The following is a 230,686-nucleotide window of genomic DNA, read 5'->3' as shown; positions in this document are numbered from 1 at the left end:
CGGCCACCCGTATCCACAGACACTGGCCGTGCTGGAACGCGAGTTGCCCAAGCTCAAGGCCCAGGGCATCGACTGGATCGATATCAAGTTGATGATCAGCGTGCGCAGTAACCAGGCAATGGCAGGGCACGGCAAGGACGGCACCTACCGACCGGCCTCTAGATAAGTACTGCCCCCACCTATTCCCATTCCTGAATAGTGAGCTTTCGGTTCACTCTTACAGGACGTTACATGAACATCATCCACATCGCTGTTTCCGGCCTGTTGCTCGGCAGCCTGGCGGGCCCGCTCGCTGCAGCCCCCCGAGATTTCGGCGAAGGCCTGGCCAACGCCAGCCCCGCACGCACGCTGACCAACGCCAACCATCAACACGACCACTGGAACGGCATCGGCCGGATCAGGAACCAGGCCCAGACATTGTGCACCGCGAGCCTGCTCGACACCCGGGACGACGCCGGCCGGTCGGGCCCCGCCTACGTAGTGACCAGCAGCCATTGCCTGCACCGCCTCAACGGTTCGGTACAAAAAGACTTGCCGATCAAGGGCAGTGTCAGCTTCAACTACTTTGATGACACCTTGGAAGCGCTCAAGACCTACCCCCTTAAAACCCTAAAGTGGGGCAGCAGCCAGGGCGTCGACCTGGCAATTATCGAGTTGAAAGCCTCGCTGGCAGACTTGATCAAGGCCGGTATCACGCCATTGAAGCTGGCTGAAGAAATACCTGCCGACGGCAACGACATTCTCGCTGTAACAGCCCCCGAGTGGGACACCCTGCATATGTCCGCCTGCACCCATCAAGCCTCACGCGAGTTGGTGGAACAGCCGTTCGTGTGGCGCGTCACCATGAAGAACCAGTGCCAAGGCGTCGGTCTCGGCGGTTTTGGGGGACCTTTGCTGGACAGAGCCACCAACACGCTTTTCGGCGTTCTCAGCACCAGCACCACCGGCCAGCCCGAGGAACGCAAATGCCAGCGCGATGCACCCTGCGAGGTCAATAGCGGCATACCTGTCTGGCATGCCGAGACCAACTACGGCAGCCCGGTCACATTCCTTAACCAGTGCTTTGTGCGAGGCGTGCTGCAAGCCGATAGTGAGAATTGCAACCTCTACCCCACTACGACCATCACGTTCACCAGTCCGGAACCTATCCAGCAATATTTCACCCGCAAGGGAGACGGGAAAGGCAAAGACATCGTGCCGCGCTGGAACCTGAAGTTCACAACCAACACGCCGTTTTACCGCTACAAGACCACTCGACGCGCCATCGACTGCGAAAACCCGGTGCACTACAGTTCGCCGATCAAGGCCGACAACGCCTTTGTAAACGACGCCATCGGCCCGCAAACGGGCATGCATATGCTGTGCATTGTCGGCGTAGACTCCGCTGAGCAACGGGTCACCGACGGCATGATGAGAAACGCCCTGACCCTGGCGGTCGAGCTTGCCGAACCCGGCCCGGCGCGTACGCCGAACCTGACGATCAACCTGGACAAGCAAGGCTTGGCAGCCTACACGGTGATCTGGAACCTGGCCTCTCCATTCATGCATCGCTACACCTACAAATTCGGGCCGGCCGCCACCACCGATTGCCTGCGGCCAGTCGGCTACCTGCCCATTCCACCAGCGCCCACGCCACCGGAAGATGACGACGACATCATCGATATCGTGCATCCCCTCAATGACCACCCCGACATGCCGCTGGAGAAATATCTACGCCTGATTACCGCCAGGGACACGCCTTATAAAATCTGTACGTATGCCTACGACCAGGCCGACCAACCTTCCACGCTACGGGTCGATTTGCTCAAGCCGCGCTGATGGCTAGAGATAGCGCGCCATGATTTCGTCAATCACGCCGTCGTTGCGCAACTGGTCGAGCGCCGCCTGCAACTTCGCCACCTGGTCATCCGGCACCGCCTTGTTGAGGGCCAGGTAAAGCTGGGCGCTATTGAAACGCAAAACAGTCTTGAGCCCGCTGATACCGACCTGACGGGCCAGATAGCGCCCGGCCGGGTCGCCGGTGGCCCACAGGTCGATCTGGCCATCCAGCAGCTTTTGCGCGTTGTCCTGGTCGCGCAGCACGACGACCGGGTTGAGTCCCTGCTTCTCCAGGGTCTCGGCGATGGCATCGCCCTTGTAGGCGCCGATCTTGTAGCGGCGCGCATGTTCGAGGTCGTCCAGTTGGATCTTGCTGTCAGCCTTGGCCAGCAGCACCCAATCGTCCGGACCGATGGGGCCGACCCATTTGAACAGCGCTTCACGGTCCGGCAGGCGCGCCATCACGAACACACCGTAGCCTGGTTTCTCCAGGGCGAGCTTATAGATGCGCTCCCAGGGAAAACGCAGGGTGAGGTTGTAGGAGATGCCCGCCCGCTTGAAGGTTTCGCGCACGATGTCCACGGCGATGCCTTCAATGTTCTCGTCCTTGGCGAAGTTCTTGCCGTTTTTAGCCATGTTGTAGGGCGGGAAATTTTCCGTCAGCAACACCAGGGAGGCGTCGGACGGTTCTTCGGCGTGGGCCGGAGCGGTCAACAGGAGGGACGTACTGGCGAGGGCGAGCAGCAGGTGCTTGAACATGAAAGTTACCGGAATCCATGGCAAGCGCAGAGAGTGCCTCTGGCCTGCCATGCTGTCCAGCAGCGTTTAGCGCACGACGATACCGCGCGCCGCCATGTAGGCCTTGGCCTCGGGAACGGTGTATTCGCCAAAGTGGAAAATACTCGCTGCCAGCACCGCACTGGCGTGGCCTTCGATCACGCCGTCAGCCAGGTGCTGCAGGTTGCCGACGCCGCCCGAGGCGATCACCGGGATGCCCAGCGCATCGCTGATGGCACGGGTCACGCCCAGGTCGAAGCCGTTTTTCATGCCGTCCTGGTCCATGCTGGTCAGCAGGATTTCACCGGCACCCAGGCCTTCCATCTTCATCGCCCACTCCACCGCGTCCAGGCCGGTCGGCTTGCGGCCGCCATGGGTGAAGATCTCCCAGCGCGGGGTTTCGCCCGGGCCGGAGACTTTCTTCGCGTCGATGGCGACCACGATGCACTGCGAACCGAAGTGCTGCGCGGCTTCGCCGACGAACTCAGGGTTGAACACGGCTGCGGTGTTGATCGAGACCTTGTCCGCGCCGGCATTGAGCAGGTTGCGGATGTCCTGCACGGTACGCACGCCACCGCCCACGGTCAGCGGGATGAACACCTGGCTGGCCATGCGCTCGACGGTATGCAACGTGGTGTCGCGGCCGTCGACGCTGGCGGTAATGTCGAGAAAGGTAATTTCGTCGGCACCTTGCTCATCGTAGCGACGGGCAATTTCCACCGGATCGCCGGCGTCACGGATGTTCTCGAACTTGACGCCCTTGACCACGCGACCGTTGTCGACGTCCAGGCAAGGGATGATGCGTTTGGCCAGCGCCATGGTCAATCCTCAGCCGTTGTAGGCATCGCAGTAAGCCTGGGCTTCGGCGACGTCCAGGGTACCTTCGTAGATCGCCCGGCCGGTGATGGCGCCGATGATGCCGGGTGCCTTGGCATCCAGCAGCGACTTGATGTCACCCAGGTTGTGGATGCCGCCGGAAGCGATCACCGGGATCTTCGTCGCGGCAGCCAGCGCAGCAGTGAACGGCACGTTGCAGCCCTGCATCATGCCGTCTTTGGCGATGTCGGTATAAACGATGGCGGAGACGCCGTCGGCTTCGAACTGTTTGGCCAGGTCGATCACTTGCACGGTGCTGATTTCAGCCCAGCCGTCGGTGGCAACATAACCGTCCTTCGCGTCCAGGCCCACGATCACTTTGCCCGGGAACGCGCGGCAGGCTTCGGCGACGAACGCCGGATCTTTCACCGCCTTGGTGCCGATGATCACGTAGCTCACGCCGGCCTTGACGTAGTGCTCGATGGTTTCCAGGGAGCGGATACCGCCACCGATCTGGATCGGCAGGTTCGGGTAACGCTTGGCAATGGCGGTGACCACTTCACCGTTCACTGGCTGGCCTTCGAAGGCGCCGTTCAAGTCCACCAGATGCAGACGACGGCAGCCCCCTTCCACCCATTTGGCGGCCATGCTCACCGGGTCATCGGAGAATACGGTGGAGTCTTCCATGCGGCCTTGGCGCAGACGTACGCAGGCACCGTCCTTGAGATCGATAGCGGGGATAATCAGCATCTGGCAAACCTTATTCGATATTCAGCAATGCTTGGGAAATCAGGGTTTCTCAAGCGACCACAGGTCGCTTTCGATGCTTTCGAACCTTTCTTTAAGGAGCGTCTGCGCGTCGAAAATCGCCCTGTTGTAATAGTGCGGAGCCACTTCGGTGGTGAACAGTTCGAGGATCTCGGCGACCTCGAACGACCCCAGCTTGAGCTCGAAGCGATCTTCCATGAAACGCTTGATCTTGAGGGTAGCCTCACTCTCCTGTTCAGGCGTGAGGTTCAAGACCGGCTGCTTCGGCTTCCGGGCCATTTACCAGCGCCCGTCCCAGGCGGCGAAGTTCTGCAGCAATTGCAGGCCATGGGTATGGCTCTTCTCCGGGTGGAACTGCACGGCAAACCGCGAGCCTTCGGCCAGCGCAGCGGCGAAGTCGACGCCGTAGTGCCCGCCACCCACCACCTGGCCCGGTTTGCCGGCGGCGATGTAATAGCTGTGCACGAAGTAGAAGCGCGCCAGGTCCGGAATGTCGTGCCACAGCGGGTGATCCACGGTCTGGCTGACCTGGTTCCAGCCCATGTGCGGGACTTTCAGGTGGGCGCCGTCTTCATGCAGGTCCTTGCCGAAGAACTTCACTTGCCCAGGGAACAGGCCGATGCAATCGACGCCGTCGTTCTCTTCACTGCGGTCGAGCAAGGCTTGCATGCCCACGCAGATGCCGAGGAACGGGCGGTCCTGGCTGACTTCGCGCACCAGGCTGTCAAAGCCCAGGCGGCGGATCTCGGCCATGCAGTCGCGAATCGCGCCGACGCCGGGAAACACCACCCGGTCGGCTTCGCGAATCACGTTGGCCTCGCTGGTGATCAGCACCTTGCCGGCCCCTACGTGCTCGAGGGCCTTGGCCACCGAGTGCAGGTTACCCATGCCGTAATCGATAACCGCGACCGTCTGCATTACAGGACGCCCTTGGTCGAAGGCATTTGCCCGGCCATGCGCTCATCCAGCTCCACCGCCATGCGCAGGGCGCGGCCGAAAGCCTTGAACACGGTTTCGATCTGGTGGTGGGTGTTGGTGCCGCGCAGGTTGTCGATGTGCAGGCTGACAAGCGCGTGGTTGACGAACCCCTGGAAGAATTCCTGGAACAGGTCGACGTCGAAGCCGCCCACGGTGGCGCGGGTGTAGGGCACGTGCATCTGCAGGCCTGGACGGCCGGAGAAGTCGATGACCACACGCGACAGCGCTTCGTCCAGCGGGACATAGGCATGGCCGTAGCGACGGATGCCTTTCTTGTCGCCGATGGCCTTGGCAAATGCCTGGCCCAACGTGATGCCAACGTCTTCCACCGTGTGGTGGTCGTCGATATGCAGGTCGCCCTTGCTGACGATATCCAGGTCGATCAGCCCGTGACGGGCGATCTGGTCCAGCATGTGCTCAAGAAAAGGTACACCGATATCAAATCGGGCCTTTCCGGTGCCATCCAGGTTGATCGAGGCTTTGATCTGGGTTTCCAGAGTGTCGCGCTCGACGGACGCCTTACGTTCGGCCATCACCAGCTCCGCAAAATCATTGGGCGAAAAAGGCAGCCATTATAGGGGCGCGGGCGCCAAACAGAAACATCGGAGGGGATAAGACTGATGGAGTGTCGGGGATAGACATGTGCATACATGTGAGAACCAGCTTTTGTGGAGCTGGCTTGCCTGCGATGCAGGCACCTCGGCGTTTCAGTTGCACCGAGGTGATGCCATCGCGGGCAAGCCCGGCTCCCACAGGAACCGCGCCCACAAAATTTTTGCGGTGTTAGTGGAACAGGACTGCGGTCTTCTGCAGGGTCACCCACACACCCCACGCCAACGGAATACCCACTACCAGCCAGGCGGCAATCGCCAACGGCACGGTACCTGGGGCTGCTTTCCACTCCAGGGAGGTGGTCGCATCCGCGCCTTTGTCATGGCCCAGCGCCTGTTCGGCGGCCAGTTCGGCGTCGGTCATGAAGTACTTGTCCGCCACCGGGCGCACCAGCAGGTTGCAGATGAAGCCCAGCACCAGCAGGCCAGCGAGGATGTACAAGGTGATGTCATAGGCCGCAGCGCGTTCAACGCCGATGCTCAGTTGATACTCGCGCAGGTAGTTCACCAACACCGGGCCCAACACGCCAGCCGCCGCCCAGGCGGTCAACAGGCGACCGTGGATCGCGCCGACCATTTGCGTACCGAACAGGTCGGCCAGGTAGGCCGGGACGGTCGCAAAACCACCGCCGTACATCGACAGGATGATGCAGAACGCCGCCACGAACAGCGCCACGTTGCCCAGGTGCCCCAGGTTCGGGATCAGCGCGTACAGGGCAAAGCCCAGGGCGAAGAATACAAAGTAGGTGTTTTTACGGCCCAGGTAGTCGGAGAACGACGCCCAGAAGAACCGGCCACCGATGTTGAACAGGCTCAACAGGCCAGTGAAGCCCGCCGCAATGGCGGCGATGGAGGCCAGTTGCCCGGCGTCCAGTTGGCCGAACGGCACATCCAGGCCCAGCAACTTGCCGCCGAACACTTCCTGCAGCAGGGGCGAAGCCATGCCGAGGATGCCGATACCGGCGGAGACGTTCAGGCACAGCACCAGCCATACCAGGCGGAATTGCGGGGTTTTCCACGCCACGTTCACGTGCACGTGACGGTGGGTGATCATGGCGTTGCTGGCTTTTTTCGCCGGTGCGGTCCAGCCCTCAGGCTTCCAGCCGGTCGGCGGAACGCGGTAGGACAAGGCGCCACCGATCATGAACACGAAGTAGATCGCGGCCATCACCAGGAAGCTCTGCCACACACCCACGCTGGTAGGCGTGGCGAAGTGGCCCATCAATGCCGCTGCCAACGGAGCACCGACCATCGCGCCACCGCCGAAGCCCATGATCGCCATGCCGGTGGCCATGCCACGCTTGTCCGGGAACCACTTGATCAGGGTCGACACGGGCGAGATATAGCCCAGGCCCAGGCCGATACCGCCAATGACCCCGGAGCCGATCCACATCAGCCAGATCTGGTGGGTATAGATCCCCAACGCCGAAATCAACAGGCCGCCACACCAGCACAGCGCCGAAACAACGCCCGCCTTGCGTGGCCCGGCATGTTCCAGCCAGCCGCCCCAGATCGCTGCCGAGCAGCCCAGGAAGATGAAGAACAGGGTGTAGATCCAGCCCAGCATGGAGATGGGCCAGTCGCATTGGGACGAAAAAACTTGAGCGATAAAGCTCATGTCCGGCGCGCAGGCGACCGGTTTGGTGATACCCAGCGCTTTGGACAGTGGCAGCCAGAACACCGAGAAGCCGTAGGCCATGCCGATGCACAGGTGGATGGCCAAGGCGGCCGGCGGAACCAGCCAGCGGTTGAAGCCGGGCTTGGCGATAATGCGTTCCTTGGACAGGAACGCAGGCTGCGCGGCAGATGAAGCTGCCGCAGTGCTAGTGCTCATTGGTGTTTCCCCCAGTTGTTAGTATGTGTCCGTCAGGCGCTCTCTCCCTCGGCCTTGCACGCAAAGCGTGGCCGTTTTGTTGAGTGAAGCTCCGTTTTAGGCGCGACGTTAAGTCGCAGAAGGCGGACGAACATGCAGAGATTAGCATCTGTGGATGACAGAAAAACCAAACTGCCATCACCTTTTTCAGGAAATCTGCTTTGTTTGACGTCAAAAACCCGTTTCCCGGCCCCTGGATACAATGTAACGATCGGGGCACTGACGCAGGCCGTCGGGCGTTATACTCTGCGGCTAAATTTTGAAATCGACATACAAGGACTCGCCCATGAAAGCGTTCGGCAAAATCCTGGGTCTGGTACTTCTCGGGCTGTTGCTGATCATTGTGGCCCTGGGCTTTGCCCTGACCCACCTCTTCGATCCCAACGACTATAAAGACGAGATCCGCCAGATTGCCCGCGACAAGGCCCACATCGAGCTGACGCTCAATGGCGATATCGGCTGGAGCCTGTTCCCCTGGCTCGGGTTGGAACTGCACGAAGCCAGCGTGGCGACCCTGACCAACCCAACCAAACCGTTCGCCGACTTGCAGATGCTCGGCCTGTCGGTACGGGTTTTACCGCTGCTGCGTCGTGAAGTGCAGATGAGCGATGTGCGTGTCGAAGGCCTCAACCTGCGCCTGAACCGCGACAAACAAGGCCACGGCGATTGGGAAGACATCGGCAAGAACGCCAATGAGCCGAGCGCTAGCGCACCCGCTGCCGTGGAACAGGCCGCCGAGCCCGAGCCGGAGAAACCCTCGAAACCTATCCGGCTGGACATCGACAGCCTGACCATTAACAACGCCCGCATCGAATACAACGACGAGCAGACCGGCAAGCAGTTCAGCGCCGAAAGCATCCAGCTGAGCGCCGGCGCTGTGCACGAAGGTGCCAGTATCCCGGTGAAACTCACTGCCTTCTTCGGCACCAACCAGCCGGTGATGCGCGTCAAGACCGAGCTCAATGGCAACCTGCGCATCCAGCGCGCCCTCAAGCGTTATGAGCTGGAAGACATGAAGATCACCGGCGAAGCCACGGGCGAGCCGCTGCAAGGCAAGACCGTGACCTTCTCCACCCAGGGCCAATTGCTGGTGGACCAGGCGGCCAATATCGCCGAATGGACCAACCTGAAACTCTCGGCCAACCAGTTGCGCGCCCTGGGCGAGCTGAAGGTCAACGACCTGGACAAGATCCCGCAGCTTAGCGGCGCACTGTCCATTGCCCAGTTCGACCTGGCCAAGTTCCTCGACAGCGTCGGCCACCCCCTGCCACCGATGGCCGAGGGCAGCCTGGGCAAGGTCGAACTGGTCAGCCGCCTCAAGGGCACCCCGACCAGCCTGGCGCTGGAAGACCTGAACCTGAAACTCGACGGCAGCACCTTCACCGGCCGTCTGGCGGTGGACGATTTCGCCAAGCAGTCCCTGCGTGTGCAGCTCAAGGGCGATACGTTCAACGCCGACAACTACTTGCCGGCCAAGTCCGAGTCCGCCAAGGGCGCCAGCGCCGCACGCCAGGCCGAGGTGCAGAACAGCGAAGCCGGCGCCATGGCCGCCGGCGGCACCACACCACTGCCCGACGCGCCGACCAAAGGCGCCTGGAGCACCGACAAGCTGCTGCCATTGACGCGCCTGCGCACGCTGGACGTGGACGCCGACCTCGCCTTCGGCCAACTGACCCTGAGCAAATTGCCGATCCAGAATGCGGCGCTCAAGGCGTCCGGCGTCGATGGCCAACTCAAGCTCGACACCTTGAGCGGCGGCCTCTACAACGGCTCCTTCCAGGCCAACGGCAGCCTCGATGTGCGTCAGGACATTCCGGTGCTGGCGCTGCAAAGCCGGATCAAGCAGGTGCCGGTCGAACGCATCCTGCAAGCCCAAGGGCAGAACCCGCCGGTGAAGGGCCAGATCACCCTGGACAGCAACCTCACAGGCCGCGGCAACAGCCAGAAAGCCCTGATCGACAGCCTCAACGGCACCGCCAGCTTTGTGATCAACAACGGCGTGCTGCTCAACGCCAACCTTGAGCAACAACTGTGCACCGGCATTGCCCTGCTCAACCGCAAGACCCTGAGCAGCACGCCGCCAGGCAAGGACACGCCGTTCCAGGAGCTGAAAGGCAACCTGACCTTCCGCAACGGTGTGGCCAGCAACCCGGACCTCAAAGTGCGCATCCCGGGCCTGACCGTCAACGGTAACGGTGATGTGGACTTGCGCGTGCTGGGCATGGACTACCGCGTCGGCATCATTGTCGAGGGTGACCAGCGTGAAACGCCGGACCCTGCCTGCCAGGTCGGCTCCAACTTCCAGGGCATCGAAGTGCCGCTGCGCTGCCGTGGCCCGCTGGAACTGGGTGCCAAGGCCTGCCGCCTGGACAAGGACGGCTTGACCCAGGTCGCTATCAAGGCGGCCGGCAACAAGCTCAGCGACAAGCTGGAAGAGAAACTCGACAAGGTAAACCCGCAGCTTAAAGACGCGTTGAAGGGCCTGTTCAAGCGATGAGAAACGAGCAGTTTTCAGAGGCCGTGCTCAATTGGTACGACCGCCACGGTCGCCATGACCTGCCCTGGCAACAGGGCATCACGCCCTACCGGGTGTGGGTCTCGGAGATCATGCTACAACAGACCCAAGTGAGCACGGTGCTCAATTACTTCGACCGGTTCATGGCTTCATTGCCAACGGTGGAGGCCCTGGCCGCCGCGCCGGAAGATGAAGTGCTGCACCTTTGGACCGGCCTGGGTTACTACACCCGGGCGCGCAACCTGCAAAAGACCGCGAAGATTGTCGTGGCCGAGTACGGCGGCGAGTTCCCCCGCGATGTCGAAAAGCTCACCGAGCTGCCTGGTATTGGCCTGTCCACCGCCGGCGCGATTGCCAGCCTGAGCATGGGCCTGCGTGCGCCGATCCTCGACGGCAACGTCAAACGCGTGCTGGCGCGTTTTACCGCGCAGGAGGGCTACCCCGGCGAGCCCAAGGTGGCCAAGCAGCTGTGGGCCACCGCAGAGCGCTTCACGCCCCAGACCCGCGTCAACGCCTACACCCAGGCGATGATGGACATGGGCGCCACCCTCTGCACCCGCAGCAAACCCAGCTGCCTGCTGTGCCCGCTGGAAAAAGGCTGCGAAGCCCACATGCTCGGCCTGGAGACGCGCTACCCGATCCCCAAGCCGCGCAAGACCATCCCGCAGAAGCGCACGCTGATGCCGATGCTGGCGAATGCCGAGGGCGCGATCCTGCTTTACCGTCGCCCTTCCACCGGCTTGTGGGGCGGCCTGTGGAGTTTGCCGGAGCTGGATGACCTGCAAGACCTGGAACACCTGGCCCACCAGCACGCGCTGGAACTGGGCAACCAACAGGAACTGCCGGGATTGATCCACACCTTCAGCCACTTCCAGCTCGCCATCGAACCCTGGTTGATCCAGGTCGAGGAAACCGCCCATCACGTGGCCGAGGCCGACTGGCTCTGGTATAACCTCGCCACCCCGCCGCGCCTGGGCCTTGCCGCCCCGGTGAAAAAACTGCTGAAGCGCGCGGCCGACGTATTGAATGCAGGAGTGTCGTCATGACCCGCACCATCATGTGCCGCAAGTACAAAGAAGAATTGCCCGGCCTGGAACGCCCTCCGTATCCGGGCGCCAAGGGCCAGGACATTTTCGAACATGTCTCCGCCAAAGCCTGGGGCGATTGGTTGAAACACCAGACCCTGCTGATCAACGAAAAACGCCTGAACATGATGAACGCCGAAGATCGTAAATACCTGGCGGGCGAGATGGACAAGTTCTTTTCCGGCGAGGAATACGCCAAGGCCGACGGCTACGTGCCGCCTGCTCAATAATTGATCAAAAACCGGGGTCAGCACGTAAGCGACGGTAATAATTAAATATTTTTCGAAAACTTGCTTGACGACCCCCTGAAAAACCCGTTTAATGCGCCCCGTTGCCCAGATAGCTCAGTCGGTAGAGCAGGGGATTGAAAATCCCCGTGTCGGCGGTTCGATTCCGTCTCTGGGCACCAAATACCGAAACCCCTGATTCCGCAAGGTCTCAGGGGTTTTCTCGTTTCAGGGCTTAAAAATTGCGCCCCTACGTCGTACCAGCGGGTGCGATCCCCCCCAAAATCCTGTAGACGCTTTTCCGGCAATCACCGCCTGGGAATCGATTCGTACTGCCCGCTCAACGGCATCAGGGCCGATACAGCGGGAACGCCTCTATCAGCGGCACTATTTCCCGGCCGGCCTCTATCGCGCTTTCCGAGGGATTGCTCGACCTTGGGATATTCCTGGCAAAGTGAAAGATGATGGTCTGCCCGGTGGTGCCGTCCCTGTAATACTTGAAATAACTGATTTCCGAGAATTGCCCGTCTTTACGCAATGACGTGGGATAAAACATCATCGAATAATCGATTCCGGTTTTATTGTCGGTCAGCAGGATCGCCGGCATGTTCGGATTTTCTTGCTGGTGGAGCTGGATGGCGCGCTTGCCGAGGTCGAGGGGCTTGAAGCGGTTCATCTCGCGAGGGACGACGGTAAAGTCCACCATTTCATTCCAGGCATCGATGCTTTCCTCTGCGGGGAAATACTCCCACAAACCCGGCTTCTGGAATTTCAAGACGAACGTCTTGCCGCCGAACACCACCGTTTTGGTGTCGGCAATTGAAGGGCTGGACATGTCAGAGGTCAGCGGCGTGGTGCAGCCGCAGAGCAGCAGAAGGAAGGCGGATAACACGAGCAATGTGGCTTTCATTTCAATCCTTGAAAATGTGCGTCAGTGAATTTTGCGCAGGCAACAGTAGCCCAACGCATCACTGAATACTTCCTTTATCGGGAACCGCATTCACTTGGAGAAGGCCTGGCTCGCTCCGCCCATCACACGCCCCCCCCAGACCAGGAAGTCCGTGCTGATTCACTCCAGCAAAAACACCATCAGCGGGTTGTCGTTCAACCGCCCTTCGAAGCTTGGCGCCAGATGCTCCACAGGCGTTCCCTGCAACAGCGCGGTTTCCTTGCGCGCCACGATCACCCAGGCCGGGCGGGGCAAGTTGCCCAGCCGCTCAAGCTCATTGCTGCGGATAAATACGGGCTGCTCATCGTGATCCAGGTTCATCATGTAGCGCACCGCCCAGGTGTCCCGGCCGAGATTAATGAACACCAGCGGCCCCGGCTGCGTGGCACGCAGCGCCTCCACTTGGCCGACAAACTTGCGGGTATCGAACTGCATATCCTTGGACGGCTCTACCACAGTGACCAACAACACCCACTGCGCCATCAACGCGATCAGGCTGAGCCACACCAACCGCCCTACCCGATGCCAGGCGATCAGCGCCGCCACTTGCAGCACCACCAGCCCGCCAATCAGCAGCGGCAGTGAAACGTCCGGCCAGTAACCATGCTTCTGCCAGCCATGCCGACACACAAAGATCGCAACCACACACAACGCCGGTAGCGCGACGACAAGCCCTTCGTAGCAGCGGCGCACACCCGCAAGCCAGCCTTGCGCCTGGAGCAGCCCATAGGCCGCGACAGCCGCGAACATCGGCACCATGGGCAGGATGTAATAAGCGCGCTTGAAGTGCGGTATCGACAGCCCGAGCAAGATCATCAAGCCGCAGGCACCCAGCCGCGCGACCAATTGCATGTCGCCCTCAAACCGCTCGGGCCAGCGATGACGCAGGGCAATCATCGTGGCCAGCGCCAACGGCACTACCGGGAAGTAGCGGTACAGACTCAGCTGGAAATAGAAGTAGAACGGCTCGCCGGTTTCATCCAGGCGTCCGCCGACTTGCATCTTGAATACTTCATCGGCAAACGCATCGCCCCCGCTGATACGCGCCAACTTCACCAGCAGCCACCAACACACTGCCAGCAGCACCAGGCCGACAACGCCGTGAATCAGCACCTGTTTCACGCCCTCGCCAGGCTTGCCCAGCGCCCAATACACACACACCACACCACAGACCTCGATCAACCCCAATGGCCCGCGTATCGCAAAACCCAGGACAAACAGCGGGAACACCGCAATCCGCCTCCAGCGTCCGCCGCTGTGCAGCAGGTAGAAACTACCTACACAGAGCAACGCCACCATCTGGTCCAGGCAGACCGAGCGGGACTTTTCGAGCAGTTGGGTGGTGAGCAAGGTCAGCAGCACCGTGAGCAGCGCCCAAGGCCGGCTTGCAGGCACCAACAAGCGGTAGACCACCGCAACTACGCCAGCAGAAGCCAGGGCGGTCGGCAGGATATTTGCCAGATGGTTGGGCGCACCGAACAGTCGGGCAAACACGTAGCTGAAGAAGGTCGCGGTGCCGGGGTAATCCGCGTAGGGCTGGCCATAGGTGGTCGGGAAAAAACTCGCGCCATGGCGAAACATCTCTTGCAGGAACAACGCCCAGCGCCCGTCAAACCCTTGGGGCTGCTGATCCCAGATGCCCAAGGTGAACAACAACAGAGCGAAGAGGAAAATCCCTGAGGATTCCAGGCGAAAACGGTTGCGGTGATCCATCGGTTGACCTGTCAGGTAAGGGGCGCCGACTTATGGTGCCGACCGCCCTGCTGAATAGCGCCTGAACAGACTGCAAGATTCCTGCGTCTACCGACCTGCGGGCCACACCCACTTCGGGATCAACCTTACGTAAATCAACTCCCCCACCAGTTCGACCAGGGTTTGCAGGATCACCGCCGTCGCCGCCAACCCGCGCACCTCTTCGGGAAGGGCCAGTGCCAAGGGCAGCACCACCAATGAATTGCGCGTTGACGCGCTGAATGTCACCGCCCGCGCCGTTGCAGCAGGGAGTGCAAACAGCCGCGACGCCAGCGCCCCCATCAACGGGGCCAGCAACAGGAAGCCGATATACACCGGAATCACCGGCAACAGCAGGTTGATATCCCGCACCACTGAAGTGATTTGAGAACCGATCACCACAAACAACACCAGCGCCATCGCGGGTACGGGCAACCATGCCCAGGCGCTGCTCCACGCGTTGAAGACAGATGACCGCCGCGCCAGGAAAGTCGTGAGCACTGCCAGAATCATCGGCAGCACAATCAACAACAGGAATGCCTCGACGAATGGCCCCGCCGCCACCACGACCTCAGACTGCGGCCCCAGCATCAACCCCAGGTATAACGGCAGCAGCGCCAACTGCAGCAGCAACAGCACCGGCGTCGCCGCCAGCATCAGCCGCGAATCGCCCTTGCCGATATGGGTAAACACCACCACGTAGTCGATGCAGGGCGTCAGCAACACCAGCAACGCGCCGACCAGCAACGCCGGGCGCCCCAGCAGGCTTTGGGTCAAGGCCCACACCAGCAAGGGCACCAGGATGAAGTTGGCCAGCAGCAAGGCGGACAGGAAGCGCTTGTTACCCAAGCCTTGGCGCAGGTCGAGAAACGGTATTTGCAGGAACATCGCGTACATCAGCACGGCGATGGCGGGGGTGACCAGTGCGCTGAGTTCGTGGGTGAATGAGAGTGGAAGCAGACCGAAAACGACGGCCAGCAACACAGTGACGAGGTAGATCGGAATCTGGTTGTGTTCGAGGGTATCGCGGGTCATAAGGTGGTTCTTGTCGAATCGAAAGAGCGCAAGGTTATGTATATACCGGCTCCAGGTCGAGCGACGTAAGCAGGCGATCCAATCCGTCATTTGATAAACCACCAAATGACAGCGCAAGTACTGGCAAACTGACCAACTGTTACTAAAAAAACAAGAACCGATCAGGGTCGAGAAACCAATGAATTTGAACGACGCCTCTTTACAATTGCGTCCGGCCCCGCCCGCACGCGATCACAGCGCCCCCTTCAAGGAACCCGCCGCCGACGGCCATATCCTGGGCGGCTTCACCTGGCGCCATATCAGGACCGACCCCGCACGCCCGGTGGTGATCATCAACGCCGCCACCTCCGTACGCTGCCGCCACTACGCTCGCTTCGCCGACTACCTGTTCGCCAACGGCCTAGATGTCATCACCTACGACTACCGTGGCATCGGCGAATCCCGCAACGGCTCGCTGCGCCACTTCCAGGCCTCGTGGTCGGATTGGGGCGTGCTGGATTTCGAGGCGATGCTCAAACGGGCGCAACGAGAATTCCCGGGCCAGCCGATTGACGTAGTCGGCCACAGCTTTGGCGGTTGCGCGGCTGGGCTAGGGGAGTCGGGCGCGGTTATTCGTCGGATCGTCACGGTAGGCGCGCAGTTCGCCTACTGGCGCGATTACGCGCCGAGCGGACGCTGGCGCATGTTTGCCAAGTGGCATGTGGTAATGCCGCTGCTGACGGCACTGTGCGGATACTTCCCCGGCAAGCGCCTGGGCTGGCTGGAAGATACGCCAGCCGGCGTAGTGCGCGACTGGAGCACGCCGACTCCCCGATATGAAACACGCCCCAGCGGCCGAGCGCTGGGCGACCTGCCCTTCAGCCGTGTGAAGGCGCAGATACTGGCGATCAGCATCACGGATGACCCCTTCGGCACCGTGGCGGCCATTGAGCGGTTACTGGGTTATTTTGACGGCAGCGAACGTACGCATCTGCGCATAGCGCCGGAAGACATCGGCGAAAACCAGGTCGGGCATTTCGCTTTTTTCCGCAGCGAATATCAGGACCGGTTGTGGCCGATTGCATTGGCGTGGCTTCAAAACGGTCAATTGGCCGCGGATACCCTTGGGATTTCCCCCAACCTGCGCTTCAATACTCCACCCTGACTCAGAACCCTAGGACGCCAACCCCATGGCCTCGCCGAACAAGCAGCAAAAACGCGCCCACCGGGCAAAGGCCAAGGCCAAGCAGAACCGCACCCAGCGCGCCGTCGCAGTCAAACCGGATGCATTTGCCGGCGATGACAGCCGCATCGACTTGGAGTCGGTGGATTTAACGGAGATGTTCATCGAGATGCGCACTGCAGGCGAAACCAGCCAGCAGGCTTTGTGCGCGGCATTCCTGGCGCACCCGCTGTTGGCGCTGGTGCTGGAGCAGGAAGGTGAAGAGCAAGCCACCGATTTCATCCTCGCAGCGCTGATCGAGTATCGACAGTGGGCGACGGATACCGATGATGAGGCGGCTGCACTGGCATGGATCGAGTCACCGGCGTTTCAGGCGGATTACGTCGCGGCGTCCCAGGCGCTGATCAACCCAGAAGCCTGACGCGAAAACAAAGTGGGAGGGGGCAAGCCCCCTCCCACATTGGGTCAGTTAAGTACCGCTGCACCCACCCGCTGTGCCTTGCGACGACTCGCCACAATCAGCCCCGCCGCCACTACCAGCAAGCTCAGCACGCCGGTCGCGATGATCTCGACCCGGTGCGCTTCCTGGAACAGCATGATGGTCAACGTCCCCACGATGAACACCATCACCGCATAGGTCAGGCCAGGGAACAGCCACATCTTGAAGACGATCTTTTCGCCCGCCGCCGTGCGTTTCTGGCGCATGCGCAGCTGCGACACTGCGATCACCAGGTACACCAGCAGCGCGATGGCGCCGGAGCTGGCCAGCAGGAACTCGAACACCGCCGCCGGGGCTACGTAGTTGGCGAATACCGCCAGGAACGCCGCGCCGGTGGACAGCAACACCGCCCAGTAAGGCGTGCCGCTCTTGTTGGTACGCTTGGCCACAGCCGGTGCATCGCCGCGACGGCCCAGTGAGAACAGCATGCGCGAAGCGGTGTAGAGCGCCGAGTTCAAGCAACTGGTTACGGCAACCAGCACCACCAGGTCGACGATCAGCTTGGCGTTCGGGATACCCATGCGCTCCAGCACGGTCTGGTAGGAACCTACGGCCGCCAGGGTCGGATCGTTCCAAGGCACCAGAGACACCACGATGAAAATCGACAGCAGGTAGAACAAACCGATCCGCCAGATCACCGAGTTGGTGGCCTTGGTGATTTGCTGGCCTGGGTTCTTCGATTCAGCGGCGGCGATGGTGACGATCTCGGTGCCCATGAAGGAAAACATGGTGGTCAAGATCGCAGCCAACACAGCGCCCATGCCGTTGGGCATAAAGCCTTGGGTGTCGAACAAGTGCGAAACGCCGCTGACCTGGCTGGTCGGCAGGAAACCGAAGATCGCCGCCAAGCCGAGGATCACGAAGCCCACGATCGCCACGACCTTGATCAACGCGAACCAGAACTCGAACTCGCCGTAGTTCTTCACGCTGAACAGGTTGGTCGCCGTCAGCAGCAAGGTGATGATCAGGGTAAAGGCCCAGATGGCCACATCCGGGAACCAGGCATGCAGGATGGTCGCGGCGGCGTTGGCTTCCAAAGGAATCACCAAGACCCAGAACCACCAGTACAACCAGCCGATGGTAAAGCCGGCCCAATGGCCAATCGCACGGTCGGCATAAGTGGAGAACGAACCGGTGTCCGGCGACGCCACGGCCATTTCGGCCAGCATGCGCATCACCAATACCACCAGCGTGCCCGCCGCGGCATACGCCAGCAGTACGGCCGGGCCGGCGGCAGCAATCGCGTGGCCGGAGCCGACAAACAGACCGGCACCGATGACGCCGGCAATCGACAGCATGGTGACGTGACGCGGTTTGAGCCCCTGTTCGAGGTCATTGGAGCTTTGCGTACTACTCATTGACACACCTTTGCGAGGAATTGCGAAAACGGTCCACCCGGCCCGGGATCTTTCTCGTGAAAAGAAACCAACAGGGCGTTCTTTATTTTTTACGCAAGATTTGCGCCAAAATGTTACAGAGCCGCGATTGACGCGGGCTGTAGGACGATTCAACAACCATCGCAAGTCATTGAGAACAATGGCATTCCGCTATAGCGTTACCGTGCGACCCACATTGAAGACGAATAAACGCACCATAAACACACACAAAAAGTACGTGACGCCCCACAAAAGGGCTGATATGCACCGTTTGCCCGGTTAACCCTTCCAACACCCGGCCAAAGCTGGCACCATCGCGCCCTTTTTTACGCAAAGCCTGCGGTTTTCCGGGTTCAAACGGTTGTTCGGTTGTTGATGGCGCGACACGCTGCTGTGCCGATGCGACACCCCGCCGCACACCACCGGTTTACCGCCGGCCGCGCTGTTGGCTGCCATCAGGACGCTATGCTAGCTTGGCGCCTCGCCAGGAAGGCGGCCCAACAGCAGGATTGCAACGAACACAATGAGGACCCCACATGGCCGAGGCCACGCCCGCGCTTGAAATCCGCAACTTGCATAAACGCTATGGTGAGCTGGAGGTACTCAAAGGTATCTCGCTGACCGCTCGCGACGGCGATGTGATCTCGATCCTGGGTTCCTCCGGTTCCGGCAAGTCCACCTTCCTGCGCTGCATCAACCTGCTGGAAAACCCACACCAGGGCCAGATCCTGGTAGCCGGCGAAGAACTCAAGCTCAAGGCCGCGAAAAACGGCGAACTGATGGCCGCCGACGGCAAGCAGATCAACCGCCTGCGCAGCGAAATCGGTTTTGTGTTTCAAAACTTTAACCTGTGGCCGCACATGAGCATCCTCGACAACATCATCGAGGCCCCGCGCCGCGTGCTCGGCCAAAGCAAGGCCGAAGCCATCGAAGTCGCCGAAGCCCTGCTGGACAAGGTCGGTATCGCCGACAAGCGCCACGCCTACCCCGCGCAATTGTCCGGTGGCCAGCAACAACGGGCGGCCATCGCGCGCACCCTGGCGATGCAGCCTAAAGTCATCCTGTTCGACGAGCCCACTTCCGCGCTTGACCCGGAAATGGTTCAGGAAGTACTTAATGTGATCCGCGCGCTGGCCGAAGAAGGTCGCACCATGCTGCTGGTCACCCATGAAATGGGCTTCGCCCGCCAGGTGTCCAGTGAGGTGGTGTTCCTGCACCAGGGCCTGGTCGAAGAGCAAGGATCGCCACAGCAGGTGTTTGAAAACCCGCTTTCGGCGCGCTGCAAACAATTCATGTCCAGCAACCGCTAACGGAGCAACATGCATGCAGAACTATAAAAAATTTCTTCTGGCCGCGGCCGTCTCGATGGCGTTCAGCGCCACGGCCATGGCAGAAACCTTGAAAATGGGGATCGAAGCCGCCTACCCGCCGTTCAACAACAAAGACGCGAGCGGCAACGTGGTCGGCTTCGACAAAGACATCGGCGACGCCCTGTGCGCCAAGATGAAAGTCGAGAAATGCGAAGTGTATGTGTCCGACTGGGACGGCATCATCCCGGCCCTGAACGCCAAGAAGTTCGACTTCCTGGTGTCCTCGCTGTCGATCACCGACGAGCGCAAGCAAGCCGTCGACTTCACCGACCCGTACTACTCCAACAAGCTGCAATTCATCGCGCCTAAAGCCACCGCCGACTTCAAGACCGACGCGGCTTACCTGAAAGGCAAGGTCATCGGTGCACAACGCGCGACGCTGGCCGGCACCTACCTGGAAGACAAGCTGCCGGATACCGAAGCCAAGCTGTACGACACCCAGGAAAACGCCTACCTCGACCTGACCTCCGGTCGCCTGGACGGCATCCTCGCCGACAAGTACGTGCAGTACGAATGGCTCAAGAGCAAAGACGGTTCGGCCTACGAGTTCAAGGGCGACCCGGTGGTAGAAAGCGACAAGATCGGTATCGCCGTGCGCAAGGGCGACCCACTGCGCGAGCGCCTGAACAAAGCCCTGGCAGAGATCAAGGCAGACGGCACCTACAAGAAGATCAACGACAAGTACTTCCCGTTCAGCATCGAATGATCTGAACGGTATGCCCGGCGCGCTCAGTTGAGCGCGTCGGCTTTTTGCAATGCCTGCCGCGATATGAAAACACCATGAATTTCGATCTCTACGGATTCGGCCCGGCGCTTGCCGCTGGCGCGCTGATGACCGTCAAACTGGCGCTCACGGCCCTGTGCCTGGGGCTGGTGCTCGGCCTTGCCGGGGCCTTGGCCAAGACTTCGCCGTACAAGCCGCTGCAATGGGTGGGCGGTGCGTATTCGACCATCGTGCGTGGCATTCCCGAATTGCTGTGGGTGCTGCTGATTTACTTCGGCACGGTCAACCTGATGCGTGCCCTCGGTGAGTTCTTCGGCAACCCCGACCTTTCCCTCAGCGCCTTTGCCGCCGGGGTGATCGCCCTGGGCCTGTGCTTTGGCGCCTACGCAACGGAAGTGTTCCGTGGCGCGATCCTCGCCATTCCCAAGGGCCACCGTGAAGCCGGTGTCGCCTTGGGGATGTCGAAGTTGCGGATCTTCACCCGGCTGATCATGCCGCAGATGTGGCGCATCGCCCTGCCGGGCCTGGGCAACCTGTTCATGATCCTGATGAAGGACACCGCCCTCGTATCGGTGATCGGCCTGGAAGAAATCATGCGCCATGCGCAGATCGGCGTGACCGTCACCAAGCAGCCCTTCACCTTCTTCATGGTCGCCGCCTTCATGTACCTGGGCCTCACCGTGCTGGCCATGACCGGCATGCACTTCCTGGAAAAACGCGCCGCCCGCGGCTTTGCAAGGAGCACCCAATGAGCGGCGACTACAGCTGGCTGGCGCATTTCGACCTGGGCCTGAACTGGGCCGTGATCATCAAGTGGCTGCCCAAGCTGGCCCAGGGCGCCATCCTGACCCTGGAGCTGGTCGCCATTGCAGTGATCGCCGGCCTGTTGCTGGCGATCCCGCTGGGTATCGCCCGGTCTTCACGCCGCTGGTACGTCAGCGCCCTGCCCTATGCCTATATTTTCTTCTTCCGTGGCACGCCGCTGCTGGTGCAGTTGTTCCTGGTCTACTACGGCCTGGCGCAGTTCGATGCAGTGCGCGAGAGCTTCATGTGGCCCTACCTGCGCGATCCGTTCTGGTGCGCCACCGCCACCATGACCTTGCACACCGCCGCCTATATCGCCGAGATCCTGCGCGGCGCGATCCAGGCCATCCCGCCCGGCGAGATCGAAGCCGCACGTGCGCTGGGTATGTCCAAGCCGAAGACGCTGTTCTACATCATCCTGCCGCGTGCCTCGCGCATCGGCCTGCCGGCGTACAGCAACGAAGTGATCCTGATGCTCAAGGCCAGCGCCCTGGCCAGTACCGTCACCCTGCTGGAACTGACCGGCATGGCACGGACCATCATTGCCCGTACCTACTTGCCGGTAGAGATCTTCTTCGCTGCGGGCCTGTTCTACCTGTTGATGGCCTACGTGCTGGTACGCGCCTTCAAACTGCTGGAACGCTGGCTGCGCGTCGATGCCTGCCAAGGACGTTGAGGCACGCTTCCAGGCGCTGGATGCGTTCCTGTTCGAGCACCAAGGGCTGTGGAAACCACGGCCCTTTACTCATCTGTACTTGCCTTGGGAAACCCAGCACCCCGAACTCGCACAGTGGCTGCGACAGCGCTCGTTGGACGATGCCGAAACCTGTCACAACCACCCCCATGACCTGCCGGCACCGGCACCGTTTGCGCAGCTCGCCGCGCAAGCTCGCGCGATCAGTGCTGTGGATAAGTTACCGACGCAGCCCCTGGCTCCCGCTCGCCATCGCCTGAATGTCGATGTTCCAGGTCGCAAGTGGGAGCAAATTGAAGCCTTCGGCAGTGCGCTGCTGTTTGCGCAAGCCACCACCCACTGGCTGGACTGGTGTTCAGGCAAGGGCCACCTGGGCCGCCGGCTGGTGCACGCCGATCAAGCCCTGACCTGCCTGGAATACGACCCCGCACTGATCGCGGCGGGCCAGGCCTTGAGCGATCACCACGGCCTGCCCGCCACCCATCGCCTGCAAGACGTGATGGCCGATGTGGCGATCCGCGCCGAACACACCCCCGTCGCCCTGCACGCCTGTGGCGACCTGCATGTGCGCCTGCTGCAACTGGCCAGCGCGGTCGGCTGCAAGCAGCTGGCGCTGGCGCCGTGCTGCTACAACCGCATCAATGCCGACACTTACCAGCCATTGTCCAAACGAGGCCGTGCTTCGACCCTGCAACTGTCCCTCGATGACCTCGGCCTGCCGTTGAGCGAAACCGTCACCGCCGGCAAACGCGTGCGCTTGCAACGCGATACGTCCATGGCACGGCGCCTGGGCTTCGACCAACTGCAACGCGAACTGCGCAACCTCGACGAGTACCTGCCCACACCGTCCCTGCCCGCCAGTTGGCTGGACAAGCCCTTCGCCGACTACTGCCGGGAGCTGGCGAACCTCAAAGGGTTATCCACAGGTGAACCGGATTGGGCGGCGCTGGAGGCCCACGGCTGGCGCCGCCTGGCTGAGGTGAGAAACCTGGAGTTGGTGCGTGGTCTGTTTCGGCGCCCGCTGGAGGTGTGGCTGGTGCTGGATCGGGCATTGTTTCTCAGCGAGAACGGCTACAAGGTCGACGTAGGCACCTTCTGCGATCCCGCACTGACACCGCGCAACTTGATGGTGCTTGCCGAGCGCGATTAGAGGGCAAAATTGTCGCAGTGCAGCCTGTGGATAACTCTGTTGATGGATTCTTTACGGAGCCTGTAGGCATCTGCGCTACAGGCCAAAAGCCAGGCTGGTCATTTTTTGTTCACAAAATAAAACGCACGCAAAACAGGCAGTTGCAGCGTGATGAGAACGGCTCCACAAAATGGCGGTTGGGTGACAGGTGCATCCAACCAATTGTGCATAAGCATCTGGCGTCAAGCGTATAAAAGCGCGCTTTACCGTTGTTTTCTGCGCGCTATCAACAGCCGGCAAATCTCATTGATATCGTCCCCGGCCAAGGTCAATGCCTGGCTGTCCAAGGGGTCGGTACCAAACGCCAACGCCTCGCTGATCGCCAGGTCGCGGTGCACTTCCAGTGGTTCTTTAGCGCCCAGGCGCTGCTTGAAAGCCTCGACCATGTCCAGGCTGAAGGCATTGTCTTCATCCAGTTGGTTGATCACAAAATGCACGTGTGGTGCACGCTCGCGCTCAAGGTGTGGCGCCAACAGCACGTCGAGTTGGTCCAGGGTGCCCAGGGATGCAGCATCTGCCTGGGCGATCACCAACACCACATCGGCCACGCTCAGGGCTTGATGGAAATAGACGTTATTACCGGCGGGGGTGTCGATGATCACGGTATGACGGGCGCTCAGGTCCAAGGCGGACAGGCGTTGCGCCAGCCAATCCGGCTCATGCTTGAGCCAGCGTTGCAGGTCGTCTTGCTGACGCAGGTCGGTGTCGCCAAAGGTGATCACGCGACTGCCGACAAAGCCGGGCTGCTGGAGAGCGTCCCAGTGCGCATTGCGCAGGCTGCTCGGGCCGATACCCGGCGAACCCGGACTGACGCCGAAGTGCATGCGCAGCGCGTTCTGCGGGTCCAGGTCGACGGCGACCACTGATTCACCCAGGCGCTGCAGGCCGCTGCTCAACGCGGTGGCCAGGGTACTGCGCCCCACTCCACCATTGACCGACACCAATGCCACCACGCACGCACGCCGCACAGCCTTATCCACCGGCTGGGACTGTGCATTCGCACTGGGGGTTTGCGCGGGAAACGGCGTGCCGTCATCCACCGGGATGCTGCCAAAAAAATGCAGCCGCGCATTCAACCCCTGAACGTCACGGCTGACATCTTTTCCAAGCAACACAAGCAGACCATCAGTAAAGCTCATAGCGAATTCCTCATCACGGCGAAGCCCAAAGACGTGAAAAGGTCAGCTGATACGACTGCTTACCGCAGGTCTTTTTGTGGTCGCCCTAGTGCAAGCAGTCTGCTTCAGGCGCGCAAAAGTGTCATTATTTTGATGAGAAAGCTGTACATTTTTTAGACAAACGGCAAATCGTCAAATTACTGACCAAGCGCGATCGTATCGTAGGGTGTTTGCAGATCCCGCTCCGGTATCTCCCAAATCAACAGCTTGGGCGGTGTTTGCTTGAAGGCCGGGCTTTCGAAATAGGCCTTGGCCGCCCCCGAGAACTCGCCCCCGTCCTTGCTGAAATTGCCGACCGGCGCATTCAGGGCTTTTTGCAGGAAGCCGACAAAGTTGGAATTGCGCGAAAACGAGGTGCCGATCAACGCCACATTGGGCAGGCCGGCGTCGCCAAACAGGTCGTCGGCGTTGCTGGTTGCGCCGCCGGTTTCATGGGCGGTGCTGGCCGCGACCGACTCCCCTGGCGGCTGCAACTTGGGCGGCAACCAATCCAGACCGGCCAGGCGCACCAAGTCACCCGGGCGTACGGCGAGGGGCGCCTGGGTGATATGGAAGGTCTGCTCCGGCGTTGCCTGGATGCCGCGCTGCCGGATGCGCTGCGCGAGCGCCTGGGCGCCAGCGTTGGAACCGATTTCGCTCCAGTGGGTGTCGGTGCGCAAGTAGGCATTGGCGCCCAGGGGCTTCAAGGTGTCGGTCAGGTCCAGCGCGGAAACGCCGGCAGCTTGCAGCCGTTTGGTCCAGTCCTGAATGCGGCCGTCGAGCACCGCCGGGCGGTACAGGCCACAACGTTCGGCAGCGGCGATGCGGCTCTTGTCCGGCACCACCACCACTTGCAGGTCGATGCCTTTTTGACCCAGTTGTTTTTGCAGGTCGATCACCGCCTGGGCCTTGGTCTGGGCATTGGCCTCGGCATGCCGGTTGATGCGCAGTTCATCGCTGATAAACAGCCAGCCCGGGCAACCCTGACGTACCCGTGGCCCGGTATCACCGAACGCCAGCCAGCTGCCGCCGCGCTCCAGGTTGGCGGCCTGGATCGCCATCGGCGCCTTGGCCAGTTCCTTGGCGAAACGGTGGGTCAGGTCGCCGTGCAGCAGCATGTCGCTGTCGACCTTGGCCGGCACAAAGCTGATCGGGCCCTTCACCATCAACCAGGCGCAGGACAGCAGCCCCGCCGCCAAGAAGGGCACCAGCACCCAGGCCGCCAGGGGGCTGGTGCGGACGGCCAGTTCACTCGGAGGCGTGGGCGCAGTAGGAGCAGGCATGGTCGGGCGTCCTTAAAACTGAAAGTACAGAAACGGTACGGCGTCGCGGCTGGCGATCAGCGCGAACGACAACACAAACCCGGCCACCGGCCACAGCGAAGCCGCCAGCACAAACCACGGCTGGGTGCCGAAGCGCTGTTCGCAACGCACCTGCCAGATCGGCGCGATGATGCACACCAGGCCCAGCAACGCCGCCATGCCATGGGCCGGGCGCATGGCCACGGCCATCGCGTCACCCAAGGCCATGCCGTGCAGGCCGAACTGGCCGGCGTACATGGTCAGTGCCGAATGGAAGTCCGGCGCACGGAACAAGGTCCAGGCCAGGCACACAAACAGCAAGGTCAGGATGTGCGACAACACCGGCGGGATGCTCGGCAGGCTCGAACGCGACCACGCACGGTCGACGCACAACGCCACGCCGTGAGCCGAACCCCACAGCAGGTAGTTCCAACTGTCGCCGCCGTGCCACAGGCCGGCGATCGCCATGGTCAGGAACAGGTTGCGATAGGTGCGCCACACGCCATCGCGGTTACCACCCAGGGCGATGTACAGGTAGTCGCGCAACCAGCTGGACAACGACAAATGCCAGCGCCGCCAGAAATCCTGGATGCTGCTGGCCAGGTACGGCCGGTTGAAGTTCTCCGGGAAGTGGAAGCCCAGCATCAGGCCCAGGCCGATGGCCATGGCGCTGTAGCCGGCGAAGTCGAAGAACAGTTGCAGCGAATACGCCAGGCAACCGATCCAGGCGTCCACCAGGCTGGGGTTTTCCAGGTGGAAGGCGATGTCCACCAGCGGCGACAAGGTGTCGGCCACCAGCACTTTCATGCCCATGCCGATCATGAAGCGCCGCGCGCCGAGGGAGAAATTCGTCCAGTTGAAATAGCGCTGGTTCAGCTCGCGGCGAACCCAGTCGTAACGGATGATCGGGCCGGCAATCGAGTGGCCGAACATCGAGATATAGGTGGCGTAGTTGATGAAGCTGCGCTCCACCGGCACCGTATGCCGGTGCACATCCACCAGGTAGGAAATCGCCTGCAACACGATGAACGACAAGCCGGCCGGCAAGGCCACGCGCTGCCAGTCCAGCGGCATCGCACCGTACCAGGTGATCACCTCGCTCACCGTGCCGGCGACGATGTTGGCGTACTTGTACCAACACAGCACCGCCGTGTTGAACACGATCAACGCGATCAACAGGCGCACGCGGCCTTTGCCGTCCTCACGGGAGCGGTCCACCAGCAAGCCGCCGACCCATGCCACCACGGTCAACACCATGTGCAGGAACAGGAACAGCGGGCTCAACCAGCCGTAGAACAACCAGCTGCCGATCAACAGGATGACGTTGCGCCAGCTCGGACGAGCCAGCGCGTAGATCAACAGGAAGGCCGGCAGGAACAGCGTGAGGAATTCGAGTGAGGCAAAGACCATGGTGGTGTCGGGCCCGATCAGTTAGCGAGCGTGTCAGGCGCGAACAACAACCGGGTACCGCCAGCCGCTGGCAATGCCAGCACGCTGTAGCGCTCGCCGGCCTTGAGGGCGAAGGTCAACGGTTGACCGGTGGGCGCACCGGCGCACTTGAGCTGCACCGACAGTTCCACCGGGTTGATCATGCGACGCTGCACCGAACCTTCGGCGGCGTTCTTGAACAGCTCGACCTTTTGCGCCACGGCTTCCAGGCTGGCGTCGGCACACGCGGCGTCGGCATTGACGAAGGCCAGCGAGGCTTTCAGCGCGTTGAAGTCGTCCGGCTGCTCATGAATCACCAGTTGGCGAATACCACCCTTGGCATCGGCCACCGCGATCACCGTAGCGAACTCGCCTGGGGCGACAGTGACAGCCAAATCAGCGTTTTTGCCGCCCTGGCTCAACACGCCTTTGATCGGCGCGCTGCCGCCCGACACGGGCAGGTAGTCGGAGACAAGTTTGTCGCCACCCAGTACCAGGCTGGCCTTGGACCCTTCGGCCACCAGCTTCAACTCGCTGCTGGTGCCGTTGGCAAAGCGCAGGAACGCCGAGTCTTTTTCCGGCCCGGTGGGGTACAACGGGATGTCGGCGCTATATGCGCTGACGCTGGCGAGCAAGGTCGCCAGGCCCAGGGAAATGCGCTTCATCACTTGGCTCCCTTCACAGCATCCGCCGGCAATGCCGACAGCGCGCCGCCGATGGCCTTGGCCCACTTCTGGTAGCCGTCGATGGTGAAGTGCTGGCCGTCGGTGGTGATCCATTCGCCTGGCTTGGAGAAGGTCAGCGAGTCGATGTAGGTGCACGGCGCCACGTTGGTCGCCAGGAACGACGACATCAGCTTGGTGCGCGCATCATCCTTCTTGTACAGGCTGCCGACCTTGCCCCAGGCCGGGCCGACCCACACGCACTTGGTGCCGGTTTCGCTGATGGCCTTGGTCAGCGACGTCACGCTTTTCCAGGCCCAGACTTTCGGAAACTGCGGGTCCGGGTAGGAGGCCATGGTGTCGCCAATGATGATCACCACGAGGTCGGGTTTGTCTTTGGCGATGAGGTCCTTGACCGGCGTGGTACTCATGGCGTTCTTGCCGAACACCTGTGGCTTGGCGCCCGGCAGGTTTTCGGCGCCGCAGTCGACTTTCTTCGGCACGATCCAATCGGCCGCGCCGGCACCGCAGGCGCCGATGGTGTGGACCTTGGCGCCTTGCGCCGTCAGGTTGGCTTGCAGCGGATCGAGCAAATGGTCCGGGAAGCTCAGGTGGCTTTCGCCGAGTACCAGCAGGGTCAGGCCGGCAATTGCGGAAACAGGCATGGATGACTCCTATCAATCAATTCGAATACGGGGAACGGTAAGGGCTGACCGGCAGCGGCATAGGCCCGCTCAGGTCTTCAAACAGGTAGCGCAGGTACGCGTTGCCGACGTACTGGCGATAATCCTGGGCGTTGTCGACACCGACTTCGCCACCCAGATAAAAGCGTGAAGAAAGACGGTATTCAGCAGCCGCGTTGAGGCTGTAGCCGATGCCGGTCTTGCTGCTGCTGTCGTATTTTTTGGTACCCGTAGCGCGTTCCTGAAGATCGCTGTCTTTCGGGAAATAATCGGCGCCATCTTGCGCGATATATTGCACGCCCACCGAACTTTTCAACTCATAGCTGAAACGGTCGAAGCTCTGTGCCCATCGGACTGGTACGGCAAGGGAGAAGAAGCGTTGCGGGCTGAAATAGCCGCCCTGCCCATAGGTGTAGAAACCCTGGTTGTCCTTGAAGCCCATGGCCATGCCGCTGACGCCCAGGGTGAGGGTGTCGGTCGGCGTGTTGCGCAGGTACCAGTAGACGCCGCTGCCCAACTCCATACGGGTGTTATCCTCGACATGATTGCCAAGCAACTTGTGCAATGACGCATAGCCATAGGCACCCACCTCTTGGTCGTCGTAGCTCAGCTCGGCACGCCCGCCGTTAGCGGTGACGCCGCCCCACTTCTTATCGTGGACCTGGCCATCAGCCTCAGTGATCCTGGCGGTCGAACCGGCAAACGAGGTCACGCTGTCTGTCACCGGACGCCGTGAAACATTGACGCCATAGCGCAGGTTGCCGCCTTCGGTAAACGGTCGCGACACACTCACACCACCGACCACTGTGTTGTAGGTAAAGCCCAGTGGGCTCACGCCGATGTCAGCCTTGACGCCTTGCGCCGGGTCCTCAACGGCAACAGCCAGGCCGACCCCGTTCTCTCGCTTGGAATCATCGGTACCTTTGCCACCACCAAAACGCGCGGCCGAAATGGCTTTGACCGTCCCCGAACTCAAACTCACCGGCGTCACACGCAACGCCACGTTCATGTCGCCCACCGGCATGCGTGCTTCGAACGGCGTGTCCACCTGGGTAATTTTGCTCAAGCCACTTTCACCGTTGTTGCTGCGCACGCTCAGGCCCTGGACCAGGTAACCGCTACGGTCACGCAGCATCGAATCGAGGGCCCGTTGCGCAGGGCTCAAGGTCGGGTTGTCCAGCGCGGCAATCCGCGTTGGCGGCACAAACGGATCACTCAAGTTGTTCGACGGCGCATAGCCGTTGCTTGCCATGGCGTTTGCCGGAACCGTGGCCGCGACCGGCGCCGGCATCACGTTGGCCGGCGCATCGATGGGCGGCGGCACGGTGCCGCGATCCACCGCCAGGTCGGTAATCTGCCGACGCTGGCCAGGCAAGCCGACGAAGGGGTTGTAGGCCACGCCCTGGGCGTCTGCCAGGGCCGAGCGCGCCTGGGCACGCTGGGTGCTTTCGATAGCCAGCGCGCGACGCAGCAATTCAGTGGCTTCGTTATTGCGACCCAGGCCACGGTAGATACCCGCAGCCGACGTCAGCACTTCGGCACTCGTAGGTTCCAGGGTCAATGCCTTGTCGGCAGCCGATTGCGCCAGGCCACGGTCGCCCCCCTTCAAGGCGATGTCCGCCAGACCCAGTTGCAACTGAGCGTTACCCGGGTTTTGCTGGACCAGCGGCCGGTAGAGGTCCATGGCTTTTTTGCCATCGCCGCCCGCAGCGTACATGCGCGCCAGTGCACCAATGGCCGACGTGTCGTTAGGTCGCTGGGCCAGGGCTGGCGAGAGCATGTCGTACGCCGCCACCAGGTCGTTCTTCTCACGCAATGCGTCGGCTTGCTTGACCCGGTATTGAAAGATCAGGTCTTCGTAGCGCTGGCGTCCGGCGTCGCTCAGGGGTTGGCCCTGCAACTCACGCAGGATATCGCCGGCTTCGGTGTAGTGATTGGCCTTGAGCAATACGCTGGCGTAGAGCAGCTTTTGGTCGGCGGTCGGGTTCGGAGTCTTTTCCAGCACGCCTTGCATGATCTGCAGGCCTTCTTCCGGTGCGCCCACATCGACATAGGCAGACGCCAGCACCGCCAGGCGTTCCGGTTTTTTACCGGCCAGCGCGGCACTGCGACCGAGCAAGGCCAAGGCCTCGGGACGCTGACCACGGCGCGCGGTTTCGACAGCGATGTCCGTCTGTTTGTGCAGGGCGATATCGCTCGCCAACTCATTCATATCCGCCGTGCGCTGGCCGACCGGAATGCGTGACAAGGTGGCGTCGGCCGCCTTCCACTCGCCCAGCTCAACCGACAGCAAGGTGCTGGTGTACAGCGCATCCGGCTGGTTCGGCTGGCTTTTGAGCAGGCCATCGATCAAGGCGCGGGCGTTGCGGATCTGGCCATCCCGCAGGTAGACCCGCGCAAGGGCGAAACGTGTCCAGGGGTTTTCCGGATCGGCATCAAGCGCTTGCTGATACGCCGCCTGGGCGGCTTTCAAGTCGCCGCGCTGATCGGCCAACTTGCCCAACTGGGTGGCGCGCATGGCTTTGATCTTGGCCGTCGAGGAGAACTTGGCACGGTCGGCCGGCGACACCGAATCGATCAGCTTCAACGCTTCGTCCGGGCGACCCGATTGGGACAGCACGCCGATCAGGCCATTCAAGGCATCCGGGTCGCCAGGGTTGCGCGCCAGCACTTTGCGGTACGTGGCTTCAGCGGCGTCGAACTGATTGTCCTGGGCCTGGAAGCCGGCCAGGGCCACGGCGGCGTCGGCGCGACTCGGGTTCAAGCGCTCGGCTTGGGCCGCCAGGTCAAGGGCTTGGCTGCTACGGCCGGCAGTTTGCGCGTCGCGTGCCTGGTTGAGCAGGCTCCAGTAGCGCACTTCGTTCAGGGCCTTTTGCCAGGCAGCGCCGCCAGGCAGGCGTGTGGCTTGCCCGAGGTAATGCTCCGCCTCGCTGAAGCGCTGTTGCTGCTGGCGCACCACGCCCATGCCACCGAGGGCATCGACATCGTTGGGCTTTTCCGCGAGGCGCGCCGCCAACAGCGGCTCGGCGGTTTTCAGGTCACCGTCGTCCAGCGCCTTGAACGCTTTGACCAACTTGGGATCACGCTGCCAGCCGCCATCGCCCTTGCTCTGGGCAATGCCTTTGTTCATCAGCGCACGGATCTCAGTGTCATCCGGATGCTTGGCCAGGAACTGCTGGAACAACGGCACCTGGTCACGGTTCGGTGCACCGAGCCACACCAGTGCAAAACGCCAGCCTTCATCGGCGGCGCCGCCCACGTCGTTGTCGGTCGACAGGCGCTCCATCGCACGAATACCTTCGACGCGGGTGGACGGGTTACGCGCCAAGTGCCGGGCCAGGAACAGCGCGGCGATCGAATCATTCGGGCGCTCACGCGTGACACGTTGCAGGCCGGCGATACCTTCGGCCGTGCCCTTGGGGGTGAACGCCAAGGCGTTGTAATACTCACGCGCGATCAGGCCCTGAGGCTGGCGCCCCTGGAAAATCTGGCGGTACAGCGCCACGGCTTTTTCGCGATCTTCAACCGGCTCACCCAGCTCACGGGCTTGCTCCAGCAACTTGGCGTTGGTGGGGGTGTTGACGGCAATGTCTTGTTCAAGCTGCAAGGCCTGGCGCGGCAGGGGCGAAATTGCACGCAGACGGGCCAGGTATTTCTGCGCCTCTTCCGGGTGCTGCTGTTGCACCTGGATCAGGCCGATGCCATACAGCGCGTCCGGCTGCTCGGGGCTCAGGCTGAGCAGTTTCTGCCAGCTTTCCAGGGCGCGCTCGGGGTTTTTCTTCGACTGCCAATAGTTACCCTGCTCGATCAGCAAGGCTTGTGGGTCGCTGGTTGCAGCCAGGCTGGCGCTGGACGCCAGGGTGGCCAATATCGCAAGGGCTAGCGTGTGGCGGCGCATGCGCCCTCCCAGAATAATGTGACCGTACCGTCTTGCTCGAAACGGTACTTTTGATCGGCAAAACCTTTGCCGAACAGGCTAAGCATGTAGTCGTAATAAACCGGCTGCGCGGTATCGGGCGCGTCGGGGGCCATGGCCTTGCCCAACACGTCGTCGAGCTTGTGCTTTTGCAGTTGCGCCAGGGCGGTCTCGCCCCGTGCCTGGAAGAACACCATGGCCGACGCCGAGAACCCCAGCGGCGAGTAGCCATTGTTCTTCTCGACTTCGCCGGTGAGCACATGGACCTTCTCCGGCGGTAGGCCATTGACCGACGCAGCCGTCGCCCGTGACAGCCCACCCAACGCCTTGAGCATCGGCGCCGCGAGGGGGTCGCTCTTCGCCGTCATCCCGGCCCACAGGTAGGTGCGGATAGCGTCGTAACTGCCCAGATCGTCAGAGTACGGGTCAACCACAAACACGCCGGTATTGATACTGGTGGCGCGGTAGCCCACCCAGTTGGCGGCAAAGCCATGAGGGTTGCTTTGGGGGTCGGCCAGCATCTTCGCGTTGCTGTCGGCCACATCATTCCAGCCGCCGTTCGGGCGCTCTTTGTGGAAGCGGCGCAATTGCGCCAACACTTGATAGCTGGGATTGAAGCGCCACAAACCACCCGGATACGAATAGCCCACAGGCCCCGGCAACAGCATCTTGCCCAGGCCCGGTACACGTACGATCAGGGTCTTTTCCACATTGGCCAACACCAATTGCGCGTCGGCACGGTACTGCGGCACATTCCAGATGCGCGCAGCTTCGAGCAACGCATAGGCGATCCACAGATCGGCATCGCTGGCGGAGTTGGCATCGATCACGCCCCACTGGCCATCTTTGTTCTTGCCCCACAGCCAGGCGAACAGGTTGTGGCTGAGGTCATTGCCGGCCATGTTGGACTTGGTCCACGTCCACAGCTTGTCGAAGCGCGCGCGATCGTTGCCGACCAGGGCAAAGAACATGGCGTAGGACTGGCCTTCGGAATTGCTCTCGCTGGGGTTCAGGGACGAGTTCAACACCCGCCCGTCATCCTGCACAAAGCGCGTGGCATAGTTCTGCCACAGCGGCCATTGCGCATCACACGTCTGGGCCTGGGCTGCCCCCGCAAACATCGCGGCGCCCACCCAGGCCCAAGCGGCTGGACGCATCATGCCAACCGCCGTTTTGCACGGGCACGCAAGGACAGGTAGATCAGGCAGGTGACAATCGCCAGGCCCAGGAAGGTGAACAACAACATCCAACCCAGGTTTTGCGACAGTTGCCATTGCACCGACTTGAACCAGCCCAGTTTGCCCACGTAGTACTGCTGGTCAGCCACCAGTGAGCTGACCTGCGTGCCCTGCACCACCGCCAGGCTGCCCTGGATGGTTTCTTTATATTGATCGCCGCCAATCAGCACAGCGGTCGCGGCTTGCAGGCCTTCGGGCCTGGAACTGGAGATCAGCACCACACTGCGCCCGACCTTGAGCGGCGACTCGAAACCGGCAAACCACGTGCTGGTGCTCAAGCTGTTGAAGCTGATGGCGGCGTTGGCCGCGTGCTTGTTGGCTTCGGCGTCCGGGCTGACCCAGTTGCTGACGTAGCGCGGCAGGTCCGACAGTTTGAAGTGCTGCTGCGGGCCATCGACCGTCGCCGGCAGGTACTGCTGCCATTGCTTGAACAAGGGCTGGTCGGCACCGGTGGCGATCACCAGCAGGTCTTTGTCAGCCACACTTTGCACGTCCTTGGCTTGCACCACTTTGACGGCGGTCGCCGGGTAACCGGTGGACTCGCCGAAGCGGCCCAGGATGGTCAAGTAGGCACTCAACTCGTCGGTGCCAAAGGTGTCAGGCAACACCACGGCCGACTCGGACAGGTCCGCCAGGCGGGTGAACGGGAAACCGGCATCGTTGAACACGCCCAGGTTCGGCATGGCGATGAAGTGTTGGTAGCCGCTGATGTCCAGGCTCGAATCCGGGTCGATGGTACCGCGCATGTTATCGACGATGATGTCGCGGCATTCGCCTTCCTTGATGTAGTCGTACATAAAGCGCAGCTGCAGCTTGGACATCGGCGACGCCGAGCTGATCGGCAGCAACACCGTGGCTTCGCGCGGCAGCGTGTTGTCTTTCTGCATCATGCTCAACAGGGTCTTGCCGTCTGCCAGGCTGGTGATCGACGGCAGTGGCATCGACTTCATGAACTGGTCATCCAGCCCCACCAGCAATGACGAATTGGTCGACACTTGCTGCGGCGTGTAGCGGTACTTGAGGTGCAGCGGCACGCCTTCTTCACGCCAGTTGAACAGGTCGGGCGGCAGGCGGAAGTCGACGTTGATGGCGCCCGGGTTGTAGCCCGCGACGCTGAGCTTTTTCAGCTCGACCAGTTCGCCCAGACGTACCGGGCGATCACTGGGCACCCAGTTCGGCGCGTCATAGGGGCGGCGCGGAGCCAGGCTTTCAAGTTTGTCGATGACCACGCTGTTGCCGGCAAGCACCGGGTTGCCCAGCGCCACCGCCGTGGCGGCGCGCTTGAGTTCGGCGCCGTCGCGCCCCGACACGATCAGCAACTTGCCCTGGGGGTCGTTGGGGTTGGCGATCAGGCTCAGGGTCGGCCCGCTGGCTTGCGCCACTTTCACGCCATTGACGTCGACCGCATTCGGGCTGAGCACCAGCACAATGGCGTTGCCCTTGGCCGGGATCGTGCCGTAGGCAGCGGGGAAAGTAGCGCCACGGTAGCTGGCCATTGCGCCGAACCACGATGACAACGTCGCCGCCGCTTCCAGCGTGGCGTTATCCGGTGCGGTTGCGAACACGAACGGCAGGTTGACCTGGCGCGCATCACGCTTATCGAAGAACGGCAGCGGCAGCACCGACAGATCGTCTTTCAACAGGATCGGCGAGACCTGCACTTTCAGCTCGCTGGTGTTGCTGATTTTAGCCCAGAGGCTGCTGTGCAGCGGGTCCTCGCAGGACATGGTGTAGTGACCGATGAACTGCAAGCGCAGGCGGTTGAACTCGGTGATCAGGTGCGGCGCAATTTGCACGACGGCCTGTTGCGGGGTGCCGGCGCCCTCTTTTGGCAACGGCAGGCTGGCGGCGACTTCGTCGTTGACCAGCACGTTGATCTGCGACAGCTCCGCCAGCAGCGCCGGCGAATAGCTGTAGTTGAGCAACAGTTGGGCGCCCGTCACGACCTGGTCAGCACGGATGTCGAAGTTGACGCTGTCAGATGACTCCACACCCTGCAGGTTCATGCTGTCGCGACGCCCCAGTTGCTTGAGCGTCAGGCTGTAGCCGTTCTCGGCACCTTGCACGGCAGCAGGAGCAATCACTGCCTTGTCGGCCGCTTGCAGCAGTGGGCTCAGGCCCAGCAGCGAAGCGATCAGCAACGCATGTGCGGCGCGCAAATGAGCGCGCGCGAAAAAAGCTGTGGAGGTCATGGCTTGTCCATCAACGTATCAAGCGGTTGTGAGGGCGTGCGGCGCAGGGCCATACGTAATTCATGCAGGGTGGCGCGGCACAGCGTGAACAGACCGCCGATGCCGATACCGCCGACTTCACGCAAGGCTGCCAGCGGTGTGTCCGGCTGGCCGGCGCCCCAGCTGGCGGCCCAGGTGTCGGCACGTGAGAACGTCAGGCGCACCAGTTCGCTTTGCTCGCGCAGGGTCAATGACTCGAACTGCGCACCAATCTGTGTACCTTTGCTGAACGCCACCCGCGCCTGGAACAGGTTGTCCTGACCGTTGCGCGACAACACCAGTTTCACCCGCTCGCCTTGGGTGATGGAGTGACCATCATCGAGGATCAGGCCGAAGCCATTCTGCGAGAAGTCCTGGGTGATCCCGTGAAGCACACGACCGTCGGAACAAATAATACTCACCGGCAGCTTCGCACTCACACGCGGCTCGGAGCGCACTTGGCGCGTCTCGGAGGCCACCGCCACGGCAGCGCTGGTGATGATCAGGTTGTAGAGGGTCCAGGTCATGTTGATGGCGACGGTGACGGCGGTGCTTTCCTCGCCGTACACCAGTTGATGCACACCAAAGCCCAGGCCCACCAGGTTCACCAGCAGCAGCACCAGATACGGGCGCGCCAGCTTCCAGTCGAAGAACTGCTTGTCGATGATCCCGCCCTTGTCGGTGACGTTGAAGCCACCGGCCTTGGGGTTGACCAGCGCGACCAGCACCGGCGGCAGGATGTACCAGGCCAGTACGGTCTCGTACACCTCGTTCCAGAACGAGTGACGGAAACGCCCCTGAATCCGTGAGTTGGTCAGGCTGGAGTGCACCAGGTGCGGCAGCACGTAGGCGACGATCATCAGCGCCGAGGCGTGGAAAATCTCGGCGCCGAACACCAGGTAGGCCAGCGGCGCAGTGAGAAACACCAGGCGCGGCAACCCATAAAAGAAGTGCAGCATGGCGTTGGCGTAGCAGATGCGCTGGCCCCACTTCAGGCCTTTGCCGAGCAGTGGGTTGTCGGTGCGGAAAATCTGCGCCATGCCCCGCGCCCAGCGAATCCGCTGGTTGATGTGGCGCGACAGGCTTTCGGTGGCCAGGCCCGCGGCTTGCGGGATGGCCAGGTAGGCGGTGTTGTAGCCCAGGCGGTTGAGCTTGAGCGCGGTGTGGGCGTCTTCGGTCACCGTCTCGATGGCCACGCCGCCGATTTCCAGCAGCGGCTCACGGCGGATGACGGCGCAGGAGCCGCAGAAGAACGTGGCGTTCCACAGGTCGTTGCCGTCCTGCACCAGGCCGTAGAACAGCTCACCCTCGTTGGGCACGGCGCGGAAGGTGTCGAGGTTCTTTTCGAACGGGTCCGGCGAAAAGAAGAAGTGCGGCGTTTGCAGCATCGCCAGCTTCGGGTCCTTGAGGAACCAGCCCAGGCTCACTTGCAGGAAGGAACGCGTCGGCACGTGGTCGGCGTCGAACAGCGCGATGTATTCGCCGTCGGTGACTTTCAACGCTTCGTTGAGGTTACCGGCCTTGGCGTGGAAGTTGTTGTCGCGGCGGATGTAGTTCACCCCGACCTTGCGGCAGAAGTCGCGGAAGTCGTCGCGGCGGCCGTCATCGAGTACGTGGACGCGCAGCTTGTCCTTGGGCCAGTCCATCGCCTGGGCGGCGAAAATGGTCAGCTTTACGATGCTCAGCGCTTCGTTATAGGTGGGGATGAACACGTCGACCGTCGGCCATTCCTCCGGCTCGGTCTTGAGCCATACCGGCGTGCGGCGCAGCGGCCAGGCGGTTTGCACGTAGCCGAAGATGAGCACGACCATGGCGTAGAACTCGGCCGCGACCAGGCCGTAGCCGAAGAACATGTCGACCCAGGTTTCAAAGCCGAGGGTGGAGGTGAGGCGCCAGAACATGTAGCGCAACGACGCCACCAGCGACAGCACCACCAACGCGAGGATCGCCAGGCGCCCCGGGATCTTGCGCAACACCAGCACGGCGAGGAAGCACACGCCGGCGAACAGGCATTGGCTGTAGAGGTCGAGCGGCGCGCTGATAATGCCCATCAACAGCAGGGCACCGAGCACGCAACTGGCGACAACCAGTACCGTACGCAGCGCCGCAGGCCACCGGTTGAAGCGCGCGATGGCGCCATTGAGGCGCTGTTCGGCGCGCCCTTCGACGAAGGGCGTGGAGGACGTAGTGTCGGTCATGGAAGGTCCGAGTCGATGCGTTCGAGCAAGGTGCGGCACAGGGCGTGGACGTCCTGGCTGCCGATACTGTTGACGGTTGGGTCGAGGGGATCACGCCCGTAGGCCTGGGCTTCGCTGAACGTGGGGTCGCGGTGGACCGTCCCCAACAGCGCAGCACCCAGGCGGGTCTTGAACACCTCGGCCATGTCCAGGCTGAAGCGGTGGGCACCGTCCAGCTGGTTGATCACGTAGAAGCGTTGTGGCGGTTTGGCGCGCTGGAGGTGCGGAGCCAGGATGCTGTCCATCTGGTCGAGGATGCTGAACGAGGCCACGTCCGGCTGTACCACCACCAGCACCGCGTCGGCGACCGACATGGCCTGGCTGAGGTAGACCGTATTGCCGGCGGGGACGTCGATGATCACGGTGTCCTGGCCGTTCAACTTGAGACCGGACAGGCGCTTGCCGAGCCACTCGCTGTCCTGGCCCAACCAGCGATTGAGGCTGTGCTGTTGCTCGTGGTCAGTGGCGCCGAATGCCACCAGTCGGCAACCGGCAAAACCACGTTCGGGCAGGGCTTCCCAGCCTTCGTTGCGCAAGCTGGTGGCGCCAACGCCGGGCATGTCGAGCCCCAGGCACAGGTGGTGGCGCAGGGCGTTTTGCGGGTCCAGGTCCAGGGCCAGTGCCGGGCGGCCCTGGCGCTGCAAGCCACTGGCAAGCGCAGCCGTGAGGGTGCTGCGACCGACGCCGCCCTTGACCGAGACCAACACCACGACTTTCGGGCTCGATTGCTCGGAGTACACCTGGCCGTCCCGCCCTTCCACCACTTCGGGCGGCTGCAGGTGGTCGGCTTCGCCTTGGCTCAGTTCCTCCAGCAAGCGCAGCAGAGGCGCCGAGGGGGCTTCGATCTCAAGCGGGGCTGGAGTGACTGCGGGAGCTTCCAGGACCTCGACTTCGTCCTCGATGAACTCGTGGACAAAGTCGATCTCACGATAGCCACTCGGGTTGGCACCGAGCTTGTTGAATAGCTTTGAAATGTCATCTGCCCGACTCACTCACTGCCCCTCCCCACCTGATTTGCGCTTTATAAAGGCGATAAAAAGGCCAGCAAGGAGCTGACCTGGTTTTTTCTAGTTATGTGGTGTCGGGCGCATTCTGTGATATCACAATGATGGTGTCAGTATTTTGATGTTTTAAGTTCAATTTAATCCGACGAACGGCCTGGCGCCATTTTTACGACGATTTTATGAAGAAAAACCCATTCGTTTTAAGAACATGTACTTGCATCGTTATTTCACAAAAAATCTTGGCCGACTGGACAAAAACGACACAAAACTGACATATGCATCAACAGATATTCAGTTGCCCTACATTGTCTCGAAAATTTGCCTACACGAAACCGCGATTAAACTGACGGTTTATATCGCGGCACAGAATACGGAAACCGCACCTGTATTCAAGGGAAAACCGGCTGAGCGGTCGATCCAAATGACCCACACGGCTACGGCCGATGTATCGCTGTGTGTGCAGTCACGGTCTCGCTACACAACGAAGCAAAACCCGCGCCGCATGACACAGTGCAGATACCTCCAGGGCGCTCAATAAGCTCACACCCACTTGTTGAACCCGGAGGATACCCACCATGAACTGGAACACCTTGATCGCCGTCAGCCTGCTGGCTTTTGCCGTCAACGCCCACGCCGACGTACAGCCCAAGCTGGATGTCCAGCGCGTGCTGACCACTGTCGAAGACAAAAACGGAGCGTGTGGGATCGTGAATGCACACATGACCTACCTGGATTCCCACGGGCAGCAACAGGTATTGGACTACAAGAAGTTTGCAGATAACTGCGCAGAAGGCAGTTGAGACTTGCGCGAACCGGGCACCTGAGTGCCCGGTTTCGGAGCGTTTTCTGAAGGCTTAGCGCACACGACGCTCGGTGAACGCGTAGTCATCCTGGCAATCGCTGGTCGGGTCCGACGCCACACTCACGTAATGCACCGTGTCTGCGTCCAGCAGCTTATAGGTGTACACATCCGGCGAACGCACACCGTCGGTACGCAACTCATTCCTGCCATTGGCCGCCGACCACGAACCCTGCTCGGTCTGGATCACCTTGGTCTGCTGCGCATCGCGGTAGAAGGTAATCACAAAACGACCGTCGGGCTTGAGGGTATTGGTCCACGACAGGAACTGGCACTTACCGGTCTCGGTGCGCAGGCCTTTCCAGGTGCCCACCAGCGCCGGGTCGTTGGCGGGTTTGTTGGACGAACACGCAGCGAGCGCGACAGTGAGGAGGATGAGGGACAGCGAGAGAGTCCGTTTCACGTGGGGCTTCCTTGGGTTTGGAGAGGATTTTTGCCGGGGTAGACCCTTCGGCGGCAAGGGAGAAATCCTACACTCGCCAGCTAGAAAAAGGGGCGTGCGTGGAAAAAGCGTGGGTTCTGCAAAAATAGTCAGAATTCAGGGGTTTACAGAACCTTGCCAATCGCTATAATCGTCGCCCTAACACGCCGGTATAGCTCAGTTGGTAGAGCAACTGACTTGTAATCAGTAGGTCCCGGGTTCGACTCCTGGTGCCGGCACCATACAAAACGAAGCCCCTGCAGAAATGCAGTATGCGATCCATAAACCCCACCTGCCCAACAGCAGGTTAACGGTTTACCGTGGCATCTCTGGCGAGCAGTTCCATGGCAGCAGTGCTTCGTAGTCCTCTACTGCCGAGGCATGCGGCAGCCTCTCCAGTACGTGGCGCAGCCACGTATAGGGCTCCTGGCCGTTGACCTTGGCGGTCTCGACCAGACTATAGATCTTTGCGCTGGCAGTGGCGCCGTTGACGGTATCGCTGAACAGCCAGGCCTTGCGCCCGATGACAAACGGCTTGATCGCTCTTTCGGCCGCGTTGTTGTCGATGGGCAGATAACCCGCTTCGACATAGCGTTCCAGTCGGCTCCAGTTATTCGCCAGGTAATGCACCGCTTTGCCTAATGCACTTTGTGCCATCACCTGCGGCTGGGTTTTATCCAGCCAGGCTTTTAACTGGCCCAGAATCGGCAGGCTCTTTTCCTGGCGACCGATAAACCGCTGCTCATCACTCGCGTCTTTGAGTTCACGCTCGATCCCGTACAGCTTGTTGACCATTGCCAGCGCGATATCGGCCCGTCCGGTTTTACCCTTGGGCTGCACTTTTTGCGCATCCACGAACTTGCGTCGCGCATGAGCCATGCAGGCCAGCCGTTCCACGCCCGGTTGCAAGGCCAAGGCGTTATAGCCGGCGTAATCATCGGTCATGACATAACCACGATAACTTTCCAGCAGGCGCAGCGGCACGTCCTGCGCACGGCTGGAGGTGTAGTCGAACAGTACGACTTTACGATCAGGCGGGCCGCTGGCTTGCACCCACATCCAAGATTGGCTGGTCGGGTCTCGATCCGGTTCTTTCAACACCTGGACGCGGGTTTCATCACAGTGGATCACCGGGCTTTCCAGTAATCGGTCGCGCATCAAATTAAGCAGTGACTGGAAGTGCTCGCTGCACTGGATCACCCAGCGGGCCAGCGTTTGCCGAGGAATTTCGATGCCGTGTCGGCTCAGCACGCTTTCGAAACGGTGCAGTGGTAAACCGTCGACATATTTCGTGGTCAGCAGCATGGCCAATACGCTTGGGCTGGCCATGCTCTTTTCGATCAGTTGTGCGGGTTTGTCAGCCGTGACAGGGGCTGCTTCGCAGCCCCGGCAACCGTAGACCTTGCGGATATGTTTGATGACCCGGATCTGCATCGGCACGATATCCAGCTGCTCGCTGGTTTCTTCGCTGATCACATGCTTGCGGCAACCGCAGGCACAGGTCTGTTCGTGTTCGGGTAGTTCGTGGATCACTTCGATACGCGGCAGATCGACCGACAATGGCTTACGTTTGCCACGGCGGGGTGTCGGCTCAACGACCTCTTCATCAGCGTCGCCCACTAACGACATGGGTTCGCTTTCAGGTTCGTTGAACAAAGCCAGTTGCGGCGTATTGGGCTCAACGGTTTGCTCGGACTTGCGCCCAAACAGACGGTCACGCAACAGCTTGATCTGTTCTTTAAGGTCGACGATGTGGGTCTGATAAGCCTGAGCTGTTTCGTCCTGGCGATTGAGTGCCTCAAGCAGCAATTGCTTGAGCAAAACAGGATCATCTGGAAGGTCGTCGGGCAAAGAAATCATGGCCCGGATTATACCGGGTCACGCCACGTAGCGCGGCGTCAAAACCTGATGAGGGCGGTTGCGCCAGAGGTCAAAACCGTCGAGCAGCCAGTTCAGCTCCTGGACGCTGAGGATAATCGCTACGTCCGTGTCATCGGGGGATGTTTTGAAACGCTCGGATTCCAGGCGCTTGAGCCAAAGACAGAAGCCGTTGCGTTCCCAATACAATATCTTGACCCGGTTTCGGGATTTGTTGAGAAAGACGAAAAGCACCGGATCGAAGACCGCCACTTTTATATCCAGTTCGACCAATGCCGCGAGACCGCCGATGGATTTTCGGAAGTCGACGGGCTTGGGGTAGAGGTACACTTTTTCGACTTTGGCGTCGGGACGCATCATGGCGAATGGGCTCCTGAAAGAAATCGGGAGCACAGCATCCGGGATCACGTGGCGGGTTTGAATGTGGGGTTCATGGAGCGGTTACGAAATGCAGGGGCTTTGTTGTTTCTGAAACGTCCCCCCTGAAACCCTTGGGAGCGAGCCTGCTCGCGATGAGGCCATCAAACCCAGCGACGATCTACTCACCAAAGAAAGGCCTGCGTTTCCCAAGACACCAAAAACGCAGCAACCTCAACCAAACAGCATCCTTTGCCAATGATCCTCACCCACAATGGCAATCGAAGCTCCTGCCTCCCGCAACTCCACTGCCTTCATGATCTTCGTCCCATAGGTACTATGGCGCCACTGCTCATTACCCACGCTTCCGACCACCAGGTAGTGCACCTTCTTGCTCACACCGCCCCCAATCAAACCACCTCGTTCTTCGACCAGCGCCTGACAATCCTTGCGCGGCCCAAAGCTCATGACACCCGTAAATACAAACATCCGGCCATCCCACACCAAATCAGGGGCTGGTGAATTGAAGGGCAGGTCCGTAGGAGTAACGGCAACTGTGCCGCCGACCTTCGCTCTCTCAATGTCCACTCCAGAAAAACCACGCAGAATGTTAAGCAACTCCTGGGACTCATCCACGTCTAGCGCATCGTCCTGAAGCATGTACGCCAAACGCGAATACAGCAGATTGATCACCGGATCGTTCAGATGCGCGAGATTGTTTTCCAGCCATTGCTTTAGAAAAACCGCTTCCGATATGTTCACGACACCATCCGCCGTAATTCCAGCGGCCAACCCCACCAATGCGTCGGCGGCGCGACGATCGATACGGGCCCGGTTGAAGAATTTACTGTTTTCGAACTCGTTGTGTAGATCCATTACGGGTTTTCCTTGGGGTGGGAACTGGCTTGATATCGACGCGTTAGTAAGTCAATGTTGTATTCAACGCTAGTACCACTGCGCGCATATATCCCATTTTGAATCTGGATAATAGATCCGTCCCCTTTCCCATTCCTGTTGGGGTTAACTGGGCATTGGGGTGGATAGTTTTATATGCTGACGTGGTATCGGGGTGCTCAGTCAAGAAAATCATTAAACGATTATGGGCTCCTCAATAATATAGCGAATGGGCTATATCAGTCAGGCTGGCTAACTAACTCTCCGACTTCGGGATAAATTTTCCGATGTATACATAGGGTTCTAGATCAAACGCTTGCTTCAGCCCGAGAGCATCGTATTCAGTTATGCTCGGAGTTTCGGACAGTGCAGAGGTAACCATAGTAAGACGCCATGCTGGATTGGATAACAGACCCTTTCCATACTCATTCCGAGTAATAAAGAATTGAGGAGTGGGACTGGATGTACCTTTGACCTCGACGTGCCGCACTGATTTACCTTTGGTAAAAACAAAGTCATACCCACAGGGTAGATGCGTAACGCGTTCGCAGGCATATCCTTTTGCTTTGTAATACTCAATGACGGCGCATTCTGCTGCCAGTTCCACGTTTTTCCGATGCTCCGGTGTACCGAATCCTTTTAGAGGATCGGCTGCGTCGAGTTCGGGATCGGGTAACGAGCCCTCGTTAGGGTTCTGGATAGCGAATCGGCTCATCGCTTTCAGACGACTGTTGAGAAGTTTCAGTACGCGCGTTTTGTTCTTATTGGTGTCTATGCCTGGTCCTTCTAGGAAGGAATATTTGCCCTGCCTCACGGACGGATCTGAGAAGGGCATAGTTCGGTACTCAGGCGGAACGAAGTATGCGGTCTTGCTAGAGATGCAGTATGACCAGTCATAGGCCGGGTGCGCAGCATCCCCTCGCTTTTTGATCAGACTCTCTGGAGGATCAAGCCATTCACCATGAAGGGTGGCATTTTCGTACCAACCGACAACATGGACGCCAGTGTGCTTTGGATTTTTCGCGAGGCAAATCACTGTCCAGCCATTTGGATCATCGTTTGACGGTGCATACTCGCTTGCTTGGGGCGGAACATAACAATAGTAGGTTCCATCAGCCCCAGGGTTAAAGTTGAGTGCCTCGTGCCCCCGTCCTTCGTTTTTTTTGCCCTTGTTTTTGTTGAGCCAACCAAAATTACCGTCGACCGGGCCGCCGCGATAATAATCAGACCAGCCAAACTTCACCCATAAAATTTTTTTCACAGACATTGCCCTGCCCTAGTTGATTTCGTATGTCGGGTTAGATCAACAAGCTGAGTAATGCCACGCGCATATTATTTCGTGCGCAGCACTACGCTGTGCAAATCAGCTGAAAAGCTCAACTATGAGACGTTAACGGTGATTACGCGAACCGAAATTCGTTTATCAGGAAATCCGGGTTTCGCGGCAGGGTAATCGGTATTAACAACTTCGGACGATACCAGCTTCAAATTGGCACCTTCGGCGAACAGAACCTCATTTTCATGGCCTAAGTTTGTACCGTTGCGCTTATAAGCAAAGACATTCGTTTTTGGGCTAGTTACTGTTAGCACGAACAAATCAATGCGGCCTGCGTCGTATGCTTTACTTCGGTGGTCTGCATTTCGCAGGGCGACCTGGGGACAAAATGATGTAGATAAAGGACGATCCGTGACTAACGTGGTACAGTCAGGCCACAGCCCTGCATGAAAAAGGCATTGACCTTCACTCAGCACCTGTGCGATTTCATTTATCTCTGCCGATACCTTGGCAAAGTCACAATTCGGATATGACTTCTGATACCGCGCCAGCGCATCAGGAGTTTTGGATGGCATAGCTTGTCGCCACTGCTTGTGGGCGGGACTGTCATCCAGCGCTGCGTTGATGAAGTCCCCGAGGCCGTTGTCGGCTCCGACGCGGCCCATATAGATAGCCGCGTCGTAAGCGTTCGCAACTGTTACCTCTAGTCTGACCTTTACGCGCATATGGAAACTGCTGGCTGCCAGCATCTCCTCAACGGTGGGATGCCTTGTTTCCCATTTTTCGTAGGGGGGCGAAAACGTGTTTACAAGAGGAAGGCTCATTCACAAAATCCTTTTTTCAGTGGTCATTCTGCTGCAACTCCATCCAGGTCCCTATAGGTAATGTCGGGTTGGCGCTGATGAGATGTACAGAATGCCATCATTCGTCCTCGGTATCACCTACGAAAACACGAAGCATGCATGGTGTGCAATTTCGGTGCTTTTTGGGAGTGGAGGATCTGAAAGCGTAAGGGATCGTGCGAGCACCAAAGGATATTTTTAGGGATAGCGGCCTATAAAAAATAATAAAAACATTAAAAATCATACTGTTATATATCTTCGACTCCTGGTGCCGCACCATATAAGACGAAGCCCTCACAGAAATGTGAGGGCTTTGCTGTTTCTGGGGTGTTCATAGCTGAATCACACCCCGCCCCTCGCTTCAACCAATCGCTACCCTCTTAAAAAACAACACTTCAGCCTCAAAGCTTCATCTTTCAGCCTTTATTCCAAATTATGAACTGCCAATAATTATGACCCAGCCATAAAAACAATAATTTCAGTAGCAACCTACACACCCTAATGAGGGCCTGAAAATCATCCCATCAATATTCCTGATTGCTCCCCACGTCCCACCACGCTACCCTCCGTTCAATCGCTGCCAATTCAGCGATCGGGCCTGAGAACCCGGCAAGATGCAGGCGCACCAAGCGCCCCAAAACCCGATTTGCAGGCGTTTTTTTTCGCCCACCATTTCGTGCAATGGCGGCTGTGCGTGGGAGACCTTCGGGTCTGCCGGGTTCCTGTATCTCCGGTTTCTCAGCCTGCGCACAGCTGCCACCCATTCGCCTGAGAACGAACGTGGTAGCTCTCACCAGATATGGGAGTTTTACCAATGACCGCTACAAGTCCGTCTGCGTTAACCACCCTCGGCGTCACCCCCTTCTCCTTTCACTCCGACCAACCTCTGTTCCGCGTCAATAGCGGTGTTTCCCTGCATGAAGCCTTGCACCATGTTTCCGACCTGCTCCATGTCGCCAAGCTGCTCGCAGAAGAGGCGGCGATGACGCGGGAGACGGACCGTTATGCCTGGGCTTCGCATTACTTGCAGGAGATGAGCAAGGCGGTGATTGATGATGTGGTGAAGGTGTTGGAGTCACCCGGCAATAGCGCGCAGTAGTCCTCACTGAAAAGACCTGCCCTCGCCATAGTGCAGTTCAACTTGTGGCGAGGTTTGTTATCGCTCCCTATAAAGCCCTATCCGGCCCCCAACAAAAAAGGCACTTGCCGCGAACGCCAAGTGCCTTTTTCACACCACCTGAAACCCAATCACCGCGCCAACATAAACGTCTCATACTCCAAATCTTCCAGCGCCGACGACAACCGCGCCAGCCCCAGCAGTACACACACCAGCAATGACAACGTAAACCCGTAGCCGAAGAAGCTAGGCCCCAGGTGCATGCTGAGCAGTGTCAGGGCTGCGTTGAGTAGGGCAAACAGTACGCACAGTTCCAGGACCACGCGGCGTTTGTCGAGGTAGAAGAACACGTTGAGCAACGCCATGAAGACCACCTGGATGCTCACGCCGATCAAGTCGATGTAGAACAGTGGCAGGTAGTAGCTGGAGATGCCGATCCATTCCAGCAGGCGCGGGGCGAAGAGGAACAGCAGCACCACGGTCAGGCCTTGGACTTTGCAGATTTCCAGCAGGCCCTGGCGGATGGAAAGGGTCATCTCGGTTTTCAGCGAGCCGATGTGCTGCAAGGTCTCGCCATCGCGGATGGCACGGAACAAGCGGTCGTACCACTCGGCAAAGTCGGTCTCGATACGCACCAGGAAAACGGCCATGCCGGGGATGATCGCCAAGTAAGCGATGAAGATCGGCATGTCGTACAGGATCGAGGCGCGCAGCGGGCCTATGACTTCGTTGGAAGTGCCTGGGTTGAACCAGAACAGGATTTTGTCGACCCAGATGCCGAAGTTGTAGAAGAACCCGGTCACCAGCAGGCTGAGGAACACGTTGCGACGATTGAGAAAATCAAACGCAATCATTTTCTCGGCACGGTACTCGCGCAGGATGTCGTACAGGTACAGGAACAACAGGCTGCCGTGCCCGATCAACAGCGCCAGCAACAGGCCGGGCATTTTCAGGAAGCTCAGCAGGTAAGCGCACGCGACCATCAGCGAGTAACCCACCACCATCACCAGCAGGATGCGGTTGTACTTTTTCATCCCCGAAAGAAAGATGATCACCAGCCACAGGTTGCACAGCACCACGAAGTTCGACAGCACCAGCACGCGGTAGATCAGCGGTTGATCAAACAGTAGCGCCAGCACGATCACCCCCAATACCCCGGCACCGACCGTCACCATCAACAAAATGCCCAGCAGGTTGGGCAGGATCTGATCGTAGTTGCGCTCGAACAACTGGTCGGACACGAAGCGGGTGAAGAACAACTGCAGGCCACCCGTCAGGATCAATGAGCTGGCCATCAGGTACGTCACCGTGACCAGAAACTGCCCCACCAATGCGTTGGGCAACAGCAGGCCCAGGCTGATGATCCCCACCAGCATCACGCTGATGATCGACAGCACCCACGGGCCGGAGCTGATCAGGCCCGCATACACATAGGCGTGCAAGGTGGCGGTGTATGAGTCGCGCGAGAGGATCTTGCGCAGTTCGAAGCCAATACCGGCCATTTAACTGTTCTCCATGGCGGCCTGGTACAGGTCGCGGTAGCGCTGCAGCATCAAGGCTTCGGTGTAGTAACGGTTGACCCGCAGCAAGCCGGCGGCCTGTGCAGCCTTCCAGCGCTCGGGGCTGCGCAGCAGTTCGAGGATGGCGGCGGACGTCGCCTGTGGGTCGGCAATCGCCACCACCTTGCCCGCCACGCCGAGGTCGCGGTCTTCGGCACTGCCGCCTTCGATCAGTTCGCGGCACGAGCCGACGTCGCTGCTGACGACCGGCGTACCGGCGGCCCAGGCTTCGAGGATCACCAAGGGTTGTGCTTCGCTGATCGAGGTCAGCACCATCAGGCCCAGCTTGGGCAAGATGTCCTGGATGCGTTGGAAACCCAGGAAGTGCACTTTGCCTTCGAGCCCCAGGCTCGCCATCAGGCTGCGGCATTCGCTCACGTATTCCGGGTCTTCTTCCTCGGGGCCGACAATCCAGCCTTCGGCGTGCGGCATGGCGCTGATCACGCCGCGCATGGCACGCAGGAACGTTTTCACGTCCTTGATCGGCACCACGCGGCCGATCAACCCGACAACGGGCGCAATGCCCGGCTCCCGGGTTTCCATGGCACGGGACCATTGCGACAGGTCGATGCCATTGGCGATCAATGCCGTGCGGCTCGGATCGGCACCGTCCTTGATCTGACGCTGACGGTTGCCGTCATACAAGGCAATGATCTTGTCGGCGCTGTTGTAGGCCAGTTGGCCGATCCGTTCGAAATAGCGCACCCACAGGGTCCGGATATACCCCGAGCCCCCGTCAAGGCTGCGGTTGAGCGCCTGCCCGGAGGTTTCGGCAATCCAGGTGGCCTGGGCCAGATCGATCTTGCGCTCCTTGGTATAGATACCGTGTTCGCTCAGCAGGTAAGTGCATTTCCAGCGGTGCTTGAGGATGCACCCCAGCAGCCCGGCGTAACCGGTGGAAATCGAGTGCAGCACCCGCGCCGGCGGCATCTTGCGCGAGGCCTCGGCGAGCATCAGCAACGGCGACTGCAGCGAACGCAGCGTCCAGAAATAGTTGACGAAAGACGGGTCGGCGCAATGCTGGCGGTAGCCTTCGCTGAGGGTTTCCCAACTGGCACGGCTGCGCAGTACATCATCCAGGGTCATATGGCCCTCGGCGATGCAATTGAGCAGGCGCTCGCCCAGTTCCCGCTCGGGCGGGTCCGGGTGGTGCAAAAAGCGATACAGGTCGGCCAACTGCTGCGGGTTGGCATCGCGTGGCGTGCCACGGGTATCGGCGGGGTGCGTCGCGTCTTCGAGGAACACCTCTTCGATGTGCACCACGTTCACCGGCACTTCATAACGCCGCGAGGTGTAAGCCGAACGCTGACCACCGATGAACATCACCGAAAAAGTCAGCTCCGGCAGGCCGAGGATCATCTGGTGGATCCAGCTCGATACACCGCCGCGCACGTACGGCCAGGTGCCTTCCAGCAGCAGGCAGATGTCGGCGGTCGGGGTGGTTTCCTTATGATTCATTCCAGCTCCTCACCAACTCAGCAAAGGGTGGCCGCTGACGGGTTTCTTCCGGCAGGCTGGCGAGCAGCCCGGGGATTTCGTGATAGCGACCCGCTTCAAACGCCAGCTCGGCATGGAAAGGCAGTAACTGAGCCGGCCCCAGACCATTTCGCTCAGCCTCGTGCAACAGGGTCTCAGCCCGCTCGTTTTCACCGCGCTCCAGGGCAATACGGCCGGCCAGCAGCAACAGCTCACCGCCCTCACCAGCCGCCAGACCTTGCTCGGCATGTTCGCTGGCCTGGTTCAGCACGTGCTCAAGCACGCTGCCTTGGGCCAGGCCGAGGTAGGCCAATTCCCAATACCATCGCGCCAGCATGCTGTGCACCGGGCCGGCAGTTCGGGGGCCGACGCCGGCCAACTGTTCCAACGCCATCTGAATGTGCAGGTTGATGTCACTTTCCTGCTTGTCGAGCATCGAGTACGCCAGGAGACGCACGTCATCACTGGGGTCACCCAAGGCCAGCTTGAGGATGGGTACCGCGTCCTTGCCAGGCATGCGGCGAGTCGCCAGCAAAGCGGCCAGACGCTGATCGGGATCGGGCGCGTGGCGCAGCACGTCCTGCAAACCGCCATCGGCGAAAATCGGTGTGCGTGTCTGGGCCTGCGCACGGAACGGCAGGCTTGGGATCCCCACCGATCGCCACGCCTGCTGGTCGCGTTTACGCGGCAGGTACAGCGCCGGGAAGATCGACGCAACCACGCCCAGGGTACCGATCACCGGCACAAAGAACGCCAGGCTGAAAATGAACAGCGGGCTCCACGGCAAAGGCGCCCGGTAGCGCGCCGGCAACAGCAGCCATACGGCGCCGCAGAGCATCAGGCAGGCCAATCCATGGCTGAAGGTGAACACCAGCAGTTGGTGCATCTGCGGCGCATCGAGCCACAGGCTGGCCCAACTGCCCGCCTCCAGCAGCACGGCGCCGCTAAACAGCCACTTGCTGATCATTCAGGCCACACTCGTTGTAGAGGAAGTTACGCAGCCCGTTGCGATCACAGCCAGGCTCCAGATTGAAAGGCATGACCCGCACACCCAGGCTGTCCAGGTCGGTATCGATACCAAAGTGCTCGTGCAACAACATGCCGATCCGCGCCAGGTAGCCTTCGGTACCTTCCGGGCTGGTCAGCGGCAACAGCACCAGCAGCAGACGATGTTCGCGGTTGTTGCGCACCGCCAGGTGCAAGTCCAGGCCACGTTGGCTGCGCTCCATCAGGCGCGACAGTTCCTCGTTGGCGCGCGTCATCTCGAACGCGAACAACCCGGCGGGCAACGTGTGCTGTTCCACATCCACCAGCGACCGCTTGAGCTGCAACGAAAATTGCTGGGCGTGCGCATCGGGCAGGCTCAGCACTTGCGGATCGCGGCGCAACAGGTCGGCAATGTGGCCGGCCAGCAGCGACAACAGGCTCAAGGTGCGGTCCTGGAACGCAAAGAACGGCATTTGCCGAACCGCCAGGATCGCCAGCAAGCGGCCTTCGGCATCGATCAACGGGATGCAGGCCTGCAGCGCGGAAAACTGCGCGGCGTTACCGGCGTCGATCAGTTCCTGACGTACGCTCACCAGTTCGCCGCGCTCCAGGCATAGCCGGATCAAACCGTCATCGGTTTCCAGCGGCCCCATCACGCCGATCATTGCCAAGGCCTGAGGCAGTAGGTTTTTCTCGCTGTCGTCGACGCGGTACAAGCCCGCCACGCGCAATGCGCCGTATTGACCGAGCATCGCCACGATCGGCTCGGCCAGCTCGCTCAAGGCGTCGCCTTCGACCGGCATGCCGCGCAGTTTTTCACGCAGGCCCAGCAACGAGCTGCGCAGGCTCTGGTCACTGCCGGCCACGCGTTGCTCCAGCAGGTCATGGGACACCCGCAGGATCTGATGGGCACGGGTGAACTCGTCGAGGCGGTACTGACGGTATTCGTTAGCCATCTGCAGACGCTCCAGGCGGCGCACCCACAGGTCGCGAACCTCGCCTACCAACATCCCGCACACCAGCACACCGACGATGAACGAGGGCTCAAGCTGGGTATAACCTGCATGCCCGGTGTAGCGCAGGGCAAACAGCGCCGCCACCAGCAGCACGGCGCTGAACAGGCCGCGCACAAAACCGTAACGCACACCCAACAGCAGCGGCGCCAGGATTGGCCAGGGGAAACCACCGTGCATTTGCAACGGGTCTTCGGGGGTCAGCCAGAAGCCGAGGCCAATGGCCAAGCCCGTTACCAGGAGTGTTTCCAGCCAAGACACCGGCCCGCTGGCGCGAGGCGCCAGGCTGTAATCCATGTGTGGAGAATTCATTGCGTTCACTCGAATCGAAGGGCGCCAACCAGTTTGTCGATTACCGTCTGAGCATTGCCCGCCAGGCTTTCACGGGACCAACCGGCGCGCGCGCCGCTTTTGCTCCAGAGCACACGACCACTGTTGGCGTCGAGTACGCGCAGGCTGATGCCCACCGCCGGCTCGCCATCCAGGCCGTTCTTGTACTGCCACTCTTCGACGCTGCCGGCGACGACGTAATCGAGCTTCTGCTCACGTGCCCATTCCAGGGCACCGTTCAGGCGCTCGTTGTCGTCCATCAGCGCCTGTTCACCCTGGGTGCTGGTCGGGTAAACACGCGGTTGCAGGCCATGGCTGCTGAGTACGCTGAGCAGGATCTGCTCGCTGCGTTCACCGGCTTGCGGGGTCTGCGAATAGTTGATCATCGGCACGATCCCCCACTGCGCGTTGCGCGGCAGGTTAGGGCTGTTTTCACTGGTGAAGCTGGAGCAGCCGGCGACGAACAGCACTGTCAGGGCCAGGCTCAGGTTACGAATTGCTTGCATAGGTTTTTCTCCCGTAGATTCTGTAATCAGCGCCCGAAACGCACGCCGTAGCTCATGCCCAGCGTGCCGCCGGACTTGCCATCCCCGCCTTGTGGCGCAGATTGGTAGCCGAAGGTGAGGGCCAGTTCGTCGTCACCCAGCACTTCGAAACCAATGCCCGTGTTGACGCCATAGTTGAAGGTTTGGTCGGTCCACTGCCAGCCCGCCGTCATGTCCACCAGCCAGGTGTATTGCGGCTTGCTGCGCACCAGCGCACCGGGGATGCCGCGACGCCAGGACGTGCCGACGTAAAGTTGCCCGTAGCGGCTTTGCAGCAGGTCGCCCGACGGGATGGTCTGCAACTCGATCGGGTCACCCGGCTCAGGCGGCGCGACATCAGGCACTCGTATCGGGCCTTTGAAATCGCTGGAGAGGTAATCCAGGTTGCGATCCTTCACGTTGTTCTTCTGGTAATCCACACCACTGCGCACCGTCCAGTTAGGCCCGGCAAATTCCAGCGTGTGGTTAAGCTCCAGCTTCAGCGCATGACCACTGCCCAACGAGTCGCCGGCACGGGTCGAGAACGAGCGCTGTGCCACTTCCCAGCTCAACTGGTCCCGCGCGGTCAGGCCATGACGGCCGCCGACCCAGGCGCGGTCCTGCTGGCCGAAAGCCCGCATCAGGCCGCTGTCGTCGCTCTTGCGATGCCAGTCCAGCCCGGTCTCGATCTGGTGGCTGTTGCCCAACTGCCACATGCGCGACAGGCCCAGGCCGTTACGGTCGTCGTCCTTGCGTTGGCTGGTGTCGGCAAACAGCTTCCAGCTGCCGTTTTCTACCGAGCGCACCAAGGTCAGGGCCGCGTTGCTCTCGTCGCCGATGCGCGAAGAGATGACGTCGTCGCCTTTATAGTTGCCGTGTTCCATCTCGACATCGGCGTACCAGTTGTCACCCAGGTTGTGGGCGATTTCCAGGCGCGGCGCGTCAAACGACAAGCCACCGAAATCCTGCTTCTGATACGACAGCAACGCACCTTGCGGGGTGGCTTCGTGGATCTCCACCGCCTGGCGACGCAGTTGCTCGTTCACCGAATCCGGCTGGTCGTCGCCCAGTGCAGACAGGCTGGTTTCCAGTGCCTCGTTGGTACGCCCCAAACGGCTGAGCGCCTGTGCGCGCTGCGCCGGGTTCAGGTCGCTGCTGGCCAACAGGGTTTCGACCTGGGCTTTATTGCGGCTGCGCAAGGCTTCCTGGATCTGCTCGTAACGGTCGACCTTGAGCCCTTGGGTGCGCGCCCAGGCCAGCCAGTCGTCTTTCTGCGCTTGCTGGTTGGTCGCATCCAGGCGGGCCAGCAGGCGTTCGAACCACAGCTGTTTCATCGACGGCGAACCGTCTTTCCACTTCAGCAGTTCTTGCTGGGCCTTCTGCGGCGAGTAGCTGCTCGACATCAAGCGCAGCCAGATCGCATAGCGTTGGGACGACGGTTGCAAGTTGTCGGCCTCGGGGCTGCGCAGCAACTTCAAGCGCAGGCGCTGGGCGGCGTCCTGGTAGCCGGAGGTGTCCAGTGCGTCGGCATACGCAGCCTGCACCAGCCAGTCGTTCGGGCTGAGCTTGAGGTACATGCGATACCAGGCCAACGCCTCGGCATCGCGCCCCAACAGCTGGCTGGCACTGGCGAACGGCAGCCAGAGCAGGCGGTCTGCCCGTGCATAGGCACGCCATTTGGCCAGCAGGGGCTTGAGTTTTGCCGTGTCGGCCTGGTCGACATACAGCCAGGTCAAACGCTCGCGGAACAGGTTGTCATCGGGGTAGCGCGACAAGCCCAGCAGATAGAGGCGCTCGGCCTCGGAGGGATCGCCCTGCTCCACCGCCAAGGCACCGCGTACCGCCAGAACCTGGGCTTGCTCGTAGGCCTGCGGGTATTGCTTGGCGTCTTCCAGCAGGGTAACGACCTGATCCCACTCCTGCAGCTCCTGGGCCAGTTGCAGCGCCTCGACCAACCGTTGCGGATCCTGGGCGCGGTGCCAGCTGTCGACCATCAACTTCAAGGCGCGCTGCGGGTCGCTGGTGCGATACAGGGTGATCAACTGGCTCTCGTCACCGCTGGTCAGCTTGCCGTTGAGGGACAGCAGTTTTTCCAGGGAGACGCGCAAGTCCTCGTCGCGCTCCAGGTCCCAGGCGAGCGCGGCACGGGTGCGCCAATATTCCGGATCATCGATGGATGAGTCGTCCGACTTGACCACTTCCCAGGCCGCCGGCTCATCAAACAACTTCATTTCCGTACTGGCCCAATCGACCCGTTCGGCGGTGGTCAGCTTGTAGCGTTTTGCATAGTCCTTGTAGAGCTTGCCTTTGGCCGCGAACTGCCCGGTGTTTTCCAGGTTCTGCAGCAAGCGAGTCCAGGCCAGGCGATGGGCCGGGTACTTGCGCAGGTAGGTGCGCAGCCATGCCTCGGCTTCGGCCGGTGTGCCACGGGACTCATGACCGTAGATCAACGCATCCAGCTCGATGTCCGTGAGCGCACGCTGCTGCATGATGTCGGCGAGCAACGGGACCGAGCGGGCGAAGTCGAATTGCAGGCTGGCAAGGCGCCAGGCGTGCTCGCGGGTTTTCGGGTCTTCCTTGAGTTTGAGCAAGCGAATCCAGTAATCCAGCGCGGCTTCGTTATCACCGCGCCACTCACCGAGCTTGGCCATTTGCTCCAGCAACTCGGTGTCATCCGGGTAATCGATGACCAACTCCTGACCGGTTTCCCACGCACCCGCCAGATCATTGATGGACAGGCGCACCTGGAATTCCTTGACCAGGATCTTGCGGTTGTCAGGCTCCAGGTCATGCCACTGCTGGAGCACGCGCTGGGCCAGGTCGAACTGCTTGGTCGCAACGGCGATATCCACGCCCTGCTCCAGCCACGCCACGTCGGTCTGCGGGTTGGTCAGCTGGGGCAACTCGTCAGCCAGCACTTGCGCGGCCTGCTCGTCACGACCGGCCGAGAGCAGGCTGTTGAACGCAAGTTGCGCGTACTCCCGCCGTTCGCCCGGCTGCTGGGCGTCACGCTTGAGTTGCAGATAGATGTCTGCCGCGCGCGCAGGCTGCTCACCCGCCAAGTACCACTGCGCGGCTGATTTGAGCGCCTCGGTGCGTTGCGCCGGGTCACGCCCTGCGATCTCTTCGAACACACTGGCGGCAAACGCCGGCGCCTGCAGGGTCAGCGCCAGCTTCGCCAGGCTTTGCAGCTGGGCCACCGGCAGCTTGCGATGATCGAAGCTTTGCAGGCGCTCGACCAACGCATGCTGCGCAATCAAGTCGTTGCCACTGGCGGCGATCAGCGCGTCCAGTTCCAGGCGATAGTAGGCCTGGATCTCCGGCTGCGGCTTGGGCCAGGCGTCCACGTGTTGGCGCGCCTTGGTGTAGTCACCCAGGCGAATCAACAAGTCGACCAATTGCAAACGCAGGTGGTCGTCATCCGGGTGCGCCGTCAGCAACAGCTCGGCATAGTTGGCCGACACGGCGTCGGGTTCGCGCCCGTCAGGCTGGAACACTTCTTCACGCTGGAAGGTTGCCCACAGCAGGCCGCCCACGGCGACCGCGACCACCGCCAGTGCCCATGGGTTGAGCAGGCGGCTGCTTTTAGTTGCAGAGGAGTTGACCATTACTCACCTGCTTCATAGGAAGTTGAAAAGTCCAAAGGCCGGCCGAAGCCTTGCCCGCGAATCGTTGCCCATCGACTTCCACGCGGCAGGCGGTTGCCGAGCGCACGGTGAAGGTCAGGTCGAACTGACCGGCGAAGGAAAAGCTCACGCGACGATCGTCCAGGTAACGCCAATCGAGCAACGGCACGTTGGCCTCCTCCAGCGCAGGACGGGGATCTCTGTCCGCACGCAATGCGAGCAACGCCTTGTCGCTGCTCAGGGCCACATAGCGCCCTTGCGGCAAGTCACGTACACCCGCGACACCTTGGGATTTGAGCAAGTCCGGCCAGCCCATTTGTGCATCCAGGCGCACGGTACGCAGCGCGTCCATCCCGCGAATCTGCCAGGCGCCGTCGGCCGTACGGGCCAGGCTCGCCTGGTACAAGCCATGCAGACGGTCGACGTAGTCGCTCATCCACAACGACATCGGCTGTTGCTCGCGCATGTAGCCGTAGATCTCGTGCATGGCCTTGATCGAGGCTTGCTTGGTACTGGAATAGAAGTGGTAGTAGAGGTGCAGCCCGCGCAGGCGGCGTGGGCTGTCGGTGAGCTCGAACGTCTCGATCAACTCACGGAAGCCGTAGTACGGGCCTTTCCACAGGTTGGTGTAGAGGTTTTCGTTGATGATCGGCGCGTAGTACTGCAACCCCCCAAGCGTCGGCCGCAGCAACGGGTTCAGCCCGGTCAGCGACGGGTTGGCCTTGGTCATGATGGTTTCGGCGCCGTTGACGTTTTTCAAGCCCGCGTCATAGGCCAGCTTGATGGTGCTGGCGGATGGCAGCGCATCGCCTGGCCAGAACACCATCTTCACCGGCTTCTGTGGCGTCGTCAGGTTCTGGTTGATGTAATCGCGCGAGCCAAAAATCTCCCGACGAAAATCGATTTTGTCGTAGCCGACGATTTTCATGTTCAAGCCGTATTCCGCGTTGAAATTCTCGCGCTTCTTGGCTTTCTCCGGCTGCATGAAAAACGGGTGGCTGTAGGTGTGCGTGGCCACTTCGACTTTAGGGTTGGCGAAGATCTCACGGGCAATCGGCTCCAGCTCGCGGGCCAGGAACGGGAACGCGCCGCGCGGCGAGATCTCGCCCTCGATGATCGACACCGAGGTCAGGAACGGGTTGGGCTTGATGTAATCGTCCAGCGTATGACGACCCGCATAGGGCGTGCCACGCACTTCGGCGCGGGAGGGAAACCCGTCGCCATCGATGTGCACGGTCGCAATGCGCCGGCCATTCTCGGTGGTGGTGTCCGGCCGAGGTTGCGCCGGTAGACGCAGGCTGGCCTGAAGGAACGCGAACGGATCAAGAATCCAGCGGCTACGCTCGTTGTTGATTTCGAGCAGGTAAGGCGCCAGCGCCAGGCCCCCCCATTTACCGACCACCACCGGGTTGAAAACAGCGCCATTGGCACCGCTCAAGGACAACGCCGGGGTTGGGCCGTTGGGCAATACAGAGACCGCCGCCAGGTCACGGGAGCGCGGCACCACCGGTGCCTCGAATGCGCCCAGCAGGGCCTTGTCCTGGTGGGTGATGGTCAACACTTGAGTGGCGGGCGGCGCATCCCGCTTGAGGCCCAGGCGCTTGAGCAACAACTTGTCTTCAACCGGCAGGCCACTGAAGAACACCACGGGCACCTGTTCGTCGAGACGGGCGTTGATAAAGCGATTGAACGCCGGTGCATCCTGCGGCGGGCCGCTGGTCATCCAGGTGACCACACCCGCGTACAAGCCACTGAAACCGTAGAGCGGCAGGTCACTGTCGGCAGGCAGGTAATCGACTCGGTAACCGAGGTACTCCAGCAATCCGCCCAGGTTGCTATGGCCGGCGGCATCTTCCAGCGCGCCTTCGCGCGGGTCGTAGATCATCGCGATACGGCGCGGCTGCACCTCGATGCTGCTGATGCCCAGGGTGTTGAGGTCCGGGGTACTGATGTAGGGAATGAACCCCTCATCGCGCAGACGCTTGGCGAGCGTGCGCGCCTCCTCACGACGCTCGGGTGGCAAGTAGTCGATGGCCACCAGCGGCACACCCTTGGCGCGCAGCGGTTGCAGGTGGGTTTCGAGCCACTGGCGATCGGACTCGGACACCGGGCGATAGCGTTTGGCGGAAGCATCCCAACCGGCATGGATCGACTCGACCGCCACGGCGGCGGCAACGCCGTCCAGCTCAGGCAACACTTCGAAACCACGGTTGAAGAACAGCTTGAGGTTCGGCTGACGCTTGTGCAGCTCACGCAGCAAGCTGGCCAGGCCGACGCGCTGGCTCTCGCGCGAAGCCTCGGGCATCAGTTGGAAACTGTCGAGGGTGTCCAGGAACAGGCCCGCATAGCCTTGCGCTTCCAGGGCCTTGGCACGTCCGAACAGATGCTCGCGCCAGACCGTCGAGGTGAGATCCATCACCTGGCTGTTCCAGGCGTCATTCCGCACAGGGGAAACCGCTTTGCTCAACCCGGCTTTCTCGACCTCGGCCTTATTGCCGTCAAACTCACCGATGGACAGGTAGGCAAACGGCGCGCTGCCCAACGCCCGCAAGGTTTTCACATCGCCAGGGGTCATGTGCCCCGGTTCGACCACGGCCCAGTCGAATTGCGCCAGTTCCGGCAGCGGTGGTTGCTCGGCGTACCAGAAAGCCACGCTGTTCGGTGGGGCCATGGTGGCAGCGTGCACGCTCGGCCCGCCGACAAATAAGGCAAGAGCAGCCAACAGCCGCTCAGCGATCGCGCGGATACGCGTCCTGCGGAAAACGATTTCCATAATTCACTCTTGAAGATGACTGAGCCGATACTGCGTAGACGTCGGGCGAAGTGACCGGCGAGCTACAAACTGCGCAAAAGCTGCGCCAAACCCTGGCCAATGGAGGTCGGTTGCGGGAGTGCAAAGCGCTCCAGCAGACGGGCGTTATCAGCGCGCGAATGACGGATGTCGCCTTGACGTGAAGCTTGGTAGGTCACGTTCAACGCGGTGCCGGTGGCATTGCCCAGTTCAGCGATCAGGTCGTTGAGACTGGTCGAACGGCTGAGCCCTACGTTGATGGCTTCAGGTGCCGGTTCGCGGGTCTCGACTGCCTGGACGAGGATGCTCACCAGGTCCTGCACGTAGACGAAGTCGCGGGTTTGCTCGCCGTCACCAAAGACGGTAATCGGCTTACCCGCCAACGCGCGCTCGGTGAAGATGCTGATCACACCGGAGTACGGCGAAGACGGATCCTGGCGTGGGCCGAAGATATTGAAAAAGCGGAAGATCACCGGCTCAAGGCCATGCTCGCGACGGTAGAAGTCCAGGTAATACTCACTGGCCAACTTGTCGCTGGCATAAGGCGTCAGTGGGGACTTGGGCGTGTCTTCGGCGATGGCCGTGCCTTCGCCGTTGTTGCCGTAGGTCGCCGCGCTGGAGGCAAACACCACACGCGCCACACCGGCCTTGAGCATGCTTTGGCACACGTTGAGTGTGCCGACGAAATTGGCCTGGTGAGTGGCGACAGGATCGTCTACCGAGGCCTGCACCGACGCAACCGCCGCCAGATGCACGACTGCGCTGCAATCACGCATGGCCTGCTCGACCACGGCGCTGTCGGCGACATCGCCAACCAGCAGCTCCAGATCAGGATTACCGGCGGGCAGGTTAGCCACCTTACCGGTCGACAAATTGTCCAATACGCGAATCTTGTAGCCTTTGCCCAGCAACGCATCGACCAGATGTGACCCAATAAAACCTGCACCACCGGTAACCAGAATTCGTCCTACAGCCATGAAGTTTACTTCCTAAAGACTCGAGCGCAGGCAGCGACAAACGAGCCTGCTAATTAAAGGTGACAGTGTTTTAGGGCTACCCTGACCAACGTCGCCTGGCCATCCGAGTCCAAGCCGCCTTATCCCTGAATCTTGAAGAACCACAGCATGGGACGAATGCGCGTTGCTAATGTCATTTTAATGGCTTAGAGCCATCAAATTCGTGGCGATCATGGTGGATCCAAAAGAGACTGTCAATGAATTGTCTAATTTGCCGCTAAACGGCAACCAGCGACAAAATCAGCCACTTATTTGACGCTGGTAATAGGGCGCAGCCTGCTTGTCACCCTTCAAGGCATCACGTCTACTGCACCCATATTGGTGTCCCAGGCTGTGTGGTCGAAACGACTTGCGTGACGATTGCTGCCTCCGACTTCATGGGCGGCTACACGGTGTTGGGCGATGAAAGCGGGCAGTTTCTGCCCGGTTTTTCAGTGTTGGGCAGTGCTGAGGCGTGATTGCCTGCGCAGGAACACCATTTGCGCCGTCACGCCGATCACCAGCGCCAACGCAATGCCCGCCTGCGCGCCCAGCAGCACCGGGGATTTCAGATCAGTGACGAAGGGGTGGCCATCGGGAACGCGACGCAACGTCTCGGACACGGTGGGCACCATCAGGAAAAAAGCCGTCAGGCTCAGCAAGATCGTCTCCACATACACCCGGGCTTGCCCCAGCCAGGCCACGCGCCCTACCCCATAACCCGCCAACAGCAGCGTAATCGTAATAATGCCGATGGCGTTGCTGACGGGCTGATGCGCGACCAGGAACACGGTGAGGCCGCCGATCAACATCGACACAAAATACAACACGCCCGGCACTGAGCGCGGCACGATGCGGCCATGCCGGATAAACATGTAGGCGGCCAGTGGAATGGCCGGCAAGCTGCCGAGGGTGTGCAGCCAGCCGAGAGCGGAGATTCCGAACATAGTGGTGTTCCCATGTGGTTGGATGATGTGCAAAAACGGTCAGCGCGGGAAAGGCTCATCCCGATGGCGCCGGCGCGCTATGATCTCGGCGGTCAGCTTAGTGAGGGCGGGGTCGAACCGACATGATGAATCCCCTGGAAAACTTGATCATTCATCCACAAATGCAGCTGGAAGGGCTGGCCAAGGGCGACCTGCTGTCCCAGGTACTGGCGCAGATCCGCCTGACAGGTGATCGGGTCTATTCCTGCACGCTGACGGAGGCACAGCCCCTCACGCTGGATGAAAAAAGCGCGCACATCTGCGTGCTCCAGCACGGTCGGTTGCATCTGAACGTTGCCCATCAGCCACCCCTGACGCTGCAGCAAGGCGATGTGATCCTGCTGCCCCACGACCCCACGGGCATTACGCTGACCGCCCTGAATGGGCCGGCAACCGTGGTCATCTGCCGCTTCTGGTTCGACGCGAGCAGCTTCCAGGCCATGCTGTTCGCCCTGCCGCGGCTGATCCATATCCAGCAAGCCGACGCCGCCGCGTGGGCGGAAGGCATTCTGCATTTCATGTTGCTCGAAGCCCACGACACGCAACCGGGCGGCGCGTTGATGATTTCGCGCCTGATCGACTTGGTGGTGATTCGCATCCTGCGCACCTGGGTGCACCAGGGCGCCGCTTCCGGATGGTTGGGTGGGCTGTCGGACGCGCGTATCGCGCGCGTGCTGAAAGCCATTCACGAAACACCAGGCAAGCAATGGCGCATCGACAATCTGGCCGAGGTGGCGGGCATGTCGAGGTCTAACTTCTGCGAACGCTTCAGCGCCTTGGTCGGCCGCTCGCCGCTTCGGTATCAGAATGAATGGCGGCTGACCCTGGCAAAAACCATGCTGGCCAAACAGGACGGCCGCATCGGGGAAGTGGGCTTCGCGATTGGCTACGCGTCCGAGGCCGCGTTCAGCCGGGCTTACAAAGCCTTTTTCGGCCGCTCGCCACGGGATGACAACGCCCGGCCGGGTTAGGCCGGGACGTGTGTATCAATGCCCGGCGCTTTGCCCGCCGTCTACATGCAGAATCTCACCGGTCACAAAGCCGGCGGTTTCCAGGTAGACGATTGCCTGGGCGATGTCACTCACTTCCCCCATGTGCCCGACCGGGTGCAATTGCCCCAACGCCATGTGGGTTTCTGCACCGTGCATCGGTGTCTTGATGATCCCCGGGCTCACGGCATTCACGCGAATCCCGCGCTTGGCGTATTCAATCGCCAAGGATTTGGTCGCCGAATTCAAGCCGCCTTTGGTGAGGTTGGCGAGTACCGACGGCACGCCGTCAATGGCGTGGTCAGCCAGGCTGGTGGTGACGTTGACGATGTGGCCGGCGCCGTGTTTTTCCATTTCGGCAATGGCGAGTTGGGTGATGTAGAAGAAACCATTGAGGTTCACCGCGAGCACGTTGGCGTAGTCCTCCTGGGTGTAGGCGGTGAAGGGTTTGGCGATGAAGATGCCGGCATTGTTGATCAGGCTGTCGATGCGCCCGAAGGTGGCCAGGGTGTCGCGGATGATGCGCTGGGCCGTGGCCGGGTCGGCGATGTCGCCGGCGACGGTGAGGATGTCGGGGTCGGTGGACGGCTGGATCGAGCGCGAGGTGGCGACCACGCGATAATCGAGGGCACGGTAGGCCTGGACCACAGCGGCGCCGATACCTTGGGACGCGCCGGTGATGATGACGACTTTTTTCATGATGATGCTCCGGTAGGGATTCAGGCTTGGGATTTGCGGTATTCGGTGGTGGTGATGCCGGCGTAGCCCCAGTTATCGGTGTCGACTTCTTCGATGACGATATGGGTCAGGTCCGGGCGTTTGTGCAGGACCCGTTCGAGGGTTTCAGTGAATTCGGCGATGACCTGGGCTTTTTGCTCCGGGGTAACGCCGTCACGGGTAATGCGCAGGCTGACAAAGGGCATGGCGAAGACTCCAGTGGCCGACCATCGGGGTGACGGGCAGGCAGTGGGGCCAATTTAGGCTTGCGCCGGGAGGGGATAAAGGTGGGCACGGGTACTTCATTAGTGATTCGATGTAACAAGTCTGCCCTGCACAGACGGGCATAAAAAATCTATGGTCACCCCCATTTTTGCAATACTGATTAACGGGTGGTGTGGTTGGCTTGCTTAAATCTATCCGGCGTCTGTTTGGGGCTTGCCCCAGCGCCACGATGAGAGTCGCGCCTGACGATCCTTAAAAACCCGTCGGCTTCTGAAGCCGATTTTTATGTCAGGATCTTCGCCAGGCCGGTAGGCCGTTCACGTCATCCGTTGTTCAGCTATCGCAAAACCTGAAGGGTGAGTCGTGGTACTGCAACAACCGCAGGGTCAGGCGTTCAAGGCGTCTGGCCCTGCTTCATATTGCGCATGATGAGCCGCTATCGCCCAAGCGATACGCGCCAGTTTGTTGGCCAGGGCACAGGCCACCACATTCGAGTGTCGTCGGCGCAGCAGCGCTCGCACCCAGTCGGCCAAAGCCCCTTTCTGGTGATCCAGCCGCTGCATGTAAACCCTGGAGCATTGCACCAACAGTTGTCGCAGGTGCTTGTCACCTCGCTTGCTGATCCCCAACAAATTGGCTTTGCCGCCCGTGCTGTACTGTCGCGGCACCAAGCCCACTGAAGCCGCAAAATCGCGACTGCATCGGTATTGCTTGCCATCGCCCATTTCTACAGCCAGAAGGCTGGCGGTGATCGGGCCGACACACGGCATGCTAAGCAAACGACTCCCCAGATCATCGTCGGCCAGCTGGCAAGCCAGTTCTTTGTCCAGTTCCTTGATCCGTTCATCCAGGTAAACGAAGTGATCGTGCAGGCGTTGCAACAGCACTGTCAGCCGCGCAGGCAGCTCATGCTCGGCCAAAACAGCTGCCAAACGCTTCATGATGGCTAAGCCTTTGGGCAGGCTGATGCCAAATTCCAACAGGAAACCGTGCATCTGATTGGCTGTCTTGGTGCGGTCATGCACCAACGACTCGCGCATGCGATGCAGAACAGACAGGGTTTGCTGAGACTCGGTTTTAGGCGTGACGAAGCGCATGGACGGACGAGAAGCCGCCTCGCAAATAGCCTCTGCGTCGATAAAGTCGTTTTTGTTGCCCTTGACGAAAGGGCGGACAAACTGCGGTGAAATCAACTTGGTCGTATGCCCCATCGCCGCAAGCTGACGGGCGATGAAGTGAGAGCCGGCACAGGCTTCCGTTACCACGACGCAGCTCGGCAAGTTGCCGAAGAACCGCATCATCTGCGCTCGCGAGAGCTTTTTGCGAAACACCTCGCGGCCTGATTTGTCTTGGCCGAGAAGGTGGAAATTATGTTTGCCGAGATCGATCCCAATCAGTGCTGACTCGCTCATGATGATGGCCTCCGAAAACAAAACACCCTGTGAAAGCGTAGCCCTCACAGGGTGTTGGGGGTGACCATCTCATTAACCCCGAACCAGTCGGGGTTTTTTATCGCCTGAAACTCAGGCGCGACGCCGGATCAATTAGAAAACGTTGATCGGGTAGTCGGCGAACAGACGGATTTCGTTACCGCCTACGTTGTAGTTGCTGGCGTTGTTGGACACGCGCAACCACGACGCGCGCGCGCGCAGGCTCAGGTCTTTGGCCGGGCCGCTCTGGACCACGTACTTGAACTGGTTCCAGATTTCGCGCTCGGTGCCGTCGCCGCGGTTGGTACCGTCGTCGATGTTGGTACCACGCACGTAGGCAACGTTGTAGGTCAGGCCCGGCACGCCGAAGGTGGCGAAGTCGATGCCATAGCCCACTTGCCACGAACGCTCGTCCTTGCCGTTGAAGTCGGACCAGTAGGAGTTAGCCAGCAGGATGGTGTTGCCACCGTCGCCGATGCCGCCAGCGTTGCGGTAGCCGCCGTACAGGTAGCCGGTGTCGCCGGTGCTGCGCTGGTGAGCCACGGTGAAGCTGTGCGGGCCAACGGCCCAGGTCGCGCCCAGGCTCCAGATCTTGTTGTCGCGCGCGTCTTCACTGCCTTGGTTTTCCAGGGCGAAGCTCTTGTCCAGCTTGGTTTTGTAGCCGTTGAAGTCAAAAGTCAGCGACTGCTTCTCTGGCAGGGCCAGTACGTAGTTGACGTTGACGTATTGCTTCTTCAGCACGTCCTGCATGTCGGAGGCGTACAGCGCGGCAGACAGGCTTTCGGTAAATTTGTAGCTACCACCGATGTAGTCGATGCTTTTCAGGCGACCGCTGTCGGTGCCTTCCGTGCTCTTGCGCGCTTCTTTGGTGAAGTGACCCGCGTCCAGTTGCAGACCGGCGATCTCTTTGGAAACGATCGAGGTACCGGTGTAGGTTTCCGACAACAGACGGGAGTTGTCGTACTGCAGCACAGGCACGGCCGGGAACTGATCACCGTACTTGAGCACGGTGTTGGAAACGCGGAACTTCACGGCAGCGCCGCCTTTGGCCAGGTCGTGTGGTGCCGAGCCAGGGTTGTTGGCAGTGCCATTACCCGGTTTGAAGAAGTCGATACCGCCCGCGCCAGCGCGACCTTTACCACCGTCCAGGCGGATAGCGTATTGGCCGATCACGTCCACACCCACACCGACGGTGCCCTGGGTGAAACCGGACTCCAGCTTGCCGATGAAGCCTTGGCCCCATTCGGCTTTGTCTTGCTTGCCGTTTTTGTAGTCGCGGCTGATGTAGGCGTTACGTGCGGCGATGTTCAGGTGGCTGTCTTCGATAAAACCCTTGGACTGGTCCTGGTCGTTTGCCATTGCTGTCGATGCGCTCAAAATCCCCAGAGCGATCAGACTCATCCGTTGCTTCAACATTTTCTTGTATTCCTTATTCCTGGTTGAGTACGCGCTGTGACACCAGGCTCCGTAATGCTTTTTCTGGTGTCGACTGAATCCGGAAAAAAGAAGGCCCGCGGACGACTGAACATGCCGCGGGCCTTTTTTATTGGATGAGTCATGGCGGTTAGCCACAGGCGTTGGGCGCAATCCTAGTCGCGCCCGGAACTATGTGTCAATTTCGCGAATCGTCTGTATTTAGGCGAAATAATTCTAAGCGCAGGCCTACAACCACATTGAAAGCGACAAAAAACCGCATGCAAAACGGCAAAAAACACATTCCGTAACATATTTAAAAGCCGATACGTTTGGCAATTGATAACGCGCGCAAATGCAAAGCATTACCATTAACGCGTAGTTTTCCTCCCAAACCATTCGGATACATTCCTTAATGCCTGCCCCTCGCCTGACGCCCATCACCCTTGGGCTTTCCGTTCTGCTGTCTGCCGGTTTTGCCTGTGCGGCCACCACCTTGCCCGAAACCTCGATCAGCGCCGAAGCTGACGAAGACGACCCACGCGTCAAGGAAACCAGCACCGCCACCCGCACCGCTACGCCGGTGCGTTATGTGCCCCAGGCCATCGACTCGGTTAAGACCGAAAGCCTGCGCGCCTACGGCACCAATGACCTGGGCCAGGCGTTGAGCGGCATTCCCAACGTCAGCAGTGGCGCCGACACGCGCTTCGACAGCCTGCGCATCCGGGGTTTCGATGCGAGCAACGATTTCTACCTGGATGGCATCCGCGATGACAGCCAGTACGTGCGCGACCTGCACAACATCGAGCGCATCGAAGTGCTCAAGGGGCCAGCTGCCGTACTCTACGGGCGAGGCGGTCAGGGAGGGATCGTCAACCGTGTGAGCAAACTGCCTACCGCCGGCCACAAGTCGAGTATCGAGGCCCAAGGCGGCAGCAACGATTTGCGCAGCCTGTATGCCGACCTCAGCACCGACCCCACCGATAACATCAGCCTGCGCCTGAACATGGGCAACCAGGACAACAACAGCTTCCGCGATGGCGTCAGCGGCAATCGCCAGCTGTTCGCACCGTCCATGAGCTGGCAGCTCACGCCGGACCTGAATTGGCTGGTGCAATACGAATACAGCCGCTACAACCGCACGCCGGACCGTGGCATTCCCGGGGTCAACGGCCGGCCGGCGGATGTGAGCCGCAGCACCACCTACGGCGACAGCCGCGACTACATCGACGACAAATCCCAGTCCCTGCGCTCCAAGCTGGCCTATGAGCTCAACGACAACTGGCAACTGCGCCAGACCCTGGGCGTGTTCAAGCTCGACAGTGATTTCGACAACACCTACCAGACCGCCTACGTGCCTGCGACCAACAGCGTGACACGCCAGCGCTGGCAGCAAGACCTGACCACGCGGAACCTCTTCAACAACGTCGAACTGGAAGGCGGCTTCAGCACCTTCGGCCTGGAACACCGCCTGCTCACCGGCGTCGAAATGGGCAGCCAACGCCGCGATCCGAAGCTCTACAACGGTGGCAACACCGTGCCGAGCCTCAACCTCAACCAGCCCAACCGCCACCTGAGCCACACCGGGCGGATGAGCGTATCCAGCAACAACCACACCGAAGTGGAAAGTCGTGCGGTTTATATACAAGACCAACTGCGCCTGAACGATCAATGGCAGCTCCTGGCTGGCCTGCGTTACGACCGCTTTGAAGTCGATACCAAGAACAAACTCAACAACCTCCAGCAAGACGTCGACAGCCATAACGCCAGCCCGCGCATCGGCCTGGTGTGGACACCCCTGGAAAACCACTCGTTCTACGCCTCGTGGAGCAAGACGTTCTCCCCAGCCGGCGGCGGCCTGATCGGCATCACCCCGAGCGCCACCAGCGGCGCCAACGACCTGAGCCCCGAACTGACCAAACAGAAGGAAATCGGGGTCAAGAGCGACTGGCTGGACGACCGTCTGAGCACCACCCTGGCGGTGTACGAACTGGAACTCTACAACCGCCGCACCAGCGACCCGCTGGACCGCACCATCACCCTGCTCAGCGGTTTGCAACGCTCACGCGGCGTGGAGCTGACTGCCACCGGCAAGATCGTCGGCAACTGGTACGTACGCGGCGGTATCGGCCTGCAGGACGCCACGGTGGTGAAGGACAACAACGGCTTTGAAGGCAAGCGCGTCAGTGATGTGGCCAAGCGCAACGGCAGCCTGTTTATCACCTGGAAACCAGAAATGGGCTGGTACGCCGAAACCGGTTTGACGCTGGTGGGGGATCGTTACGCCGACAGTCTCAACACCGTGGTGCTGCCGGGTTATGGCCGTTGGGATGCGTTGGCCGGGTTCCGCCAGAAGGAATGGGACGTGAGGGCGGCGCTGAACAATATCGCGGATAAAAACTACTATGCGTCGGCGACCAGCGTGGCGCAGATCCAGCCGGGAGAGCCGCGCAGCGTGGTGGTGACTGGGACCTACAGTTTCTAAACCGAATACATCCAAAAGGTGTAGGAAGGGGCTTGCCCCCGATGGCAACCGGTCGGTTGATATTTTTGCCTGACACGCCGCTATCGGGGGCAAGCCCCCTCCCACATTTGTTCTCTGTGTTGCTTAGTTTTTCAGCAGGTCACACAACGCGTGCACTTCATCCTCACTGAACAACCCCGCCGGATAGCGTTTACTCATCACGCTGCGCAAGTCAGGCTGTTGCCTGATCTGTCGCGAACCGTTTTCCTTCAACCAGAGCGCCAGCGCATGGATCGCGTCGCCGTTGACCCGCAAGGGGTGGAACGTGCGCGTGTACATCAGGTTGATATCGGCATTCATTTCAGCGCTCTCTCCTACTGCGTGAGCGGCTAACTTACTCAAGGTTTATGACAGAACTGCGCAGTCATTAACTTGGGCCACTGTGACGACACCGATACAAGAGCTATGCCAATGTCTCGTGTTTATAGGCATACGCACACAAAAAAGCCCGCGACCTTGCTGGGCCGCGGGCTTGCTGTAAGCGCTCGAACCAGATAGCCCCTGGCTCCGGTTAAAGCACTGTTACAACTGCACTCAATTTTTGTGCGGAGCAGGCTGTTGTTGGGTCAGGCAATGGATATTGCCGCCCCCCAGTAACAGTTCGCGGCCCGGCACCATCACCACTTCGTGCTGCGGGAACAGGTCCTGCAGGATCGCCTTGGCCTGGCTGTCCAGCGGGTCGTCGAAGCTTGGGGCGATGATGCCGCCGTTGACGATCAGGAAGTTCACGTAGGAACCGGCCAGGCGCACGGTCGGATTGCGCTCCTGGGAGCCGTCAACCGGGTCGACACCGGCGCATTCTTCCTCGGTGGCGTACAGCGGCCCCGGGATCGGCATTTTATGCACTGTGAACGAGCGGCCCTGGGCGTCGGTGCTGCTTTGCAGCACGTCCAGGGCGGCGTGGCAGCGCGCGTAGTTCGGGTCGTGCGCGTCATCGGTCCAGGCCAGCAACACTTCGCCCGGGCGCACGTAGCAGCAGAAGTTATCCACATGGCCGTCAGTTTCGTCGTTGAACAGGCCATCCGGCAACCAGATGATCTTATCCACAGCCAGGTTGGCGCTCAGCACCGCCTCGATCTCGGCCCGGCCCAGGTGCGGGTTGCGATTGCGGTTGAGCAGGCATTCCTCGGTGGTGATCAGGGTGCCTTCGCCGTCGACATGGATCGAACCGCCTTCCAGCACAAAACCTTCGGTGCGGTAGCGCGGTGCGCGTTCGATCTCGAGGATCTTGCCGCCAACCTGGGAGTCGCGGTTCCACGGCGCATACAAGCCGCCGTCAAAACCGCCCCAGGCGTTGAAATCCCAGTTCACGCCGCGCACTTCGCCGCTGTTGTTGATCACGAAGGTCGGGCCGGTGTCGCGCACCCAGGCGTCATCGCTGGACATCTCCACCACACGGATATTCGGCACATCCAGGCGTGCGCGGGCATTTTCGTACTGGCCGGCGGATACGGCAACGGTCACCGGTTCAAAACGTGCGATCGCCTTGGCCACCGCCACATGGGCAGCCTGCGCCGGCTTGCCGCCCAGGCGCCAGTTGTCCGGGCGCTCGGGCCAGATCATCCAGGTTTGCGTCTGTGGCGCCCATTCGGCGGGCATGTGGAAGCCATCGGCGCGAGGGGTACTGTGCAGGGTGGTCATGGCGGTCAGGGCTCCGAATGGGGTAAATGCCGACTTTATAACGGATAAAAATCGGCTTTAAAAGCGACAAAAGATCATAGTCGATAAATATGACAGTACTTAACCGATAACAATCGATTAACTACAACTGCTCATCCAGCACCTTCGACAGCATGTCGACAAAGAAGTCCACGCTGCGCCTCGACGTGACCATCGGCGGCTTGATCTTGAGGATGTTCAGATAGTCGCCGGTGGGCTGCATGAAAATTCCCAGTTCCCGCAGGCGATCACACAACAAGGTGGTTTCTTCGGTGGCGGGCTCCAGGGTTTGCCGGTCGCGTACCAATTCCAGGCCGAGGTAAAACCCGGAACCGTGGACGGCGCCAACCAATGGATGGCGCTCGATCAGAGCTTCCAGGCGAGCCTTGAAATGCCCGCCGACCACTTGGGCGTTTTCCCACAGTTTTTCTTCCTCCATCACATCCAACACGGCCATGCCGATGCGACAACTGACCGGGCTGCCTCCTGACGACGAGAAGAAATAACCTTCAGCCTCCAGCGCTTCGGCGATTTCACGCCGGGTAATCACCGCCCCCAGGGGCTGGCCATTGCCCATGCCCTTGGCCATGGTGATGATATCGGGCACCACGCCCTGCTCTTCAAAGCCCCAGAAGAAGTGCCCCATGCGGCCATAGCCCACCTGCACTTCATCGGCGATGCACACGCCGCCTTGGGCACGCACAAGCGTATACACCTGCTGCAAATAGCCCGGCGGCAACGAGATACCACCGGCATTGCCGTACACCGGCTCACAGATGAAACCGGCCAACTGGCGTTTGCTTGCAGCGATTTTCGCCAGGTTGTGCTCCACACTTCGTACGTAATCGGGCGCACTGTCCTGCCCGCGAAACTCGCCGCGATAGGTATTCGGCGCCGTCACCGGGTGCACCCAGTCCGGCCGGCTGCTCAAGGCCTGGGGGTTGTCGGCAATCGAGGTGGACACCGCATCCGCCGCCACCGACCAGCCATGGTAGGCCTCCAGCACACTGAGCATGTCGCGCCCGCCGCTGTAGGCCCAGGCCAGGCGGATCGCCAGGTCATTGGCCTCGGTGCCGCTGTTGACCAGGAACACCCGGTCCATGCCCTCCGGTGCCAGCGCCAGCAAGCGCTCGGAAAACTCGGCAATCGCCGCATAGTGAAAGCGCGAGTTGGTGTTGAGCAACGACCACTGCCGCGCCGCCACCGCCGCCATACGCGGGTGGCCGTGGCCGAGTACCGCCACGTTATTGAGCATGTCCAGGTAGGAGCGGCCCTGCATGTCGATCAGGTGGTTGCGCCAGCCGCGCTCGATACGCGGCGGGTCGACGTAATAGTGCTTTTGCGAACGGGCGAAACTGGCGTCGCGCCGGGCCAGCAGGGCCTCGGGGTCCAGCTCGGGCTCGGCGTCGCAGGCCAGCCCCAGCAGCGCAGCCGGCGATGGGCACAGTGCTTGCCACGCCAGTGCCCGGGACGGTGCGCAGAACAGCGGTGCGGGCAAGTCAGCCCGGCAAAGCTGTACCGTCAGCGGCCCCTCGACCTCACCGATCACCTGGCCCTTGAGCACTGCGGCACCCGGCTGCAAAAGCGGCTTTACACCCCACAGCCGCACGGTCGCTTCGCTGTTATGCACCTGCAGTTCGCCATTGGCCCCCCGTCGCACCACACCGGCAAACGGCGCTTCGACGGAAGTCGCCAACGACACGTGCAGTTCAACGTGCAACGGGAACGTCTCCGGCTCGGTCGCACTGTCGGGCCGAGTACACGACAACCGGTACTGCCCATAGCGACTCGCCGCCAAGCCATGCACCGCCGCCGCCTCCTGCAACAGGCGCTGATCGATGCCGGGTTGCTCCCAGTTGCCGGCCTCGAAATGCGGGCTGAGCACGCCCAGGTCGATCAGCGCGAACTCGCGGCCTACCAACCCCGGCAACAAAGGAGCAAAGCCTTGGCTGGCGACGGGTGTGGGTGCCTGACCAACACTGCTGAGAATCGCCGCTTCCATCAGCTCAAACGGCACCGAGGTCGCTACATGGAAGATTTCCCACTCATGCCCGGCATTTTTCAACAGGTAGCTGTTATGCGGATCCAGCCGTTGTTGCTGCTCGCTGCTCAAGACCAGCACCGCCGCGCGGGCGACGATCAGCGGCCATAGCGCCTGTAATTCTTCATGCTGCAACGGCGTCACCGCATGGCAAGCCTGGACCGCCGGCAAGATAGCAAAGGGGTCGCCCTCGGCATGGTGCAGCAGCGCGGCGCAGGTCACCGACAGATCGGCAATGCGCCAGGTGCGCACCAGGTCGCCGAAATCGATCACGCCCTGAAGTTGCCAGTGGCGTTGCGCATCACGCTGCCACACCACATTGTCGTCGGTGATATCCATGTGCACGGCTTGCCACGGCAGGTGGTCGGCCAGGGGACGCATACGGTCCTGGACCTGCTCAGCCACTTGTTCCAGCGCTTGGCGGTGAGGCAAATCTTCCAGGGTTGCCAGCAGATGCCTGATCAATTCCAGGGCATGGCGCGGGTCCCATTGCAACGTACGCTCCAGGCCCGGATGTTCAAACGACGCCAGCGCCTGGCTCATCCGACCGCAAAGGTCGCCAAAGCTTGCGATCACCCTGCGCCCCAAGTGGGGCAGATAGGTCAACGGCTGGCCGTCGATATAGTCCAGCACCCGCACATGCAGGGTTTGGCCGTCGAGGGTCAGGGTCAGCAGTTCCTCACCTGTCAGGGCCTTGATGACCTTGGGTACGCGCACCGCCTGCAGGCTGTTGAGCGCCGCGTGCTGGGCCTGAAGTTCCACGGCAGCGTAGTCGCCCCGGCAGATTTTCAGAACGAACCGGCCACGGGCACTGTCGACTTTGTAGTTAAGGTCTTGCTGGCTGCCCAGCGATCGCAACGTGCCACTAAGGCCGTAATACTGCTCAAGCAATCGAGCCGCCTGATCGGGGCTGACTTGCGGGCAGGGTAGACTGGCGCGATGGATCAGGGTGGCGAGCAACATGGGGGTGGCCTCGGTTTTTAGGGGTGTATATCGCCATTGTTCAGGGGGCTTACGCAACCCCCTGCGCAAACCACGCTTGCACCGCTCGGCGTCACAACTCAAGCTATGCTCCATTCGCTTAATGTCCGTCTAAGGAAAAGGCCCTCTGACATGCGCATTCTCATCACCGGTGGCGCCGGTTTTATTGGCTCTGCCTTAATCCGCCACCTGATTCAACACACCGAGCACGAAGTGCTCAACCTGGACAAACTCACGTATGCCGGCAACCTGGAATCGCTGACCAGCATCGCGTCCAACAGCCGCTACGAGTTCGTCCAGGCCGATATTGTCGACCAGGCCACTGTCAGTGCCGTACTGAAGCGCTTTGAGCCCCAGGCGATCATGCACCTGGCGGCCGAGTCCCATGTAGACCGCTCGATCGATGGCCCGTCGGACTTCATTCAGACCAATATCGTGGGCACCTACAGCTTGCTGGAAGCCACCCGCGCCTATTGGCAGACGCTCGACGAGCCCGCCAAGCGCGCGTTCCGCTTCCATCACATCTCCACCGATGAGGTGTACGGCGACCTGCATGGCGTGGACGACCTGTTCACTGAAACCACACCCTATGCACCCAGCTCACCGTATTCGGCCAGCAAGGCGGCGTCCGATCACCTGGTCCGCGCCTGGCAGCGCACCTACGGCTTGCCGGTGCTGCTGACCAACTGCTCGAACAACTACGGGCCATTCCACTTCCCCGAGAAGCTGATCCCGCTGGTGATACTCAATGCCCTCGCGGGCAAGCCGCTGCCGGTCTACGGTGATGGTTTGCAGGTGCGCGACTGGCTGTTCGTCGAAGACCATGCCCGCGCATTGCTCAAAGTGGTCACCGAAGGTGTGGTCGGCGAGACCTACAACATCGGCGGACACAACGAGCAGAAGAATATCGACGTGGTGCGTGGTATCTGCGCCCTGCTCGAAGAACTGGCGCCACAGCGCCCGGCTGGTGTCGAGCAGTTCACCGACCTGATTACCTTCGTGAAGGATCGCCCGGGCCACGACCAGCGCTATGCCATCGATGCAGGCAAGATCGAGCGAGAGCTGGGTTGGACCCCCGAAGAAACCTTTGAAACAGGGCTGCGCAAAACCGTGCAGTGGTACCTGGATAACCTGGAATGGTGCCGCAGGGTCCAGGACGGCAGTTACCAGGGTGAACGTTTGGGCAACACCGACCTTAAGGATCTGATTGCATGATGAAGGGAATCGTATTGGCCGGCGGCTCCGGCACGCGTTTGCACCCCATTACCCTGGGCGTGTCCAAGCAACTGCTGCCGGTGTATGACAAGCCGATGATCTACTACCCGATCTCGGTACTGATGCTGGCGGGGATCAAAGAGATTCTGGTGATATCCACACCGGTGGACTTGCCGCAGTATCGCAACCTGCTGGGCGATGGCAGCCAGTTTGGCGTACGTTTCAGTTATGCCGAACAGCCAACCCCGGATGGCCTGGCCCAGGCCTTCATCATTGGCGAGGAATTCATCGGCGATGACCCTGTGTGCCTGATCCTGGGTGACAACATCTTCCATGGTCAGCACTTCGGCGAGCAATTGCTCGGCGCCGCCAAGCGGCCGACGGGCGCTACTGTCTTCGGCTACTGGGTCAAGGACCCGGAGCGCTTCGGCGTGATCGACTTCGACAGCGAAGGCCGTGCCCTGTCCATCGAAGAAAAACCTGCGAAGCCCAAGTCCAGCTACGCAGTGACCGGCCTGTACTTCTACGACAACGACGTGATCAAGATCGCCAAGGCAGTCAAGCCTTCGCCTCGAGGGGAGCTTGAGATTACCGACGTCAACAACGCCTACCTCAAGCGCGGCGACCTGCAGGTAGAGCGCTTCGGCCGTGGCTTTGCCTGGCTGGATACGGGGACGCACGACAGCTTGCTGGAAGCCTCGCAGTACGTGCAGACCATTGAACACCGCCAAGGCTTGAAAGTGGCCTGCCTGGAAGAAATCGCCTACGAAAATGGCTGGATCGACCGTGACCACCTGCTGGAACGTGCCAAGTACTTCGGCAAGACCGGCTATGGCCAGTACCTGTACTCGCTGGCCGGAGAGAACCAGTGAACGTCGTTGAAACCACTTTGCCCGGCGTGCTGATCCTCGAACCCAAAGTGTTCGGCGATGAACGCGGCTTTTTCTACGAAAGTTTCAACGCCCGCGCCTTTGAAGCGGCCACCGGGCTCAAGCGTGACTTCGTGCAGGACAATCACTCGCGCTCGCAAAAAGGCGTGCTGCGGGGCCTGCACTACCAGCTCGAACACACCCAGGGCAAACTGGTGCGCGTCATCGCCGGGGAAGTGTTGGACGTGGCCGTGGACATCCGCCGCAGCTCGCCGAACTTTGGCCAGTGGGTCGGCGTGCGGCTGTCAGCACAGAACAATCGCCAGCTGTGGGTGCCGGAAGGTTTCGCCCATGGGTTCGTGGTACTGAGCGATCACGCCGAGTTCCTGTACAAAACCACCGATTACTACCAGCCCAGCGCCGAACGCAGCATCCTGTGGAATGACCCGACGCTGGCCATCGATTGGGAGCTGACCGAAGCGCCCCGGTTGTCCGCCAAGGACCAGGCCGGTAAACCCCTGAAGGAAGCCGACTTGTTCCCATGAAGATCCTGATCTGTGGCCAACACGGCCAAGTCTCCCGCGAACTGCAACAACGCCTCCAGGGCCTGGGCGAACTCATCGTCCTGGGCCGCGACCAGCTTGACCTGGCCAATGCAGAGCAGATCCGCCAGCAAGTGCGCGCCCACCGCCCCAGCCTGATTATCAACGCAGCGGCTCACACCGCTGTCGATCAGGCCGAAAGCGAACCAGACGCCGCATTTGCCATCAACGCCATCGCCCCCGGCATTCTCGCCGAGGAAGCCAAGGCCCTGGGCATCCCGCTGATCCACTATTCCACCGACTACGTGTTCGACGGCAGCAAACCGGCGCCCTACATCGAAGCCGACACCCCGAACCCACTGGGCGTCTATGGCCAGAGCAAGCTGACCGGCGAGCAGGCGATTGCGGCCGTGGGCGGCGAGTACCTGATCCTGCGCACCAGTTGGGTCTACTCCAACCACGGCAAGAACTTCCTGCTGACCATGCAACGCCTGCTGCAGGAAAAGCCGCAGATGCGCATCGTCGCCGACCAGATCGGTGCACCAACCTGGGCCGGCAGCATCGCCGACAGTACGCTTGCATTGATCGAACGCTGGCAAGCAGGCACAGCGGGGGAATGGGGGGTGTATCACCTGACCGCCCAAGGTGAAACTTCGTGGTTCGGTTTTGCCGAGGCCATCGGCGAGCATCTGCGCAAGCAAGGCAAAGCCTGCGCCGAGCTGGAAGCCATCCCTTCCAGCGCCTACCCGACACCCGCCCAGCGCCCACTGAACTCACGCCTCGATTGCAGTCGCTTGCAACAACAGTGGCACGTCAGCCAGCCACATTGGCAAGACGCATTGCGCGAGTGTCTTGCACAGCAGCACTAGGCATAATGCGCCTGTACCCACAGGCGCACGACTCCCATGACTCCACCCCTCCCGCGTAGACCCCGCTGGCGCAGCCTCGCCCTCTTGGCGTTGTGCCTGGCACCGCTGTTGTGGCCGCTGGAGCATCTGGCCGAGCGCTATTACCGCAGCGAACTGGCCGGCCAGAACCGCCAGACCCTCGACCTGTACGTCGCCAACCTGCTCGGCACCCTGCACCGCTATGAAGTGCTGCCGCAAATCCTGGGTGACCTGCCGGCCCTGCGCACTGCATTGGACGCGCCCAACGTCAGCACCAACCTGGTCAACGCCAACCTGCTGCTCAAAGAGGTTGCCGCCCAGGCCGGGGTGGAAGTGATGTACCTGATGGACACCACCGGCAAGACCCTCGCGGCGTCCAATTGGGATAAACAAGACAGCTTTGTCGGGCGCAATTTCTCGTTCCGTCCGTATTTCAGCGAAGCCATGGCCGGGCGCCTGGGGCGGTTTTTCGGCCTGGGCACTACCTCGGCCAAGCGCGGTTACTTCTTCGCCGCCGCCGTGCGCGACGGCGATACGATCATCGGTGTGCTGGTGGTCAAGGTCGACCTGGACCACACCGAAAGCCTGTGGGGCAACACCCCGGAACAACTGCTGGTCACCGACCACAACGGCGTGGTGATCCTGACCTCGCGCCCGCAATGGCGATTCCGCGCGACCCGCCCGCTGACCGCTGAAGAACGCCAGGCGATCATCGCTATCCAGCCCTACCCGACTCGCGACCCGCAGCCGCTGAGCCTGAGCAGCACCGCGTGGCTGCGTCAATCCACGGCCATCGCCGAGACCGGCTGGAACGTGGAGATCCTCGCGCCGCGTTCGTTGATCAGCCGTCCGGTGCGCACTGTGGTTGCCGTCGGCGGCGCGACGCTGTTGGTGTTGATGTTGTTGTTAGGCTTGATGATGCAACGTCGCCGTCACTATCTGGAGCGCATTGCGTTCGAAGCCAAGGCCCGGCGCGAGCTGGAAGCGCGGGTGGTCGAGCGTACCAGTGACCTGGAAGGCCTCAACCGGCGCCTGAAACAGGAGGTGCTGGAGCGCGAACACGCCCAACAGGAGCTGGTACGTGCCCAGGACGACCTGGTGCAAGCGGGCAAACTGTCGGCGCTGGGCACCATGTCGGCGAGCATCAGCCACGAACTCAATCAGCCCTTGGCGGCGATTCGCAGCTACGCGGAAAACGCCGAAATCCTGCTCGACCATGAACGCACCGATGACGCCCGCGGCAACCTCAAGCTGATCAGCGAACTGACCGGGCGCATGGCCTCGATCATCGCCCACCTGCGCGCCTTCGCCCGCCGCGACCGCCATGCGCCCGAAAGCGTGGCCCTGCAACCGGCGCTGGACGATGCACTGGCGTTGCTGGCCAAGCGGCGACGGTCGATGGAGGTGGAACTGATCCGCGATTTGCCGGAAGCCACCCTGTGGGTACAAGCCGGCGAAACCCGCCTGCGCCAGGTACTGGGCAACCTGCTGGCCAACGCCCTCGACGCCCTCACCGAAAAAGGCCCGCCGCGCAGACTCTGGCTGAGTGCCGAAACCACCGAACAGGGCGTCAACCTGTACATTCGTGACAACGGCCCGGGCTTCTGCATGGAAGCCCTGGGGCGCGCCAGCGAGCCGTTCTACACCACCAAGACGCGCACCCAGGGCCTGGGCCTGGGGCTGGCGATCTGTGAGACCCTGATGCGTGCCTTCGGCGGCGAACTGCTGTTTGCCAACCACAAGGAAGGCGGCGCGCTGTTAACCTTGAAATTGCGTGCCGGCTCGCCGGGCGTCAGTCTGCAACCGTCCGAGGACCGCAGTGTATGAGTATCGATAACCAGATTCAGGTGGTGTTGATCGACGACGATCCTCACCTGCGTCAGGCCCTGTGCCAGACCCTGGACCTGGCCGGGCTGAAAGTCCTGACCCTGGGCGAAGCCAGCGGCCTCACGGCGCGCCTGTCGCGGGACTGGCCGGGCGTGGTCGTCAGTGACATCCGCATGCCCGGCATGGACGGCCTGGAGCTGCTCGCCGAACTGCACGGCCAGGACCCGGACCTGCCGGTGCTGCTGATCACCGGCCACGGCGATGTGCCGCTGGCGGTGCAAGCCATGCGCGCCGGGGCCTATGATTTTCTGGAAAAACCCTTCGCCAGCGACGCCCTGCTCGACAGCGTGCGCCGTGCGCTGGCCCTGCGCCGCCTGGTACTGGACAACCGCAGCCTGCGCCTGGCGCTCAGCGATCGTCAGCAATTGAGCACGCGACTGGTCGGGCATTCGCCGCAAATGCTGCGCCTGCGTGAACAGATCGGCGCCCTGGCTGCGACCAAGGCCGATGTGCTGATTCTCGGCGAAACCGGCGCCGGCAAAGAGGTGGTGGCGCGTGCGCTGCATGACCTGTCGAGTCGCCGCAGCGGGCCGTTCGTGGCGATCAACGCCGGGGCGCTGGCTGAATCGGTGGTCGAAAGCGAGCTGTTCGGCCACGAGCCGGGTGCCTTCACCGGCGCGCAGAAACGCCGCATCGGCAAGTTCGAGTTCGCCAACGGCGGCACCTTGTTCCTCGATGAAATCGAAAGCATGAGCCTGGATGTTCAGGTCAAACTCTTGCGCCTGTTGCAGGAGCGTGTGGTGGAGCGCCTGGGTGGCAATCAACTGATCCCGCTGGATATCCGCATCATCGCCGCCACCAAGGAAGATCTGCGCCAGTCCGCCGACCAGGGCCGCTTCCGTGCCGACTTGTATTACCGACTCAACGTCGCGCCGCTGCGTATTCCGCCACTGCGTGAACGGGGTGAGGATGCACTGATGCTGTTCCAGCATTTCGCCGATGAGGCCAGCAGCCGCCACGGCCTGCCGTTGCACGAACTGCAACCCGGCCAGCGCGCGCTGCTGCTACGCCATAGCTGGCCGGGCAATGTGCGCGAATTGCAAAACGCCGCCGAGCGCTTTGCCCTGGGGCTGGAGCTGGCACTGGATGCAACGCCGGACAACCCTGCCGCCGGTGTGCTGACGTCCACCTCGGGTGGCCTGAGCGAACAGGTCGAGCAGTTTGAAAAAAGCCTGATCGCCGCCGAGCTGACCCGCCCCCACGGCTCCATGCGCAGCCTCGCTGAAGCCCTCGGCGTACCGCGCAAGACCTTGCACGACAAGCTGCGCAAGCACGGCCTGAATTTCGCCAACCAAAGCGGCGATGACGAATGACCGCCCCCACTCGCCAAGAGGCCCCCATGAACCGCGACAGCCGTTACCTGGAATCCATCCTGCACCACGACATCCCCCTCACCCGGGAAATGGGCCTCAAGGTGCTCGACTGGCAACACGGCCAATTGCAGCTTCACCTGCCCTTGCAGGCCAACATCAACCACAAGAGCACCATGTTCGGCGGCAGCCTGTATTGCGGTGCAGTGCTGGCGGGTTGGGGCTGGCTGCACTTGCAACTGCGTGAAGCAGGCATCGAAGACGGGCACATCGTGATTCAGGAAGGGCAGATCAGCTATCCGCTGCCGGTCACACGGGATGCGACGGTGGTGTGCCAGGCACCGGAGGAGAAGGTGTGGAAGCGCTTTGTGGCGACGTACAAGCGCTATGGTCGGGCACGATTGACGCTGGAGACATGGGTTGTAAATGAGGGCAGCGAGGAGCGTGCAGTGGCCTTTACCGGGCAGTACGTCCTGCACCGCTGACCGCCACACCGCCCCTCCCACCTTTGGCCTTAGGATCGGGCCAGGGTCAGCAAGCGCTCGCGCCACGCGGCCTTGGCCGGCAACGCCAGAAAGAACGGGTTCAACAACGATGCCCGCGCCGGGTAGCTGAACGGCTCACCGCTCAGCTCCAACACCTCGCCCCCAGCGCCTTCCAGCACGCCTTGGGCTGCAGCCGTGTCCCACTGCGAAGTCGGCGCCAGGCGCGGATAGCAGTCTGCACTGCCCTCGGCCAACAGACAGAACTTCAGCGAACTGCCGATATTCGTCAGTTTCAACGCGCCCAGGCCTTCGCTGAGCCCGCCCAGCAAACGCTCCTGCTCCGGGCTGGTGTGCCGACGGCTCGCGACCACGGTGAACGACTCGCCCGCTGCCGGCGCTTCACGCACCTGGATCTGCTTGGGCGCTTCCTTCACGTCGGAGCGCCAGGCCCCCAGACCGGCGCCACCGAAGTAGCAACGGCCATTGGTGGGCATCGAGACCACGCCGAACACGACGCGGCCCTGTTCGATCAGGGCGATGTTCACGGTGAATTCTTCGCTGCCGGAGATGAACTCCTTGGTGCCGTCCAACGGGTCCACCAGCCACCAGCGCTGCCAGCCGGCGCGCACGCTCTGGTCGATATCGGCATCTTCCTCGGACAGCACCGGAATACTCGGGTCCAGCGCGGTCAGGCCGGCCAGGATCAGGTGGTGAGCGGCCAAGTCCGCTGCTGTAACCGGCGAATCATCGGCTTTGGACGTAACGGCCACGTCAGCGCGCCAGTACGGCAGGATCACTTCACCGGCCTGACGGGCCAGCTCGATAACCGGGGCAATAAACGGGTGGCCTAAAAACAGTTCGCTCATGCGTTAAACGCTCCTCGCTGGGTCAACAGGTCTCGTACCAGGTACAGCGCGGCCAGGGCGCGGCCTTCGCTGAATTGCTCATTTTGCGCCAGCATCGACAGCTCACGCAGGTTGACCCGGTCCACACGCATCGGCTCAGGCTCATCGCCTTCCAGGCGTTCTTCATAGAGGTCGGTGGCCAGTACCACCTGGATTTTCTGGCTCATGTAGCCAGGCGACAGCGACAGTTCGGTGAGGTGCTCCAACTGCCGTGCGCCGTAGCCGGCCTCTTCCTTGAGTTCGCGATTGGCCGCCGCCAGCACGTCTTCGCCGGGTTCGATCAAGCCCTTGGGCAAGGACAGCTCATATTCGTCGGTGCCACCGCAGTATTCTTCCACCAGCAACGCATGCTCAGCGTCGATCATCGCCACGATCATCACCGCACCATAGCCGGCACCGCGGCCCACCAGGCGTTCGTAGGTCCGTTCAACGCCATTGGAAAAGCGCAATTGCACTTCCTCCACGCGGAACAAACGGCTACTGGCGACTATTTCGCGAGCGAGGACGGTGGGTTTCTGGCGCATGAGCGGCTCCTTGGCGTGATCGGGTTACTATACCGTGGCTTTTCCGATTGTCTGTGTCGGATATCTTTACTTACATGAGACCGCCCCATGCCCTCTTTGCCCTGGCACGCCATCGACACTGTCCTGCTGGACATGGACGGCACCTTGCTCGACCTGCATTTCGACAACCACTTCTGGATGGAACACCTGCCCCAGCGCTACGCCGAGCTGCATGGCGTGAGCCGCGCCATGGCCGAGATGGAGTTGCAGCCGCTGTTCGAGCGTAACGCGGGACAGTTGCAATGGTATTGCCTGGATTTCTGGAGCACTGAGCTGAAGATCCCGGTACGCGAACTCAAGCTGGAAACCGCTCACCTGATCGCCCTGCGCCCGGATGCCGATACCTTCCTCGCGGCGATCAAACAGGCTGGCAAGCGTGTGATCCTGATCACTAACGCTCATCGTGATTCGCTGTCATTGAAGTTGGAACGCATTGAACTGGCGCCGTATTTCGAACGGTTGATCAGCTCCCACGATTATGGTTTCGCCAAGGAACACCCGCAGTTCTGGGATGCCCTGCAAGCGGATATCGGCTTCGACCCGGCACGTAGTCTGTTTATCGATGACACCTTGCCGATCCTGCGCAGCGCCCAGGCGTTTGGCGTGGGGCATTTGCTGGCGGTGAAGGAGCCGGACAGCAAGAAGGGGCCGAAGGACACACAAGAATTTGCAGCAGTCGAAGACTACCGGGATCTCATTGCCGGACTCTGAACCCATGTGGGAGGGGGCTTGCCCCCGATGGCGGTGCATCAGAGACACATTCAGTGACTGACACACCACCATCGGGGGCAAGCCCCCTCCCACATTTCGTCCTGCGTTTTACTCAGGAATACGCAGTGTCTGCCCTGGGTAGATTTTGTCTGGGTGCGACAGCAGCGGCTTGTTGGCTTCGAAGATCTTGTTGTACTGGTTGGCGTTGCCATACACCGCCAGGGAAATCGCGCTGAGTGTGTCGCCCTTTTTCACCACGACGAAACGGGCGGCAGTAACAGCCGGGCCGGTTACGGTGATCTGGTCATCCACACTAGCCACACCGGCAATATTGCCCAGCGCCAGCAGGATCTTCTCTTTCTCTTCCTGGGTGGCGACTTCACCGGTCACGGTCACCTTGTCGCCATCCACGGTGGTCTGCACATTCGGATTACCCAGACCCACTTTGGACACGTGCTCCTTCAACTGTTCACTGGCGTTTGCATTACCCGGCGTCAACAGGTCGACAATCTTTTCGCCGGCTTCCTTGATAAAACTGAAAATGCTCATAGTGCGCGCTCCTTCTTAATTGAATTCCAGATGCCCAAGACTAGACCAGTCCTACAGACTTGGGTTCCAGCCCGGCAAAAGACCCAAACGCGCTAGAATCCCCCCGCCATTGGAATAAGCCCTGGAGCGAAGATGGACATCAAGCAGCTGAAATTCCTCATCGCCCTCGACGAGACGCGTCACTTCGGCCAGGCGGCGGCGCGTTGCCACATCACTCAACCGACCCTGTCGATGCGCCTGCGCAGCCTTGAAGAAGAGCTGGACCTGCCCTTGGTCAATCGCGGCCAGCGCTTCGAGGGCTTTACCGCCCCCGGCGAACGCGTGCTTGCCTGGGCGCGCACGGTGCTGGCGGCGTATGACGGTTTGCAGGCCGAAGCGGCTGCCTGTCGCGGCAACCTCGTCGGCACATTGCGCCTGGGCGTGGTGCCGCTGTCGAGCTTCGATCCCTTGGCGTTGATGCAGCAACTGCATAAAGAGCACCCGAACTTGCGCTTCGAGCTGTCGGCGCTCAGCTCCGAACAGATCCTTGAGCAACTGGCGAGCAATCGCCTGGACCTGGGCGTGTCTTACCTGGAGCGCCTGGACAACGAGCGCTTCGACTCCCTGGCCTTGGGCGAAACCCGCATGGGCCTGCTTTACGACCAACGCTTCTTCAGCTTTGGCGACACGCCGTTGAGCTGGGAAGCCCTGATCGAACTGCCCCTGGGCATGCTCACCAGCGGCATGCACTTTCGTCAGTCCATCGACCACAACTTCCACAGCCGTGGGCTCAACCCGCAGCCGCTGTTGCAGACCGATGCCGTCCATCAGTTGTTGCAAGCCGTGCATGGCGGCCTGTGCTGTGCCGTGATGCCTTTGGATGGTGGCCTGGACGCACTCACCGAGCATCTGCGCCTGCAGCCGATCGAGGACGCCCATACACTCGCTCGTCTGGGCTTGATCATGCGCCGCGGTGCACCGCGCTCGGCGTTGGCCGAGGCGTGTTTCGCGCTGTATCAAAAATCGCAAAACGAGCCTTGATCGACGTCATCTATCGGTAGATCAGTACTGGCAATTAGACGCGACGCTTTGTCGCGCCTAGTCTAAACACTGATCAATCCGCCGGTGGTACTGCCCCATGAACGCCAAGCGCCCAGTCTGCGCGGCGCCCGCTCTTGAAACGCCAGCGCCCGCCGCCAGCCAGAGCTACCAGTATTGCAATCTCGAACACACGGAATTCGCCAGCACAGCCCTGGCCGAGGAAGTGGCGTTGGCGATTGCCTACAACGACATCAGCCAAGCGGTAATGCTGGTGACGCCGACAGACCTGGAAGACTTTATCGTCGGCTTTAGCATCGGCAGTGGCATTATCGCCGACGTTAGCGACATTTATGACCTAAAGCTCAGCGGATCAGGCTCTGCCCAGTACGCTCAGGTGCAGATATCCAGCCGCGCCTTCTGGAACCTCAAGCAGCAGCGCCGCCAATTGGCCGGCACCAGTGGCTGCGGCCTGTGCGGCGTGGAAGCGGTCGAACAAGCGCTGCCCGACCTAGACGTGTTGCCGGGCGCGCCATTGCCGCCCGCCGAGTGGCTGGATGGCCTGCGCCAACGCATCAGCGCGTTCCAGCCCTTGGGCCAGTACAGCGGCGCCGTGCATGCCGCCGTATTTATGAACGGCCAGGGCGAATTGTTGCTGGGCCGCGAAGACATCGGCCGGCATAACGCCCTGGATAAATTGATCGGTGCATTGATCCGCCAAAAAATTCCGACCGAAGGCGGCCTGGCGATTGTTACCAGCCGTTGCAGCCTGGAGTTGATCCAGAAAGTCCTGCGCGCGGGTATCCAGACCCTGGTCAGCCTGTCGTCACCCACCGGCCTCGCCCTGCAATGGGCGCGCCGGCATAACCTCAATCTCATCCACCTGCCGCAGAAAAGTGCGCCGCGGGTCTACAGTCCTGCGATGGAGAACCAGCCATGAGCCAACATCACCAAGCCGACCAAACCCCGACCCCGCGCTACAAGCCCTACAAAGGCCCGGCCGGCGGCTGGGGCGCACTGATCAGCGTGGCGCAGGCCTGGCTGACCAGCGACAACGCGCTGAAAAACCTGCGCATGATGCTCAAGACCAACCAGAACGGCGGCTTCGACTGTCCGGGCTGCGCCTGGGGTGACTCGCCGGAAAGTGGCATGGTCAAGTTCTGCGAAAACGGCGCCAAGGCGGTCAACTGGGAAGCCACCAAGCGCCGCGTGGATGGTGCATTTTTCGCCAAGCACAGCGTCACCGCCTTGCTGGAACAGAGCGACTATTGGCTGGAATACCAGGGCCGCCTGACCGAGCCGATGCGCTATGACGCCGAAACCGACCGCTACACGCCCATCAGTTGGGAAGCGGCCTTCGACCTGGTCGGCAAGCATCTCAACGCCCTGCCCAGCCCGGACATGGCCGAGTTCTACACCTCGGGTCGCGCCAGCAACGAAGCAGCCTACCTGTACCAGCTGTTCGTGCGCGCCTACGGCACCAACAACTTCCCGGACTGTTCGAACATGTGCCACGAAGCCAGCGGCGTTGCCCTGGCGCAAAGCGTGGGCGTCGGCAAAGGCACCGTGACCTTTGATGACTTCGAACATGCCGATGCGATTTTCGTCTGGGGCCAGAACCCCGGCACCAACCACCCGCGCATGCTCGAACCGCTGCGCGAAGCGGTTAAACGCGGCGCCCAGGTGGTGTGCATCAATCCACTCAAAGAGCGCGGCCTGGAACGCTTCCAGCACCCGCAACACCCGCTGGAAATGCTCACCAACGGCGACAAGCCGACCAACACCGCCTACTTCCGCCCGGCGCTGGGTGGCGACATGGCCATCCTGCGCGGCATGGCCAAGTTCCTGCTGCTGTGGGAACGTCAGGCCCAGGCTGAAGGCAAGGAGGCCGTGTTCGACCACGACTTCCTCAACGAACACACCGCCAACGTACTGGATTACCTGGGCAAGATCGACGACACCTCCTGGGATGAGATCGTCGAACAGTCCGGCCTGACCCTGATCGAGATCGAGCAAGCGGCGCGCATGTACGCCAAAGGCAAGAACGTGATCATGTGCTGGGCGATGGGCATCACCCAGCACCGCCACTCGGTGCCGACCATCCAGGAAATCGCCAACCTGATGCTGCTACGCGGCAATATTGGCCGCCCAGGCGCAGGCCTGTGCCCGGTGCGTGGCCACAGCAACGTGCAAGGCGACCGCACCATGGGCATCAACGAACGCCCACCGGTGGCATTCCTCGACGCCCTGGAGCGTCGCTTCCAATTCCAGGTGCCGCGTGAAAACGGGCACAACGTGGTGGAAGCCATCCACGCCATGCTCGAAGGCCGCTCCAAGGTGTTTATCGGCCTGGGCGGCAACTTCGCCCAAGCTACGCCAGACAGCCCACGCACCTTCGAAGCCCTGCGCAATTGCGACCTGACCGTGCAGATCAGCACCAAGCTCAACCGCAGCCATTTGATGCACGGCAAAGATGCACTGATCCTGCCGTGCCTGGGCCGTACCGACATCGACATCCAGGCCGAAGGCCCGCAAGCGGTGACGGTGGAAGACTCATTCAGCATGGTCCACGGCTCCAATGGCCAGCTGCAGCCGCTGTCGAAATTCATGAAGTCCGAACCGGCGATCCTGGCCGGTATCGCTGCCGCGACCCTGGGCAGCAAGCCGGTGGACTGGAACTGGCTGGTGGCCGACTACAGCCGCATCCGCGACCTGATTGCCGACACCATTCCCGGCTTCAAGGACTTCAACGAGAAGATCAAGCATCCGGGCGGTTTCTACCTGGGCAACTCCGCGGGCGCGCGCCGCTGGAACACCCCGTCGGGCCGCGCCAACTTCCGCCCGAACATCCTGCCCAAGGACCTGATCCACGAACGCACCCACGCGACCGGCCGCGTACCGGACCTGATCATGCAGTCGATGCGCTCCCACGATCAGTACAACACCACCATCTATGGCCTGGACGACCGCTACCGTGGGGTCAAGGGCCAGCGTGACGTGCTGTTCGTCAACGAAGCCGACATCATCCGCCTGGGCTTCAAGCCAGGGCAGAAGGCCGACATCGTGTCGTTGTGGGAGGACGGCCGTGAGCGTCGCGTGAAGGGTTTCACCTTGCTGGCATTTGATATTCCAGCGGGGCAGGCTGCGGCTTACTACCCGGAAGTGAACCCGCTGGTGCCGCTGGAAAGCACCGGGGATGGCAGCCATACGCCGACGTCGAAGTTCGTGGCGATCCGATTGGAAGCGGCGAGTGACAACGGCTTGATCATGGCGCGTTCGGCCTGACACAAATCCGTCGGTTTGCTTCGGTTGTGGCGAGCGGGCTCGCCACAGGGAATTACCCCGCCAAAGGAATTCCGGGCACAAAAAAGGCCGCTTTTGCATAAAAGCGGCCGTTCCGAAGTAGCTAAAGACTCACGAATTTGACTTAAGTTCCCCAGCAAAAACAATAAGTTATGGAATTGTGTACAACTCGTGCTACTGGTCGGATTTCTATTGTCACAATTCAGATACAGCCTCAGGATCGCGCCGTCATCCTCTTGAGGTCTCCCTAATGAAGTTCTCCTCGATTCTCTTGTTGTCCCTTGGCCTGGTCAGTGGCGCAGCCATGGCCGGTGGCACCACCGAAGCCGGTGTGGGCGGCGCATTGGGCGGGGTTCTGGGTTCGGTCGTTGGCCAGCAGCTAGGCGGCAACACCGGTTCGACCATCGGCGCAGCCTTGGGTGGCGCGGGCGGTAGTGCGGTGGGCGCCGACAAGCGCAGCCGTGGCGAAGCCGCCATTGGTGGTGCATTGGGCGCCGCCGGCGGCAACGTTGTAGGCCGCAGTGTCGGCGGCAGCACCGGCGCACTGATCGGCTCAGCGGCTGGCGGTGGTGCCGGTGGCGCGCTGGGCAACTACATGGGCAACAAGAGCGATGACGACGACCGTCGCAGCCGTGGGCGTGATCACCGTCGTTATGACCGCGACGACCACCGTGGGCGCGGTCATGCCTATGGCCATCGCAAGAACAAGCACCACTACCGCGACTGATTGTTGCTGAATATGGAGCCGGCTTGCCGGCTCCTACAGCGTGATCAACCGCTGCAACGCCTCGCGCAACCGCGCTGGAATCGTCACCGGCTGGTTCGACCCGCGATCCACAAACACATGCACAAACCGCCCCGCCGCACAGGCGTCTTCTTCGCCCGCCTTGAACACCGCCAACTCGTACTGCACTGAGCTGTTGCCCAACTTGCCTACCCGCAGGCCGATTTCAATGCGCTCGGGAAAGGCGATCGACGCAAAATAGTCGCACGCCGAACTCACCACAAACCCCACCACGTCGCCGTCATGAATATCCAAACCACCTTGCTCGATCAGGTAGGTATTCACTGCCGTGTCAAAGAAGCTGTAGTAGGTCACGTTGTTCACATGGCCATACACATCGTTGTCGTGCCAGCGCGTAATGATCGGCTGGAAGTGAGGGTAATCGGCGCGTTGCGGTACGGTGTCAGGCATCGGGTCATCTCGTGAAAGTGAGTTACAGATCATTCAAATGGGCCTGGGCCCATTCGCGCACCTCGGCATACGGATAGTCTTCCAGCACGGCAAAACCCGGAATACCCCGCGCCTTCAACCTGGTGAACAGCGGCACGCTGATGCCCCCAAAGAAACGCGTCAGGCGTTCCGCCCCTGGCAGTTGGCCGGTGTGTTCATGATGCCTGTGGATAAAATCACCGCACAGCCCCATGAAGTTCTTATCCACAAGTGGCGGCAAGCCCGGCGGCGGCGGTAGATGCGCAACATGGCCATGGCACACTGAGCAATGCCCACAGCGCTGCGGCGCGTTTTCATCGCCAAAATACTTCGCCAGTCGCTGCCCCAGGCAGTATTCGGTGGCGAACAGATCGAGCATCGCGTGAATCCGCGCGACTTCTCCCACCTCGTGCTGCTTGAAGCCTGTGTATAACTCAGCGCTCAATACCTGTGGATCGAAATCGGTCTCCAGCAGGCTGTAGACCTCAGTCATCTGCTTGCTTTCCAGCTCGATCAGGCCCTGCTCCTGGAAGTAATCCAGCGCCTTCACCACCCGTCCGCGCTCGGCATTGTGCTGTTGATACAGTGCATCGAAATCCACCGTAGCCCAGGTCTTCGCCCGTTTGCACACCTGGATGATCGCTGCAACAAACTGCTGCCTCTCACCGGAAAATCGCGCCAGCAGAACCTCAGGCTCGATCAGGTATTTGAAACGGTACTCAGCGTAAAACGCGTAACGCGGCGCGATCACGCCTTTGAGCTCCAACTGCACCAAAAGCGTCTTTAACGGTAGCTCGCGGATATTGCTGTGGTCCGACAAGGACCTGAGCAAAAACTCCCACTGCCCATCGCCCCGCGAGGCCTGCAACTCTTCCAGCACCCGCTGGATTCCTTCCTGCTCCGGCGTATCGCCGTACACGAAGTTTTCCAGCACGTTGAGGCTGTCGCGATTGGCCAGTACCAGGCAGTCTGACGGCTGCCCATCACGCCCGGCCCGGCCAATCTCCTGGCTGTAGTTCTCGATGGATTTGGGCAGGTCAAAGTGCACCACGTTGCGGATATCACTCTTGTCGATACCCATGCCGAACGCGATGGTGGCGACGATGCAATTGGAGCGCCCACCCATGAAGCGCTGCTGGATGCCCTCGCGTTTATCGTGGGGCAAACCGGCGTGATAGGCCTCGGCCTGGATGCCGTTGCGATTCAGGTGCTCGGCAATCTGCTCGGCGGTTTTTTGCAAGGTGACGTAGACAATGCTCGGCTGGCCGACGCGCTCACTCATCCACTGCACCAGCCGGCGACGCTTGTCTGCACCGCTGACCGGCTCCACCAGCAGGTTGAGGTTGGGCCGGTAGAAGCCCGTGGTGACCACATCGCCCGGGGCAATGGCGAACTTGGCCTGCATGTCGGCAATCACCTTGGGCGTGGCTGTCGCCGTCAGCAACAGTGCTTGTGGGATATTGAACTGACGCTGGTAGTCCGGCAGCTTAAGGTAGTCCGGACGGAAGTTGTGGCCCCATTCGGAAATACAGTGGGCCTCGTCCACCACCAACAACGAGATCCGCACACTTTGCAGGAAGTTACGGAAGCGCTCGTTCTTCAAGCGCTCCACCGAAATCATCAGGATCTTGAGTTCGCCCGACCGCGCACGGGCCATGACCTCATTGGCCTCATCGCGGCTCTGGGCCGAGTCGATACTGCCCGCCGAAATGCCATGGCGCTGCAGGAAACCCAGCTGATCCTGCATCAACGCCAACAGCGGCGATACCACCAGCGTCAGGTGCGGCAGCAGCACCGCCGACAGCTGGTAACACAGGGACTTGCCCGACCCGGTAGGGAAAATAGCCGCCGCCGAACGCCCCGCCAATATGGCGCTGACCGTTTCTTCCTGGCCCAGGCGAAACTGTGGATAACCAAAGACCTGTTGGAGGGTGTCGTGCATAGGCTGTCACTCCATTGACCGCTGAGTTGGCTCAAAAACATAGCCCGGGAATCTCGGCGAATCGAGAAAGGTCGCATGGAAAAAAGAGACAGGATGATACACAGGGTGAAGGATGGCCTAGGGCCGAAGTGAGAATAATCCGAGGGAGGAACAGGAAGGATACAAACCCGATGTGGGAGAGGACCTGCCCCCTCCCACAATTTTAGTGCTTTATCAGGGCGGAATCAGCGGTTCTGCACCCGCTCGATCGCCGTGTCATACACCGGGTTGGCCTTCTGTTCCTTGGCCAACTGGTAGTGACGCAACGCATCCGGGAACTGCCCCGCCGCTTCGTAGATCCGCGCAATGTTGTAGTAGGCGCCCGCTCGCACCGTCGCAGCGTTCGCGCCGGTGGCAAGGGCGATAGCCTTGCGGTTGGCCCAGATCGACTCGGCGGTGTTGCCGGCCTTCTGATACGCCAGGCCCAGGTTGCCGTAGGCCTTGCCGAAACCGTTGTCCAGCTCGATAGCCTGGCGGAACAGATCGATAGCCTGGTCCAGCTTGGCGGCCTGGTAGGCCGCTTCACCTTGCACGTTCAGACGTTTCGCATCGGCTTGTGCAGAAGAGCTGACCGCAACGGCGGTAACAGCCACGCTGTCATCCAGCAACGGTTTGACTTCGTTGAGTACATTCGCCGCGTTCACCGTCACGCCACTGAAGGTGTTGATGTCCTGGAAGTCGCCGCTGCCGGTCATGCGGAACACGGTCCACAGGTTGCCGCTGCGGTTTTTTGGCACGTAGTAGGTGCGCACCAGCGATTGGCCCATGTACACGAACACCTTGGCTTCGCTGTTGGACAGCTGGCGTGAACCGGGATTGCCGCCGTTGGTGAAGTCATGCACTGCATACACGTAGCTTTCGCCGTAGTGTTTTTTCTGCAGGGTGATGGTTTCCGGGCCGTAGCTGTCGACGTCATCCACGTCCAGTTCGGCGTCGGTGCCCGTCTTGTTCTCGAAATAGATATTGTTGCCCGGGAAGATCATATGGGAGTCGAGGTCTTCCGGGGTCTTGCCCCAGGTCAGCACCACACGCAGGCCGTCGAGGTTTTCCATCACCGGGCTGATGGCATACGTCATGCCGGCGCACGGGCACTTCACCACCAGGTTCGAGTAGCCAGGCTTCTTGATGATCAGAAGATTGGTGGCATCGTCTGCGGCTTCGCTGGTGAGGGTCACCTGGCCCTGGGCGTTGGTGCGGCCCACGACGTTCTGTGCACCGTTGCGTTGCAGCAACACCTCGGCGTCAGCGATCTTCTGGTCCTTGACCACCGCACTGAGCACTTCAATCGGCAATTGCGCCGCCTGGACTGAATACGCGACCGCACACAATGACATCGCTGAAGCGACACGCAGCAAACCCATGCTTAACTCCCTTTAAGTAGCGGGCGGAATCGCCCTGCAAGATTTTGCGGTGAAACATACTCTTAAATGCGCTCGCTGGCGGATTATTTATACAGAATGTGACGTGGTTTTTATCCCGCCTGCCTGTTGAAGCATTGCGCTACAATCAAGCCTTGCTACCCAGGAGTACGCTGCCATGAGCGAACCGACGTTTGAGCAAAAACAGGATCATTACCACAAGATCCGCCGTTCCAATTACCTGGCCAGCCTGCGCCTGGAAGGGTTCGACACGCAACCGGCCGACGTCGACAAACCCTTGCCGACCCGCGAAGCCGTCCTTGCCAAGTACCGCAACAGCCCACGCTGATGCTCGACAAATACGGGGTGGGTCAGGATCCGTACTGCTATCCCGGTAGCAGCGTCCTGCGCAACCGCCTCAATTTGCTCGATGAAACCCGACTGCACCAGGCCGAGCGGGAGTTATCCGAAATCGCCGTAGGCAACCTCCCCCTCTTCCCACCACCCTACGACCTCGAACGCCTGCAACACATCCACCGCGTCCTGTTCAACGACCTCTACGACTGGGCCGGCGAACTGCGCAGCGTCAACATCCAGAAAGGCGACACCCTGTTCTGCACCCCGGAACGCATCCCGCCGGAAGCGGCGAAGATCATCCGGCAAATGGAGGCAGCGAACTGGTATGTCGGGGCGAGCCAGACCGAGCTGGTGACGCAGATTGCCGAAGCCTATGGCGACCTCAACGTTATCCACCCCTTCCGCGAAGGCAACGGCCGGGCGCAACGGATTTTGTTCGAGCAGATCATCGTGAATGCCGGGTTTTCCGTGAACTGGTGGCTGGTGAAACACGCGGCGTGGATACCCGCGAATATTGATGCGGTGGCCTGTGATTATCGGGGGTTGGAGGCGATTTTTGAGCGGTGTGTGAGTAGGCCGGTCGGTGCCTGATCGGACCGCGCACAGTTAAACCATCTGTTTATTGCCCGAGAACTAACTGACTTCTAAGGTTCGCTCCGTCGCTGCCAAATCAGCGACCGGGTTTGGTCACTCGAAAAACAGCACACATAAGTGCCATTACTTACTCTTCGAACGTCTATCGTCTCGTATCGCAGTGCTATGGCGGCTGTGTGGGGGACGTCTTCGGACGTGCCGGAGTGCTGTTTCCGGCTGGCCAACCCGCGCACAGTCCGCCACCCACCGTTTGGCCACGGTGATGTCGGTTACTTAACAGCAAACCGAGTACCTTCAAATGCAAATACCTGAAACGATGGACCGCTATCGTCAGCTACGCACCAACTTCACCGACACCCATCCGCTTATCATCGACACACAAGCCAAAGCCGAAGACATCCAGTCCGCCGCGCATCAACGCATCCGCGCTGCCACAGACTTGCTGGAAACCTTCTCCTGCCTGACCTTCGAACACGCAGACCTCAAAGACATTTCCCACATCACTAACGCCCTGTACCTGCTCGTTCAGGACGGCTGTGATTTGCTGGAAGCAGCGCAGCACGTGCAGCTACAACCTCAACAGCTATACACCTAAGCTCTAACCTTTTGTAGGAGCGAGCTTGCTCGCGAAGATCGTCAACGATGACGCGGTAAACCTGGAAAACTGCGGCGCCCTGGGGTTCTTCGCGAGCAAGCTCGCTCCTACAACTGAACGCTTTAACCACCGAAAATCACTGCCATACAAATAATCACGGAAAGCCCTGTAAGAAACCTCCAAATACCGCGACATCTCCTTCCGAAACTGCTTAAAACTCCTGCCCACCCCTCTATAAATCTCACCTTTCTCTGACTGAAACTGGCGCCCTTTCAACAGCCCCGGCAAATACAAGTGAACATCGAAAGGACTCAACATATCGGCCACCACGGTGTGATATTCACAGTGATTCGCTTCACTGTTGTACGTAGCAACCAGCAGGCTTTAGTCAATCTGTGCTTGCTGGAAGCAAAAGCGGCAGCACAGCAAGTTCGCGATCATGTACGCAGACTTTACGAAAGAATGCTGGCTAGAGATTTGCCATGCGAAATGGCGATCGCAATTTCGTACCCACTAAGGCGCAATCAAGCCGATCGGTTTAACGACCAAAACATACTGATCAAGCAAATAATCTCTGGAGCGGTTGCAGCACCAGCAATTGTAATCTCTGCAGCTACGGCAGGCTTTGTTCGCGATACGATTGACAGCAAGCTTCGCAGGTATCACGCAGGGGATATCATCATTGGTCTGGATGCCAGTGTGAGAGGCGGCATAGGTCCTCAGCGGTCAACACTATCAATGCATGTCTACTCGGACGAGCCTTAATCACATGGCCCTGTACCTGCAATCCGTCGTTTTTTTCATTTTCTATCTGGTGCTGCACTACCAAATCACCGACCCCGTCCTCAGAAAGCGCTTCGCCCTCACATTCCTTGCAACAGGCTTCACCTTGACGTTCCTACTACCCTACGTCGCGGTGATCCTCAGAATGCCTTTCCTACCTGTCTTCGTATTCTTGATAGGCTTGGCACTCTTCCTCACTCGAAACCAATACCAGATCCACCGCAACCGATCCCCTCACCCACTCCTGCGTGCCCCCACCATGAACCTCGCCCCCAACTTCCCCGAAGACCCCGTCATGCAGCAACTCCTGCAGCTCTTGCACGAAGAAATCGGCCTGCCAAAACACAAGACGATCCGCCTGCAAACCTCGATCAACTTCGACCTGGGCTGTGACGGCAGTGAGGCCAAGCAACTGATGGAAGCGCTGGAGCAGGAATTTGCGCTCGACCTGGGTGACTACGACACTTATCGTTACTTCAACCCGCCGGTGTTTGATGTATTTCTCAAGCGTCGGGCCAAGGGGCGCGGCGAAAAAGTGCCGCTGACCATCGGCATGCTCTACCTGGCGATCAAGACCCACAGCTGGGACACGCAGACGCTGGAAAACCTGAGCTGAGCGAACACAAATTCCAGGCACACCGGCACTCAAATGTGGGAGGGGGCTTGCCCCCGATAGCGGTGTGTCAGGCACAGATATACAGGCTGATAAACAGCTTTCGGAGGCAAGCCCCCTCCCACATTCGATGAGCGTGCTCAAAACAACAAGGACCTTACATGGACGTAACTATGGGCCTGCTGGCCGCCCTGCTGTGGGGCGGCACGGATTTTCTCGTGGGCCTCAACGCCCGCGCCGTGGGTGTTAAGCGTGCGGTGTATTTCGGCCAGGCGCTGGGCTTCCTGATCATGACCCTGCTGCTGGTCATCCTCCCGACCTTCCTGTTCAAAGCCCTCGACGCCGCGCTGAGCGTCTGGCTGCTGGGCATCGCTGCCGCCCTGTTCACCGTCTCCGGCGCCCTGGCGCTGTCCAAGGCCTTCGCCCTGGGCAAAGCCGCCATCGTCGCGCCGCTGGTGACCTCCTACGGCGTGGTGACCACACTTCTGTCCTGGGCCAGCGGTGAATACATCAGCCCGACGCAACTGGGCTGCATCGCCGTGTGTGTAATCGGCGTGATCCTCTCCAGCATCCATAAGGACAACGGCGCCCCCCACAACAACCCTAGCCAGTCGATCGCCTACGCCATGCTCGCCGCCCTGCTGTATGGCACCAGCTTCTGGCTACAAGGCCGCTACGCACTGCCGGCGCTGGGGCCGATCACCATGCTGTGGCTGGGTTACCTGGTGGGTTTGTGCGTACTGGTGGTGATGGTGCTGAAGATCAAGGACGGCCTGAAGATCCCACCGCTGAAAAACTGCGCGACGCTGACCGGGGCAAGCTTGATGAACCTCGGCGGGTTCTCGGCGTTTTCGTGGGGGGCAATGGCGGGTTCGGTGTCGGTGGTGACGGTGATCAGTACGTTGTCAGGCGGGATTGCGGCGATCCTGGGGTTCGTTTTTTTCAAGGAACGGTTGTCGGCGGTGCAGGTGCTGGGGGTTGGACTGGTACTGGCCGGCGCGGTGGTTTTACATATCGCCGACTAAACCGCACACAAAAAGCCGCCTCACAAGAGGCGGCTTTTTCACAACGACTGAATCTTACAACTTAGGACCTGCCGCCTTGATCGCATCGCTCACTTCAAACTTCTTGAAGTTCTCGATGAACAGACCGGCCAGCGCCTTCGCCGCTTCGTCGTAGGCAGCCTTGTCGGCCCAGGTGTTACGTGGGTTCAACAGGCTGGTTTCAACGCCCGGTACGGCCAATGGCACGTCGAGGTTGATGGTGTCGAGGTGCTCGGTTTCAGCACCGACCAACGCGCCGCTCTGGATCGCTGCAATCACGCCGCGAGTGGTCGGGATGTTGAAGCGCTTGCCGACGCCGTAGCCGCCGCCGGTCCAGCCGGTGTTGACCAGGTAGACCTTGGAGCCGAAGCCACGGATACGCTTGATCAGCAGTTCAGCGTATTCGCCAGCCGGGCGCGGGAAGAACGGTGCGCCGAAGCAGGTGGAGAAGGTCGACTTGATACCGCCGCCGGAACCCATTTCAGTCGAACCCACCAGCGCGGTGTAGCCGGACAGGAAGTGGTAGGCCGCCTGTTCTTCGCTGAGGATCGACACCGGTGGCAGTACGCCGGTCAGGTCGCAGGTCAGGAAGATCACCGCGTTTGGCTCGCCGCCCAGGTTCTTCTCGGAACGCTTGGCAACGTGCTCCAGCGGGTAGGCGGCGCGGCTGTTCTGGGTCAGGCTGACGTTGGTGTAGTCGGCGTGCTTGGCGTCGTCGATCACCACGTTTTCCAGCACGGCGCCGTGCTTGATGGCTTTCCAGATGACCGGCTCGTTCTTCTCGGACAGGTCGATGCACTTGGCATAGCAACCACCTTCGATGTTGAACACCACGCCTTCGCCCCAGCCGTGTTCGTCGTCACCGATCAGGTAACGGCTTTCGTCGGCGGACAGGGTGGTCTTGCCGGTGCCCGACAGACCGAAGAACAGGGTCACGTCGCCTGCTTCGCCAATGTTGGCGGCGCAGTGCATCGGCAGTACGTCGGAAGCCGGCAGCAGGAAGTTCTGCACCGAGAACATGGCTTTTTTCATTTCACCGGCGTAGCGCATGCCGGCGATCAGGACTTTTTTCTGGGCGAAATTGAGGATCACGCAACCGTCGGAGTTGGTGCCGTCACGCTCTGGCACGCATTCGAAGTTGGCCACGTTGAGCACTTGCCACTCTTCACGACCGGCCGGGTTGTACTGGGCCGGGTTGATGAACAGGCACCGACCGAACAGGTTCTGCCAGGCCGTCTGGGTGGTCATTTTCACAGCCAGGTAGTGGTCTTCGGCAGCCCCTACGTGAACGTGGGAAACGAAATGCTCTTGCGCGTTGTTGAATGCCTCGACGCGAGCCCACAGCGCATCGAACTTGTCGGCCGGGAACTTGCGGTTGATCGGGCCCCAGGCGATGGAAGCCTGGGTGGAAGGCTCTTCAACGATGAAACGGTCGACCGGCGAACGGCCAGTACGGTGACCGGTTTCGACGACCAGCGCGCCAGTATCGGCGAGCACGCCTTCACCACGCTGCAGGGCTTCTTTAACCAGATCGTCAACACTCAGATCGGTGTATACGGCGTTGTTGGCTTGCGTCATGAGGTTCCCCGTCGGCCTATGGCCGAGTGCTCCAAACGTTTTGTAGTAGAAAGTTGCGCACTACTACCGCGAAAAAAGTGGGCCGGATTATGCCAGAAAAGCCCAAAAAGAGTAGGGCCCTCCCGTCAGAACTGCGCTAATCCGGCGTTTGTCAGGTGATTTACCTGTGCTTAAACGTTTTAGTGGCGGGTGTCGGAAGGCGTGTCGATGCCTGCGCCGGCGAACAATTGCGCTACATCGGCCGCATCGAACAGGTAGCGCTCGTTGCAGAACTGGCAGTCGATCTCGATATGGCCGCCGTGCTCAACCACCAGGTTTTGCGCATCTTCCAGGCCCAGGCTGACCAGCGCATTGGCCGAACGCTCACGCGAGCAACTGCAATTGAAGCGCAGGCCCTGTGCGTCAAACAGTCGCACGGCCTCTTCGTGGTACAGGCGGTGCAGGATGGTTTCGTTATCCAGGCCCAGTTGCTCTTCAGCGGTGAGGGTGCCGGCCAGGGCGGTCAGCTTGCGCCAGCTGTCGGTGCGCTCATCCTCGTCCTTGATGCGGTCGGGCGGCAGTTGCTGCAACAGCATGCCGCGGGCGCGCTTGCCATCGGCGTTAAGCCAGAACTTGGTGCCCACCTGCTGGGACATCACGAAATAGTTGGTGAAGCAGTCCGACAGGGTTTCGCCATCCAGATCGACAATGCCCTGGTAGCGCTGGCCTTCGGTCGGATCGACGGTAATTGCCAGCACGCCGTTGGCCATCAGGTCGGACAAGGTGGCATCCGGCGCAATCTGGTCGGCTTCATAACGGGCCAAGCCACGGATTTCACGCTCGCTGGAGCATTCGATCATCAGCATCGGCACCGGGCCTTCGGAGCGCGCCTGCAGAATCAGCAAACCATCGAACTTCATGGTGCCCACCAGCAACGCTGCCGCTGCCATCAGTTCACCGAGCAGTTGCGCGACCGGCTCCGGATAGGGGTGCTTGGCGAGGACTTCGGCATAGCTGCGCTCCAGCGAGACCAGCTCGCCGCGGGCGTCGCTCTCGTCGAAGATGAAGCGTTGGGTGAAGTCGGTATCCGGTAGATCAGTCATAGGTCTGGGTATCTGAATTGATGACAAATTGATTACAAGGTTTATAGAATTAAACGCTTTAGCACCGTTTTGGTGCAGTTTTCTGAAGCCGTGGGGGACAGTTTATGAACAATCCGGGTTTGTTCCAAGCCAAGTGGAACCTCGGGCGATGGGCCGTTTGCAATCTACTCGCTGTCGGGTTGCTGTGTTTTTGGCTGTGGCCCACGGGCCAGATGCTGTGTGTGATGTTCGACGAGTGGCTGTTTCACCTGCTCAACGACCCGCTGGCGAGCAACTCCGCATGGCTGCACGTGTGGGCTGTAGCGAGTTTGCGACCGTTCGATGCGGTGGTCGGGGTGATTCTGCTGACGCTGTTGATTCGCGGCGATTGGGTGTTCAAGGCGGTGCAGGTGCGCCAGGCTTTGTTAGGTTTTGTCGGCATTCTGTTGCTGTTGCTGTTTATCCGCATGCTGTTTTCCAAACTCGCCGCGCACATGGGCTGGCAACACCATAGCCCGTCCATGGTGATCAGCGGGGCGATCCAGATGAGTGACTACTTCCCAGGCCTGGAGAAGACCTGGGAGTTGAAGGACCGTTCGAGCCAGAGCTTCCCCGGGGACCACGCCTCGGTGCTGCTGATTTGGGGGATGTTCATGACCGTGTTCGCCAAGCGCGCGGGCCAGGTGCTGGTGATCTGGGGCCTGGCGCTGCTGTTCATGATGCCGCGCCTGGTGGCGGGGGCGCATTGGGGGCAGGACGATTACATCGGCGGTGTGTTGCTGGCGCTGTTAGCGCTGGGCTGGGGATACTACACACCGTTTGCGGCGACGGTATCGAGTGGGTTGTTGCGGGTGACGGCGCCGGTGTTTGGGCTGGCTGCTCGTTTACCCATAGTGGGGCGAATGAGCGTTGTCAGGCCTGCGCAATAATTTGTAGTGAGCGAGCTTGCTCGCGCTGGGCTGCGGAGCGGCTCCAAAAAACGGGAGCGCTGCGCACTCCAGCGCGGGGCAAGCCCGCTCACCACAGCAAGCCCGATCGCCACAAAGGCCCGTTCGATTGAGGCTAGTCATCGTTGCCACTGCCGCGAAACTTGAACAGGTCGCGGCGTTGTTTCTTGCTCGGTTTGCCATCGGTGGTCATGCCCGTGGCGCCGGCCTTACGCATCGCCGCCGCGTTTTCACGCTTGGCGATGCTGGCTTCGGTTTCGGCGTATAACGCTTGCGCTTCAGGTGCGCCACGACGAACGATGGATAGCGCCTGAACTACGACCGTCTTTTCATCAAACCCTGCACGAATCTGAAACTCATCACCGACACGTGGCTCTTTGCCCGGCTTGCAGCGCTCGCCGCGATGATGCACCTTGCCGCTTTCGATGGCGGCCTTGGCCAGGGCACGGGTTTTATAGAAACGCGCCGCCCACAGCCACTTGTCCAGACGGACCTTTTCTTCCTCTTCCTGCTTTTGAGCCACTTGAATTCCTCGCTCTGAAAAATGTCGCAACTTTACCGTTGAAACCCTTCGACGCATAAACCCCAAGGCTCACCTAAGATACGCCAGGTAGCACCCTGTTTTCGCGAGGTATGCTGTGACCGAATTTCCCCTTTCACTCACCTCGCCCAACCAGCGCTGTGTGGGTTGCCAGCAAAGCGAGCCCCTCGGGTTCGATTTTGCGTTCGCTTACCAGCCTATCGTAGACCTGCGGGACCATTCGATCTTTGCCCACGAAGCCCTGGTGCGTGGCACACAAGGCGAAGGGGCGCTGTCGGTGCTGGACCAGGTCAACGAAAGCAACCGCTACCGCTTCGACCAACGCTGCCGAACCCAGGCGATCGCCGGTGCGGCGACCTTGGGCATGCAAACGCACCTTTCGATCAACTTCATGCCCAATGCCGTGTACCGCCCGGAACTGTGCATCCGTAGCACCCTGGAGGCGGCTCGCGCACATAATTTTCCGTTGAACCGGCTGATTTTCGAAACCCTGGAAAGCGAGCATGTAGATAACTATCGCCATTTGACGAATATTCTGCGTGAATACCGCGAATTCGGCTTCAAGACCGCCATCGACGATTTCGGCGCGGGCTATTCGGGGCTGAACCTGCTGGCTGATTTCCAACCTGACCTGATCAAACTCGACATGGCGCTGATCCGCGATGTTGATCAGGATCGTGTTCGTCAGGTCATCGTCCAGGGGATTGTCACAATCTGTGAGCAGTTGGGGGTTACTGTCATCGCCGAAGGCATCGAAAGTGCCGGCGAACGGGACTTTCTCTCCGACTGCGGAATATTTCTGATGCAAGGCTACTGGTTCGCCAAGCCTGCATTTAAAGCCCTGGCCGAGGTATCCCCTCAGGCCTGGGCGAATTGATCGGTTATCCATATTGAAGACATTTGACCATTTGACCGTTGTGGGTCTGCGTGAGTGGGTGGCACTTCCCGATCTGGGAGTGGCAGGCCTGCGCGCGAAGATCGACACCGGTGCCAGCACCTCAAGTCTGCACGCCACCGACATTGAGCCGTTTGAGCGCGACGGCGAGCAGTGGGTGCGTTTTACCGCGCACTTGGGCAGCGTCGTGCAATTGCGTCACCGCCGCTGCGAAGCGCCCCTGGTGACGATGAAAACCATCAAGAGCTCCAATGGCCATGCGCAGGTGCGCTATGTCATCAGCACCACGTTGGCGCTGGGTGATCGGGTATGGCGGGTGGAATTTACCCTGGCCTGCCGCAAAGCCATGCGTTACCGCCTGTTGCTGGGCTCCAAAGCCTTGATTGACGGCCAATTGGTGGTCAATCCCGGTATCAAGTACGTTCAAGACAAGCCGGTGTTCCCGGTCTCTACCCTATCTGTCCCAGGTGCTGCATGAAGATTGCTGTGCTGTCGCGAAACCCGCGTCTGTATTCCACCCGCCGCCTGGTTGAGGCCGGCACCGAACGTGGCCACGAAATGGTGGTGATCGACACGTTGCGTGCCTATATGAACATCGCCAGCCACAAGCCGCAGATCCACTACCGGGGCAAGCCGCTGGAGGGGTTTGATGCCGTCATCCCGCGTATTGGCGCTTCGGTGACGTTTTATGGCTGCGCGGTGTTACGCCAGTTTGAAATGATGGGGGTGTTTCCCCTCAACGAATCGGTAGCCATTGCCCGCTCGCGGGATAAGCTGCGCTCCCTGCAGCTGCTGTCGCGCCGAGGTATCGGCCTACCGGTGACTGGCTTCGCCCACTCCCCCGACGACATCCCTGACCTGATCGACATGGTCAATGGCGCGCCGCTGGTGATCAAAGTGCTGGAAGGCACCCAGGGTATCGGCGTGGTGCTGTGCGAAACCGCGACGGCGGCCGAATCCGTGATCGAGGCGTTCATGGGCCTCAAGCAGAACATCATGGTGCAGGAATACATCAAGGAGGCTGGTGGTGCGGATATCCGCTGCTTCGTGGTGGGCGACAAGGTGATTGCGGCGATGAAGCGCCAAGCCAAGCCGGGGGAGTTCCGCTCCAACCTGCACCGTGGCGGTAGCGCCAGCCTGATCAAGATTACCCCGGAAGAACGCATGACCGCACTGCGGGCGGCCAAGGTCATGGGGTTGGCCGTGGCGGGTGTGGATATCTTGCGCTCCAACCATGGGCCACTGGTGATGGAGGTGAATTCGTCGCCGGGCCTGGAAGGCATTGAGACCACCACCGGGAAGGATGTCGCGGGGATCATCATTCAACATCTGGAGAAGAATGGTGGGCCAAATATGACCAGGACCAAGGGCAAGGGCTGATCAACCGCCACAAACCAGTGTGGGAGCGGGCTTGCTCGCGAAAGCGGTGGATCAGTCAAATATGTATCGACTGACCCCCTGCATTCGCGGGCAAGCCCGCTCCCACATTTGACCTGTGTCGGTGCTTAGACCGCGTCGCGAGGCAACATCAGCCCAAGCGGCAAGCGCACCCGCGCCTCCAGGCCACCCTCTTCGCGGTTGCGCAACTCAACATTGCCCCCATGCATCGAGGCAATCCGCCGCACAATCGCCAACCCAAGGCCAGTGCCCTTGCCACCCCGGGCACGGTCGCCACGGGTGAAGGGGTTGAAGATACCTTCCAACTCATCCGGGTCGATGCCTGCCCCCCGGTCCATCACGCTCAGCACCACATAGGGCGCTGCACTGTCGCCAGACACATACGCCGCCACTTCCACATCGGAACCGGCGTGGTGCAAGGCGTTGCCAATCAGGTTGTTCAACAGGCGCTTCATCGACACCCGACGCAACGCAAACGGCTGGATCGGCTCCAGACGCATGCGCACCTGTTCGCCGTTCTGGTTATAGGGAGCGACCACCTCACGCACCAGGTCCGTCAGGTCGACTTCCTCCACCACCTCATCACGGCCATCGCGGATAAACGCCAGGAACTGGTCGAGAATCGCGTCCATGTCCTCAATGTCGCGGACCATGTCATCGGTGAGATCCGTATGGTTGCCCATCAACTCCAGCGACAGGCGCAATCGCGTCAACGGTGTGCGCAAGTCGTGGGACACCCCCGCCAGCATCAGCTCGCGCTCACGCCCAGCCTGTTCGACGTCTTCCGCCATCTGGTTGAACGCGCCATACACCTCGGTCATTTCGCTGGGCGTATCGCTGACTGGCAGGCGCACACTGCGTCCCTGACCCAATTGGCGGGCGGCAAACACTAGACGCTTGAGCGGCTGGTTGAGCTGACGCACAAAGATCCACGCCGACGCCGTTGAAAGCAGCCCGATCGCCAGGAACCAGCCCAGCACGTTCCAGATTTTCTGCCCGCGCAGCGGATGCGGATACAACGGCACCTTCAACCAGTCCTCGCCCAGGCTCGGCGCACGCACCCACAATGCCGGCGATACATGCATGCGCAACCGCACCTCGGTGTCTTCACCCAGCTCGGCCTGCATCTGGCGCTGGTAGATCTCACTGTAGGGCCAATGCTGCTCACCTTCCGGCACACCCGCGCCCGCCACACGCACCAGAGTGGCGGCCTTGGCAATTTTCTCGCGATTCTCGGGGTCAGCGGCCCAATAGGCACGCAACGTCAGGGCTACGCCGTGACTGTATTGTCGATCCACCAGCACGTCCTCGTTCATCAACAGATAAACCAGCGTGAGTGCCTTGGAAAACAGAACGACGATCAGCACCAGCCAGAGGGTGCGGGAGAAGAAACTTTGGGGGAACCACAACGGGGTTTTCATAGAAGACAGCTGGATACCTTGCAGAAACGAGCGGCGCTCGCAGAATTGCAGACGCCGGGCATCCCGTCGACCCTCATGGAGTCAGACACCGGGAGGCCCGTAACTGCAAATCATCGGTCAACTGGTTTTGTTGCCATCCGGCACAAACACATAACCTACGCCCCACACCGTCTGGATATACCGTGGCTTGGACGGGTCCGGCTCGATCATCCGACGCAGACGGGAGATCTGCACGTCGATGGAACGTTCCAGGGCATCCCATTCCCGGCCACGGGCCAGGTTCATCAACTTGTCGCGGGTCAGCGGCTGGCGAGCGTTCATCACCAGGGCCTTGAGCACGGCGAATTCGCCGGTGGTGAGCATGTGCACTTCATCGCCACGCTTGAGCTCACGGGTCGCCAGCGACAGTTCGTAGTCGCCAAAGGTGACACTTTCGTCTTCGCTACCCGGTGCGCCCGGTACCGGCGGGGCCTGGCGACGCAATACGGCCTTGACCCGTGCCATCAGCTCATCAGGGTTGAAGGGTTTGGCCAGGTAGTCATCAGCGCCCAGTTCCAGGCCCTTGATACGGCTCAGCTCATCGCCCTTGGCGGTGAGCATGATGATTGGAATCTGGTTGTTCGCTCCGCGCAGGCGCTTGCAGGCGGTCAGGCCGTCTTCACCGGGCAGCATGAGGTCGAGTACGACCAGGTTGAACACTTCGCGCCCCAGCAGGCGGTCCATCTGCTCGGTATTCGGCACCGCGCGGGCACGGTAGCCCTTGGAGTTGAAGAAACGCTCCAGCAGGCTGCTCAGCCCCGGATCGTCATCAACGATGAGAATTTTTTCGCCTTCAGCAGTTTGTGCAGTGCTGCTCATTGGATGCTCCTCTTATCTCGGCGCGCATTATGGCCTAGCTGCCGTTATACGCACCGTGTGCATTGTTAGCAGATTTTTCCTCTACCGCCAGCGAACCCGCGCCCTACAACCGTTGGCGCAATCCCCCCCAAGGACAGAACGCTGGTTATAATGCGCCGCCGCCGTGCAGGGCAACGTCAGATCGTTACCGTTTGCTGCCGAGGCTTTTTTCACCCGCTTGTCGCGAATTTTTCGATTTCGAGGGTCAATAGGCTGCCTCTTGACCCAGGCAGCGGCGCCAGTCGGGCCGCTCAACCAGCCTCCCAGGGCCTTGTTTTCCGGGCCTGCGAGCTGCTTTTCAGAATTTCAGGTGGTTTTATGGACAGCATCAACAGCCGCATCGCCGAGGAACTCGGTGTACGCCCACAACAGGTCGAAGCGGCCGTCGCTCTACTGGATGAAGGCTCCACGGTGCCCTTCATCGCCCGTTACCGTAAAGAAGTGACCGGCAGCCTCGACGACACCCAACTGCGTCACCTGGAAGAGCGCCTGCGCTACCTGCGAGAACTCGACGAACGGCGCATCAGCATCCTCGCCAGCATCGAGGAACAGGGCAAGTTGACCCCACAACTCGAGCGCGACATCAAGCTCGCCGACACCAAGACCCGCCTCGAAGACCTCTACCTGCCGTACAAACAGAAGCGTCGCACCAAGGGCCAGATCGCCCTGGAAGCCGGCCTGGGCGAGCTGGCCGACGGTCTGTTCAACGACCCGTCGCTGGCCCCGGAAGTTGAAGCCGCCCGCTTCATTGATGCAGAAAAAGGCGTCGCCGACGTCAAGGCCGCCCTCGAAGGTGCCAAGTACATCCTCATGGAACGCTTCGCCGAAGACGCCAGCCTGCTGGAAAAGCTGCGCAGCTACCTGAAGCAGGAAGCCATCCTCAGCGCCCGCGTCATCGCCGGCAAAGAGGAAGAAGGCGCCAAGTTCCGCGATTACTTCGAACACGACGAGCCGCTCAAGAGCATGCCGTCCCACCGCGCACTGGCAATTTTCCGTGGCCGCAACGAAGGCATTCTCAGCTCCGCGCTGAAGGTCGGCGACGAATTGCCAGGCACCATGCACCCGTGCGAGGGCATGATCGGTCAACAATTCGGCATCCAGAATCAGAACCGTCCTGCGGACAAGTGGCTCGGCGAAGTGGTGCGCTGGACCTGGAAGGTCAAGCTCTACACCCACCTGGAAACCGACCTGCTCGGCGAATTGCGCGACGGCGCCGAAACCGAGGCGATCAACGTGTTCGCCCACAACCTGCACGACCTGCTGCTGGCCGCCCCGGCCGGCCCGCGCGCGACCCTGGGCCTCGACCCGGGCCTGCGTACCGGCTGCAAGGTCGCCGTGGTCGACGCCACCGGCAAACTGTTGGACCACGCCACGGTGTATCCGCATGTGCCGCACAACAAGTGGGACCAGACCCTGGCGATCCTGGCCGCCCTGTGCGCCAAGCACGCGGTGGACCTGATCGCCATCGGCAACGGCACCGCCAGCCGCGAAACCGACAAGCTGGCCGCCGAACTGATCAAAAAATACCCAGCCATGAAGATGACCAAGGTCATGGTTTCCGAAGCCGGCGCTTCGGTGTACTCGGCGTCGGAACTGGCGTCCAAGGAATTCCCGGACCTCGACGTGTCGATCCGTGGCGCGGTATCCATCGCCCGTCGACTGCAGGACCCGTTGGCCGAGCTGGTGAAAATCGACCCTAAATCCATCGGTGTCGGCCAGTACCAGCACGACGTGTCGCAGCTGAAACTGGCGCGCGGCCTGGATGCGGTGGTGGAAGACTGCGTAAACGCCGTGGGCGTGGACGTGAACACTGCCTCCGTGGCACTGCTGGCGCGAATCTCCGGCCTCAATGCCACCCTGGCGCAGAACATCGTCAGTCACCGTGACGAAAACGGCGCGTTCAAAACCCGCGCCGCGCTGAAAAAAGTCGCACGCCTGGGTGAAAAAACCTTCGAACAGGCCGCCGGCTTCCTGCGCGTCATGAATGGCGACAACCCGCTTGATGCGTCTGCGGTCCACCCGGAAGCCTACCCGCTGGTGCAACGCATCGCTGCCGAGACCGACCGCGATATCCGTTCGCTGATCGGCGACGCCGCGTTCCTCAAGCGCCTGGATCCCAAGAAGTACACCGACGAAACCTTCGGCGTACCGACCATCACCGACATCCTGCAAGAGCTGGAAAAACCGGGCCGCGACCCACGTCCCGAGTTCAAGACCGCCGAGTTCCAGGACGGTGTCGAAGACCTCAAGGACCTGCAACCGGGCATGATCCTCGAAGGCGTGGTGACTAACGTGACCAACTTCGGCGCCTTTGTGGACATCGGCGTGCATCAGGACGGTTTGGTGCACATCTCCGCGCTTTCGGAGAAATTCATCAAGGATCCCCGCGAAGCGGTCAAAGCCGGTGACGTGGTCAAGGTCAAGGTCATGGAAGTCGACATCCCGCGCAAACGCGTCGGCCTGTCGATGCGCATGAGCGACACCCCAGGGGAGAAAATCGACGGTGCCCGTGGCGCACGCCCAGGCTCGGCACCGCGCCAGTCGCAGAATCGCTCTGAAAACAATGCACCGCGCAAGGAAACCGCCACCACAGCGCCAAGCAACAACGCCATGGCTTCGCTGTTCGCCAACGCCAAACAGCTGAAGAAACGTTGATGGAAATCCCGGCCGGCTTGACCCAGAGCGCCTTCAGCGAACTGATCGGCTGCCGCCTGCAACGCCTTGAAGAAGGCGTTGCCGAGGTGGTCCTGACCCTGGAGCCGCAACTGCGCAACCGCGCGGGCAAGCTCCATGGTGGGGCGATTTTCAGCCTGGTGGACATTACGATGGGACTGGCCTGCTCCAGCTCCCATGGTTTCGACCAGCAGAGCGCGACCATCGAGTGCAAGATCAATTACATCCGCGCCGTGTCGGACGGTGACGTGCTGTGCACCAGCCGGGTGATTCATGCCGGCCGCCGTACGCTGGTGGTCGAGGCGGAGGTGTATCAGGACGAAAGACTTGTCGCAAAAGCACAGGGCACCTTCGCTGTCCTATAGCTCCCCACCCCCGATTTGAGTTAATTTCGGCGCTGCACTAAACGGCGTCGGAATTTTCTCGCTGCGCTGTAGCCAAATTCATGGAGTGAAGTCGGCATATTCAGAGCGGGTCAAATCGACTCAAAACCAGGCGATCACGCCAGTTTCAACTTCACCCTTGTAGACCGTCCTGCCCACCCCCATATTGGGGCGACTGACGCGTGAAGGAATCCAACTTGAGCGAACTTCTCAACCGCCGCCTGGCCCTGCTCGGCAAGCGCGAACACCTCTCCCTGCTAGAGCAGTGCTTGCACGGCATCGAGCGCGAATGCCTGCGTGTCACCGGTGAGGGTCGACTGGCGCAAACGCCGCACCCCGAAGCCCTGGGCGCTGCGTTGACCCACGAACAGATCACCACCGACTACTCGGAATCGCTGCTGGAGTTCATCACTCCTGCCCTGCCCAACCCGGCCGATACCCTGAGCAGCCTGGACAAGATCCATCGCTTTGCCTACACCAAGCTCGGCAGCGAATACCTGTGGAGCCCCTCGATGCCGTGCCCGTTGCCGGCCGAGGAAGACATCCCGATTGCCTACTACGGCACCTCCAATATCGGACAGCTCAAGTACGTGTATCGCAAAGGCCTGGCCCTGCGTTACGGCAAGACCATGCAGTGCATCGCCGGGATCCACTACAACTTCTCGTTGCCCGAGGCGCTGTGGCCGTTGCTCAAGGAAACCGAAGGGTTTGTCGGCACTGACCGCGACTACCAGTCCAACGCCTATATCGCGCTGATCCGCAATTTCCGCCGCTACAGCTGGCTGTTGATGTACCTGTTCGGTGCTTCGCCGGCCCTGGACGCCGGGTTCCTGCGCGGTCGTTCGCACCAGTTGGAAGTGCTCGACGCCGACACGCTATACCTGCCCTACGCCACCAGCCTGCGCATGAGCGACCTGGGTTACCAGAGCAACGCCCAGGCCGGCCTCACGCCGTGCTACAACGACCTGGCCAGCTACACCGACAGCCTGCGCGAAGCGGTGGCAACGCCCTACGCGCCCTACGTCGAAATCGGCACGCACAAGGATGGTGAGTGGGTACAGCTCAACACCAACATCCTGCAGATCGAAAACGAGTACTACTCCAACATCCGCCCCAAGCGCGTGACCTACACCGGCGAGCGGCCGATCCAGGCGCTGATGGCCCGTGGCATCCAGTACATCGAAGTACGCTGCCTGGATATCAACCCGTTCCTGCCCATGGGTATCGACTTGCAAGAGTCGCGCTTCCTCGACGCCTTCCTGCTGTTCTGCGCACTGAACGACAGCCCGCTGTTCGCCAACAACGAGTGCGGCAACGCCACCTCCAACTTCCTCAGCGTGGTCAAGGAAGGTCGCCGTCCGGGCCTGCAACTGCAACGCCAGGGCCAGCCGGTGGACATGAAGGAATGGGCCGCCGAGCTGCTCGAACAGATTGCGCCACTGGCTGCCTTGCTGGATGAGAGCCACGGCATCACCGAGCACAGCCAGGCGCTGGACGCCCAGTTGGCCAAGGTCAACGATTCGTCCCTGACCCCGTCGGCCCAGGTGCTGGCGGCGATGGCCGAGCGTAAAGAGAGCTTTGCGCAATTCTCCCTGCATCAGAGCCAGCTGCACGCCGAGCATTTCCGCAAGGAGCCGCTGGCGGCTGAAGAGCAGGCGCGTTTTGAAGAACTCGCGCGTGCCTCACTGGCACAGCAAGCCGAGCTGGAGCAAAACGAAGTGGGCGACTTTGACGTGTTTGTCGGCTCGTACCAAGCCAGCATCCTCGCCATCAGCAACTAAGTAAGCTGAAATCGGGGCAAATGTGGGAGGGGGCTTGCCCCCGATGGCGTGGGTCAGCTACCTATACAGTGGCTGACATGCTGCTATCGGGGGCAAGCCCCCTCCCACATTTGACTTCCACCCGATTGAAGGTCAGCGCTCACAACTCTTCTCATAAGCTAATTCGAAAATGTTATTTATTTTCGGATTCTTAGATCATTTAGTCTCCTCACACGCCGACCCTCGGCCGCCTGATTGAGGAGCTTCCCCTTGAAACTGTTAACCCCTTTGCGCCTGCTGGCCGCATTGTGCCTGGCCGGTGCCAGCCTGTTTGCCCAGGCGGCGGACGTGACCATCGCTTACCAGACCACCGTGGACCCGGCCAAAGTCGCCCAAGCCGATGGCGCCTATGAAAAAGCCACTAACGCGAAGATCAACTGGCGCAAATTCGACAATGGCGCCGACATCATCGCCGCCATCGCTTCAGGTGACGTGCAGATCGGCTACCTCGGTTCCAGCCCGCTGACCGCCGCGATCACCCGCAAAGTACCGGTGGAAACCTTCCTGGTGGCCACCCAGATCGGCGGCGCCGAAGCCCTGGTGGCGCGCAACGGTTCGGGTATCAACAGCCCGCAGGACCTGGTCGGCAAGAAAGTCGCTGTGCCCTTCGTGTCCACCGGGCACTACAGCCTGCTGGCCGCCCTGAAGCACTGGAACATCGACCCGTCCAAAGTGACCATCCTCAACCTCGCGCCACCGGCCATCATCGCCGCCTGGAAGCGTGGTGACATCGACGCCACCTACGTATGGGACCCAGCACTGGGCGTCGCCAAAGAGAACGGCAAGGTGCTGATCACCTCCGGCGAGTTGGCCAAGTTCGGCGCACCAACCTTCGATGCCTGGATCGTGCGCAAGGACTTCGCCGAAAAGCACCCGGAAATCGTCACCGCGTTCGCCAAGGTCACCCTGGATGCCTACGCCGCCTACCGCAAAGACCCACAAGCCTGGCTCGCCGATAAAAGCAACGTCAACAAACTGGTGAAACTCTCCGGTGCCAAGGCCAGCGATATTCCGCTTTTGCTGCAAGGCAACGTCTACCCGCTGGCCGCTGACCAGGTGACCCTGCTGGGCGCACCGACCACCAAGGCTGTGACCGACACCGCCGCGTTCCTCAAGGAACAAGGCAAGGTCGACGCGGTACTGCCGGACTACGCCCCTTACGTCAGCGCCAAATTCATCACCAATTGATCGGGAGTTCATAGCGATGGCCTTGCTACAGCTGGAGCGCATCAGCGCACAGTACCCAGGCGCCACAGAACCGGTACTGTCAGATATTTCACTCGACCTGGGGCCCCAGCAGTTGCTGGTGGCTCTCGGCCCGTCCGGCAGTGGCAAGACTTCGCTGTTGAACCTGATTGCCGGTTTCGTCGAACCTTGCGCCGGGCGCATCACCCTCGATGGCGTGCCGGTCAAAGGTCCCAGTGCCGAACGTGGCGTAGTGTTCCAGGACGACGCCCTGCTGCCTTGGCAAGACGTGCTGGCCAATGTCGGCTTCGGCCTGGAGCTGGCTGGCGTGCCCAAGGCGCAACGTGAAGTCCGCGCCCGGGAAATGCTCGCGCTGGTGGACCTCGCCGGTTTCGACAGCCGCCGTATCTGGCAGCTTTCCGGCGGCCAGAAGCAACGCGTCGGGCTGGCCCGCGCCCTGGCGGCCGACCCTCGTGTGCTGCTGATGGACGAGCCCTTCGGCGCCCTTGATGCCTTCACCCGCGAACAGATGCAGGAATTGCTGCTGCAGGTCTGGCGGCGCACGGCCAAGCCGGTATTCCTGATTACCCACGACATCGAAGAAGCGGTGTTCCTCGCCACCGACCTGATCCTGTTGGCGCCCAACCCCGGCCAGATCGTCGAACGCCTGCACCTGGACTTCGGCCAACGCTACGCCGCCGGTGAGTCGGCGCGGGCGATCAAGTCCGACCCACGCTTTATCGAAACCCGCGAACACGTACTGGGCAAAGTGTTCTCCCAACGCCAGGTGTCCGCATGAGCAGCTACGAACTTCCCGCCACGGTGACCAAACCGGCGGCACACGCAGTGGTCCCGGTACGCCGCAGCCTGAGCACGCGTTGGATCAGCGTGTTGACCCTGTTTGCGTTGCTGGCCCTCTGGTGGGCGGTGACCGCCAGTGGCTTGATCGAGCCGCTGTTCCTGCCACCGCCGTCCGCCGTGCTGCAAAAGGGCTGGCTGCTGGCGACCAGCGGCTATATGGATTCCACCTTGTGGCAGCACCTGGGCGCGAGCCTCAGCCGTATCGGCCTGGGCCTGGGCTTTGCCGTGCTGACCGCCGTGCCGGTGGGGATCGCCATCGGTTCCAACCGAATCGCCCGTGGCATCCTCGACCCGCTGATCGAGTTCTACCGGCCGATCCCGCCGCTGGCCTACCTGCCGCTGATCGTGATCTGGTGCGGCATCGGCGAGCTGTCCAAGGTGCTGCTGATCTACCTGGCGATTTTTGCGCCGATTGCCATCGCCACCGCCACCGGCGTGCGCACCGTCGACCCGGCCAAACTGCGGGCGGCGCAGTCGTTGGGCGCCACCCGTGCCCAGTTGATTCGGCATGTGATCCTGCCGAGCGCACTGCCCGACATCCTCACCGGCGTGCGCATCGGGCTGGGTGTGGGTTGGTCGACATTGGTCGCCGCAGAACTGATCGCGGCCACCAGCGGCCTGGGCTTCATGGTGCAGTCGGCGGCGCAGTTCCTGGTCACCGATGTGGTGGTGCTGGGGATTCTAGTGATCGCCCTGATCGCCTTCGCCATGGAAATGGGCCTGCGTGCCCTGCAGCGTAAACTGGTGCCGTGGCATGGCCAGGCACATTGAGTGAGAACAGCATGAGCAGCCTGACCGTTACCCCCATTAGCACCGCATTGGGTGCCCTGATCAGTGGCGTCGATATCACCCAGCCGTTGAACATTGAAGAGCGCGATGCCATCGAACAGGCGTTGCTCCAGCACTCGGTGCTGTTCTTCCGTGATCAACCAATCACCCCCCAACAGCAAGCACGGTTCGCGGCGCATTTCGGTGACCTGCATATTCACCCGATCTACCCCAACGTGCCGGACCAGCCCGAAGTGCTGATCCTCGACACCGCCGTCACCGACGTGCGCGACAACGCCGTGTGGCACACCGACGTGACCTTCCTGCCGACACCGGCGCTCGGCGCGGTGCTCAGCGCCAAGCTGCTGCCGGCGTTTGGTGGCGATACGCTGTGGGCCAGCGGGATTGCGGCCTATGAAGCGTTGTCCGCACCGTTGAAGCGCTTGCTCGACGGGCTGACGGCGACCCATGACTTCACCAAGTCCTTCCCGCTGGAGCGCTTTGGCAACACCGCCGAAGACCTGGCTCGCTGGGAAGAAACCCGCAGGAAGAACCCGCCGTTGTCGCATCCGGTAGTGCGCACGCACCCGGTGAGCGGGCGTAAGTCGCTGTTCGTGAGTGATGGGTTTACCACCAAGATCAATGAGCTTGAACCGGCGGAGAGTGAAGCAATCTTGAAGCTCTTGTTCGCCCACGCAACGCGTCCGGAATTCACTATCCGCTGGCGCTGGCAGGAGAATGACGTGGCGTTCTGGGACAACCGCGTGACCCAGCATTACGCGGTGGATGACTACCGGCCGCAGCGGCGGGTGATGCATCGGGCGACGATTCTTGGGGATGTCCCATTCTAGGCCCACACAATCTCAGCCACACTGAAGATCAAAGTGTGGGAGGGGGCTCGCCCCCGATAGCAGATTGTCAGCCAACTAATCAGTGATTGACCCACCGCCATCGGGGGCAAGCCCCCTCCCACAATGGCCGAGTGATGACCAGTTATTCAGCCGTGGATGGCTTTTCCCATAAGTTAATCCCACCTTCCTGCGCAAACCGATCAATCTCCGCCAGTTCTTCCGCGCTGAAGCTCAAGTTCTTCAACGCCCCGACGTTCTCGATAATCTGCTCCGGCCGGCTCGCACCGATCAGCGCACTGGTCACCCGGGGATCACGCAGGGTCCAGGCCAGTGCCAATTGGGCCAGGCTCTGGCCTCGACGCTGGGCGATCTCATTCAGCGCACGCACATGGGCAATGTTGGCTTCGGACAGGTGCTTGGCCTGCAACGAACCACCCCCCGGGCGATTCACCCGCGCATCCGCCGGCACGCCGTTGAGGTATTTGTCGGTCAGCAGACCCTGGGCCAATGGCGTGAAGGCAATCACCCCGGCACCGAGTTCTTCGGTGGTGTCCAGCAGGTCTTTTTCCACCCAGCGGTTGAGCAGGTTGTAGGCCGGCTGATGGATCAACAGCGGCACTTTCCACTCTTTGAGCAGGGCGGCGATTTCGCGGGTTTTTACCCCCGAGTAGGACGAGATACCGATATACAACGCCTTACCTTGTTGCACTGCAGTAGCGAGTGCACTGGCGGTTTCTTCCAGGGGGGTGTCGGCGTCAAAACGGTGGGAGTAGAAGATATCCACATAGTCGACACCCAGGCGTTGCAGGCTCTGGTCGAGGCTGGCCAGCACGTACTTGCGTGAGCCGCCGCCCTGGCCGTATGGACCGGGCCACATATCCCAGCCGGCTTTGCTGGAGATGATCAGTTCATCGCGGTAGTGCTTGAAGTCTTCGCGCAGCAAACGGCCGAAGTTGATCTCGGCGCTGCCGTAGGGCGGGCCGTAGTTGTTGGCCAGGTCGAAGTGGTTGATGCCCAGGTCGAACGCGGTGCGCAGCAGGGCGCGCTGGGTGTCGATCGGGGTGCTGTCGCCAAAGTTGTGCCACAGCCCCAGGGACAGTGCGGGCAGCACCAGTCCACTGCGGCCTACGCGGCGATACGGAATAGATTCATAGCGGTTTTCGGCAGCAATGTAAGTCATCGAATCCTCTCTTGAACTTGGGACAAATAAGGCCCGGGAATAACGCTATTCCCAGGCCTTTTAAGCAGCTGAATCGCTTAAGTCTGCCGTTCCGTTCTACAGCAATTGCCTACCAGAGGGGAACGACATAACTCACATAGAAGCGGTTTTCATCCTGCACGGTGGCACCGGTGATATCCGGGCTGGCGTGCGCATTTTTCCAGGTCACGCCCAGGCCTTTAAGGGTGCCGGTCGGTACTTGGTAAGCCACGGCAATGTTGCGCTCCCACTCGCTGGTGGTGCCCTGCACGGTGCGGATGTCATCGCCGTGGGCATAGGCGGCGGAGAACGTCAGGCCCGTGAGGCCCAGCTTACCGAAGTCATACTTGTACTGCGCAAGCCAAGTACGCTCACCGGCGTGTTGAAATTTATTCAACTGCATGTTGGTCAGCGCCGGGGTGTCGGCGCCTGAGCCTGGGCCTTGGCGGTTGTCACCGCTGTTCAGGCCGGAATCCAGGTACGGAAAGTCGCTGTCGCCGCTGTTTTTCTGGATGCCCAGGCCAACGGTATGCCCGTCCAGGCTGTAGCTCTCAAGCAGGCTGGCGGTGGTCTGGTTGATGCGACCCTTGCCCGTGCCGTCACCGTAGAGGCCGGCCGCCGCGAAGTCTTTGTCTCCGTCGGCGTTGCCGCCCACGCCCAGGCTGCGGAACACCCGCACATCGGTGTCGATAGCGCCCACCGACAAGGCGTCATGGCGCTTGGCGCCAAGGAAGAACTGCTGGTAGTAATCCTCAAGGTTGGAGTACCACAGGCTGACCGTGGTGTTCTGGATGCCGGTGTAGTCCGCACCGCCGAACAGGAAACGATCACTCTCTTTGGTGCCACCGGCGGTAATCATGCCCTGGTCGCCGGTTTCGTTGCGGATCTTGGTCTTGAAGATATCGCCACCGGTGAAGGTGAAATCACTGAGGTCCTTGGACACCAGTTGCACACCGGTATTGGTCTGCTGGTACAGGCGCCCGTCGGTGTTGGCCAGCACCGGGTTGTTGCCGTAGAGCGTACCCAGGCGCAACTCGTCCTTGGCGAAACGCATCTTGAACGTCGGGCTCAACACGCCGAACTGGTCGGCGGACTTGCCGTTGTCCAGCGGGAACATGCTGCCGGGGTAGCGGCCCTGGTGATCCTTGTCGTTGAGATCGCCACCGGAGTCTAGCTTCAACCCGTAGAACGCCTGCAGGTCCAGGCCAAACCCCACCGGGCCTTCGGTGTAGCCGGACTTGAAGTTGAACTCAAACCCCTGGCCCCAATCGCGAATGCTGTGGGCCTTGGCGTTGCTGTTCACCACGTCACGCCCCTGCTGGTTGAGGTAGCGGTTGAGCAGGGTCACATCGGCGTGGCTGTCATCGATAAAATCGGCATGGGCGGACAGCATAAAGCTCGCCATGGCGGCACCCACCATAGGGCTTATCAACGTCTTCATTGGTACCGGTCTCCGTCACTGTTCTGAAATGAAAGCGTCAAACGCTTCACACAATTACGCAGTGGCCAGATGACAGTTGCGCGTCAAAACCGGCGGGTGACGGATGAAATTAAATTTAAGAAAACCCGAAAATTCAGGGCCTTGCACATACTTTTGTGGGAGGGGGCTTGCCCCCGATTGCGGTAGGCCAGCCAGCTCATCGGATACTGACACTCCGCTATCGGGGGCAAGCCCCCTCCCACATAAAGCTACTCTGACAGGCCTGCGTTGAGCGTCAACGCACCAGGTGCAGGAACTGCAAGTGTCGCTCGTATTGGTCGAGGATGTCGTTGATGATCTGCTCCTTGGTGTAACCCACCAGATCGTAGTCCTGGCTGCCCTCGGCCAAGTGCACTTCCGCCCGGTAGTAGCGACGGTTGTTGATCTCTTTGGAGCCCATGCCGCCACGGGCAAATGACGGCGTGAAGTAGCCGCGCATCTGCACCTGGTAAACGAACGGACGCTCCTCGCCATGGCCGATTTCCAGGCTGACGCTGTCGTTGGACGGGTCGGGCTGGGTGACCACACTCAGGCCCTTCTCGACGAACACCGCCGTCACCTCTTCAATCGCCGGGCGCACGGTTGACTCCAGGAAGCGATACACCTCATCCCGCGACGGGAAATGCACCGCCTGGCTCAACCGCTGACGCCAGCCGCCCCGGCCTTTGCGCGCTGCCGAAACCGGCGCCAGCGAGTGCAACTGGGCGATCTGCTTCTGCGATTCGAGGTAGAACGCCTTGTGCAGCCCCCACATCATCAGCAGCAGGATCATCGAGAACGGCAGCGAGGTCAGCACCACCGCTGACTTGAGCGAGTCGATACTGCCGGCGAACAGCAAGGCACTAGTGACCAGCGCGGTCATCGCCCCCCAGAACACCCGCAGCCATTTCGGCCCGTCTTCATCGGCGTTGCCGCCCTTGGACGACAGGGTCGACAGCACCACGGTGCCGGAGTCGGCCGAGGTGACGAAGAATACGAAGCTGATAAACACCGTGACCGCGATGACTGTCTTGCTCCACGGGTAGGTTTCCAGCAGCAGGTAGAGGCTCATCGACGGGTCATCGATGGCCGACTGGCCGAGTGCGGCCATGCCGTGGTTGAGCACCTGGTCGATAGCGCTGTTGCCGAAGATCGACATCCACGCCAGGGTGAAACCCAGCGGGATCAGCAACACGCCGAACACGAATTCGCGGATGGTACGGCCACGGGAAATACGCGCGATGAACAGGCCCACGAACGGCGACCATGCAATCCACCAGGCCCAGTAGAACACGGTCCAGCCGCCCAGCCAGTCGCTGGGTTTGTCGTAGGCATACACGTCGAAACTCTTGGTCGGCAAGGCTCCCAGGTAGTCACCGATGTTCTGGATCAGGGTGTTGAGCAAATGCTGGGTGGGGCCGGCGAACAACACGAACAGCAACAGCGCACAGGCCAGCAGCATGTTGATGTCGGACATCACCCGCACGCCCTTGTCGACGCCGGCCACGGCGACCAGGATCGCAGCGCCCATCATCAGGGTGATGAGGCCAACCTGGATCCACTGGGTATGGGCAATGCCGAACAGGTAATCCAGCCCTGAGTTGAGGTGCAGCACCCCAAAGCCCATGTCCGCGCCCAGGCCGAACACCGTGGCGATGATGCCGAAGCCATCCACTGCGTAACCGATGGGGCCATTGATGCGTTTGCCGATCAGCGGGTACAACGCCGAGCGCAACGCCAGCGGCAGGTTATGCCGGTAGGCGAAGTACGCCAGGGCCATGCCGACAAAGGCGAACACGCCCCAGCCATGCAGGCCCCAGTGCAAAAACAGAATCTGCATGGCCTGGCGTGCGGCGTCGGCGTTCATCGGCGCGCCTTGCGGCGGTTGCACCAAGTGCGTCAGCGGCTCGGAGACGCAGAAGAAGAACAGCGTGATGCTGATCCCGGCGGCGAACAGCATGCCGGCCCAGGACAGGTAACTGAATTCGGGCTCGTCGTGGTCGGCACCGAGTTTTATCTTGCCGTAGCCCGATAGCGCGGTGACCACCACGAAGACCAGATACAGGGTCATCGCCAGCATGTAGTACCAGCCGACCGTGTTGGCCGCCCAGTTTTGCGCCGCCAGCAGCCAGGCACCGGCCTGTTGCGGGATAGCGATGACAGTGATGCCGAACAGCAGGATAAACGTCGCGGCAAAGTAGAAGACCGGCGCATTCATGCGCACCAGGCCGCTGGATGGGGTGGACGATGCACTCATGAACGATGCACCCCGAGGGTGAGGGATGTGGCTGTCAATAACGGACTCAGCAAAGGTAAGCCTCCTGTTGTGAGCGGGCAGCGAACCACCGGGTTTAACTTGAACGAACATTCAAGTTAAACATGGATAGGCGGTCTGGGACTAATCGCAGGGCTGAGTGGTAGGTGATTCCTACACTAGCTCAAGGATTGGTATGACGGGCGAGAAGAGGAAATCGTTCAGCAGTCTGGAGGTGAAATGCACACAAAATGTGGGAGGGGGCTTGCCCCCTCCCACATTCGGTAAGCATGCTGGTTATTTCTGCGCACCATCTTCATGCTGCAAATTCGCCTGGGTGATATTCGCTCCCGCCGGCACGCTGCGGGTCAGCCATACGTTACCCCCAATGGTCGAGCCCTTGCCGATGGTGATGCGCCCCAGGATCGTCGCCCCGGCGTAGATCACCACATCGTCCTCGACAATCGGGTGACGCGGATGGCCCTTCTGCAACTGCCCGTCCTCGTCCGCCGGGAAGCGCTTGGCGCCCAGGGTCACGGCCTGGTAGATGCGCACGCGCTCGCCGATGATCGCGGTTTCGCCGATGACCACACCGGTCCCATGGTCGATAAAGAAACTCGGGCCGATCTGCGCGCCGGGGTGGATGTCGATCCCGGTGGCCGAGTGCGCGATCTCGGCACTGATGCGCGCCAACAACGGCAGACCGGCGCGGTACAGGTGGTGGGCCAGGCGATGGTGAATCACCGCCAGGATGCCGGGGTAGCACAGCAGCACTTCATCCACGCTACGCGCCGCCGGGTCGCCGTGGTAGGCGGCCAGCACGTCGGTGTCCAACAGGCTGCGCAGGGACGGCAAGGCCAGGGCGAAATCCTGGATCAAGCGGATGGCGTGGGCGTTAACGGCGCTGTCGTCCTCGCCGCTCTGGCGCGCGGCGTAGCGCAGTTCCAGGCGCGCCTGGCCGAGCAGGGCATTGAGCGCCACATCCAGGGTGTGGCCGACGTAGAAATCTTCGCTTTCTTCACGCAGGTCCACCGGCCCCAGGCGCATCGGAAACAACGCACCGCACAGCGACTCCAGAATCTGCGCCACCGCCTCGCGAGAAGGTAACTCGCGGCCACCATGCTCACCGCTCAAGCGACCATTGCGCGTGCGCCACTGGTCCCGGGCGCCGCGCAACTGGCTGACGATGGTCTGTAATTGCCAATGACTGGAACGCTCACTCACGGTTTTCACTCCTGACGTAATGGCGCTCACTTTACGGTATGCACCCTGGCCGCCCTTAAGAACCAATGGTGCAATACTAAGAACCATCCGGAATAAGCGATTGGCGGTTGCCCGATGAAAAGTGCCTGCCTATAGTCGCCCCATCCTCATCAACCGTGCGTAGCCATGATCAAACAACAGCTCGACCGTTTTAACCGCCTGGAACTGCTGGGTGGCGCCACCGCCCTGGAAAAACTCGAGCGGCTGTCGGCCTGGTTGGGCAGAGACATCTACGTCAAGCGCGACGACACCACACCGCTGGCCATGGGTGGCAACAAGCTGCGTAAACTCGAATACCTGGCCGCCGATGCCATCGCCCAAGGCGCCGACACCCTGGTGACCGCTGGTGCGATCCAGTCCAACCACGTGCGCCAGACCGCCGCGCTGGCCGCCAAGCTCGGCCTGGGCTGCGTCGCGCTGCTGGAGAACCCCACCGGCACCGAAGACCCCAACTACCTGGGCAACGGCAACCGCCTGCTGCTGGACCTGTTCGACGCCAAGGTGGAGCTGGTAGAGAACCTCGACAACGTCGACGACCAGCTCAACGCCCTCGCCGACCGCCTGCGCAGCAACGGCAAGCAGCCGTACCTGGTGCCTATCGGCGGCTCCAACGCCCTCGGTGCGTTGGGCTATGTGCGCGCCGGCCTGGAGCTGGCCGCGCAGATCGAAGACAGCGGCATCGAGTTTGCCGCCGTGGTGCTGGCGTCCGGCAGCGCGGGTACCCACAGCGGCCTGGCCCTGGCGTTGAGTGAAGTGCTGCCGCAGTTGCCCGTGATCGGTATCACCGTATCGCGCACCGAAGAAGCCCAGTTCCCGAAAGTGCAGGGCCTGGCCGAACGCACCGCCGAATTGTTGGGTGTGGATATTCCCGAGGCCTTCAAGGTGATCCTGTGGGACGAATATTTCGGCCCGCGCTATGGCGAACCGAACGCCGGCACCCTGTCTGCGGTCAAGTTACTGGCGAGCCAGGAAGGCCTGCTGCTGGACCCGGTCTACACTGGCAAGGCCATGGCCGGCTTGCTGGACGGTATCGGGCGCCAGCGCTTCGAGGATGGCTCGATCATTTTCCTGCATACCGGCGGGGCGCCGGCGTTGTTTGCCTACAACAGTGCCTTCAACTGAATAAACGCGGACTAAATGTGGGAGGGGGCTTGCCCCCGATGACAGAGTATCAGTCATGACTTCTGTGGCTGATACACCGCTATCGGGGGCAAGCCCCCCTCCCACATTAGAATCTCTTGATATTCAATATTGGAATATCAGATTTTATTTATATTATTTTCAAGTCTTAAAAACCGGCTTTATAGTCGCGCCGTAGGCGAAGACGCGCTACGCGCTTTAAGGCAGGATACGACTACTGCGTCACCTGCTTCGCACACCATAAAAACACAGGGGCTCTTCATGACTATTTCTGTATTCCGTCGCACGTTGCTGGTTGGCACTTTGGGCCTGGCACTCGGGGCTGGCCTGATCGGCCAAGCAGTCGCGGGTGATCAGCTGGACAACATCAAGAAAGCCGGCGAGATCAAGATCGGCCTGGAAGGTACCTACCCGCCGTTCAGCTTCGTCGATGAAAGCGGCAAGCTCAGCGGTTTCGAAGTGGAGCTGTCCGAAGCACTGGCTAAAGAGCTGGGCGTGAAGGTCAAGCTGCAAGCGACTCCGTGGGACGGCATCCTCGCCGCCCTGGAATCCAAGCGCCTGGACGCCGTGGTCAACCAGGTGACCATCTCCGATGAGCGTAAAAAGAAATACGACTTCTCCAAGCCTTACACCGTCTCCGGTATCCAGGCGCTGGTCCTGAAGAAAAACGTCGACACCATCAAGACCGCCGACGACCTGGCCGGCAAGAAAGTCGGTGTGGGCCTGGGCACCAACTACGAACAATGGCTCAAGGACAATCAACCCAAAGCCATCATCAAGACCTACAACGACGACCCGACCAAGTTCCAGGACCTGCGCATCGGCCGTATCGACGCCATCCTGATCGACCGCCTGGCCGCCCTGGAATACGCCAAGAAAGCCCCGGACACCGCTGCTGCCGGCGACGCCTTCTCCCGCCAGGAAGCCGGTATCGCCCTGCGCAAGGGTGAGCCAGAACTGCTGGATGCAGTGAACAAGGCGCTCGACAAACTGCGCGCCGACGGCACCTTGAAGAAGCTGTCCGAGAAGTACTTCAACGCTGACGTCACTCAATAATGGAAGCAGGTTTCCAACTCGCGCTGGACTCCGCGCCCTTTCTGCTCAAGGGCGCGTATTACACGGTGATCCTCAGCCTCGGCGGGATGTTTTTCGGCTTGCTGCTGGGCTTCGGCCTGGCCTTGATGCGCCTGTCGCGCTTCAAGCTGGTGAGCTGGCTCGCCCGAGTCTATGTGTCGTTCTTTCGCGGCACGCCCTTGCTGGTACAGCTGTTCTTGATCTACTACGGCTTGCCGCAAGTGGGTATCGAGCTGGATCCGATCCCGGCCGCCATGATCGGCTTCTCGCTCAACATGGCCGCCTACGCCTGTGAAATCCTGCGCGCCGCCATCGGTTCCATCGAGCGCGGCCAATGGGAAGCCGCCGCCAGTATCGGCATGACCCGCGCGCAGACCCTGCGCCGGGCCATCCTGCCGCAGGCGATGCGCACGGCCTTGCCGCCGCTGGGCAACAGCTTCATTTCGCTGGTCAAGGACACGGCGCTGGCCGCCACTATCCAGGTGCCCGAGCTGTTCCGCCAGGCGCAACTGGTGTCGGCACGGACCTTCGAAATCTTCACCATGTATCTCTCCGCTGCGCTGATCTACTGGATTTTGGCGAGCATCCTGGCGCATTTGCAAAACCGCCTGGAAGACCGGGTCAACCGGCATGACCTGGAGTCCTGAAGCATGATCGTGGTTGAAAAACTGACCAAACAATTCAAGGGTCAGGTGGTGCTCAACGGCATCGACCTGGAGGTCAAGGAAGGCGAAGTCATCGCCATCATCGGCCCCAGCGGTTCCGGCAAGACCACCTTCCTGCGCTGCCTGAACTTCCTCGAACAACCCACCAGCGGCCGCATCAAGGTGGGTGACATCGAGATCGACACCAGCAAGCCGATCAACCAGCAACAAAGCCTGGTGCGGCGCCTGCGCCAGCACGTGGGTTTTGTGTTCCAGAACTTCAACCTGTTCCCCCACCGCACCGCGCTGGAAAACGTCATCGAAGGCCCCACCGTGGTCAAGAAGATGCCACGCGAAGAGGCTATCGCTTTGGGGCGCAAGTTGCTGGCCAGAGTCGGCCTGGCAGGCAAGGAAGACGCCTACCCACGGCGCCTGTCCGGCGGCCAGCAGCAGCGCGTGGCGATTGCCCGTGCGCTGGCCATGGAGCCGGAGGTGATCCTGTTCGACGAACCCACCTCGGCGCTGGACCCGGAACTGGTCGGTGAAGTGCTGGCGACCATCCGCAGCCTCGCCGAAGAAAACCGCACCATGGTCATCGTCACCCACGAGATGAGTTTTGCGCGGGATGTGGCCAACCGGGTGATCTTCTTCGACAAGGGCGTGATCGTCGAACAAGGTGAAGCCAAGGCGTTGTTCGCCAACCCCAGGGAAGAGCGCACCAAGCAGTTCCTGAGCAAATTCCTCGCCCACTGATACCCCCTTGTAGGAGCAAGCTCGCTCCTACAAGGGATCGTCGTTCCCGCGGGTAAAACACCCCAGCGCACCTACCTGAATATCCCCGCCTCAGTCGGACCGTTCTGAATATCTCCAAACCCGCCATTTAGCCCTTTGCCGCCATTGACGGCCCTCGGCCAACCCTCTTATCTAGCGCCCAGAGGATTGGATCCTATCCCGGCTATTCACTGAATCGTTCTTTTCGGCCCACCGCGTGCACCCACGCCAAAGGGCCGGAACGATGGCTGCTGGCTGCATCAAGGAGATGACTTATGACACGCCCCCTGCTCACTGCCCCGACACTGCCCCAGGCCATCGGCAATGGCATCAATGCCTTGGCCGCCACCCACTTGCAGGTCGACATCGCTGCGTATCCCGGCATGGATGAAGGCGACCTGATCGAGCTGTTCTGGAACAACTGCTTCGCCGCTTCACGCCGGGTCACCGCCGGCAGGATCGGCGCGGTCACTCACCTGCGAGTACCGGAAAGTTTCGTGCTCAATGGCCCGGCGCGTGTGCATTACCAGGTCATGCAGGTCGGTCATGCTCCGGCTCGCTCAGCGGTGACCCGAGTCCGCGTCAAGACCCTCTACCCGGGCGGCCAGCCGTCGCCCCTGTACCTCGATGAGAACCAGAACCTCGCCCCCGTGGGCCTGCCCGACACCATCCGCCGCTACGGCGTCAACGCCGGGCAGGGGCGACGCGGCATTCCCCTGACCATCGAGCCGTACCTGAACATGGCCAGCGGCGACGCCATCACCTTGCGCTGGGGCGATGTGCGCCTGGACCTGCCCAAGGTCCAGGCCCGGGAAGTCGGTCAGGCCGTGCAGGTCTGGGTGCCTTCGACGGTGATTCTCGAAGGCGGTGACGACTGCCGGCTGGAGGTGACGTACTGCATTCTCGATCGTGTCGGCAACAATTCACTCTGGGCACCCGCGCGCACCTTGCGCATCGCAGCAGGAGCACCGTCCCGCCCGGCCGGGAGCGCGCTGATTTACCAGCCACGAACTCTGGGCTCTCCCTGCGAACCTGGGTGACAGACCTTCTATGCATATTCCCAAAAGTTAGTTTATTTAAATATTTAACACGCTTAGGGTATATGCACCGGACCACCGGACATCTCTGATTTTTCTGTTTTTATTTCATTGAATGCGAGGTCGGTATGGTCAGAATTACCCCGGTGCGCAACGCCAGGGCATTACGTGCAGCCAAGGAGCGGCGCTGATGTCTAACTTGGCTCTAACACCCCCCCAGAATGATCTGGACGTCGCCCCCCTGCTGTTGCCGGCCACCGTGCTGCGCAACGATGCAGAGGCGCTGAAGGCTGCCCATGAGTTGGCCCAGGCGGCGCGCCTGCAAGCCGCCAGGCGCGACCAGCAACGCAAACTGCCGTGGGCGCAGATCGAGCAGTTCACCCGCAGTGGGCTCGGCAGTATTTCCATTCCCCGTGAGTACGGCGGCCCGCAGGTGTCTTTCGTGACCCTGGCCGAGGTGTTCGCAATCATCAGCGCGGCCGACCCGGCACTCGGGCAGATCCCGCAGAACCACTTCGGCATCCTGCACCTGTTGCAGGGCGCCGCCACCGAGCGCCAGAAAAAACAGCTGTTCCAGAGCGTGCTCGACGGCTGGCGCATCGGCAATGGCGGCCCGGAACGCGGCACCAAAAACACCCTGGAGCTCAAGGCGCGCATCACCGCCAAGGGTGACGGTTACGTAATCAGCGGCCAAAAGTTCTATTCCACCGGCGCACTGTTTGCCCATTGGGTGGCGGTCAAGGCGTTGAACGATGACGGCAAGCAGGTCATGGCATTTGTGCGCCGTGGTACCGAAGGGCTGCGCATCGTTGACGATTGGTCCGGCTTCGGCCAGCGCACCACCGCTAGCGGCACGGTGCTGCTGGATCAGGTGCCGGTGGAGGCCGAGCTGGTGGTAGAAAACTGGCGCATCGGCGAGACACCAAATATCCAGGGCGCCGTCTCGCAACTGATCCAGGCGGCCATCGACGCCGGTATCGCCCGTGGTGCGCTGGATGACACCATCGCCTTCGTACGCGAACGCTCGCGCCCCTGGATCGACGCCAAGGTCGAACGCGCCAGTGACGACCTGTATGTGATCGCCGACATCGGCAAGCTCAAGATCGAACTGCACGCCGCCGAAGCCCTGCTGCGCAAGGCGGGACAAGTGCTGGACCAGGTCAGCGCCGCACCGATCACCGCGCAGTCCGCCGCGCGTGCCTCCATCGCCGTGGCCGAGGCCAAGGTGCTGACCACCGAAGTGTCACTGCTGGTCAGCGAGAAGCTCTTCGAACTGGCCGGCAGCCGCGCCACCCTCGCCGAATTCAACCTCGACCGTCACTGGCGCAATGCCCGGGTGCACACCCTGCACGACCCGGTGCGCTGGAAGTATCACGCCGTCGGCGCCTATCGATTGAACGGCACCTTGCCAGCTCGCCATTCCTGGATCTGACCGACCAGACCTCTGGAGAACACCTATGACTTTCTCTGCAAACGTCGCGGTCATCACCAGCGACGAACAAGCCCTTGTTGTCGCCAGTGATCTGGCCGAAGACTTTCGCCGCGACAGCGCCCAGCGCGATCGCGAACGCCGCCTGCCGCTGCCCGAACTGGACGTGTTTTCACGCTCCGGCCTGTGGGGCATCAGCGTACCCAAGGAGTACGGTGGCGCGGGCGTGTCCAACGTCACCCTGGCCAAGGTGATTGCCTTGATAGCCCAGGCCGATGCGTCCCTGGGGCAGATCCCGCAGAACCATTTCTACGCCCTGGAAGTGCTGCGCGTAAACGGCAGCCCGGCGCAGCAAAAACGCCTGTACGCCGAGGTACTTGCCGGCCAGCGCTTCGGCAACGCCCTGGCGGAACTGGGCACCAAGACGGCCCATGACCGCGTCACTAAAATCACCCGCGACGGTGACGGTTTCCGTATCAGCGGCCGCAAGTTCTATTCCACCGGCGCGATCTACGCCCAGCGCATTCCCACCTCGGTGGTGGATGAACACGGCGTACAGCAACTGGCCTTTGTGCCGCGTGACAGTGAAGGCCTGAGCGTGATCGACGACTGGAGCGGCTTCGGCCAGCGCACCACCGGCAGCGGTTCGGTGGTGTTCGACAATGTGTGGGTAGCCGCGCAGGACGTGATCCCGTTCCAGAGCGCCTTCGAACGCCCGACCACCGTCGGCCCGCTGGCGCAGATCCTTCATGCCGCCATCGACACCGGTATCGCCCGCGCGGCCTTTGAAGATGCGCTGCACTTTGTGCGCACCAAGACCCGCCCGTGGATCGACGCCGGCAACGACAAGGCCACCGAAGACCCACTGACCCTGAAAAGCTTCGGCCACCTGAGCATCCGCCTGCACGCCGCCGAGGCGCTGCTGGAACGCTCGGGCGAATACCTGGACCGCGCCCAGGCCGACAGCAACGCCGAGACCGTCGCTGCCGCCTCGATTGCCGTCGCGGAGGTGCGCGCCTTGAGCACCGAAATTTCCCTGGCCGCCGGCAGCACCCTGTTTGAACTGGCCGGTAGCCAGGCGACCCTGGCTGAACATGGCTTGGACCGTCACTGGCGCAACGCCCGCGTGCATACCCTGCACGACCCGGTGCGCTGGAAGTACCACGCGGTGGGTAATTACTACCTGAACGATGAAAACCCGCCACTGCGGGGGACCATTTGATGGCGAAGAAAAAAATCCTGCTCAATGCCTTCAACATGAACTGCATCGGGCATATCAACCACGGCCTGTGGACGCATCCACGGGACACTTCGACCCAGTACAAGACGATCGAGTACTGGACCGAGCTGGCGCAAACCCTCGAACGCGGGCTGTTCGACGGTTTGTTCATCGCCGATATCGTCGGTGTGTACGACGTGTACCAGAACTCGATTGATGTGCCGCTCAAAGAGTCGATCCAGCTGCCGGTGAATGATCCGTTGCTGTTGGTCTCAGCCATGGCTGCTGTCACCAGAAACCTCGGCTTCGGCCTCACCGCCAACCTCACCTACGAGCCGCCGTACCTGTTCGCCCGCCGCATGTCCACGCTGGACCACCTGAGCCGTGGCCGTGTGGGCTGGAACATCGTCACCGGCTACCTCGACAGCGCCGCCAAGGCCATGGGCCTCAATGAACAAGTCGAACATGACCGTCGCTACGACCAGGCCGATGAATACCTGGAGGTGCTCTACAAACTCTGGGAGGGCAGCTGGGAAGACGACGCGGTGCTCAACGATCCCAAGGCGCGGGTGTACGCGCAGCCGGGCAAGGTGCACAAAGTCGCGCACCAGGGCGAGTTCTACCAGGTGGAGGGTTATCACCTGTGCGAACCCTCGCCGCAGCGTACACCGGTGCTGTTCCAGGCCGGCAGTTCGGAGCGCGGTTTGCTGTTCGCCGGGCGGCATGCCGAGTGCGTGTTCATCAGCGGGCAGAACAAGGCGGCGACCAAGGTCCAGGTGGACAAGGTGCGCGCCAGCGCGGTCGCGGCCGGGCGCAACCCGGATGACATCAAGGTGTTCATGGGCCTCAACGTGATCGTGGGCGCCACCGAAGAACTTGCCTGGGAAAAGCACGCGGAATACTTGAGCTACGCCAGCGCGGAGGCTGGCGTGGCGCATTTTTCCGCATCCACCGCTATCGACTTTGCCCAATACGCACTGGACGAACCGATCCAATACGTGAAGAGCAACGCGATCCAGTCAGCCACCAAGAACCTGCAGAACAACGACTGGACCCGACGCAAATTGCTGGAGCAGCACGCCCTGGGCGGGCGCTACATCACCCTGGTCGGCTCGCCCGGACAGGTCGCCGATGAGCTGGAATCCTGGATCGGCGAAACCGGCCTGGATGGCTTCAACCTCACGCGCATCGTTACGCCGGAAAGCTACGTGGACTTCATTGACCTGGTGGTGCCGGAGTTGCAAAAGCGCGGGTCGTACAAAACTGAATACGAACAGGGAACGCTGCGGGAAAAAGTCTTCCAGGGCAGCGCCCGCCTACCCGAACAACACACCGGTTCCACCTACCGACAAACTGCTTCTCTGACTGGAAATACCCAATGAAAAAGACACTGCTCACCCATCCAGTCAAAGCACTGGCCCTGGCGTTCGGACTGTTCAGCTCGGCGGTATTCGCCGCCGATGCACCGCTGAAAATCGGCACCACCGCCGCCTTTGCGATTCCGCTGGAAGCCGCCGTGGCCGAAGCCGACAAGCAAGGCCTCAAAGTCGAGCTGGTGGAGTTCACCGACTGGATCGCACCCAACGTCAGCCTGGCTGCTGGCGATATCGACGTGAACTACTTCCAGCACATCCCGTTCCTGGAAAACGCCAAGGCCGCCGCCGGTTTTGACCTGGTGCCTTATGCGCCGGGCATCATCAACAACGTCGGGCTGTACTCAAAGAAGTACAAGAGCATCAACGACCTGCCCCAGGGCGCCAGCGTGGCAATTGCCAACGACCCGATCAACAGCGGTCGGGGCCTGCAACTGCTGGCCAAGGCGGGGCTGATCACGCTCAAGCCGGGCGTGGGCTACAAGGCCACCGAAGAGGACATCGTTTCCAACCCGAAGAAGATCAAGATCCTGCAGGTCGAAGCGGTGCAACTGGTGCGCGCCTATGACGATGCCGACCTGGTGCAGGGCTACCCGGCTTACATCCGCCTGTCCAAGACCTTCGATGCCGAGTCGGCGCTGCTGTTCGACGGCCTCGACCATCCGGAGTACGTGATCCAGTTCGTGATCCAACCCAAAAGTAAGACCGACCCACGGGTGATCAAGTTTGTGGATATCTACCAGCACTCACCGGTGGTGCGTGCCGCCTTGGATAAATCCCTCGGCAAGCTCTACCAAGTCGGCTGGGAAGATAAAAAATGACCGCCGCCCATGCCCCACTGCGCGACCTGGGCCTGCCGCCCAGGGACGCCGAACAGACCGAACTGCACCCCGAGCTCAATCGCGCCCATGTGCGTTTTATCAACCTGGGCAAGAGCTACGACGGCACGGTGCATGCGTTGCAAGGCATCGACCTGGCGATCCAGCGCGGTGAAGTGTTCGGCATCATCGGTCGCAGCGGCGCCGGCAAGTCGTCGCTGATCCGCACCATCAATCGCCTGGAACAACCCAGCAGCGGGCGGGTGCTGATCGATCAGGTGGACATCGGCGACTTCGACGAAGACCGCCTGGTGGCCCTGCGTCGGCGCATCGGCATGATTTTCCAACACTTCAACCTGATGTCGGCCAAGACGGTGTGGCAGAACGTCGAGTTGCCGTTGAAAGTGGCGGGCGTACCGAAGCAGCAGCGCGAGCAAAAGGTGCGTGAGCTGCTGGAACTGGTGGGGCTGCAGGACAAGCACAAGTCTTATCCGGCGCAGCTATCCGGCGGGCAGAAACAACGGGTGGGCATTGCCCGCTCGCTGGTGCACGACCCCGAGATCCTGTTGTGTGACGAGGCCACCTCGGCCCTCGACCCGGAGACGACTCAATCGATCCTCGGCCTGCTGCGCGAGATCAACCGGCGCCTGGGTTTGACCATCGTGCTGATCACCCACGAGATGGCGGTGATCCGCGAGATCTGCGACCGCGTGGTGGTGCTGGAACATGGGCGCATCGTCGAGCAAGGCCCGGTTTGGCAGGTGTTCGGCAACCCGCAACATGAAGTCAGCCAAACCCTGCTGGCACCGCTGCAACACGGGCTGCCGGATGAACTGCAAAGCCGCCTGCAGGCCACACCGGCGACGGCCGACGCGGCGCTGGTGCTGCGTTTGCAATTCACCGGCGGCGACACCGACGAACCCGACCTGGCCGCCCTGTTCAGCGCCCTCGGCGGCCGCGTGCGCCTGTTGCAAGGCGGCGTGGAACGCATCCAGGGGCATGCCCTGGGGCAATTGCTGCTGGCGGTGAATGGCTCGCCCCACAGCGCCGAAGAACTGCGCAAACGGGCCGGGAATTGGGCACAACAGACGGAGGTGCTGGGCTATGTGGTTTGATCGATTGGTACAAGGCGCCATCGACACCTTGCTGATGGTCGGCGTGTCATCGCTGATCGCGCTGCTGGTGGGAATCCCGCTGGCGGTGTTCCTGGTCACCAGCGACAAAGGCGGCATCTACCAGGCGCCAGCGCTTAACCGCGTGCTGGGGGCGTTCGTCAATCTGTTCCGCTCGATTCCGTTCCTGATCCTGATGGTGGCGCTGATCCCGTTCACCCGCCTGATCGTCGGCACCACCTACGGCGTGTGGGCCGCAGTCGTACCGCTGACCATCGCCGCCACGCCGTTCTTTGCACGAATCGCCGAGGTGAGCCTGCGCGAAGTCGACCACGGCCTGATCGAAGCTGCCCAAGCCATGGGCTGCCGCCGCTGGCACATCATCTGGCATGTGCTGTTGCCGGAAGCGCTGCCGGGGATCGTCGGCGGGTTCACCATCACGCTGGTGACCATGATCAACTCATCGGCCATGGCCGGCGCGATTGGCGCGGGGGGCCTGGGGGATATTGCGTACCGATACGGGTATCAGCGCTTTGATACGCAGATCATGTTGACGGTGATTGTGCTGCTGGTGGCGCTGGTGGCGGTGATTCAGTTGGGTGGGGATCGGTTGGCGCGGGTCCTTAACAAGAGGTGAGGTATAGTCGGGCCATCGAAGACGCACGGTATTCCCCGTCATGACACTCAAGCCCGACGACCTCAGCACCATCACCGCCACCACCCTCGGCCACTACAACAAAGTGGCCGACGACTTCCGTGAAGGCACCCGCGATCACGATGTGAGCCAGAACATCGATGCCTTGCTGAGGCATATCCAGGGTACGGCGCCGTTTACCCTGCTGGATTTCGGCTGTGGACCGGGGCGTGATTTGCAGACCTTCACGCGCATGGGGCATATCGCCGTGGGCCTGGACGGCTCGGAGCGCTTTGCGCAGATGGCGCGGGAGGACAGTGGCTGTGAGGTGTTGCAGCAGGACTTCCTCAAGCTGGACCTGCCGGCTCAACGCTTTGACGGGGTCTTCGCCAATGCGGTGCTGTTTCATATCCCCAAGCAGGAATTGCCGCGTGTGCTCAAGCAACTGCATGGCGCGTTGAAAGCGGGGGGCGTATTGTTCAGTTCCAACCCTCGGGGTGAGAACCAGGAAGGCTGGAATGGGCCGCGGTATGGGTCTTATCACGACCTTGAGGCTTGGCAAGCGCTGCTGACCGAGGCCGGGTTTGTGGAGCTGGAGCATTACTACCGGCCGGCGGGGTTGCCCAGGGCGCAGCAGCCCTGGTTGGCGAGTGTGTGGCGCAAGAGGTAGATTTTCGTTGCCTGGCCTGACGCCATCGGGGGCAAGCCCCCTCCCACAGTTTGATTTGTGAATACATTTAAAATGTGGGAGGGGGCTTGCCCCCGATGACGCCCGCTGAGGCAACCCTACTCCACCTGATACACCAGCGGTTTCTCACCCACCCCATATGCAGTCACACTGCGCCCGGCATAACCCTCCTTTTCCTCGACAGCAAAATTCGCCACCAACCGCGTCCCATCGGCAAAGGTGGTTTGCTGCACCTGCCTGTCCGGCGTCAGCCAACGAAAATCCGTCATCGCCTGGGTCGCCAAACGCTGGTGCAGCGGCCGGAAAAACCGATCCTGACGCAGGATCAGCGGCAGGCGCTGCTTAACGGTCGAGGCATTCAGGTGATACAGCGGCGGCACGTTGTAGAGCAGTTGCGTCAGCTCGTTTTCAGCCTGCACATTGCTCAGCTTCAGGCTGTCGAACAGCCAGTGGTGGGTGGTGATCACCGAGCCGTGGAACACCGCCTGGTACAACGGCAGGCGCATGCTCGGCTCAAAGTAGACCGTGCGAAACGGCTCTTTGAGCGGCACCGGCTTGAAGAACACCGTCGGCTGCTCCGGCGGGTACCAATTGCCCACGTAGTAGGGCGATTGCTTGTCTTTGGTCATGGCCTGGTCACCCCAGCCAATCACCGGAGTCTGCATGCCATGGGCGAACAGAATGCCTTGGGTGGTGATGGCGTTGCCGTCTTCGGAGCCCGCTGGCAATTTGAGCACCGTGTTGAGCCAGCGCGAGGCGTCAATATTGCCCTCGGCGTTTTGCGCCTGGGTCATCCGGGCGCCGTCGCGGTAGCTGTCGAACACCATGCTGGTGGCATAGGCATCAAGGAACCACGCGTTGAAGCCAGCCTTGGCCTGGATAGCCTTTACGCGGGCCTCCAACAGAGGGCGCACGCAGCGCGGGTCAGTGTAGTGGCCGGACTGCTGGAAGCCGGTTTTCAGCTTGCCATCCTTCAGCACAATCGCGCACTCGCGGTAGGCCCGGCTGCCCAGGTGGGCTGTGGTCCAATCCGGATTTTCCGTGGCGGACAACGCAGTTTCATAGGAATCGTAGGGCGCCATCAGGTAACCCGCATCGACCCCGGCGCGGATCGCTTCGGGGTGCCACAGGCCGCCCTCCCAGCCTTCGCCCAGGGTCAGCAGCAAGCGCGAAAGACCTGAGTCACGCAGCGACTGGATCGCCCGGCTGCCCCAGGTTTGAGGGGTATCGCTCAGCGCCCCGGCAAACGCGACAGCCAACTCGCCGCGCAGCTCACCATAACGTGCAGCGAGGCGCGGCATGTCAGGCTCATCTACCTGCCAACTCTGCCTGGCCTTCCGGTTGATGGCCGCATTCAGCCCCCGCAACAGCGCCGTCTGCTCATAGCGATTCAAGGGCGTGGCCTGCGCCAGGACTTTCGTCGATTCCTTGTCGAGCAAGCCTTTGAGCTCATGGCCACGCAGGCGCTTGAGCAACAACGGCCAGTCACGCACATCCTCCGCTGCCAGCAGGTCATTGCCCCACAGGTAGACATGGCTGGCACCCAGCAGCTTCTGTGCCTCGGGCGTCTGCCGCAGCTTGTCCGACAGCGGTTCATAACGCCCTTGCTCGACCAGCCATTGGCGGTAGCGCTTGGCGCCGGCCAAGGGATCGGCCTCCCCCAGGTGCAACAGCAGGGTCATCGGCGCAGCAGGGTCGAGCGCGGTGAATTCGTGGGCCACGGACAGCGCCATCCCTGCCTGCCAGCGCAGGCGATTGTTGTAGGGGTTGGTCAGCAACCAGTTCAAGGTGAAGCGCCCGTGGTCCAGGCCCCACAGCGGCAGGCTGAGGTCCTGGGTGGTGTTGAGGTCACCTTGTTCCTGCAAAAACGTTTTCCACACAGCGTTGTCGGCAGGCACGTAATGCCCTTCGGCCAATGGCCACATCAGCCCCTGCCCAAAGGCGCTGGCGGGTTGTTGAAGGATCTTCAATTCGGTGGGTTCGTGCGCGGTGATGGCAAGCGTCAGGTCGCGTTGCGCAAGGCTGGCTGCCACACGAAAGGCCCCCCACTGCCAACTGGCTTGTTGGGCGTTCTGCACGAGTTCGCTGACTGCGCGTGCGGCAACGCCGCTGCTGGCCTGCACCGGCGCCTGGCCGTTGGGGGTGACGCGGATGGAGAGGGTCGCGGGGTCGAGTTCGACGCGCCACAGCGGGTTTTCAAGGACAGTGCTCGCAAGGGCCAGCGGGGAGATGAGGAATGTGCAGAGCAGTAAGCAATGACGATGCCAGTTCATAACGTTCGACCGGGTGGGTGGAGGTCGGGAGGGTAAAACAGACTGCTGCCTGACATGGCAGTGATAGATATTTCAGGAAGTTTCTCACAGCCCCCCAGCCCTATGGAGATCCAAATGTGGGAGCGGGCTTGCCCGCGATTGCGGTGGGTCAGCCACTCCCATTGTTGACTGACCGACTGCTATCGCGGGCAAGCCCGCTCCCACATTTTTGATCTGCATTTTTTCTGGTTAACCGCGTTGCTCCGGCTTGGGTTCGCGGATCTTGTACCAGGCCACGTACAGCGCCGGCAGGAACAACAACGTCAGCAAAGTCGCGATGATGATCCCACCGATCATCGCGTACGCCATCGGCCCCCAGAACACTTCCCGGGCAATCGGGATCATGCCCAGGCTCGCCGCCGCTGCCGTAAGCAGGATCGGCCGGCGCCGGTGCTCGGTGGCTTCCACCACCGCATCCCACGGCGTATAGCCGGCCACCTCGTACTCATGAATCTGCGTCACCAGGATCACCGAGTTGCGGATGATGATGCCGATCAACGCCAGAATGCCAAGGATCGCCACAAAGCCCATGGGCGTGCCCGTGGGGATCAACGCCAGCACCACGCCAATCAGCCCGAGCGGAGCGACACTCGCCACCAGGAACATCTTCTGCACGCTGTGCAGCTGGATCATCAGGAAGGTTGCCATCAGGAACAGCATCAACGGCACCACGCTGGCAATCGGACCCTGCGCCTTGCCGCTTTCTTCCACCGTGCCGCCGGTGGCGACCTTGTAGCCCACCGGCAGGCCGGCGCTGAATTTGTCGATTTCCGGCTTGAGCTGCTTGACCAGGTCCGTCGGTTGGATCTCATCGCGCACCGAGGCCTTGATGGTGATGGTCGGTTTGCGGTCGCGACGCCATACCAGCGGCTGCTCCAGCTCGTAGCGCACGGTGGCGAAGGCCAGCAGCGGAATCGAGGTGCCGTTGGGCGTGACGATCTGTAGGTTCTGCAGGGTTTCCGGCGTACCGCGTTCAGCGTCTTCGGCACGGCCGACCACATTGATCAGGTAGATATCGTCATGCACCTGGGTCACCGAAGATCCGCTGACCACGCTGTTCATTAACTGCGCCACGTCTTCCGACGACAGCCCCAGTTGGCGCGCCTTGTCCTGGGCGATGTCGATACGCAGCACTTTGCCCGGCTCGTTCCAGTCGTAGACGATCTCGCCCAGGTGAGTGTTCTTGTCCAGCAAGGTCGCCAGTTCGATGGCGTGTTTGCGCACTTGGTCGGTGTCTTTGCCCGACACGCGATACTGAATCGGCCTGCCCACCGGCGGGCCCATTTCCAGCGGCTGCACGTAACTGCCGATGCCGACGAAGTCATCACGCAGGCGCTTTTGCAGGCGCGCGATCAACTCGCCGCGCTCTTCCAGGCCCTTGCTCACGATGACCAACTGCGCGTAGTAGGGGTTTTCCAGTTGCTGGTCGAGGGGCAGGTAGAAACGGATCGCGCCCTGGCCGATATAGGTGCTCCAGCGGGCGATGTCCGGGTCGTCCTTGATGATCGCTTCCAGGCGGTCGACAGCCTTGCGCGTCTCGTTGATCGAGGCGTTTTGCGGCAGGTTGAGGTCGACAAGGATCTCCGGGCGGTCCGACGAGGGAAAGAACTGGTTCTGCACGAACTGCATGGAAAACACCGACGCCACAAACAGTGCCACGGTGATGCCAATCGCCCACCAGCGGTTGCGCATGGCCCATAGCATGCCGCCATTGAACGCCCGGCCGATCCGCCCCGGCTCTGCGTTGTGAGGTTTAACGTTGGCACTGAGGATATGCACGCCGATCACCGGCGCAAACAGCACCGCCACCACCCACGAGACCAGCATCGCCACAGCAATCACCGCGAACAGGGTGAAGGTGTACTCGCCCGCCGAACTGGCGTTGAGGCCGATCGGCACAAACCCAGCGACCGTCACCAGCGTACCGGTGAGCATGGGAAACGCCGTAGAGGTGTAGGCGTAGGTCGCCGCCTGTTCCTTGGTCTCGCCTTTTTCCAGGCGCGTGATCATCATCTCGACGGTGATCATCGCGTCATCCACCAACAGGCCGAGGGCGATAATCAGCGCGCCCAGGGACACACGCTGCATGGTGATGCCGCTGTATTCCATGAACACGAACACCAGCGCCAGCACCAACGGAATCGAGCACGCCACCACCAGCCCGGCGCGCATGCCCAGGCTGATAAAGCTCACCACCAATACGATGATCACCGCTTCGAACAACGCGCTGGTAAAGCCGCCGACGGCCTCTTCCACCACTTCCGCCTGGTCGGACACCTTGTGCACACCGACGCCCACCGGCAGGTCGGCGGTGAGTTCGTCCATGCGCTCATGCAAGGCTTTGCCGAACGACTGGATATTGCCGCCCTTCTGCATGGCAATCGCCAGACCGATGGCCGGCTTGCCGTTGAAGCGGAACATTGGCCGCGCCGGGTCCACATAACCCCGGCTGATGTCCGCGATATCCGCCAGGCGATAGAACCGGTCATTGAGCCGCAGGTTGACGTTGGCCAGGTCCTTCTCCGAGGCGAACTGCCCCGAGGTGCGCACCGAAATCCGCTCAGGCCCGGCCTCAATCACCCCGGCCGGCGTCACCGCGTTCTGCGATTGCAAGCTCTGCACCACCTGGCGCTGGTCAATCCCCAGCGCCGCGAGTTTGCGCGTAGAAAAATTCAGGTAAATCACTTCGTCCTGCTGGCCGATCATCTCGACCTTGCCCAACCCCGGCACCGAACGGATCTCGGCGCGCACCTGCTCAACGTAGTCACGCAACTGGCGCATCGACAGGCCATCGCCGGTAAACGCGTACACCGAGCCGAACACATCACCGAACTCATCGTTGAACGACGGCCCCTGCAACCCCGGTGGGAAGCTGCCGCGAATGTCGTCGATCTTCTTGTGCACCAGGTACCAGATATGGGGGATGTCCTTGGCACTGGTGGTGTCCTTGAGGAACACGAATACCGTGGACTCGCCCGGCCGGGTGTAGCTTTTCACGTAGTCGAGGGAGTCGAGCTCTTCGAGCTTTTTCTCGATGCGATCAGTGACCTGCTTGAGGGTTTCTTCCTGGGTCGCGCCCGGCCAGCGGGTCTGGATCACCATGGTCTTGATGGTGAAGGAAGGGTCTTCCTCGCGGCCCAGGTTCATGTACGAAAACACGCCCATCAGCAGCGCGACGAACATCAGGTACCAGACGAAGGACTGATGCTTGAGGGCCCAGTCGGATAAGTTGAAGCTCCCTTTCATCGCGGGCTGTCCTCGTCGATTTTGACTTTTTGCCCGGGTTTCAGGCTGTTCACGCCGGCGGTGACGATGCGCTCGCCGGGTTTGACGCCGCCGTTGAGCAAGGCGCTGTCGGCATCGCGGCTGACCACGCTGATGTCGCGCGGTTGCACGGTCTGGCTTTGGGTGTCGAGCAGCCAGATGCGGGTCTGGCCGTCGACCTCCTGCAAGGCACTCAGGGGCACTTCGATGCGCGGCGCGATGGCAGTACTCAACGTTACGCTGATCGCCGTGCCGAGGCGGAACGCGGGCGGCGTTTCGGCCAGGGTCAGGCGTGCTCGGCGGGTGCGCGTGGCGCTTTGGGCCTGGGGTTCGATCTCGCGCACGATGGCGGTGGTGTGCACGCTGGGGTCGAGCTGCCCGGCAACCAGGAACACCACGTCCGGCGGCAAACGCTCGGCCAGGCCGGCGGGCAGGTCGATCACCGCTTCCTTGATATCCGGGCGCGCCAGGGTCACCACTTGCTGGCCGGCACTGACCACCTGGCCGGCCTCGGCATTCCAGGCGGTGACGATACCGGCGTGGTCGGTGCGCAGTTCGGCGTAGTTAAGCTGGTCTTTGGCTTGATTGACCGAGGCCTGGGCCTGGTCGAGCGAGGCCTGGGTGGTCTTCAGGTCGGTCTGGGCGATATCCAATTGGGCCTGGGCGCCGACGCCACGGTTGAACAGTTCCTGCTGGCGGCGCGCATTGGCCTGGGCGTTGATGTATTGCGCCTGCACGCGGGCCAGGTCGCCCTGGGCCGAGCGCAATTGGTTCTGTTGGTCGGTGGGGTCGAGGACGGCGAGCAAGGCGCCCTTCTCCACTTCGGCACCTACGTCCACGGCGCGGCGGGCAATGCGACCGGGTACACGGAAGCCTAAGTTACTTTCGTAGCGGGCCTGGATGGTGCCGGCGAAGCGGCCAAGGTTTTCCTGGTCTTCCGCCTTCACTTCCATGGACAGCACCGGGCGCACGGGCTCGGGCGGCGGCTCTTCCTTGGAGCAGGCCACCAGCAACAGGCTGGCGGCGAGTATCCCCGTGAGGCGCTTCATGGCTGGGCTCCTGGCTGGGCGATCTCGACAATCATGCCGGGGTGCAGCAATTGCCCGCCGGCCACCACCACTTTTTCGCCGCCCTTGAGGCCATCGCCAATGATGACTTTGCCGGTGAGGTAACGCGCCACAGTGACCTTGTGCAGCTGCGCCTTGCCGTCGCCGTCGATCAGCCATACGGCAGGTTCGCTGAGGTCTTTGGTCAGCGCGGCCCACGGCAATTCGATACTGGCCTTGGCCGGGCCATTGGCGGTGGCGCTTACCACTGAGCCCAGCTCCATGCCCTTGGGTAAGGCCTGCAGGGCGATTTTCACCTGCACGGTGCCGGTGTTGGCGGCCACTGCCGGGGTGACCTCACGGACCATGCCCACAGCCTTGATGCTGGGGTTGTCCAGCAGGCTGACGGTGATCGGCGCATCGGGCGGCGGTTCCACCAGCAGGGACTCATAGACGTTGAACACCGCATCGCGCTCGCCATCGCGCGCCAGGCTGAAAATCGGCACGGTGGCCTGCACCACCTGGCCGACTTCGGCCTGGCGCGCGGTAATCACCCCGGGTGCTTCGGCGATCAGCGCGGTGTAACCGAGTTGCTCGCGGGCGTTGGCCAGTTGGGCCTGGGCGGCAGCCAGGGCGCTTTGGCTGCTGCGCAACGCAGCCTGGGCGGAATCGTATTCGCTGCGGCTGGTGTAGCCCTTGGGCAGCAGTTTTTCCTGGCGCACAAAGGCGGCGGCAGTCTGCTTGACCCGCGCCTGTTCGGCCACGACCTGGGCCTGGGCGGAGTCGACGTTGGTCTGCAAGTCCTTGGGATCGAGCTTGGCCAGCACTTGCTTGGCGGTCACGCGGTCGCCCACGTCCACCATGCGCTGGATGATCTTGCCGCCGACGCGAAAGGACAGGTCGGTTTGCACCCGGGCCTGGATATCACCCGTGAGGGTCACCGCCGCGGCAAAATCCGCCGGCTGCACGGTCTGCACGAACACCCGCGAATGGGCCTTGGGTTCAGCCTTGTCCTCGCCACAGCCGCTCAACAGCGCCAGTAGGCCAAGGCCGAAAATACAGGTGGAAATGCGAGCGCCCATGCAGGCTCCTTTTGCGTGATGCCGACGTGCCAGTGTGTATGCGACTGTGAGCTTAGTTCAGGGTTCCTTATCTGCATGGAGGCTCCCATACTCCAATGGTTCCCACGCCGACTGGATGCCCATGCTCAAGACCCTCGCGGTGGCCAATTACCGCTCGATCAATAAATTGGTGGTGCCCCTGGACCGGCTGAACCTGATCACCGGCCCCAACGGCAGCGGCAAGTCTAACCTGTACCGCGCCCTGCGCCTGCTGGCGGAAACCGCCCAGGGCGGAGTGATCAATGCGTTGGCCCGTGAGGGTGGGTTGGATTCGACCTTCTGGGCCGGGCCGGAAAGCATCAGCCGACGCATGCGCAACGGTGAAGTGCCGGTGGAGCCCATCGTGCGCCAAGGCGTCAAACGCCTGCGCCTGGGCTTTGCCGCTGAAGATTTCAGCTACGCCATCTCCCTGGGGCTGCCGGAAAAGACCTTGTCGTATTTCTCCCTGGACCCGGAAGTAAAGAAGGAATGCATCTGGGCCGGCCATATCTATCGCCCCGCCAGCCTGCTGGTGCAGCGCTCCGGCCCCATGGTGCGCGCCCGCGAGGGCCGCGCCTGGGATGTACTGGCCCAGCACACGCCCAACTACCACAGCCTGTTCGACCAGGTTGGCAGCCTGCGCGGTTCGCCGGAGGTGTTGCTGCTGCGCGAAAGCATCCGTGGCTGGCGCTTTTACGATCACTTTCGCAGCGATGTGGATGCGCCGGTACGTCAACCCCAACTGGGCACGCGCACACCAGTGCTGCATCACGATGGGCGCGACCTGGCGGCGGCGTTGCAGACGATTCGGGAGATTGGCGACCCGGACGCACTGCAGCGGGCGGTCAGCGATGCATTCCCCGGCGCGCGCCTGAATATCGAGCCCTTGCAGGGCGGGCGCTTTGCGATTGAGTTTTATCAGGAAGGTTTGCTGCGGCCATTGTCGGCGGCGGAGCTGTCGGACGGCACCTTGCGCTACCTGCTGCTGATCGCCGCGCTGCTTACGCCTCGGCCGCCGACCATGATGGTGCTGAACGAGCCGGAGACCAGCCTGCACCCGGATTTGCTGCCGGCGTTGGCGCGCTTGATTATCCAGGCGTCGCGGCAGTGCCAAGTATGGGTGGTGTCCCATGCCAGCCGGTTGATTGCGGCGTTGCAGCAGGACGAGGGGTGTAATTCGATTGTGCTGGAGAAGGTGCTGGGGGAAACCCGGATCGTCGGGCAGGGGATATTGGATGCCCCCGCCTGGCATTGGCCGGAATAGGCGGTGGCTGCTCTGGCCTCATCGGGGGCAAGCCCCCTCCCACATTTGACGGTGTTCACACATCAAAATTTGTGAACCCAACCCAGTGTGGGAGGGGGCTTGCCCCCGATGAGGCCAGAACAATCAATCAACAATCAGCCCTGCCACTTCCCACCTTCGACAATCACACTCTCAGGCTTGGTGTCATCGCTCAGTTCTTTACGCACATACTGGTCATACAGCTTGAGCAAAAATTTCTCCTCGCCCAACTTCGCCAACTCGGCATTCACCCAGTCACGCAATTCGATGTTGCCCTTCTTCACCGCCGGTGCAATCGGCGCTTCGTCGCCGAGTTTCTCTTCCAGCACGCGGTAGCCGGGATTCTGCTTGGCCCAGCTGAACAGCACCAGATTGTCCTGTGCGTAGGCATCGCCACGGCCAGCCGACAGCGCTTGCAGCGACTCGGAGTTTTTCTCGAACTTGAGCAGTTTCCAGTCCGGGTGGTTCTTGGTCAGCCAGATATCGGCGGTGGTACCGGTGGTGACGATGGTGGTGCGGGTGGCCAGGTCATCCAGGCTTTTTACCGCACTGTCATTCGGCACCAGGGCCTGTACCGCGACTTTCAGGTTGGGGTTGGTGAAGTCCACCGCTTCCTTGCGCTCCGGGGTCACGGTCATGTTGGCGAGGATCAGGTCGACCTTGTCACTTTGCAGGAACGGAATGCGGCTGGCCGGCTCCACGGCGACGAATTCGACTTTGTTTTCATCGCCCAACAGGTCCTTGGCGAATTGGCGACCGATGTCGGTATCGAAGCCGACGTAGCGCCCCGCTTCGTTGACGAAGCCGAACGGTGGTTTGTCGGTGAACACGCCGACGATCAGCTTGTCGCGCGCTTTGATTTTGTCGATATAACTGACAGCGGCAGGTTTTACCGGCTCTTCGGCCTTTTTATCGCAACCGACCAGCAGGGCGACGGCAAACAGTGGCAGCAGTAACTTTTTCATATCAGCTCCAGTTCCTGGGTTTTCTTCGGCAGTGTTGAAACAAAGGAGAACTTCTCCAGGAACTGCTGCGCGCGTGCGGTTTGCGGGTTCGTAAAGAATGCCTCGGGGGTGTTGTGTTCGAGGATGCGACCGGCCTCCATGAACACCACGCGGTCGGCGACGGCGCGGGCGAAGGCCATTTCGTGGGTGACGATCAGCAGGGTCATGCCATCGCGGGCCAGGCCCTGGATCACTTCCAGCACCTCCTTGACCATCTCCGGGTCGAGGGCGGCGGTGACTTCGTCAAACAGCATGACCTGGGGGTTCATGCACAGCGAACGGACGATGGCGATGCGTTGTTGCTGGCCGCCGGAGAGCTGGCGCGGGAACGCGTCGCGCTTGTCCGCCAGGCCGACGCGGGCCAACAATTTTTCCGCCTGTTCGCGGGCTTCACGGGGGTCGCGTTTTTGCACTTTCAGCGGGCCGAGCAGGATGTTGTCGAGCACGCTCATGTGCGGGAACAGGTGGTAGCTCTGGAACACCATGCCGACGTCCTGGCGCACCTGGCGCCAGTCGGTGTGCTTGTCCAACAGCTCTTTGCCGGCGAAACGCAGGCTGCCGCTATGGGCGACTTCCAGCCCATTGAGGCAACGCAATAAAGTGCTTTTGCCGCAGCCGCTGGGGCCGAGGATCACCACCACTTCACCGCTTTGCACGCTCAGGTCGATGCCCTTGAGCACCTGCTGCTCACCGAAGAATTTGTTGAAACCCTGGAACTCGATCAATGCGTTCATGCCTGGCCCCAGCGCCGTTCCAGCACCTTGGAGGCGGCCGACAACGGGTAGCAGATAAAGAAGAAAAACAGGAACAGCACGCCGTAAATCAACACGGACTCATAGGTGCGCTCGATGATTTGCTGGCCGACCTTGATCACATCCACCACACCGATCAGCACCGCCAGGGAACTGGTCTTGATAATGCGTGTGTAGACGTTGATGGTCGGCGGCGTCATGCGCTTGAGCGCTTGCGGCAGCAGCACGTAGCCGTACAGCTGCGGGTCGGACAGGCCAATCGACAAGCCCGCTTCACGCTGGCCACGGGGCAGCGAATGCAACGCGCCGCGCACCACTTCGCCCACTTCACTGGCGCCCCACAGCGACAGCACCAGCACCGCGCACCAGAAGCTCGGAATGCTCAAACCAAAGAAAATCGGCAGGCCGAAAAACAGCAGGTACAACCACACCAGCACCGGGATCGCACGGAACAACTCCAGGTAAACCCGCAGCACGCCGTTGACCAGCCGGTTGTTCAAGGTGCGTAGCACGCCATACAACACGCCGCCGACAGTGCTGAAGGCGATGCTCAAAAATGAAATCGACAGGGTTTGCGCAGCACCCTTGCCCAGTTGCGGCAACGACACCCACAACAACTCAAGACCCGAACTGGCCATGCTGGAGCCTCCTTTCCAGACGGCTGAGCAACAGTGAAAGCGGCAGGAACAGCAACACGCAAATCAGCGTCAGCACGGCGAGCATTTCGTAAGTCTTGTAGTACAGGGCGATGTAGTTCTTGGTGGTGTAGAGAATCTCCGGCACCGCCACGGCGGAGACCACGGTGGTCTCCTTGAGCAGGAAGATGAAATTGGCGAACAGCGCCGGCAGGCTGAGGATGCCGGCCTGGGGCAGGATCACATGGCGCAGCAGCTGCCAGTCGGACAGGCCGATGGACTTGCCCGACTCGATCTGCGCCAGCGGCACCGCTTCCACACCGGCGCGCAGCACTTCGGTGAGGTAGGCGCCGCCGAGGAAAGTCATGGTGATGATTGCCGCCCAGAACCCGGAGATATTGAAGCCCAGGGCGGGCAGCGCGAAGTACACGAAGAACAGCTGGATCAGCAGCGGCGTGTTGCGCGCCAGCTCCACATACAGCGCCACCAGGCGCGACAGGTACGGCGTGCGAAACACCAGCAGCGCCGCGTTGATCAGCGCCACCAGCAGGGAGGTGGCAATGGCGATCAGGCCCACTTGCAGCGTCACCCCCACGGCCTTTAGAAACGCCGGCAGGGTGCTGAGGATAAAAGCGAAATCGAAGGTCATTTCCAGTCCATGACGCCGCAAGGGTAATGCAGCGAGCGCAATCCGATCCGGCGTGGGTAACGCCGGGTAGCGCGAACTTTAAAGGTATAAAAAGCAAATTTTAAATACCTAAATAGCATATTGATATCACCCAAAAAGATAACCGGCGGATTCGCGGGTTTGGCGGGTGAGAGCTATGGTTTGGAGGTCTGAGATTCGAGGGATCGAACAATGAACGAAGCGAAACCGATGGACCCGCAGGAACTGGTGAAGTGGTTGATGGCGCTGCGCAGGGCGATCAATAGCAGAGTTCTCTAGATCAAAGCGGATCAAATGTGGGAGGGGGCTTGCCCCCGATGGCGGTGGGTCAGCAAAAAATATGCTGACTGAACCACTGCAATCGGGGGCAAGCCCCCTCCCACATTTGGATTGCATTCCAGATTTCAGGCATAAAAAACGCCGACGCTATATAAGCCGTCGGCGTTCAAACCTTGAAGGGGGTTTGGGTTACATCAGAACGCAGGCACTACAGCGCCGTTGTACTTCTTCTCGATGAAGGCTTTGACTTCCGGGCTGGTCAGGGCCTTGGACAGCTTCTGGATCGCGTCGCTGTCCTTGTTGTCCGGGCGAGCCACCAGGAAGTTCACGTACGGCGACTTGGCGTCTTCGATGATCAGCGCGTCCTTGGCCGGGTTCAGGCCGGCTTCGAGGGCGTAGTTGGTGTTGATCAGGTCCAGGTCAACCTGGTCCAGCACACGTGGCAGCAGGGCCGATTCCAGCTCCTTGAATTTCAGGTGCTTGGGGTTGTCCTTGATGTCTTTTGGCGTGGCCAGGGCGTTGGTCGGGTCTTTGAGGGTGATCACGCCGGCTTTCTGCAGCAGCAACAGGGCGCGGCCGCTGTTGGAGCCTTCGTTAGGAATGGCCACGGTGGCGCCATCTTTGAGTTCAGAGATGTTCTTGATCTTTTTCGAGTAACCGCCGAACGGTTCAACGTGCACACCGACCACGGTGACCAGGTTGGTGCCCTTGCCCTTGTTGAAGTTTTCCAGGTACGGCAGGGTCTGGAAGTAGTTGGCGTCCAGACGCTTTTCTGCGACTTGTACGTTTGGCTGCACGTAGTCGGTGAAGACTTTGATTTCCAGGTCCACGCCTTCTTTGGCCAGGGTCGGCTTGACCAGTTCGAGGATCTCGGCGTGCGGGATCGGCGTGGCGGCCACCACCAGTTTCTCGTTGGCCTGGGCGAAGCTTGCAGTCAGGGCAGCCGCCAGTGCGGTAAACAACAGAACCTTTTTCATGCAGTGTCCTTATCGAAATTCCGGGGCGTCTCTGACGACCGTTTTTTATGTAGTGTGCCAGCGAAGTGCTATCGCGGCGTGGGAGGGACAATACCTAGTTTTTTTATTCCCGAACAATATCTTTTATTCACGTTGATATTCCATTTTGTTCATGCAGGAATTTGCTCAACGTTTCCCGCTCGGCGGGGCTGGCGCGCTCGAAGATCCGCTGCACCTGTTCCAGCGCAGAACCCGCCACCGGCAGATTCAAATGTTCGGGCAAAATCTCGTCGCCGCTGCTGACCAGCAAGGCAAAGTGGATAACGTTTTCCAGCTCGCGGGTATTGCCCGGCCAGCTGTGGTGTTCCAGCACACGCTGCGCGGCATCGCTGATCAGCGGCACCGGCAGGTCCAGGCGCTGACTGTAGATGCCCAGGAAGTATTCGGCCAGGGACAGGATGTCACCGACCCGCTCGCGCAGCGCCGGCAACTCCAACCGGCCTTCGCTCAGGTAGTGAAACAGGCGCTCATGGAACTTACCGGCGGCCACGGCCTGGGCCAAGTCGATGCTGGTGGCGGCCACCAGGCGCACATCCACCGGGCTCGGCTGATGGGCACCGACGCGGGTGACTTCGTGGTTTTCCAGGGCGGCCAGCAGTTTGACCTGGATCGGCAGCGGCAGGTCGCCGATCTCGTCCAGGTACAAGGTGCCGCCATTCGCCGAGCCAAACCAGCCGGCCCGGCTGCTGGCCGAACCACTGTGGCTGCCGGCGGCATAACCGAACAATTCGGCATCGGCATAGGTCGGGCTGATCGCGCCGCAATTGACCGAGACAAACAAACCGGTGCGGTCGCTGCCCCGGTGAATATGCCGCGCCAGCAATTCTTTGCCGCTGCCGGTCTCGCCACGGATCAGCACGGGCAAGGCACGCGGTGCGAGGCTTTCGAGGTCTTCGCGCAGTTGCCGCGAACGCGGGTCGACAAACACCAACGCCTTGGCGCGGATACTCAGCGGGCTTTTTTCCGCGTCGGGAAAGGTCAGCAATGGCTGGCCGTAGGTTTCATGCAGACTCATGGCAGGCTCCCGCCCCCAATCCACTCAAGGGACGGGGCGTTGAAAAAATTCAGGCACTGCGCCGGGCGTGATGCTCAAGGCGGCTTTGCAGGCGATAGAGGTAAGCAAAGCCCTGCTCCCAGCGCTGGTGGCCGGACTTCACATTGATATGCCCCGCCCCCGACAGAATGCCGGCTTCGGCCCCCCAGTTGCGCGCCAGTTCCAGGGCTCGCGGGGCGCTGACGGCACTGTCGTTGTCGGAGCTGACCACCTGGCTGGGGAACGGCAACAGGTCGGTCGGGATCGGCGCAAAATTACGCAACGCAGGAGAGCAGGCGGGCCGTTCGACATCGGCCGGGGCCACCAGCAAGGCACCGCGTACCTGGCGCAGGAACTGCACCGGTGCGGTGGCCGCCCAATGCGCCACCGTGATGCAACCCAGGCTGTGGGCGATCAGGATCACCGGCGTGCTGTCGGCCGCGATGGCCTCGGCCAGCGCAGCAACCCAGTCTTCGCGACGCGGGGTGAGCCAGTCGGCCTGCTCCACGCGAGCGCTGTTGGGCAGGCTGTTCTGCCAGTGGCTTTGCCAATGATCTTCTGGCGATCCTTGCCAGCCCGGCACGATCAGATAACGAATCGACTCGCTGTGCATGGGTGTGCCCTCCTGCAGCGTTTAACGTTGCTGAACAGTATAGGGATGGGGTTTATATTCGTTAAGGAATAAGAAGCTATTTATTAATAACCAAAAACTCAAAACTAATGAAGTTCAAAATGTGGGAGGGGCTTGCCCCCGATGGCGGTGTATCAGTTACAGATTGATTGGCTGACACACTGCAATCGGGGGCAAGCCCCCTCCCAAATTGATCGCATTTCCAGTTGAGGATTGAATCGCAGGCAAAAAAAAAGGCCGCACCCTGCCAAGGAAACGGCCAAAAACTTGTCGAGGCTTTTGCAACTAACGTGCGGTAATCACCGACAGCTTGGTAATGCCCGCGCGTTCGATAGACGCCATGGCTCGCGCCACTTCGCCGTAATTCACCCCATCATCCGCCTGCAGTTGCACGCGCACATCGGGGTCCTTGGCCTTGGCCGCCTGCAGGTTGAACTCCAGCAGGTCCGGCTGGATTTCGTCCTTGTTGATAAACAGTTTGCCGGCGCCGTCGATGCTCACCACCAGCGGGTCCTTCTGCTCCACCGGGGCCACGGCCTCGGTCTTGGGCAGGTTGATCGGAATCGCGTTGGTCAACAGCGGTGCGGTGACGATAAACACCACCAGCAGCACCAGCATCACGTCCACCAGCGGCGTGACGTTGATCTCGCTCAGCACTTCATCGCTGTCTTGCGTGGAGAAGGCCATGTCAGGACGCCTCCTTCACTTTCTGCGGAGTGCCGGCGCCGGCTTTGCTCAGCGTTGGGTGCAGCAATACGCGGAAGGCATTCTTCTGCGCCAGGCTGTAGAAGTCGTGGGCAAAGTCGTCAAGGTCGGCAGCCGTCAGCTTGAGGCGACGCAGGAAATAGTTGTAGACCAGCACCGCCGGCACCGCGACGGCGATACCCACACCGGTCGCCACCAAGGCTGCACCGATCGGCCCGGCCACGGTTTCAAGGCTGGCGGAACCGGCGACGCTGATGCCCTTGAGCGCTTCCATGATGCCCCACACGGTGCCGAACAGGCCGATGAACGGCGAGGTGCTGCCGATACTGGCGACCACGGCCAGGCCGGTTTCCAGGGAGCGCCGCTCACGCACGATCTGTTGGCGCAGGGCACGCTCTAGGCGGTCCTGGTGGTTGATCGCCTGGCTCAGGTCGGTAGCGTGTGGGGTTTCGCCCACCTGGATCGCAGCGTAACCGGCCTGGGCGACACGGGCAGCGGCGCCCGGCTGGGTTTCTGCCAATTCTGCGGCAGCGTCGAGACTCGACGCCGCCCAGAACTGTTTATGGAACTTGCGATCCTGCGCCTTGAGGCGACCGAACTGCACGCCCTTGAGCAGGGCCAGGCCCCAGGTGGCGACCGAAAAAACCACCAGCAGCCAGATCACCGCGCTTTCGATGGATTCAAGTGGAGATGCTAATGCCATGATGTCTTCCCTCTGTGCAGGTCGCGGCGTGTGCAACACACCGCAGCCGAATAGTTAGTGAATCTTGAAATCGATCGGGACGCTGACCCAGCCGTCCTGGGCCACATCGCCCTGCTTGGCCGGCACGAAGCTCCAACGCTTCACGGCGGTCAGTGCGGCGTCATCGAGTTGCTGACGCCCGCTGCTCTTCTGGATCTGAATCTCGCCCGGCTTGCCGCTGGCCAAAACATGCACACGCAACAACACCGTGCCTTCCCAACCGCGCCGCTGAGCCAGTGACGGGTACTCCGGCGCCGGGTTCTTCAGGTACGCGGCGTTGGCCGAAGCCGGCGTTACCGGGGCCGGCGCCGGTGGAGCGGGAGGCGCAGGCGGTGCAGGGGTCGGTTTCGCGGGCGGCTGCTCAACAGGCTTCGGCGCGGGCTTGGGCTCAGGCTTTGGAACCGGCTTGGGCTTGGGTTTTGGAATCGGTTTAGGCGGCGCCGGTTTGGCGGCCAACTCATCCACCACCGGCGGCGGTGGCTCGACCACGGGCGGCGGTGGTGTTGGCACAGGCGGTGGCGGTTCCACCACCGGCGGCGCCGGCTGGGAAAATTCGATGGTCATCGGCGGAATTTCCGGCGGCACGATCGGCAGCACCGGCGTCGGCTTCTGGCTCACCCAGTAGATCACCGCACCGTGCAGGACCAGCACCAGCAGACCGAGCAGGATGCCTTCACGACGGCTGGAGAAACGCTTTGGCGTTTTCTGCGTGCGCAATTGCCCCAACGGCGCGCGGTGCGGCCGGCCAAGGTCGACCAACTCACCACCCGGTGCCTGGCGCCACGGCGCCTCGTGTGCACTGGCGGCGGTCTGGACATTGCCCATTGATTCACTCCTACGGTTTTAAAACAAAAAACCGACAGGCCTGCATCGAAGGCCGTCGAGGAGCGAATCATCCGGGCCAGATGCTTATCTCTTAAAGTAATCTTTGAGGTTATACATAGATCTAGAACGAATAAACAAACCATGCTGAAACGCCAAAGCCCCGTCCTGCACGGGCTGGCCTCCAGGCGATGTTTTTGCATGCTTTCCAGGCATAAAAAATATTCGGCAAAGGCATGGTTCAGACCGGGCTGTTTGCGCACAAATCCAGCAATTGGCGCTGCAGGCTCTGCCCCGCGGCGCCCAGGCCAGTGCGCCCATACAACGCCAGCCGCACGCCCTGCACCGCAGGCAACCCGCTGTCCGCACCCAATACGACATGCCCGGCCTGCACCACACGCCGGGGCAACAGACTGATACCCAACCCCGCCGCCACCGCCGAACACACACTCGCCAGGCTCGCGCTGGAATAACCGATGCGCCAGCGCCAGCCGCCCACTTCCAGGTGTTGCAGCATTTCATTGCGGTACAGGCCGCCTACCGGAAAGGCCACCAACGGCAACGGGTCGCGCCCCAGGGAGGGCGTACTGCGGCTGTCCACCCAGCACAACGGCTCCGGCCATGAGGCCAGGCAGTCATCGCTGTCGCCCATTTGCTTGACCAGCAATACGTCGAACTCACCGCTGCGGTACTGGCGCTGCAACTCGGGACCGAGACCGCTGGTGACTTCCAGGCGCACCCTGGGATACGCCAGCACAAAAGCCGATAACAGCGGCATCAGGCGTTCGGCAGCGAAGTCTTCCGGCACACCGAGGCGCAGCACGCCGTCGCTTTGCTGGTTGATCAAGACATCGGCGGCTTCCTCATGCAACGCGAGGATGCGCCGCGCATAGGCCAGCAGGCGCTCGCCTTCCGCCGTCGCCACCACGCGGCGTTGGTCGCGGTCGAGCAGCTGACACGCCACCGCGTCTTCCAGGCGGCGGATCTGCTGGCTGACGGTGGACTGGGTCAAGTGCAGGCGCTCGGCGGCACGGGTGAAATTGCCGCAGTCCACCACGGCGACAAAGCTGCGCAACAACACAGGATCGAACATGACGCTCACCATTCCATTTGCCACTGATTGGCATGGTTATATTTAATTTCAGAATACCTCGGCGACTGGCGATACTTCACGCCTCCTTTGCACACGCCATAGGTTCTGCATGTCGCTCAACTCTTCAACCGCAGGTCGGTTCGCTGGCTGGGGCCTGCTGGTGGTCCTGGGACTGAACCTGCGGCCGATCCTCAGTTCCATCAGCCCGTTGCTCGGCGAGATCCGCCTGGCCACCGGCCTCAGCTTCCAGAGCAGCGCCCTGCTCACCAGCCTGCCCGTGGTGTGCATGGGCCTGGTGGCGCTGGTGGGCGTGCGTGTTGAAGCGCAGCTGGGTGAGCGACGCGGCATCGCCCTGGGCCTGCTGATGATCCTGTTGGCGTGCCTGGCGCGCTGGCTGATGGGCCAGGGCTCGACGCTGCTGGTCACGGCCTTGCTCGGCGGCGCCGGTGTGGCACTGATCCAGGCGTTGGTGCCGGCGATGATCAAGCGCGAATTCCATCACCGCGTGCCTGTGGCGATGGGCGTTTACTCGGCTTCGTTGATGGCGGGAGGCGGTCTGGCGGCGCTGCTCAGCCCGGTGGCCGCCACGTATTTCCAGCACTGGGAAGCCGGGTTGGGTGTGTGGTTGTTACCCGCGCTGGCGGCGTTATTGCTGTGGGCCTGGTTGCCGCTGGGCGCAGCGAAAAACCCACAGGTGCCGCCTGCCTTCAAGGGCCTGCGCAATCGGCGTGCCTGGCTGCTGGCGCTGTATTTCGGCCTGGTGAACTGCGGCTACATGAGCCTGGTGGCGTGGTTGCCGGCCTACTACCAGCAACTGGGCTGGGGCGTGTTGCCCAGCGGTTCGCTGCTGGCGTTCATGACCATCTTCCAGGTGATCGCCGCGCTGTTGATGCCGGTGCTGGCGCAACGCGGGGTCGACCGTCGGCCATTGCTGTGGATCAGCCTGCTGGCCCAGACCCTCGGCTACCTCGGCCTGTTGCTGGCGCCGCTGGAATTTCCCCACCTGTGGGTGGCGCTGTGCGGCTTTGGCCTGGGAGCATGTTTTGCCCTGAGCCTGTTGCTGACCCTCGACCACCACCGCGACCCGCGCCAGGCCGGGCAACTGGCGGCGTTCGTGCAGGGCGTGGGCTTTTTGATCAATGCGATTTCGCCATGGATGACCGGCTGGCTGCGTGAACTCACCGGCAGCTTTGTCAGCGCGTGGGTGGTGTTGACGGTGACAGCCGTGGCCATGCTGCTGGTGACGCGGGTGTTCAGCCCGGCGACGTACCGCACGGCACCTGCTCTATAGATATGCATTTAAGATCTAGATAAAACAAAAATGCTTCGTTGACGGAATAAGTAGTGCCCTTAAAATCCTGGCTCTCCTACAGGATGCCGGGCACACCATGGACCTTCGCCAACTGCGCTATTTCATCGCGCTGAACGAGCACCGTAGTTTTGTGCGTGCGGCGGACGCCATGGGCATCACCCAGCCCGCCTTCAGCCGCAGCATCCAGGGCCTGGAGCAAGAGTTCGGCTGCGTGTTGGTGGACCGCGCCCATAAAGACCTGCGCCCCACTCCCGAAGGCCAAGTGGTGCTGCAACACGCGTTGAGCCTGGTGCAAGGCGCGGCGCTGTTGAGCCATGAAGTCACGCGCATGACCAAACTCGACGCCGGCGAAGTGCGCTTCGGCAGCGACGCCGTGGCCGCGGTGAACCTGGCGCCCCAGGCCATGGCGCGGTTCATCACGGTTTACCCCAGAGTGCGCACCGTGTTGCAGGTGGATAACTGGGAAAAACTCGGGCGCAGCCTGAGCCGTGAAGAGATCGAATTCTTTATCGCCGATGTGCGTCACTTCGAGGCGGACCCGAACTTCCAGACCCTGGCCCTGACACCTCGGCGCAGCGTGTTTTTCTGCCGTGCAGGGCACCCGCTGCTGGCCAAGGACAGCCTGTCCACCAACGACCTGTTCGGCTACCCACTGGCCACACCGCTGATCGCGCCGGGCATCCGAAAACTGCTGGCCAATCTCAGCGGGCGCGTCGACTTCGCGCCCGCCATCGAGCTGGAGCAGCTTGCCGCACTGACCACCATCGTGCGCCAGTCCGATGCCATTGGCCTGGGCGCCGAAGAGGCGTTTGTCGAGGAGTTCATCAAGGGCGAGCTGCACGCACTGCACTGGCGCAACCTGCCGCACGCCCTGGACAGCCTGAGCAACCGCTGCGGGGTGATCAGCCGCGCTGGGGTGCGCTTGTCGCCTGCGGCGAAGGCGTTGATCGAAACCCTGCAGGCGCTGGAAAACCCAACCGATTGGCCCGTGCAAACGTCCCGAAATCATTGAAGCGCACGCCCATCTGCGCCATGACCTTGTGCGCCACCTTGGCGGTCATCTGGCGGATGTAGAACGGCTCCTTCACCACAAAGTGGTGGATGCCATGGGTGCTGCCGAAGTTGAAGCAGAACGCCTGCAACGGCCACAGCCACCAGGGGTTCAAGACCTGGGTCTGCTGGATCACGTTGCCCAGCTCCACATCACCGTAGTAGTGCATGTTGGAGCTGACGAAGTGCAGGCAAAAGGTGCGCAGCACGTTAGGGCCGATGATCACCACGGCGGCGATATCGATCACCTGCATCATCTGCAAGGTGCCGGCCGACCAGTCGATCGGCGCACCCAGCAGGCCGGCGATGCCATTGGCGGCATGAAAGCCGAGGAACACATACCACGCGCCCCAATGCAGCAGCGCCAGTGGCGCGTACACCAGCAGCGAGCGCTTGAGGATCGTCAGTTTGTGCGTCCAGGTCTTGGCCCGCAGGATGCGGATGAAGGCCGACATGACGTTATCGCCCACCATCAGCAAGCGCGCAAAGCCCCAGGGCTCGCCGTTGGTAATGGCGCGCTCTTCCATGTCGGTTTCGGTGCCGGAGACCTTGTGATGGTTGAGGTGCAGATGCCGGCGTACCCACGGGTTGATGGTGCTGGGCCGCGCCAGCCATACCAGGCCCATCATCAGGTTGTGGGGCACGCGCTGCTTGCGAAAGTACATGCTGTGGATCAGGTCGTGTTCCAGCTCGTGGGTCAGTGAAGCCAGGAACGCGTTAAGCAGCAGGCAGACCCACCAAGCCATATGACCAGTGATGTAGAGCGCCGCCGACCCGAGCATGCCCAGCAACGCAAACGCTAGGATGCCCGCGCCCAACGCGTCCTGATGCAGCAGCCAGGGATGCTGCTGGCGCAGGCGCACGCCCTCGGCCAGCACCACGTCACGGATATGCGCCGAGCGCTGTTGTGCGTTCATCTGCTGGGGACTTGCAGAAGTACCGTCCATGCTTCCATCCTCTGGTGTATTGATGGATGCATCCTGGCCCAAGCGGTCCGCCAGGGCATCGGCCACACACGCCAACCTGTTGACCGCAAGCGCCAATCGCCATGACCGAGCCCACCTCCCTCGCCAGCTGGACCCGCGCCCTGCGCAAGCAACTCGACGCCCTGGGCCTAGACAGCGCCGCGTTGTGCCTGCAAGCCGGGCTCGACCCGCAGCTGATGGACGATCCCAACGCGCGCTATCCGCTGTCGGCGACCACGCGTTTGTGGGCGCTGGCGGTGCAGGCCAGCGGCGACCCGGCGATTGGTTTGCGGGTGTCGCGGTTCGTCAGCCCCACCACCTTTCACGCGCTGGGCTATGCGCTGGTGGCCAGCGGCAGCCTGCGGGAAGTGTTCGAGCGCATCGTGCGCTACCACCAGGTGGTCAGCGATGCGCTGACCCTGGAGCTGAGCGGCGATGGCGAGCGCTATCGGTTTCGCCTGTTGCAACTGCCCGGCAACCCGGCGCCGGCTTTCGAAGCCATCGATGCGTTTGCAGCAATCTACGTGCGCACCTGCCGCAATCGCCTGGGGCGTGAATACGCGCCGCTGGCGGTGTACCTGCGAAGACCCGAGCCCGCAGACCCCAAGCCGTGGCACACGGTGTTTCGTGCGCCGGTATTTTTCGGCGCCGAAGAAGACCGCCTGGAGTTTGCCGCCATCGATTTCGACAGCCACCTCGACGACGCCAACCCTGAGTTGGCCGAGCACAACGAAACCGTGCTCAAGCGCACCCTCGCTCAATTGCAGCCACTGACCTGGGAGCGCAAGGTGCGTCGGGTGATCGAAGCGCAATTGCCCGACGGCGAGCCAAGTGCCGAACGCGTCGCCCAGGCGCTGCACCTGAGCCTGCGCAGCTTGCAGCGTCACCTGGCGGATGAAGGCTGCCGGTTTGATGCGCTGCTCAATGAGTGCCGCGAGAACCTGGCCTTGCTGCACTTGCGCGACCCACAGTGCTCATTGGCCGAGATCAGTCATTTGCTCGGCTTTGCCGATACCAGCAGCTTCAACCGGGCGTTCAAGCGCTGGACGGGAATGACGCCGGGGCAGTTTCGGGATGGGCTGAGGTAGGGATTTGTAGTGGCTGGGAGGGCCTCATCGGGGGCAAGCCCCCTCCCACTGTTGATCTGTGAATACGTTCAAAAATGTGGGAGGGGGCTTGCCCCCGATAGCATCAGAATAGTCACCGCCCCCGCCGCAGCAGCTTCTTCACTCGCGCCACCAGCGTCTTGGCCGCAAATGGCTTGAGCAGATAGTCATCCTCATGCAATTCCAACCCGCGCAGGCGGTCTTCAATCCCGCCGGGCGTGGTCAGGAACAACATCGGCGTCTGGCCCTTCTGCCGAATCGCCTGCTGCAACTTCCAGGCATTGAGCCCCGGCAGCATCACATCGAGGATCACCAGGTCGTACTCGGTGCTTTCAACCAAGCGCAACGCCGCCATGCCATTGGCCGCCACTTCCACGCTGTAACCGGCCTCGTTCAGGCCCACGGCCATCCGCTGTGCCTCGTCGGATTCATGTTCCACTAACAGCACGCGCATAACACACCTCGATTGATAGGCGTGCAGGCTAACACCCTCAGGGGTGCGCCGCCTGCCGTAGCCGCTGTACGTCGAGGATTTCGATCTCGCCGTAGCCCAGGCGCACGACGCCGGCGGCTTGCAGGTCCTTGAGCAAAGCGTTGGTGGTCTGGCGCGACAGGTTCAACATGGCCGCCAGGTCTTCCTGGGGCAATTGCAGCACGCGTTTAGCATGTTCGTTGTCGCCGTAGCCCTCGACGATCATCAACAAGCGGTGGGCCAGCCGCACCGGGGCCGGCATCAGGCTGAGCTGCTCGAGGCCGATGAAACTCAGGCGCAGCTTCTGGCTCATCAGCAGGGCCAGGTCGCGCCAGTATCGCGGGGTCTCGTCCAGGATGCCCAGCAGCGCCTGCTGCGGCACCTGCAACAGTGTGCTGGGACCTACCGCGCAGGCGTCGTGGGTGCGCGGCAGGCCATCGAACAGGCAGATTTCGCCGAACCAGAAAGGTGCCTCCACCAGGCTGAGTATCGCCTCCTTGCCCTGCTCGTTCACCGCGCTGACCCGCAGGGTGCCGTCGAGCACCGCATACAAGCCACAGGGCGGGTCGCCGCGCTTGAACAGGTATTGCCCCGCCGTCAGCTGCCGCAGCCGGGCATGGGCCAGCAGACTATGCTGAAAAGGCGCCGCCAGGTGGCTGAACCAGTGACCGCTGGCCAACCGGGCGCGCCATTGTTCTGCGTCCATGTGAACTCCGAAGATTGTCGCCCAGCTGACAGTTCGCCACAGGCTGACGGGGCATGATCAAACATCCTACAGGAGGAATAACAATGAAAAGCCTCGTCGATCACCTGAGTCAATACGCTGCCTACCACCGCGATCCGCGCAATATCGCCAGCCACTTTGTTGGCATCCCGCTGATCGTGGTGGCGGTTGCGGTGTTGTTGTCACGCCCGGAATGGGCCGTCGCTGGCATATGGATCTCACCCGCCGTTCTTCTCGCGCTGTTCTCTGCGTGGTTTTACCTGCGCCTGGAATTGGCCCTGGGCGTGTTGATGACCGTGCTGATGGCGCTGTCGGTGTGGGCCGGACACGTGCTGGCGGCGCAGAGCACGCTGGTGTGGCTCAGCAGCGGCATCGGCCTGTTCGTGGTGGGTTGGGTGATTCAGTTTGTCGGGCATTACTACGAAGGACGCAAGCCGGCGTTTGTGGATGACGTCTCGGGATTGATCGTGGGGCCATTGTTCGTGGTGGCCGAACTGGCATTCCTGTTGGGGTTGCGGCATGACCTCAAGCAGCAGATCGAGGAGCGCTCGGGGCCGGTGGTTCGACGCGATCTGAAGCCGAGAGAGGCCTAAATGTGGGAGGGGGCAAGCCCCCTCCCACATTGGCCCCATTTTCACATTGGGTAGTGCGGGGTTATCAGGCTTTCTGCCAGACCTTGGGCTTGAAGAACAGGGTCTCGCCGCGTGCCAGGCCGGTCAGGCTGTCGTGGTCTTTCACCACTTCGGCTTCGATCAGCTCGCTCTGGCCTTCCACTTTCAAGGTCACACGGGTGGTAGCGCCGAGCGGGCGGATATCCCGCACTTCAGCGGCGTGGTGGTCTTCCAGCTCATGCCGCGACAGCGACACTTCGTGTGGACGGAACAGCACGTGCTTGTCTTCACCCAAGTGCAGGCGGTTCGAATCACCGAGGAAGTGATAGACGAAATCGCTGGCCGGGTTTTCGTAGACGTCGCCCGGTGAGCCGATCTGCTCGATCACGCCCTTGTTCATCACCACGATGCGGTCGGCGACTTCCATGGCCTCTTCCTGGTCGTGGGTCACGAACACCGAGGTCAGGTTGATGTCTTCGTGCAGGCGTGCCAGCCAGCGGCGCAGTTCTTTACGCACCTTGGCGTCGAGGGCGCCGAAGGGCTCATCCAGCAGCAACACCTTAGGTTCCACCGCCAGGGCGCGGGCCAGGGCGATACGTTGGCGCTGGCCACCGGAAAGCTGCTCCGGGTAGCGATCCGACAACCAATCCAGTTGCACCATGTTCAACAGCTCATGGACCTTGACCGCGATCTGGCTTTCGCTCGGGCGCTGGTTCTTCGGTTTCATGCGCAGGCCGAACGCCACGTTGTCGAACACGGTCATGTGACGGAACAACGCATAGTGCTGGAACACAAAACCGACGTTGCGATCGCGCACGTCGTGGCCGGAGACGTCCTCACCGTGGAACACGATGCTGCCGTCATCCGGGGTTTCCAGGCCTGCAATGATGCGCAGCAAGGTGGTCTTGCCACAGCCCGACGGGCCAAGCAAGGCCACCAACTCGCCACTCTGGATGTCCAGGTTGATGCTGTTCAGGGCCTTGAAGGCGTTGAAGTTCTTGCTGACATTACGGACTTCGATCGACATGACTTATTCCTCAGCCGCACCGGCGCGCAGGCGGTTAATACGGTTCTCGCTCCACTGCTTGAGCAGCAGGATGAAGAGCGCCAGGATCAGCAACAGACTCGCCACCGCAAACGCGGCAACGTGGTTGTATTCGTTGTAGAGAATCTCGACGTGCAGCGGCAGGGTGTTGGTCACGCCGCGAATGTGGCCGGACACCACCGACACCGCGCCGAACTCACCCATGGCCCGTGCGGTACACAGCACCACGCCGTAGATCAGGCCCCATTTGATATTCGGCACGGTCACATGCCAGAACATCTGCCAGCCATTGGCACCGAGCAGGCGCGCGGCCTCTTCTTCCTGGGTGCCCTGCTCCTGCATCAGCGGGATCAGTTCACGGGCCACGAAAGGCACGGTGACGAAGATGGTCGCCAGCACGATGCCGGGCAAGGCGAACACGATCTGGATGTCGTGGTCCTGCAACCACGGGCCAAAGAAGCCCTGGGCGCCGAACATCAACACATAGACCAGGCCGGCGATCACCGGCGATACCGAGAACGGCAGGTCGATCAGCGTCACCAGGATGCTCTTGCCACGGAACGAGTACTTGCTCACGCACCACGCGGCGCTGACGCCGAACACCAGGTTGAGCGGCACCGAGATCACCACGGCGATCACCGTGAGTTTCAACGCCGACAGCGCGTCGGGTTCGAGGATCGCGGTGAAGAACGCGCCGAGGCCGTTCTTCAGGCCCTGGGTCACCACGATAAACAGCGGCAACAACAGAAACAGGGCGAACACCAGCCAGCCAAGGCCGATCAGGATACGTCGCGACGCGGCGCTGCCACGACGGGCGGCGTTGGCCGAGGACGCGGCGGAAATAGACGATTGGGACATGTTCCGCGCCTCCTTATGGACGTTCGATGCGCCGCTGCAACAGGTTGATCAGCAGCAGCAGGACAAAGGAAACCACCAGCATCAGCACACCGATGGAGGTGGCACCGCGGTAGTCGTACTGGTCGAGCTTGACCATGATCAGCAGCGGCAGGATCTCGGTTTTCATCGGCATGTTGCCGGCGATGAAAATCACCGAACCGTACTCACCGACACCACGGGCAAACGCCAGCGCGAAACCGGTCAACCAGGCGGGCAGCAGCGCCGGCACCAGGATGTGGCGGAATACCTGCAACGGCTTGGCACCCAGGCAGGCGGCGGCTTCTTCGACTTCCCGGGGGATATCGGCCAACACCGGCTGCACCGTGCGCACCACGAACGGCAGGGTGACGAAGGTCAGCGCCAGCGTGATGCCCAACGGGGTGTAGGCGATCTTGAAGCCCAGGTCGGCGGCGAACTGGCCGACCAGCCCGTTAGGCGTGTACAGCGCGGTCAGTGCAATGCCGGCGACAGCGGTGGGCAAGGCGAACGGCAGGTCGATCATCGCATCGATGACCTTGCGACCGGGGAAGGTGTAGCGCACCAGCACCCAGGCCAGCAGCGTGCCGATCACGCCATTGATCAGCGCGGCGTACAGTGCGGTGCTGAAGCTCAGTTGCAACGCCGCCAGCACACGCGGTGCGGAGATGATGTTCCAGAACTGATCCCAGGTGAGTTGAGCGGCGTGTACAAACATCGCCGCCAGCGGGATGAGTACGATCAGGCTGAGGTACACCACGGTGTAGCCCAGCGTCAGCCCGAAGCCGGGTATGACGGGGGAGATACGACGCGACATAAGAGTCCTTGGTCAAAGGGTAGAAACCACTGTAGGAGCGCGCTTTTCTGTGGGAGCCGGGCTTGCCCGCGATGCAGGCACCACGGTGTATCAGTCACACCGCAGTGATGCTATCGCAGGCAAGCCAGCTCCCACAGAAAAGCGAGCCCCTACAGGTATTTTGGCTTACTGCGCCGTGTAGATTTGGTCGAACACGCCACCGTCGTTAAAGAATTTCGGTTGGGCAGTTTTCCAGCCGCCGAAGTCTTTGTCGATAGTCACCAGGTCCAGTTTCGGGAACTGCTGGGCGTATTTGGCAGCCACTTTTGCATCGCGTGGGCGGTAGAAGTTCTTCGCCGCAATCTCCTGGCCAGCCGGGCTGTACAGGTGCTTCAGGTATTCAGTGGCGATTTCGGTGTTGCCCTTTTTCTCGGCGTTTTTGTCGACCACGGCCACCGGCGGCTCGGCGAGGATCGACAGGGACGGCACGACGATGTCGAACTTGTCGGCGCCACCGTCTTCTTTGAGCGCCAGGAACGCCTCGTTTTCCCAGGCCAGCAACACGTCACCCTGACCGTTGTTGACGAAGGTAATGGTCGAGCCGCGAGCGCCGGTGTCCAGCACAGGTACGTGCTTGAACAGCTCCTTCACGTATTCCTGAGCCTTGGCTTCGCTGCCACCGGCCTTGAGGCCATAGGCCCAGGCGGCGAGGAAGTTCCAACGAGCGCCGCCGGAGGTTTTCGGGTTCGGGGTGATCACGGACACGTCTTTCTTGATCAGGTCGCCCCAGTCCTTGATGCCTTTAGGGTTGCCCTTGCGCACCAGGAACACGATGGTCGAGGTGTATGGGGTGCTGGCGTCCGGCAGGCGGGTCTGCCAGTTTTCCGGGAGGGTCTTGCCCAGCTTGGCGATTTCGTCGATATCACCCGCCAGGGCCAGGGTGACCACGTCGGCACGCAGGCCATCGATCACGGCACGGCCTTGCTTGCCCGAACCGCCGTGGGATTGCTGGATCTTGACGTTGTCGCCTGGGTGGGACTGTTTCCAGAAGTTGGTGAACTCAGCGTTGTAGTCCTGGTACAGCTCACGGGTAGGGTCGTACGAGACGTTGAGCAACTCGTAGTCCTTGGCAACCGCGGAACCTGCAAACACGGCGCTGGCCAGGGCGGCCAGGGCGTAACGGCGAATCGACGACATAGAAGCTCCTGAAATTCTTGGGGTGTTGGCTTTTTTTATAGTTGCGGGTCTATCGCCGTTCTTGCTCAGCTCGGTTTGTTACCCGGGTTCTGCAGGCGGAATTTTTCTTTGCGTTCGATCTGGACCACTTGGGCGTTGTGCACCGTGATTTCCACCGCGCCAAACCGCAGATCGCGCAGGGCGCTCTGGATCTCACGCAAAATGGCTGCTTCGTCCTGGCCGTCGACGCTACGTAGAGATGCGCTCATGGTCTCGCTCCTGAAATGAATAGTGCCTCGCAGTGGCGGCACTGCTTGCGGCGTGAGGGCGATAGTAGATAAGCGCGGATATTCTTAAAAATACTATTTAAGAATGTTTATATAACCAGAAAGAATTTTCTGGTGGGACGCGGGGTTGCGCGCAGATTGCTCTCAAATGTGGGAGGGGGCTTGCCCCCGATGAGGGAGTGTCAGTCAACTAATGAGGGGCTGATGCACCTCTATCGGGGGCAAGCCCCCTCCCACATTTGAAGGCATTTCAGGTTCGGATCGCGGGTGCCTTGGACCAATCTAGTTCGCCCGCCGGCATCGGCCGGCCAAACCAATACCCCTGCCCCATATCGCACTGCTGATCCAACAGGAACCGCGCCTGTTCCACCTGCTCGATCCCCTCGGCATGCACCTGCATGCCCATGCTTTTTGCCAGGGCGATCACCACGCGCACGATCGCTGCATCGTCCTCGTCCCACGGCAACCCGGCGACGAAGCCCTGATCGATCTTGAGCTTCTGCACCGGCAGGCGCTTGAGGCGCAACAGCGAGGAATAACCGGTGCCGAAGTCGTCGATGGCCAGGCGTAGGCCCAGTTCGCGCAGGCGGTGCAGTTGTTCCAGGGCTACTTCCGGGTCGTCCATCACCGCGCTTTCGGTGACTTCCAACTCCAGGAAAGCCGGATCCAGGCCCGTGTCGTGCAGCACCTGGGCGACCTGTTCGTAGAGCTCGCGCCGGGCAAACAGGCGGCTGGACACGTTGATGGCGATAAAACTCAGTGGCGCCCCATTCCCCAGCCAGTCGCACATTTGCCGGCAGGCCCGGTCCATGACCCAGGCGTCGATATCGGCAATCAGGCCGGTGCGCTCGGCAATCGGGATGAACTCGCCCGGCGGCACCAGACCGCGCTCCGGGTGCTGCCAGCGCACCAGTGCTTCGACGCCGATCAGGCGGCTGCCGTTCAGGTCGTGCACCGGCTGGTAGTAGACGCACAGCTCCTGCTGTTCAAGCGCACGGCGCAACTCACTGGCGATCTCTACACGGTTCTGCGCATGGGCGGTCAGTTCTTCGGTGTACAGGGCATAACCTTCGCGGCCAGCACTCTTGGCTTTGAACAACGCGGAATCGGCGTTGCGCAGTAACTGCTCGGCGCTCAAGGCGTCGCTGGGGAACAGGCTGATGCCAATACTCGCGCTGATAAACAGCTGGTGGCCGTCAAAGATAAATGGCTGTTTCAGCGCCTCCAGTATGCGTTGCGCCAGGCCCGCAGCCTGGGCCACCTGTGGACAACTTTCTGCCAGCACGGCGAACTCATCCCCACCCAGGCGCGCCAGGGTCACGCCCGGGCCGAACAACGTCTTGAGCCGTTCGCCGACGACTTTGAGCAACTGGTCGCCAACGTTATGGCCCAGGCTGTCATTGATGATCTTGAAGTGGTCCAGGTCCAGCAACAGCAAGGCGCAACCACGCTTGTGAATCTGCGCCGAGGCCAGTGCCTGTTCGGCGCGGTCGGTAAACAGCAGGCGGTTGGGCAGGTCGGTCAGCGGGTCGTGATGGGCGAGGTGGGCCAGTTCGTGCTCGGAGTCCTTGATGGCGCTGATATCGGAAAACACCGCGACGTAATGGCTGACGTGGCCCTGGTCATCGTGAATCACGCGAATGGTTTGCCACTGGGGGTAAATCTCGCCGCTTTTGCGTCGGTTCCAGATTTCACCGCTCCATTCGCCGGTACGCTCCAGGCTCTGGAACATCTGCTGGTAGAAATGCGACGAATGGCGCCCGGACTTGAACAAGCTGGGCTGCTGGCCCATGACGTCTTCGCGGCTGTAGCCGGTGATCGCCATGAAGGCGCGGTTCACGTGCACGATCCGCCCTTGTGCGTCGGTGACCAGCACCCCTTCGCGGGTGCAGTCGAACACGGCGGCGGCCTGGCGCAGGCGTTCGCGGTTTTCCTTCAACGGTTGCTGCAACTGGTTGGCACGCGCAAATCGGGCGCACATCAGGTAAATCGCCAGGGCGCTGAGGGCCACCCACACATAGCCCCGCACTTGCAGCCAGCGTCCCAACTCCCGCGGTTCATCGAGAAAGCTGATCAATAAGTGGTTGCTGAGCTGGAGCCATGCGACAGAAACCAGCAGGTATACCAGCCCCGCGCGTAGGGCACCACGGTATGAAAACAGCATATGGTCAGTAATCCTTACCAAAAAAACATAATCGCCCTATAAACGCTGCGGATTATAGAATAAGTAACATCTCGTAAGTCTTATCTGAAAGGGTCGCTGGTTTTCTCTGTAGGCTTAGTGATAATGCTTGAGCTGTTCTTTTCTTTATCTGAGGGCCATACAGCCTATGTGGTACAACGGTTTTCTTGACCTATCAGCCTGGCAACTGGTGGCAGTCACGCTGTTGATGACCCACGTGACCATTGTTGGGGTCACGGTCTATCTGCACCGTTATTCAGCCCATCGCTCCCTGGAGCTCAATGCCGGCCTGAAACACTTCTTCCGCTTCTGGCTGTGGCTGACCACGGCGCAGAACACCCGCGAGTGGACTGCCATCCACCGCAAGCACCACGCCAAGTGCGAAACCGTCGATGACCCGCACAGCCCGGTCATCAAGGGGCTGTCCACTGTGCTGCGCAAAGGCGCCGAGCTGTACCGCGCCGAAGCCGAAAACCCCGAAACCCTGCGTATCTACGGCAAGAACTGCCCGGACGACTGGATCGAACGCAAAATCTACACCCCCTACCCACTGCTGGGCGTGGCGATCATGGGTGTGATCGACCTGCTGCTGTTCGGCACCATCGGCATTACCATCTGGGCGATCCAGATGATGTGGATCCCGTTCTGGGCCGCCGGCGTGATCAACGGCCTGGGGCATGCCGTGGGCTATCGCAACTTCGAATGCCGTGACGCGGCGACCAACCTGGTGCCGTGGGGCATCATCGTCGGCGGCGAGGAGCTGCATAACAACCACCATACCTACCCCAACTCCGCCAAGCTGTCGGTGAAGAAGTGGGAGTTCGACCTGGGCTGGGCGTGGATCAAGGTGTTCAGCTTCCTGCGCCTGGCCAAGGTGCAGCGTGTCGCCCCTATTGCCCACCGCGTGGAAGGCAAGGGCCACCTGGACATGGATACCGCCATGGCCATCCTCAACAACCGCTTCCAGATCATGGCCCAATACCGCAAGTTGGTGATCGGCCCGCTGGTCAAGCAGGAGCTGGAAAAGGTCGATCACTCGGTGCGCCATCAGTTCCACCGCGCCAAGCGCCTGCTGTCGCGGGAAACCAGCTTGCTGGATGACCGCCATCACGTGCGCATCCAGAGCCTGCTGGAACACAGCCATGCACTGAAAGTGATCTACGAAAAGCGCCTTGCGCTGCAGCAGATCTGGCTCAAGACCAGCTCCAATGGCCACGATATGCTGGCGGCCATCAAGGAATGGGTGCATGAGGCCGAGGCCAGCGGCATCCAGTCCCTGCGGGATTTTGCTCACCAATTGAAGACTTATTCGCTGCGTCCTGCGGCGGTCTGATGCTGCGGTGGGAGGGCTTGCCCTCCCACCTATCAGCTTTTTGGCGTCATTTACCGGGCACCGGCAATCGGTCCTGTTGACGGAACTTCACTGAAATTCGCCTCTCTCAATGAACACTTCGCCATCATGGTGGCCCCTTGTAGTGACCGCTGCTCCTGTTTGCGGCGCGCCCAGAGAGAGTTGTGCCGATGGTTCACGAAAAGTCCTCCTTAATCGACGCGCCAGCAGCTGAGCATCCCCGCCCAGCAGCGGCGGCGACCCTGCTGGCGCTGGTGCATGCCCAGGGCGAAGTCGAGCGACTGAGCGAACGTGAGCAACTGCTGAGCTCAATGCTGGTCAGCGTGAATGCCGTGCTGTGGGCCATCGATTGGGAAACCCGCCGCGTGCTGTACGTGAGCCCGGCCTACGAACGCGTCTTCGGGCGCTCTGCCGGCCTGCTGCTGGCCGACCACCGGGAATGGCGCAACAGCATCCACCCCGAAGACCTCGACTACGCCGAACACAGCCTGGCTCGTGTGCTGGAACAGGGCGCCGTGGAAGACCGCGAGTACCGCATCATCACCGCCGACGGGCAGATCCGCTGGCTGAGTGACAAGTGCTACATGAACCAGCAGGTCGAGCCCGGTGAGCCGCTGATCGTAGTGGGCATGGCCGAAGACATCACCGAAAAGAAACAGCTGGAACTGGAGCTGCACCGTCTCGCCACCACCGACGTGCTGACCCAGAGCAGCAACCGCCGGCACTTCTTCGAATGCGCCAACCAGGCCTTCGACAGTGCCTGTGCCCAAGGTGCGCCGCTGGCCTTTCTGCTGCTGGACATCGATGACTTCAAGGACATCAACGACAGCTACGGCCACCTGGAGGGCGACCAGGTGCTGCGGCGTATCGCCGAGAGCGGTCGAGGGGTGCTGCGCCGTGGCGATCTGTTCGGGCGCATCGGTGGCGAAGAGTTCGCTGCGGTACTACCCGGCTGTGCGCCGGAGATGGCACTGCAGGTGGCCGAGCGCCTGGGCCGGGAGATCCAGGAACTCAGCTTCAGCTACGAAGGCCAGGCCTTCAGCGTGACCATCAGCCAGGGCCTGGCCAGCCTCACCGAGCACGACTCGACCCTGGACAGCCTGTTCGCCCGCGCCGATGCGGCCATGTACGAGGCCAAGCGCCTGGGCAAGAACCGCGTGATCGCGGGCTAGTAGCCAACACCGATCAAAGGTGGGAGCAAGCCCCCTCCCACATCAGGATTTGCGCACTCGGGTCAGCTCCGACAAGCCCACCTTGAGCAGTCGCGCCGTCTTGCCCGCCGCCAGTTCTTCCAGGCCTTCATGCTCAGTCAAACGCGCCATCTGCGCCGCCAGGTTCACCACCAGCGCATCCCGCGCATACACACCGCCCTCCAACGCGTAAATCGCCGCAATCAACTGGCGCAGCTCCAACGGCAAGCGCCAACGCGCACGCAGTGCCGAGCCATAGGCAGCGCCAAAGGTGTAGAGGGACTCGCCAATCGCTTCGTCATCCAGTTCACCGCCACCCTGGCGCCAGTCCTCCAGGCAGCGCAACAGCGCCAGGTCGCCCAGCCGATGGAGGATCCCCGCGCTGTAGCAGCGTTCGTGATCCAGCTCAAGCATGCGGGCCAGGCGCCGGGCGTAGTCGGCAGTGTCCTGGGACACTTGCCAGTGCCGCTCGGCATAGGCGACCAGCGCCGGGTCCCCGAGTACCACGTTGTGCTTGAGCGCCAGGCCCAGGATCAGGTTCATGCTTTGCCCCGGCACCAGCTTGTGCAGGGCGCCGGGCAGGGTCTGCACCGGTGCGCCGTGATGGCCGGCACTGTTGGCGGCGGCGATGAGCACGGCGGTGATTTGCGGGTCCATGCGCACCTGGTCTTCCAGATGCTTGAGGTCCAGGCCTTCCGGCCCGAGGCTGTGTTGCACGGCGGCTTTCACATCGACCCGCAATGGCGCGCCGTCGGACGCTTCGCGGCGTCGCTCAAGGAACACTGGCAAGGTCATGCCGGTCCCCAACGGTGGGATCTCGCAGTACACCGTTTCGCCTTCGTTGAGCAGCAGGTCCTGCAGGCGCTGGGTCAGGCCTTCCATGTTCAGGGGTTTGGTCAGGTACGCCGTGGGCGCCAGGGGCAAGGCTTCGCGCACGCTGGCGCTGTCATTGCGACTGCTCAGCAGAATGAACGGCAGCAAAGGCGAGCGACGCTTCTGGCGCACGCTGCGCAGCAGGCTCAGGCCATCGATGCCCGGCAGCTCCCAATCGGCCAGGATCAGGTCGTAGGCCTTATCCCGCAGCAGGGTCGCCGCTTGCTGGCCGTCCGCACACACATCCAGCCGCGCATCGCAGCGCACATTCAACAATACTTGCTTGAGCAGGTCCCGCGACCAAGGGTCCGCCTCGGCAATCAACACACGGGGTACAGCGGGTAAATCAACAGCAGTCATCCAGCACGCTCCATCGGCAATGCTTGCAACCTTAGTCAATGGAGCCGCCTACGTACAATGAACACGGGCTGAATGTGCAGCAATGGGCATAAAAAATCTATGGTCACCCCCATTTTTGCAATACTGATTAACGGGTGGTGTGGTTGGCTTGCTTAAATCTATCCGGCGTCTGTTTGGGGCTTGCCCCAGCGCCACGATGAGAGTCGCGCCTGACGATCCTTAAAAACCCGTCGGCTTCTGAAGCCGATTTTTATGTCAGGATCTTCGCCAGGCCGGTAGGCCGTTCACGTCATCCGTTGTTCAGCTATCGCAAAACCTGAAGGGTGAGTCGTGGTACTGCAACAACCGCAGGGTCAGGCGTTCAAGGCGTCTGGCCCTGCTTCATATTGCGCATGATGAGCCGCTATCGCCCAAGCGATACGCGCCAGTTTGTTGGCCAGGGCACAGGCCACCACATTCGAGTGTCGTCGGCGCAGCAGCGCTCGCACCCAGTCGGCCAAAGCCCCTTTCTGGTGATCCAGCCGCTGCATGTAAACCCTGGAGCATTGCACCAACAGTTGTCGCAGGTGCTTGTCACCTCGCTTGCTGATCCCCAACAAATTGGCTTTGCCGCCCGTGCTGTACTGTCGCGGCACCAAGCCCACTGAAGCCGCAAAATCGCGACTGCATCGGTATTGCTTGCCATCGCCCATTTCTACAGCCAGAAGGCTGGCGGTGATCGGGCCGACACACGGCATGCTAAGCAAACGACTCCCCAGATCATCGTCGGCCAGCTGGCAAGCCAGTTCTTTGTCCAGTTCCTTGATCCGTTCATCCAGGTAAACGAAGTGATCGTGCAGGCGTTGCAACAGCACTGTCAGCCGCGCAGGCAGCTCATGCTCGGCCAAAACAGCTGCCAAACGCTTCATGATGGCTAAGCCTTTGGGCAGGCTGATGCCAAATTCCAACAGGAAACCGTGCATCTGATTGGCTGTCTTGGTGCGGTCATGCACCAACGACTCGCGCATGCGATGCAGAACAGACAGGGTTTGCTGAGACTCGGTTTTAGGCGTGACGAAGCGCATGGACGGACGAGAAGCCGCCTCGCAAATAGCCTCTGCGTCGATAAAGTCGTTTTTGTTGCCCTTGACGAAAGGGCGGACAAACTGCGGTGAAATCAACTTGGTCGTATGCCCCATCGCCGCAAGCTGACGGGCGATGAAGTGAGAGCCGGCACAGGCTTCCGTTACCACGACGCAGCTCGGCAAGTTGCCGAAGAACCGCATCATCTGCGCTCGCGAGAGCTTTTTGCGAAACACCTCGCGGCCCGATTTGTCTTGGCCGAGAAGGTGGAAATTATGTTTGCCGAGATCGATCCCGATCAGTGCTGACTCGCTCATGATGATGGCCTCCGAAAACAAAACACCCTGTGAAAGCGTAGCCCTCACAGGGTGTTGGGGGTGACCATCTCATTAACCCGCCGAAGCGGGTTTTTTCTGTCGAACAGGTCAACTTTCTCTTACAGCTCGGAGAAGCACTCTTCGATGATCGCCAGGCCTTTGTCCAACTGCTCGTCCGGCGAGGTCAGCGGGACCAGTACACGCAACACGTTGCCGTAGGTGCCACAGCTCAGCAGGATCAGGCCCTTCTCACGCGCCTTGGCCACCACGGAAGCAACAGCCGCCGCGTTTGGCTTGTGGGTGTCACCGTCGTCGAACAGCTCGACCGCGATCATCGCGCCCAGGGCACGCACTTCGCCGATCACCGGGTACTTGGCCTGGATGGCTTTGAGACCGGTCACCAGACGCTCGCCAACTGCCTTGCAGCGGTCCAGCAGGTGCTCTTCTTCGAACACTTCCATTACCGCCAGCGCAGCTGCACAAGCGATCGGGCTACCGGCGTAGGTGCCGCCCAGGCCGCCTGGCGCGATGGCGTCCATGTATTCAGCCTTGCCGCACACACCGGCCAGCGGGAAGCCGCCAGCGATGGATTTGGCAAAGGTGGTCAGGTCGGCAGCAACGCCCATCTGTTCCATGGCGAAGAACGTACCGGTACGGCCGGCGCCGGTTTGCACTTCGTCGGCGATCAGCAGGATGCCGTGTTTGTCGCACAGTTCGCGCAGGCGCTTCATGAAGGATTTCGGCGCGACGTAGAAACCGCCTTCGCCCTGCACCGGCTCGATGATGATGGCAGCGATATCACGCGGCTCGGCATCGTTCTTGAAGATGCGTTCGATGCTGGCGATGGAATCGTCATCGCTCACGCCGTGCAGATCGTTCGGGAACAACGCGCGGAACACGCCGCCTGGCATCAGGCCCATGCCGGCCGAGTAAGGCACGACTTTACCGGTGAGGCCCAGGGTCATCATGGTGCGGCCGTGGTAGGCGCCGGTGAAGGCGATCACACCGGCACGCCCCGTGGCGGCACGCGCGATTTTCACGGCGTTTTCCACGGCTTCGGAACCGGTGGTGACCAGCAGGGTTTTCTTGGCGAAATCGCCTGGGACCTTGGCGTTCACTTTCTCGCACAGTTCCACGTAAGGCTCATAGGCCAGTACCTGGAAGCAGGTGTGAGTCAGTTTGTTCAGTTGCTCGGTCACGGCGGCGATGATTTTCGGGTGCACGTGGCCGGTGTTCAGCACGGCGATGCCGCCGGCGAAGTCGATGAACTCGCGACCTTCAACGTCGGTCACGGTGGCGTTCTTCGCCGATTCGGCAAAGATCGGGTGAATCTGGCCAACACCGCGCGGTACAGCGGCTTCGCGGCGTTTCATCAGGGATGCGTTGGTCTTGCTCATAAAGTCCTCATTCGCCACTCATCGGGTGGCGTGGTCCAAGGAATACGTGGCGGGGAGGCAACTACGGCAGCATGCGATGATCGACTGCCACAGCTTTCCCGGTCACTACGAATTGCGGGGTAAAACACGCAAAGGGTCAGCGCTCTCGTGCCCTTTGCGTTTGCTGCAAGCTCTTGCCGGGTCAGATGCCCAGGCAGAGGTATTTGATTTCCAGGTAATCCTCGATCCCGTACTTGGAGCCTTCACGGCCCAGGCCCGAGGCCTTGATGCCGCCGAACGGCGCCACTTCGTTGGAGATCAACCCGGTGTTGACGCCGACCATGCCGTACTCCAGGGCTTCAGCCACACGGAACACACGGCCCAGGTCGCGGGCATAGAAGTAGGACGCCAGGCCGAACTCGGTGTCGTTGGACATCGCGATCACTTCGGCTTCGTCTTTGAAGCGGAACAGCGGCGCCAGTGGGCCAAAGGTTTCTTCCTTCGCCACGGCCGCGTTTTTCGGCACGTCGACCAAAATGGTCGGCTCGAAGAAGTTGCCTTCCATCACTTTGCCACCGGCCAGCAGCTTGGCGCCTTTGCTCAGGGCGTCAGCGATATGTTCCTGCACCTTGGCCACGGCTTTTTCGTCGATCAACGGGCCGGTGGTGGTGCCTTCTTCCAGACCGTTGCCGATCTTCAATTTGGCCACTGCCACTTTCAGCTTCTCGGCGAACGCGTCGTACACCGAGTCCTGGATGTACAGGCGGTTGGCGCAGACGCAGGTCTGGCCGTTGTTGCGGTACTTGGAGATGATCGCGCCTTCGACGGCCTTATCCAGGTCAGCGTCGTCGAACACGATGAACGGCGCGTTGCCGCCCAGCTCCAGGGAAACTTTCTTGATGTCCTTGGCGCATTCGGCCATCAGCTGGCGACCGATTTCGGTCGAGCCGGTGAAGGACAATTTACGCACGATCGGGTTGCTGGTCAGCTCGCCGCCGATGTCGCCGGCACTGCCGGTGACCACGCTCAACACGCCTTTCGGGATACCGGCACGGTGCGCCAGTTCAACCAGGGCCAAGGCCGAGAACGGGGTTTGCGAAGCAGGCTTGATCACCATGGTGCAACCGGCGGCCAGGGCCGGGCCGGCTTTACGGGTGATCATCGCAGCGGGGAAGTTCCACGGGGTGATCGCGGCGGTCACGCCGATCGGCTGCTTGATCACGATCAGGCGCTTGTCCGGCTGGTGGCCCGGGATCACATCGCCGTAGATGCGCTTGGCTTCTTCGGCGAACCACTCGATAAAGGAGGCGGCGTAGACGATTTCACCCTTGGCTTCGGCCAGTGGCTTGCCTTGCTCGAGGGTCATCAGGCGACCGAGGTCTTCCTGGTTTTCGATCAGCAGTTCGAACCAACGGCGGAGCTTGTTGGCGCGCTCCTTGGCGGTCAGTGCACGCCAGGCCGGCAGGGCCTTGTCGGCGGCTTCGATGGCGCGGCGGGTTTCAGCGGCGCCCATCTTCGGCACGGTGCCAAGAATCTCGCCCGTGGCCGGGTTGTTGACCTTGATGGTCTGTCCATTGTCCGCATCGACCCAAGCGCCATCGATAAAGGCTTGCTGGCGGAACAACTGGGTATCTTTGAGCTGCATGTCGGGTTTCCTTAACAGCACCGCGCGCACGCGGAGCGAATTAGAGTTGTTGAAAGGCGCCTTGTGGGCTGCCGTCAGGGAAATCAGCCCCAGCACGCGGGATAGCGTGAATAGCGCGCGGGAGACAGAGCGTTTGAAATCTCAAACGAATCCTAGGATCAATGGGGGGGCAGGGCAATAGTCTGTTCGAAAAAAAGAACGAAAACGGCACTTTTAGTCGATCTTTCTGATCAGCGTCGTTGGTCCGGGTTCTACCCTTCTGATGAGTGGTGCCCGGCCCAGGGCCTTTATGCAGCGAATTCCTACACTTGGATGCCCAAAGACCAGCATGGACGCCCAAGGTCGACATGGGTATGATGTCGCCCGCACAAGCATCCGTAGCTCAGCTGGATAGAGTACTGCCCTCCGAAGGCAGGGGTCGTGGGTTCGAATCCCGCCGGGTGCACCATATACAGATGAAAAAGCCCCAGGTCGAAAGGCCTGGGGCTTTTTTTGTATTAACTCTGCGGAGAGTTCAAACCAGCCGCATCCGCCTAACGCTTTTGCAGTGCCTCCAACCGCGCAGGCAAATCTTTTTCGGGGAAACGCTTGTAGAGTGCCAGCAGGTATTCATCTGCCGCCTTGCTTTCTCCCACTTCACGCAACCTAACAATCTCCTGCAACCCCTCCTCCAACGAAGGCAACGCCACCGGCGCACGCTTGCTGAATTTGGCGCTCGACTCATCCGCCATCGAACCCATGACTTGCGCGCTCTCTGCCTGTGGCGCGGCGGCCATTCGGGCGACGGGGGCAGGCGCGGACATCGCGGGTGCAGCGGGACGCGGTGCTTCGTCGTGCAGCGCAGAGAAGGTCGCGGTGGAAATGTCGGGTTGCGGCACGGGCGAGCGCATCACCACGCCGATCGTCAGGGCCAACCCTGCAACGGTGGCGAATGCCATCTGCCAGCGCGGCCGTTGGCAGGCTTGCAGCCAGCGTTGCCACAGGTTCGGCTGCGGCGCCGGGGCTTCGCGGCGGGCGGCGTTGAGGATGAAGGCGTCGAGGGACGCCGGCGGCTCGACGGAGCTGTGTTGACGATAGTGCTGGAACAATTCGTCGTCGGAATCTGGAGTGTTTCGGGAGTCGATCATGCGGGTATCTCCTCGGCCAGCAGGCGGCGCAGTTTCTGCTGGGCGTAACGCAGGCGGCTTTTCACGGTTTCCAGCGGGGCGTTGGTGAGGGCGGCGATTTGCGGCACCTCGAGGTCGCCGTGCAGGCGCAACAGGAAGACTTCGCGCTGGTCTTCGGGCAGGTCTTGCAGCGCGGCATCGAGCCGCGCCTGGTCGCGGCTCAGGCTCAGTTGCTGCTCGGGGCCGGCGCTGTCGTCGGCCTGGGCATGCAATTGTTCGTCGTAGCTGTCGTGCAATGGGTTATGGACACCGTGCTTGCGCCAGTGGTCGATCAGGCGGTTGCGGGCGATCTGGAACAGCCAGGTGCGAAAACTCGCCCGGCCTTGTGGCTGGGTGGCGCTGCGGATCAGACTGAGCCAGGTCTCCTGGTAGATTTCCTCGGCCAGTTCGGCCTTGTTGCTCAAGGACACAAGGAATCGGTACAGGCCCTGGCGGTGCCGTGCGTACAAGGCTTCGAACGCGGCGCTGTCGCCGGTGCGGTAGCGGGCCAGCAGCGATTCGTCGCTGGGTAGATCATCTGGAACAGCCATGTAGGGGGCGAACTCCTTTTTATCAGCCGAAGCTGGTCTAACTGTGGGAGGGGGCTTGCCCCCGATAGCAGTGGGTCAGTAGCACACTTGATGCTGATACACCGCCATCGGAGGCAAGCCCCCTCCCACATTTGATTGTTGTCATGGCTATGATCAGGGTTTGAGGCTTTGGGCCAGTTCGACCAGTTGCACGAACTCGTTGCGCAAGCCGAACGGGTCATCACCCCGGGCCGAGCGGGCCAGTGCGGCGGTGTCCTGCAGGCTCATGCTGCCAGTGTAGCGGCCATCGCCCTTGAGCTGTTGGGCAAAGGCAGCCACTGCCGCCGCAAAGCGCAGGTCGTCACTGGCTTTGGAGGGTTCCTGGCTGATGGGCCGTTCGATCAGTTGGCTGGCACCGTCCACAGCAGGCTTGTAGCGCACCCGCAGCATCGCCAGTTCAGCGGATTTATCCCCGGCCACAGGCGCAGTGGCGTAACGCAGAGGCTCCAACCACCCCTTCTCGCCCTTCGGCACAATTTCGTACAGTGCCGTGACCGTATGCCCTGCGCCAATCTCACCGGCGTCGACCTTGTCGTTATTGAAATCCTCACGCTTCAAGGCGCGGTTTTCATAGCCAAGCAAGCGATATTCGCTGACACGCGCCGGGTTGAATTCCACCTGCAACTTCACATCCCGCGCGACCACGGCCAAGGTCGAGCTGAGCTGATCCACCAGCACCTTGCGCGCTTCGCGCAGGTTGTCGATATAGGCGTAGTTGCCGTCGCCGGCATCGGCCAGTTGCTCCATCAGGTGTTCGTTGTAGTTATCCACACCGAAGCCCAGGGTGGTGAGGGACACGCCGCTTTTGCGCTGTTCTACCGCCATTTGCTTGAGGCTGTCGAAATCACTGATGCCCACGTTGAAGTCACCGTCGGTGGCCAGCAGGATGCGGTTGATACCCTTGTCGATAAAGCCTTCGCGGGCCATCTGGTAGGCCAGTTCGATACCGGACGCGCCCGCCGTGGAGCCGCCGGCGGTGAGTTGGTCGATGGCGTTGCGGATCTTGGCCTTGTCGCGCCCGGAGGTGGGCTTGAGCACCACACGGGATTCACCGGCATACACCACCAGCGAAACGTGGTCCTGGTCGCGCAGTTGATCCACCAGCAACTTCAGCGTGCTTTTCACCAGCGGCAAGCCTTCGCGGCGGTCCATGGAGCCGGACACATCCACCAGGAACACCAGGTTGGCCGGTGCCAATTGCGCCACGGCGCGGTCGGACGCCTTGATGCCGATGCGCAGCAACTGGGTATGCGGGTTCCACGGCGTGGCGGCGACTTCGGTGGTCACGCCAAAGGGCGAGCCATCGGTGGGCAGCGCGTAGTGGTAGGGGAAATAGTTGACCATCTCCTCCAGTCGCACAGCGCCTTCGGGCGGAAGGCTGCCTTGGTTGAGGAAACGCCTGACGTTGGCGTAGCTGCCGGTATCGACGTCGACGCTGAAGGTGGACACCGGCGTCTCGGCCACGCGGTGCACCGGGTTGTCCGGCAGGTTTTCATATTGTTCGCGGGGTTCGCTGCGGTAGTCCATCGCGGCTGACTCCTGCATACGCATCGGTGCAGGCATTGCCATGCGTTTGACCAACGCACCCTGGGGTGGCGCGCTTTGCAGCTCGGCGATGGGCTCGGCCGGCTTGGCCAACTCAGGGGATGAGAACAGCCCACAACCGGCCAACGCCACCACCATGGTAACGGCAAAGCCTTGGGCGGCAGGACGCAGGAAAAACAGAGGGTGGGACATGGGCTGAACCTCGTGAATGAAATGATCCGTTCACAAGGTCAGACGCGAGGTGTGGAATGTTCGGGTTAACCCTGATTCAAATAACAGTCCAACTGTGGGAGGGGACTTGCCCCCGATGGGGTGGGTCAGTCAAACATGTACTGACTGATCTACCGCTATCGGGGGCAAGCCCCCTCCCACATGAACTCAGTCCGTGCCGTACTTCGGGTTACGCGGACCGTACAGGATCCCCGCACGTTGCCCCGGCGACAGCAGGCGCGCACTGGTGATACCGGCAATCGGGTGTGCCGCATCGGTGGAGCTGTTGATCACCTGCTTGACCGCCGCCGTGATCAGCATGCCGATGAGGCCGCCGCTGTTGTTGTTGCCTTCCTCGCTGGACGCCCGCGCCGAGCCGGTCCACAGGGTGGTGCCGGTACGCAGGTCCACCAGTTTGGCCGAAGCCGTCACGGCGGTGTCACTGGAGATCAGCATGTACTTGGTGCCGTACTCGGTGACGGTGATGTACAGCGCGGCGTCCGCACCGAAGATGTCATGCAGCTTGGTCGGTGGCAGGGCCTGGATATCGTTGGCCGTGGTCAGGCCGTTCTGGCGGAAGGTTTCGTCCACCAGGGCAATCGGCAGCACGTAGTAGCCGGCTTCCGCCAACGGGTAGGTCACTTGCGAGACCAGGCTGTAGGACGCCTGCACTTCCGGCGATTCATTGAGCGGCGGCAGTACCAGGATCGACTTCGGTCGTGCCTGCTTGTACGCCGTGTAATCAATGGTCTTGGGGGCTGCGCAACCGCCGAGCAGGGCCAGGGCCAGCAAGGCGCCCGTGAGTTTCAACAGGCTCATTTAGTGGCGACTCCGGTCTTGGCGTTTTTCAGCAAAAAGTCCATGTACGAGGCGGATTCAGGGAACAGCGCCTTCTCGGTGCGGAACTCCTGCACCATCTGGTCATCCTTGCCCATGCTCAGGTACAGCATGCCCAGGTGGGCGTGGTAACCCGGCGGGGCTTTGCGGCCGCTGGCGTTGATCTTCTGCAGATCACGCTCCAGTGCCTCGACCTGCGCTTCCTTGGGCTCACCCTTGAAGTATTCGTAAACCTGCGGCTGATAACTTTCCCATTGATACAACGGCTGGGGCGCGGTTTGGCACCCGGCGACCATCGCCACTGCTGTCAGCATCAGCGCCAACTTGACTGCCTTGCTCATCCTTGTACTGCTCCTTGAGGTGCTGCTGATCAGTTGCGCGGGTTCCAGGCGCCGGCATTGATGCCGTCGACGAGGCGGTTGATGGCTTCGCGCATGGCCAGGTCGAGGACCTTGCCATTGAGGGTGGAGTCGTAGCTGGCGGTGCCGCCGAAGCCGACCACTTCACGGTTGGACAGCGCGTATTCACCGGCGCCCTGGGTGGAATACACCACTTCGGAGGTGCTGATGTTGACGATATTCAACGCGACTTTGGCGTAGGCCACTTGGGTCTTGCCACGGCCGAGAATGCCGAACAGCTGGCGGTCGCCGGTTTCCTTGCGGCCAAACTCGGTCACGTCGCCGGTCACCACGTAGTCAGCGCCCTTGAGCTTCTGCACGGTGCCTTTGATCGCGGCTTCCTGGGAGATTTCGCCCATGTTGTCGCGGTCCAGCACGCTGAAGCGGTTGGTTTGCTGCAGGTGGGTGATCAGGATGGTCTTGGCCTGGCCGCCGAGACGATCCACGCCGTCGGAGAAGATGCCGCGCATGTAGCTGGAGCGGTTGTCGAACTTGCCCACGGCAATCGGTACACGCACGCCGGAATAAGCGACGTTGGCGCTGGCGACTTGTTCCACCGGCATCGCGCGGTTGCTCTCCGTGGCACAACCGGCCACGGTCAGCAGCGCTGCGGCGGTGAGGCCGGACAGCAGGATTTTGGACAGTGTGTTCACAGGGTGCTCCTGGGTGATAAATCGGTTAAAGCGGATGAAACTAACGGGATGGAATGTTACGGAGATCGGTGGCGATGAAACTGCTCAAATTACCGGTATAAAACCCCTCGACATTTGAGTTGCCGCTACGGGTCAAAATACCGCCAACGGTCTTCCAGTGTTGCCATTGTCCCGGCCCCATACTCGGCATGAGGCGTTCGCGCGTCTGCGCAAAATGCAGGACTTCGGTATCGCCTTTCTTGACCTTGACCTCATAGCTGAAATCAACCGAGACCAAGTACTTGTTGTCTTCGATGATCGTGCTGACGAGCGCGCCGTGCGTATCCTGGATGAGTCGTTTGTAGACGACTTTCACATCGAGCAGGTAATCGGCGGAAGCCTTGCTGGTGGCGTATCGCTTGGCTTTAAGCAGGCGGTTAATCAGGTCAATGCCCAATTGTTCGCGGACTTTATCGTCCGACATGAAGCGATCGTTCTGCCCCTCCACCTCAACATCGAAGTTGTCGAGCCAGTAAGTAGCAGTCTTCGGAATCGTTACCGGCGCCGGGGAGATGTAGTAATCCGGCTTGGAGGCACAGCCCGCCAGTAGGCAGGCCGCGATAAGTACGGCAAACACGCGCATGTCTGAATTCGTCCCTGAAAAGTATCGTGCTTTAAACAATCGCGGCATTCTACGGAGTTGAAAGGCGTTCTCAAGCTGTTTTACAGCTCGAGCGGCGCCGTGTTACTGGCGTTTTGCCCGACAAGGCAGGTAAGCAACGCTAAGGCCTTGTCCGCAAAACAAAAGAATGCTGGCTCCAGGCTATCATTCTGCCTACGTATTGATCACAACCGTCTTGGCCAACATATCGCCCAAACGACGACGCATGCCGAACAACACAAAAAGACCATCCAATACGCTGAACAGCAATTTCGGCGCATTGCGCAGGAACGACTGGAACAGCGTGCAGTTCATGGGGTACGGGTACCCCACCACCGCCGTGCGGCATACACGCTTACCCAAGCTCTGGCCATTGGGTAGCGCATCGCAGAACAAGCCGTACCCGAAGGCCAGGAACAACAATGCGTAGTGCAGGCCATTGAGCAATGCCGAGCCTGCTGCGGCGTCCAGATAGACAGAGCCCAGGCTTCTGTTCAAAAACAGCAGGAACAACACCACGGCCATATCGATGAAATAGCCGAGTAACCGTCTGAACGGGCTGGCGAGGTCCCAGGTTTCTTTAGTCGCTACTGAGTCGTTCATAACGTCCTTACCCTCTGCCATTGTCATAAATATCCGCGAGGCTGCGAACGCTGGCACAGTCGATGACCCGTGCAGCCAGGCGACGACCGATGCTGGCCAGGACGGTCGGGCGTTCAGGGGTGTTGCTTGCATCCATACGGTGTTGCTCCAGATTCAAGGTGTTCGTGTCTGCGTTGAATGTGAACGGCCCATGGCATCAGGGCTCCAGCCCTTCAATTCAAACCGACCTTGAGAGACCGCTCGGACGACCAGGAGTCCTGGCCTGCCTGCAATAGCGGCTCGGCAGGAATGCGGTATTGACCGAATGCGTTGACCACGGCCTGGTCTACCTCGGCGTTGCCCGAGCTTTCGATCAATAGGATTTTCGGCACATTCGAACCCGACTGGCCTTGCACTTGCAGCGTCACCGGCTTGCTCGCGCTGCCGCGTTTGATTTGCTTGTTCAAGGCAATCTCGATGTCCAGTGCCGTACGATTGAGGCTCTTGCGACTGGTGTCAGCCCAGACCTCGTTGTAGCGCTGTGCTTGTTCAGGCGTCAGCACCGGTCGTTGAGCGCGAATGCGCTGAAGGCCCTTCCACGCGACATCGCCGGCATGCTGGCTGGCCTCCACGTAATACATCATGGCCCCGAACAAATCCTGCGGGCCACCTCGACCCTCTTCCATCAATCGGGCCAAGGCGAGTTTGCTTTTATCGCTGTCGCTGTTGGTCAGCGCCAACTGATAAAGCCGTCGCGCCTCCACATCGTTGCGCACTTGCCCGTGGCCCTCCTCGGCCATGCGCGCCAGCCTTTCGTAACCGACGCCATCCACGGCGGCAACGGACTCATAAAGCGATCTGGCCTTGGCAAAATCTTGTGGCACGCCGCCACGACCGGATTCGTACAAACCACCGAGCGCAGTCTTACAGCGCACGTTGCCGTTATCGCTGGCTTGACGAATGAACTGAACCTGATCGGCTGTGGGGCTTTTCTCGCCCTCGGACAGCATGCATTGAACGTTGGCCAGACTCTGCTCAAAGGAGCTTGGCGGCCTGGAAGCTTGACACCCGGTGACGAGGCCGGTGATTGCCAGTAGAACAATTGCTTTTTTCATGTCATGCGTCCGTGGAATCGGGAAACAGGGGCAGGCCAGCATTAACGCACGCGCTGGCTTATTTGAGCTCTTTCACCAAATACCCACTGGAGATCTGCGTAATCCCCGTGAGCGCGCGGCGCAACGCCTCGGGGTCGGTGCGATAGGTGAGCGGCGTGTAGCCGTAGACGTTCTGGCCATTGAACGGCGTGACCGCCTCGCTGGTGCGCCAGACCATTTCATCGCCGCGATTCATCTGCGCCAGCACATTGAGGGTGGGGTACACCACACTGCTGAACCCTTGGGTCAGGCGAAAGCCCCACTCGGCCACGGTCAGCTGGATCTGCGCATCGGCGGGTTCATCGTCACCCACCACTTTGAGGGTTGAGGTCTTACCCAACGCATCGATAAAGCCCTGTTTGAGCAACACGCCCAAATCGATTTTTTCAGCGTCCATCACCGTAAGGATCGCTACCGGCGTCGGCATCTCGGCCAACTGCCCAAGTTTCATACCCCCTGCAAACCCGGCGCCGCTCAACGCCGCCGTGCCCAACCTGGATGCACCGCTGGCCATGCCAACGCCCGCGCCAAGCCCGGCCCCCAATGCTGCGCCCCAGGCTTGCTCACGGCCCATGTAGACCATCTGTTGCGACTCCCACTTTACCGGCAGCACCTTGACCGTCTTGATCTGGGCCCGGTGTTCGGGCGTAAGGGGATGGCTGACACAGCCGCCGAGGATAAGGGTGGCAAAGAGGATGAAGAGGAGGTTTTTCACATCAGTCCTTGAAGGTTTGCGCAGGGTGAAAAATGACGGCCTGCCGGACCTGGAGCCCGGCAGGCTTCAACGGTTTAACTCACTTGCTTTCTTTTGCCACGGTGCCCAGGGACGCATCCTTGACCAGGTAACGGCCTTCGAGGTCGCTCAGCACTTTGAGGCTGTTGCGTGCGATGGCGAAGCCCATGTCGACTTCCTGCTTGAGGTAAACCACCTGACCCGCCTTGACATCAATCGGCATGTCCGCCCAGTTTTCAGCCTTGGAGCTGATCACGTGCTTGCCCGGTGTCACGAAAAAATAGATGTACTGGTTACCGCGGTTGTAACCCATCTCCGAGTCGGCTTCCTTGTCATCCAGGAACACGTTGAAGCGAACCATCATCCCCACGTTGCTCGGGCGCACCACATACACCAAACCTTTATCGGCGACAGCAGCCTTAGGCAACGAATAGTTCGCCACATCGGCCTGCATCTTCTCCACCGACGGCGTCGAGGAACAGCCAAACAGAGTGACGAGGGACAGAGCAACAGCGGCTTTGCAGAACAACTTGATCATGTATTTCTTCCTTGTGGGTAGCGGTGGGGCGGTTTCGAAAACGCCGACGACGGCCGGTTCACCTTTTCCTGATGCGTTTGGCCATCGCCAGTGTGTCGGCAGTGGATGGCGTTACATGAGGCATTGTGCCATCACTGTGATCCCGTGTCCGGGTTTGTACAAAATGTGGTCTGGCCCGGATTTTCTCCTGAGCGGCAAGTAATTATTAAATGAGACTCTCCCCTTCTTTGCGCTTCGCCAGTTACCTTTATTTTCTCCCGCAACTATTCGACGGAACGTGTGCAATAGCACCAGGCGTCTCCTGACCAGAGAGCAGTCGAATCACGCCACCGCACTGCCAGTCTTGCCTCTGTAGGTACGCCTCATAATCTTTACCCGCCTCAGGAACAAATACACGTGGATCAGGCACACAAGACGCCTCGGCGGCAACCATCTTCATCACAACCACAGACGGCACACCCGCAGGGATCACAAACTCGGCATAAGACTCGCCATAGCTCAGGTGCTCGCTCCTCCAGGAAGCGGGCATTCCGATACTTCGCTTGGTGTGTTGCCCCAAGGTGGAATTGACCTTATCCGCAACGGTATAACCGTAGGCAAAAAGAGGTTCTTTACTCGACGCGCAGTCTTGTCCGGGGTTGATGGCGATAGGCAAACCGTTATTCCCAAAAAGTCGGATGCGTGCGGTGGTGGCCTGATCGTAGGGGATAGGTTTTTCATAGCGTGCAGAGCCGCAGCCACTCAGTAATAGAGCAGAAAAAAGGGCCAGCAAAAGGATCTTCAAGATGACTCCTAGGCTCACATCTCAAGCGGTTATGGGTGATTTATTGAATACCTAAATTTCATTGCCAAGGTGGTCTGTCCCCCATCACTCAAGGTCTGCCCCCTATTTTCTGCTATTTCATAGTCGACCTTGTGTACCTGTCACAGACTTCGGAGTAGTTAAGCGTCACCGCACTAACGTCATCTACAACACAATTCCATTTCTTGCCAAACTCGTACGCCAACCATAAATACATCTCCATCGAGCCTTCCGAATGACCCAATTGCATTTCGATCATTGTCTTAGGAGGGTCACCCAACAAATCTTCCCAATCGAGCATATCTTGCGAATCATAGAAATTCATGAATTTTTCGGAGTTGAGTAATGAAATATACAAAGTGGCGTCGTCCCAATTCAATACTCCACGATTACGTTTTCCGGCACTAACGACCCCGCCTATAGAGTGAATAAAATCAGCAAACGCATCTTCATCAATTGCCACATCAGATATAATTGAAGCTGAGTCGCTCACGATTAAAACCCTCCTTTTTTGGCTCCATGGAAAATAGGGGTCAGACCATTAATATGGAAATAGGGGTCAGGCCACCAATATATATTGGTGCACTAATCGTGGTCTGCCCCCTATTTCCCCCCCTATTTCCCCTTGCGTTTCAAGTCCAGGAATATCAGTACGTGCGCCACCAATAGTGCGAAAAGGTGACAGATTTATTTAATTAAAAAAGGACTCGAAAATCAAATAAATCCGTCCACTTTTTTGCCCTTATTAAATAAATCTGTCACCTTTTCTCCTTTTTGCCCTTCAGAAATATTATGAAGCACATCATTCAAGTCGTTTTTCAAACTCATCAAGCACTCCTTGCTCGTGATTAGTCGACAAATAGAAACTGCCCATTACCTTGATCAAGCAAATGACCTTTTAAACACAACTTATTTAATAACGATGACACTTGGTCTTCATTCACGTTTACCCCGCACGATTCAAGAAAATGAAGCACTCGCCAATTGTCGATTATTTTCGGCTCATCAAAGCGTTTATGAACATCCACGACCCAATGGGGTTTACGCGACACTCTTTCAAAACGAATACCTGCACCATGCCTCAGAAATTGCCATTGATCACCATCAACAAGCAAGTCTCCCCTCTTCGGGAAGTCGAGGAGCCAGGTAGAATCTTTTGCATTGGGGTGCAGTTCGGCGAACGCAAGCACCAACTGACTCTGAAGCGTTGCAAAGAGAAACGCATAATCCATATTAGTTGGTCTCATAAATTAGCAGGAAATAGGGGTCAGACCACCAATATACATTGGTGCACTAATCGGGGTCTGACCCCTATTTTCTCAACCGGGCTGACCTTGGGAGGGTTGATTGCATCAGAGATAAGCTGCCTCGGCCCTTTTGCACCATCGAACCTCGCGTCGTTAACAGCAACTTTTCCGTTACTTACAACACCTGTTTCTCCAGAAACCAAGCCAGATGCAGTCTCTTTTGTACCAACTAAATCTTAAAGAAAATAGAAAAATTCAAACCGAGACCACATATAAGCTTTCGAGTAATTCAACCACCATAAAGCTTCCAGAAATTCATTCTATCTACGATCCAATATTGATCATCGTCAGGGATGAGCAATCCAAAATCGCTACTACAACGAGCATCCCACTGTGTTTTTGGCAACGCCAATTCCTCATGCAACCGACCATAGTCGGTATGTCGGTAAATCCCTCGGTCGAAATTTATGTAAAAGCTCGGTAATTTCATACGCAAAAAATTCCATTTTCGCGAATCCATTTCTCCTCCATAAGATAAGAACCGCTCTACGTCCTTATAAAAACTCTTAGCACTCTTCAACGTTAAGCCCTTGGAAAAGAAATCTTTCATCATCGTAGAACTTATCACTTCAGCTTCGGTGCTATCGATGTACTGATGAAAATTATCTGCGCTTAAAACTGAGATTCCACCGCGAAAGAGCTTAAGAGCTTTTTCATAATCTTCCTGCTTTAGTCGACCTGCTTCAACATACGAAAAATAATCCGGCCGGACATCGATACAGTAATTAGATTTATCATCCACAACATAATAATGCTGCTCTTTCAAAACAAACAGAGCAATTGATTTTTGCCCTTCAAACAACTCACTTTCTAATACGTCAAACTTAGCGTCCAAACTCATGAAAGAACTCCTCCTGCGTCAATACTCGTGCATTTGATGAGTGTTTCTCAAGCAAGGAATCCCATACTTTTGAAGGAAATATGGGTCAGACCACCAATATACATTGGTGCACTAATCGTGGCCTCACCCCTATTTCCCTTTTTTATTTCCCTTTGAGGTGATTTCGCCACGGCACAAGCAAACCGTCCAGCAGGACTCGATCAATAACACCGTCCTCAATAGCGCCAACATAAGTAGTATCTAACTTAAACTCAAAGGAAAGATCTTCATCTTCAGATAGTTTTTTTACGGCACCTACCAGCGCCTCTACGTCATCTAGGTTTTTTGAGTCCATCTCAATAGGAAGTATGTTTGGCGGCAAAGCCGAATAAATTTCTAAAATCCCACCTACAACTTCCGCGCCACTCTCGTCTATCTCATCAATAAATCTCGGCGGAGTAACGCTCCATATTCTTGACGCAGCAACCTCATTCACAAGCTGCTGCACATTAGATCTAATAGACTTATCCAAATCCTGAGCCACGTAAAAAATTAACTTTTGCTTCGCAAGCTCTAGCGGTATGGAATGCATTACTCAGCTCCTTTTTTCGGAGGGTATGCCGGGAGAGCGGACCCTGGACCGCCCGGATTATATCTAAATCCTCCTGGCATATGCGCGTCCAAATGCCGTGTATCAGGCAGTGGCACAGTAAGTGGCGAACCCTGGACATGGTGCATAGGAATTCTCTCGCCCTTTAGCCCTGCATCTTCAGGAAAAACCTTAACCCATGCATCGTCAACTTTCGGCGTCTTCCCTTTAGCTATCGCTGCCCGATTTTCAGTACTTAAGATTTGACCATATCCAAGGTCATCCCAGTTATCACGCAGTGCTCTCCAGTCTGCGGCATTTGTACGAACAACGCCTGTCCGAGTAGTACCAGAAGTAACAACAGGCACAGGAGGCACGACTTCACCCGTCGCTTTTGCACCAAGAGCGCCACCTTTTGCAGTCTCGACATTCCGCGCTGCTGCCGCAGCATCCGCAGTAGCAGCTACCTCCTTCGCTGCAAGACTACCAAATCCTCCCACGCCTAATGCCGTACCGCCCGCCGTTGCGGCACCAAAGGGCAACTCAGCTGCTGTTAATGTCAGTTCGGTACAAACTACTGGGCTCATCCCACAGACATTTAACAGTGCTGGACCAAGCAACATTGCTCCTGCCACCGTTCCGGCTACAACTGCACCACCCGCCACCGTATAAGCGAGGTTTTCACGACGTTCATCATACATTTGCGCCGAGCATGCTTGCGCGCTCAGTCCTGCACAGTTTTGCTCCTTGTAGCGCTCATTTTCAGCCTTGATGCGCTCTTCAGCCTTTTGTTCAAGCGTCTTACCCTCAGCTAATGCACTAGCAATATCACCCAGCGAGTTGTTCTCAACCGCATTGTTGCCAGCCTTTGCACCGGCAAATGCACCGCTCAGGTCACCCCCTGCAAGTCCGCCCGCCAATCCCGACGCCAATGTCGAAAGCGCCGATATGGTCTGTCTCTGCTCCTCACTCAAATTCTCAGTTTTAATATCCGGATACAGCCGCGCCGCAATCAACTCCCCCGTACCAGCTCCCGCAGCACCGGCACCCGCCGAGTTCCCTTGTGCCTGTGCAACCACAGCACCCAGTACCACGTGGGCCATGATCCGGGCGGTATCGTTGCCCTGCGTTGATTGCTTGATGAGGTTCGCCAGATAGGGCGCCGACGCACCCGCAAGGGCAGAGCCGATGTCCCCCCCTGCCAGTCCTTGCAAAGCTGCCGTCACCGCTTGAGCGGCGCGTTGATAATCGCCCCCCGTTCCGTACGGCTGCATCACCGTGCGGGTCACCTGTGCGGCGATCTGTTCATCCGTTGGCCGGGTATTGCCCTCCCTGATCAGCTTGTCTCGCGCAGCCGCTATCGCTTCAGGATCTTTTTGAGCGTTGGCCGCGTTAATGGCACCTTGTGTGCGAACGATGTCCGACGCCTGAGTGCCAATATCCGCGATCAACTGCACCTGCCGCAGGCGCTTCTGCTCTTTCTCCTTATCGAAGATGGGGCTGATGCTGCCGTTAGCGTGTTCAACATCGTGGCTCAGTGTTGCAACGTCCTGCTGCTGTTTGGCAGGGTCGCGAATGTCAAGGGTGCCGTTGGAAATGGCCGATGACGTGGTGCCGCTGTCACTGTCACCATGTTTGAACGCAACCAAGCTTCCGGAGGGCATATTGCTAACGAAGGCGTTCGCGCTGCTTGCGCCACTGCTGACGCTAACGCTCTGCAACTGGCTCGTGTAATCAGCTTTGTTCTTCAAAACGCTCCAGCCAAGGGTGCCGGTGCTCAGGCGGTTCTTGTCCGGCGTGGCCGTGCTGGCGATCACGCTGCCATCGAGTTGGGTATGGTTGCCCACATCAATTTGGTAGCCACCCTTACCGCCGAACAGGCCAGTTTGCTCCTGCACACTTTTATAGTTGGAGTCGATCTTACTCTTGCTGATACTGAGTGAACCGCTACCCGTCATGGTGCCAAACGTGAAACTTGCACCACCGCTGACATCGGTTTGTTTGGACTTGTAGTCGTCAGTGTCTTGCAGACTTTGCAGCCTAAGATCGCGGCCTACTGCGGCCTTGATCTGGTCTGCACTGACCTGCGCCCCTTTGAGGACGGTATCTCGCCCACTGATCAGGCTAACTTGCCTACCCGCATCCAGAGTCGTTTCTGTCCAGGTCGTGCCATTGCCCTTTTCGTTGCCAGTCCCTTTATTCGCATTGGCAAAGATGCTTAGGCCAGCACCACTGGAACCAAACCCAAGGCTGACGCCCACGGCCCCGCCGCCACTACTGTTCTTGCCATCGAGTTTTTGTGTGTTGGCGGCCGCTTCCAGGCGAATATCACGCTCTGCGGCCAACAGCATTTCATTACCGGCCTGGAGCTTACTGCCCTGAACACGGATGTCTCCATCAGCGCCAAGCGTGCCATTCCCGGCAGCTACAATACTCAGGTTATTGCCACTGGTGAGGCTGCTGCCTTGGTTTGCTGTCTGCTCCTGGGTCTGTTTGGAGCTGGATTTTTGCGAGCCAAGCGAGATGGCGATGCCAACAAACTGCCCGGCGTTAGCTCCGTTCATACCGCCATTCTGCTGCGCAGCTTGCCATGCCTGCACCCCGGTCAAACCCGCCTTCACACCTTGCAGCGCCGAGAGGCGGCCGTCGTCCTCGCTCTTGGCTTGCTTGGCGGTCTTGTAAGCGGAGTCCACCGCACTACCCACGGTGCCGGACAACGCTAGGGTCAAACCACTGGTCTTGCTCTTCGAGGTCTGCTCGCTGCGGTTGTTGTTCTCGGAAGCCAGGATGCTGACATTTTGCCCAACCAGGCTGATGTCCTTACCGGCAACCACGTCTGAACCGCGAATGGTCAGGTCTTTGCCAGCCTGAATATCCACACTGCCCAGCACACTGCCTATGTTGCTGGCCCGGGTGGTTTCAATGCTGCTGGTGAAGGTGTTCTGGTTGCTGCTTGAGCCCAACGTAACGCCGATGCCGCCGCTGCTCATCAAGCCCGATTTTTTGGTCGAGGACGAATGGCTTTGTTCGAAGGTATCCGTCGCCCCATCTATCACCACATTGCGCCCGGCAATCAGGCTGGTGGCGTTGGTGGAAACCACATCACTGGCGGTAGTGCCAATGTCACGGCCAGCACGCGCGACGACGGTATCAGCGCTGATGGAAGAACCCTGCTGGCTGATCTGGTTACTGCTGTCGATGCGCGTTTTCTGGCTGCTGGACAGCAACCCTTTGCTGGTTTTGGTTTTGCGGTAATAGCTGTAGTCGCTGTCTTGCGCGGCGTTCAGCGCCAGATCATTGCCGGCGTACAGATAGGCTTCCTTGCCGGCGCTCGCACGGCTGGCGCTGACGACGACGTCGTTGCCAGCACTCAAGGAAAGGTTGTCACCGGCCACCAACGATGTGCCCACTTGTTGGACATGATCTTCCCGGCTCGTAACCTTCTTCGAATTAGATGCCGAGTGTTGCTCGTTCGCGACCGAACCGAGACTCAAATCACCCGTAGCCGCCATCGCTAAATTGCGCTTGGCATTAACCTGGCTGGCCACGGCACTGATATCACGTCCGCCAATCACATGCAGGTCGCGGCCAGCGTCGACCACGGAGCCTTGCTGGGCGATGGTGGTGAAGCTGGAACGGTTGCCGATGGCGCCGCTGTCGAGGCTTTTGGAAGCGGTGATGTTGACGTCGCCCACGGCCTTGACCGTGGTGTCGGCACCGCTCTTGAGTACGCCGCCGACGTTGTTGACGTTGCCGCCCGCCTGCATGACCAAATCGTTGGCCGACTCGATGCGCGCGGCGCTGTCGACGAAGTCGCTGCGTTCGGTGCGGTAGCTGCTGGCGCTTGCGTGGGTGGTGACGCTGCGTTCGTTGAGCAGGTCGGCGCCGGCGGCGAGGTTGACGTTGCCCGCGCTGATCACACCGCCCGCGCGGTTGGTCAGGTTGTTACCGCTGAGCAGGTCGAGGCGGCCACCGGCTTCCATCAACCCACTGTTGGTGAGGTTGCCGCCAGCGTTCGCCAACAGGCTGCCGGTGGCACGCAAGGTGCCGGCGTTGTTGAGGTTACGGCCGGTGATCAGGTTGACGTCAGTGCCGGAAATCAATGCGCCGTTAGGCGCCAGGCGGTTGCTTGCCTGGGCGAGGTACAGCACCGGCACCAGCACTTGTTGGCCGGCGACGGTGGCGTTTTCCAGCCACACGATATCGTGGGTCAGGGCGGCGACTTGTTCGGCGGTGAGGCTCACGCCTACGGACAAATTCAGCGCGCTTTTGCTGCTGATGGCGTTGTCCATCAGGTGCTTGAACAGGTCGGCGTCGCTGGTCTGGCCATCGATGAAACGCTGGCCGGTGCGAGCGAGCACGGCTTGCTGGATCAGGCGCTGTTCGTAGAAGCCATCGCCGAGGCGTTTTTGCGCGGTGTCGGGGTCATAGCCGAGCTTGCTCAGCATGTAGTCCGAGCTCATGAACTGGCGCATGTCGGTGAGCAGCGGGTTGGTTTCGATCAGGTACTTATGCGGGTTGGCCGCGAACTGGCTGGTGGGCAGGCCTTTGGCGCCATCGCTGTCGCTGAGGTGGAACAGGCCGTTCTCGCCAGTGGGCAGGTCGAAGCCGGGCAGGCCCAGTGGGTTGACCTGTTGCTGGGCCACGTCCGGCGGCAGTTGCGGGTTGAGGCTGACTAGGGTCGAGTAGCCCGGCGCATGGGTGTTGGCACCGCTGCCGACGTAGGTGTAGCCACCACGCACGACGCTGTTGTCGATGCCGGCCTGGGCCTTCACATCCACGCTGCCGCCGGCTTGGATCACAGCGGCGTAACTTTGGTCTGGCGCGCTTAACTGGGTGGTCTTGCGCAGGGCGATCTGCTCGCTCTCCATCTTACCGATGAACGAGGCCAGGCCCGCTTCGACGCCGCCCATGTCCTGGCCTGCCGAATAACGCTGGGTGAAGGCCGCTGCCTCGCGGTACCAGCCCCCCGGCTTACGCTCGCGCTCGGAAGTGAAGATGCGATCGTACTGGGTGTCGTGGGTCACGACACCGACGTTGGTGAGCTGGTTGACGATGGCCGTGAGATTGCCACCGGCGGCAATGCTACTGCTGCTGTTGAGCAGCTCGCCGCCGGTGAGCAGCATGTTGCCGCCCGAGGTGATGCTGGACGCTGCAGTGGCCTGGCTGACGATGAAGTGATCACGCTGGGTAATCAGGAACGGGCGGTTCTGCTTGGGGCCGTCGCAGTCGCCACCGGTCACGCGAAAGATGCAGGCGGTGGGCGTGATGGAGGCGCTGTAGATGCCGGACTCGGTGTTGAGCACAGTCCGGATGTTCTGGATCGTGCTGGCAGCCAGGACCAGGTTACGCTCGCTTTCGAGGGTGCCCGAGCTGTTGATGATGCTGGTGGCCAAGCCGCCCTGGCCGTCGCGATCAACGCGCAGGTTGCCCATGGCGTAGATCGTGGCGCCGAGGTTTTTCAGGCGGTCGACCTTGAGGTTCAGGTCGCCACCGCTGAAGATCAAACCGTGGTCGTTGAGCAGGTTGCCCACCGAAAGATCCAGGCTGCCCTGGCTGGCGACGCTGCCGCCCACGGTCCAGTCCTGGCCGCTGCCGACCAGGGCACGGGTGCCGAGCAGCTTGCCGGTGGCGGTCTGTTGCAGGTTATCCACGTTGACGGTCAGGCGCCCGGCCTGGATCGCGGTGCTGTTGGTCCAGCTTGCTTTATCGAAGGTCAGGTCACCGTTGGTGACCAGGCTGCCACCCACGTCATCGAGGCTGATGCCACTGAGGTCGAGCACGCCGGTGCCCACGTGCAACACCTTGCCGCCGGTGTTCTGGAAGCGGGTGGCGGCGAGGCTCAATTGGTCGTTGGCGGTCTCCAGGCTACCGCTGTTGTTGAGCAGGCCGCCGATGGCGTAGCGGGTTTTGCCGCTGGTGCCCAAGGCGCGCATTTGCCCGCTGTTGTTCAGGCTGGCGGTCTCGACATCGAGGGCCGTGGCGCTTTCGATCAGGCCACGGTTGGTCAGTGCGCCATTGAGGCTGACGTCGATGCGGTTACCGGCGATCTCGCCGCCGTTATCCACATTCATACCGGTCAGGTGCACGCGATCCCGGGCGAACAGTGCGCCGCTGCCGTTGTTGAAATCCGTGGCGTCGATCTGCGCATCACCGGCTTTGGCGGCGATGCGGCCACCGTTGTTGTCGAGGGTGCCGGCAGTGATGGTCACGCCAGCGTTTTCACTGTGGATCAGGCCGTTGCCGCTGTTTTGCAACAGGCCGCTGGTGGTCAGGACCAGGCCATCGTTGGCGGCCAGGGTGCCGTTGTTCTGGTTGTCGACACTGTTGGCGAACACGGTCAGCAAGCCCTGGCTGGCGAGCTTGCCACCCTGGTTATCGATGTGCGCGGCGCGCTGGATCAGCAACGGCCCGGCGCTGGCCAGCTTGCCGTTACGGTTGATCAGGTCGCCGATCAGATCCAGGGTGATCACCCCACCGCCGGTCAGGCTACCGGCGCTGTTATCCAGGCTATTGCCGTTGAGGGTGAACGCACCGCTGCTGTCGATGATGCCGCCCTGGCTGTTGTCCAGCAGGCCGCTGACGTTGAGCGTCTGCGTGCCGTCGCTGAGCAGGCGCCCTTTGTTGCGGTTGTCGACACTGGCGGCGGTGATGTTCAGCGCCTGCTTGGCGCTCAAGGTCGCACCCTGGTTATCCAGGCTTTGCGCCGTGGCGGTGAGGCTGCGATTGGCGATCACGGTGCCGGTGTTGGTGATGCGCTGGCTGTCGAGGCTGACATCGCCACCGGCATTGCGCGTGTTGTCGGGGTTGACCCCGGCTTCGATGATGCCGCTGTTGGTCAACTGGCCGTTGCTGGCCAGGGTGATGCTGTCGCGGGCGGCGAGGGTCTTGCTGTTTTTCAGGGTGCCCTTGGTCTGTGCCTTGAGGGTGGTGCCGGCGTAGACCGCACCCTTGGTCTCCAGGCTGGCAGCCTTGATGTCCACTGCGCCGCTGGCGGCAGCCTGGGCCATGCTCAGGTGGCCGTTGGCATCGAGTTGAATGTCACCGCCACTGGCGGCCAGCGTACCGTCGAGCTTCACGCCCACACCGGCTTCGGTGCCCACCAGTTTGATCGCGCCGGCGTACATACCACCGAGCGCCGACGAGTCAATCGCCAGCTCCGGCTTGGCACTGCCGTCATCGGCACGGGCGGTGGTTGCCAGGCTTTGGGCATCGACGTCATTGCGCCCGGCGATCACCGTGAGTTGTTTCGCGTTGATCTGCGCATTGATCTTGGCCGAACGGGTGATGATCTCGAAACGGTCGACATTGCTCGCGTTCAGGCCTTTGCCGTCGATGGTCACGGCGCCGCCGTCGACCTGGTAGCTTTTCAGTTGCCCGGCCTGATCGATCACCGGTTTACCGGTGGTCAGGGTGACGTTGGGGGTGTTGATGAAGCCGCAACCGTTGCAGCTGATGCCGTAAGGGTTGGCGACGATCACCTTGGCCGACTGGCCCGCCACTTCGGTGTAGCCGCGCAATTGGCTGGGGCTGCCGCCTTTGACTTCGTTGAGGATGACATTCGCCGCACCGCCCTTGAGGTTCGGGTTGCCGACAATGATCCCGCCCAGTTGCGTGCTTTGCACAATGCTGTTGGCGTTGTTGAGGATCACGCCGTTGGGGCCGACGTTGTAGTCCTTGAACTGGTTGTGGGACAGGCCGCTGCCATTAGGGGTGGCGATGTTCACCACCGGCACGCCGTTGCCCGCCTGGCCGACCGTGGTACCGGGGCCACTGACCACGATGCCTTCGGCGCTCGCCAGCAATGGCTGCCAGAACAGCGCGTTGGCCAGGATCAAGGCCAGGCCGCGTTGGCTCAGGGTTTTAAGGGCAGTAACAGGGCGAACGTCCATATTCAAAATCTCAAGGCAGCGGGCGTTGAATTACAGGTAGAAATCCAGGCGGAAATAGATCGGCGCTTCGCGCTCGGTCATCACGCCAGGTCGCTCCAGGGAGTGGGCAAAGGTCACGCTGGTGCTGACGTTTTTGCCGCGAGCGAACAGCTCGAGGGAGTTACTCGACACCCGGCCGTGCTGGTCATCGTTGTAGCGATCGTGGCGAATCACGCCTTGGTCGTAACCGACGCTGGCGCCGTATTCGACAAAGGCCGGGCGCATCCAGTCGAGGGTCACCGGGCGGGCCCAGCGCACTTCGTTGCGCCAGTAGCCGCCGCTGTCGCCGGTCAGTTGCTGGTCCTTGAACCCGCGCACCGAATACGAGCCGCCGAGGCTCATGCGTTGCGCCGGGTACAACACGTCTTCACTGCGCTGCCCGGTGGCCAGGCTGGAAAAACTCAACGATTCGCCCCACAGCGTGAAAGGTTGCAGGTAGCTCACTGTGGCGGTGTATTTGCGGTAGCGCGGGGTTGGGGTGAGGTTGCCGCGGATACGTTCCTGGTCATCCTTCTGGGCGTCAAAGGCGCCGGTACCGTTCTGCATGCCGACATCCAGGTTGACGAAGGCGCTGCCGATGCGGCGCCCATGGTTGATGCCCACCTGGAACTCGCTGAGGCGGTTGCTGCTGACGTCCAGGCGCTCGTCGTTGAAGTAGTTGTTGGTGCGCAGATGGGTCAGGCCGACATTGACCGAGGTCTTGCTCACGTCATCGCGATGCACCACGCGCTCGGCACGCAGCTGGTGGTTCTGGCTGTCGCCTGTCTGCTTGTACTTGTAGCCGTCAAGGTCGCCCGGCGTGCGGTAGTCGCTCTCGCTGTAGGTGTAACTGAAGTTCCACCAGCCCCACGGCACGTTGTAATACAGCATGCTGTTTTTCGAGGTTTTCTGGTGGTCGCTGATGGCGTCGTGACCACCGCGCAGGATCAGTTGATCGGCCAGGCCCAGGGGACTGTCCCATTCCAGGCCTGCGCCCCATTGCTGTTCGCCGGTGCTTTTCTGCCCGTCGTTGTTGCGCGACAGGCTGGCGCGCCAGGGCTTTTGCGGGGTGTTCTTGACCAGCACTTCGCTGCCGCCGATCTGGCTGCCGGGGGTCAGTTCCATCTGCGCCTGCCTGGACGGCAAGCGGCTGAGCTGGTCGACCAGTTGCTCGACCTCCCGCAGGTTCAGCGCCTCGCCGACCTTGCCAGGAAACGCCATGGCCAGTTCGCGGTCGGTGACGGTGCTGCGTTGGGCGCCTTTCAAGCCTTCGAGCTTGCCTTCGACCACCAGCACCTGCAGGTGGCCGCTGGAGAGGTCCTGTTGCGGCAGGTAGGCACGGCTGGTGACGCGGCCTTTGGCGATGTAGTAGTCGGTGATCACCTTGAGCAGCTCATTGAGCTGCGCCACGCCCAGGCATTGGCCGATATAGGGCTTGAGCAGACGCGTGCGGTCGGCGCCGGACAGGCTGTCCGCGCCCTTGAGCTCGATGTCTTTGATCGGGAAGCAGCGGGTGTCGACAGGCGTGGCCGGAGCCTGGGGCTTGGCTTCTTTGCCAGGCAGGTCCTGGAGTTCTTCCAGGCGCCGACGCTGCTCTTCCAGAAGACGGTTCTGGCGGTCGCGGATCAGGTCCTGATCCCCTGGCGTAGGGGCGGCCATGGCACTGTTCAGGCTCAAATAAGCGAGCAGGAAAGTGCACAGAAAGTACCGAGTCCGTGGCAATAACAAAGACATGTTCGATCCGTCGAAAATCAAGGGCCGGCAAACTAACATCGAACTTGTACTCACTCAAAACACCGAGCTAGTTGCACATTCGTACTAGTTATCCACACAACTCGTTGATTAATAACAACTAAATTTAATCAGATAGATGTGCGGCGTGTCATCGGAAGTATTATTCCGACCAGCGGCAGCACTATTGATCGCGATTCATCGGAGAACTTATTAATTGCCATTAATTGGCCATCAAGTTCTTGCCGAGATAAGTTAGTACCGGAAAAAGCAGAAAAGTTCGCGGGCGTTTTGTGAATTGGATCCCACTTGTCGGGATTAACCGAGGTCGTTCCCACCTTGCATGGGAACGACCTTGCAGCCTGCTGGCTCAGCTGGCGTCTTTGTTCTGGTCCTTGCCGGGCACCAGGGTCAGCCCCGGTTTTTCCACATCGCGGGAGACATGGGACTTCACACCCGCCACACCGCCCTCGTCGTCATTCTGGATCACCAACACCCCAGGTCGGCGCAACTGCTCCAGGTCCCCTTCACCGAGGCTGAAGCTCTCGCTCAGGCGCTTGTCACTGAGGGCGTTGCCCTCGGCACGGCGCTGGGCAAACTTGCGCCCCTTGCGTTGCTGGTAGCGCGCCCAAGTGACCAGGATCACGGCGTTGAACAACGCAATCCACAGGTACACCTGCAAGGTATTGAGCGCGGCAAAAATCGGCGCCTGGATGCGTGGCCCACCGTGGGTATCCAGCATCGAGGTGATCCCGCGCGCCAGCAGCCAGATCAACCCGGCCCAGGCCATCAGGGTCAACACCACATCAATGATCCACATCACCAAACGCTGGCGGGTTCTGACCAGTTTCATGATCACGCCTCCTCTTCGGTAGGTTTGATGCCGCGATCAGGGCTGACCCAGCGCGCACGCTTCTGATGTTGGTTGAACAGCACCTTGGGGAAACTGACCAGGGTGGTGAACAGGCTCACCAGCCAGAACACCATCGGGTACCACACGGTCCAGAACAGGGTTTTCCACAGGTCCTTCTCGTAGCGGCGGTCGATCATGATGCTCACCGCGAACTGCACCAGGCACACCATCGCCAACACCAGCCCGGTAAACGCCGGCGGGACCAGCGAGTCCACGGTAATGGCCGGTGGCAGCACCATGAATTTGCCGAGCACGTAGAAGATCACCGACAACAGGAAGGTAAACGCCCAACCAGTGGAGAGGCAGTACTCGAACAACAGCGGCCACAGGTAGCGATGGCGCCATTGCCAGATGCCACGGATGTTCTTGAACAGCACTTCGGCACCGCCCTGGGCCCAACGCAGGCGCTGCTTCCACAGGCCGCCGACGGTTTCGGGCATCAGGATCCAGCACAGCGCGCGAGGCTCGTAGAAGATGCTCCAGTGATCGAGCTGCAGCTTCCAACTGACATCGATGTCCTCGGTGATCATGTCGGTGCTCCAGTAGTCGATGCGGTCCAGCGCCTTTTTACGGAACGCTACCACCACACCCGACACCGTGAAGATCCGGCCGAACACCCGCTGCGTACGCTTGATCAAGCCGATGATCGAGGAGAACTCGCCGACTTGCACTCGACCGATCAGCGTCGAGCGCGTGCGGATGCGTGGGTTGCCGGTGACGGCGCCCAGACGCGGGTTGTCGAGCATCGGCGCGACCATATAGGCCGCGGCGTTTTTGTCGAGCAACGCGTCGCCATCGATGCACACCAGGTATTCGCTGCGCGCCGCCACGGCGCCCATGCGCAGGGCCACGGCCTTGCCCTGGTTCTGCGCCAGATGCAGCACGCGCAGGCGCGGGTTCTCCAATGCCAGGGCATCAAGTACGGCGGCGGTGTTGTCCTTGGAGCCGTCATTCACCGCGATCACTTCGATGTTCGGGTACAGCTGACCCAGCGCCGCATGAATGGTATCGGCGGCGTTATCGCCTTCGTTGTAGCAAGGGATGATGATCGAGATCAGCGGGTTGCCGGCCAGGGTTGGCGCCGGGGTGTCCTCTTCCCAGGGCCAGTGGCGCTCCCAGTGCAGCCAGAAGTACAGGCCGCCGGCAATCCACAACGCCGACATGAACAGCGGGTAGAAAAACACAAAGTCCATCAGGAACTGCCCGGTGACCAGGAAGATCAGGCCCAGGGGCACACCCAATACCAATGCCAGCACGAATAAAGCCAGGATTCTATCGAACATGGTCAAGGGTTCCATTGGTTGGAAAGGGCCGGACGCACAGTCTTCAGGTCCGGGGAGTTTTCCAGGAAGTTGTCCGGGTAGTAGCCAAAACTCGTGACACCCTGGCGCTTGAGCACACCCATCCATTCAGCCATCTGTTGGCTGTCGATGTCCGGTGCGGCCTTGGTGCGCCAGTCTTTGGCTTGCAGTTCGAATACGGTGCGCTCCAGCGCGCCAGGGCGTGCCTTGACCGTCGCCACCAGCTTCTCCAGCCAGGCGTTGGAGGTCTTGTATTCCTGGCCTTCCATCAGCGGCATGGCCATGGGCGCGGTCCAGTCGTAGGTCTGGAGGAAGTCATCGAGGTTCTGCGCGAACCAGGTTTCGCTGCCTGGGTTGAGCATCGGCTCGGCGAAGATATTGCGCGCCGTCAGCAACTGCGGCCCACCAATGGCGCGGACCTTGGCGGTCAGCTCCTTGGTGAAGTCGATCAGGTAGCGGCTCTTGAAGCGCGTCCAGCGTTGCATCACCGCAGGGTCGGCACGCAAGGCCTGGATCGTGCCCGGCAGGCCGGCGGCAACGTAGGCCTTGAGCGCGGCAGGGCTGGCGTCTTCGAAATCATTGAGCACCGCATCGTCGTGGTACAGCACGCCGTCGATGGCGTTGTTGCGCGCCAGGTCTTCGTAGATCTCACCGATGATCTTGCGCACCTGCGGATCAAACGGCGACAGGCGTTTGTATTGGTCCGGATCGAGGCCGACCTGGCCGGTTTGCGGGTCCCAACGCGTCACGCGTGGCAGCTTGGGGTCGAGGGCAAAGCTGAGCACCGGCATCCACGCGTACACCGCAGCATGCGCCCGGGTGTGCAGTTGCCAGGAGACGCGGTTGAACAGGTCGGCACGCACCGGCAGGTGGCGGTTGGGGAAGTACAGCTCATGCACCAGGCCGTCACCCTTGGGGTCGGCGAAGGCTTGCAGGAACACAGTGCCTGCGCCCATGTCCACCACGCGCTGCACCAACTGGTCGAGGTTGCGCGCTTGCTGGGCCGGGTCCGGGTCGTAGACGTTATCCAGGTCCACATGCAACACGCGCATCGGTGCCTTGGTTTGCGCCGCGACGATGCTGTTGGCGAAGTGTTCGCCATCCGGGTCGGAAGCCACCAGGAAGCGCGGGCTGTTCATCAAGTCGGCAGAGCTGTCGAGACCATCTTCCAGGGTCAGGGCCATCTGGTAGCCCTGCTCGCCAATGATCGCCAGCGAGGTGCCCTTGGCAGCACCGTACGGCCATACCCACACGCGCGGTTTCTTGCCGGTGACGTTCTGGATCTTGTTGGAGATGGCTACGACGTCGGCCCGCATGCGCGCATCGAACTGCGCCTGGCTTTCATAGCTGCCGGTGGCTGGGTCAAAGCGCAGCGAGGTTGCCGCCGGCTCCAGGTTGCCCTGGGGGTTGGCCAGGATGCCTTTGTGGTTGTTGTCGGTGTGCGCGGCGATTTCCACCAGGCCCGACTGCGACACTTCGCGGATCTGCTGCCAGGTGAGGAACTCGCCACGTGGCCGTGGTTGGCCGGCGAAGTCCACCGGCTGGTTCATCGGCGTGTCAATCCAGTAGCCCACCGGCGCCAGCAGCGCAGGCCAGCGATAGGCGCGCAGCACCGGCATCACACGGGTGTAGAAACTGGAGTAGCCGTCATCGAAGCTGAGCATGATGGCTTTGGGCGGTAACGCCGGCCCACCGTTGCGCGCCGCCAGGATCTGGTCGACGCTGACCGCCTGGTAGCCGTTCTCGCGCAGCCACGCAAGTTGCTCGATCAAACGCTCGGTACGCACCGCCACCACCGCCTGATCGGGGTCGCGGTCCTCGATGTCGTGGTAGGCGATGCCCAGGAAATGGTTTTTCGGCCACGGCGCTTCGTTGGCCGGGGTCGGCCGCTCGGCGGGTGGAGTGAAAGGCGCGGGTTGCTGGGCGCAGGCACTGGCCAGCATTACACCCAGGATCAACAGGCAACGGCTGAAGACGGTCATGGTCAGGCTCTTCTAGAAACGATAAGTGAGGTCGACGAGCAGACGCAGATCGCGTTCGCGATCACCGTCGTATGGTCGGCTGACCAGGCTCAGATTGGCGCCGGCTTCCAGGACATCGTTCCAGCGAAAGCGTTGGCCGTAGCCCACCAGACCGATGCCACCGGTGGAATAGTCCCGCTGGCTGTAGGTACCCGCACCGACCTGGAACTGCTGACTCCACTGGGTCTCGTAGCGGTGATAGAGCACATGGTTGATGTTGAGGACCGGCAACACGGTGAAGTCCGACTTCGGGTTGAAGTAGATCGTGTCTTCCTTGCTGTTGCGGCTGGCGCCGACTTCCAGGCCCAGGTCCACTTGCACTTTCGGCGAGCTGTAGAGGCCTTCGCGGCCACTGAGCAAGGCTTCGAAGCGGTCGTTGCCGTCGCTGAAATGGGACGGGCTGAGGGTCAGTTTCCACTCGCGACTTTCGTTGGCGCGCCAGCGGATGAAACCGCTGCCGCCGTTGGCCGTAATTCCGTCATTCAGCGCCCGCAATGGGGTGGTGGACAGCAGGTAGCCCAGGCTGCCGCCGTATTGCCAGTTGTCATTGATGTCGCGGGCAATCGAAACGGCGGCGCCTTGTTTTGAGCCATCGCCGTAGGAATGGTTGGAGACCTCGGCTTCAATGGTCATGTCGCGGGTCCGCCGCTCGACACCGACCACCTGCCAACGATGCTGCCCGGTGCCCTCTTCGAACGTGGCGCGGGCATAGCCGGCGCCGGCGAACAGGCGCCAGTCTTCATCGATGGGCGGCGTGTAGAGCCGGCTTTCAATGCCCCAGTCACGGCTACCCGAGACAGCACCGGCATCGCCGTTGCTGCCACCACCGAAGCTTTTACCGGTGTAGGCCTCGACCCGCAGCTCGGCCATGTCATGCACCTCGCGCAGGCGTTGCAGGCGCTGCACCTGGCGGTTGTCGGGGTTACGGGCGACTACGTCGTCGGTGAGGATGTCGAGTTGACGCCATTCCTGCAGGTCCAGGGCGGTGTAGGCCTGACTCACCTCCAGGCCAATGTCGCGTGGGGCCTGGGCCTCTGTTTCCTTGAGCGAGCGTTCGGCGCGTCGAGGCCAGTCACGGGCGCGGTACATTTCCGCTTGCGCCAGGCGCAGGCCTATGCTGCCTGGGGCCTTGCTCACCAGGTCGTCCAAGGCTTTTTCGCTGGAGGGCAGGTCGGCGCCGTAGGTGCCGGCCTGCGCGGACAATTGTTGGGCGTCCATCCACTCATCGTTCGGGTTGCCAATCGGCAGCCCCTTGAGTTCAACCCGGGGTTTCTGGGTGTCGGCCAAATGCTTGGCGACCGCCCGCGCCTCGTCCACCTGGTCGTTTTCGAGCAAGGCGTAGAACAGCGCGGTGGTGTCTTCAACACGGTCGCCCACGTCCGCATCGGGTGCGTCCAGCGCCTCGCGGTACAACGGTGCAGCCTTTTCCGGCAGACGCTGGTCGAGGTAGGACGCGGCCACCCAACGCTTGGCGTAGGTGGGCAACCGCACACCTTCAGCCTGGAGGGTCTCGTACTCGCGGATCACCTCAGCGGTACGCGCCCGTGCCTTGAGCGCGCCCAGGCGGTCGATGCGCCAGATCACCACGTCGTCATGGGCGGTGGCGTCCGGGGTCCAGCGGGCGAGGAGCTTGTCGTAGTCCTGGAGCGCACGGTCGGCGATCACATAGCGTTCTTTTTCGGTACGGGTGGCGAACTCGGCGATGCGCACGCGCTCTGCGGCCAGGTCACCTTCGAGGCGACGCTGGGTCACCGGATCGACCAGCCCCGGACGCTGGGCCGACAGGCGCAACGCCGGTTGCGGCAGACGGGCCTTTTGCAGGGCGACCACGTATTCGCGGGCGACCTCCGGTTTGTCGCCGGCACGGATAAAGGCCTGGTCGAATTCAAACAAGGCGTCGTACTGCAAGCCTGCACGGGTCAGGGCGTAGCCCAGCGCCATGCGGCGGTTGGGATCGTCGGGCTTGGCGGCCACCAGTGCGCGGGTGCGCTGCACCGCTTCGCTGGCCTTGCCACCGTCAGCCTCGGTGAGGGCCAGGCCCAGTTGCAGATCGATATTATTCGGCTCACGCAACAGCGCCTTGCGATAGACCGCTTCGGCCTGCGCCCACTGCTTCTGATTGCGATACGTGCGCGCAACCGTGGCCAGCGCCTGGGCGGTCAGGTTGCGATTCTGGCCCTGCGCCTCGTACACCTTCAGCACTTCGGCATCCTGGCCGGCCCAACCAGCGATCACCAGGTGGTCGCTGATCTGGCCTGGCGTCTGGCGCTCGGCTGGCAATTGGCGCAATTGGGTCAGGGCGGGGGTGAAGTTACCGTTGCGCGCCTGGATGATCAGGGCGTCGTAGGCCGGGTCGGCCAAGGCGAAAGTGGGCATCAGCAACTGGCTGCACAAGGTTACCCCGATGAGCAGCCGCAAACGGCCTGAGGCACTGAGTGGGAGTGTTCGCAGCATATCGTGAGCTTCCTTACACACGGAAAGCTGTAACGATAGGTGGTCCTGAGCAATTTGCATCAGGGTGTCGGCGTCTCGTGACCCGACCTAGCTTTCCTGTAGGAACTATCCCCGACGCGCGGATGGAAAAGGACAAGTCATAACAATTGTTCAGAATTGCACTGCAAATCTGAAATACGAATGGGGGAGCAGGGTTAGCTGCGATAGAGGGTTGCCAGTCGACATGAGTGTCGACGGTTTGACCTTTATCGCGGGCATCCCCGCTCCCCCATTTTTATTTCAGGGCGATGGCGAAATTTTTACTGCGCGCCGCCAACCGCACCGACTTTGGACATGACGAAGCTGATGAACTGCTCGACGGTCATCTTCTGGCCGTTGAAGGTCACTTCATTGTTGGCGTAGTGCAGCTTGGACACTACGTCGCTGCCCACCAGGGTTGCCAGCTGTGTACCCACGGCCATGCCGCTGACCATCTCGCTGGCCATCTGGGATTGCTGCTCGATGGCTTTAGGGTCGGTCACACCGCCAACCTGCGCTTGCAGGGCGGCAACGTCGGCGATCATCGGCTTGGACAAGGTCAGGTTGGCATCCAGCAGCGAAACCATTTGCTTGCCCAGCTCAACCGGCGGCAGTTCCATGGAAGTCGGCTTGGCCAGGTCCAGCACCAGGTTGAATTTGCTCTCACCGTGGGTGGTTTTCAGCGACAGGTTTTCCAGCGCCAGGTGGGGCTTGGCAGCCAGCAACTGGTTGACGTTGGCTTCGGCCAGGGCCTGCTCGGCTTCGGTCAATTGCAGCTCCGGCACTGGTTGACCGGCAGCGGCGGCGGCTTGCACCGGCTGCATCTTGTCCTGGTACAACTTGGTCAACACCAGGCCCGATGGCACATCGATGTTCTTCAGGCTCAGGGCCATGGCGGCAGAGCCGACCGGTTTGCCCTGATAGCCGATCTCGTCGATCTTGTAATCGACGCGGCCGGCCATGTTGTTGTCTTTGACTTCGCTGGAGTCTTTCTGCTCGAAGCCCTTGAGGGTCAGCACGGCTTTCTGCGGGCCGAACGTGACTTTGGCGTCGCTCAGCTCGATGGTGTTCTGCCCGGTGTAGAAGCCGAAGGTGGATTTCTCCAGGTTGCTGGCCACGGTCAGGCCGGCCAGTTCAGCGTCGAATGGCGCGCCGTTGGCGTCGACAACGGCCAGCTTGAGGCTGTTCATGTAGCCATCAACCTTGACCTTCTTGCCTTCGGCAGTGCTGTCGAAATCCAGATTGAGGCCAGAGAAGTTCAACGAGCCGGTCGGATCCTTGAACTCCAGGGGCAGCAGTTCGAGATTACCGTTCACCGAACGGCTGTAGCCGATATTGGCCACGCCTTTGAGCGGCGACACATCTTTGGCGGCGGCGAACCACTTTTCGGTGGTGGCGTTCTTTTCCAGTGCATAGTGACTGGTGGCCATGACCGGCAGCCATTTCAGCGACACCAGGCGCGAGAATGGAAGCGGGCCGTGTTCGATGTGGTCGACAATCAGCAGCTCGGGGTTCGGGTTCTGTTCGCCGAAGACCGAGCCCTGGCCCTTGAGGCGATAGTGCGCGGTACTGCTGAACAGGCCACGGTCCAGGGACACCAGCTCGAGGGAAACGCTGCCGTCGACGCCGGCCATGGAGCGTTGCAGTTCCTTGTTGGCGTCCTGCACGGCCGTTTGCAGCACCGGCTCCAACTGCTTGCCGGTGTACCAGGCACCGCCTGCGCTGACGACGCCCACGGCGACAACAAAACCCAAAAGAACGACTGCTGGCTTATTCATGAAGTGACCTGATCAAATCCTGTGAGAAGTGGGCTGTCTTCCTTGAACCCCGAGGGGGTTGGCTCAAGCCCGCCGAAAACGGGGGAAGATTAGCACTGGGGGCCGCGAACGGCCCAGCTTTTCAGAGGGATCAGTTCAGCAGTAGTTCAGGAGTACTCCAACTCAATTTCATCCAACTGGTGGTCGAAACTCTTCAACCGCGCCGTCCAGGTGTACACCAGTACCTCAAACTCGCGGTGTATCACGGCGTTGCCGGGGGTATCGGCCTTGGGGTCGCAGAAGTCCAGCTGGTAGCGCTCGCGGGCCATTTGCGTGGCCACGTCGGACAGCTCCCGCGCGTTATTCAGCCAATGCCGACCGTCGGCCACTTGCTGGTCGAGCGCCACGCACTGTTTTTTCAGGACTTCGAGGCTTTTTTCCAGGGGGGTGCCGGTGAGGTCGCCCATGACTTCCTGGAAGGTACGCCCCGGCTGCCAATAGCTGCCCCAGAAATAGCGGTCGAACACGGTCTCGACCCTGCGCAGCGCGACCTTGGTGTCCCAGATCGCCACACGGGTCTTGCCCTGTTCGAGGAGCTTTCGCTTCACCCGTTGATTTTGGTAAGAGGCCCAGGCCACCACACCGATGGACAGGGTGCCGATCACCAGGCAGGCGCTGTCGAGAAACACCATGGCCTTGTCGAGTTGGTGAGCCAGCATGACGCCGTAGAAATAAGCAGCCGATAACAGCACCAGTGCGAAGAGCACGCACCAGAAAGCGGGAGCATAAGGGTTTTTCATTATTGGAATCCCCATGAGCAAACGCGAGCAGTGTCAGGTGGAGCGTCACGGCGCCCCACCTGACCAAGCATAGCTTTTAGCTCAGGGTTTGCCGGGCTGTGACGCTTGCGTTCGTCCGCTTTCCCACCCGCCGCCCAGGGCCAGGAACAGATCGATCTGGCTCATGGCAACCTGGGTGTTGGCCGCTGCCAGCTGTGCGCGCACATCGGTATAGGTGCGGGTGGCTTGCAGGTCGGCCAGGAACGATGCGCGACCGGCCTGGAAGAAGCGATGGGTCTGCCCCGCCGCTTCCTTCGCCGACTCGCCGGCCTCATTCAGGGCATCACGGCGTTGCAGTTGCGCGGTGTATTGCGCAAGGCCGGTCTGGGTTTCGCGGATGGCATTGAGCACTACGCCGTCGAAGTGCGCCAGGGCGCCCTGGGTCGCGGCTTCGGCTTCGTGGATACGCGCACGGGCGCCGTTGGTCGGCACCGTCCAGCTGATCATCGGGCCGAAGCCCCAGCGGTTGGTAGGCGCCGTGCCTAAGTCATCCAGTATGCCGACGGTGCCAACAGTGGCGCCGATGCTGATGTCCGGGTACAGCGCAGCGGTGGCCACACCGATACGCGCGGTGGCGGCGGCCAGTTGGCGTTCGGCCTGGCGTACATCGGGGCGGCGTTTGAGCAATGCCGCGCCATCGCCCACCGGCAGCAATTGCGCGATATGCGGCAGCTCGGCGCAGGTGCCGGTGCCGGCCGGCAATTGGTCCACCGGCTTGGCTAGCAGCATCGACAGGCGGAACAAGCCGGCCTGGCGCGCCGCTTCGTAGCGCGGCATGTCGGCGCGCAGGGATTTGTATTGGGTCTGCGAGCGGGTGACCTGGGTTTCATCGCCGCGTCCGGCATCACGCAGGCGCTGCGTCAGCTTAGTACTCTGGGCTTGCAGGTCGAGGGACTCGTTGGCGATGGCCAACTCTTCGTTGGCCGCGCACACCTGGGTGTAGGAGCGCACCACATCCGCCACCAGGGTGATGCGGGCGATGTCGGCGGCAGCCTGAGCCGCATCCGCGTTGGCCTGGGCGCTTTCGATACCGCGCTGCAAGGCGCCGAACAAATCGAACTGGTACGAGGTGGTGATTCCCACGCTGCCGATGTTGGCCACCGGGACTTTTTCCGTCAGCAAAAACGCCTCGCCGGATTCCTGCAGACGCTGGGCCTCGGCCTTGGCGCCCGCGCTCCAGCCGCCCGCCGACTCAGCTTCCTGGGTCTGGAAACGCGCGCGTTGCAGGTTGGCGGCGGCCACCCGCAAGTCGGTGTTGGAGGCCATGGCCTGGCGCACCAGCTCATCCAGGCGCGGGTCGTTGTACAGCTTCCACCAGTCGGCCGGCACCGGGGCCGAGACGACATTGCTACCCTCGCCGGCGATCTGCCCTTGCAGATCGCCCCGGTTGATGGCGGACTTTTCCGGCAGCGTGTAATCCGGCCCCACCGCTTGGCAGGCCGACAGCAGCAACCCCAGCGCGGCGGCGGCCAACAGCTGCTTCATGGCTTGTCTCCGTCTTTGACCTTGTCGCCGATGATCGAGACGGTGGCGGTACGCCCGGCGATCATGCGGAAGTCCGCCGGCACATCGTCAAACGCGATACGCACCGGAATCCGCTGGGCCAGGCGCACCCAACTGAACGCCGGGTTGACGTTGGGCAACAGGTTGGAGCCGCTGCTGCGGTCGCGGTCTTCGATACCGGCGACGATGCTTTGCACATGGCCATGCAGGCGGGCGTTGTCGCCGATCACACGGATGTCCACACCCATGCCGACGTGGATACCGTCGAGCTTGGTCTCTTCGAAATAGCCGTCGATGTGGAACGAGTTGCTGTCGACCACCGACAGCACCGGGCGCCCGGCGGTGACGAACTCCTGGGTACGCGGCGCACGGTCGTTGACGTAGCCATCCACAGGGCTGCGGATCACCGAGCGGTCGAGGTTCAGTTGCGCGGAATCCACCGTCACCTGGGCTTCGGCCAGGGCCGACTGGGCACGGGCCACGCGGGACTGGCTTTCTTCCAGTTGCTCGCTGGGCACCAGGTTGCCCAGGCCACGGTTACGCTTGTACTCGCGCTGGGCCTGGGCCAGGGTTTCCTGGCGGTCGGCCACGGCGGCCTGGGCTTGGCGCAGCGCCAGCTTGAAGCGGTCCTGGTCCACGGCAAACAGCACTTGGCCCTTGGTCACCAGCTGGTTGTCGCGCACGTCCACGCGCTGGATCAACCCGGACACGTCCGGCGCGATCTGCACGATGTCGGCACGGATGTGGCCGTCACGGGTCCAGGGGGCAAACATGTAGTACATGACCATGCGCCACACCACGACGACCGCAAACGTTACGATCAACAACGTGAGGACTACACGGCCGATGGTCAAAAAAGGTTTTTTCATGTCATCAGGTATCGACTGAGTGAGTCCACCGCGCCCAGCAACAGCGCGTAGAGCCCCACATTGAACAATGCCCGGTGCCAGACCAGGCGATAGAAGTGGAGGCGGGTCAACAACCCGTGCACCACCAGGAACAACACATACGTAATGCCCATCAGCACCAGCAGCGTGGGCAGGAACACCCCGCTGATATCCAGATCTCCGATCATAAAGGCGCTCCATCAGGCAGCGGCGCTTCCATCTCAGTACCGCCAATGAACTCCACACCCGGCAGCAACGCCAGGCGCAAACCGGCCAACGCGTGCAACAAGTGCAGCCGGGTGTCGTCTTCGTCTTGCAGGCCCTGGCCGTTGAGCGCGCGGCGCGTGCGGTCGAGGGTCATCAGCAGACCGCTGGGCGCGGGCAGGCGTTCACCGGCCTTCAGGCACGCCTTGAAGTAACCGCCAACGCCTTCGACGACTTGGTTGAGCAACACCCGTGGCACGCCGAGGATGCGCGGCGAGTAGGCCAGCAGGTCGAGCAGGTTCAACGCCACGCGCAAATCGCGCAGGGCGGTGCCGGTGTCCTGGTTGATCAGCGCCAGGCGTGGCAGGTGTTGCATCAGACGGTCGAGCATCTGCACGGCCATGTGCCGGTGTTCGGCCAGGGTCGCAGGTTCGGTGAGGCCGACGATGTCGCGCCAGCTGAACCGGGTCAGGCGCTTGGCCGCCAGCTCAGCGCCGAAAGGCCGCGCGATCAGCGTCCACACAAAGGCGAACAGCAGGCCCACCGGCCCGGCCAGGTTGACGTTGGCGAAGTTGAGGAAGTCCGCGTCATAGGCGCCCTGGATACTGATGAACGATGAGGTATTCACCAGCGTCAGCAACATCCCCAGGTAAAAGCGCGGCTGCACGGTGAGCGTGCCGATGCAGATGAACGGCACCGCAAAGGCCAGCACCAGCATCGGGAAATCATGCAGGTTGGGCAGCACCAGGAACAGATAGAGGCTGGCGAACAGCACCGACATGGCGGTCCAGAAAAAGAACCGGTAGATCTGCGGCGCCGGGTCGTCCATCGAGGCAAAGAAGCTGCAGGCGACGGCGGCCAGGATCACCGCGCTGCCGCCGTCGGTCCAGCCGAGCAGGATCCACAGTACCGACGCGACAATGATCGCGGTGACGGTGGAAAACGCCGAGTAAAGCATCAGCCCTCGGTCGAGGAACGGCGTGAGCCGGCCCAGGCGCCAGTGACGGTACACGGCGCGCCAGGTGTCCTGGCTTTCGCACTGGATGGCGGCTTGCAGGCTGCGGCAGTCTTGCCACAGGTCGATCCACTCGGCCAGACGATACAGCGCATTGGAGAACAGCAGCGTATGACGATCATCGAGTGCTTCGCCGCTCGGTTGCAGGGCGTCGACCTGGTCACGCAGGACGCGCCAGCGTTCCATCGGCGCCGCTTCTTGGGTGTCCTCCAGCCACTGGCTGGTCGCTTCCAGCAGCGGCGTGATTTTATCGAGGAACTCCGGCGCGCGATGTTCGATGGCATAGAGCGCGTCGTCGAGGGCGTCCACCACCGGCAGCAGGTGGATCATGCGCCCGCGCAGCTCCTTGGTATTGCGCACCGTCTGCGGCCGTGCGCCTTCGTGAGGCAGCTGGCCGATCATCAATTCGAGGGTGTTGAAGGTGGCGACCATGCCGCCGCGCAAGGTGCTGATTTCTTCAGGCTGCACATTTCGCGTGATAAAGCGTTGGCTGTAGACCTGGGCATCGGCAAACCACTTGGCCACCGAACCATCGAACACCGGCATGAGCCGGCGCGGCCAGAACATTGCGCCCACCACCGCTGCTACCACGATACCGAGGAAGATTTCTTCGGTGCGCGCTTCGGCGACATCCCACACCGCCAGCGGGTTATCCACCACCGGCAGGGCGATCAGCGGCAAGGTGTAGCCGGCAAGCATCAGCGCGTAGTTGTTCGCCGTGCGCAAGTGCATCGACAGGAACAGCAAAGTGCCCGTCCACAGGGCAATCACCACCACCAGCATGTAGGGCGACTGCACGAACATCGGCACGAACAGCACGGCCGCCGCCGCGCCCATGAAAGTGCCGATGGCACGGTACAGCGCCTTGGAACTGGTCGGGCCGACAAACGGGCTGGAAACGATATACACCGTGGCCATCGCCCAGTACGGACGTGGCATTTGCATAAGCATGGCGATGTACAAGGCAATCATCGAGGCCGCGAAGGTGCGCACCCCGTAAAACCAATCGCGGGCGGGTGGGAAGCCGGTAAAAAATCCGTTCAAAGCGACGCCGCCTCGAAAGCACGCAGCACGCGCAGCGCGGCTTCCATATCGCTGTGGGCGATGTCTGCCAGCACGTCCTTGCGCAGGCGCACCAGTTGCTCTTCCACCGCTTGCACCAACTCGCGGCCACGCTCGGTAAGACTGAGGGACTTGGCGCGACGGTCGTGTACGTCTTCGGTGCGGCACACATAGCCGTCGCTGCACAGCCGGTCGAGCAGGCGCACCAGCGACGGGCTTTCCATCCCCGAGGCCTGGGCCACTTTGACCTGATGCACACCGTCGCCCAGGCGGCCGATCATCAACAACGGCACGGCGCAGGCTTCGGAGATGCCATAGCTCACCAGCGTGGTCTGGCAGATTTTGCGCCAGTTACGGGCGCCCACCACCATGCTGCTGCTGAGGTTCATCTGGAGTTGTTCGAGGGATTGAGGCACTGGATAGTTCGCATACAGTTAGTTTGCTAACTATCAATATGGTGGATGGATCCTATCGCGTCAAGTTTTGAAACAATTTTGCGGATGGGTGGTGGGTGGTAGGGGTAAGTAAAGCGGGTCTGGGGGCCAGTACTGAATTCCGGCCATCAAACCCAGGCCCTTGCGTCAGAAAAAGTTCACTAACGCGGTAAAACCTCAGATTTTTTTAACCTTCACCAGATTTTTTTAACTTTTGCCCTTTCTGCTAAGTTTTTTGCCCCCCTCGCCCACCCCGCAACATCAGATTCAACTCATCCACCACCTCAGCCCAATCCGCATCCTCCAGAATTTCCTCGCGCAAAAACGCCTTCTGGCTGTCCGTCCAGAAAAACGCATCCGCCAGGTTCAAATCCGGCTTGAGCGGTGAATGCACCGCCACGAATTTCTCGATACTCACCGGGTCATCCGGCAACCCGAGCTGTTTGAACAGTGACGGCAAGCTATGTACGGGCGATTGCATGACGGGCTCCTGATAGAAAAGCATTCACCCAGTCTAGCGGCAGCCCTCGGGTTGCGCCGACGGGACGTTGCACAACACGAACAACCGCGCCCTGGCGCCTCCGCCATCCTGGCGGCTGAGTTCGCGCCAGCCTTCGGGCAGCGGGGCGAATTCGTCCGGTGCTTCGTTGCTGCTGATCAGCCACACGCGGCGGGTTTCGGCGGGCAGTGCCGACAGGCGGTCGAGGTAGATGCGCCCGCCGTCCTGGTCCACCAGGGTGCCGAAGCCGTAGGCATTCGGCCGGGTTGAGGTGCCATCCGGCTTGGGTGGGGTGTAGAGCTGCAATTGGGCGTCGGTCTGGTCGTAATACACGTAGCTCAAGTACCACAACATGTCGCTGAGGACGATGCGGTCGTCTTCCTGGTAATTGCGGTTGACGAACTCCACCGGCACGTTGAATTGGTCGTGCTCATCCACGGTGAAATTGTTCTTCAACCCCACGAGCTCTACACCGACAAACAGCACGAACAACGCCGCTCCCAGCAGTGCAAACCGCGACGGCAGACGGTCGATGGCCATCGCCAGCAGAATCGGCAAACCCAGGGCGTATACCGTCAGGTAACGCTCGATAAATACCGGGGAAACAAACGACACGCCGTAGACCAGCAGCAGCGGCAACAGAAAGAACAGCACCATCAGGCTGGCCGGTCGGTGGCGCTCGCGATCACGCCAGGCCGTGATGACGACAACCGCCACCAGCAGCAGCGGGAACAGCCAGAACAACGGCGCCCAGAAGCCGACGCCTTCATCCTGCAGCACGAACTGCCAGATCATCGACGGCAGGGAGAACAGGCTGACGGGATCTTCCCAACCGATGTCGCCCCCCACCTTGAGCTGTTCGACATGCTGTACCAGGTCCAGCAGGTTCGGCAGCCACGGCAAGTACAGCAGCACAATCGCAGCGTTGGCCACCCACCAGGCCGGGCGTGTGATCAGGCGCTGGCCTTGCGGCGCCGTACCACACAACACACCCAGGTAAGCCCAGTGCACCAGCACGCACAGCGCGGTGAAGTAATGGGTGTAGAAACCGGCCGTCATCAACACGACATACGCCGCCAGATAGCGCGTGCGCTCGGGTTGGCGCACCCAGTACACCAGCGCCAGCGTGGCGCCCAGCAGCCACACGCCGAGCAGCGAATACATGCGCACTTCCTGGCTGTAACGCACCGCGGTCGGCAACAGCGCCAGCAGAATCCCCGCCAGCACCGCCGCGCGCCGGGTGGAGAGTTGCCGGGTGAGCCAGGTGCCCAGGCCCACGGCGACCACACCAGGAATGGCGCTCATGCCGCGAATCGACCAGATGCTGTCGCCGAACAGCTCGATCCAGCCGCGCAGCAGGAAAAAATACAGCGGTGGGTGCACGTCGTGCGCCGCGTGAAACCACAGGTCGCCCACGGCGTATTCACTGAGCAGCAGGCTCGAGCCTTCGTCGCCCCAGATCGCCGCCGCCGTCAGTTGGTAAAAGCGCAGGGCCATGGCCAGCGCCAAGATCGGCACCCACCAGAGACGGCTGATCCAGCCGGCACCTTCCCACGTGAGGCGATTGAGCGCCGGTAACGTCCCAACCTTTTCGTTTTGCTCTACCACAGACCGACGCACCTCAATTCCCCTGATTGCCCAAGCGCAAACACCGCCACTCTAGGACAAAAGCCCAAGATCCGCCGCTGGAATCGGACAAATCAGCAATTTGTGCAGGGCTTCTCCGAAGCAACCGTAGGAACAGGCTATTATTGCGCCCCTCCAAGGACTCAGGATCAAGGACACGTCATGCGCATCGGTTTTCTGTCACCCCTGGCACTGGCATTGCTCGCCGGTATTTCCCAACAGGCCCAGGCCAGCTCCGACGACTCGTGCTACCCCGACTGGCGGGTTTCGCGTGACAGCCTCGATTCGTGCAGCAACCTGCCCTTCCTCAGCCCCGGCAACGACAGTCGCGTCAACCTGCGCCTGCTGCTGGCTGACAAAACTTCAGCGCCCCTGGCACCCAACGCGTTGAGCGAAGACGATCTGTCCCAAGGTTTTGGTCCTGTGCCCTTTGCGGTCTATCGCCTGGCGCCGATTCCGAGCACTAACGAGGAACCGGACAACAAGCCCGACGACTCGCGCACTGCCGAACTGGACACGCTGCTCCAGCCCCTGGGTATCAAGCGCGACGACTACAAAACTGCGGGGGAAGCGTTTCTGAGTGGCGAAGGCAGCCGCTGCCGCAGCAACGACGATGACAGCGCCACAGCGTTCATCAGCCAGGTGATCAAGGCCGACATGCCGGCAGCCGAGCGCGAGTTGCTGGTGAAGGCGCGTTTGCAGCTGCTGACCGCCTGCTCCTGGGAAGGCCAGGTGGTGGACGCGCAGCAGATTCAGTCCGCCGATGGCCAACTGATGCGTACCTACCTGCAAGCCGCCGCCGATTTCTACAGCGGCCGCTTCGGCGACGCCGAACGGGGTTTTATCGCTGCCGGCGCCAGCAATCTGCCTTGGCTGAAGGAAGCTGCGTCGTACATGACCGCACGCACGTCCTTGAACCAGGCCCAGGCTGAAGCCTTCGACGAATACGGCATGCCGCAACTCGCGCGTGTGGATAAGTCGGCCTTGAACGATGCCGAGCAAGGTTTTCTCGGCTACCTGGAGGCTTATCCAAAGGGCGAATACGTGGCCTCCGCCCGTGGCCTGCTGCGGCGGGTTTATTGGCTGGGGGATGACAACAGCAAACTCGCCGAAGCCTACGCCTGGGCCATGACCCAGGCCACTGACACACAACGCAATGTGTCGGTGGATGAGCTGGTGCAGGAAGCCGACCTCAAGCTGCTGATGGTCAACAGCGAAACCGTCAGTACACCGATGATCCAGTTTGTCAGTGACTTGATGGTGATGCGCGGTGGCGACCAGCCCGCCCTCTCCCGCGCCGACCTGGAAAAGCAAAAAGCCGCATTCGCCAATGCGCCAGAGCTGTATGACTACCTGCTGGCGGTCAATGCGCTGTACAGCGAGCATCAGCCCGACGCCGCCTTGAAGCTGTTGCCGCAAAGCGTACCGTCGAACCTGACTTATTTCGCCTTCAGCCAACAGACCCTACGCGCCCTCGCCCTGGAAGAAAAAAAGGACTGGAAAGGCGCCGAAGCCCTCTGGCTGCAACTGCTGCCGCTGGCGAAATTGCCGTTGCAACGCGACCAGCTGGAGCTGGCCCTGGCGATGAACTACGAGCGCAGCGGCCAGTTGGACAAGGTGTTCGCCGCCGACTCGCCGATCAGCGCCAAGCAGGTGCGTTATATCCTGCTGCGCAACGTCGCCGGCCCTGAGCTGCTGCGCCAGCAGATCGCCCAGGCCAGCGACCCGCTGGAACGCCAGACCGCACAATTCGTGCTGCTCTACAAAGACCTGCTGCGCGGCCAGTTCGCCACCTTCGCCGACGACCTCAAGCAACTGCCGGCCAGCGCCCCGGAAGACAAACTGGGCACCAGCCTGGGCTACGTCTACAGCGTCAGCCAGACCTTGAAGCTGTTCCAGTGGAATGGCGACAAAGCCGAGTCCGGCTACGCCTGCCCGAGCATCGCGCAGATCGCCGCAACCTTGCAGGCCGATGACAAAAACCCACAGGGCCTCAACTGCCTGGGCGAATTCATCCTGCGCAACGGCCTGGACGGCATGCCGCTGGAACAGGCACGCGCCGCCGGCAGCCTGGGCAGCAGCGCATCGGACTTCAAGGGTGAAACCTTCTCGCGCCTGGACGGCTACAAACAGGTGATCGGCAACGCCAAGGCGCCGAAGAACGACAAGGCCTACGCGCTGTTCCGTGCGATCAACTGCTATGGGCCATCGGGCTACAACAGTTGCGGCGGCGTCGATGTGGAGCCGGCCGTGCGCAAGGCGTGGTTCCGTCAGTTGAAAACCGGCTTCGCCGACACCCAGTGGGGCAAGTCCCTGCAGTACTACTGGTGAGACACCTGTGGCTCGGCTTGCTGCTACTGGCAAGCCCGGCCTTCGGCGCCGTCGACGCCCGCGACTATGACGCCTTCTGGCTGTGGAGTGGCGTCACCCCACAGCCGGTACTCAAGCAGGCCAAGACCCTGTACATCCTCCAGGGCCAGATCAACTCGACTCGCCGCGCGCCCCAGCGCGGCGTGCGGATTATAGCCCAAGGCATCAGCGTGCCGCGCCTGACCCAGGGCGACATCTGGATCGTCTACCGCGCCCACACCCTGCGCTGGCCCGAGCCGGTCTACAGCCAACTGCTCGGCCAGGTGCAACGCTGGCGCGACGCGGGCAACCCGGTAGTCGGTATCCAGATCGACTTCGATGCGCGCACCCAATACCTGCACGAATACGCCGGGTTCTTGCGCGACCTGCGCCGGCGTTTGCCGGCCGACCTGCGCCTGAGCATCACCGGCCTGATGGACTGGAGCAGCAACGCCGACCCGGCTGCCATCGCCCAACTCAAGGGCGTGGTGGATGAGGTGGTGGTGCAGACGTACCAGGGGCGCCATAGCATCCCGGATTACGCGGCGTACTTGCCACGCATGAATCGGATGGGGCTGCCGTTCAAGATCGGCTTGATTCAGGGTGGAGAGTGGGAAGCGCCGGGGTATTTGCAGGGGAGCGAGTGGTTTCGGGGGTACGTGGTGTTTTTGCAGAATCGGTAACCTGACCCGCACCCACCGTGCGCAATGGATACACCGATTCCCAGCCGCCACCCAACGCTTTATACAAGCCAACCATCGCCAGGGACACGCCGGTCGAGCTTTCCACCCACTGCTCCTGCGTCGCCAGCAGCGCGCTTTGCACGGTGAGCACGTTGACGAAATCCACTACACCTTCCACGTACTGCTGTTGCGCGGTGCGCAGGGCAATCTGGTTCTGGCGCACGGCTTCGGCCAGGCTGTCGCGGCGCAGTTGGCTGGCGTTGTAGCGGGTCAACTGATCGTCGATCTCATGCCAGGCGCGCAGCACGGTTTGCTGGTAGGCGAGCGCCGCTTCCTGTTGCTGGGCTTCGCGCAGGTTCAACATGCCTTGCAGGCGCCCGCCGTTGAACAGCGGCAGGCTCAATTGCGGGCCGAAGGCAAAGGCACGGGAGCCCCAGGAACCGAAGTCCGAGAGTTGCATGGCCTGGGAGCCGAGGCTGCCGGACAAGGTGATACGCGGGTAGAAGTCACCCTTGGCCACGCCGATGCTGGCGGTGGCGGCGTGCAGGCGGGCCTCGGCCTGGCGGATGTCCGGGCGGCGCTCGGCCAGTTCGGACGGCAGGCCAATCGCGACCTGGCGCTGGGTTTGCGGCACGGCGGCGTCCTTGGATAGTTGCACGTGCAGCGCTTGCGGCGGCGCGCCCATCAACAGGCTGAGGGCGTTGATCAGCTGGTCCTGGCGCTGTTGCAAGTCTGGCAAGCGCGCCTCGATGGCGGCGACCTGGGCGGCGGCTTCGGCGACATCCAGGTCGGTCGCCACGCCGTCGGCCAAGCGCAATTGCGACAGCTTGAGGCTGTGGCGCGCGACATCGAGGTTCTGCTCGGTGACGGCGCGGGTATTCTGCACGCCGCGCAGTTGAATGTAGTCCTGGGCGGTCTCGGCAAGTACCGATAGCAGCACGGCACGGCGGTCGTCTTCGGCGACTTGCAGGGTGGCGTCGGCGGCTTCGGTTTCGCGTTTTACCCGGCCCCAGAAGTCCAGCTCCCAGGAGGCGGAAAAACCCGCGTCCCACTGGTTGAACGCCGCACGGCCGTTCTCGCCGGACGGGTCGCTCAGGCCTTTGCCGCTGTTGCGTTTGCGCTGGTAAGCCCCCGTCGCATCAACCTCGGGATAACGCTCGGCGGTCGTCACCTGGCGTACAGCGCGGCTTTGTTGCAGGCGACTGCTGGCCAGTTTCAGGTCGAGGTTATCGGTGAGCGCACGGCGTGTGAGGGCCGAGAGTTGCGCGTCTTGGAACACATCCCACCAACGTTCCTGCAAGGGTTCCGTGACGGCACGGCTGGCTGCCTGGCGCCCCTGGGGCTCGCTCCATTGCGTCACTTGCGGACCTTGAGGCGTGTGGAAGTCCGGACCGACCGTGCAGGCACTCAGGCTGATGAGGCTCAAGGTGAGCCAGGCAACTCGCTTCATTGCTGGGCGACCTCACGCTGCTGCGCGACCGGGCGGGTGTCGACGCTGGCTTCCACCGACATGCCGACACGCAGGCGTTCGATGTGGGCCTGGTTGGGTTCGAGGACAATCTTTACCGGAATGCGCTGTACCACCTTGGTGAAGTTGCCGGTGGCGTTGTCGGGCTTGACCGAGGCGAAGGTCACCCCGGTTGCAGGCGCGAGGCTTTCAAGATGACCGTTGAGCAACTCACCATCGAGGCTGTCGACGCGCACCTGCACCGCTTGGCCGGCGTGCATATGGGAGAGCTGGGTTTCCTGGAAGTTGGCCACCACATAAGCCTCCTCCAGCGGCACGACCGCAAGGATCTTGCTGCCCGGTGTCACATAGGCGCCTACCCGTACCGCACGCTCGCCGACCATGCCATCCACCGGCGCGACGATGCGCGTGTACGACAGCTGATAACTGGCCAGTTCCAACGCGGCCTGGGCACGCTTGAGTCCGCCTTCGGCGGCATCGCGCTGGGCGGTGAGAATTTCCACTTGCTTGCGTTCGGCCGCCAGCACCGCCGTGGCGTTGGCCAGACGCGCAGTGGCCTGGTCGATGCGGGTCTTGGCTTGCTGGGCGTTCTGCACCGTGCCGGCGCCCACACCGGCGAGGTGGTTGTAGCGGTTCAGTTCGTGTTCGGCGAAAGCCATTTCGGCACGGTCCGCCGCGACGGTGGCCTGGGCCTGGGCGATCACCGAGCTTTGGCGCTCCAGGGTCGCGGTGGCGTTTTTCAGTTGGGCCTGGGCGACCAAGGCGTCGGCATCGGCGGCCTGGGCAGCGGCGCGGAAGTCGCGGTCGTCGATCAGTGCCAACAGCTGGCCGGCCTTGACGCGCTGGTTGTCTTCCACCAGCACCTCCTTGATGAAGCCGGCCACACGCGGCGCCACCAGGGTGAAGTCAGCGGCGACGAAAGCGTCGTTGGTGGTCTGGCGCTTGCTGCCCAACACGCCCGGCGCGACCAGGTAAACCAGCACGCCGACAGCAAATACAGCGATGACGGCGACGGCGATTTTATCTTTGCGTTTCATGAACAGTCCTTTCAATCAAGTCGGTGCGCGTGGCGGAAAGATCCGCGTGGGCATCCAGAAAATCAGCAGGATCAACGCCACCGCGACCGCGGCCATGACGTAGTACAAATCCGAAGAGGTCAGCACCACGGCCTGCTCGTGCAGGCGGTGCGCCAGGCCCGGCGCGTCGCCGTCGACCAGGGGCGAATTGCCCAGACGATCGACCAGCATGGTCGAGTGGAAGTGCAGGCGCTGGGTGGTCAGCGTGTCGAGCACGCCCGTGGCGATCACGGCGGCCAGGCCCTTGATGGTGTTGAACCAGGCCGAAGCGAACGGCCCGTCCATGGGCTGGATGCTGCCGGTGGAAAGCATCAGCAGCGGCAGCACGGCCATCGGTTGTCCGAAAATTTGCAGCAGGTACAGGCCGTAGAAATCGTCGCGAATCCATTCCGACGTCAGGTGCGCACTGCCCACGCAGCACAGCACCAGCATGCCCAGGCCGATCCCCAGCACCCAGCGGCAATCGACCCAGCGCAGGTTGCACAGCGCCGCCACCAACGGCAGCGCGATCAACTGCGGGATCGCCATCAGCAGCATCACCGGCGCGGTTTGCAGTGGACGGTAACCCTGCACCTGGGCGAGAAAACTCGACGGGATGATGATCACCGAGGTCAGCACCATCAGCACGCCCGCCAGCACAATCAGGGCGAACGAGAGGTTGCGCAGGCCGAGCATCTGCAGCTTGAAGAAGGGTATGGGCTGCGACCATTCGTTGAGCATGAACAGCACCAGCAACACACCGCCGCCACACAGCAGGAAGGTGATCAGGCCCGACTCGAACCAGTCCAGGCGGTTGCCTTGCAGAATGCCGATCACCAGCATGCAGATCGCCGGGAAGCCCAGCAACAGGCCGCGCCAGTTGAACTGTTTGAAGCGCTCCAGGCGCAACGGGTCTTGCGGCAGGCCGTAGGCCACGGCGGCCATGGCCAGCAGGCACGGCGCAACGATCTGCCAGAACGCCCACTGCCAGCCGACGTACTCGGTCCACAAGGCCGCCAGTGGTGTGCCCAGGCTCGGGCCGAAGGTGGCGGTGAGGGCGTAGCCGGCCAGGCCGTACAGCTTGACGTTGGCCGGCAGGAAACGCAGGGCCACAGTCATCAGCATCGGCGGCAACGCGCCGCCGGCCAGGCCTTGCACGGTGCGCAGCACCAGCAGGCTTTCGTAGTTCGGCGCGAACGGGCACAGGATGCCGAGCACCGTGAACAACCCGATGGCACAAAGGGTGAAGCGGCGCAGGGAAAACGTTACCGAACACCAGGGCGCAAAGGCCATGGCCGCCACGGAAGTGGCGGTGTAGGCCGCGACCAGCCAGGTGCCTTCGTCAAACCCGATGTACAGCGCGCCACGGATATCCGCGAGGGCCACTTTGGTGACCATCTCGTTGAGGCCGGAGACCAGCACCGCCAGCAACACGCCGACCAGGCCAATGATGATGCGCGGGCCGAATACGGGCGGGTTCATGGCAGTGGGTTTGGCTGCGACCGCAAGGGTGGGGGCAGCGAGGGACGTCATGGACAGGCAACTCGGAATGATCAATACCCGAGCAGTTTAATCAGGCACACACATGACAAAAAGTTACTTGTTGGAAGGATATAAGTGCGCCAAACGCAACTATTAGACGGGCTGCGCTTCGAGCCACGTGGCGTGACAACTCTCGCGCATGGTTTCACGCAGCCATTTGTGGGCAGGGTCCTTGTCGAAGCGCGGGTGCCAGGACTGGGCCAATACCAGCGTCGGCAACGAGATCGGCAAGGCGAAGGCGCGCAGTGGCAGTTTCAGGCGCGTCGCGCTCAGCAGCGCTTCCTTGGGCACCGGCAGCAGCAGGTCGGAATCGGGCAGCATGAACATTGCACCGTGAAAGCCCGGTGCGATCATCGCCACACGGCGTTCCAGGCCCTGGGCATTCAGCGCGGTGTCGATCGGCCCCCGCGCAATGCCGCGCCGCGAGATGCTGATATGGGAATAGCTGGCGAAACGTGCAGCGGTGATTTCTTCGTCGAACAGCGGGTGATCTTCCCGCGCCAGGCCGACGAAGGTAGTGGAAAACAGGTTCTGCACTTTCACTTCGGGGCTGGCGGGCATGGTGTTGCTCACCCGCAGGTCCAGGCGCCCTTCGCGCAGGGCCTCGTCGTCGGTATTGCCTTCGGGCACGAAGCACAGCTCGCAAAAGGGGGCCATGCGCTCCATGGTGTCGAACAGGCGCCCGCCATACACACCGATGAAAAAGTCATTGGCGCGCACGCTGAAGCGGCGACGCAGGGTGCTCAGGTCCACCTGGTCCGCCGAGCGGAACAGCAGCGCCGCCTGCTCCACCACGTTGCGCACCTGGCCTTGCAACTCCAGGGCCTTGGGTGTGGGCACCAGACCCCGGCCGGCGCGCACCAGGATCGGGTCCCCCACCGCTTCGCGGATACGCGTGAGCGTGCGGCTCATGGCCGCCGGGCTGAGGTTCATGCGGCGCGCGGCGCCCACTACGCTGCCCTCATCGAGCAGGGCATCGAGGGCGACCAGCAGGTTCATGTCCGGTAGTTGCATGCCAGGCACTCGTGAACAACGGGGCGTGAAGTGAGCGCAATCGTAGCAGGCTTTACAGGTAGCGCCTCAGTTTGACGGGCAGGTATTTCGCGAAGGTGGATTTAGGGTGCGCCTGGCACTTGCGCACAATGTCCGGCAGCGCGCTTTCCAGTTCGTCGGCCCGGGTCAGGCCTTCGTCGTAGCCGCTTTTACCACTCAATGCCGGGAACATCACAGCGACACGGGTGATGGCAAAACTCTTCATCTGGATGAGCGGACGGGAAGGATGATTACGGCGGAACTGACTGACTTCTTCGTTCAACGCGCTGCAGGACTGATAGGTCGTTTCCATAAAGGACAGCTGAGTACTCGTTGCCCTGACCTCTTCAGGCGTGAAGATCATTTCGTTCTGCGCGTCGATCACCGCTGGCTGGTCTGCATTCACCGCCCAGGGTTTGAAACGCCATTGTTGGGCCGCCGCCACGGCGGCTGCGCCGAACTCAGGCTTGGTGGCGCTGAGCGCTTTTACATCGCTGACCGAACCATCACTGTGGATGTTCAAGCTGATGCGCGCATGTCCCGGAAGGGACGTCAGGAACGCCGGGTATTGCGGCTTGGGCATGGACACTGCTTCGGGTACGAACTCCGCCAACACCGAGGTCGATAACAACACAGCCGCTGCCAAGACAAGAAAACGCATCGTCGTAAATCCCTTTACCAGAACGGTTCGACGCCATCGCGGCGCCGAATTCGGACGGGATTATCGAAGCCAGACAGGGCAAAGAGCAACCATTCCTATTTAAAAGCGACGATTCTTATGGCCTCGTGGGATCAACGCTGCATACCCCAGCGCTTGACCGTCAGACGCTCGAACGTATCAAACACCAGGTTTTCAACCAGCAGCCCGATCAGGATCACCACCGCCAGCCCGGCGAATACCTTGTCGGTGTACAGCTCGTTGCGGTTCTGGAAGATGTACCAACCCAAGCCGCCCTTGCCGCTGGTGGCACCAAATACCAACTCGGCGGCGATCAAGGTGCGCCAGGCGAACGCCCAGCCGATCTTGAGGCCCGCGAGGATCGACGGCAGCGCCGCCGGGATCAGGATGAACAGCACAAAACGCATGCCCTTGAGGCCATAGTTGCGACCGGCCATGCGCAGGGTTTCGGACACGCCGAGGAACCCCGAATAGGTATTGAGCGCCAGCGCCCACAGCACCGAATGCACCAGCACGAAGATCAGGCTGTTCTGCCCCAGGCCAAACCACAGTAGCGCCAGCGGTAACAACGCGATGGCAGGCAGCGGGTTGAACATTGAAGTCAGCGTACTGAGCAAATCGCGGCCCAGTTGGGTCGACACCGCCAGGGTGGTCAGGGCGAACGCCAGCACGATACCGATCAAGTAGCCTTTGATCAGCACGGCCAGCGAGATGCTGACTTTGCTGAGCAATTCACCACTGAGCAGGCCGTCGTACAGCGCGTGAAAGGTCTGCAAGAAACTCGGCAACAGCAGGTCGTTGTCCTGGTAGCGCGCAACGGCTTCCCAGAGGACCGCGAGCACAATCAGGATCAGGCCTTTGCGCAGCCAGCCTTGTTGCCAGAGGCGTTGACGCAAGGGCAACTCGCGTTCCACGGGGACACTGAGCAGCGGTTCTAGGGAGATTTCAAATTCCTGGCGCATTGGGTTGACCCTTCAGTAAGCGATGCGGATATCGGCGAAACCCAACTCACGTCCAACCTGGGGCGCTTCATCGAACAGCAAACGATGAATGCGCCGCGCCGATGCCTGGAACGCCACGCCCCCGAGGCTGTGCAGGTCGTATTGATGGCTGTGGACCTCCGCACGTACACGCCCGGGATGAGGCGACAGCAACAGGATGCGATTGCCCACTACCAGCGCTTCTTCAATGGAGTGCGTGACGAACAACAGGGTGAAGCGCACCTCTTCCCAGAGCAGCAGCAACTCTTCCTGCATCTTGCGTCGAGTCAGGGCGTCGAGGGCGGCGAAGGGCTCGTCCATCAACAGGATTTTCGGCTGCATGGCCAGGGCACGGGCGATGGCGACGCGGGCTTTCATGCCGCCGGAAAGGGTGTGTGGATAGGCATCGGCAAAGGCGCTGAGGCCGACTTTGTCGAGGTAGTGCAGCGCGCGTTCTTCGGCTTCGCCGCGCTTCAAGGTTTTCGAGGCCAGCAGCGGGAACATCACGTTCTGCTTGACGGTTTTCCACGGCGGCAACTGGTCGAATTCCTGGAACACCACGATGCGATCCGGGCCGGGTTGCTCGACCTTTTGCCCCAACAGGCGGATCTCGCCTTCGCAGGGTTTGATAAACCCGGCGATAGACTTGAGCAAGGTGGATTTGCCACAGCCCGAAGGGCCGAGCAGCACGTAGCGGTCAGCCGGGTCGATCTCGAAACTCACTTGGTGGGTGGCCCGCACCACCCGCTCGGGCGTGCGGTATTCCAGGCTGACGTTATCCACCGCCAGCAGCGGCTGCGCCGTGTTCAGAGTGCTGGCCGCGTGGCCTTGCAGGGGCATGTTCATTTCATCTCACTTGGCGCAAATGGGGATCAGAAAGGCGCATCGCCCTGGATGGTGGTGCGAAACAGCTTACGGCGCAGGTGGCTCGGGCAGCCGGCAGCCAGGTGGATCAGCGAGCGGTTGTCCCAGAACACCAGGTCGTGGGGCTGCCATTGGTGACGGTAGATGTTGTGTGGCAACACGCTGTAGGCGTAGAGCTGGGCCAGCAGGTCGCGGCTCTCGTCTTCCGGCAGGCCGACGATGCGGGTGGTGAACCCTTCACTGACGAAGAGTGCCTTGCGGCCGTTTTCCGGGTGGGTGCGCACGATGGGGTGCACGACTTCCGCGACTTGGGCAAGCTGCTCAGGGGTCAGCGTGGGGCGCCAGTTGCCTTCGAATTTGGTTTCGCTGTAACGCGCGGTGTAGGAATGCGCGGCACTGCGGCCCTCGACAGCTTTACGCAGGTGCTCGGGCAACTGGTCCCAGGCTTTGTGCATGTCGGCGAACAGGGTATCGCCGCCTTCAGACGGCAGTTCTTGGGCGTGCAACATTGAGCCCAGGCTGGGCAGCTCTTTGTAAGACAGATCCGAATGCCAGAATTTGCCTGCGTCTCCCAGGCCGATGGATTGGCCGTTTTCAATGATGTTGGAGACGATCAGGATTTCCGGGTGGTTGGCCAGCAGGAACTGTTTGAGCACATGGATCTGCAGCACACCAAAACGGCGACTGAAGGCGATCTGCTGTTCGGGGGTGATCCGCTGGTCACGGAACACCACAACGTGATGGTCCAGGTGCGCACGGTGAATTCGCGCAAAATCCTGCTCGCTGACCGGGCGCGACAAGTCCAGGCCAATGATCTGGGCACCGACGCTGCCGGAAAAAGGCAGAATCTCGAAGGTTTGGGCGGTGGCGGTCGCTGTTGGAACAGTAGAGGTGGCGGACATGAGGTCACTCCCGGTCAGTCAGGAGAGCGACTTTATAGATATAAGAACCTCAGTTTAAATACTGATAATGAATATCTATATACGGGAAAGTCCCATGAGAACTCATACCTCCTGGCACTTGGGGAATAAACTGCAACGGTAAAGTGTTGAGTCCATAGCTGCTGCTGTTGCCATTGGTAACTGCTGAAGCAGGCTCAATGAACCTGGTTGCGTAAGACGCCATAAATACCGGCTGTGGGCGCTGGGAGCATGATGTTGAGCCGCTTACAAGCCGAAACCGTGCTCGTTTGACAAGCTTATGGGCAGTCTCTAGTGTGCATTGGATCCAATTAGCCACCCAATTAGAAAAAGGAGGATAGCGTAACCGTGACGCAGAAGCCGACCCCTTTGAACAGCATCAAGATAAGCGGTCCTATTCCCGCGCATCTTGCTCGTTCCGTGATTGAAGAAACCTTGCGCAACGCCATCCTGGATGGTCGATTGCCCTGCGGTACCGCTATGCGCCAACAGGAACTGGCCAGCCTGTTCGGAGTCAGCCGCATGCCGGTGCGGGAAGCCTTGCGCCAGTTGGAAGCCCAATCACTGCTGCATGTGGTAACGCACAAAGGCGCCGTGGTTGCACCCTTGATCGAGGATAACTCGGCCGAAACCTATGAACTGCGAATGCTGCTGGAGTCTGAAGCGCTGCGCTTGTCGATTCCTTTACTCACCGAGGCCGATATTGCCGAGGCGGACGCAATCATCTGTGCTCTTGAGCAGGAAAAAGACTACGCCGAAATGGGCCGCCTCAATCGACTGTTTCACATGGCCTTATATGGCAGGGCCCCGAACCAGCGGCTACTCAAATTGGTGGAGCACGGGTTGAACGAAGAGGAGCGTTTCCTGCGTTACAACCTTGAGGCCATGGGGCTGGGCGAGACGTCCCAGGAAGACCACCGCGAACTGCTGAACCTGGTGGCCAAGAAGAAAACCCAGGAAAGCATCCTGACACTGCGCAATCACTTGATGCGGGGCATGGAAGTGATCACGGCGTACCTCAGTGGCCTGGACGCCCAAGGCAACAAAGATACGCAATAAGGCACACGGCTCTCCTGCCCCGACCTTTCCGGTGGCGGGGCGTCCTGACTCACGGTTAGCGCGTCGCCCCAAGGAAACTTCCCACTTACAACAAAGAATCCAACTTACATCAATATTATTTAGAAAAACTTCTAACATATTTGTATGTTCGCCAACTTGTTTAACCCGCTTATTATATTTTATTAACAGCCCCGACATCCTTCACATTCAGCGATCCCGCACGCCAGCAGCCTTTTAACAACAGCTGAGCCCTTGCCAACCACAAAAAATTCATCGCTGCTTACACAGCAGACGCAACAACTCATAGGCATCAACCATGCATCAACCGTTACTTGAAACAGCAAAACTGCAGTTATGCAGTCATTCGTTATTTTCAGAAACAACTTCCGTACGAAAGTTACAACTTTTCATGGAAAGCCATGTATTTGCAGTCTGGGACTTCATGACCCTCGCCAAACGCCTGCAACAGGATTTGACCTGTACGCGCCTGCCTTGGCTGCCACCGCCAGACCCGCAGGCCGCACGTCTGATCAACGAGATCGTATTAGGCGAGGAGTCAGACGAACATCCCGCGAAAGGTTATTGCAGCCACTTCGAACTGTACTTGGAGGCGATGGCAGAAGTGGGTGCCAACACCGCGTCTATTAACCACTTTATTACACTGCAACGCCAAGGCCTGGAAGCACACGCTGCCTTACAGGAAGTCGAGGTTCTTCCTGGCGTGGTTCGCTTCGTCAGCGACACCTTGAACCTCGCGCTGAATGCACCGACCCACTGTGTGGCTGCAACCTTCCTGCACGGACGCGAGCACGTCATCCCGGCAATGTTCCAGCGCATCCTGCAATCCAATGAACTCATCCATCGCCAGGCGCCTACCTTGCGCGCTTACCTCAAGCGTCACATCGAGATGGACACCCAGGACCATGGGCCGGCCGCCGAGCAGCTGCTCGAACGCCTCGTCAGCGCTGACCCGGCGCACGCGCAACAGGCCCACGACGCAGCCCTTGCCGCCATGGAAGGCCGTATCGCGCTCTGGGATGAGGTTCAGGCCTCGTTGCAAGAGGTGCGTCCATGAACACCGGCGACTACACATCCATTGCCGACGACTGGGAGCGCCGTGCAACCATCCGTACACGTCCTCGCCGCTTACTGGAAAACGATGACAAGCTGATTTACCCACTGTGCCGCCAGCCCTTGGTACTCAGCGCGACCTTTCTCGAACACTGCCCGCAGTGGCGCGATTTCGTGCTGGTGCAGAGCTTCTACAAGTTCATCAACGACGTGGTGATATTCGAGACCGAGATCGTCGACAAGACTGCGCGCAGCATTGCCAAGAACCGCTTCTCGATCCCCTTCCCGCTGGCCTGCCGCGTTGATGCGATGACCGTCGTCGTGGACGAGGACTACCACGCGCTGGTCGCACTGGATTTCCTGCAGCAAACCGTGGCCATGACCGGCATACAGCCGTTGGAGCTGCCCAGGCAAATCGAATTGAGCCGCGCACTGCCGACAGCACAAGCCCAGGCGCCAGCCCATCTGCACGATGCAGTAGAACTGATTGCGGTGGCCATCGCCGAAAACACGGTGACCCATGATGTAGCGGCATTCTCCAAGGACAGCAGTGTCAAAGCCTCCATCCGTGGCTTGATGGCCGACCACCTGTTTGATGAAGGCCGCCACGCGCAATTCTGGACGCGACTTGTACGCCTGTATTGGCAAGCCGCGAACGCGGACGATCGCGACAGTATTGCCAAGGTACTGCCGGCGTTCCTGGCTCAGTATCTGACGAACGATCTGCAAAAAGACTTTGACCTTCACTTGATCGAACACCTCGATATCGACGCCAGCCTGCGCAACGCGTTGCGCAATGAAATCGCCGCGCTCACCTTCCCGATCACTCGCCGGCACCCGCTGTTGAGCAATATCCTTGGCTTCCTGCAACACAGCGGTTTGCTGCAGACGCCGAGTGTGGTGCACGCGTTGAAAGACTATTTGCCGATGCCCGGGGAAGCGACATGAAGCGCCTGACAATCGGATTTTCCGGTGCCAGCAGCGCCTTGGACGCCATCAGACGGGAGCTGGAACAGCATGGGCATGTCTCGAGCGATGAAGGCGTCGACCTGTGGATAGATGACGGATGTCAGCCGCTGCGGGACCCGGCAGACCCAATCTCTGCGTTGAGCCTGCGCCTGGGCGTTGGCCCGGTATCCGACTGCGGACTACCCCCGCTGCAGCTGCGCGCCTATGGGGCCAACCGGCGCTTGTCGGGAGCCCTGGACATCGCCGAAGAGCCCACGGGCAACGGGCAACGGTTACGCCAGCAAGTGAGCCACGCATTGGTGGAATGGGTCGCGCTGCACGTCAGTCGTTTCTCGCGGGACCCTGGGTATTTCTCCGAGAGTGCCGTTGCCAATGACTGGCCAGAGCACGGGTTGGACGCGCTTGATGCGCTGGCATTTGTCCATCGATTCAACCGTACCGAAGATCCCGCGGTAATGCGCGAAGCCCAAGTGCCCGTGATCGAAAGGGTGCAGGCGAGCCTCCATAGGTTTGCGGATCGACCGGCGCTGAGGATCGCCGGTAGCGTAGTGACTTACCGCGAGCTGCACGTCCAGGCCCTCACGATCCAGCAACAGTTACCCCCCTTGCTGGGCAATACGCAGCCCCCGCCCGTGGTTGGCGTGTGCCTGGAAAAATCCATCGAGTTGTACGCCAGTATCCTTGCGGTGCTGGGCTGTGGGGCGGTGTATCTGCCGCTGGGCCCGGACCACCCGCCACAACGCCATCAAGTCATGCTCGAGACCGCCGGGGCGCGTGTGTTGCTGGACGCCGGCCAACATCCTTTGCGAGCGCACTTCACTGCGCTGGATGTCACCCGTCCTGACCTTCGGCATGTCGACCTCACGCTTGCGTTGATGCCAGCTCGCCCCCACCCTGATGCGCCCTGCATGACGCTCTTTACGTCGGGCTCCACAGGCCAACCCAGGGGCGTGCTGCTCAGCCAGGCAAACCTGGCGCATTTCACGGCCTGGTTCAGCTCCTTTATGAACCTGGATGACCAGAGCCGAGTCCTGCAGTTTTCGTCGTTGAGCTTCGATTCATCGCTGATCGATATTTTCCCTGCCCTGATAGCGGGTGCCGAATTGATCGTCCCCAGTGCCGAGCAACGGCGAGCCCCTGAACAACTGCTGGGTTTGCTCCACCAGCAGCACGTCACCCATGCCTTTTTGCCGCCTGCGCTGCTGAGCATTCTGCCGCTTGATCAACCATTGGGCCTGACGCACCTGCTGACCGGCGGCGATGTGTGCGAACCCCATGTCATCGAACGCCTGGCCGGGCAGTGCCGGTTTCACAACCTCTACGGCCCTACGGAGACCACGGTGCTGATCACCCAGCGGACACTGCACCCCGGTGACTGCAACCGCAACCTCGGCTACCCCATCGCCAACAGCCAGGTGCTGATCCTCGATGACGCTCTGCAACCGGTGGATGAAGAGGTAATGGGCGAGGTGTACATTGTCGGCCCCGGAGTCAGCCTGGGGTATGTGGGCACGTCGCAGCCGCGTGCCAGTCCTTTCGTGGAACTGGCAATACCAGGAGCTCCGCCACTGCGGGCCTACCGCAGTGGCGACCTGGCACGGTGGACCGCCGACGGGATCGTGCTGGGTGGGCGGCGCGATGACCAAGTGAAAATTCGCGGTTTTCGGGTCGAGCCGCAGGAGATTGAGCAGTGTCTGCGCGATAGTCGGCTGTATCGCCAGGTGGCGGTAGTAATCGACCGGGACAGCAGGATCCGCGGCTACGTCGCCCAGCCTGAACCACACGCGAGCGTGGCCGCCCTGAAGCACCATGCACGGCAATGGCTGCCAGACTACATGCAGCCGGGCTTCTGGGAGGTCTTGCCCTACCTGCCGTGCTCCGTCAATGGAAAAGTCGACCGGCAGGCATTGCTGGCACTACCGGTCCGGTCTGCGTTGCAAGCTGTCGGCAGTACCGCAAAAACTCCGCTTCACCTTCGGTTGTCCCGCTTGTGGAGCGAGTTGCTGGCGGTGCCCGCAGGTAATCTATCTATTGACCAGAGCTTCTTTGATCTCGGCGGGCATTCGATTTTGCTATCGACCTTGCTGCTGCGCGTACGCGAGCAGTTCGGCCGTAGCTTTGTGTTGAGTCACTTTATTGAAGTGCCGACGATTCGTACGCTCGCAACGCTGGTGGAGAACGGTGAACGACCCGATGCAGGATCTGGCCGCGCGGCCCGTGATGCTCAATCGGAGTGGGTGCTCGACACGTTGCCTGAGGACCGTGCAGGTGATCCGCACAAAGTGATCGTGACCGGAGCCAATAGCTTTGTGGGTGTCCATATCGTCGAAGCGTTACTGGCCGCTGGTGCAACCGAGGTGGCGTGCCTGGTACGGGAGGAGCCGGGGCGGTCGCCAATGTCACGACTCATCCAGGCGCTACATGAATACCGCCTGGAGCATGTGGACCTGAGCCGAGTGAAGGTATATACGGCCGATATCAGCCAACCTCGATTGGGCCTGGCTGACGTTGTGTATGAGTCTCTCGCCAGAGACTTCGGCGTGCTGGTCCACAACGCGGCGCGGGTCAATCACGTGATGGACTATGCATCACTGACGCGGGACAACGTTGACCCCATACGCGAATGCCTGCGCTTGTGTGAAACCCACCGCAAGAAAGTCTTCAACTTTATCTCGACACTGTCGGCCTCGAGCAGTGTCGACTCGCAGGGCTATGTCCTCGAATCACCCGCCTCTACCACGCTGCCGCTGTACATCAAGAATGGCTACAACCTATCCAAATGGGTTGCGGAGCGGCAATTGGGGCATGCGGTGGCGCGTGGTGCCTGGGTGAATATCCATCGTCCCGGCAATATCAGCTTCAACAGCCAGAACGGTGCGTGCCAGCCGCAAAAAAATCGCCTGATGCTGATGCTCAAGGGGTCACTGCAACTGGGCCTGCTGCCCCGTTTGGCGCTGAACTTCGACCTGATGCCGGTGGACTTTCTGGCGCGCTTCGTTGCATTCCACAGCACCCGCTTTCACGCCAGCCGAAGTGTGTTCAACCTGCATAACCCACAACCGTTGAGCTGGGCGCACTACCTGGATGCGTTCAGTCGGGCGGGCCATCGCTTCAAGCGAGTGGGCATCGCGCAATGGCAGCAGGCGCTGCGAACGGTAAGCCAGGACAACGCACTGTTTGGCGTGCTCGGTTTTTACCTCGACCGCCTCGACGAAGACATCGGGGACACTTCAATGATTCGTTACGACAACGCGCGACTAGGTGTCCAGCAGATGGGTGAACACTACCCCGCAAAGGACACGGCACTGTTGAGCAAAGGCTGCAATTACCTCAAGGCCATCGGCTTTCTTTGAACACCCCAGGACAACCTCATGAAACTGCTGCAACCCGATACGTTAATCCGCAACCCGAGTGGCCTACCGATAGTGGCTTCTGTTGCGGTCAACTGTTCCGCCTCTCGCCTGTGGGACATGGTGGGGCGATTTGCCGGCTTCGATATGTTCATTCCGGACTTGAGCCATATCGAAATGATGGGCTCAGGCGTGGGCGCCTTGCGGACAAAATTCTTCCGCGATGGCAATTGTGTAGTGGAGCAACTCAATAGCCGGGACGAGCAGGCTATGCACATGACCTGGACCACGATCTACAACACCCTGGGTGTGGCCAGACTATGGGCGGCGATCCAAGTGGAAGCACTTGAAGCTGAGCGCTCCAAGGTGATGTGGACAATTATTGCAGAGCCCACAGAGACGGCGAACACAGGGTTCGAACAGTTTGTGCAAGACTTCGCCAACAGCGCCCTGGACAATGTCCGCCGAATACTCAGCTAAGCGGCAGGAGCGACGCGATGCGCCCCTGCCAATGAATCAGCGGGTCAGATCTTGAAGCTATCGACCAACTGCTTCAAACGATTGGCCTGCTGCGACAGGGCATCGCAATCCTTCAGGGTTTCATTGAGATTGGCCACGCCCTGCTGGTTCAGCAAGTTGATCTGGTTGATGTCCACATTGAGGGTTTCCACCACGGCCGTCTGCTCTTCAGTGGCTGCGGCGACGGACTGGTTCATGCCGTCGATCTCAACGATTCGCTGGGTCACGCTGACCAGGCGCTCACCGGCCTGGTTCGCGACCTCTACGCTTTCCTCGCTGGAGGCCTGGCTGGCATTCATGGTAGTCACCGCTTCACGCGAGCCCACTTGCAGCGAAGTGATCATTTTGTGGATCTCCTCGGCTGACTCCTGGGTGCGGTGAGCGAGGTTACGTACCTCGTCGGCGACCACCGCAAAGCCTCGCCCGGCCTCACCGGCTCGGGCCGCCTCGATGGCAGCGTTAAGCGCCAGCAAGTTGGTTTGCTGGGAGATGCCTTTGATCACATCAAGGATGTGACCGATGTTGTCGGTGCTGGCGTTCAGGGTTTCAATCTGGGTGCAGGACAAGCTGATCTTCTGCGACAACTCCGACATGGCAAGGATGGTCTGCTCGACCACTTTGCGGCCATCGTCGGCCTGCTCGCTGGCACCACTGGCGTGTTGTGACGCATCGGCGGCGTTGCGCGCGATTTCCTGGGTGGCGGCACCCAGTTCATTGATCGCTGCGGCGACGCTGTTAGTGCGCGCGCTTTGCTCGTCGGAACCGACGATAGACGCATTGGACGAAGCCATCACACGCTGGGACAAGTCATGCACCTGGCGCGTAGCCGAGGACACTTCCGAAATCGACGCATGGATGCGCTCTACGAACTGATTGAACGCACTGCCGACTTCGCCAAATTCGTCCTTGCTGGTGACCGCCAGACGACGGGTCAGGTCACCCTCGCCCTGGGCGATATCCTGCATCGCCACGCCCATAGTGGTCAGGGGTCGCAGCAAGACTTGAATCAGCAAGCTCAGGAGCACGGCAATCGCAACCACGGCGATCAACATGGCAATCAACGCAGATGTCCGGAATTTGCCCAGCGGTGCGTAGGCTTTGTCTTTATCAATCGACAGGCCGATATACCAATCCGCGCCTGGCAAGCCGCTGATAGGGGTGAATGACAAGATTCGGTCCTGGCCATTGAGAACGACGTCCTGACTGACCTTCTCAATGCGCACTTGAGTGCCGGGGTAGATGTCCTTGAGGTTTTTCATCACCTGGTCCTGATCGGGACTGACGATGACTTGCCCGTCGCCACTGACCAGGAACGCATGGCCAATGCCGCCAAAATCCACCGAGTTAATGATCTTCACCAAGGTCTGCAGGCTCAGGTCACCGCCGACCACACCGAGCAACTCGCCGTTCTTTTTCACCGGCATGGCGATGGTCACGATCTGCCCACCCACCGCTGCCATATAGGGTGGGGTAAGCATGGGTTTATCTGCTGCTACTGCCTGTTTGTACCAGGGACGCTGACGGGGGTCGTAGCCATCGGGCATTTTTGCGTCAGGACGTTGGGTAAACACACCATTGGTTTGGCCAACATAGGTGAACTGGAAGTTATCAGTGAACGCTGGCTGATCGACCAGGCCAGGAAGGTCGGCACCACTGCCTTGGTGAGCAACGTTTTGCGTAAGGCTCTCGAGTACCAATATTCGGCCACTAAGCCAGTTCTGCACACTGCTGGCAGTGAGTTCACCGGATTGCTGGATGGACGACTCCAGGTTCTGCTTGATCGTGCTGCGCTGCAGATAGTCGTTGTAGAGGGTGAATAACGCGAAGGCCAGAACCACAACGCCTGACGCGGCCAACAGAATTTTATGACTGAACTTGAGATTCATTTCATCGACTTCTTTTGCCAAAGGGGGGTGAGCGTGCCGAGTGGAACATTCCATGTAACGGTATAGGCAGCTTCTGGGGCCGCTCTATTTCGGTGCACGCATGGCTCGTCAGGCTTTCGGCCAAGCCGCGGCAAAGCTTAGAAAATTGTGGGATGTTTCTGATTTTTAAGCAGGAAACTGACCAGCGGTAGGCATGTGTGAGGAAACGACAAATTGTGGTGACTTATGGCCCCAAACGACAAAACCCCTGTCTGCGTTAGCAGACAGGGGTTTCGGAATTAAATCTTGACGATGACCTACTCTCACATGGGGAAACCCCACACTACCATCGGCGATGCATCGTTTCACTGCTGAGTTCGGGATGGGATCAGGTGGTTCCAATGCTCTATGGTCGTCAAGAAATTCTGTGTACCGGACCGTTGGGTTGGCAACGTGCCGATGAAATTCATGGACTTCTACATAAACAAAACCCCTGACTGCGTTAGCAATCAGGGGTTCTGGAATTTAATCTTGACGATGACCTACTCTCACATGGGGAAACCCCACACTACCATCGGCGATGCATCGTTTCACTGCTGAGTTCGGGATGGGATCAGGTGGTTCCAATGCTCTATGGTCGTCAAGAAATTCGGGTACTGAGTCGTGGCCTGGGCCTCGCTTCAGCAAATTGGGTATGTGACAGCTTTCGGTGTTTTGTGAACATCGAACTTTCGGTTCATTTCGTCTTCACACACCGCAATCTGATGCTCGTTAGAGTAGTCAAATTGCTTGGGTGTTATATGGTCAAGCCTCACGGGCAATTAGTATTGGTTAGCTCAACGCCTCACAGCGCTTACACACCCAACCTATCAACGTCGTAGTCTTCGACGGCCCTTCAGGGAACTCAAGGTTCCAGTGAGATCTCATCTTGAGGCTAGTTTCCCGCTTAGATGCTTTCAGCGGTTATCTATTCCGAACATAGCTACCCGGCAATGCCACTGGCGTGACAACCGGAACACCAGAGGTTCGTCCACTCCGGTCCTCTCGTACTAGGAGCAGCCCCTCTCAAATCTCAAACGTCCACGGCAGATAGGGACCGAACTGTCTCACGACGTTCTAAACCCAGCTCGCGTACCACTTTAAATGGCGAACAGCCATACCCTTGGGACCGGCTTCAGCCCCAGGATGTGATGAGCCGACATCGAGGTGCCAAACACCGCCGTCGATATGAACTCTTGGGCGGTATCAGCCTGTTATCCCCGGAGTACCTTTTATCCGTTGAGCGATGGCCCTTCCATACAGAACCACCGGATCACTAAGACCTACTTTCGTACCTGCTCGACGTGTCTGTCTCGCAGTCAAGCGCGCTTTTGCCTTTATACTCTACGACCGATTTCCGACCGGTCTGAGCGCACCTTCGTACTCCTCCGTTACTCTTTAGGAGGAGACCGCCCCAGTCAAACTACCCACCATACACTGTCCTCGATCC

The 230,686-nt window shown here is 60.8% G+C and carries 198 protein-coding genes, 3 tRNA genes and 3 rRNA genes (2 of these 204 cut by a window edge); 74 read left to right on the top strand and 130 right to left on the bottom strand.

The genetic code is table 11. The annotated features are described in order from the left end of the window. Together M2497_RS02560 and M2497_RS02555 are read left to right on the top strand one after the other, a co-directional pair. Positions 1–166, top strand: partial view of a divergent polysaccharide deacetylase family protein gene (locus M2497_RS02560; protein ID WP_248485724.1) — the final stretch only. It extends 620 nt beyond the left edge of the window; only the last 166 of its 786 coding nucleotides appear in the window; its start codon lies beyond the left edge, outside the window; its stop codon occupies positions 164–166. Positions 167–231: 65 nt separating this feature from the next. Next, positions 232–1,818 (top strand): serine protease, encoded by a 1,587-nt coding sequence (locus M2497_RS02555; protein ID WP_248485723.1) that lies wholly within the window; start codon positions 232–234, stop codon positions 1,816–1,818. 3 nt (positions 1,819–1,821) lie between these two features. On the opposite strand, the gene M2497_RS02550 is transcribed toward M2497_RS02555, so the two are convergent. The 7 genes from M2497_RS02550 to M2497_RS02520 form a co-directional block, all read right to left on the bottom strand. Next, complete coding sequence (locus M2497_RS02550) at positions 1,822–2,577, bottom strand: ABC transporter substrate-binding protein (RefSeq protein ID WP_248485722.1); 756 nt, start codon at positions 2,575–2,577, stop codon at positions 1,822–1,824. Positions 2,578–2,643: 66 nt separating this feature from the next. Further along, positions 2,644–3,414 carry an imidazole glycerol phosphate synthase subunit HisF gene (gene hisF, locus M2497_RS02545; protein ID WP_003171107.1) on the bottom strand — a complete coding sequence of 257 codons (771 nt, stop codon included), beginning with the start codon at positions 3,412–3,414 and terminating at the stop codon, positions 2,644–2,646. A 9-nt stretch (positions 3,415–3,423) separates the two neighbouring features. Further along, positions 3,424–4,161: a 1-(5-phosphoribosyl)-5-[(5-phosphoribosylamino)methylideneamino]imidazole-4-carboxamide isomerase gene (hisA, locus tag M2497_RS02540; RefSeq protein ID WP_248485721.1), complete on the bottom strand. Its 738-nt coding sequence runs from the start codon at positions 4,159–4,161 to the stop codon at positions 3,424–3,426. Between the two features lie 39 nt (positions 4,162–4,200). After that, positions 4,201–4,458, bottom strand: a complete 258-nt coding sequence (locus M2497_RS02535) for a DUF2164 domain-containing protein (protein WP_071492426.1) — start codon at positions 4,456–4,458, stop codon at positions 4,201–4,203. Further along, on the bottom strand, positions 4,459–5,097 hold the full coding sequence (gene hisH, locus M2497_RS02530) for an imidazole glycerol phosphate synthase subunit HisH (RefSeq protein ID WP_248485720.1): 639 nt from the start codon (positions 5,095–5,097) through the stop codon (positions 4,459–4,461). Further along, a complete protein-coding gene (gene hisB / locus M2497_RS02525; RefSeq protein ID WP_017849940.1) occupies positions 5,097–5,690 on the bottom strand; it encodes an imidazoleglycerol-phosphate dehydratase HisB in 594 nt (197 codons plus the stop codon). Before hisB ends, hisH begins: the two co-directional genes overlap by 1 nt. A gap of 250 nt (positions 5,691–5,940) precedes the next feature. Then, positions 5,941–7,602 carry an OFA family MFS transporter gene (locus M2497_RS02520; RefSeq protein WP_248485719.1) on the bottom strand — a complete coding sequence of 554 codons (1,662 nt, stop codon included), beginning with the start codon at positions 7,600–7,602 and terminating at the stop codon, positions 5,941–5,943. 325 nt (positions 7,603–7,927) lie between these two features. Here M2497_RS02520 and M2497_RS02515 point away from each other — a divergent pair, with 325 nt between their 5' ends. The 4 genes from M2497_RS02515 to M2497_RS02500 all read left to right on the top strand — a co-directional run bounded on the left by M2497_RS02515 (position 7,928) and on the right by M2497_RS02500 (position 11,650). Continuing rightward, the gene (locus M2497_RS02515; protein WP_248485718.1) at positions 7,928–10,138 is read left to right on the top strand and encodes an AsmA family protein; all 2,211 of its coding nucleotides are present in this window, start codon (positions 7,928–7,930) and stop codon (positions 10,136–10,138) included. Continuing rightward, a complete protein-coding gene (mutY, locus tag M2497_RS02510; protein WP_248485717.1) occupies positions 10,135–11,202 on the top strand; it encodes an A/G-specific adenine glycosylase in 1,068 nt (355 codons plus the stop codon). The genes M2497_RS02515 and mutY overlap by 4 nt, the downstream gene beginning before the upstream one ends. After that, a complete protein-coding gene (locus M2497_RS02505) occupies positions 11,199–11,471 on the top strand; it encodes an oxidative damage protection protein (protein WP_028615361.1) in 273 nt (90 codons plus the stop codon). Before mutY ends, M2497_RS02505 begins: the two co-directional genes overlap by 4 nt. Before the next feature lie 103 nt (positions 11,472–11,574). Beyond that, a tRNA-Phe gene (locus tag M2497_RS02500) sits at positions 11,575–11,650 on the top strand. Between the two features lie 167 nt (positions 11,651–11,817). Here M2497_RS02500 and M2497_RS02495 read toward each other — a convergent pair. The 3 genes from M2497_RS02495 to M2497_RS02485 all read right to left on the bottom strand — a co-directional run bounded on the left by M2497_RS02495 (position 11,818) and on the right by M2497_RS02485 (position 15,183). Further along, positions 11,818–12,378 (bottom strand): hypothetical protein, encoded by a 561-nt coding sequence (locus tag M2497_RS02495; protein WP_248485716.1) that lies wholly within the window; start codon positions 12,376–12,378, stop codon positions 11,818–11,820. A 159-nt stretch (positions 12,379–12,537) separates the two neighbouring features. Continuing rightward, positions 12,538–14,130: a hypothetical protein gene (locus tag M2497_RS02490; RefSeq protein ID WP_248485715.1), complete on the bottom strand. Its 1,593-nt coding sequence runs from the start codon at positions 14,128–14,130 to the stop codon at positions 12,538–12,540. A gap of 87 nt (positions 14,131–14,217) precedes the next feature. After that, complete coding sequence (locus M2497_RS02485; protein ID WP_248485714.1) at positions 14,218–15,183, bottom strand: arsenic resistance protein; 966 nt, start codon at positions 15,181–15,183, stop codon at positions 14,218–14,220. A 178-nt stretch (positions 15,184–15,361) separates the two neighbouring features. Here M2497_RS02485 and M2497_RS02480 point away from each other — a divergent pair, with 178 nt between their 5' ends. Continuing rightward, complete coding sequence (locus M2497_RS02480; RefSeq protein ID WP_248485713.1) at positions 15,362–16,327, top strand: alpha/beta fold hydrolase; 966 nt, start codon at positions 15,362–15,364, stop codon at positions 16,325–16,327. Between the two features lie 25 nt (positions 16,328–16,352). Further along, complete coding sequence (locus M2497_RS02475; protein WP_248485712.1) at positions 16,353–16,766, top strand: hypothetical protein; 414 nt, start codon at positions 16,353–16,355, stop codon at positions 16,764–16,766. A 44-nt stretch (positions 16,767–16,810) separates the two neighbouring features. Here the strand turns inward: M2497_RS02475 and gabP are convergent, their stop codons facing one another. Then, positions 16,811–18,202, bottom strand: a complete 1,392-nt coding sequence (gabP, locus tag M2497_RS02470; RefSeq protein ID WP_033896896.1) for a GABA permease — start codon at positions 18,200–18,202, stop codon at positions 16,811–16,813. Between the two features lie 554 nt (positions 18,203–18,756). Between gabP and M2497_RS02465 the strand changes: the two genes are divergently transcribed. From M2497_RS02465 to M2497_RS02445, 5 genes are all read left to right on the top strand, one after another. Then, positions 18,757–19,530 (top strand): ABC transporter ATP-binding protein, encoded by a 774-nt coding sequence (locus M2497_RS02465; protein WP_012721734.1) that lies wholly within the window; start codon positions 18,757–18,759, stop codon positions 19,528–19,530. Positions 19,531–19,543: 13 nt separating this feature from the next. After that, positions 19,544–20,296: an ABC transporter substrate-binding protein gene (locus M2497_RS02460; protein ID WP_003187758.1), complete on the top strand. Its 753-nt coding sequence runs from the start codon at positions 19,544–19,546 to the stop codon at positions 20,294–20,296. 74 nt (positions 20,297–20,370) lie between these two features. Beyond that, positions 20,371–21,066: an ABC transporter permease gene (locus tag M2497_RS02455; RefSeq protein WP_058426326.1), complete on the top strand. Its 696-nt coding sequence runs from the start codon at positions 20,371–20,373 to the stop codon at positions 21,064–21,066. Between the two features lie 38 nt (positions 21,067–21,104). Further along, positions 21,105–21,794, top strand: coding sequence for an ABC transporter permease (locus M2497_RS02450; protein WP_071497232.1), 690 nt, complete (start codon positions 21,105–21,107; stop codon positions 21,792–21,794). Next, the gene (locus M2497_RS02445) at positions 21,775–22,962 is read left to right on the top strand and encodes a methyltransferase (RefSeq protein WP_248485711.1); all 1,188 of its coding nucleotides are present in this window, start codon (positions 21,775–21,777) and stop codon (positions 22,960–22,962) included. The genes M2497_RS02450 and M2497_RS02445 overlap by 20 nt, the downstream gene beginning before the upstream one ends. Before the next feature lie 242 nt (positions 22,963–23,204). Here M2497_RS02445 and bcsQ (M2497_RS02440) read toward each other — a convergent pair whose 3' ends face one another. The 10 genes from bcsQ (M2497_RS02440) to bcsQ (M2497_RS02395) all read right to left on the bottom strand — a co-directional run bounded on the left by bcsQ (M2497_RS02440) (position 23,205) and on the right by bcsQ (M2497_RS02395) (position 38,756). Further along, positions 23,205–24,140, bottom strand: a complete 936-nt coding sequence (bcsQ, locus tag M2497_RS02440; RefSeq protein ID WP_248485710.1) for a cellulose biosynthesis protein BcsQ — start codon at positions 24,138–24,140, stop codon at positions 23,205–23,207. Between the two features lie 176 nt (positions 24,141–24,316). Next, positions 24,317–25,441, bottom strand: a complete 1,125-nt coding sequence (locus M2497_RS02435) for a cell division protein FtsQ (protein ID WP_248485709.1) — start codon at positions 25,439–25,441, stop codon at positions 24,317–24,319. Positions 25,442–25,453: 12 nt separating this feature from the next. After that, positions 25,454–26,869, bottom strand: a complete 1,416-nt coding sequence (locus M2497_RS02430) for an MBOAT family O-acyltransferase (RefSeq protein WP_058426322.1) — start codon at positions 26,867–26,869, stop codon at positions 25,454–25,456. A 17-nt stretch (positions 26,870–26,886) separates the two neighbouring features. Continuing rightward, positions 26,887–27,552, bottom strand: a complete 666-nt coding sequence (locus tag M2497_RS02425; RefSeq protein WP_248485708.1) for an alginate O-acetyltransferase AlgF — start codon at positions 27,550–27,552, stop codon at positions 26,887–26,889. Beyond that, a complete protein-coding gene (locus M2497_RS02420) occupies positions 27,552–28,214 on the bottom strand; it encodes an SGNH/GDSL hydrolase family protein (protein WP_071497037.1) in 663 nt (220 codons plus the stop codon). The genes M2497_RS02425 and M2497_RS02420 overlap by 1 nt, the downstream gene beginning before the upstream one ends. A 16-nt stretch (positions 28,215–28,230) precedes the next feature. Continuing rightward, complete coding sequence (locus tag M2497_RS02415) at positions 28,231–32,130, bottom strand: cellulose biosynthesis protein BcsC (protein ID WP_248485707.1); 3,900 nt, start codon at positions 32,128–32,130, stop codon at positions 28,231–28,233. Beyond that, a complete protein-coding gene (bcsZ, locus tag M2497_RS02410) occupies positions 32,112–33,308 on the bottom strand; it encodes a cellulose synthase complex periplasmic endoglucanase BcsZ (protein ID WP_248485706.1) in 1,197 nt (398 codons plus the stop codon). The genes M2497_RS02415 and bcsZ overlap by 19 nt, the downstream gene beginning before the upstream one ends. Continuing rightward, positions 33,305–35,578, bottom strand: a complete 2,274-nt coding sequence (gene bcsB / locus M2497_RS02405; protein ID WP_248485705.1) for a cellulose biosynthesis cyclic di-GMP-binding regulatory protein BcsB — start codon at positions 35,576–35,578, stop codon at positions 33,305–33,307. The genes bcsZ and bcsB overlap by 4 nt, the downstream gene beginning before the upstream one ends. Then, complete coding sequence (gene bcsA, locus M2497_RS02400; RefSeq protein ID WP_071497033.1) at positions 35,575–37,794, bottom strand: UDP-forming cellulose synthase catalytic subunit; 2,220 nt, start codon at positions 37,792–37,794, stop codon at positions 35,575–35,577. Before bcsA ends, bcsB begins: the two co-directional genes overlap by 4 nt. Further along, positions 37,791–38,756, bottom strand: coding sequence for a cellulose biosynthesis protein BcsQ (gene bcsQ, locus M2497_RS02395; protein ID WP_348984775.1), 966 nt, complete (start codon positions 38,754–38,756; stop codon positions 37,791–37,793). Before bcsQ (M2497_RS02395) ends, bcsA begins: the two co-directional genes overlap by 4 nt. Positions 38,757–39,412: 656 nt before the next feature. Here bcsQ (M2497_RS02395) and M2497_RS02390 point away from each other — a divergent pair. After that, on the top strand, positions 39,413–39,637 hold the full coding sequence (locus tag M2497_RS02390) for a DUF2790 domain-containing protein (protein ID WP_248485703.1): 225 nt from the start codon (positions 39,413–39,415) through the stop codon (positions 39,635–39,637). Between the two features lie 54 nt (positions 39,638–39,691). Here M2497_RS02390 and M2497_RS02385 read toward each other — a convergent pair whose 3' ends face one another. Further along, complete coding sequence (locus M2497_RS02385) at positions 39,692–40,099, bottom strand: hypothetical protein (RefSeq protein WP_093513508.1); 408 nt, start codon at positions 40,097–40,099, stop codon at positions 39,692–39,694. Between the two features lie 184 nt (positions 40,100–40,283). Here M2497_RS02385 and M2497_RS02380 point away from each other — a divergent pair. Beyond that, positions 40,284–40,359 (top strand) — tRNA-Thr (locus tag M2497_RS02380). Positions 40,360–40,432: 73 nt separating this feature from the next. Here M2497_RS02380 and M2497_RS02375 read toward each other — a convergent pair. The 5 genes from M2497_RS02375 to M2497_RS02355 all read right to left on the bottom strand — a co-directional run bounded on the left by M2497_RS02375 (position 40,433) and on the right by M2497_RS02355 (position 45,346). Next, positions 40,433–41,977: an IS66 family transposase gene (locus M2497_RS02375; protein ID WP_248485702.1), complete on the bottom strand. Its 1,545-nt coding sequence runs from the start codon at positions 41,975–41,977 to the stop codon at positions 40,433–40,435. 18 nt (positions 41,978–41,995) lie between these two features. Then, positions 41,996–42,355: an IS66 family insertion sequence element accessory protein TnpB gene (gene tnpB, locus M2497_RS02370; RefSeq protein ID WP_248485701.1), complete on the bottom strand. Its 360-nt coding sequence runs from the start codon at positions 42,353–42,355 to the stop codon at positions 41,996–41,998. Between the two features lie 231 nt (positions 42,356–42,586). Beyond that, positions 42,587–43,228 carry a BRCT domain-containing protein gene (locus tag M2497_RS02365; RefSeq protein WP_248485700.1) on the bottom strand — a complete coding sequence of 214 codons (642 nt, stop codon included), beginning with the start codon at positions 43,226–43,228 and terminating at the stop codon, positions 42,587–42,589. Positions 43,229–43,502: 274 nt separating this feature from the next. Next, a complete protein-coding gene (locus M2497_RS02360) occupies positions 43,503–44,513 on the bottom strand; it encodes a DUF3883 domain-containing protein (protein ID WP_248485699.1) in 1,011 nt (336 codons plus the stop codon). A 113-nt stretch (positions 44,514–44,626) separates the two neighbouring features. Continuing rightward, positions 44,627–45,346: a hypothetical protein gene (locus tag M2497_RS02355; RefSeq protein ID WP_248485698.1), complete on the bottom strand. Its 720-nt coding sequence runs from the start codon at positions 45,344–45,346 to the stop codon at positions 44,627–44,629. Positions 45,347–46,178: 832 nt separating this feature from the next. Here M2497_RS02355 and M2497_RS02350 point away from each other — a divergent pair. Beyond that, positions 46,179–46,463, top strand: a complete 285-nt coding sequence (locus M2497_RS02350) for a DUF3077 domain-containing protein (RefSeq protein ID WP_092248453.1) — start codon at positions 46,179–46,181, stop codon at positions 46,461–46,463. A gap of 149 nt (positions 46,464–46,612) precedes the next feature. Here M2497_RS02350 and pelG read toward each other — a convergent pair whose 3' ends face one another. The 9 genes from pelG to M2497_RS02305 all read right to left on the bottom strand — a co-directional run bounded on the left by pelG (position 46,613) and on the right by M2497_RS02305 (position 60,729). Then, on the bottom strand, positions 46,613–47,983 hold the full coding sequence (gene pelG, locus M2497_RS02345) for an exopolysaccharide Pel transporter PelG (RefSeq protein ID WP_248485697.1): 1,371 nt from the start codon (positions 47,981–47,983) through the stop codon (positions 46,613–46,615). Further along, positions 47,984–49,498, bottom strand: coding sequence for a GT4 family glycosyltransferase PelF (gene pelF, locus M2497_RS02340; protein WP_071497025.1), 1,515 nt, complete (start codon positions 49,496–49,498; stop codon positions 47,984–47,986). Further along, a complete protein-coding gene (locus M2497_RS02335; protein ID WP_248485696.1) occupies positions 49,488–50,483 on the bottom strand; it encodes a HEAT repeat domain-containing protein in 996 nt (331 codons plus the stop codon). The genes pelF and M2497_RS02335 overlap by 11 nt, the downstream gene beginning before the upstream one ends. Next, complete coding sequence (locus M2497_RS02330; RefSeq protein ID WP_071497023.1) at positions 50,461–51,828, bottom strand: PelD GGDEF domain-containing protein; 1,368 nt, start codon at positions 51,826–51,828, stop codon at positions 50,461–50,463. Before M2497_RS02330 ends, M2497_RS02335 begins: the two co-directional genes overlap by 23 nt. A 5-nt stretch (positions 51,829–51,833) precedes the next feature. Continuing rightward, positions 51,834–52,352 (bottom strand): penicillin-binding protein activator LpoB, encoded by a 519-nt coding sequence (locus M2497_RS02325; RefSeq protein WP_071497022.1) that lies wholly within the window; start codon positions 52,350–52,352, stop codon positions 51,834–51,836. A 26-nt stretch (positions 52,353–52,378) separates the two neighbouring features. Beyond that, entirely contained in the window at positions 52,379–55,978 is a 3,600-nt protein-coding gene (locus tag M2497_RS02320; RefSeq protein WP_248485695.1) for a tetratricopeptide repeat protein, read from the bottom strand. Continuing rightward, the gene (locus tag M2497_RS02315) at positions 55,956–58,769 is read right to left on the bottom strand and encodes a bifunctional glycoside hydrolase 114/ polysaccharide deacetylase family protein (protein ID WP_248485694.1); all 2,814 of its coding nucleotides are present in this window, start codon (positions 58,767–58,769) and stop codon (positions 55,956–55,958) included. The genes M2497_RS02320 and M2497_RS02315 overlap by 23 nt, the downstream gene beginning before the upstream one ends. A 62-nt stretch (positions 58,770–58,831) precedes the next feature. Then, positions 58,832–59,764 carry an SDR family NAD(P)-dependent oxidoreductase gene (locus M2497_RS02310; RefSeq protein WP_248485693.1) on the bottom strand — a complete coding sequence of 311 codons (933 nt, stop codon included), beginning with the start codon at positions 59,762–59,764 and terminating at the stop codon, positions 58,832–58,834. Positions 59,765–60,234: 470 nt separating this feature from the next. Next, positions 60,235–60,729: a hypothetical protein gene (locus tag M2497_RS02305; protein ID WP_248485692.1), complete on the bottom strand. Its 495-nt coding sequence runs from the start codon at positions 60,727–60,729 to the stop codon at positions 60,235–60,237. Between the two features lie 122 nt (positions 60,730–60,851). Here M2497_RS02305 and M2497_RS02300 point away from each other — a divergent pair, with 122 nt between their 5' ends. Continuing rightward, positions 60,852–61,739: an AraC family transcriptional regulator gene (locus M2497_RS02300; protein WP_248485691.1), complete on the top strand. Its 888-nt coding sequence runs from the start codon at positions 60,852–60,854 to the stop codon at positions 61,737–61,739. Between the two features lie 15 nt (positions 61,740–61,754). On the opposite strand, the gene M2497_RS02295 is transcribed toward M2497_RS02300, so the two are convergent. The 4 genes from M2497_RS02295 to M2497_RS02280 form a co-directional block, all read right to left on the bottom strand. Beyond that, positions 61,755–62,456: an SDR family oxidoreductase gene (locus M2497_RS02295; protein ID WP_248485690.1), complete on the bottom strand. Its 702-nt coding sequence runs from the start codon at positions 62,454–62,456 to the stop codon at positions 61,755–61,757. A gap of 20 nt (positions 62,457–62,476) precedes the next feature. Further along, entirely contained in the window at positions 62,477–62,680 is a 204-nt protein-coding gene (locus M2497_RS02290) for a 4-oxalocrotonate tautomerase family protein (RefSeq protein WP_016979078.1), read from the bottom strand. A 405-nt stretch (positions 62,681–63,085) separates the two neighbouring features. Then, positions 63,086–64,111, bottom strand: coding sequence for an IS110 family transposase (locus M2497_RS02285; RefSeq protein WP_058426805.1), 1,026 nt, complete (start codon positions 64,109–64,111; stop codon positions 63,086–63,088). A gap of 132 nt (positions 64,112–64,243) precedes the next feature. Further along, positions 64,244–65,545, bottom strand: a complete 1,302-nt coding sequence (locus tag M2497_RS02280; RefSeq protein WP_058426224.1) for an OprD family porin — start codon at positions 65,543–65,545, stop codon at positions 64,244–64,246. Positions 65,546–65,957: 412 nt separating this feature from the next. On the opposite strand from M2497_RS02280, the gene M2497_RS02275 reads away from it, so the two are divergent. Next, positions 65,958–68,027 carry a TonB-dependent siderophore receptor gene (locus M2497_RS02275; protein WP_248485689.1) on the top strand — a complete coding sequence of 690 codons (2,070 nt, stop codon included), beginning with the start codon at positions 65,958–65,960 and terminating at the stop codon, positions 68,025–68,027. A gap of 123 nt (positions 68,028–68,150) precedes the next feature. Here M2497_RS02275 and M2497_RS02270 read toward each other — a convergent pair whose 3' ends face one another. The 3 genes from M2497_RS02270 to M2497_RS02260 all read right to left on the bottom strand — a co-directional run bounded on the left by M2497_RS02270 (position 68,151) and on the right by M2497_RS02260 (position 72,729). Next, positions 68,151–68,366, bottom strand: a complete 216-nt coding sequence (locus M2497_RS02270; RefSeq protein ID WP_248485688.1) for a hypothetical protein — start codon at positions 68,364–68,366, stop codon at positions 68,151–68,153. A gap of 234 nt (positions 68,367–68,600) precedes the next feature. Then, positions 68,601–69,707, bottom strand: coding sequence for an agmatine deiminase (gene aguA / locus M2497_RS02265; protein WP_248485687.1), 1,107 nt, complete (start codon positions 69,705–69,707; stop codon positions 68,601–68,603). Between the two features lie 121 nt (positions 69,708–69,828). Beyond that, the gene (locus M2497_RS02260) at positions 69,829–72,729 is read right to left on the bottom strand and encodes an aminotransferase (protein ID WP_248485686.1); all 2,901 of its coding nucleotides are present in this window, start codon (positions 72,727–72,729) and stop codon (positions 69,829–69,831) included. A gap of 150 nt (positions 72,730–72,879) precedes the next feature. Here M2497_RS02260 and rfbB point away from each other — a divergent pair, with 150 nt between their 5' ends. Genes rfbB through M2497_RS02225 form a run of 7 tightly spaced genes read left to right on the top strand, consistent with a single transcriptional unit; the run spans position 72,880 to position 79,942 of the window. Beyond that, positions 72,880–73,962: a dTDP-glucose 4,6-dehydratase gene (rfbB, locus tag M2497_RS02255; RefSeq protein WP_058426229.1), complete on the top strand. Its 1,083-nt coding sequence runs from the start codon at positions 72,880–72,882 to the stop codon at positions 73,960–73,962. Beyond that, positions 73,959–74,834, top strand: a complete 876-nt coding sequence (rfbA, locus tag M2497_RS02250) for a glucose-1-phosphate thymidylyltransferase RfbA (protein ID WP_248485685.1) — start codon at positions 73,959–73,961, stop codon at positions 74,832–74,834. Before rfbB ends, rfbA begins: the two co-directional genes overlap by 4 nt. Then, the gene (rfbC, locus tag M2497_RS02245; RefSeq protein WP_248485684.1) at positions 74,831–75,376 is read left to right on the top strand and encodes a dTDP-4-dehydrorhamnose 3,5-epimerase; all 546 of its coding nucleotides are present in this window, start codon (positions 74,831–74,833) and stop codon (positions 75,374–75,376) included. Before rfbA ends, rfbC begins: the two co-directional genes overlap by 4 nt. Further along, complete coding sequence (gene rfbD / locus M2497_RS02240; RefSeq protein WP_248485683.1) at positions 75,373–76,242, top strand: dTDP-4-dehydrorhamnose reductase; 870 nt, start codon at positions 75,373–75,375, stop codon at positions 76,240–76,242. Before rfbC ends, rfbD begins: the two co-directional genes overlap by 4 nt. A 36-nt stretch (positions 76,243–76,278) precedes the next feature. Further along, a complete protein-coding gene (locus tag M2497_RS02235) occupies positions 76,279–78,087 on the top strand; it encodes an ATP-binding protein (protein ID WP_248485682.1) in 1,809 nt (602 codons plus the stop codon). Continuing rightward, on the top strand, positions 78,084–79,460 hold the full coding sequence (locus tag M2497_RS02230; RefSeq protein ID WP_058426234.1) for a sigma-54 dependent transcriptional regulator: 1,377 nt from the start codon (positions 78,084–78,086) through the stop codon (positions 79,458–79,460). The genes M2497_RS02235 and M2497_RS02230 overlap by 4 nt, the downstream gene beginning before the upstream one ends. A gap of 26 nt (positions 79,461–79,486) precedes the next feature. Then, entirely contained in the window at positions 79,487–79,942 is a 456-nt protein-coding gene (locus M2497_RS02225) for a thioesterase domain-containing protein (protein ID WP_248485681.1), read from the top strand. 29 nt (positions 79,943–79,971) lie between these two features. On the opposite strand, the gene cysQ is transcribed toward M2497_RS02225, so the two are convergent. Continuing rightward, positions 79,972–80,808 (bottom strand): 3'(2'),5'-bisphosphate nucleotidase CysQ, encoded by an 837-nt coding sequence (gene cysQ / locus M2497_RS02220; RefSeq protein ID WP_248485680.1) that lies wholly within the window; start codon positions 80,806–80,808, stop codon positions 79,972–79,974. Beyond that, complete coding sequence (gene nudE, locus M2497_RS02215; RefSeq protein ID WP_248485679.1) at positions 80,805–81,371, bottom strand: ADP compounds hydrolase NudE; 567 nt, start codon at positions 81,369–81,371, stop codon at positions 80,805–80,807. The genes cysQ and nudE overlap by 4 nt, the downstream gene beginning before the upstream one ends. Positions 81,372–81,458: 87 nt before the next feature. Between nudE and yrfG the strand changes: the two genes are divergently transcribed. After that, the gene (gene yrfG, locus M2497_RS02210; RefSeq protein ID WP_248485678.1) at positions 81,459–82,121 is read left to right on the top strand and encodes a GMP/IMP nucleotidase; all 663 of its coding nucleotides are present in this window, start codon (positions 81,459–81,461) and stop codon (positions 82,119–82,121) included. Between the two features lie 108 nt (positions 82,122–82,229). Here the strand turns inward: yrfG and lysM are convergent, their stop codons facing one another. After that, a complete protein-coding gene (gene lysM, locus M2497_RS02205) occupies positions 82,230–82,670 on the bottom strand; it encodes a peptidoglycan-binding protein LysM (protein WP_003187704.1) in 441 nt (146 codons plus the stop codon). A 132-nt stretch (positions 82,671–82,802) separates the two neighbouring features. Here lysM and M2497_RS02200 point away from each other — a divergent pair, with 132 nt between their 5' ends. From M2497_RS02200 to M2497_RS02185, 4 genes are all read left to right on the top strand, one after another. Beyond that, complete coding sequence (locus M2497_RS02200) at positions 82,803–83,690, top strand: LysR family transcriptional regulator (RefSeq protein ID WP_248485677.1); 888 nt, start codon at positions 82,803–82,805, stop codon at positions 83,688–83,690. A gap of 97 nt (positions 83,691–83,787) precedes the next feature. Further along, on the top strand, positions 83,788–84,627 hold the full coding sequence (gene fdhD, locus M2497_RS02195; protein ID WP_071492481.1) for a formate dehydrogenase accessory sulfurtransferase FdhD: 840 nt from the start codon (positions 83,788–83,790) through the stop codon (positions 84,625–84,627). Further along, entirely contained in the window at positions 84,624–86,972 is a 2,349-nt protein-coding gene (locus M2497_RS02190) for an FdhF/YdeP family oxidoreductase (RefSeq protein ID WP_248485676.1), read from the top strand. Before fdhD ends, M2497_RS02190 begins: the two co-directional genes overlap by 4 nt. Positions 86,973–87,240: 268 nt before the next feature. Further along, a complete protein-coding gene (locus M2497_RS02185; protein WP_058424794.1) occupies positions 87,241–87,717 on the top strand; it encodes a glycine zipper domain-containing protein in 477 nt (158 codons plus the stop codon). Positions 87,718–87,750: 33 nt separating this feature from the next. Here M2497_RS02185 and M2497_RS02180 read toward each other — a convergent pair whose 3' ends face one another. From M2497_RS02180 to M2497_RS02170, 3 genes are all read right to left on the bottom strand, one after another. Further along, entirely contained in the window at positions 87,751–88,185 is a 435-nt protein-coding gene (locus tag M2497_RS02180; RefSeq protein WP_248485675.1) for a thioesterase family protein, read from the bottom strand. A 22-nt stretch (positions 88,186–88,207) separates the two neighbouring features. Next, entirely contained in the window at positions 88,208–90,145 is a 1,938-nt protein-coding gene (locus M2497_RS02175; RefSeq protein ID WP_248485674.1) for a RecQ family ATP-dependent DNA helicase, read from the bottom strand. Positions 90,146–90,369: 224 nt separating this feature from the next. Further along, positions 90,370–91,545: a hypothetical protein gene (locus M2497_RS02170; RefSeq protein ID WP_248485673.1), complete on the bottom strand. Its 1,176-nt coding sequence runs from the start codon at positions 91,543–91,545 to the stop codon at positions 90,370–90,372. A gap of 175 nt (positions 91,546–91,720) precedes the next feature. Here M2497_RS02170 and M2497_RS02165 point away from each other — a divergent pair, with 175 nt between their 5' ends. The 6 genes from M2497_RS02165 (at position 91,721) to M2497_RS02140 (ending at position 95,509) form a co-directional block, all read left to right on the top strand. Next, positions 91,721–91,891: a YhfG family protein gene (locus M2497_RS02165; protein ID WP_010214072.1), complete on the top strand. Its 171-nt coding sequence runs from the start codon at positions 91,721–91,723 to the stop codon at positions 91,889–91,891. Next, on the top strand, positions 91,891–92,490 hold the full coding sequence (locus M2497_RS02160) for a putative adenosine monophosphate-protein transferase Fic (RefSeq protein WP_248485672.1): 600 nt from the start codon (positions 91,891–91,893) through the stop codon (positions 92,488–92,490). The genes M2497_RS02165 and M2497_RS02160 overlap by 1 nt, the downstream gene beginning before the upstream one ends. Positions 92,491–92,791: 301 nt before the next feature. After that, a complete protein-coding gene (locus M2497_RS02155; protein ID WP_248485671.1) occupies positions 92,792–93,088 on the top strand; it encodes a hypothetical protein in 297 nt (98 codons plus the stop codon). 294 nt (positions 93,089–93,382) lie between these two features. Beyond that, a complete protein-coding gene (locus M2497_RS02150) occupies positions 93,383–93,853 on the top strand; it encodes a hypothetical protein (RefSeq protein WP_076955258.1) in 471 nt (156 codons plus the stop codon). A 277-nt stretch (positions 93,854–94,130) separates the two neighbouring features. Beyond that, a complete protein-coding gene (locus M2497_RS02145) occupies positions 94,131–94,487 on the top strand; it encodes a DUF1493 family protein (protein ID WP_058424849.1) in 357 nt (118 codons plus the stop codon). A 158-nt stretch (positions 94,488–94,645) separates the two neighbouring features. Next, positions 94,646–95,509, top strand: coding sequence for a DMT family transporter (locus M2497_RS02140; protein WP_248485670.1), 864 nt, complete (start codon positions 94,646–94,648; stop codon positions 95,507–95,509). Between the two features lie 54 nt (positions 95,510–95,563). Here M2497_RS02140 and M2497_RS02135 read toward each other — a convergent pair whose 3' ends face one another. Continuing rightward, positions 95,564–97,105 carry a phosphoenolpyruvate carboxykinase gene (locus M2497_RS02135; RefSeq protein ID WP_248485669.1) on the bottom strand — a complete coding sequence of 514 codons (1,542 nt, stop codon included), beginning with the start codon at positions 97,103–97,105 and terminating at the stop codon, positions 95,564–95,566. A gap of 179 nt (positions 97,106–97,284) precedes the next feature. Beyond that, positions 97,285–98,187, bottom strand: a complete 903-nt coding sequence (gene hslO / locus M2497_RS02130; protein WP_248485668.1) for an Hsp33 family molecular chaperone HslO — start codon at positions 98,185–98,187, stop codon at positions 97,285–97,287. Positions 98,188–98,291: 104 nt separating this feature from the next. On the opposite strand from hslO, the gene M2497_RS02125 reads away from it, so the two are divergent. After that, the gene (locus M2497_RS02125) at positions 98,292–99,095 is read left to right on the top strand and encodes a phosphatase PAP2 family protein (protein WP_248485667.1); all 804 of its coding nucleotides are present in this window, start codon (positions 98,292–98,294) and stop codon (positions 99,093–99,095) included. Positions 99,096–99,228: 133 nt separating this feature from the next. Here the strand turns inward: M2497_RS02125 and M2497_RS02120 are convergent, their stop codons facing one another. Continuing rightward, entirely contained in the window at positions 99,229–99,636 is a 408-nt protein-coding gene (locus M2497_RS02120; RefSeq protein WP_058424805.1) for a S4 domain-containing protein, read from the bottom strand. A gap of 115 nt (positions 99,637–99,751) precedes the next feature. Here M2497_RS02120 and M2497_RS02115 point away from each other — a divergent pair, with 115 nt between their 5' ends. Genes M2497_RS02115 through rimK form a run of 3 tightly spaced genes read left to right on the top strand, consistent with a single transcriptional unit; the run spans position 99,752 to position 101,929 of the window. Then, a complete protein-coding gene (locus M2497_RS02115) occupies positions 99,752–100,531 on the top strand; it encodes an EAL domain-containing protein (protein ID WP_058424806.1) in 780 nt (259 codons plus the stop codon). 46 nt (positions 100,532–100,577) lie between these two features. Then, entirely contained in the window at positions 100,578–101,027 is a 450-nt protein-coding gene (locus M2497_RS02110; RefSeq protein ID WP_282579052.1) for an ATP-dependent zinc protease, read from the top strand. Then, positions 101,024–101,929: a 30S ribosomal protein S6--L-glutamate ligase gene (gene rimK, locus M2497_RS02105; protein ID WP_025855543.1), complete on the top strand. Its 906-nt coding sequence runs from the start codon at positions 101,024–101,026 to the stop codon at positions 101,927–101,929. Before M2497_RS02110 ends, rimK begins: the two co-directional genes overlap by 4 nt. A 125-nt stretch (positions 101,930–102,054) precedes the next feature. Here rimK and M2497_RS02100 read toward each other — a convergent pair whose 3' ends face one another. Next, positions 102,055–103,368, bottom strand: coding sequence for an ATP-binding protein (locus tag M2497_RS02100; protein WP_021491614.1), 1,314 nt, complete (start codon positions 103,366–103,368; stop codon positions 102,055–102,057). Positions 103,369–103,485: 117 nt separating this feature from the next. Next, complete coding sequence (gene ompR, locus M2497_RS02095) at positions 103,486–104,226, bottom strand: two-component system response regulator OmpR (protein ID WP_016979041.1); 741 nt, start codon at positions 104,224–104,226, stop codon at positions 103,486–103,488. Positions 104,227–104,583: 357 nt separating this feature from the next. Here ompR and M2497_RS02090 point away from each other — a divergent pair, with 357 nt between their 5' ends. The 7 genes from M2497_RS02090 (at position 104,584) to tauD (ending at position 112,806) form a co-directional block, all read left to right on the top strand. Continuing rightward, the gene (locus M2497_RS02090) at positions 104,584–106,920 is read left to right on the top strand and encodes a Tex family protein (protein WP_248485665.1); all 2,337 of its coding nucleotides are present in this window, start codon (positions 104,584–104,586) and stop codon (positions 106,918–106,920) included. Then, positions 106,920–107,303: a PaaI family thioesterase gene (locus M2497_RS02085; protein ID WP_248485664.1), complete on the top strand. Its 384-nt coding sequence runs from the start codon at positions 106,920–106,922 to the stop codon at positions 107,301–107,303. Before M2497_RS02090 ends, M2497_RS02085 begins: the two co-directional genes overlap by 1 nt. A 215-nt stretch (positions 107,304–107,518) precedes the next feature. Next, positions 107,519–109,102, top strand: coding sequence for a glutamate--cysteine ligase (gene gshA, locus M2497_RS02080; protein WP_071493166.1), 1,584 nt, complete (start codon positions 107,519–107,521; stop codon positions 109,100–109,102). Positions 109,103–109,351: 249 nt separating this feature from the next. Further along, entirely contained in the window at positions 109,352–110,329 is a 978-nt protein-coding gene (gene tauA / locus M2497_RS02075) for a taurine ABC transporter substrate-binding protein (protein WP_248485663.1), read from the top strand. 16 nt (positions 110,330–110,345) lie between these two features. Further along, positions 110,346–111,125, top strand: coding sequence for a taurine ABC transporter ATP-binding subunit (tauB, locus tag M2497_RS02070; protein WP_248485662.1), 780 nt, complete (start codon positions 110,346–110,348; stop codon positions 111,123–111,125). After that, positions 111,122–111,958 (top strand): taurine ABC transporter permease TauC, encoded by an 837-nt coding sequence (tauC, locus tag M2497_RS02065; RefSeq protein ID WP_248485661.1) that lies wholly within the window; start codon positions 111,122–111,124, stop codon positions 111,956–111,958. Before tauB ends, tauC begins: the two co-directional genes overlap by 4 nt. Before the next feature lie 11 nt (positions 111,959–111,969). Beyond that, positions 111,970–112,806, top strand: coding sequence for a taurine dioxygenase (gene tauD, locus M2497_RS02060; RefSeq protein WP_248485660.1), 837 nt, complete (start codon positions 111,970–111,972; stop codon positions 112,804–112,806). A gap of 142 nt (positions 112,807–112,948) precedes the next feature. Here tauD and mgrA read toward each other — a convergent pair whose 3' ends face one another. The 4 genes from mgrA to epsC all read right to left on the bottom strand — a co-directional run bounded on the left by mgrA (position 112,949) and on the right by epsC (position 118,941). Then, a complete protein-coding gene (mgrA, locus tag M2497_RS02055; RefSeq protein WP_010214105.1) occupies positions 112,949–113,986 on the bottom strand; it encodes an L-glyceraldehyde 3-phosphate reductase in 1,038 nt (345 codons plus the stop codon). A gap of 109 nt (positions 113,987–114,095) precedes the next feature. Then, positions 114,096–115,424, bottom strand: coding sequence for an OprD family outer membrane porin (locus tag M2497_RS02050; RefSeq protein ID WP_248488163.1), 1,329 nt, complete (start codon positions 115,422–115,424; stop codon positions 114,096–114,098). A 295-nt stretch (positions 115,425–115,719) separates the two neighbouring features. Further along, the gene (gene betT / locus M2497_RS02045) at positions 115,720–117,681 is read right to left on the bottom strand and encodes a choline BCCT transporter BetT (RefSeq protein ID WP_248488162.1); all 1,962 of its coding nucleotides are present in this window, start codon (positions 117,679–117,681) and stop codon (positions 115,720–115,722) included. A gap of 333 nt (positions 117,682–118,014) precedes the next feature. Beyond that, positions 118,015–118,941, bottom strand: a complete 927-nt coding sequence (epsC, locus tag M2497_RS02040; protein WP_179030369.1) for a serine O-acetyltransferase EpsC — start codon at positions 118,939–118,941, stop codon at positions 118,015–118,017. 165 nt (positions 118,942–119,106) lie between these two features. Here epsC and M2497_RS02035 point away from each other — a divergent pair, with 165 nt between their 5' ends. The 12 genes from M2497_RS02035 (at position 119,107) to M2497_RS01980 (ending at position 130,901) form a co-directional block, all read left to right on the top strand. Then, entirely contained in the window at positions 119,107–120,102 is a 996-nt protein-coding gene (locus M2497_RS02035) for a D-cysteine desulfhydrase (protein ID WP_248485659.1), read from the top strand. A 279-nt stretch (positions 120,103–120,381) separates the two neighbouring features. Then, on the top strand, positions 120,382–121,176 hold the full coding sequence (tcyJ, locus tag M2497_RS02030) for a cystine ABC transporter substrate-binding protein (protein ID WP_248485658.1): 795 nt from the start codon (positions 120,382–120,384) through the stop codon (positions 121,174–121,176). Beyond that, a complete protein-coding gene (gene tcyL / locus M2497_RS02025; RefSeq protein WP_010214112.1) occupies positions 121,176–121,841 on the top strand; it encodes a cystine ABC transporter permease in 666 nt (221 codons plus the stop codon). The genes tcyJ and tcyL overlap by 1 nt, the downstream gene beginning before the upstream one ends. Before the next feature lie 3 nt (positions 121,842–121,844). Beyond that, the gene (gene tcyN, locus M2497_RS02020) at positions 121,845–122,591 is read left to right on the top strand and encodes an L-cystine ABC transporter ATP-binding protein TcyN (protein WP_248485657.1); all 747 of its coding nucleotides are present in this window, start codon (positions 121,845–121,847) and stop codon (positions 122,589–122,591) included. Positions 122,592–122,884: 293 nt separating this feature from the next. Next, positions 122,885–123,649, top strand: coding sequence for a hypothetical protein (locus M2497_RS02015; protein ID WP_248485656.1), 765 nt, complete (start codon positions 122,885–122,887; stop codon positions 123,647–123,649). A 187-nt stretch (positions 123,650–123,836) separates the two neighbouring features. Then, positions 123,837–125,078, top strand: a complete 1,242-nt coding sequence (locus tag M2497_RS02010; RefSeq protein WP_248485655.1) for an SfnB family sulfur acquisition oxidoreductase — start codon at positions 123,837–123,839, stop codon at positions 125,076–125,078. Positions 125,079–125,103: 25 nt separating this feature from the next. Beyond that, positions 125,104–126,297: an SfnB family sulfur acquisition oxidoreductase gene (locus M2497_RS02005; protein ID WP_248485654.1), complete on the top strand. Its 1,194-nt coding sequence runs from the start codon at positions 125,104–125,106 to the stop codon at positions 126,295–126,297. Further along, complete coding sequence (locus M2497_RS02000) at positions 126,297–127,676, top strand: LLM class flavin-dependent oxidoreductase (RefSeq protein ID WP_248485653.1); 1,380 nt, start codon at positions 126,297–126,299, stop codon at positions 127,674–127,676. The genes M2497_RS02005 and M2497_RS02000 overlap by 1 nt, the downstream gene beginning before the upstream one ends. Beyond that, positions 127,673–128,488, top strand: coding sequence for a MetQ/NlpA family ABC transporter substrate-binding protein (locus tag M2497_RS01995; protein WP_248485652.1), 816 nt, complete (start codon positions 127,673–127,675; stop codon positions 128,486–128,488). The genes M2497_RS02000 and M2497_RS01995 overlap by 4 nt, the downstream gene beginning before the upstream one ends. Continuing rightward, entirely contained in the window at positions 128,485–129,600 is a 1,116-nt protein-coding gene (locus M2497_RS01990) for an ATP-binding cassette domain-containing protein (RefSeq protein ID WP_248485651.1), read from the top strand. Before M2497_RS01995 ends, M2497_RS01990 begins: the two co-directional genes overlap by 4 nt. Then, positions 129,590–130,234, top strand: coding sequence for a methionine ABC transporter permease (locus tag M2497_RS01985; protein ID WP_058424826.1), 645 nt, complete (start codon positions 129,590–129,592; stop codon positions 130,232–130,234). The genes M2497_RS01990 and M2497_RS01985 overlap by 11 nt, the downstream gene beginning before the upstream one ends. A 40-nt stretch (positions 130,235–130,274) precedes the next feature. Further along, positions 130,275–130,901: a class I SAM-dependent methyltransferase gene (locus tag M2497_RS01980; RefSeq protein ID WP_248485650.1), complete on the top strand. Its 627-nt coding sequence runs from the start codon at positions 130,275–130,277 to the stop codon at positions 130,899–130,901. Positions 130,902–131,017: 116 nt separating this feature from the next. Here M2497_RS01980 and M2497_RS01975 read toward each other — a convergent pair whose 3' ends face one another. The 4 genes from M2497_RS01975 to M2497_RS01960 form a co-directional block, all read right to left on the bottom strand. Further along, entirely contained in the window at positions 131,018–133,192 is a 2,175-nt protein-coding gene (locus tag M2497_RS01975; protein WP_248485649.1) for a glycoside hydrolase, read from the bottom strand. 228 nt (positions 133,193–133,420) lie between these two features. Next, positions 133,421–136,477 carry an efflux RND transporter permease subunit gene (locus M2497_RS01970; RefSeq protein ID WP_248485648.1) on the bottom strand — a complete coding sequence of 1,019 codons (3,057 nt, stop codon included), beginning with the start codon at positions 136,475–136,477 and terminating at the stop codon, positions 133,421–133,423. Next, entirely contained in the window at positions 136,474–137,544 is a 1,071-nt protein-coding gene (locus tag M2497_RS01965) for an efflux RND transporter periplasmic adaptor subunit (protein WP_248485647.1), read from the bottom strand. The genes M2497_RS01970 and M2497_RS01965 overlap by 4 nt, the downstream gene beginning before the upstream one ends. After that, positions 137,541–138,623, bottom strand: a complete 1,083-nt coding sequence (locus M2497_RS01960) for an efflux RND transporter periplasmic adaptor subunit (RefSeq protein WP_248485646.1) — start codon at positions 138,621–138,623, stop codon at positions 137,541–137,543. Before M2497_RS01960 ends, M2497_RS01965 begins: the two co-directional genes overlap by 4 nt. Positions 138,624–138,744: 121 nt before the next feature. On the opposite strand from M2497_RS01960, the gene M2497_RS01955 reads away from it, so the two are divergent. Further along, complete coding sequence (locus M2497_RS01955; RefSeq protein WP_248485645.1) at positions 138,745–139,905, top strand: AAA family ATPase; 1,161 nt, start codon at positions 138,745–138,747, stop codon at positions 139,903–139,905. A gap of 134 nt (positions 139,906–140,039) precedes the next feature. On the opposite strand, the gene M2497_RS01950 is transcribed toward M2497_RS01955, so the two are convergent. The 11 genes from M2497_RS01950 to M2497_RS01900 all read right to left on the bottom strand — a co-directional run bounded on the left by M2497_RS01950 (position 140,040) and on the right by M2497_RS01900 (position 149,302). Next, positions 140,040–140,888: a transporter substrate-binding domain-containing protein gene (locus M2497_RS01950; RefSeq protein ID WP_016975002.1), complete on the bottom strand. Its 849-nt coding sequence runs from the start codon at positions 140,886–140,888 to the stop codon at positions 140,040–140,042. Next, positions 140,885–141,661: an amino acid ABC transporter ATP-binding protein gene (locus M2497_RS01945; protein WP_248485644.1), complete on the bottom strand. Its 777-nt coding sequence runs from the start codon at positions 141,659–141,661 to the stop codon at positions 140,885–140,887. The genes M2497_RS01950 and M2497_RS01945 overlap by 4 nt, the downstream gene beginning before the upstream one ends. Next, positions 141,658–142,317: an amino acid ABC transporter permease gene (locus M2497_RS01940; protein ID WP_248485643.1), complete on the bottom strand. Its 660-nt coding sequence runs from the start codon at positions 142,315–142,317 to the stop codon at positions 141,658–141,660. The genes M2497_RS01945 and M2497_RS01940 overlap by 4 nt, the downstream gene beginning before the upstream one ends. Next, on the bottom strand, positions 142,298–142,963 hold the full coding sequence (locus M2497_RS01935; protein ID WP_248485642.1) for an amino acid ABC transporter permease: 666 nt from the start codon (positions 142,961–142,963) through the stop codon (positions 142,298–142,300). Before M2497_RS01935 ends, M2497_RS01940 begins: the two co-directional genes overlap by 20 nt. A 491-nt stretch (positions 142,964–143,454) precedes the next feature. After that, positions 143,455–144,237 carry a MetQ/NlpA family ABC transporter substrate-binding protein gene (locus M2497_RS01930; RefSeq protein WP_028615272.1) on the bottom strand — a complete coding sequence of 261 codons (783 nt, stop codon included), beginning with the start codon at positions 144,235–144,237 and terminating at the stop codon, positions 143,455–143,457. Positions 144,238–144,364: 127 nt separating this feature from the next. Next, a complete protein-coding gene (locus M2497_RS01925; RefSeq protein ID WP_248485641.1) occupies positions 144,365–145,291 on the bottom strand; it encodes a sigma 54-interacting transcriptional regulator in 927 nt (308 codons plus the stop codon). Between the two features lie 49 nt (positions 145,292–145,340). Continuing rightward, positions 145,341–145,922, bottom strand: coding sequence for an alpha/beta hydrolase (locus tag M2497_RS01920; protein ID WP_223016451.1), 582 nt, complete (start codon positions 145,920–145,922; stop codon positions 145,341–145,343). A gap of 303 nt (positions 145,923–146,225) precedes the next feature. Next, positions 146,226–146,627 carry a biopolymer transporter ExbD gene (locus tag M2497_RS01915; RefSeq protein ID WP_010565408.1) on the bottom strand — a complete coding sequence of 134 codons (402 nt, stop codon included), beginning with the start codon at positions 146,625–146,627 and terminating at the stop codon, positions 146,226–146,228. Position 146,628: 1 nt separating this feature from the next. Continuing rightward, entirely contained in the window at positions 146,629–147,351 is a 723-nt protein-coding gene (locus M2497_RS01910) for a MotA/TolQ/ExbB proton channel family protein (RefSeq protein WP_248488161.1), read from the bottom strand. A 51-nt stretch (positions 147,352–147,402) separates the two neighbouring features. Beyond that, the gene (locus tag M2497_RS01905; protein ID WP_248485640.1) at positions 147,403–148,212 is read right to left on the bottom strand and encodes an energy transducer TonB; all 810 of its coding nucleotides are present in this window, start codon (positions 148,210–148,212) and stop codon (positions 147,403–147,405) included. A gap of 238 nt (positions 148,213–148,450) precedes the next feature. Then, positions 148,451–149,302: a LysR family transcriptional regulator gene (locus M2497_RS01900; RefSeq protein WP_248485639.1), complete on the bottom strand. Its 852-nt coding sequence runs from the start codon at positions 149,300–149,302 to the stop codon at positions 148,451–148,453. Between the two features lie 109 nt (positions 149,303–149,411). On the opposite strand from M2497_RS01900, the gene M2497_RS01895 reads away from it, so the two are divergent. Both M2497_RS01895 and M2497_RS01890 read left to right on the top strand, forming a co-directional pair. Continuing rightward, positions 149,412–150,593 carry a CynX/NimT family MFS transporter gene (locus M2497_RS01895; protein ID WP_248485638.1) on the top strand — a complete coding sequence of 394 codons (1,182 nt, stop codon included), beginning with the start codon at positions 149,412–149,414 and terminating at the stop codon, positions 150,591–150,593. 97 nt (positions 150,594–150,690) lie between these two features. Further along, complete coding sequence (locus M2497_RS01890) at positions 150,691–151,626, top strand: LysR family transcriptional regulator (RefSeq protein ID WP_248485637.1); 936 nt, start codon at positions 150,691–150,693, stop codon at positions 151,624–151,626. Here the strand turns inward: M2497_RS01890 and M2497_RS01885 are convergent. Then, the gene (locus tag M2497_RS01885; protein WP_248485636.1) at positions 151,517–152,611 is read right to left on the bottom strand and encodes a fatty acid desaturase; all 1,095 of its coding nucleotides are present in this window, start codon (positions 152,609–152,611) and stop codon (positions 151,517–151,519) included. The two genes, M2497_RS01890 and M2497_RS01885, sit on opposite strands and share 110 nt — an antisense overlap. A 101-nt stretch (positions 152,612–152,712) precedes the next feature. Here M2497_RS01885 and M2497_RS01880 point away from each other — a divergent pair, with 101 nt between their 5' ends. After that, positions 152,713–153,717 carry an AraC family transcriptional regulator gene (locus M2497_RS01880; RefSeq protein WP_248485635.1) on the top strand — a complete coding sequence of 335 codons (1,005 nt, stop codon included), beginning with the start codon at positions 152,713–152,715 and terminating at the stop codon, positions 153,715–153,717. A 112-nt stretch (positions 153,718–153,829) separates the two neighbouring features. Here the strand turns inward: M2497_RS01880 and M2497_RS01875 are convergent, their stop codons facing one another. Further along, positions 153,830–154,189, bottom strand: a complete 360-nt coding sequence (locus tag M2497_RS01875) for a response regulator (protein ID WP_248485634.1) — start codon at positions 154,187–154,189, stop codon at positions 153,830–153,832. A gap of 37 nt (positions 154,190–154,226) precedes the next feature. Further along, positions 154,227–154,913: a Crp/Fnr family transcriptional regulator gene (locus M2497_RS01870; RefSeq protein ID WP_248485633.1), complete on the bottom strand. Its 687-nt coding sequence runs from the start codon at positions 154,911–154,913 to the stop codon at positions 154,227–154,229. An 83-nt stretch (positions 154,914–154,996) separates the two neighbouring features. Between M2497_RS01870 and M2497_RS01865 the strand changes: the two genes are divergently transcribed. Then, a complete protein-coding gene (locus M2497_RS01865) occupies positions 154,997–155,524 on the top strand; it encodes an Mpo1-like protein (RefSeq protein WP_248485632.1) in 528 nt (175 codons plus the stop codon). Positions 155,525–155,588: 64 nt separating this feature from the next. On the opposite strand, the gene M2497_RS01860 is transcribed toward M2497_RS01865, so the two are convergent. The 6 genes from M2497_RS01860 to dibA all read right to left on the bottom strand — a co-directional run bounded on the left by M2497_RS01860 (position 155,589) and on the right by dibA (position 161,883). Then, positions 155,589–156,569 (bottom strand): sulfate ABC transporter ATP-binding protein, encoded by a 981-nt coding sequence (locus M2497_RS01860; RefSeq protein WP_034101869.1) that lies wholly within the window; start codon positions 156,567–156,569, stop codon positions 155,589–155,591. Positions 156,570–156,572: 3 nt separating this feature from the next. Continuing rightward, on the bottom strand, positions 156,573–157,445 hold the full coding sequence (cysW, locus tag M2497_RS01855; protein ID WP_010214166.1) for a sulfate ABC transporter permease subunit CysW: 873 nt from the start codon (positions 157,443–157,445) through the stop codon (positions 156,573–156,575). Between the two features lie 13 nt (positions 157,446–157,458). Next, positions 157,459–158,277, bottom strand: a complete 819-nt coding sequence (gene cysT, locus M2497_RS01850) for a sulfate ABC transporter permease subunit CysT (protein WP_016975029.1) — start codon at positions 158,275–158,277, stop codon at positions 157,459–157,461. Positions 158,278–158,442: 165 nt separating this feature from the next. Beyond that, entirely contained in the window at positions 158,443–159,453 is a 1,011-nt protein-coding gene (locus M2497_RS01845) for a sulfate ABC transporter substrate-binding protein (RefSeq protein WP_016975030.1), read from the bottom strand. A 65-nt stretch (positions 159,454–159,518) separates the two neighbouring features. Continuing rightward, positions 159,519–159,701: a sulfur starvation response protein OscA gene (gene oscA / locus M2497_RS01840; RefSeq protein ID WP_003170956.1), complete on the bottom strand. Its 183-nt coding sequence runs from the start codon at positions 159,699–159,701 to the stop codon at positions 159,519–159,521. A gap of 268 nt (positions 159,702–159,969) precedes the next feature. Continuing rightward, entirely contained in the window at positions 159,970–161,883 is a 1,914-nt protein-coding gene (dibA, locus tag M2497_RS01835) for a phosphodiesterase DibA (protein ID WP_248485631.1), read from the bottom strand. Between the two features lie 166 nt (positions 161,884–162,049). Between dibA and desA the strand changes: the two genes are divergently transcribed. Next, positions 162,050–163,234, top strand: coding sequence for a delta-9 fatty acid desaturase DesA (desA, locus tag M2497_RS01830; RefSeq protein ID WP_248485630.1), 1,185 nt, complete (start codon positions 162,050–162,052; stop codon positions 163,232–163,234). A 188-nt stretch (positions 163,235–163,422) separates the two neighbouring features. Continuing rightward, complete coding sequence (locus tag M2497_RS01825; protein WP_058426340.1) at positions 163,423–164,424, top strand: sensor domain-containing diguanylate cyclase; 1,002 nt, start codon at positions 163,423–163,425, stop codon at positions 164,422–164,424. Between the two features lie 42 nt (positions 164,425–164,466). On the opposite strand, the gene M2497_RS01820 is transcribed toward M2497_RS01825, so the two are convergent. The 4 genes from M2497_RS01820 to gabD all read right to left on the bottom strand — a co-directional run bounded on the left by M2497_RS01820 (position 164,467) and on the right by gabD (position 170,075). Further along, a complete protein-coding gene (locus M2497_RS01820) occupies positions 164,467–165,675 on the bottom strand; it encodes an HDOD domain-containing protein (protein WP_248485629.1) in 1,209 nt (402 codons plus the stop codon). Between the two features lie 353 nt (positions 165,676–166,028). After that, complete coding sequence (locus tag M2497_RS01815) at positions 166,029–167,054, bottom strand: IS110 family transposase (RefSeq protein ID WP_058426805.1); 1,026 nt, start codon at positions 167,052–167,054, stop codon at positions 166,029–166,031. Positions 167,055–167,173: 119 nt separating this feature from the next. After that, on the bottom strand, positions 167,174–168,451 hold the full coding sequence (gene gabT, locus M2497_RS01810) for a 4-aminobutyrate--2-oxoglutarate transaminase (protein WP_248485628.1): 1,278 nt from the start codon (positions 168,449–168,451) through the stop codon (positions 167,174–167,176). Positions 168,452–168,632: 181 nt separating this feature from the next. Then, entirely contained in the window at positions 168,633–170,075 is a 1,443-nt protein-coding gene (gene gabD, locus M2497_RS01805; protein WP_092248696.1) for an NADP-dependent succinate-semialdehyde dehydrogenase, read from the bottom strand. Positions 170,076–170,446: 371 nt separating this feature from the next. Between gabD and M2497_RS01800 the strand changes: the two genes are divergently transcribed. Then, positions 170,447–170,523 (top strand) — tRNA-Arg (locus tag M2497_RS01800). Between the two features lie 85 nt (positions 170,524–170,608). Here M2497_RS01800 and M2497_RS01795 read toward each other — a convergent pair. The 32 genes from M2497_RS01795 to M2497_RS01645 all read right to left on the bottom strand — a co-directional run bounded on the left by M2497_RS01795 (position 170,609) and on the right by M2497_RS01645 (position 208,786). Then, a complete protein-coding gene (locus tag M2497_RS01795) occupies positions 170,609–171,202 on the bottom strand; it encodes a hypothetical protein (RefSeq protein WP_248485627.1) in 594 nt (197 codons plus the stop codon). After that, complete coding sequence (locus tag M2497_RS01790; protein ID WP_058426352.1) at positions 171,199–171,771, bottom strand: RNA polymerase sigma factor; 573 nt, start codon at positions 171,769–171,771, stop codon at positions 171,199–171,201. Before M2497_RS01790 ends, M2497_RS01795 begins: the two co-directional genes overlap by 4 nt. A gap of 153 nt (positions 171,772–171,924) precedes the next feature. Further along, positions 171,925–173,547 carry a VWA domain-containing protein gene (locus M2497_RS01785; protein WP_248485626.1) on the bottom strand — a complete coding sequence of 541 codons (1,623 nt, stop codon included), beginning with the start codon at positions 173,545–173,547 and terminating at the stop codon, positions 171,925–171,927. A 186-nt stretch (positions 173,548–173,733) separates the two neighbouring features. Then, positions 173,734–174,384, bottom strand: coding sequence for a DUF799 domain-containing protein (locus M2497_RS01780; RefSeq protein ID WP_248485625.1), 651 nt, complete (start codon positions 174,382–174,384; stop codon positions 173,734–173,736). Next, on the bottom strand, positions 174,381–174,743 hold the full coding sequence (locus tag M2497_RS01775; RefSeq protein ID WP_248485624.1) for a DUF4810 domain-containing protein: 363 nt from the start codon (positions 174,741–174,743) through the stop codon (positions 174,381–174,383). The genes M2497_RS01780 and M2497_RS01775 overlap by 4 nt, the downstream gene beginning before the upstream one ends. 29 nt (positions 174,744–174,772) lie before the next feature. Then, positions 174,773–175,453, bottom strand: a complete 681-nt coding sequence (locus M2497_RS01770; RefSeq protein ID WP_058426355.1) for a CsgG/HfaB family protein — start codon at positions 175,451–175,453, stop codon at positions 174,773–174,775. Positions 175,454–175,493: 40 nt separating this feature from the next. Continuing rightward, on the bottom strand, positions 175,494–176,075 hold the full coding sequence (locus tag M2497_RS01765) for a hypothetical protein (RefSeq protein ID WP_058426356.1): 582 nt from the start codon (positions 176,073–176,075) through the stop codon (positions 175,494–175,496). 192 nt (positions 176,076–176,267) lie between these two features. Continuing rightward, positions 176,268–176,696 (bottom strand): RDD family protein, encoded by a 429-nt coding sequence (locus M2497_RS01760; RefSeq protein ID WP_248485623.1) that lies wholly within the window; start codon positions 176,694–176,696, stop codon positions 176,268–176,270. Between the two features lie 7 nt (positions 176,697–176,703). Next, positions 176,704–176,832: a hypothetical protein gene (locus tag M2497_RS30645; RefSeq protein ID WP_257103012.1), complete on the bottom strand. Its 129-nt coding sequence runs from the start codon at positions 176,830–176,832 to the stop codon at positions 176,704–176,706. A 76-nt stretch (positions 176,833–176,908) separates the two neighbouring features. After that, entirely contained in the window at positions 176,909–177,790 is an 882-nt protein-coding gene (locus M2497_RS01755) for a sel1 repeat family protein (protein ID WP_248485622.1), read from the bottom strand. Positions 177,791–177,848: 58 nt separating this feature from the next. Continuing rightward, on the bottom strand, positions 177,849–178,544 hold the full coding sequence (locus tag M2497_RS01750) for a hypothetical protein (RefSeq protein WP_248485621.1): 696 nt from the start codon (positions 178,542–178,544) through the stop codon (positions 177,849–177,851). A 79-nt stretch (positions 178,545–178,623) separates the two neighbouring features. Then, positions 178,624–179,016 carry a DUF2846 domain-containing protein gene (locus M2497_RS01745; protein ID WP_170856112.1) on the bottom strand — a complete coding sequence of 131 codons (393 nt, stop codon included), beginning with the start codon at positions 179,014–179,016 and terminating at the stop codon, positions 178,624–178,626. A gap of 331 nt (positions 179,017–179,347) precedes the next feature. Beyond that, positions 179,348–179,884 carry a hypothetical protein gene (locus M2497_RS01740; protein ID WP_248485620.1) on the bottom strand — a complete coding sequence of 179 codons (537 nt, stop codon included), beginning with the start codon at positions 179,882–179,884 and terminating at the stop codon, positions 179,348–179,350. A 112-nt stretch (positions 179,885–179,996) separates the two neighbouring features. Beyond that, entirely contained in the window at positions 179,997–180,395 is a 399-nt protein-coding gene (locus tag M2497_RS01735) for a hypothetical protein (protein WP_248485619.1), read from the bottom strand. 355 nt (positions 180,396–180,750) lie between these two features. After that, positions 180,751–181,134: a hypothetical protein gene (locus M2497_RS01730; protein WP_248485618.1), complete on the bottom strand. Its 384-nt coding sequence runs from the start codon at positions 181,132–181,134 to the stop codon at positions 180,751–180,753. A gap of 304 nt (positions 181,135–181,438) precedes the next feature. Continuing rightward, a complete protein-coding gene (locus tag M2497_RS01725; RefSeq protein WP_248485617.1) occupies positions 181,439–182,050 on the bottom strand; it encodes a hypothetical protein in 612 nt (203 codons plus the stop codon). 142 nt (positions 182,051–182,192) lie between these two features. Further along, positions 182,193–182,621: a hypothetical protein gene (locus M2497_RS01720; RefSeq protein ID WP_058425799.1), complete on the bottom strand. Its 429-nt coding sequence runs from the start codon at positions 182,619–182,621 to the stop codon at positions 182,193–182,195. Further along, the gene (locus M2497_RS01715; protein ID WP_248485616.1) at positions 182,621–190,510 is read right to left on the bottom strand and encodes a hemagglutinin repeat-containing protein; all 7,890 of its coding nucleotides are present in this window, start codon (positions 190,508–190,510) and stop codon (positions 182,621–182,623) included. The genes M2497_RS01720 and M2497_RS01715 overlap by 1 nt, the downstream gene beginning before the upstream one ends. 30 nt (positions 190,511–190,540) lie before the next feature. Then, complete coding sequence (locus tag M2497_RS01710) at positions 190,541–192,262, bottom strand: ShlB/FhaC/HecB family hemolysin secretion/activation protein (protein ID WP_282579042.1); 1,722 nt, start codon at positions 192,260–192,262, stop codon at positions 190,541–190,543. Positions 192,263–192,629: 367 nt separating this feature from the next. After that, on the bottom strand, positions 192,630–193,112 hold the full coding sequence (gene pgaD / locus M2497_RS01705; protein ID WP_248485615.1) for a poly-beta-1,6-N-acetyl-D-glucosamine biosynthesis protein PgaD: 483 nt from the start codon (positions 193,110–193,112) through the stop codon (positions 192,630–192,632). 2 nt (positions 193,113–193,114) lie between these two features. After that, complete coding sequence (gene pgaC / locus M2497_RS01700; protein ID WP_071493227.1) at positions 193,115–194,455, bottom strand: poly-beta-1,6-N-acetyl-D-glucosamine synthase; 1,341 nt, start codon at positions 194,453–194,455, stop codon at positions 193,115–193,117. 2 nt (positions 194,456–194,457) lie between these two features. Beyond that, entirely contained in the window at positions 194,458–196,455 is a 1,998-nt protein-coding gene (gene pgaB / locus M2497_RS01695) for a poly-beta-1,6-N-acetyl-D-glucosamine N-deacetylase PgaB (protein WP_248485614.1), read from the bottom strand. Positions 196,456–196,467: 12 nt separating this feature from the next. Beyond that, positions 196,468–198,948: a poly-beta-1,6 N-acetyl-D-glucosamine export porin PgaA gene (pgaA, locus tag M2497_RS01690; protein WP_248485613.1), complete on the bottom strand. Its 2,481-nt coding sequence runs from the start codon at positions 198,946–198,948 to the stop codon at positions 196,468–196,470. A gap of 299 nt (positions 198,949–199,247) precedes the next feature. Next, the gene (locus M2497_RS01685) at positions 199,248–200,744 is read right to left on the bottom strand and encodes a YdgA family protein (protein WP_248485612.1); all 1,497 of its coding nucleotides are present in this window, start codon (positions 200,742–200,744) and stop codon (positions 199,248–199,250) included. 146 nt (positions 200,745–200,890) lie between these two features. Then, a complete protein-coding gene (locus M2497_RS01680; RefSeq protein WP_179029421.1) occupies positions 200,891–201,523 on the bottom strand; it encodes an NADH:ubiquinone oxidoreductase subunit N in 633 nt (210 codons plus the stop codon). 81 nt (positions 201,524–201,604) lie between these two features. Then, positions 201,605–203,047, bottom strand: coding sequence for an efflux transporter outer membrane subunit (locus M2497_RS01675; protein WP_248485611.1), 1,443 nt, complete (start codon positions 203,045–203,047; stop codon positions 201,605–201,607). Next, entirely contained in the window at positions 203,044–203,934 is an 891-nt protein-coding gene (locus M2497_RS01670; RefSeq protein WP_010214245.1) for an efflux RND transporter periplasmic adaptor subunit, read from the bottom strand. The genes M2497_RS01675 and M2497_RS01670 overlap by 4 nt, the downstream gene beginning before the upstream one ends. Next, positions 203,931–204,140: a DUF1656 domain-containing protein gene (locus tag M2497_RS01665; RefSeq protein ID WP_010214247.1), complete on the bottom strand. Its 210-nt coding sequence runs from the start codon at positions 204,138–204,140 to the stop codon at positions 203,931–203,933. The genes M2497_RS01670 and M2497_RS01665 overlap by 4 nt, the downstream gene beginning before the upstream one ends. Beyond that, the gene (locus M2497_RS01660) at positions 204,137–206,215 is read right to left on the bottom strand and encodes an FUSC family protein (protein WP_248485610.1); all 2,079 of its coding nucleotides are present in this window, start codon (positions 206,213–206,215) and stop codon (positions 204,137–204,139) included. The genes M2497_RS01665 and M2497_RS01660 overlap by 4 nt, the downstream gene beginning before the upstream one ends. Beyond that, positions 206,212–206,622, bottom strand: coding sequence for a MarR family transcriptional regulator (locus M2497_RS01655; RefSeq protein WP_248485609.1), 411 nt, complete (start codon positions 206,620–206,622; stop codon positions 206,212–206,214). Before M2497_RS01655 ends, M2497_RS01660 begins: the two co-directional genes overlap by 4 nt. 271 nt (positions 206,623–206,893) lie before the next feature. Beyond that, positions 206,894–207,148, bottom strand: a complete 255-nt coding sequence (locus M2497_RS01650) for a DUF2789 domain-containing protein (RefSeq protein WP_248485608.1) — start codon at positions 207,146–207,148, stop codon at positions 206,894–206,896. Positions 207,149–207,181: 33 nt separating this feature from the next. Next, positions 207,182–208,786, bottom strand: coding sequence for a glycosyltransferase family 39 protein (locus M2497_RS01645; RefSeq protein WP_248485607.1), 1,605 nt, complete (start codon positions 208,784–208,786; stop codon positions 207,182–207,184). A 168-nt stretch (positions 208,787–208,954) separates the two neighbouring features. Between M2497_RS01645 and M2497_RS01640 the strand changes: the two genes are divergently transcribed. Then, a complete protein-coding gene (locus M2497_RS01640; RefSeq protein WP_248485606.1) occupies positions 208,955–211,123 on the top strand; it encodes an outer membrane assembly lipoprotein YfiO in 2,169 nt (722 codons plus the stop codon). Beyond that, a complete protein-coding gene (locus M2497_RS01635) occupies positions 211,120–211,824 on the top strand; it encodes a DUF3142 domain-containing protein (RefSeq protein WP_248485605.1) in 705 nt (234 codons plus the stop codon). Before M2497_RS01640 ends, M2497_RS01635 begins: the two co-directional genes overlap by 4 nt. Here M2497_RS01635 and M2497_RS01630 read toward each other — a convergent pair. The 8 genes from M2497_RS01630 to M2497_RS01595 form a co-directional block, all read right to left on the bottom strand. Continuing rightward, positions 211,724–213,274 carry an efflux transporter outer membrane subunit gene (locus M2497_RS01630; RefSeq protein WP_248485604.1) on the bottom strand — a complete coding sequence of 517 codons (1,551 nt, stop codon included), beginning with the start codon at positions 213,272–213,274 and terminating at the stop codon, positions 211,724–211,726. The two genes, M2497_RS01635 and M2497_RS01630, sit on opposite strands and share 101 nt — an antisense overlap. Next, the gene (locus M2497_RS01625; protein ID WP_248485603.1) at positions 213,271–214,329 is read right to left on the bottom strand and encodes an HlyD family secretion protein; all 1,059 of its coding nucleotides are present in this window, start codon (positions 214,327–214,329) and stop codon (positions 213,271–213,273) included. The genes M2497_RS01630 and M2497_RS01625 overlap by 4 nt, the downstream gene beginning before the upstream one ends. Positions 214,330–214,344: 15 nt before the next feature. Next, positions 214,345–215,880 (bottom strand): MFS transporter, encoded by a 1,536-nt coding sequence (locus M2497_RS01620; protein ID WP_248485602.1) that lies wholly within the window; start codon positions 215,878–215,880, stop codon positions 214,345–214,347. A gap of 102 nt (positions 215,881–215,982) precedes the next feature. Further along, positions 215,983–216,903, bottom strand: coding sequence for a LysR family transcriptional regulator (locus M2497_RS01615; RefSeq protein WP_248485601.1), 921 nt, complete (start codon positions 216,901–216,903; stop codon positions 215,983–215,985). A gap of 52 nt (positions 216,904–216,955) precedes the next feature. Next, positions 216,956–217,582, bottom strand: coding sequence for a TonB family protein (locus M2497_RS01610; protein WP_248485600.1), 627 nt, complete (start codon positions 217,580–217,582; stop codon positions 216,956–216,958). Between the two features lie 131 nt (positions 217,583–217,713). Continuing rightward, a complete protein-coding gene (locus tag M2497_RS01605; protein WP_248485599.1) occupies positions 217,714–218,562 on the bottom strand; it encodes an ABC transporter permease in 849 nt (282 codons plus the stop codon). A gap of 12 nt (positions 218,563–218,574) precedes the next feature. Beyond that, positions 218,575–219,426 carry an ABC transporter ATP-binding protein gene (locus M2497_RS01600; RefSeq protein WP_248485598.1) on the bottom strand — a complete coding sequence of 284 codons (852 nt, stop codon included), beginning with the start codon at positions 219,424–219,426 and terminating at the stop codon, positions 218,575–218,577. A 26-nt stretch (positions 219,427–219,452) separates the two neighbouring features. Then, complete coding sequence (locus M2497_RS01595) at positions 219,453–220,346, bottom strand: TauD/TfdA family dioxygenase (RefSeq protein WP_248485597.1); 894 nt, start codon at positions 220,344–220,346, stop codon at positions 219,453–219,455. Positions 220,347–220,712: 366 nt separating this feature from the next. Here M2497_RS01595 and M2497_RS01590 point away from each other — a divergent pair, with 366 nt between their 5' ends. From M2497_RS01590 to M2497_RS01570, 5 genes are all read left to right on the top strand, one after another. Beyond that, positions 220,713–221,423 carry a GntR family transcriptional regulator gene (locus M2497_RS01590; protein ID WP_248485596.1) on the top strand — a complete coding sequence of 237 codons (711 nt, stop codon included), beginning with the start codon at positions 220,713–220,715 and terminating at the stop codon, positions 221,421–221,423. Between the two features lie 316 nt (positions 221,424–221,739). Continuing rightward, positions 221,740–222,498, top strand: a complete 759-nt coding sequence (locus tag M2497_RS01585; RefSeq protein WP_248485595.1) for a DUF3050 domain-containing protein — start codon at positions 221,740–221,742, stop codon at positions 222,496–222,498. Next, a complete protein-coding gene (locus M2497_RS01580; protein ID WP_248485594.1) occupies positions 222,495–223,442 on the top strand; it encodes a diiron oxygenase in 948 nt (315 codons plus the stop codon). Before M2497_RS01585 ends, M2497_RS01580 begins: the two co-directional genes overlap by 4 nt. Then, on the top strand, positions 223,439–226,816 hold the full coding sequence (locus M2497_RS01575) for an amino acid adenylation domain-containing protein (RefSeq protein WP_248485593.1): 3,378 nt from the start codon (positions 223,439–223,441) through the stop codon (positions 226,814–226,816). Before M2497_RS01580 ends, M2497_RS01575 begins: the two co-directional genes overlap by 4 nt. Positions 226,817–226,834: 18 nt before the next feature. After that, positions 226,835–227,293, top strand: coding sequence for an SRPBCC family protein (locus tag M2497_RS01570; protein WP_248485592.1), 459 nt, complete (start codon positions 226,835–226,837; stop codon positions 227,291–227,293). A gap of 44 nt (positions 227,294–227,337) precedes the next feature. On the opposite strand, the gene M2497_RS01565 is transcribed toward M2497_RS01570, so the two are convergent. From M2497_RS01565 to M2497_RS01550, 4 genes are all read right to left on the bottom strand, one after another. After that, entirely contained in the window at positions 227,338–229,218 is a 1,881-nt protein-coding gene (locus M2497_RS01565) for a methyl-accepting chemotaxis protein (RefSeq protein ID WP_071489588.1), read from the bottom strand. A 283-nt stretch (positions 229,219–229,501) separates the two neighbouring features. Then, positions 229,502–229,617: ribosomal RNA gene (gene rrf, locus M2497_RS01560) — 5S ribosomal RNA — on the bottom strand. A gap of 109 nt (positions 229,618–229,726) precedes the next feature. Then, positions 229,727–229,842: ribosomal RNA gene (rrf, locus tag M2497_RS01555) — 5S ribosomal RNA — on the bottom strand. A gap of 155 nt (positions 229,843–229,997) precedes the next feature. Then, positions 229,998–230,686, bottom strand: a 23S ribosomal RNA gene (locus M2497_RS01550); it runs 2,203 nt beyond the window's last position.

The organism is Pseudomonas sp. CYM-20-01 (assembly GCF_023169845.1).
GTDB lineage: Bacteria > Pseudomonadota > Gammaproteobacteria > Pseudomonadales > Pseudomonadaceae > Aquipseudomonas > Aquipseudomonas azotoformans.
Note: the sequence above shows the minus strand (reverse complement) of the source record. Positions and strands in the feature narration are given on the sequence as shown.

Bases quoted from the DNA above. Each gene is read 5' to 3' on its own strand.
- M2497_RS02555 (WP_248485723.1), top strand. From the start codon at position 232: ATGAACATCATCCACATCGCTGTTTCCGGCCTGTTGCTCGGCAGCCTG.
- M2497_RS02550 (WP_248485722.1), bottom strand. From the start codon at position 2,577: ATGTTCAAGCACCTGCTGCTCGCCCTCGCCAGTACGTCCCTCCTGTTG.
- hisF (WP_003171107.1), bottom strand. From the start codon at position 3,414: ATGGCGCTGGCCAAACGCATCATCCCTTGCCTGGACGTCGACAACGGT.
- hisA (WP_248485721.1), bottom strand. From the start codon at position 4,161: ATGCTGATTATCCCCGCTATCGATCTCAAGGACGGTGCCTGCGTACGT.
- M2497_RS02535 (WP_071492426.1), bottom strand. From the start codon at position 4,458: ATGGCCCGGAAGCCGAAGCAGCCGGTCTTGAACCTCACGCCTGAACAG.
- hisH (WP_248485720.1), bottom strand. From the start codon at position 5,097: ATGCAGACGGTCGCGGTTATCGATTACGGCATGGGTAACCTGCACTCG.
- hisB (WP_017849940.1), bottom strand. From the start codon at position 5,690: ATGGCCGAACGTAAGGCGTCCGTCGAGCGCGACACTCTGGAAACCCAG.
- M2497_RS02520 (WP_248485719.1), bottom strand. From the start codon at position 7,602: ATGAGCACTAGCACTGCGGCAGCTTCATCTGCCGCGCAGCCTGCGTTC.
- M2497_RS02515 (WP_248485718.1), top strand. From the start codon at position 7,928: ATGAAAGCGTTCGGCAAAATCCTGGGTCTGGTACTTCTCGGGCTGTTG.
- mutY (WP_248485717.1), top strand. From the start codon at position 10,135: ATGAGAAACGAGCAGTTTTCAGAGGCCGTGCTCAATTGGTACGACCGC.
- M2497_RS02505 (WP_028615361.1), top strand. From the start codon at position 11,199: ATGACCCGCACCATCATGTGCCGCAAGTACAAAGAAGAATTGCCCGGC.
- M2497_RS02495 (WP_248485716.1), bottom strand. From the start codon at position 12,378: ATGAAAGCCACATTGCTCGTGTTATCCGCCTTCCTTCTGCTGCTCTGC.
- M2497_RS02490 (WP_248485715.1), bottom strand. From the start codon at position 14,130: ATGGATCACCGCAACCGTTTTCGCCTGGAATCCTCAGGGATTTTCCTC.
- M2497_RS02485 (WP_248485714.1), bottom strand. From the start codon at position 15,183: ATGACCCGCGATACCCTCGAACACAACCAGATTCCGATCTACCTCGTC.
- M2497_RS02480 (WP_248485713.1), top strand. From the start codon at position 15,362: ATGAATTTGAACGACGCCTCTTTACAATTGCGTCCGGCCCCGCCCGCA.
- M2497_RS02475 (WP_248485712.1), top strand. From the start codon at position 16,353: ATGGCCTCGCCGAACAAGCAGCAAAAACGCGCCCACCGGGCAAAGGCC.
- gabP (WP_033896896.1), bottom strand. From the start codon at position 18,202: ATGAGTAGTACGCAAAGCTCCAATGACCTCGAACAGGGGCTCAAACCG.
- M2497_RS02465 (WP_012721734.1), top strand. From the start codon at position 18,757: ATGGCCGAGGCCACGCCCGCGCTTGAAATCCGCAACTTGCATAAACGC.
- M2497_RS02460 (WP_003187758.1), top strand. From the start codon at position 19,544: ATGCAGAACTATAAAAAATTTCTTCTGGCCGCGGCCGTCTCGATGGCG.
- M2497_RS02455 (WP_058426326.1), top strand. From the start codon at position 20,371: ATGAATTTCGATCTCTACGGATTCGGCCCGGCGCTTGCCGCTGGCGCG.
- M2497_RS02445 (WP_248485711.1), top strand. From the start codon at position 21,775: ATGCCTGCCAAGGACGTTGAGGCACGCTTCCAGGCGCTGGATGCGTTC.
- bcsQ (WP_248485710.1), bottom strand. From the start codon at position 24,140: ATGAGCTTTACTGATGGTCTGCTTGTGTTGCTTGGAAAAGATGTCAGC.
- M2497_RS02435 (WP_248485709.1), bottom strand. From the start codon at position 25,441: ATGCCTGCTCCTACTGCGCCCACGCCTCCGAGTGAACTGGCCGTCCGC.
- M2497_RS02430 (WP_058426322.1), bottom strand. From the start codon at position 26,869: ATGGTCTTTGCCTCACTCGAATTCCTCACGCTGTTCCTGCCGGCCTTC.
- M2497_RS02425 (WP_248485708.1), bottom strand. From the start codon at position 27,552: ATGAAGCGCATTTCCCTGGGCCTGGCGACCTTGCTCGCCAGCGTCAGC.
- M2497_RS02420 (WP_071497037.1), bottom strand. From the start codon at position 28,214: ATGCCTGTTTCCGCAATTGCCGGCCTGACCCTGCTGGTACTCGGCGAA.
- M2497_RS02415 (WP_248485707.1), bottom strand. From the start codon at position 32,130: ATGCGCCGCCACACGCTAGCCCTTGCGATATTGGCCACCCTGGCGTCC.
- bcsZ (WP_248485706.1), bottom strand. From the start codon at position 33,308: ATGATGCGTCCAGCCGCTTGGGCCTGGGTGGGCGCCGCGATGTTTGCG.
- bcsB (WP_248485705.1), bottom strand. From the start codon at position 35,578: ATGACCTCCACAGCTTTTTTCGCGCGCGCTCATTTGCGCGCCGCACAT.
- bcsA (WP_071497033.1), bottom strand. From the start codon at position 37,794: ATGACCGACACTACGTCCTCCACGCCCTTCGTCGAAGGGCGCGCCGAA.
- M2497_RS02390 (WP_248485703.1), top strand. From the start codon at position 39,413: ATGAACTGGAACACCTTGATCGCCGTCAGCCTGCTGGCTTTTGCCGTC.
- M2497_RS02375 (WP_248485702.1), bottom strand. From the start codon at position 41,977: ATGATTTCTTTGCCCGACGACCTTCCAGATGATCCTGTTTTGCTCAAG.
- tnpB (WP_248485701.1), bottom strand. From the start codon at position 42,355: ATGATGCGTCCCGACGCCAAAGTCGAAAAAGTGTACCTCTACCCCAAG.
- M2497_RS02365 (WP_248485700.1), bottom strand. From the start codon at position 43,228: ATGGATCTACACAACGAGTTCGAAAACAGTAAATTCTTCAACCGGGCC.
- M2497_RS02360 (WP_248485699.1), bottom strand. From the start codon at position 44,513: ATGTCTGTGAAAAAAATTTTATGGGTGAAGTTTGGCTGGTCTGATTAT.
- M2497_RS02355 (WP_248485698.1), bottom strand. From the start codon at position 45,346: ATGAGCCTTCCTCTTGTAAACACGTTTTCGCCCCCCTACGAAAAATGG.
- M2497_RS02350 (WP_092248453.1), top strand. From the start codon at position 46,179: ATGACCGCTACAAGTCCGTCTGCGTTAACCACCCTCGGCGTCACCCCC.
- pelG (WP_248485697.1), bottom strand. From the start codon at position 47,983: ATGGCCGGTATTGGCTTCGAACTGCGCAAGATCCTCTCGCGCGACTCA.
- pelF (WP_071497025.1), bottom strand. From the start codon at position 49,498: ATGAATCATAAGGAAACCACCCCGACCGCCGACATCTGCCTGCTGCTG.
- M2497_RS02335 (WP_248485696.1), bottom strand. From the start codon at position 50,483: ATGATCAGCAAGTGGCTGTTTAGCGGCGCCGTGCTGCTGGAGGCGGGC.
- M2497_RS02330 (WP_071497023.1), bottom strand. From the start codon at position 51,828: ATGAATTCTCCACACATGGATTACAGCCTGGCGCCTCGCGCCAGCGGG.
- M2497_RS02325 (WP_071497022.1), bottom strand. From the start codon at position 52,352: ATGCAAGCAATTCGTAACCTGAGCCTGGCCCTGACAGTGCTGTTCGTC.
- M2497_RS02320 (WP_248485695.1), bottom strand. From the start codon at position 55,978: ATGGTCAACTCCTCTGCAACTAAAAGCAGCCGCCTGCTCAACCCATGG.
- M2497_RS02315 (WP_248485694.1), bottom strand. From the start codon at position 58,769: ATGGAAATCGTTTTCCGCAGGACGCGTATCCGCGCGATCGCTGAGCGG.
- M2497_RS02310 (WP_248485693.1), bottom strand. From the start codon at position 59,764: ATGGCTGTAGGACGAATTCTGGTTACCGGTGGTGCAGGTTTTATTGGG.
- M2497_RS02305 (WP_248485692.1), bottom strand. From the start codon at position 60,729: ATGTTCGGAATCTCCGCTCTCGGCTGGCTGCACACCCTCGGCAGCTTG.
- M2497_RS02300 (WP_248485691.1), top strand. From the start codon at position 60,852: ATGATGAATCCCCTGGAAAACTTGATCATTCATCCACAAATGCAGCTG.
- M2497_RS02295 (WP_248485690.1), bottom strand. From the start codon at position 62,456: ATGAAAAAAGTCGTCATCATCACCGGCGCGTCCCAAGGTATCGGCGCC.
- M2497_RS02290 (WP_016979078.1), bottom strand. From the start codon at position 62,680: ATGCCCTTTGTCAGCCTGCGCATTACCCGTGACGGCGTTACCCCGGAG.
- M2497_RS02285 (WP_058426805.1), bottom strand. From the start codon at position 64,111: ATGAGCGAGTCAGCACTGATTGGGATCGATCTCGGCAAACATAATTTC.
- M2497_RS02280 (WP_058426224.1), bottom strand. From the start codon at position 65,545: ATGTTGAAGCAACGGATGAGTCTGATCGCTCTGGGGATTTTGAGCGCA.
- M2497_RS02275 (WP_248485689.1), top strand. From the start codon at position 65,958: ATGCCTGCCCCTCGCCTGACGCCCATCACCCTTGGGCTTTCCGTTCTG.
- M2497_RS02270 (WP_248485688.1), bottom strand. From the start codon at position 68,366: ATGAATGCCGATATCAACCTGATGTACACGCGCACGTTCCACCCCTTG.
- aguA (WP_248485687.1), bottom strand. From the start codon at position 69,707: ATGACCACCCTGCACAGTACCCCTCGCGCCGATGGCTTCCACATGCCC.
- M2497_RS02260 (WP_248485686.1), bottom strand. From the start codon at position 72,729: ATGTTGCTCGCCACCCTGATCCATCGCGCCAGTCTACCCTGCCCGCAA.
- rfbB (WP_058426229.1), top strand. From the start codon at position 72,880: ATGCGCATTCTCATCACCGGTGGCGCCGGTTTTATTGGCTCTGCCTTA.
- rfbA (WP_248485685.1), top strand. From the start codon at position 73,959: ATGATGAAGGGAATCGTATTGGCCGGCGGCTCCGGCACGCGTTTGCAC.
- rfbD (WP_248485683.1), top strand. From the start codon at position 75,373: ATGAAGATCCTGATCTGTGGCCAACACGGCCAAGTCTCCCGCGAACTG.
- M2497_RS02235 (WP_248485682.1), top strand. From the start codon at position 76,279: ATGACTCCACCCCTCCCGCGTAGACCCCGCTGGCGCAGCCTCGCCCTC.
- M2497_RS02230 (WP_058426234.1), top strand. From the start codon at position 78,084: ATGAGTATCGATAACCAGATTCAGGTGGTGTTGATCGACGACGATCCT.
- M2497_RS02225 (WP_248485681.1), top strand. From the start codon at position 79,487: ATGAACCGCGACAGCCGTTACCTGGAATCCATCCTGCACCACGACATC.
- cysQ (WP_248485680.1), bottom strand. From the start codon at position 80,808: ATGAGCGAACTGTTTTTAGGCCACCCGTTTATTGCCCCGGTTATCGAG.
- nudE (WP_248485679.1), bottom strand. From the start codon at position 81,371: ATGCGCCAGAAACCCACCGTCCTCGCTCGCGAAATAGTCGCCAGTAGC.
- yrfG (WP_248485678.1), top strand. From the start codon at position 81,459: ATGCCCTCTTTGCCCTGGCACGCCATCGACACTGTCCTGCTGGACATG.
- lysM (WP_003187704.1), bottom strand. From the start codon at position 82,670: ATGAGCATTTTCAGTTTTATCAAGGAAGCCGGCGAAAAGATTGTCGAC.
- M2497_RS02200 (WP_248485677.1), top strand. From the start codon at position 82,803: ATGGACATCAAGCAGCTGAAATTCCTCATCGCCCTCGACGAGACGCGT.
- fdhD (WP_071492481.1), top strand. From the start codon at position 83,788: ATGAACGCCAAGCGCCCAGTCTGCGCGGCGCCCGCTCTTGAAACGCCA.
- M2497_RS02190 (WP_248485676.1), top strand. From the start codon at position 84,624: ATGAGCCAACATCACCAAGCCGACCAAACCCCGACCCCGCGCTACAAG.
- M2497_RS02185 (WP_058424794.1), top strand. From the start codon at position 87,241: ATGAAGTTCTCCTCGATTCTCTTGTTGTCCCTTGGCCTGGTCAGTGGC.
- M2497_RS02180 (WP_248485675.1), bottom strand. From the start codon at position 88,185: ATGCCTGACACCGTACCGCAACGCGCCGATTACCCTCACTTCCAGCCG.
- M2497_RS02175 (WP_248485674.1), bottom strand. From the start codon at position 90,145: ATGCACGACACCCTCCAACAGGTCTTTGGTTATCCACAGTTTCGCCTG.
- M2497_RS02170 (WP_248485673.1), bottom strand. From the start codon at position 91,545: ATGGGTTTGCTGCGTGTCGCTTCAGCGATGTCATTGTGTGCGGTCGCG.
- M2497_RS02165 (WP_010214072.1), top strand. From the start codon at position 91,721: ATGAGCGAACCGACGTTTGAGCAAAAACAGGATCATTACCACAAGATC.
- M2497_RS02160 (WP_248485672.1), top strand. From the start codon at position 91,891: ATGCTCGACAAATACGGGGTGGGTCAGGATCCGTACTGCTATCCCGGT.
- M2497_RS02155 (WP_248485671.1), top strand. From the start codon at position 92,792: ATGCAAATACCTGAAACGATGGACCGCTATCGTCAGCTACGCACCAAC.
- M2497_RS02145 (WP_058424849.1), top strand. From the start codon at position 94,131: ATGAACCTCGCCCCCAACTTCCCCGAAGACCCCGTCATGCAGCAACTC.
- M2497_RS02140 (WP_248485670.1), top strand. From the start codon at position 94,646: ATGGACGTAACTATGGGCCTGCTGGCCGCCCTGCTGTGGGGCGGCACG.
- M2497_RS02135 (WP_248485669.1), bottom strand. From the start codon at position 97,105: ATGACGCAAGCCAACAACGCCGTATACACCGATCTGAGTGTTGACGAT.
- hslO (WP_248485668.1), bottom strand. From the start codon at position 98,187: ATGACTGATCTACCGGATACCGACTTCACCCAACGCTTCATCTTCGAC.
- M2497_RS02125 (WP_248485667.1), top strand. From the start codon at position 98,292: ATGAACAATCCGGGTTTGTTCCAAGCCAAGTGGAACCTCGGGCGATGG.
- rimK (WP_025855543.1), top strand. From the start codon at position 101,024: ATGAAGATTGCTGTGCTGTCGCGAAACCCGCGTCTGTATTCCACCCGC.
- M2497_RS02100 (WP_021491614.1), bottom strand. From the start codon at position 103,368: ATGAAAACCCCGTTGTGGTTCCCCCAAAGTTTCTTCTCCCGCACCCTC.
- ompR (WP_016979041.1), bottom strand. From the start codon at position 104,226: ATGAGCAGCACTGCACAAACTGCTGAAGGCGAAAAAATTCTCATCGTT.
- M2497_RS02090 (WP_248485665.1), top strand. From the start codon at position 104,584: ATGGACAGCATCAACAGCCGCATCGCCGAGGAACTCGGTGTACGCCCA.
- M2497_RS02085 (WP_248485664.1), top strand. From the start codon at position 106,920: ATGGAAATCCCGGCCGGCTTGACCCAGAGCGCCTTCAGCGAACTGATC.
- tauB (WP_248485662.1), top strand. From the start codon at position 110,346: ATGGCCTTGCTACAGCTGGAGCGCATCAGCGCACAGTACCCAGGCGCC.
- tauC (WP_248485661.1), top strand. From the start codon at position 111,122: ATGAGCAGCTACGAACTTCCCGCCACGGTGACCAAACCGGCGGCACAC.
- tauD (WP_248485660.1), top strand. From the start codon at position 111,970: ATGAGCAGCCTGACCGTTACCCCCATTAGCACCGCATTGGGTGCCCTG.
- mgrA (WP_010214105.1), bottom strand. From the start codon at position 113,986: ATGACTTACATTGCTGCCGAAAACCGCTATGAATCTATTCCGTATCGC.
- M2497_RS02050 (WP_248488163.1), bottom strand. From the start codon at position 115,424: ATGGTGGGTGCCGCCATGGCGAGCTTTATGCTGTCCGCCCATGCCGAT.
- betT (WP_248488162.1), bottom strand. From the start codon at position 117,681: ATGAATGCGCCGGTCTTCTACTTTGCCGCGACGTTTATCCTGCTGTTC.
- M2497_RS02035 (WP_248485659.1), top strand. From the start codon at position 119,107: ATGATCAAACAACAGCTCGACCGTTTTAACCGCCTGGAACTGCTGGGT.
- tcyJ (WP_248485658.1), top strand. From the start codon at position 120,382: ATGACTATTTCTGTATTCCGTCGCACGTTGCTGGTTGGCACTTTGGGC.
- tcyL (WP_010214112.1), top strand. From the start codon at position 121,176: ATGGAAGCAGGTTTCCAACTCGCGCTGGACTCCGCGCCCTTTCTGCTC.
- tcyN (WP_248485657.1), top strand. From the start codon at position 121,845: ATGATCGTGGTTGAAAAACTGACCAAACAATTCAAGGGTCAGGTGGTG.
- M2497_RS02015 (WP_248485656.1), top strand. From the start codon at position 122,885: ATGACACGCCCCCTGCTCACTGCCCCGACACTGCCCCAGGCCATCGGC.
- M2497_RS02010 (WP_248485655.1), top strand. From the start codon at position 123,837: ATGTCTAACTTGGCTCTAACACCCCCCCAGAATGATCTGGACGTCGCC.
- M2497_RS02005 (WP_248485654.1), top strand. From the start codon at position 125,104: ATGACTTTCTCTGCAAACGTCGCGGTCATCACCAGCGACGAACAAGCC.
- M2497_RS02000 (WP_248485653.1), top strand. From the start codon at position 126,297: ATGGCGAAGAAAAAAATCCTGCTCAATGCCTTCAACATGAACTGCATC.
- M2497_RS01995 (WP_248485652.1), top strand. From the start codon at position 127,673: ATGAAAAAGACACTGCTCACCCATCCAGTCAAAGCACTGGCCCTGGCG.
- M2497_RS01990 (WP_248485651.1), top strand. From the start codon at position 128,485: ATGACCGCCGCCCATGCCCCACTGCGCGACCTGGGCCTGCCGCCCAGG.
- M2497_RS01985 (WP_058424826.1), top strand. From the start codon at position 129,590: ATGTGGTTTGATCGATTGGTACAAGGCGCCATCGACACCTTGCTGATG.
- M2497_RS01980 (WP_248485650.1), top strand. From the start codon at position 130,275: ATGACACTCAAGCCCGACGACCTCAGCACCATCACCGCCACCACCCTC.
- M2497_RS01975 (WP_248485649.1), bottom strand. From the start codon at position 133,192: ATGAACTGGCATCGTCATTGCTTACTGCTCTGCACATTCCTCATCTCC.
- M2497_RS01970 (WP_248485648.1), bottom strand. From the start codon at position 136,477: ATGAAAGGGAGCTTCAACTTATCCGACTGGGCCCTCAAGCATCAGTCC.
- M2497_RS01965 (WP_248485647.1), bottom strand. From the start codon at position 137,544: ATGAAGCGCCTCACGGGGATACTCGCCGCCAGCCTGTTGCTGGTGGCC.
- M2497_RS01960 (WP_248485646.1), bottom strand. From the start codon at position 138,623: ATGGGCGCTCGCATTTCCACCTGTATTTTCGGCCTTGGCCTACTGGCG.
- M2497_RS01955 (WP_248485645.1), top strand. From the start codon at position 138,745: ATGCTCAAGACCCTCGCGGTGGCCAATTACCGCTCGATCAATAAATTG.
- M2497_RS01950 (WP_016975002.1), bottom strand. From the start codon at position 140,888: ATGAAAAAGTTACTGCTGCCACTGTTTGCCGTCGCCCTGCTGGTCGGT.
- M2497_RS01945 (WP_248485644.1), bottom strand. From the start codon at position 141,661: ATGAACGCATTGATCGAGTTCCAGGGTTTCAACAAATTCTTCGGTGAG.
- M2497_RS01940 (WP_248485643.1), bottom strand. From the start codon at position 142,317: ATGGCCAGTTCGGGTCTTGAGTTGTTGTGGGTGTCGTTGCCGCAACTG.
- M2497_RS01935 (WP_248485642.1), bottom strand. From the start codon at position 142,963: ATGACCTTCGATTTCGCTTTTATCCTCAGCACCCTGCCGGCGTTTCTA.
- M2497_RS01930 (WP_028615272.1), bottom strand. From the start codon at position 144,237: ATGAAAAAGGTTCTGTTGTTTACCGCACTGGCGGCTGCCCTGACTGCA.
- M2497_RS01925 (WP_248485641.1), bottom strand. From the start codon at position 145,291: ATGAGTCTGCATGAAACCTACGGCCAGCCATTGCTGACCTTTCCCGAC.
- M2497_RS01920 (WP_223016451.1), bottom strand. From the start codon at position 145,922: ATGCACAGCGAGTCGATTCGTTATCTGATCGTGCCGGGCTGGCAAGGA.
- M2497_RS01915 (WP_010565408.1), bottom strand. From the start codon at position 146,627: ATGGCCTTCTCCACGCAAGACAGCGATGAAGTGCTGAGCGAGATCAAC.
- M2497_RS01905 (WP_248485640.1), bottom strand. From the start codon at position 148,212: ATGGGCAATGTCCAGACCGCCGCCAGTGCACACGAGGCGCCGTGGCGC.
- M2497_RS01900 (WP_248485639.1), bottom strand. From the start codon at position 149,302: ATGTTCGATCCTGTGTTGTTGCGCAGCTTTGTCGCCGTGGTGGACTGC.
- M2497_RS01895 (WP_248485638.1), top strand. From the start codon at position 149,412: ATGTCGCTCAACTCTTCAACCGCAGGTCGGTTCGCTGGCTGGGGCCTG.
- M2497_RS01890 (WP_248485637.1), top strand. From the start codon at position 150,691: ATGGACCTTCGCCAACTGCGCTATTTCATCGCGCTGAACGAGCACCGT.
- M2497_RS01885 (WP_248485636.1), bottom strand. From the start codon at position 152,611: ATGGACGGTACTTCTGCAAGTCCCCAGCAGATGAACGCACAACAGCGC.
- M2497_RS01880 (WP_248485635.1), top strand. From the start codon at position 152,713: ATGACCGAGCCCACCTCCCTCGCCAGCTGGACCCGCGCCCTGCGCAAG.
- M2497_RS01875 (WP_248485634.1), bottom strand. From the start codon at position 154,189: ATGCGCGTGCTGTTAGTGGAACATGAATCCGACGAGGCACAGCGGATG.
- M2497_RS01870 (WP_248485633.1), bottom strand. From the start codon at position 154,913: ATGGACGCAGAACAATGGCGCGCCCGGTTGGCCAGCGGTCACTGGTTC.
- M2497_RS01865 (WP_248485632.1), top strand. From the start codon at position 154,997: ATGAAAAGCCTCGTCGATCACCTGAGTCAATACGCTGCCTACCACCGC.
- M2497_RS01860 (WP_034101869.1), bottom strand. From the start codon at position 156,569: ATGTCGATCGAAGTCCGTAATGTCAGCAAGAACTTCAACGCCTTCAAG.
- cysW (WP_010214166.1), bottom strand. From the start codon at position 157,445: ATGTCCCAATCGTCTATTTCCGCCGCGTCCTCGGCCAACGCCGCCCGT.
- cysT (WP_016975029.1), bottom strand. From the start codon at position 158,277: ATGTCGCGTCGTATCTCCCCCGTCATACCCGGCTTCGGGCTGACGCTG.
- M2497_RS01845 (WP_016975030.1), bottom strand. From the start codon at position 159,453: ATGTCGTCGATTCGCCGTTACGCCCTGGCCGCCCTGGCCAGCGCCGTG.
- oscA (WP_003170956.1), bottom strand. From the start codon at position 159,701: ATGAGCGCATCTCTACGTAGCGTCGACGGCCAGGACGAAGCAGCCATT.
- dibA (WP_248485631.1), bottom strand. From the start codon at position 161,883: ATGCTGTTTTCATACCGTGGTGCCCTACGCGCGGGGCTGGTATACCTG.
- desA (WP_248485630.1), top strand. From the start codon at position 162,050: ATGTGGTACAACGGTTTTCTTGACCTATCAGCCTGGCAACTGGTGGCA.
- M2497_RS01825 (WP_058426340.1), top strand. From the start codon at position 163,423: ATGGTTCACGAAAAGTCCTCCTTAATCGACGCGCCAGCAGCTGAGCAT.
- M2497_RS01820 (WP_248485629.1), bottom strand. From the start codon at position 165,675: ATGACTGCTGTTGATTTACCCGCTGTACCCCGTGTGTTGATTGCCGAG.
- M2497_RS01815 (WP_058426805.1), bottom strand. From the start codon at position 167,054: ATGAGCGAGTCAGCACTGATCGGGATCGATCTCGGCAAACATAATTTC.
- gabT (WP_248485628.1), bottom strand. From the start codon at position 168,451: ATGAGCAAGACCAACGCATCCCTGATGAAACGCCGCGAAGCCGCTGTA.
- gabD (WP_092248696.1), bottom strand. From the start codon at position 170,075: ATGCAGCTCAAAGATACCCAGTTGTTCCGCCAGCAAGCCTTTATCGAT.
- M2497_RS01795 (WP_248485627.1), bottom strand. From the start codon at position 171,202: ATGATCGACTCCCGAAACACTCCAGATTCCGACGACGAATTGTTCCAG.
- M2497_RS01790 (WP_058426352.1), bottom strand. From the start codon at position 171,771: ATGGCTGTTCCAGATGATCTACCCAGCGACGAATCGCTGCTGGCCCGC.
- M2497_RS01785 (WP_248485626.1), bottom strand. From the start codon at position 173,547: ATGTCCCACCCTCTGTTTTTCCTGCGTCCTGCCGCCCAAGGCTTTGCC.
- M2497_RS01780 (WP_248485625.1), bottom strand. From the start codon at position 174,384: ATGAGCCTGTTGAAACTCACGGGCGCCTTGCTGGCCCTGGCCCTGCTC.
- M2497_RS01775 (WP_248485624.1), bottom strand. From the start codon at position 174,743: ATGAGCAAGGCAGTCAAGTTGGCGCTGATGCTGACAGCAGTGGCGATG.
- M2497_RS01765 (WP_058426356.1), bottom strand. From the start codon at position 176,075: ATGCGCGTGTTTGCCGTACTTATCGCGGCCTGCCTACTGGCGGGCTGT.
- M2497_RS01760 (WP_248485623.1), bottom strand. From the start codon at position 176,696: ATGAACGACTCAGTAGCGACTAAAGAAACCTGGGACCTCGCCAGCCCG.
- M2497_RS30645 (WP_257103012.1), bottom strand. From the start codon at position 176,832: ATGGATGCAAGCAACACCCCTGAACGCCCGACCGTCCTGGCCAGCATC.
- M2497_RS01755 (WP_248485622.1), bottom strand. From the start codon at position 177,790: ATGAAAAAAGCAATTGTTCTACTGGCAATCACCGGCCTCGTCACCGGG.
- M2497_RS01745 (WP_170856112.1), bottom strand. From the start codon at position 179,016: ATGCAGGCCGATGTGGCGAACTATTCGTTGCCTAAGGCTGCTGTCGCC.
- M2497_RS01730 (WP_248485618.1), bottom strand. From the start codon at position 181,134: ATGGATTATGCGTTTCTCTTTGCAACGCTTCAGAGTCAGTTGGTGCTT.
- M2497_RS01725 (WP_248485617.1), bottom strand. From the start codon at position 182,050: ATGAGTTTGGACGCTAAGTTTGACGTATTAGAAAGTGAGTTGTTTGAA.
- M2497_RS01720 (WP_058425799.1), bottom strand. From the start codon at position 182,621: ATGCATTCCATACCGCTAGAGCTTGCGAAGCAAAAGTTAATTTTTTAC.
- M2497_RS01715 (WP_248485616.1), bottom strand. From the start codon at position 190,510: ATGGACGTTCGCCCTGTTACTGCCCTTAAAACCCTGAGCCAACGCGGC.
- M2497_RS01710 (WP_282579042.1), bottom strand. From the start codon at position 192,262: ATGTCTTTGTTATTGCCACGGACTCGGTACTTTCTGTGCACTTTCCTG.
- pgaD (WP_248485615.1), bottom strand. From the start codon at position 193,112: ATGAAACTGGTCAGAACCCGCCAGCGTTTGGTGATGTGGATCATTGAT.
- pgaC (WP_071493227.1), bottom strand. From the start codon at position 194,455: ATGTTCGATAGAATCCTGGCTTTATTCGTGCTGGCATTGGTATTGGGT.
- pgaB (WP_248485614.1), bottom strand. From the start codon at position 196,455: ATGACCGTCTTCAGCCGTTGCCTGTTGATCCTGGGTGTAATGCTGGCC.
- pgaA (WP_248485613.1), bottom strand. From the start codon at position 198,948: ATGCTGCGAACACTCCCACTCAGTGCCTCAGGCCGTTTGCGGCTGCTC.
- M2497_RS01685 (WP_248485612.1), bottom strand. From the start codon at position 200,744: ATGAATAAGCCAGCAGTCGTTCTTTTGGGTTTTGTTGTCGCCGTGGGC.
- M2497_RS01680 (WP_179029421.1), bottom strand. From the start codon at position 201,523: ATGAAAAACCCTTATGCTCCCGCTTTCTGGTGCGTGCTCTTCGCACTG.
- M2497_RS01675 (WP_248485611.1), bottom strand. From the start codon at position 203,047: ATGAAGCAGCTGTTGGCCGCCGCCGCGCTGGGGTTGCTGCTGTCGGCC.
- M2497_RS01670 (WP_010214245.1), bottom strand. From the start codon at position 203,934: ATGAAAAAACCTTTTTTGACCATCGGCCGTGTAGTCCTCACGTTGTTG.
- M2497_RS01665 (WP_010214247.1), bottom strand. From the start codon at position 204,140: ATGATCGGAGATCTGGATATCAGCGGGGTGTTCCTGCCCACGCTGCTG.
- M2497_RS01655 (WP_248485609.1), bottom strand. From the start codon at position 206,622: ATGAACCTCAGCAGCAGCATGGTGGTGGGCGCCCGTAACTGGCGCAAA.
- M2497_RS01650 (WP_248485608.1), bottom strand. From the start codon at position 207,148: ATGCAATCGCCCGTACATAGCTTGCCGTCACTGTTCAAACAGCTCGGG.
- M2497_RS01640 (WP_248485606.1), top strand. From the start codon at position 208,955: ATGCGCATCGGTTTTCTGTCACCCCTGGCACTGGCATTGCTCGCCGGT.
- M2497_RS01630 (WP_248485604.1), bottom strand. From the start codon at position 213,274: ATGAAGCGAGTTGCCTGGCTCACCTTGAGCCTCATCAGCCTGAGTGCC.
- M2497_RS01625 (WP_248485603.1), bottom strand. From the start codon at position 214,329: ATGAAACGCAAAGATAAAATCGCCGTCGCCGTCATCGCTGTATTTGCT.
- M2497_RS01620 (WP_248485602.1), bottom strand. From the start codon at position 215,880: ATGACGTCCCTCGCTGCCCCCACCCTTGCGGTCGCAGCCAAACCCACT.
- M2497_RS01615 (WP_248485601.1), bottom strand. From the start codon at position 216,903: ATGCAACTACCGGACATGAACCTGCTGGTCGCCCTCGATGCCCTGCTC.
- M2497_RS01610 (WP_248485600.1), bottom strand. From the start codon at position 217,582: ATGCGTTTTCTTGTCTTGGCAGCGGCTGTGTTGTTATCGACCTCGGTG.
- M2497_RS01605 (WP_248485599.1), bottom strand. From the start codon at position 218,562: ATGCGCCAGGAATTTGAAATCTCCCTAGAACCGCTGCTCAGTGTCCCC.
- M2497_RS01600 (WP_248485598.1), bottom strand. From the start codon at position 219,426: ATGAACATGCCCCTGCAAGGCCACGCGGCCAGCACTCTGAACACGGCG.
- M2497_RS01595 (WP_248485597.1), bottom strand. From the start codon at position 220,346: ATGTCCGCCACCTCTACTGTTCCAACAGCGACCGCCACCGCCCAAACC.
- M2497_RS01585 (WP_248485595.1), top strand. From the start codon at position 221,740: ATGCATCAACCGTTACTTGAAACAGCAAAACTGCAGTTATGCAGTCAT.
- M2497_RS01580 (WP_248485594.1), top strand. From the start codon at position 222,495: ATGAACACCGGCGACTACACATCCATTGCCGACGACTGGGAGCGCCGT.
- M2497_RS01575 (WP_248485593.1), top strand. From the start codon at position 223,439: ATGAAGCGCCTGACAATCGGATTTTCCGGTGCCAGCAGCGCCTTGGAC.
- M2497_RS01570 (WP_248485592.1), top strand. From the start codon at position 226,835: ATGAAACTGCTGCAACCCGATACGTTAATCCGCAACCCGAGTGGCCTA.
- M2497_RS01565 (WP_071489588.1), bottom strand. From the start codon at position 229,218: ATGAATCTCAAGTTCAGTCATAAAATTCTGTTGGCCGCGTCAGGCGTT.